This window comes from Marinomonas pontica (genome assembly GCF_036322735.1).
GTDB lineage: Bacteria > Pseudomonadota > Gammaproteobacteria > Pseudomonadales > Marinomonadaceae > Marinomonas > Marinomonas pontica.
Map to the genome: position 1 here is coordinate 2,835,416 of NZ_AP027271.1, position 230,686 is coordinate 3,066,101.

The window sequence follows — 230,686 nt, forward strand, 5'->3', positions numbered from 1 at the left end:
GAAATACTTTTTCAATCTTAGCGCGGCTCGCCACCAGTTCATCCAGCTGCTGAGCGTTTTCTAATGCAGACCAAAAGCCATATTGTTCACAAAGAGCCCACTCACTGCCTTCAAACACGCCTTCCAACAGCAAGATCGGCGACGTTACTCCCGCATCACGTAATGCCATCGCTTCTTCAATAGCGGCTACTGCAAACGCATCCACCTCTTCATCCAAATATCGAGATACCTCAACAGCACCATGTCCATAAGCATTACTTTTAACCACAGCAAACGCTTTGCATGTCGGTTGTAGTTTTTTTGCATAGCGATAGTTCTGCAGTATTGCATCTAAATCTACCGTTGCCGTGAGTGGCCTTGCCATTTTTACCCCTTAAACTTTTACCGCGATTTATTACTGATAACGTTGTACAGAAAAGTCCTGTGAATCGATCTCGGTCTTATCGCCTGACATAATATCCGCTATCACTGCCGCAGAACCGCAACTCATCGTCCAACCTAATGTTCCATGACCCGTATTCAAATACAAACCGTCAATACCTGTTCGCCCAACAATCGGCGTACCATCTGGCGTCATTGGGCGCAGCCCCGTCCAATACTCAGCCTGCGACAAGTCACACCCCTGATTAAACAAATCATGCACGACATGTGTAATGGTCTCGGTGCGAACTTTCGGCAAATCAAGATTGTAACCATTAAGTTCCGCAGTTCCTGCCGCGCGGATACGACCACCCAGTCGAGTAACAGCAACTTTATAGGTTTCATCCATTACCGTGGAAACGGGGGCAAACTGTGAATCAGTGATATCCACCGTCAGGGAATACCCTTTCACAGGGTAAATAGGCACTGAAATGTCGATCGCTTTAAGCAACTCTTTTGAGTAACTGCCCATAGACACCAAAACATTATCAAACTCAAAGTCACCTTGATCCGTTTTAATGGCACGTACTTTACCAGCTTCCACAACCAAGCGCTCGACTGAGAGGCCAAATTTAAATATCACCCCCAGCGCATCACAATGCTTTTTCAGCTCTTGGCAAAAAACAAAGCAATCCCCCGTTTCATCACCAGTAAGACGTAAACCGCCTTTAAATTTATCAATCACCGGAGCAAGACCAGGCTCAACGTCAAGAATTTGTGCTGGCGTTAGCACCTGATGAGGAACATTGAGTGCTTTAAGTACTTTTATGTCTTTTACAGAGGCCTCGACTTGTTCGTCCTTACGAAAAAGCTGAGTCAAACCACCCTGACCGTCATCGTACTTAATACCAATATCTTTTCGCATAGCAATAAACTGATCACGACTGTATTCAGCCAAAGCCACCATACGAGACTTGTTGACGTCATAAGCCAATTCCGTGCAATTCGCCAACATCTTTCCCATCCAGGCCAATTTTTTCAGTTCTGGATCGGCGCTAACCTTTAATGGCGCGTGTTTTTGCATTAGCCATTTGATGGCTTTAAACGGAATACCAGGTGCCGCCCAAGGAGCAGAATAACCAGGGGAAATCTGCCCCGCATTAGCGAAGCTTGTTTCTAATGCCACCCCTTCCTGACGGTCAACAACCGTCACATCAAAGCCCTTCTTGGCCAAATAATAAGCTGACGTTAAACCAACAACACCCGCACCTAACACGCAAACACGCATAGAAAACCCCAAAAAGTGATAAAGTCATATCGCCCATAATCACACAAGATATATAGTTTTATCATCTTATTTAAAGTTATATAAAAGAATAAAAAACCACAAAATAGCAATATTTTAGTTAATAAGAAATGAAAATGAAAAACTATCTCCCGCCTGATAAAATGTCCATTCAATTCAGCAACGAAAGACGACATGATGAATGAACAAAAAATTTCACCTTTTGATCAAGCTCTGTCTATATTGAGCCACAGAGAGCACAGCACAAAAGAACTCGTCACCAAGCTGAAAAACAAAGGACACTCAGAAGACGATATTGATGCAACCATTGAGCGTCTAGAAGAGATCAACTATTTAAACGATGAACGCTTCGCGGAAATGTTTGTAAGAAGTCGTTTGAGTAAACCTCTTGGGGCAAGCCGAATACACCAAGAACTTATACAAAAAGGAATTAATAGCGAACTCGCAAAAACAGCCATTGCTGACGCCGATGCGGATTGGTTCGAGCTAGCAAAGCAGCTAAAAGAAAGAAAATTTGGTGAAGAGTCCACCACAGACTTTAAAGAAAAAGCCAAACAGACGCGCTACCTTTTGTACCGCGGTTTTGATTTCGAACAAATAAAATACGCACTGTCTGTGCAAGATGACAACTAATCGCCCTGATTATTCTTTGTCTCCCTTAGCCATCAATGCCGTTAAGTATCGTTCTTCCATCTCTACGTATTTTTTCTGAACCGTTTCAATTTTGTTGTCGAGATCGTCTATTTTTTTCTGCAACTTAAGCGCTTCTTCAGACTGATCTCGACCATCATATATTTCCGCTTCCAAACGTTTACGCTCTTCATTAAGCTCGTCGTTTATCTCTTTGAGGTTTTCAACCTCCTCCAAATCTTGACTCGCAAGAAGATCAAGGTCTGAACCGCTTACTGCCACAACGTCATCAGGATGATTTAACTTGTATTCTAGAGTTTCATGAAGGACGTGTGCATTTTCCAAATCACGCTCTAGCATTTCCACATACAATTCAGATTCATTCACCATTTGACGCAAAGAAGCGAGTTTAGCAACTTGTTCATTAGCATACGCATCGGACGCTTCAGTAAAGGAGTCTTGGTACAATAGATCTTCTATGTTTTTCATGGTGTTACGCTCTTCTTCGATAACACCATAAATATCCATAGACGGAGAAGCCGATTGTTTTTTTTGCTCCAGTAAGGCTTTTTTCTTTTTCAGTGCTTCATCCCGTTTAATCGCATCGATATTCAGGTTGTAGCGAATGGTTTGTAAACTGAGTAACTTGGACTCCAAACGCTTCACGACTCGGCCACTTTCAAGCAGCGTTTTTTCCAGTCTCACAATCAACACATCGTATGCGCTAATATTTTTTCCTGCCCCTTCATTACCAGCCTTAGCCTCATGAACCTGTGTTTTTAATCCTTCAATAATCGTTTTTTGGTACGCCGCCAACTCTTTCAAGCTGGTCACTTTGCTGTCCAACTCAGTACGAACAGAATCCAAGAAGCCCGACTCACCGGCCTCTTCAACAAACGCCTCCAGTACGTTGACATAAGAAGCATTTTCACCGCCAGCTTTGACTTCCTCCAAATGCTGTTTCAACCGGTCTAAAAATTCACACATACTGGCCATTTCGGCTCGAAGCGATGTAAGCGATTCGTCCAGCTCGGCCTCCTTTGCCAGCGCGCTTTGCAATTCTGCCAATTCATCATTCAATTCAGACGTAATATTAACTTCATCAAATACCTTATCGCTGGCCTTCTGAATCACTTTATTCAGTTCATTTAACAGGGATTGATTGACTTTTAACGACTTCAATAAAGCATCAATTTCTTGCGCGCGATCCACACGATCCAAAAGACTCTTAAAGACACCTAGTAGCATTAAGGCCTTATCATTCGGTACGGAATGTTCAATGATGTGTGTCTCAACATCTAAAAAAGTGGCCCAACAAGACAGCGCAGATCGCCCTTGGAAATCCTGTTTTGGTAACGCTGTAAGCAAACGAGTGCATATCAGCCGCTGCTGCTTTAACAACGCTAACCACTCCTGCTTTTCACTTTCTGAAACCATCGTCAAATCATTTTTCACCCCAGAAGCATCCCCTCCCGCGCGCTCTGGTGTGGAGCCTTGAGCCTCTCTTTTTAAGGCAAAATAGCGAACAACAAAAAATACAAGCGAAACCGACAGTAACGCACTTATAACAACAAGCCCCCAGTGCCAAACTAACATATCGATGACACCTCCTTTTGAATAAGCAAAAAAAACATCTTAAAAGGTTCACGACAAAGAAACCATCAAACCTACAATATTTAACGCACACACCACAAAAACAAAAAAAGCAGACACAAGGCCTGCTTTTTTCCGTTCAAAACTAGATTCGATTTAGAAATCTAGCTGTTCGACTTCTTCTTCCGCTTCTTTGGCAGAGGCATTAGCTTTTACATCAGCCTTTTTAGGCAATAAGTCTTCACGAATTTTGGCTTCAATTTCTTGTGCTATTTCTGGATTGTCCGCAAGGAATTGCGCAGCATTCGCCTTACCTTGACCTATTTTATTTCCACCGTATGCATACCAAGCGCCAGCTTTATCGACGAAACCTTGTTTAACACCCAAATCAATGACTTCGCCCATGCGATAAATACCCGCACCGTACATAATTTGAAATTCTGTTTGTTTGAAAGGCGGCGCTATTTTGTTTTTTACCACTTTAACGCGGGTTTCGTTACCAATCACTTCATCGCCCTGTTTTACAGAACCAATTCGACGAATGTCCAAACGTACAGAAGAGTAAAATTTAAGTGCGTTACCACCCGTCGTGGTTTCTGGGCTACCAAACATCACACCAATTTTCATACGAATTTGGTTGATAAAGATAACAAGACAGTTTGCGTTCTTAATGGAACCCGTCAACTTACGCATCGCTTGCGATAATAAACGTGCCTGAACACCAACAGAAGAACTGCCCATTTCACCTTCAATCTCAGACTTAGGTACCAACGCCGCAACAGAGTCGACAATAACAACGTCAACACTGTTAGAACGCACCAGCATGTCAACGATTTCAAGCGCTTGCTCACCTGTATCCGGTTGAGAAATGAGCAGGTCTTCGATATTTACGCCCAACTTCTCAGCGTAAGAAGGGTCAAGCGCATGCTCTGCATCGATAAACGCACATGTTTTACCTTGTTTCTGAGCTTCCGCAATAACACTCAATGTAAGCGTCGTTTTGCCTGAAGACTCTGGTCCGTAGATTTCGCAAATACGGCCATAAGGAAGTCCACCTGCACCCAAAGCAATGTCCAGCCCCAAAGATCCAGTAGAGACTGTATCAATATCAAGCTTGGCACCTTCACCCATCTTCATGATGGCGCCTTTACCAAATTGACGCTCGATCTGAGACAGCGCTGCGTCTAACGCCTTTTTCTTGTTGTCTGCAATAGATGACATGATGAATTCCTTGTTGCTACTTTCGTTGTGATTAGTTGTCGTTGTGGGTAACTCTATCGTTTTTTTCAGGCAATCTCAAGAAATACTGTATATAAAAACAGTATTACTTTTCGCCCGCTTTCAACATCTCATTCACACCCTTTAACGCTGTCAAAACCGTCGCCTCTCTTACTGCCTGACGATCCCCAGAAAACTGAAAACGCACCACCCTCGACTCTTCACCTACCCGCTGCCAGCCGATGTAAACACAACCAACAGGCTTCTCTGGTGAACCACCTCCAGGGCCTGCGACACCGCTCACCGCAACAGAAACATCGCCACCCAATTGCAACGCGCCTGCGCACATCTCTTTTACTGTTTGTTCAGACACAGCACCAAATGACGACAAGGTCGCCTCTTTCACACACAAACCTTGAATTTTTGCGTCATTGGCGTAACTGATTACGCCACCAAAAAACCATGACGAGCTGCCCGCTATTTCGGTACATGCCGCACCAATTAAGCCACCAGTGCAAGACTCCGCGGTTACCAGCATCAATCCGCTTGCTTGCAAAGATTCTCCAACTTGTTGTGCCGCGAATGCTATTTCTTGCGTTTGATTCATTCTCGTTATCCCTTAAATCCTAGGAAAATATCCCGTAGAATACCCGTCTATTTTTTGGATCACAATCGAGCTTTCCCTGATGAGTAAAACACCAGCAGATAACCATACACCCATGATGCGCCAGTACTTTGGCCTAAAGTCACAGCATCCTAGTCAACTGCTATTTTATCGAATGGGTGATTTTTACGAGCTTTTTTATGACGACGCCAAACGCGCCTCACAATTACTTGATATTACCCTGACTGCGCGTGGTCACTCCGGCGGCCTGCCCATTCCAATGGCAGGCATCCCCTTCCATGCAGCAGAAAACTACATAGCTCGACTGGTTCGTATGGGAGAATCCGTTGTTGTTGCAGAACAAACCGGTGATCCTGCCACCAGCAAAGGCCCCGTTGAACGTCAAATTGCTCGCATCGTCACGCCCGGAACCATCAGCGACGAGGCTTTTTTAGAGGAAAAGCGCGAAAACCTTTTACTCTCTCTTGCTCACCAGTCTCGTAAAGGATTGGATGTGTTTGGTTTTTCTTACCTAGACATGGCCAGTGGCCGTTTTTGTCTGTTTGAGGTCGATGGCCACGAAGCACTTTCGAGTGAGCTGCAGCGTTTATCGCCAAAAGAAATCTTAATCTCCGAAGATTTCCCAGCGCGGAAGACATTGAAGCTGGAAAAAGGCATTTCAGAACTCGGCCCTTGGCATTTTGACTATGAATCCAGCTACCGCCAACTTATTCAGCAGTTCAACACCAAAGACCTATCAGGATTTGGCTGTGAAGCATTAACCGCAGCCATTGCCTCTGCTGGCGCGCTACTGCAATACGCCAAAGACACACAGCGATCAGCCTTGCCACACATTCAATCCATCATGGTGGAACATAAGGACGATTCGGTACTCATCGATGGAGCAACGCGTCGCAATCTGGAAATCGACATCAACCTAACAGGTGGGACAAGTAACACCTTGGTCGAAGTACTTGACGAGTGTGCAACACCGATGGGAAGCCGTTTGCTAAGACGCTGGTTACACACGCCCATTCGTGATTTAAGTGAAATCCAAGCTCGCCAACAAGTCATCGCAGAGCTCAAAGAGCCACGCGCTTACGATCAATTTGAAGCACCACTGAAAAAAGTCGGGGATTTGGAGCGCATACTGTCGCGAGTCGCCCTTCGCTCCGCACGCCCTAGAGACTTATTGCGCCTGAGATTTGCTCTAGACGCTGCTCCAGAAATCAATGCATTGCTAGCAAACGCAAAATCGCCGCGCCTGTCAGAACTGAGCGAGCGCATCATTGCCCAACCAAATACCACCGAAACCTTAGCAAAAGCACTGGTTGAAAACCCACCTTCCGTCGTGCGTGATGGGGGGATATTTGCGAAAGGCTACGACGAAGAGTTAGATGAACTCTTGGCTTTATCCACCAACGCCACCGACTTTCTGGCCGAAATGGAACGCAGCGAAAAAGCCCGTACTGGCATCAGCTCGTTAAAAGTCGGCTTCAATCGCGTACATGGCTATTACATTGAGATCAGCCGCCTGCATTCCGATCAAGCGCCAGTGGAATACATTCGACGCCAAACACTGAAGAATGCCGAGCGATTTATCACCCCCGAGTTAAAAGCATTCGAAGACAAGGCCCTCAGCGCAAAATCCAAATCCCTCGCCCGAGAAAAAGAACTGTATGAAGCGCTTCTTGATCAGCTGAACGCAATATTAGGTGAACTACAGACAACCAGTCAGGCGCTGGCGCAACTGGATGTGTTAAACAATTTTGCAGAACGTGCCGACACCTTAAACTTCACCTGCCCTGAACTACACAATCGCGGCGGCATTCACATTGTTGATGGCCGCCATCCTGTGGTGGAATCGGTTATATCTGAACCTTTTATCCCCAACGACCTTGATCTCAACAAAAAACGCTCGCTGCTGATGATTACTGGTCCAAATATGGGTGGTAAATCCACTTATATGCGCCAAATCGCTCTCATCACTTTGTTAGCGCATACCGGTTGTTTCGTACCAGCAGAGGCGGCGTCTATTTCCGTCGTAGACCGTATTTTTACGCGAATGGGGTCATCGGACGACCTTGCAGGCGGCCGCTCCACCTTCATGGTAGAAATGACCGAAACGGCCAACATCTTAAACAACGCCAGCAAAAACAGCTTGGTACTGATGGATGAGGTTGGACGCGGCACCAGCACATTCGACGGACTCTCGTTGGCTTGGGCTGCCGTAGACTACTTAGCCAAAAAATTACAATGTTATGTGCTTTTTGCCACTCATTATTTCGAGCTCACCACGCTTGCAGACCAATTGGAGAACGCCGCAAACGTTCATTTAACCGCCACAGAATACGATGATGAAATCGTTTTCTTACATAAGGTACATGAAGGCCCAGCAAGCCAATCATACGGACTGCAAGTCGCTCAATTGGCTGGCGTGCCAAGAGATGTCATTGGACACGCGAAGCAAAAACTTAAAGAGTTAGAAGTGGTGACTGGCATTGAGACGCACACCATTACCTCAAAGCCCTCCGCAACCTCGTCGAGTAAAACCAAAAGCAATCTTCAAGAGAAGCAAACCAGCTATCAACCTCAACAGGTCGACATGTTTGCTCAAGCCGAACAAAACACCTTGAAAAACGCTCTTGAAGAAATGGATTTAGACAACATGACACCATTCGACGCCATGACGGCACTTTATAAACTGAAGTCTCAGATGTCGCTGACATAAGCTACTGTGGATATAAGCTAATAGCAGATAAATGTAGACTATTTTCGATTGTTGCTTGCCGCGAAATAGTCTATACCACTAAAATAGTGCGCAATCATTTTTTATAGCTTGTAAGGAGAAGTCGAATGGCTTTCATCGTTACCGATAACTGCATTCGCTGCAAATACACTGACTGTGTCGAAGTATGTCCTGTTGACTGCTTCTATGAAGGTCCAAACTTTTTGGCCATCAATCCTGACGAGTGCATCGACTGCGCATTGTGCGAACCAGAGTGTCCAGCCAACGCTATCTTCTCTGAAGACGAGTTACCGGAAGACCAAGAAGTGTTTGTTGAATTGAACCGTGACCTGTCTTTGATTTGGCCAAACATTGCCGAGAAAAAAGACGCGCTTCCTGATGCGGCGCAATGGGATGGTGTTGAAGATAAATTAGAGCATTTAGAGCGCTAATGTCATCCTAAGACAAATCAAAAAAAAGCGACGTCTCAGTCGCTTTTTTTTGATTTGAATATTGGCGACAGTAAGTTTTAGGCAGAAAAAAGGGCGCCTATTGGCAACCCTACTTTTTGCTCACTTCCTGTTAAGCAACTCTTCCGATGAGTTAAACATCATTGTTCGCGCAACCCTAACGCTTCCAAACTGTCCTTCGTCACATGGTGCATTCCATCAAACCATGGTATTCCTATGGATCATCCGTTTTCCATGAACATCCCAGTTCAATCCTTAACACCATCTTTGGCATTGTATTACGCACTTCATGTGCTTTTTCATCCGTGAAATCGTTTGGATAAAATCTAATTTAGCAGTTTAAAAAATTTAATCAAATATCGATAACGATCTGAAAATTTTATTTTATCAATACAAATCAACAACTTAAAAACAATCCAGCAAGAAACGAACACTTAACCACACAACACACAGGAAAAGCCTACAGCCATGTCAGAAAAAGCCTACAGGCATCGCAACCTATACCGCCTCCAAAAACTCATCCGCCCATTTAATGGCACTGAAATAGGTTTTTTTCAGGTCTTCTAAATCCTGAGCATTCTTAATCGTGTGGCCATTACTATAATGCTCAACCAGATCAAGCGCGTTACCCACTCTTCCGGATCGATGAACAATGGCGTTGATAAACTCATTAGGAAGTGGCAGCTCACCCAGCACTTCTTCCAGCTGCATTCCGGTGCAGACATCAATCATAGACAACATACCCGCAAGGAAATATTTATCTTGGTTATTGTAACCTCGGTTTTGCGCGAACAACTCCGCGTGCTTCGCTCGAACCATAATCTGCTCAAGCAACACATGTCGATCACCCACCATTTCTGACATTAACAACAGGTTGGTTAACGCTTTCAACTTTTCCGCGCCAATCAGCATAATCGCCAAACGGACAGAGTCCACCGACGCGATCAAGCCTGTTACAGGGGAGTTCAAATAACGAAGTAACTTATGCACCAAGCCAGCATCTTGGCTTACGATCCCTTCTAAATCATCAATACTCAAAGTAGACGTATTCAAAAGAGAGGACATGAGCTGCAGCAACGTCATGCTGTTTACCTTAGACGCTTTACTCGACACCAACTCCGGTTTTTCGAAAAAGTACCCCTGGAAGTATTCCACTCCCAATAAACGACAGAATTGATAATCTTCCCACGTTTCCACTTTTTCAGCGATGACCTGCGCTTTAAACCCTTTTAACAATTCCAGCTGTTGATGGAATCCTTCATGCCCTAACGCCAAAATATCCAACTTGATATAATCGGCCAATTCAACAAAAGGCGTTAGTTTACTGTGGAAAACGAAATCGTCTAACGCGATTGAATACCCTGCGTTCACCCAGCGTCGTAAGGAAGACAGCAATATCGCGTCATAACCCGCATTTTCTAACACTTCGATAACCACATTATCTTTATCAAAAGACATGCCGCTGGGGCTTAATAAATACGCGCGAGGGAAGTTAATAAAAGCTTTGTTTGCACCTACTAAATTGTCCATACCAAGCTCAAACAAGCTGGCAGAAATCACTTGCGCCGTTGCCCCGACCTCATCGATGACATCCGCTTGAATAGCCACAGCATTTTTACGGTAGAAAAGCTCGTACCCCATAACCGCAAGGCGACTGTCGACGATGGGCTGCCTTGCCAAAGAAACTGTTGAGTGAGCTGATAAGAAATTTTCGGCCATAATATTTCCATTCCAAGAAAGTATCTGTATCGATTTTTAACAGTGTCTCAATATTGCCTAAAAATTGCCATTGGGCATAGACAATAATCTTGGTAACATGGAGTCATTCAATGTAGACAGCTATATAAAACAAAATAAAGCACAATCTGTGGGGAAAATAATGCCAATTTACCGTTCCAAGACTACCACTTCAGGCCGCAACATGGCTGGAGCTCGTGCCCTATGGCGCGCTACTGGCATGAAAGACGACGACTTTCAAAAGCCAATCATCGCGGTCGCTAACTCTTTCACGCAATTTGTACCAGGTCACGTCCATCTAAAAGACATGGGACAACTTGTTGCTCGTGAAATCGAGAAAGCCGGTGGTGTTGCGAAAGAGTTTAACACTATCGCTGTTGACGACGGTATCGCCATGGGTCATGACGGTATGCTTTATAGCCTTCCTTCTCGCGACCTTATCGCTGACTCAGTAGAGTACATGGTGAATGCGCATTGCGCCGACGCATTAGTGTGTATTTCAAACTGTGACAAAATCACACCTGGGATGCTGATGGCTGCAATGCGCCTAAACATTCCTGTTATTTTTGTCTCTGGCGGCCCAATGGAAGCGGGTAAAACCAAGCTGTCAGAAAACAAACTGGATCTGGTTGATGCGATGGTTATCGCCGCGGATCCTACAGCATCGGATGAAAAAGTTGCCGAATACGAACGCTCTGCTTGCCCAACGTGCGGATCTTGTTCTGGCATGTTCACTGCGAACTCCATGAACTGCCTAACCGAAGCACTGGGTCTCAGCTTACCTGGCAACGGCACCACATTGGCGACGCACTCTGATCGTCACCGATTATTCGTTGAAGCTGGCCATCGCATTGTCGACATCACTAAACGTTTTTACGAGAACGACGAAGCGAACTGGGCTCCTCGAGCAATCGCGAGCTTCGAAGCGTTTGAAAACGCCATGACACTAGACATTGCTATGGGTGGTTCCACCAACACCATCCTTCACTTGCTGGCCATCGCTCGTGAAGCGGGTGTTGATTTCACAATGGAAGACATCGATCGCTTGTCACGTAAAGTTCCTCAGCTTTGTAAAGTCGCGCCAAACTCACCAAAATATCACATCGAAGACGTGCACCGCGCCGGTGGTATTTTTGGCTTGTTGGGTGAATTAGACCGTGCCGGTTTGCTTCATAATCAATGTCACACTGTCCATTCAAAAACATTTGAAGAAGCGCTCGAAACATGGGACATCATGCGTTCACCAACGCCTGAGGTAATCGAGTTTTACAAAGCAGGCCCTGCGGGCATTCCAACACAAACCGCATTCAGTCAATCAACTCGCTGGCCTTCACTGGACGGTGATCGTAAAGACGGTTGTTTCCGTTCGATTGAGAACGCATTCTCTCTTGAAGGCGGTTTGGCTGTACTTTACGGCAACATTGCGGTTGATGGCTGCGTGGTGAAAAGCGCTGGCGTAGACGAGTCTTGCCTCGTGTTTGAAGGCCCTGCTCACATTACAGAGTCTCAAGACGAAGCGGTTAAAAACATCCTTGATGACAAAGTCAAAGCGGGTGAAGTGGTTATCGTACGTTACGAAGGACCAAAAGGCGGACCAGGCATGCAAGAAATGCTTTACCCAACGTCTTACATCAAATCCAAAGGTCTTGGTAAAGCCTGTGCTTTACTAACAGATGGTCGTTTCTCCGGCGGTACATCCGGTTTGTCTATCGGTCACGTTTCACCTGAAGCGGCTGCTGGCGGCGCAATTGGTTTGGTACAAAGCGGCGATATCATTCGCATCGACATTCCAAACCGTACCATTAATGTGCTTCTCAGTGATGAAGAACTGCAAGCACGCCGCGATGCGATGAACGCCCAAGGCGCTAGTGCATGGAAGCCTGCAGAAGAACGTCCTCGCAAGGTATCGCCAGCACTTAAAGTGTACGCACACTTTGCAACCAGTGCAGATAAAGGTGCAGTACGCGATATTAGTCAAATCGACTAATATCCAACAAGCAATACGCAAAAGGCCGCTTTGCCGTATGTAGGCGCTGCGGCCTTTTTCATTATCAATAGAACCCTACATTACAGGAAAGACCATGCTCAGCTATCGCCATATTTATCATGCAGGCAACCACGCTGATATTTTAAAACATTTGACCGTCAGTCAAATATGTCGTCACTTTGTCAAAAAAGAGGCGCCTTTTTTCTATTTAGATACCCATGCTGGCATTGGTCAATATTCGCTACGTTCTGAGCAGGCACAAAAAAATAAAGAGTTTCACACGGGTATCGCCAGACTGTTAACAGAAGGCAACCTACCAGAACCATTGGAAGGTCTATTGGACATTGTCCGAGAAATGAACCCAACAGACACGTTAGAGTTTTATCCAGGCAGCCCAAAAATTGTCGACTACTACGTGCGCCAAAAAGACAAACTACATTTATGCGAGCTGCACCCAAACGACTACCCAATATTAGCGGCACTGTTCCCCAATAAACGCAAAGCCAATGTGGTCAAAGACAATGGCTTTGCGGCTGTCAAAGCCATGTTACCGCCACCGCAAAAACGTGGTTTTGTTCTGATGGATCCACCGTACGAAGTCAAAAAAGATTACCAATACGTGGTTCAAGCGTTGGAGGATGGTTACAAACGCTTTCCTCAAGGCACGTATGCTATATGGTATCCTGTGTTAAATCGTAAGCAAGCAGATGACCTATTAAAGGCTGTCAAAGCAACTAAGATCAAAAACACCTTATTGCTAGAGCTTTGCATAAGAAACACTGAACAAGAGCGTGGCATGGCAGGAAGCGGTATGATCATCGTCAATCCACCATGGACACTCGAAAAAGAAGCCAAAGAATTCTTGCCAGTATTAAGCAAACTATTAGCAGAAGACAGCGAAGCCGATTTCCAAGTGACATGGATCACCCCTGAGTAATCGGTATTTTTATAAAGGAGCGAGTCATGAGTACCCCTTTCGAACAAGCGTTTAAGCACATGCCTACGCCTGCTTTTATAATAGAAAGCAATACTGGCAAATTGATATCGTACAACCGCAATTTTGAGATACTGTTCGAGCACCTGAACGCCGCTCCCGCGGCCTCTTGGGAAACCTTGTGCGATGATGCGTCCTCTCAAAGCTGGCATCTGCTCAACCAAAAAGTAAAAAGCGGCAGCATTGAGCGTTGCGAGAGCTTGATTCGAGTGGGCGATAAACTCATCAATATGCAGTTGGAATTGCAAGACCTCGGCGACTCTGTACTGGCCTGTGTCTACAACACTGATCACATGGATCTTTCCGCGGCTGAAAACACTTTACTTAAATACGCTTTAACGGAATCGTCTGCGGGACTGTGGATTTGGGAGACAGAATCTGACTTGGTTTCTTGTTCGAAATCCATTGCGACGCTTCTTAATTATCCGTTGGACAAAACACCGCGCTCAACCGCGGACTGGCACAAAATAGTTCATCCTGACGATGTTAAGAAACTCGCCACAGTGGTAAACGAGCACGTTGCGTTGAACCAAGATTACTATGAAGTCGAATACCGTATTTTGACGGGTGACCAACGCTACCTTTGGGTCAAAGAACGCGGCAGAAGTTATACAAAAGGACCTGATGGCAGCATCAAGAAAGTGATTGGCTTCATGGTAGACATAAGCCATCAAAAAGCGTTAGAAGAACACCTACGCAACCAAGCGACTTTTGATGAGTTAACAGGGCTACTAACACGAAGCGCTGCATTAACACACTTTAAAAAGCAACTTGGTTTAGCCAAACGCCAATACACACCATTGACCATGGCAAAAATAAATTTGGATGCTAATGATCGTCTAAGCCAACTTTCCATGGAGGCGCGAAATATCGCCATCCAAACGTCCGCTCGTTATATCTACAAAAAGATACGCGAAGCCGACGTATTGGCCCGAGTGGAACCCGACAAATTACTCTTATTATTGCCTAACACCAGCGTACGCGATGCTAAGACCTTGCTGAATCACATTATCAATCCAACAGAAGAGGAGAAATCCACACTGCTTGAAGGCAATTCAGAGCCTATGGATTTTTGTATTGGTATTGCCGCATTCCCTGAAGACGGTGAAACGATCGAAGAACTCGCTCTCAGCGCCAACCAAGCGGTTGAAGATGGACAAGCCAAGTGCAAACAAATCGTCGTTAACTAAAACAAGTTATCCGAAAAGTCACCATAAACAAACACGCCGCATTGCAACAATGCGGCGTGTTTGTTTTTAGCAACCATTATTGCTCAGCATTATATTATTCGCCTTGCAGGGTCAAAACCATCCGCCTCGCACCACCATGATCTCGGTGTTCACCCAAATAAATGCCTTGCCAAATCCCCAAGCATAACCGCTTATCTCGAATTGGAATCGTCAGAGATGACCCCAACATACTGGCCTTAATATGCGCAGGCATGTCGTCACTGCCTTCGTAAATATGTTCATAGTAGGGTTGATCTTCCGGCACCATGTGCGAAAAATGGCGTTCCATATCTCGGCAAACCGATGGGTCGGCGTTTTCGTTGATGGTCAACGAAGCCGAAGTATGCAGCAGTTGAATATGCAGCAGCCCTATTGAGACCGGCGACAATTTAGACAAAGCCGATTCCACTTGATCTGTGATCAAATGAAAACCTCGGCGCATCGCTGGCAATTGAATTTCAACTTGCTGCCACATAACGAATTACTCTGCACTGGTTCTTTGGTAAACAGAAAAACGATAATCGTAAGGGTTGGGGCCTTCAGCGGCAAACGCCTCTTCACCGATTAAGGTAAAAGACGGCCAGTCTACTTCTGGGAAAAACGCATCACCTTTGACGTCAGCGTCCACATGAGTAATGTACAAACGGTCTGAGCGCTCAAGCGCCAATTGATAAATCTGAGCACCGCCAATCACCATGACTTCTTCTTGACCATTAACCAAACAAATATCTTCACCAAGGGAAATCGCCTCTTCCAGCGTCGTCACCACATCAATCCCCTCTGCTTGATAGGCAGGGTCACGACTGATTACTATATTGCGACGACCCGGTAGCGGCTTGCCAATCGATTCAAACGTCTTACGCCCCATAACAATCGGCTTGCCCATAGTGGCTTGCTTGAAATATTTAAGGTCATTTGGCAAATGCCAAGGCAACGAGTTATTAATACCAATAGTGCGGTTGGTCGACATGGCAACAATAAGGGACAACATAGGCTTACCTTCATTCATTTTTCACGCTCATCCACTCTTGGGCTTCTTGAGCGTACGGGTTCTGATATAATCAATGGCATTTATTATACCCATGACAATCTAGATTGCATTTTCTAACCTGCATTTACCGTATTCGTCATGACCTAAACAGACAAGGCACACTTATGAAACAGTACTTAGATCTTTGCAACCGCATCGTCAGTGAAGGCGAATGGGTCAACAACGAACGTACAGGAAAACGCTGTCTCACTGTTATTAACGCTGACCTTACTTACGATGTAAGCAAAGGCGAGTTTCCGCTTGTCACGACACGAAAAAGCTACTGGAAATCTGCCATTGCCGAAATCATTGGGTATTTAAGAGGTTACGATAACGCCGCGGATTTTCGCGCACTCGGCACCAAAACATGGGACGCCAACGCCAACCAAAACGACGTTTGGTTAAACAATCCTTATCGTAAAGGCGAAGACGATATGGGGCTTTGCTATGGTGCCATTGGCCGCCATTTCCCAAAGCCTGACGGTGGACACATCGATCTATTAAAGCAAATTGTTGATGATCTAAGCCGTGGTGTGGATAACCGTGGGGAAATCCTCACTTTTTATAACCCTGGCGCGTTCCACATGGCGTGCCTTCGCCCGTGCATGTACAGCCATCACTTTTCATTGCTTGGTGATACGCTTTATCTAAACAGCACTCAGCGCAGCTGTGATGTGCCACTCGGTTTAAACTTCAACATGGTTCAGGTTTATGTTTTGCTGGCCATCGTTGCGCAAATCACTGGCAAAAAACCGGGCAAAGCCTTCCATAAGATAGTGAACGCTCACATCTACGAAGACCAGCTAGAGTTAATGCGTGATGTGCAACTCAAACGCGAGCCTTACCCTCTACCAACACTCAAAATCAACCCAGAAATCAAATCCCTAAAAGACATCGAGACTTGGGTCACCATGGACGACTTCGAGCTCGAAGGCTATCAGTTCCACGAGCCTATCGCTTACCCTTTCTCAGTGTAAGCGACCTAAAAGCAAAACGGCGAACCATGATGGATTCGCCGTTTTTATTGAACCAATATAAGCAAAAGACGCTAGCTTGTTGCGTTACCACTTTTCGGGAAAACCTGTCGCTTGAAACCCACCACGATTAAACCAGCACCGATTAGCACCATTGGCAACGACAATAACTGCCCTTGTGTCAGCCAACCGAAAGCAAGGTAACCAATTTGTATATCTGGCTCGCGGACAAACTCCACTAAAATGCGGAAAATACCGTAGAAAAGTAGGAACATGCCAGAGACACAATAGCGTGGTTTTGGCCTTTGTGAGAAGAACCACAATATACAAAACAGCACAACACCTTCTAAGGCAAATTGATAAAGTTGCGAAGGATGACGAGCAAGCTGCAACGGATCATTCGGAAAAATCATTGCCCAAGAAACGTCCGTCGGTTTGCCCCATAATTCGCCACCAATAAAGTTACCTAAACGTCCAGCGCCCAAACCGATTGGCACAAACGGCGCAAGAAAGTCCGTCACATCAACAAGGTGTTTATTGTAACGGCGGGCGAAGAAAAACATAGCAGCGATAACGCCCAGCAAGCCACCATGAAAAGACATACCGCCTTCCCAAATACGCACTAAAATCAGCGGATTATCAACAAAAGCAGGAAATTGATAGAACAATATATATCCAATTCGGCCGCCTAAAATAACGCCAAGCGCCCCATAAAAAATTGCATCACTTACCATGTCAGGCGTCCACACGCCATTCGAGCGTTTAGCGCGATACATGCCACACAAATAAGCGCCAGCAAAGCCAACCAGATACATAATACCGTACCAATGTACGGAAATCGGCCCTATCGAGAAGGCAATAGGATCAATGTTTGGGTATGAAATCATAATATTCAAAAAATCTCTGGTAGGTAGTAATTAGTCTACGTTGCTGGTTTTAGAGGGACGAATCAAACGCTCTATGTTCGCTTCGCGCATCAGCCGTGTCATGGTTTGTGTGACCGCTTCAGCATGAGAAAGTGTCATGACTTCATTCAACATGGCTTGCGCTTGTTGCATCGAGATATTGCGAATCACGGCTTTTACTTTAGGAAGGCTTGTAGAGCTCATGGATAACACATCGTATCCCATGGCCATTAACAAAATAGCGCCCATCGGATCACCCGCCATTTCACCACACACACTCAAACCTACGCCTTCGTCTCGAACCTGATCAACTATGCTAAGCAAAGCACGCAATACGGAAGGATGGAAGGAGTTGTATAAATCCGCCACACGCGGGTTATTTCGATCTACTGCCAATAAGTATTGCGTTAAATCGTTGCTGCCGACCGACAAGAAGTCCACCAATTCAGCCAACTCTTTTACCTGATAAACCGCCGCAGGGATTTCGATCATCACGCCGACTTGAGGCATTTTGACATCAAAGCCCTCTTCTTTCACTTCCGCATAACCACGACGGATTAGGGCTAAAGCCTCTTCAACTTCCGCAACATTTGAGATCATCGGCAACATGATTTTTAAATTATACAGACCTGAACTGGCTTTTATCATGGCTCGAATTTGCGCCATGAAAATTTCCAAATGATCCAGAGTCACTCGAATACCACGCCAGCCTAAGAAAGGGTTGGCTTCGTTTATCGGGAAATATGGCAGTGCTTTGTCACCACCTATGTCCAACGTTCGAACCGTCACAGGAGACGGTGCAAAGCCTTCCAACTGCTGGCGATAAATCACCACTTGTTCTGCTTCGGTAGGAAAACGGTCTCGCACCATAAACGGCACTTCCGTTCGATACAAACCAATGCCTTCTGCCCCCCGGTCTAATGAACGAGCAATATCGGCAGACAAGCCGGTGTTAACAAATAAAGATAAACGTTGACCATCCAATGTTTCACATGGCAAATCTTTAAGTGTTTCATACTCTTCTTCTAACAGTCGCTCTTCATCAACAATTTGCTGATAATTTTCAATCAAAGCGTCAGAAGGATGGGTGTATATTTTGCCCAAATAGCCATCGACAATAAGGTCGACTTTGTCTAATTGAGCATAGGGCAGATCCAGCGCCCCCATCACGGTTGGAATACCCATTGCGCGAGCCAATATCGCCACATGGGAGTTACCAGACCCCATGACAGAAACCAAACCTTTGATCTTATCTATTGGAATTTCACCCAACATAGACGCGGTCAGTTCCTCACCAACAATAATCGAAGGCTCGCTAAATCGCTCGGTAAGGTTAGGGGCTTTTTCCTGCAAATGGGACAAAATCCGACGACCAAGGTCCCTAAGGTCCGACGCCCGTTCACGCAAATATGGATCATCCATGCGATTAAACTGCTGAATGTGCGCTTGAATAACCTGCCTTAACGCACCTTGCGCCCAATTGCCTTCTTTGATTTTGCGGACAATTTCTCCCGCAATGGAGTTGTCATCTAATATTTTCAGATACACATCAAAGAGTGCTTTTTCATCCGCGGATAAATGCTGACTAATACGATTGCTTGCTCGACGAATATCATTACGTACCGCATCAAGCGCTTGGTAAAAGTCTTGAATCTCTTCATCAAAATCGGTTGTACGACGATCAGGAATAACGTCTAAATCGGCAGGAGGGAAAACAACCACACCACGACCAATCGCAACACCAGAACTACCAGGAACCCCTTTGTAGCGAAAGTCTGAGCCACTCGGCACGGCATTTGGGTGAAGGTTGGCAATTGCCCCTGTCGCTTCAGCGTGCGCAATTACTCCGGCTAATTGGGCTGATAAAGTAATAAGAAAGGCTTCTTCCCCTTCATCAAATCGACGCTTGTCTTCATGCTGCACCACCAGCACGCCCAAAACTTGGCGATGATGAATAATTGGCACACCCAAAAAAGAACGGTAACGCTCTTCGCCTGAACCTTTTAAATAATGAAATGATGGGTGAATATGCGCGTCTTCAAGGTTCACAGGCTCGGCTCTTCGGCCCACTAAACTGACCAGACCTTCGTCTGCTTTCAAGCTGACGTTACCTGCAACATCGGCGTTCAAACCGCGCGTCGCCATTAGGACATATTCTTTGCTATTCGAATCCACTAGGTAAATCGAACACACTTCTGCACGCATGGCTCTACGAACACGTCGAACAATAATATCGAGTGCCGCAGATAAGGACTGAGCCGCAGTCACCTCTTGGGTAATACGTCTTAACAAACTTAGCATAGTGCTCCCATCAATCTACATAGCCTCCATCATTTCGACACAGAGTTTATTTTTTTTCTAACCGGCGATGCGCGCTCGGAATAAGTTCTTTAAGGGCTCGGCGATAAACATCCTTTTTAAAGGCCACAACTTGACCAAGTGGGTACCAATAACTCACCCAACGCCAGCCATCAAATTCTGGGGTTTCTGTACCATCCACGCACACGGATGCATCGGGACAACGAATCGACAGAAGAAACCACTTCTGTTTTTGCCCAATACATAAAGGTTTACTGTTGTGTCTTAACATGCGTTTAGGTAGACGATAACGTAGCCAACCTCGAGTTTTGCCAATTACTTCCACCTGATGTGGGTCTAAGCCCACCTCTTCCTTTAATTCGCGGAATAATGCTTCTTCAGGTGTCTCGTCGGATTTGATGCCACCTTGAGGAAACTGCCAAGCATTTTGCCCAACACGTCTCGCCCAAAGAAGCTGGCCACGCTCGTTCATCAATATGATGCCCACATTCGGTCTGTATCCGTCTGCATCAATCACGAGCCATCACCTTCTAATATAAGAATAAATTAGATTCATTGTTCCATAATTCCCCCATCCGCACAATTAAGACTGCTGTTATTTATTACCTGTGAGGCTATAATTCACGCACTTTAGACAATTTGAGGACAGCTTGTGACACTTGCAATATTTGACCTAGACGGCACCTTATTAAGCGGTGACAGTGATTACACATGGGGACAATTTTTAGTGGAGAAAGGCTTAGTCGACACAAAAGTCTACCAAGAAGCTAACGACAAATTTTTCACACAATACCAATCTGGCACGTTAGACATTCATGAATACCTTGCTTTTAGCTTAGCGCCACTCACCCGCTTTTCCAGAGAGGAGCTCACTCAGCTGCACAACACATTCATGCAGGAAAAAGTACAACCCATGATGCAAGAGAAAGCGGCCGCATTATTGAAACACCATAAAGATCAAGGTCATTTTTTACTGATGATCACTGCAACCAACCAGTTTGTGACAGGCCCCATTGGCGATATTTTAGGCATGGATCACATCATTGCGCCGGTTCCAGAAATCATTGACGATCACTACACCGGAAAAATTGTAGGGGTACCAAGCTTTCAAGCAGGCAAAGTAACGCGCTTAAACGATTGGTTAGCTGAAACAGGTCACTCGATGGAAGGAAGCTACTTTTACAGCGACTCTCGCAATGACTTGCCGCTTTTAGAATTAGTCTCTCATCCTATCGCCGTGGATGCCGATGAGACGCTCACCAAGATTGCGCAAGAACGAGGCTGGCAGCATATTTCCTTGAGAGATTAACCGCCAACAATTCATGCCACATAAAAAAACGCTGCCAGACTCAGTCTGACAGCGTTTTTTTATTATCAACACGGCCTTACACTATGAACTCACAAGCCCATATTGTTGTGGATACGATAAAACAAGGCCTTTAGGTATTCTGTTTCTTCAATCGCCGGATGCACAGGATGATCCGGTGCTTGAGTACCGCGGTAAATAAGCTGAGAGAAGCGTTCTAGTTGTCGACTGTTACTGCGAATGATATCGTGCAATCGACCTGTTTCTAAATGCATAGAACAAGAACCAGACACCAAAATACCGCCTTTAGCAACCAAACGCATTGCGAGTTGGTTGGCACGGTGATAAGCACCTTCGCCTGCTTTAATGTCTTTACGACGAGCAATAAAAGCAGGTGGATCCATAACCACCACATCAAAACGCTCTTTGTCTTCAATCAAGGATTGCATGGCTTCAAAGGCATCACCGTGCATCAAATTAGAACCACCTTCATACTGATTCAGCTTTAGGTTTTCACCCACATGACTTAGCGCACTTTCTGACGCATCAATAAAAGTCACATCTGTCGCACCCGCTGAAGCGGCTTGAACCCCCCAACCACCAATGTAAGAAAAAACGTCTAATACTCGTTTACCATCACAAAAGCCTTGCATGGTTTTGCGGTTTTCACGGTGATCATAGAACCAACCCGTCTTTTGACCATCCCAAACTGGTGCTTGAAATAACACGTCGTTTTCCTGCAAGAAAACCAACTCCGGAACGGTACCGAAAGCCTCTTCCACATAGGTTTCAAGACCTTCAATCTGGCGCATCTTACCGTCGTTTTTCATCAAAATTGCAGACGGCTTAACCACATCTTGCAAAGCTTCAATGATGTCGTTTTTTACGCGCTCCATTCCGGCAGTTGAAATCTGTACCACCAAAATATCAGCAAAGCGATCCACAACAAGACCAGATAAACCATCAGAATCCCCAAATACAAGGCGATAATATGGCGCAGGATAAGTCAGCTCACGCAAAGACAAGGCAATCTTTATACGGTGAACCAATGTCGATTTATTCAAAAACGTATCGGTGCTGCGGCTCATTAAACGACCGCAAATCAAGGTGTTAGGGTTTATCGTAGCAATACCAAGCGGCTTACCTTGTGCGGTTTCGACAACTACCTGATCCCCTGGGGTAAATTGCTTTAATGGTGTCGCAGAGGTGTCTACCTCGTTGCTGTAAATCCATTGATGTCCAGCTCTTAGACGGCGATCAGCTTGGCCTTTTAGTCGAATAACACTCAAAATTTTCACCCAGTATATTTAAAAAAACGCTATTATAGAGACTCTAGATTCAATTGCTACGAATTACCGTAGTTGTACTGTTTTCCGCCTCTTAAAGAAGTGTACCAATGTCATCAACATTAAATGAAGATCAGCTTAAACGCATCTTACAGGGCATCAGCATTCCACCTCAACCGCAAATCATGGTGGATTTGCACATGGAACAAGCGATGCCTGACCCTGATATGGATCGAATTTCGAACATCATTTCTCAAGATGTTAGCCTGTCTGAGGCCGTTCTCAAACTCGTTAACTCAGCCGCCTTTAATTTACCCAAAAAAATCGCCTCGGTACAACAGGCCGTTATGCTCTTGGGAACAAACAGTGTGACTAATATTGTCAATGGTTTGGCAGTGAAAAGTGAGCTGTCGGATGACACCATTCAGTCTTTGCACAGCTTTTGGGATACCGCCACAGACGTCGCGGCGATTTGTTCCAGCTTAGCAGGCCAATTGGGATTTAAATACCAAGATGAATGCTACGCGTTAGGACTGTTCCATAATGTCGGCATTCCTTTGATGCTCAAGCGCTTCCCAGGCTACAAAGAAGTGTTGCAAAAAGGCTATCAAAACGTAGATTTTAATTTAACCGACATCGAAAACCAAAACTTCAAAACCAATCATTCAGTGGTCGGTTACTATCTAGCAAAATCCTGGGGATTACCGAAAAGCTGCTGTGCCGTGATTGCAAAGCATCATCGCATTGAATATTTATTTACTCATCGCGTGGCCGGAGATTCGATCAATCTGACGTTTGCTGCAATTTTAAAAATGGCTGAGCACATTGCGGGCACCTACAAACACATTGGCGGCGCGCAAAAAGATTACGAATGGGAGAAAATAGGTCACTATGCGCTTGACCATTTAGACCTCACCGAGTACGACTTTGATGGAATGGTGGAAGTCTGTCATGAGCAAGGGTATGGCTTGATATAAGCGTGGTCATACACTCACATAATCTACGCCTTCGTTAATTAGCCAACGAAGATCATCAGCACTTAACGAAGGCTAGGCATTTATGTCCTTAAAATAGCCCCTCGATCAGAGGCGTTATCCTAAAATTGCTATCGTGAAAACAGCACCAAATGATCTAGATGAACACTGAGGCCTATTTCCTGACCCACAGCGTGATTGTGATGGGACGAAGCAAAACAATATATCACCTTGCCAGAGGTCAATTTCACGCGGTACAAAAAGTGCGAGCCACGAAACCATTTACTCACGATCACACCCAAAAACTCGCTGTCATCATCGTGCAAGATATCATCAGGGCGAACCAATAAATCGACCTGTGCATTGTCAGCAAAACCATGATCCAACTCGCCACGAATATTCCCCAGATCAGAATGCACGCAGTTAGCGCCACACACAACCGCAGGCAAGAAATCACCGTGACCAATAAAGCTCGCCACAAAACGCGTCTCTGGACGATGATATATCTGATAAGGTGAACCCGTCTGATGAATCACTCCAGCATCCATTACAGACACTTGATCAGCCATAGCAAAGGCTTCCATCTGGTCGTGAGTTACCAACAACGCGCTCATTTTTTCATGCTGCAAAATATGACGAATATCGGGCACCAACTCTTCTCTTAATTTGGCATCAAGACCAGAAAACGGCTCATCCATTAACAATAATTTGGGTTTGGGGGCAATGGCACGAGCCAATGCCACGCGCTGCTGCTGACCACCCGACAGAGAGTGAGGATAACGGGATTCAAAGCCAGCCAAGCCAACCAAATCCAATAAATACGTCACACGCTCCTGAATCGCCACTTTTGGCCATTCGGACAAACCAAATGCAATATTCTGAGCGATTGTTAGGTGTGGAAACAAAGCAATGTCTTGGAATACCATGCCAATAAAGCGATGTTCTGGGTTCACACTATGAGACGGGCTAGAAAGCACATCACCATCAATGCGTATTTCCCCTGACATTAAGGACTCAAACCCTGCAATGGCACGCAACAGGGTCGACTTTCCGCAACCACTGGGACCAAGCAAGCACCCTATTTGCCCTTCCAATAACTGAAAAGACGCATTTTTCACAACAGCGCTGCCGTCGTACCCCACAGAGACATCGCTCAGTGTTAATTCTTTCAACGAAGCATGAAGAGATAACGAAGTCATATACAATCCTAAATCGAGTGTTCGTTCACACTAACCAAGACGAGAAGAAATCGAACGACTCAGTAAAATTACCGGCACCAATCCCACTAAAACAATCATCAATGACGCGGGCGCTGCGTCAACTAAACGCTCATCAGACGCCAGCTCAAATGCCCTAACCGCCAGCGTATTAAAATTAAATGGTCTCAGTATCAGTGTCGCTGGCAGTTCTTTTAACACGTCCACAAACACAATTAATAACGCCGTCAAAACCGAGCCTTTCAACAAAGGAATATGGATACGGGTCAATACTTTAGTAGGAGACATACCCAATGAACGCCCAGCCATGTCCATGCTGGGTTTGATTTTTCCAAGACCGTTTTGCACAGCGCCTAGCGACACCGCCATAAAACGCACGACATAAGCAAACAACAAAGCCACCAAAGTACCGGAAAATATCAATCCGACCTTTCCATCAGCATACTGCCTGACCAAATCAATAATACGATGATCAAGCCAAGCCAATGGCACAATGGTACCAATGGCAATAATCGTCCCCGGCAAAGCATACCCTAACCCTGCTATACCGACGGATGCTCTGACCGCTCGGCCATTATTCAAGCGGATCGCATAACTCAACACCAAGGCAAGACTCACCACCAACAGTGACGCCAACGCCGCAAGATAAAACGAATTCCACGCCAATTGAATAAAGTTTGCGCCCGGCATTTCAGCTTTAAACGCTGCCCAATAAGCCAAAACACCAACAGGAATAAGAAAGCCCACACAGATAGGCAATAGACAGAAGATAAAAGCCAACCAAGCTTGGCTGCCTTTTAGCGTCATTCGACGGCTGCTGGCTTTTTTAAGACCAGAAGCGTGATAACGAATTCGGCGTCGAGAATAACGCTCAAGCAGAATCAACACCGCCACAAACATCAACAACACACCGGCTAATTGAGAGGCCGCCGCGACATCACCAAAACCATAAAACGTTCTCAAAATGCCCGTCGTAAAGGTATTTACACTAAAATATTGAACGGTACCGTAATCTGCCAGCGTTTCCATTAACGCTAGCGTCAGCCCCGTGATAATAGCTGGTCGAGCAAGAGGAAGCGCCAATTTGAAAAATACAGCTCGACCTGAATACCCCAGAGTGCGACTGACTTCTAAGGTGTTTTCAGATTGCTCCAAAAAGGCCGCGCGACTCATTAAATACACGTATGGATACAGCACCAAGGTCAACATAGTGATAGCGCCGCCCAGTGAGCGAATTTCAAAAAACCAATACTCACCGTAACGCCAGCCCGTCAGCTCACGAATAAAGGTTTGCACAGGCCCTGCAAAATCCATTACCCCCGTATAGGTATAAGCAATGATGTAGGCTGGCACCGCCATAGGAAGCAGCAACGCCCAAGAAAGAGCACCACGTCCGGGGAAATCACACATACTTGTCAGCCAAGCACAAGGCACCCCGATCAACAGTACGCCAAAGCCTACGCCCAACATCAATAACAGCGAATTCGAAATGTATTCCGCCAACACAGTATGGTAAAGATGTCTCCATACCTGACTGTCTCCGATCAATACATTGACTAAAACGACCATTATCGGAATGGCCAGGATAACAGCAATCAACATCGCCGCTACCTTTAAACCATTCCACTTACGCTTACTTACTGGGTTCAAATTGCTTAAACTCGCTGTCCAATATCATGACTCTTGTAGTGCAGGTGCGTTTGCTTATACTCGCTAAACCACACAATCGCTCTACCACTATTTCCAACCCGCAATGTCCATGATTTCAACGGCTTCTCGGTTATTCTCACCAAGTTGGCTCAACGAAATAGTATCCGCTCGGAACGTGCCAAACGGCGCCAACATTTCTGGAGCACCAATACCCTCTACCACTGGATACTCGTTATTTACATGAGCATACCATTCCTGAGAAGCGCGATTGGTCAAGAATTCCAGCAGTAACGTTGCGTTTTCAATGTTGGTTGCCGCCGCGGTAATGCCCGCACCACTCACGTTCACATGCGCACCGCGCTCACCGTCAGCTTGGTTTGGCCAGAACAGTTTCACGGTATTGTAAACGTTTCTTTCTTCTGCATTGTCACTTTGACCAAGACGGCCATAATAATACGTGTTTGCCAACGTCAAATCACAGACACCTGCAGCAACCGCTTTCAACAAATCCACATCGCCACCAAAAGGCGGACGCGCTAAATTGGATACCAGCCCTTTAATCCACGCCTGAGTCTTTTCACGACCTTCCACTTCTAGCATAGAAGCCACTAAAGATTGGTTATAAATATTGGCGGAAGAACGAACGCAAATACGCCCTTTCCATTTTGGGTTTACCAAATCTTCGTAGGTAGATAAATCCTTAGGAGAGACCGTTTTAGGGTTATAAAAAATCACCCGAGCACGCTGAGATAACCCAAACCAGTAACCGTCCGAATCTCGTAAATGGCTCGGGATATTGGCACTCAGTACGTCATTTTGAATAGGTTGTAACACCCCAGCCGCTTTTGCTCGGTGCAACCGGCCAGCGTCTACGGTAATGAACATGTCCGCTGGACTGGCATCACCTTCTGCTTTAAGGCGACTTAACAAGGCATCCGCTGAGCCAGTGATGAGGTTCACCACCACATCGTTTTCTTCAGAAAAGGTATCCAATACCGGCTTAATCAACGACTCTTTGCGCGCTGAGTAAATATTAATTTCGCCTTTGGCATGGGCCCCGACAGGCAGAAGAAGTGATGTGGCCAATGCAATCAAACTAAGGCGGTTAAAAATAGACTTGCGCCCTTTCATTTCAAGCGTATTGCGTAACTTCATCGACATATTCACCTTCCAACTGTTTCAAACGACTCACCGATACGAAAGAGACTCACTCCCATACTCAGCAATAAAAGACCATAAAAAAATGACAACAGAAATTAGCACAACAGGATGCTAAACACTAGCGATTATCATTTATTAGAGGGCATCGAAAACGCGTTTTAAGAGAGAAAATTAGCCCACAACACATGAGCTAATTGTTGCAAATCACAACACAAGAAAAGAGGGCCTAAACAGGCATTAGTTTAGTAATTGGTTTAACCCATCACCAATAAGCAAGGCATCATCCAGTTCATAAACTATGCCCTCAGGTAAACCAGCGGCTTTCGCAACCGCCATCGGAAAACCTTCTCTGACTAAATCGTATTCTCGTTCGGTGCGAATACACGCATTAATGTAGCAAGCTAAGTTCAACACACAAGCAAGAGGGTTTGGCTCCTCATCGGCAAACGGGCGTTTATGATGCTGCACGGCATAACCAAGACCCACAGGAAACCGCCATAAATCCATTAACGCCCGACCTGCGTCCTGCGATGTAAACCCAAGCAAGTCCTGCTCAGCTTTGATTCGACCCGCTTTTCGATTCGCGACTAAGGCTTGGATTTCTTGCGCAATGTTGGGCTCAGTAAGGTGCAATAATAATCGACCGATATTGTGAACAATGCCCACCGTAAAGGCTTCGTCTTCTTGCACAAGTGGCGTTCGCTTTGCAAACCATTGCGCCAGTTCTGCCACCCGAAATGAATCTGCCCAGAACTCCGATAATTTTATGCCTTCAACTTTGGTGACAGAGTTAGAAAAACCGGATGCAATCACCAGCGTTTTCAATTTATCAATACCCAATAAAACAGTGGCCTCATCAATGGAGGAGATTTTTCTAGACAAACCAAAGTACGCCGAATTCACCACACGCAACACTTTCAAAGAAATAGTTTGATCATGAGAAACCCTCTCAGTTAAATCAGAATATTTAACATTAGGATCACTAAGAAGTTGAATCAATTCGCGGACAACATCTGGGACATTAGGAAGCTTATCGGTTTGTTTCAGTAGATCTTGGACTTGCATACCACTCCGCCTTATTAAGCTGTTTTTTTATGTATCTATTGAGAATATGATAGCAAGCGCAATTTGCAATAGAAATATGGGAGACACCTTTAAAACATGAGGTCAAGACAACATGTTAAGACCAGCGGCACGGGCAATTAATTTTCTTTTTAAATTGTCATCCCGATCAAATTGCTGCATTCCTATATTTCGCAGCTGTACCAGCAAAGGCTGTTGCGTAGAAAACACCCGTTTGAATGCTTCCATCCCCGCCGCCATCGCAATGTTATCCAACATACGAGCACGCTGATAACGACGCAACACCCTACTTGCACCCAGCGCCTCACCACGACGATGGGCTTTAATCAAGACAGCCACAAGCGCTTTGACATCACCAAATCCTAAGTTAGCGCCTTGACCAGCCAATGGATGGATAGTATGAGCAGCATCACCAATAAGCGCCAATCCAGCTTTTACGTATTGTTTTGCGTGACGCTGTCTTAGAGGAATCGCCTGACGGGATTGTGTCAAACCCAAAACTTGAAAACGTCGATTAATCGCATAGTGCAAACGTTGGCAAAACGCATCTTCGTCTAACGCCATGAGAGACATCGCTTCTTCTGGCGGTACAGACCACACTATTGACACATAATGTCGTTGTTCAACCGCTGGCAGTGGTAAAAAAGCCAAAATGCCCTCTTCCCCAAAACTTTGCCAAGCCGTATTGTCATGAGACTGATCAATTTCAATGGTGGTGACGATCGCGCTGTGTCCATAATCCCATTCAACGGTTTCAAACGCATTTTTTGTTCGCAGCGTTGACAGGGCACCATCAGCAGCAATAATGGCTTGAGCCTCAAGTAAATGGCCCGAAGATAACTCCGCCTTCACGCCAGACTCACTTAGTTCATGGGCGTTCACACTGTCACTTAAATAAAGATCTATGTTCTTGATGCGTTTCACTTGCTGCATTAACTGCTGATTTAATACCGCATTCTCAACCAAATGACCCAGTTCCGGCATCGATGTCGTTTTCGCATTAAAATCAATATAACCTTCACCCAGACCATCCCACACCACCATATTGTCATAGCAAGCAAGACGATCGAAAGGTATGCCTTGCCAAACATCAGTCTCTTCCAGTAAGCTTTTCGACTGACTCGACAAGGCACTGACTCTGGCGTCATAAGCGGGCGGCGTCGACAACGGGTAATGGCCATCGTGCTTATCAACCAAGGCAATTCGCAAAGACGATTTGGCCAATAATATCGCAGACAACGCACCCACCATGCCGGCGCCCACTATTATCAAATCATACGATTTAGCCATTTTATCCACTCCATATCGTCTTAAAAGGTGTTTATCGACTTTCCGCCATAAAGGCTTCGATGTCCACTATTTCTTTTGGTAAACCGTGCGTCAAAACATAAGGACCATCGTCACAAATGAGCACATCGTCTTCAATTCTAATACCGATACCACGCCATTTAGGATCAACTGATTCGTTATCAACACTGACATACAAGCCTGGTTCAATCGTCAGCACCATACCCGCTTCTAGCAACCGAGACTCGCCCGCCACTTTGTACGCGCCACAGTCATGAACGTCCAAACCTAACCAATGCCCGGTATTGTGCATGTAAAAGTCTCGATAAGCCTTGCTCTCGATCAGAAAATCCACTTCCCCCTTTAACAAGCCATGCTTAACCAAACCCGCTGTTAACGTTCGCACTGCCGCGTTGTGACATGCCTCGTAAGGTGTACCAACCGTCAGTTCTTTCATTCCGGCATGGTAGGCATCTAACACCACTTGATACAACGCCGCTTGAGGTTCACTAAAAGTACCATTCGCTGGAAACGTGCGAGTAATGTCTGCTGCGTAGCAACCCAATTCTGCACCTGCATCAATCAAGATAAGATCACCATCGTCAATCACTTCGTCGTTCTTGATGTAGTGCAACACACAAGCATTACTGCCCGATGCCACAATATTGTTGTACGCAGGCTGACGGGCGCCGGATTTCATAAAGACATAATTCAATTCGGCTTCCAACTGGTATTCATTCATCCCTGGGCGAACAGATCGCATCGCTTGTTTATGCGCTTCCACACTAATTTGCGCCGCTTTATCCATTATGGCGATCTCTTCAGAGTCTTTACGAAGACGCATTTCAGAAACGATGGGGGACAAATCCAAAAAGCATGCTGGAGCAATCGCCCCCATTCTAGCGCGTGCCGCAATGGCATCACGCCAACCTGCTATTTTTTCGCGGAGCATATCATCATGAAACAAATACACCACATTCGCCGCGCCATCCAAAGCAGAAAACGCCACATGATCAAGATCATCCAACACCGCGGCATCATAAGCGCCGAACTGACTCATCGCGCCTTCGCAGCCAAACCGAAAGCCATCCCATTGCTCTCGCTCTGGGTCTTTTGGCAAAGTCACCAGAGTCATATCACCGCGGCCATGAATCAAGGCATACGCACTGGGCTCAGGAAAGCCAGTTAAATAGAAAAAACTGCTATGAGGACGAAACTCATACTCACAATCATTGTTGCGAGTGGCCAATTCTCCTGTACGAATGATCACCACGCTGTTTTCTGGTAATGATTGCATTAAACGTTGACGGCGAGTCTGATAAGTCTGAGTGTCTATTTGCATAAAAGATCTCTCTATGTAATTTGCCATTCCACTAGGCACGAGCAGCAAGCTCAAACACGAAGGGTGTATTTGGGTCGTACATTTAGTGCAGTGAGTTTTGTTTTGTGTGATCTACGTCGGGATTAATATCATGATGCTCTGTAAACATCATCATCGCAGACAGACGCACATATTCAACCAATTCAGTGAGATCAGCTTCGTTGTCATTGTTGTCTTCTAAAGCGCGCATTTCCGCTTGCATGCCTGAGATATTGGCAAAATCCCGTAAAATTTGTTTGGTTTCGTCTGATAGATTACTCTTTTGACCCGATAAACCATAACCCGCTAAAAAGCCGTGCGCCCATTGCGATAAAGTAACACCACGTTCACACAATTCAGCGTCTTCGTCTGCAATGCTCGGCACCAGTGCAAATTCACCATTTTGAAACAAGGTTAACGTTGCCGTATACAACTCAACCATCACCGCACGGCTGGCCTCTTCTTTCCAACCTTCAATGTCGCAAAACTCCGCCACCATCGTCAGCCAGTCTTCCAGTGGCAAAGTCACGCCGGAAGCAAGATAACCACATAATTGGCCGTGCAATTCAGAGGGGGAAGCCGTAATTGATTCACTCACAAAAACATCGGCAATCAAATCGAAGTCCAATGCGTCTTTTAACATTTCTGTGGACATAAAGTGTCTACCTATTTCTGTTTAACGTCATTCTGTTTAAAAAAAGAAGCCGCACCTAATGGCGCGGCTTTCTGTCCCACTGCCCATAATAATGGGGCAGCGATATCGACCTTTCAAGCCTTATTAGGCGAGTTGTTTAAGGCCAGACTCTACCGTTTGTAGAATCAACGTATTGATTGTCATTGGACCAACACCACCGGGAACTGGCGTGTAAGCAGCGACACGGTTCACCAAAGGAGCAAGTTCAATGTCGCCCACACCACCAGGGTGATAACCTGCGTCAACCACCACGGCACCGTCTTTAATCCATTCTGCTTTAATGAATTCCGGCTTACCAACCGCACCAACAATTACGTCAGCTTGTTTGATAAACTCAGGCAGATTTTGTGTACGAGAATGACAAATCGTCACCGTCGCGTTGGCATTCAGCATCATCATTGCCATTGGCTTACCAAGAATTGGGCTACGGCCAACCACAACAACGTGTTTTCCTTCCAATGCCACATCGTATGCTTCAAGCAGACGCATAATGCCAGCCGGTGTGGCGGCACCATAAGCCGGCTCTTGCATGGCCATGCGTCCAAAGCCAAGACAAGTGACACCGTCAACGTCTTTATGAGCCGAAATAGCATCAAAACATAGACGCTCATCAATTTGCTCAGGCACTGGATGCTGCAACAAAATACCGTGCACATCTGGGTTGTCGTTCAATTCGTTGATTTTTGCCAACAACTGTTCTGTCGTAGTGGTTTCTGGCAACTCAATCGCCATAGAATCCATGCCTACACGGCGACAAGCATTGCCTTTCATCTTCACGTAAGTCGCAGACGCAGGGTCCGCACCGACTAAGATCGTAGCTAAAATTGGGGTGCATCCGGTACGCGCTTTAAGCTCGGTAACTTGAGCCTGTAGGCGGTTTTCAGTTTCTTTGGCGCAAAGTTTGCCGTCAAGAACCAGTGCAGTCATGAATGAGCTCCAGTAAAAATAGAGTGGTGTATGAGGGACGCGCATTATACCTCAAGTTTTATGACGATACGCAGTGCCAAGCTCGATTAATTGGGTAAATATCGCAAAATCGCACAATATTACTGCGTCTGCTTTATGCCCTTTTAGGCTGGCTCTAGGTAATCCACCAGCAGCTGTAAGTTTCGCTGCCCTCTGAATTCATTCACATCCAACTTGTAGACCAAGCGCGCTTGCGCGGCCTTGTCATTTGGCCACTGCTCCAAATCGACAAAAAAGCTAATCGCATCCAGCAAAAGCCCACTGCTCGGTTCTCTAACCATCAGCTTCAGATGTTTTTCACCGACAATTCGCTGCTGTAAAATATCAAACACACCATCAAAGCATGGCTCTGGGAACATTTGCCCCCAAGGACCAGACAAGCGAACTTGCTCAGCAAAGCTCAAGCTGAAATCTTCGGGAGCAAGAGGGCCATCAGTCAGCAAGGTTGCCTCCAATTGCTCTGGCGTCACCCACTCGGTAATAATGGCGTCAAATGCTAACTGAAAGGCTTCATAATGAGACTCTTTAATGGACATCCCTGCGGCCATCGCATGACCACCAAATTTACTCAACAACTGAGGGTATCGTTTCGCCAATAAATCCAACGCATCCCGTATGTGTACCCCAGGAATCGAACGCGCTGAACCTTTTAACTCATCTTCCCCCACGCGGGCAAACGCGATCACTGGACGATGACATTTGTCTTTCATCCGCGAAGCTAAAATACCAATGACACCTTGATGCCAATCCGCATCGTAAAAACACATACCATTTGGCATGTCCTGCTCATCATCAAGCAAGGTAGATAACACCCACTCGGCCTGCTCTTTCATATCAGACTCTATGGCTTTGCGCTCACGATTGAATTGATCTAATTGCTGCGCGTACTCTCTCGCTTGATGCGGGTGCACAGCCAGCAAGCACTCAATCCCTATCGACATATCATCAAGTCGACCAGCCGCGTTTAATCGAGGGCCAACGACAAAGCCCAGATCAGACGCTTTTAGCTGTGTATAATCCCGACGACCAACTTCCAATAACGCCAAAATCCCCGGACGCGCTAACCCAGCTTGAATACGCTTAATACCCTGCTGGACAAGGATCCGATTATTCGCGTCCAATGGAACAACATCCGCGACCGTCCCTAAGGCAACCAAATCCAAATAGTCTGCCATTTTAGGCTCTGGAATGTGCTGTCTATCGAACCAATTTCGTGCATTTAATTCCGCACGCAATGCAGACATCACATAAAAAATCACCCCGACGCCAGCCAAATTCTTACTTGGGAAGCCGCATTTTGGATGATTCGGATTCACGATAGCATCGGCATTAGGCAAACTGTCACCGGGTAAATGGTGATCCGTAACCACGACTTTCATACCATGTTGTTTCGCTGCCAACACCCCATCAATACTGGCAATGCCATTATCCACCGTCATCAACACATCCGGTGATCGCTCTTGTGCAACCGCCACGATTTCGGGAGTCAGTCCATAGCCAAATTCAAATCGGTTTGGCACCAAATATTCCGGAGCAATCGCCCCCATCGCTTCTAGCGCGAGAATACCAAGACTTGTACTGGTCGCTCCATCGGCATCAAAGTCGCCAACGATGAGGATTTTTTGTCCCGCTTCAACAGCATCCGCCAATATGTGTGCGGCATTCGATAAATCGAATAAAGAATCAGGCCTTAACAAATGCGGTAATCGATAGTCCAGTTCTTGACTGGTGCACACACCTCGCGCCAAAAAAATACGGCGTAAGCTCAAAGACATAGTCTCAGGCAATCCTTTATCTTCAGCCTGAAAAGACCGACGCTCTATTCGCATAACTTTACCTAAGCAACTTACAAATTAACGACAAAATAAAAGTGGAGCGTAACATAAATACAATAGGAACTTTTTTAGTATAACCTTTAAATACCATTACAAAATACATGGCATTAACCTTGCTTTGTAGTTTACTAGGTATATGTAACACAACTCTGCAACCTCTATTTAGGACGAAAAATGACTGTTTCAATCAAAACACGTTTAATTTTAATGGGTACATTACTCGCCGTGGTTCCAACCGTCATCGTTGGTCTCATTCTGAGCCAAAACGCCCTAAATAAAGGCACGCAAGCGCTCCAAGAAAGCACACAAAAACAGCTCATTCTTTCTCGTGACCTTACCGCCCAATCCATAGAAACGTATTTTTCTTTTATTGAAAAGCAAGTCATTAGCTTGTCTCAGAACAACAGCACCATTGCCGCTGCTGAAGCCTTTTCCGATGCCTTTGCGAATTACCCTACGAACAACATCGCGGCCGACGAACCAAAACTGATCGATTATTATCAAAACCAATTCGACAAGAACTACAAAGACCTAAACGCCGGAGCATCAAGTAATCCCGATACCCTACTTTCGGCATTAAGCCCGCTCGCCAAAGCGGCTCAAATCACCTATATCAGCAAAAACAAAGCACCCTTAGGTGAAAAAGACAGTTTAGACAGCGCGGGGGATGGCACAACTTATGATGGCGTCCATTCAACATTCCACCCCATGTTTCACCAGTTCCAAAAAGAATTTGGGTTTTACGATGTTTTTATTGCGGACGCTAAAACCGGTCACGTGGTTTACAGCGTTTTTAAAGAGCTCGATTTTGGGACATCATTACTATCAGGCCCATACAAAAACACAGGCTTGGGCGAAGCCTTTAAAAAAGCAGTCAATGACAAGGACACCACTAAAACTCATTTAACTGACTTTGCGCCTTATGGGCCATCTTACAAAGCATCAGCATCCTTCATCTCGTCACCTATTATGAAAAATGGTAAAACGATTGCTGTACTTATTTTCCAAATGCCAATTGATCGAATTAACGATGTCATGGTTCATCATGAAAAATGGGAGAAGAGTGGCTTAGGTGAAACAGGTCAAACCTACCTTGTTGGGCATGATGGAATCATGCACAGCAATGAACGCATGCTAATTCAAGACAAAGCTGCTTTTTTAGAAGCGGCTAAAAAGGCTGGTTTTTCAGACAACACCCTAAACGCCATAGAAAACCGTAACACCACCATTGGTACGGTGAAAGTTAACAGCAAAGCGTTAGACAGCGCCATTTCAGGCAAAGAAGGATTCCTGATAGACAATAACTACCTCAATACACCATCACTTAGCGCCTTCAAACCGCTGAAGATTCGAGATGTGAACTGGATTATTATCAGCGAAAAAAACCAGTCTGAAGCCTTTTCCCCTATCGTAACGCTAAAGGACAGTGTCTATTCAACACTGGCGGTGGTTTCACTTATCGCGCTGATTGTTGGTGCGCTTCTGGGGTTATTACTGGCAAAGGTTATCGTTCGCCCCATCGATAACATGGTTAAACTTATGCATGACATTGCAGAAGGCGAAGGCGATTTAACTCAACGACTGCCGACAAACAGCAAAGATGAGCTTGCTGATTTAGCGAAAGGCATCAACTTATTTATCAATCACATCGACAAGACATTTTCCTCAGTACTCGCTTCCGTTATTCGACTTAAACCTATTTCAGAAGACATTGCCGATGTGAACACTCAACTTTCCATAGCAACGGATCAACAAAAGTACCAAGCAGGAAAGGTCAACGAATGCCTTTCAGAAACCAACGAATCCACCAAGAAAGTGGAAGTCGAACTGGAAGAAATTCGACAAGCCTCTAGCGAAGGCAACGTTATCGTGAACACCAGTGAGAAGGTCGTTAATCAAGTAGCACAAACGATGAAAGAACTGTCTGTAGACGTTGCGCAAGCGGTTGATGCTCTGTCAAAACTCAAAGGCGATACAGACCGAATCGCAGGCATCATTGATGTTATTAATAGCATCGCAGAGCAAACCAATCTGCTGGCGTTAAACGCGGCCATTGAGGCCGCACGCGCTGGCGAAGCAGGACGCGGGTTTGCCGTTGTTGCAGATGAAGTCCGCTCTCTGGCTTCAAAAACCCGTCAGTCAACGGACGAAGTCGCCAGCATGGTAGAAGCCATTCAAAATGGCACTCAAGAAGTCGTAAAACGCATGGAAAACAGCAAGTCAAATGCCGATCAATCATCGATTCATGTGAACGATGCCATTCAGTCGCTTTCACAAGTAAAAGGCGCCATGGATACTATCTCTGGTAGAGTGTCACAAATTGCCTCGGCGATCACCAGCCAGCAAAATAACTTCTTAGAGGTAACCGCTCATTACGATGAAATGCGAAACAGCTTTGTGAAAATAAACAAACAAACTGAACATTCCAGCATGGTTGGCAAAGATGTCATCAAGCTTTCTGATAACATCATGGTCCACATCAATCGCTTCCAAGTGACTGACAAGGACTGGTCACTCAATCGCAGAAATCTGATTCGCCAAGACTCAAAAGAACAGTAAAAAACACGCCCTCTGGATTAAGTGCAAACTAGAGGGCGTTTTTACAGAATGCAAATCACACTTCAAACCGCACAACGCGCTCTCAATCCTAATAATGAAAACCTCACCAAAAATAGGTTTTGTTACATTAACCTTGATAAATAGAGACTTTATTACAATAAAGGCGCAAAAAAGGAATATTTTAGAACTATCCCCTCCTCCAAAGCCTATCATCACTCAAAACAAATTTTCGATGCTATGATGCCGCACTTTTTTGATTTGGATAGACATTCTAAAGATAAAAACTGAGCAGCACTCGTTTTAACTAATCGGAAAAAATATGAACAATCACTCATCCGTGGCAGCTAAGCCACAATCGAACCAGCGATTCGCATTAGTGGCACTTACATCATTGTTTTTTATGTGGGGTTTTATCACTTCATTAAACGACATTTTGATTCCACACTTAAAGGGGGTATTTGATCTCAATTACACCCAAGCAATGATGATCCAAATGTGCTTTTTCGGCGCTTACTTTATCGTTTCTATTCCAGCGGGAAACATCGTTAAAAAAGTAGGCTTTCAACGTGGTATTGGCATTGGACTGATGATCGCAGCCGCGGGCTGTTTGTTGTTTGTTGCCGCAGCAAAAGCTCAGCAATACAGTCTATTTCTAAGCGCTCTGTTCGTTCTTGCTGCGGGTATTACCATTCTACAAGTCGCCGCCAATCCATTAGTGACGGTAATGGGACCAACAGAAACAGCATCAAGCCGATTAACACTTTCGCAGGCTTTTAATGCATTAGGCACAACGGTTGCGCCTATTGTTGGTGGTGCCCTGTTATTTACTGTCGCAGGACAATACGCCACCAAGGCACAAGAAGCGGAAAGCGTTATCGTTCCCTATATTGGGCTGGCCATTATGCTCGTTGTGCTTGCGGCCATTTTCACTCGTATTAGTCTTCCAACACCATCAAGCATTGAAGAAGAGTCCGCTGACGCACCCAGTGCCAGCATTTTAAAGCATCGACACCTCGTTTTAGGTGCTGTTGCTATTTTCATGTATGTCGGTGCAGAAGTGGCCATCGGTAGTTTATTAGTTAACTTTTTTGGCTTAGAAAATATTGCAGGACTGGCTGAATCCGATGCGGCGCATTATGTTGCCTACTACTGGGGTGGCGCGATGGTAGGACGCTTTATTGGCGCGGCTTTAATGCAACGAATTTCCGCTGGGACATTATTAGCAGTGAATGCACTTGCGGCAATCGTACTGATCGCAAGCGCCATCGTAAACGATGGTCATGTAGCTATGTGGTCTATCCTTATTGTTGGCTTATTTAACTCCATTATGTTCCCAACTATTTTCAGTTTGGCTCTTAAAGACCTTGGCCCACAAACCAGCCGTGGTTCTGGTTTGTTATGTCTTGCCATTGTTGGCGGTGCCATTTTGCCCGTTCTTCAAGGCTATATTGCCGACTCCATTGGACTGCAAATCTCCTTTGTTATGCCAATCGCTTGCTACCTGTTCATAGCGTATTATGGCGCATCAGGTTCAAAACCTGTGGCACAGTAAGTCCACGGTAAAAGGTTATTTAAACAAGACAAATAAAAACCTCGGAGCGCATGCTTTTCGAGGTTTTTTATTCTAGAAAACAAATAGATTACGCGCGACGCGTCTGATTTCGCCCGGATCGTTTGGCTTGGTACAAACGATTGTCTGCTAAGGTGATGGCTTCGCGCAAAGTGGTCGTTGCATTCATTGTCGCCACACCAAAGCTTAGGGTTAATTTAAAGCGATGATCAAGGTAAACAAACTCAAATGCTTCTACCCGCTGACGAAGCGCCTCTGCAAACATAAAAGCTTCTGACTCCGTTTTATTGCACAAAGCAATGAGAAATTCTTCTCCCCCCCATCTGGCCGCTGAATCATTCTCAGGCAATGACACTCGAAAAATTTGCGATAACTCAGTTAAGGCATAGTCGCCGGCATCATGACCATATTCGTCATTAATCCGTTTGAAAAAATCGACATCAGCCAACAGCAAATGAAAACTTTTCTGAGAACTGGCTTCCAAACGTTGCAGCATTCCTCTGCGATTTAACAATTCAGTCAATACATCCGTGTTTGCAACCAACTTAAGTTTGTTTGTGGTCTCTTTTAATTCAAAATTAAAACGAGATATGGAATATTCATAAATACCGGAAAGAAAAACGACCACAATGAAGGAAAAAATAATCCTAGACTTTAACGCTTCATGATAGCCTAACTCTTCAAAATGACCGCCAAAAAAGTACATAACAATAATCAATGCTAATGTAAAAAAGCTTAATTCAATCAGCCCTTTGTTCATACCATGTAAAAACAACGCGACAGCAGGCACACAGTAAATCCACACATGACCCGTACCATTTACGCCGCCCGAATACACAAGATAAATCATCAAGATGTACAAAGGGTAAATAACAAAATTACCTGACAATGAATGGTTGTGCGTCCGCCTTAAATACACATGATTGAGCGCATACAGCACCGCGATAGAGAAAAGGCTGAGCCCCAACGTCAACTTACCTTGATAAAGAGACAAAAGGCTCAGTGGAAGGGTAAAAATCACCCCGACAGAAGTGAAGAGGTTTATAATAAATACTCGACGAGTATCTTCTGAGAAAACATCGTCTTTAATGCCAACATAGAAAAAAGTCAGCCATGACGATTTAAGTGTATTTTTGACTGTCGATTTTGACTTATTCAATTCCGTCATACATATTCTCCGACTCAGCACTCCTAAGCCGCACATTACTATTACGAACAATCCTACACCAAAGAACCGAACAGCTCCTTAATTAATACTAAACCGTTACAAATCACAACATTTGTTATTACAAAGATTGATAACAATCTACGCCGGATATAAACGTGATAACAATACTGGCACAACAGTTTCCACTTTTAATATTCGATCCCCTAAATGCACCGATTCCATTCCCGCTTCATGCCATTTACTTACTTCAAAATCGTTCCAGCCACCCTCTGGACCAAGCGCAAGAACACAAGGCTGCTGAATATCGATAGGGCAAGGTTTAGCCAAATAAGGGTGAGCCAGAATACCTCGTTTGTTTTTTAATAAATCAGGCAATTGATCTTCAACAAAAGGGCGAAAACGAGGAATCAAAGACCAATTCGGCATTATCGTATCTTTTGCCTGCTCTAACCCTTCTAGCAAGCATTGCTGAATCGACTCTGTTTGCAGTACAGGACTTTGCCAATAGCTTTTTTCCACTTTGGCAGAATGAATAAGATATAAGTCTTTTACCCCCATCGCGGTAATGTTGTGTAAGGTTCGCTTCAGCATATTTGGTCTTGGCAACGCCATAACCAACACCATAGGCAGAGGCTCTGGCGGCAGTGTAGGAAGATTTAACGAATGAATATAGCCAGCTCGACCTTCGCTTGGAGGCTCATAAACCCCCTCACCTATCTTTCCATTCAAAACCCCCACCCGCAGAACATCTCCAGACTGCGCTTTAATCACTTTGGAAATATGGGTTTGTTGGCGAGAATTAAGAGCAAACAAACCATCAGCAATCGTATTTTCAGGGTCGAGTAAAATAATATTCATAGGAAAGACACAAAAGAATGAAAGAAAAAGAAACGGCCAATCGCTGATTGGCCGTTACAGAAGTCTACTACGTTAGTCGAGACTAGATTTTATCCGCAACAAATGCCTGAACATCGCTCAAGCTGTTGTCTAACACTGTATAAGACTCTTCACGTTCGAATAGATCTTTCATGTGCTCTGGTAAGGTAGGCGTTTCACAACCTGCCTTTTCAACCGCTTCCGGAAATTTAACCGGATGCGCTGTTGCCAAGGTAATCATAGGAACAGACTGATCTTTCCAACAATGACGCGCTGCTTCTAGACCAATTGCCGTGTGCGGATCGAGCAAATATTGCGTTTTAGCAAACACATCTGCAATCACTTCACAGGTTTTATTATCATCGACCTTATAGCTGTCAAAGTTTTCTTTTACATAAGACCACGCCTCATCGTTCAACGAGACATCACCTTTATTAAAGCGCGCCATCAAATCATCAATAGCTACACCATCTCGGTCATGAGCATCAAACAACAAACGCTCGAAATTGCTTGAAACCATGATGTCCATACTTGGAGACAAGGTAACATTCAAAGACTGACGACTCATGTCGTTTTCTGCAATCACACGATGCAAAATATCGTTCTGGTTAGTCGCAACTACCAACTGATCAATGGGCAAGCCCATCTTCTTCGCCAAGTAACCGGCAAAGATATCGCCAAAGTTACCCGTTGGAACCGAGAATGACACCTTACGATGTGGCGCACCAACAGACAAAGCAGAAGAAAAGTAGTAAACGATCTGAGCCATGATACGAGCCCAGTTAATCGAGTTAACCGCACCTAACTTGGCACCTTTCAAGAAAGACTGATCTGCAAAGCTGGATTTGACCATACCTTGGCAATCATCAAAGTTACCTTTTACCGCGATGTTAAACACGTTGTCATCAATCACCGTGGTCATTTGACGACGTTGCACTTCAGATACGCGTTGGTATGGATGCAAAATGAAAATATTCAAATGCTCTGAATGACGGCAACCTTCTATCGCAGCAGAACCGGTATCACCAGATGTGGCACCAAGGATAACTAGCTTTTCTTTACGCTCAGACAGAACATAATCCATCAAACGACCAAGCAACTGTAAGGCAAAATCTTTAAACGCCAAAGTTGGGCCGCGGAATAATTCCAATATCCATTCGTTGTTACCAAGCTGAACCATGGGCGCAATAGAGGTATGGTTAAAGCTCGCGTATGCGTCATTAATCATCTCTTTAAAGGCATCCGCAGGAATATCGCCCTCAACAAAAGGCCACATTACTTTAAAAGCCAATTCTTGGTAACTAAGATTCGCCCATGAAGCGATCTCTTCCTTTGAATAGTGAGGCAAGGTTTCTGGCACATATAAACCGCCGTCATTAGCCAAACCCGCTAATAAAACATCACCAAAAGAAAGCGCAGGGGCTTTTCCACGAGTCGAAATGTATTTCATCTTTATTCTCTCTTAAGCCAAGTTTTCAACACGGATACGTTGCACCGTTCCCGCAACATCCGGCAAGGCTTCAATTGCCGCAATGGCAGCATTCATATTGCGTTCTTTAACATCATGAGTCATCACCACTAATGGCACCAATTCACTGCCTTCGCGCTCACGCTGGATAAGAGACTCGATACTGATGTCATTCGTAGACAAGATTTGTGTAATATTTGCCAGTACACCAGCACGATCTTTGATGGTCATGTTCAAAAAGAATCCGCACTCTATTTCTTCTACTGGCAGAATTTGCATGCTAGACAATGAGTCGGACTGGAAAGCCAAGTGAGGTACTCGATTTGTTGGATCAGCGGTCAAAGTACGCGCCACATCGATCACATCCGCAATAACAGATGATCCCGTTGGCAACGCTCCAGCACCAGCGCCATAAGTCAATGTAGGCCCAACCACATCGCCTTGCACCATGATGGCGTTCATTACACCATTTACGTTAGCCAACAACTGCTTATGAGAGATCAAGGTTGGATGAACGCGTAACTCAATCCCCGCTTTAGAACGACGAGCAATACCTAAATGTTTGATCGCATAACCTAGGTCATCTGCAAACGCCACGTCTTCAGCAGTAATTCGGCTAATGCCTTCTGTGTAGGTTTTTTCAAACTGCAAAGGAATACCAAACGCAATAGACGCAAGAATGGTTAATTTGTGTGCGGCATCGATGCCTTCGATATCAAAGGTTGGATCCGCTTCGGCGTACCCTAATTCTTGAGCTTCTGCTAACACATCCTCAAAACCACGACCCTTTTGGCTCATTTCAGTCAAAATGAAATTGCCCGTACCATTAATGATACCCGCCAACCATTCAATGCGATTGGCAGACAAACCTTCGCGGATTTGTTTGATAATAGGAATGCCGCCAGCAACGGCCGCTTCAAAAGCAACAATAACGCCTTTTTCTTGGGCTTTAGCGAAAATTTCGTTGCCATGTTCTGCAATCAGCGCTTTGTTTGCGGTCACAACATGCTTGCCATTTTCTATGGCGGTAAGAACCAGTTCTTTGGCGATAGTCGTTCCACCAATCAACTCAAGAACGATATCAATCTCTGGATTATTAACGACATCAAAAATGTCACGGGTAACATTTATACCGGAGGTGTCACATGCATCGTTATCACGACGGGCACCTACTTGCTCAATAACAATACTGCGACCCACACGTCGTGTAATCTCTTCTGCATTATTACGAAGAATGTTAAAACTACCGGACCCCACTGTCCCCAGCCCACAAATTCCGACTTTTACCGGTTTCAAAACAATACCCCACAGAGATAATTTAATTTTTATAGGACACTTAACGCTTTATAACACACAGGCTAAGTGACAATCTGACGTATTATAACGCCAGTATTATTCAAACCCAACGTAGAAAAGGCTGAAGAAGGCTCATGTTTAGTGGAATATTTCGCGATAAGTCTATAACCCGAGGTGTTTTACCAACTCATTAGCAGGCAAATACCCAGGCAGAAACTCACCATTATCCAGAACGATGCTTGGCGTACCGCGAACACCCACTTCATTGCCTAGTTTATACTGATCTGCAACGGGGTTAACACATTTGTTTTCAGGAATTTCTGCGCCCAATTTTGCCTTCGTCAACCATTCTTTAGGGTCTGCAGAACACCAGATACTCACCATTTTCGTGTACGCTTCTGAGCCAATACCGGCACGTGGGTAGGCCAAGTAACGAACCGTCACACCGGCCTCGTTCAGCTTAGGAACTTCTTTATGCAGCATCCGACAATAACCGCAATCGACATCAGTAAATACCGTAATATGAGCCCTTTCCTCTTTGGCTTTATACACAATCATTTGTGATTCGGGGAGGGTTTCTATTTTAACAAGCTTTGCTTTTTCGGTTTCGTTTTCAAGCGAGGTATTGTCCATACGATACAAATCACCCGCCACGAAATAGCGGCCGTCTTGAGTCACATGAAGCGTAGGGCCATTTTTAAGCGCAACCACATACAAACCCGCGCCCTCATGCCGTTCTGCGCTTTCAACTTCATATTGAGGCAACGCAGCTTGCACCGCCGATAACACAGCGGCTTTGTCCGCTAAAACCAGACCAGAAAAAGAAAACAGGAAAGCGCCGAGCAAAGCAGAGCGAGACATGGATAGAAAAATGCGTTTCATGATAACCCCAAAGACATCGTAAATTGTCTCTATTAGGCCATATTGAGAGGGGTTAGTTCCATAAAAAAAGGCGACTCGCGTCGCCTTTTTTTAATAAGAAAAAATTAACGTTTAGCCAATTTTTCTTTGATACGTGCAGATTTACCAGAACGCTCGCGTAGGTAGTAGATCTTAGCTTGACGCACGTCACCGCGGCGTTTAACTTCGATGCTTTCAACCAAAGGGCTGTACGTTTGGAAAGCACGCTCAACACCGATACCGCTAGAAATTTTACGAACGGTAAATGCTGAGTTAAGACCACGGTTACGCTTAGAGATTACAATGCCTTCATAGGCCTGTAGACGCTCGCGTGAACCTTCTTTAACTTTAACTTGAACAACAATAGTGTCACCAGGGCCGAAGGCTGGGACTTCTTTTGTCATCTGTTCAGCTTCTAACTGCTGAATCAGTTTAGTTTTATTACTCATGGATGTGACTCCTAATGATATGGTTTCTTATCAGCATGAAGGTTCTTCTTTCTGATAAGCTCGCAATTCCTACTCTGCCGAGGTTGAATCTTCAGTTTCGCGAATAAACTCTTCTAACAGCAACTGCTGTTCCTTGTCCAACTCAAGGTTCTGCAGAAGGTCTGGCCGGCGCTGAAAAGTTCTTCCGAGCTTTTGCTTTAAACGCCAGCGTCTAATCTCCTCGTGGTTGCCACTAAGCAGCACCGATGGCACAGGTTCACCATTTAGTACTTCTGGGCGAGTATAATGCGGGCAGTCCAACAAACCATCAGAGAATGAATCCTCATCCGCAGACGCTTGTTTTCCCAATACTCCTGGAACCATGCGAAACACAGCATCCATAAGTACCATTGCCGGCAACTCACCACCACTTAGGACAAAGTCGCCAATTGACCACTCTTCATCAATCTCAGATTGAATCAAACGCTCATCAACGCCTTCATAACGACCTGCTACCAGAATAAATTCTGCTTGTTTAGCAAGCTGTTGCACGCCTTCTTGCGTTAGCGTACGCCCTTGAGGGGATAGATAAATAACTTTTGCATTGGGCACCAATAACTTGGCTCTCGCAATAGCATCTTTGAGAGGCTGCACTTTCATCAGCATCCCTGGACCACCACCATAAGGTCGATCATCTACCGTCTTATGCTTGTCATGTGTAAAGTCGCGGGGATTAAAAAAATCCACCTCAACCAACCCAGACTTAATGGCTCTGCCTGTTACTCCATATTGGGTAATGGCCTGAAACATCTCCGGAAAGAGCGATATAACGCTAACCTTCACGTTGTGACCTCAGCTTATCTGTTTAAAATTCTGGATCCCAATCCACTACCATTTCCTGCTGTTCTAAATCGATGTTTAAAACATAAGTTCCTGGAGCATAAGGAATCAATCGCTCTTCACGATCAAAGCTACCTTCACACGCGCGGACAACAATCACATCATTCGCACCGGTTTCCATAAGTTGAGAAACCTTCCCCAAGAGGACACCCTCTTTGGTAATAACCCTCAGTCCTTCCAGTTGGCTCCAGTAATAATCACCTTCTTCCAAATCTGGTAGTTCTGCTGCATCAATATACACGTCCATACCGCAGATCTCTTTTACTTGATCTCTGTCGCTATAACCTTTAACCGATGCCACCAAACCACGTCCTTGCAGACGCCCTTGGCTTAATTCTACAGTTTTCCACCCACTAGGAGTTTTCAACCACCAATGCTTGTAATCAAAGATCCCTTGCATTGGGTCGGTGTGCGAATATAACTTCACCCACCCTTTAACACCATATACCGATGTAATGCGTCCAACCACAAGGGCTTGCTCAGGAGCGGCCGCTTGTTTTAATTCAGACATAGCATTACCTCAGTATTAAGCGTTTTTGCTAGCATCTTTTACAAGCTGCGCAGCACGGTCAGAAAGTTGAGCGCCTTGGCTAACCCAATGGTTTACGCGGTCTAAATCGACACGTAGACGTTCTTCTTGACCACGAGCAACAGGGTTAAAGAAACCCAAACGCTCGATATAACGACCATCACGTGCACAGCGGCTATCAGCCACGTTCAAATGATAGAATGGGCGCTTTTTAGAGCCACCACGAGAAAGACGAATAGTTACCATATGATTGGTTCCTTATTGCTTAACGAAACACCCCTTGCCGAGTCGAATTTTTGACTCATACTACAAGAAGGCGGCATATTCTAGTCGATAAACTAGAAAAACGAAAGGGCGATTTACTCGCCCTTTCACTTAAATTGGAAGTTTTTTTAAGCCTCCCAATAAAAACAAGCAGATAGCTTCTCTATTTAGGGAAACCACCGCCACCAGGAAAGCCACCAGGCATCATTCCGCCCAGCCCACGCATCATTTTTTGCATGCCTCCCTTAGTGCTAAATTTCTTCATCATTTTTTGCATTTGCTTGTGCTGTTTTAGCAAACGATTCAAATCCTGAATTTGCAACCCTGCGCCAGCCGAAATACGTTTCTTACGTGAACCATTAATAACATCTGGGTTACGGCGCTCAGCTTGTGTCATTGAATTAATCAAGGCTTCCATTTGAACAAACATTTTATCGTTCACTTTATCTTGGATATTACCTAACTGCCCCATACCCGGGAGCTTATCCAACATAGAAGTCATGCCGCCCATGTTTTTCATCTGCTGAAGCTGTTCTTTAAAGTCTTCTAAATCGAAGCCTTTGCCCTTTTTCAGCTTACCTGCAAGTTTTTCGGCTTTTTCTTTGTCGATCTTTTGTTCGGCTTGCTCAATAAGAGAAAGCATGTCTCCCATACCTAAAATACGAGACGCCAAACGATCTGGGTGGAAAGGCTCTAGTGCGTCTGTTTTTTCGCCCACACCTAAGAATTTAATCGGCTTACCGGTAATATGACGCACAGAAAGTGCCGCACCACCACGAGCATCACCATCGGTCTTGGTTAAGACAACACCCGTTAATGGCAACACATCACCGAATGCTTTCGCTGTATTCGCCGCATCTTGACCTGTCATGGCATCCACCACAAACAAGGTTTCAATCGGATTAACAGCAGCATGCAGCGCTTTAATCTCTGCCATCATGTCTTCGTCAATCGACAAGCGACCCGCCGTATCGACAATCAACACATCTTTATGGGCTTTTTTCGCATAATCGATGGCGTTTTTAACAATATCAATCGGCTTCTGTGACAAATCGCTAGCGATGAAATCGACACCTACCTCACCCGCTAGGGTTTCCAGCTGTTTAATCGCAGCAGGACGATAAATATCAGCACTGACGACAGAGACCGACTTTTTCTCACGCTCTTTTAGGTATTTCGCCAACTTAGCGGCCGATGTTGTTTTACCTGCACCTTGCAAACCCGCCAACAAAATAACGGCTGGTCGAGCGGCACGAAGGTTCAAACCATCGTTTGCCTGCCCCATGACATTTTCAAGTTCCTGCTTAACAATTTTCAGGAAAACTTGACCTGGACTCAGGCTTTTGGAAACTTCCGTCCCTATTGCTCGCTCTTTTACCGCCGCAATAAAATCTTTAACAACTGGCAAAGCCACATCGGCTTCAAGAAGCGCCATACGTACTTCGCGCAACACTTCCTGTATGTTGTCTTCAGTTAATTTAGCTCGACCTCGAATTCGATCAAGCGAGGAAGTTAAACGATTCGATAAATTGTCGAACATATTGCCCTCAAATTTTGACTCTAAATGGAAAAAACCTACAGTTTCAGTTTATCCAAGGTGAAATTATCTCTATTATAACGGATAAATGATTTTCACCCTATACCTTTACCCTGCGGAACCTTTAGTTTCATGACTCAATTATCGCTTTGGCTTGCTTGTATCGTTTGCTTGATTGCAGGCACAGCGTATTATCTGCGTCCAAAAAGCCCCCTAACACAATACATTGGGGCGATGGCAATCGCAGTACACACCTTTTCCCTAACGCAATTATTATTGAATCGCGACGGATTCAACTTTCTTACCATTGGTTTGCTCATTGCACTGATTGGCAACAGCTTGCTGTGGCTAAGTAACAGAGATAAAGACCTGTCCTTACTTCTAGGCACCGCTTTCCCCCTTGGCTCCATCATCATCGCGTTAAATGCCATAGAGCCATGGAACCTCACGCAATTACACAGCAACTCTTGGGGAACCAGTGCACACATTTTAATCGCATCCGTTGCGTACAGCCTATTTACTGCGGCGTGCGGTGTCGGCATATTGCTTGCCATTCAAGAGTATCAACTTAAAAATCACAAACTTAAGCAGCTACTAAGGGTGCCACCGTTACAAGTATTAGAACAACTCATGTTCGAATTCATATGGGCGGCCTTTATTCTGCTAACCATCACGATCGCGACAGGCTTTTGTTTCATTGAAGATATGTTCGCCCAACATTTGGTCCACAAAACCTTCTTCACCATTGCATCATGGTTTGTTTTTGCTGGATTGCTTTTGGGTAGATACATTGCCGGATGGCGTGGACAGCTGGCCGTCAAACTGACCTTAAGCGGTTTCTTCTTACTCATGCTGGGCTACTTTGGCAGCCAAATAGCCTTACAAATTTTACATCATTAACAGAACATGACGTAAAGTATGTTTGACAGTAAGATCTTAAGAACCAATAATCCAATTATCTACATTATTGAGGCGATCCCTTTTTGAACGAAGTACCCTTAGGTGTTCTTGGTGGAATACTTTTTTGTCTAATTTTACTTTCTGCTTTCTTTTCGAGTTCCGAAACAGGGATGTTGTCGATAAACAAATATCGTCTTAAACACCTTGTGAAAAACAAAAACAGATCCGCAATCAAAGTAAACTCTCTGTTAGAACGCCCAGATCGATTGATCGGCGTCATCTTAATCGGTAACAACTTTGTAAATATCCTCGCTTCCGCGATCGCAACCATCATTGCCGTTCGTCTATGGGGCGACGCGGGTGTGGCCATTGCAACAGCGGCACTCACCATGATAGTGCTGATTTTTGCAGAGGTAACACCCAAAACATTGGCCGCCATTCACCCAGAAAAAATCGCCTTCCCAGCGTCTTGGGTTCTCGCCATTCTACTAAAAGTGCTTTACCCACTTGTTTGGGTAGTGAATGGGTTATCGAACGGGTTATTGCGCCTAATCGGTGTACACGCTTCGCAAAAGAACCACGACACGCTTGACTCTGAAGAGCTAAGAACCGTGGTAAACGAAGCGAGTGGCTTGATCCCGCCAGCTCACCAAGAAATGCTTATTTCAATTTTAGATTTGGAAAAAGTCTCGGTTGAAGACATTATGATTCCTCGCAACGAAGTGATCGGTATTGATATCGAAGACTCCATTGAAGAAATCATCGAGCAGATTTGCCAAAGCAGACACACGCGTATGCCTGTATACAATGGTGAAATTAACAAAGTAATTGGCATCCTTCACGCACGCCATGCAGCCGTGTTTCTTCGCGACCCAACACCATCCAAAGCGGCACTGTTAAAAGCAACCGTTGAACCCTACTTCATTCCAGAAAGCACGTCCCTAAACACCGTGCTGCTGAACTTCCAAAAAGACCACCAACAAATGGGCATCGTGGTGGATGAATACGGTGATGTTCAAGGTATTGCGGCTCTAGAAGACGTACTTGAAGAAATCGTGGGTGAGTTCACTCCACCAACCCAAGACGAAGAAGAAGAAATTCAAACTCTTGATGACGGTTCTTTTAGAATTGAAGGCTCAACACACATTCGAGAAATCAATAAAACGCTTGATTGGCATTTGCCGACAGACGGTCCGAAAACACTCAATGGACTGATTATTGAAACACTGGAATTCATACCAGAACACCCCATCAGTTTATGGGTAGGACACTACTTAATCGAAATCCAAGAGATTGAAGACAAAGTCGTTAAATACGCCAAACTTCAGCTAAAAAGGTAAGGAAAAAGCATGAGATATTGCCCGCAATGCGGTCACGCCGTCAACATGACCATCCCTGCTGGGGACAATAGAGAACGTGCGGTCTGCCCAAGTTGCGAGTTTATCGATTACGACAATCCACGACTGATCACTGGCACGATTCCGCTTTATAAGGGAAAAGTCTTACTTTGCAGAAGAAACATCGAGCCACGCTTAGGTTTCTGGACGTTGCCCGCCGGTTTCATGGAAAATCAAGAAACCACCAGTGAAGGAGCGCTCAGGGAAACATTAGAAGAAAGCGGCTCAGTGGCCATCTGCAAACAAGCTTTCAGTATGATCAGCATCCCTAGGATCAATCAAATCCATCTGTTTTATATTGCAGAACTAGAAAAAGATGATTTCCATGCAACCGAAGAAAGCTCCGAAGTCGCACTCTTCGATCTAAACGACATTCCGTGGGAAGAGCTTGCCTTTAGCAGCGTAAGCAAAACGCTCGAGTTATTTATAAAAGACCATCAAAACAATCACTACGGGTTTCACGAAGCGACCATCCACTTCAACTGCGGTTCAGAATAACCGTAATCACCAAAGACTGCCCTGTTCTTGGCTCACAGGCAATATAAGCTGAGATCGATAATGCGGGCACAAAGCTTGTACTTTTTGGTCAAGCTGACTGGCCAGTGTTGGGGCTGCGATATTGTCCGACGAATGCACAAAAACAAATGGCGTTCGCCCTTCTTCAAGCCATTGCACGAGCTTCTTTGCCCACTGATCTAGCCATACGTCGTTACGCGGTAAATCCGGATGACCAATGAAACGCACGACGGGATAGCCTGCAGTCGCTACAGGATGACAAGGCACCCTCGGCTTTTTCTTCTGCGCATCAACCAGACTGTCACAATACGCTTCGGTAGAAAAAACAGGCCGAGAATCCATCACCACACGGTTCACATTACGATCGGACAAGCCAGCTAAAAAACGCTGTTCTATTTGGTTTTTATCAAAATAAGCTAGATTACGCACCTCAACAGATAAGGGCGTAGCCAGTGTCCACATATCACACAAAGCAAAAATCACTTCCAAAGTACGCTCATCGCACATTGACGGGAACTGCAACATGACAGGACCAAGCTTGCTTTGCAGTGGCTGCAAGGAGCGCATAAAAGCGAACCAATCACCTTGGACCTCATGCCAAGGACGCTCTAACAATCGATGAGTAACCGTTTGTGGCGCTTTAAAACAAAACCTGAAATCCTCGGCAACAGATTCATACCAACGTAATAACTGAGCATCGTCTACCTTGGTATAAAAAGTACTACCAACCTCCACGGTAGAAAACACTTGCGAATAACGGCCAATGCGCTCTGCCGCAGGAAGAGACGCTGGGTAAAGCCAATTTACCCAAGCCGGATGCTGCCATTGCGCCATACCATAATAAATCATCATACCGTGATTGTTCGGTACTCAATCGCGTCGACGACATAGCTTTTTTCGCCCGCGGCAAGGCGAATCATCACCTCATCCCCTTCTTGTTTTTTCAACAACGCCCGCGCCACAGGAGAATCGATGCTGATATATCGAGCATCGTGGTCTAGTTCGTCTGGCCCGACAATTCGATACTCTTTTAGCGTGCCATCCTCATCTTCTAACGTCACCCAAGCCCCGAAAAACACTTTCGTCTGATCCGCTGGATGACGATCCACCACAGTACAAACATCCAAACGCTTTTCAAGATAACGTACGCGACGATCTATCTCTCGCAACTGTTTTTTACCATATATGTATTCTGCATTCTCCGAGCGGTCGCCTTGCGCGGCCGCCTCTCGAACAGTCTCGGTGACAGCGGGACGCTTTTCTTTCCACAAAAATTTCAATTCAGCAAGCAGTGCTTGCGCACCTTCCTGTGTGATGTACGCAGATTTTGGTTCCGATGGAGCACGGTATCGACTCATTAACAGCCGCCTTCTTAAACAATCAATAAACCAGCCAGTAAAAACAAAAATGCCGCCAGCAATTACTGGCGGCATTACACTTATTGAGCAGTAAGACGCTAATTTTTAAAAAAATTACGACTCTTGCTTATGCAAATGAACATCCATTTGAGGGTATGGGATACCAACACCACGCTCATCAAAGGTGTATTTAATCTTCTCCAGTAAATCCGCTCTTACCGCCCAGTAATCGCCAGACGCCACCCAAGGGCGCAAGAAGAAGTTTACAGAACTGTCAGCCAACTCGGACACAGCGATCAAACACTTAGGGTCTTTTAAAATGCGCTCATCGGCATTTACAATCTCTTCCATAATTTGCTTCGCCAATCGAATATCAGCGTCATAACTAATACCAATCACCAAATCCAAACGACGCGTTGCTTCACGAGAAAAGTTAACAATAGAACCATTCATTACCGATGAGTTCGGCACAATAATCACACGATTATCAGGCGTTTTAAGGTAAGTATGAAACAATTCAATACGGTTAACCGTTCCCATTTGACCGCCAGCGTCAATGAAGTCACCAGAACGGAATGGGCGCAACAGAATAATCAATACACCTGAGGCAAAATTAGACAAAGAGCCTTGTAATGCCAAACCGACAGCCAAACCTGCCGCACCTAAAATGGCAATAAACGACGTTGTTTCAACACCAATTTGTCCCAGCGCCATCAACGCAATGCCTGCGAACATCAAAGCATACAAGATGCTTGACGCGAAACCCGCGACCGCTTGATCAACGGAAGCCTTCAGCAAACGCTTTTCACACCAATGAGCGACTTTGGAAGCAATAAATTTACCCACAAAGAAAATAACTAGACCAACGGCTAAATTAACGGCACTGTCAGCCAACCAAGGCATCCATTCTGAGCCTTGATCAAATAACGTTTCTAACTCGTTCATAATTCTTACGTCCTATACCATTCCATTTTAAAATACATCAGATCAAATAATGTGATTTATGCTGCCATTCATCGAGCAACTTTTCCAGCTGAGAAACACCCTTTTTATTAAAAAGCATGCAAGACCGGCCATTCACCAAATGCGTCCCTTTCACACCGTATTCATCGATCAATAAACACTGCTCCCTCAATGCATCAAGAGCATCATCATCTCTGATCGTCATTCCTATAAAAGCGTGCCACTCAGGTTCAGGCAACACGCCTTGGACCGACTTCACCAACAAGGTCACACATTGCTCTTGCGTCAGCCGATAATAGGGTACTTTCGATTGATGACGAATAAAAAACAGCACAAGAAAAATCAGCAATAAAAACAAAAAAACGGTGGATGCCAGCAACTGCGCCATCATTATGCAAAATCGTAAGCCATTAACGCCAACTTAGCACGCTGTAACCGCTCAGCGTATTCCGCTTCATAGCCATCCATTTCAAGCCGAAATTTCACCTTCGCTAACTTTGGCAAGTCGCCCCACTGTTCATGGGTTGGAATATGCTGAGTTTTCTCCGTAATTTCATAAACAGCAGAAATATCATCATGATTGGATAAATCCTCACTGAGCTGATCCAATAAATGCTTTATCCTGATGCTTGCCTCAATCCAATTAAGCTCTTCCGTGCCAACCACCTTCAACAACACATGAATACTATCGATTCGCTTCTGACGCTCTTCTTGAAAGCGGTCTTCCCCCGCACGGATTTTTTCTTCACGCACTTGATTCAGTTTAAGTTGATGACGAATAAACCAAAGCGAGACAACAATCACCCCAACAGACACTAACAATACAATCGTGAACGCAGTTAAAGACATAATAAACCCAATAAATAAAAGTAAAAATTACGCTGGCGCATTCATTAGCGCCATCACATCGTCAAACAAATCCGGTGTCGACACCAACAGCCCATCGCCGTTCACCACCTCTGGCCAAAGAGTTCCACGCGGCAAGTAATGTCCAACTCTTGCACCCGCTTCTTCCGCGATCAAAGTACCTGCAGCCATGTCCCACGGCTTAACGCTCTCAAAATAAGCGTCCAAACGCCCCGCCGCAACCCAGCACAAATCCAACGCAGCAGACCCATTACGGCGAATATCTTGGCAATGATGCAAAATACGTGAGACCCGCTCAATAATTGGCACCAACGCCGTTTTTTGATAGGGAAAGCCCGTTGCCACCACCGCATTTCTTAATGTGTTCTCCCCAGACACGGACAAAGGCTGGTCATTGCAATATGCCCCTGCACCACTCAGCGCCCAGAAACATTCATTTAAAAATGGCGCGTGCACCACGCCCAATACGCGACGCTGAGCAACGTACACCCCGATAGACACAGCAACATGATGGTGCCCATGGGCAAAATTCACCGTCCCATCGATCGGGTCAATCACCCACACAGGAACATCATCAGCAATAGAACTGAGCGACATAGTAGGGGACGATTCTTCCGACAAAATACGATGCGAAGGATAGCGTGCTTCGATGCGAGAACAAATAAACTGATCAACCGCAATATCCGTGGAGGTGACCAACTCATGATCCATCTTGTAATCCCGCACAAACGCTGACGCATCTCGCGCTTCCACCATCATTTCACCGGCTGATACGGCAAGCTGCTTTGCAAACGCCAGCCATTCTTCCTCAATATTCGCCACTCGACATCCTCAACATTAGACAAGACTTTTTTAGTAACGACTAAGCCAATCGGGCGTTTATCCAATTGGAAATATCACCCACCTGTTCAGGGCATACCGAATGCGGCATGTCATAGGTCTGATAAGCAACAGAGAACCCTTTGGCTTCCAGTGCGTCTTTTGCTTTTACCGCTAAAATAGGCGCCACAACTGGGTCCTGAGTACCATGATGAATAAGAATAGGCGTTCGTCCATTTGGACAATCAGTAGCATTAGGCATATCCTCAGCGCTGACCAAATAGGTAGACAACGCCATCACACCAGCAAGCACATGCGGTGTCCGAAGTGCCGTCTGATAAGCGACCACACCACCCTGAGAAAAGCCAGCAAGTAAAATGCGCTCAGCGGAAATCCCCTGATCCATTTGATCCTGAATTAATTGTTCAATCTGCCCGCACGATTCATCGATATTCGCCATGTCCACTTTACGATCCAGCGTCATTTCGTAAATATCATACCAAGCTCGCATTTCCATACCGCCATTCACGGTGACTGGACGTCTTGGCGCATGAGGAAAGACAAAACGCACTCTTAATGCAGGAGACAATGTAAGAGCGGGAACAAGGGATTCGAAATCATGGCCATCAGAACCAAGACCATGCAACCAGATAATCGCAGCATCTGGCTGCTCATGAGTTTCCACTAAAACCGACGGCAATAAATCAGTCATTTTCACACTCCAAAAAAATAGGCTATTGCAATGCGCCATAGCCTATCATATTGACGTAACGCCCTCGACATTCTCTTTCAACCAAAAGCCCCCTCATTTTTTATTTAAAATAGGTAAATCATCAATGCTCAACAGGGTATCTCACCCCAACAACGCCTTGTTCATTATTCAGCGTAAAAAGCACATCCGCACGATTGGGCATCACACTCAACATGTGTCGAGTTAATCGTTCGTAATACTGCATAAACTCCAGTAACGCATCAGACGACATTACTTTTAAATCAATAGTATCCAAAAGAATCCCATGAATATCGTGAAGGTGACGTTCAAGCATGCGCTCTTGTTTATTGCGCCAATGATAGACCACGTCATAATCCGGCGCTTGCATCCAAGTCATCAAATCAATTTTGGAAAACAAGGCTTTATACTCTTCGTTCAAAAATTGATTTACTCTATGACGCCACACACCCTGTGCGTCCATATTTTTTTCCAGCGCATTCATGGGCAGATCCAACCCTTCTGTCATAGGCGGCGCGCCCACACACCAACCTTCAAACAACACCACGTCTACCGGTCCGTGCACCTCCTTCCAAAGATGAACGGATTTTCTATCATCAATCGATTTATCAAAAAGAGGAAACTTCATTACCTCCCCTTCTTTTAAATTTTTCATCCGATCAAACAGATTCAACGCCAGCTTCACATCGTGCGTACCTGGTACGCCACGAACGGAAAACATGGGCGTTGTTTGCCCCGCAAATTTCATCCTATCGTGTCTTGTACTGTACAAATCGTCGAGACTAATCACGACACAATTCAAATCAAAACCTTTATTGAGAATTCGACTGATCACACTGCAGAAGGTTGTTTTCCCGCACCCTTGAGCACCACCGACCCCCACAATCAAAGGCCCCCGCCCTACGTGAGCCTTTTGACTCAACCAGTAAGAAAAAGGCAAATACAATCGATCCATTTGATCAACCAATGACGCATCTGCGTACAAACAACTCAACGTCTGCTCCACCTCAAACCGCAATCGATGGGACAAGGTGTCTGGCATACTTAATTTTGCATAGTCCACTTTACTCTGTTGCTTAAACATAACGAGCACCTCCATAAGAGCCACTGACAAAGTATAGTTAAGCATTAGAAAATTGATTGTTTTTTGTACTAAGAAGGCAATGGAAGGGTTAATTGCAAAGGCTGAGGCGGAGTAATTCGATAGCCAACCCCAATAAGCCGAACGGGGCGCAAAGAACGAGCATGCGCTTGTTGTAGCAATTCATAAAAAATATCATCCGCTAGCTTTCCTTTTATGGGGCGCTCAATGGTCGTTTGCTTAAAATCATCAAACTTCAATTTCAAATAAAATTTGCTCAGTTGCGCCTCATAGCCTCGCCCAGCCATCCGCTTTTTCAAGTCAGCCAACAACATAGGCAACACCCTTTGACACGCTTTAATATCCATCAAATCTTTTGCAAAAGTATGTTCAACTGAAATGCTTTTTCTTTCTCTAGAAACCACCACAGGACGATCGTCTCTTCCCAGTGCAAATTGAGACAATCGGAACGCCATACTGCCAAAGTGTTTTTGCAACAAAGAAAAATCGAGGTCTTGCAGATCCGCACAATAAAACACGCCCAACTCAGCCAGTTTTTTTTGGGCAACACGACCAATACCAGAAATGGATTTAACAGGAATACCACTTACAAACTCGAATTGCTGCTCGGGCGTCACCACCGTCAAACCATCCGGCTTGTTCCAGTCACTGGCGACTTTTGCAATAAATTTATTCGTGGCAACGCCGGCAGACACCGTTATTCCTACCTCACGAAAGATTTGCGCTTTTATTTTCTCTGCAATGCGTGTTGCACTGCCTTGAAAATCCGTGGTATGGGTGACATCCAGGTAAGCCTCATCTAACGACAAGGGTTCAATAATATGGGTAAAAGCGTGAAAAATAGCGTGCATTTGCTCGGATGCCAGCCGGTATTTCGCCATGTTTCCGGGCAAAACCAGTAACTGAGGGCAAAGGCGCATGGCTACTGATGTTGGCATCGCCGAACGAACACCAAATTCACGCGCCGCGTAATTTGCCGTGGATAACACGCTGCGCGTATTTGCGGGCCCACCAATGGCGATCGGACGATCACGCAAACTGGGATCATCGCGCATTTCAACCGCCGCATAAAAACAGTCCGCATCAATGTGAATTATTTTTCGAGATCCCACCACACACCAAAATACTGTATAAAAAAACAGTATAACACCAAGCATTTCTGTTACACATCCACCCTGCGCCAAAAAAAACAGGAACCATAAAAAAATAGACGCCGCACAAAATAATCCCGAAAACGCCATAAAAAAGACACAACGAAAATATTTACTATCAAAAACAAAGAAAAAGCGCATTTTTCGGCCTCCAAACATGGACGCTAGAGCGCAAAATGGTTTACATTTTGTCCATTAGATTTGCCATGTTGAAAACCAAAGACGTTTTCAACGCACTAAACATTCTTAAGACTTGTTGGAATTGACCGATTAAACTAGGTAGCGGCACCAATATGTGCTTTTTATAACGCAAAAGATTAAGAATAAAGACTTCATACAAAGGGCACCACCATGACAGCATCACTTCGAATTATTCTAATCGCCGTAGGCGCAGTAATACTTGCGGGGTGCCAAAACCTGAGCCAGCAGGGAACGGCTGGTACAACATGTACGACCGTTGCCCCATGTAACGGAAACACCGTTGGCAACAGCGCTTCGTCAACCGGCTATGTTCAAAATGGCGCTGTCAACGCCAACAACACCATCGCAGTCATCAAACAAGAACCGATTATTATTACCGCCACTGGCTACGCGGCCATGATGACAAACAAACGCCTCACCAAATCTCAGGCGCGCATCATGACACTTCGTAGCTCAATGCTTGACGCGTATCGCAACCTTTCTGAACGAGTTTATGGTTTGAAAATTGACGGTTCGAGTTCTTTGAGCAACATGGTAATGCAAAATGACGAACTGAGAACGTATGTTGATGCTTACTTGGTTGGTGCAAAAGTCGTTTCTCAAAGAGAACACGAAGACGGCACCTTTGAAACCGTAGTAGAGATGGCATTACAAGAAAATTTCCGCCAGTGCCTAAGCTCTTCAAACATTCAATCTGATCCAAACTGTAAGGTTCAACCAGGTTATCGCGCGATCAATGTAGAAAACGCCACACCAACGACTAATTTCTATAGTATTGAATAACCAATGTTGTTGTTTAAACGCACATTCATCTTTATTTTGGTCGCTTTATTGCCCGCTGTCAGCGCCGCAAAAAGCGTCGATGCGGTAGGTGAAGCGGTTATCTACAATAATGACCTTGTTGATGCTCGCTATCGCGCCACTCAACAAGCCATAAAACAAGCCGTTTTAGAATCTGGTTCTAGAGTTAACATTAAAGATGAGCTATCCAATGGCGAACTCGACTCCAATCTAGAAATTCGCAGCTCAGGCTATGTCCAAAAAGCCAGAATATTATCAGAAGAGCAAAATGGCGATTTCCTCCGAATTGTTGCTCGTGTTGACGTCACACCCGACTCACAATGCAGCACCGGCCCTACAAGCTACTACAAAAAAACCGTCGGTGTGACAGGGTTCGAATTGCAAGTTCCGCAGCAAGCAAGACTTGGTGAACTGAGCAACATTTCACGAGAATTGCCCAAAGACCTAGCCGATGAAATCAACAAACAGGGCTATTTAAGAGCACTTACCGCCACCAATATAGCCATTTATCCCGATCTAATAAACGCCCCATCCTCTACAAACTATGACGGCTCGCTAACCAATGTAACCCGCATCAGCGAACAGCTGGGGGTGCAATATATTGTCAGTGGCGTGATCCGAGATATTGGCGAAGTGTATCTACGATTCCCCAATGACAAAAATGCCAAAGACATGTTGGATGAAGAAATAGATAAAGAAAGAAACTTTGTGGTCGATATCTATATCTATGATGGCTTCAGCGGCGCACTGCTCTTTGAGCACCGTTACAACGAGATTGGAAACTGGGACATATCAGACCATGCCAAAATTGGCTTTGGCAGCGCCAAATTCTGGTCCGTCCATTACGGCAAGGTTGTTCAGCAAGCGCTAAAAGAGAGCGCTCTCGACACCAGCGAGCAATTGCGCTGCCAACCTTTTATTGCCAACATTTTTCGCACGGAGGGCAATCGGATACATATTTCCGCTGGATCTTTGTCTGGAATCAAACCAGGTGATAAATTCAACGTTTATCGTCGTTATGAGGTATTCAATCAGCTGCAATCCGCTCAAACTCAGCTGAATAATGCAAACATCAGTGTTACAATCAAGCAAGTTCAGCCTAACTTTTCTGTTGGCGAACTCGTTGTTGACTCTCACATACTAAATGTTCAACAACAAGATGTCGTGATTGCTTGGTAACGCTATACAACACAGCCTATACACCAAAGGCGATTTTTATTTTTTAGGACAGACACAATGAATAACGAACTATTACACCACCTAGAACAACGCATCAACGAAGCAGTAGAAGAAATAGGCTCTCTTCGTAAACGCATTTCAGAGCTAGAAATGCAAAACTACGAGCTGAGTGAAGAAAAGAGCGAAATGCAAAGCGCACTAAACCAAACCAAAGAACAACAATCAAACTGGGAATCGTCACTTTCTCAAATGTTGAATCGTTTAAATCAGATGGACGCAAAATAATGAAATCATTTTTACTTGCCGCTTTAGTTCTAGTGAGTGTAAACGCATCAGCTGACCAAATTGCGAGTTTAGTAAATTTTGAATCTACCGCAGCTCGACCTGACACCCCTGACGGACAAGACAACATCACCTCCATCCTTAATACCAACATGGAATTCACTCTCCCCGAAAACATTTCGTTTTACGGGGGGTTTTCCTTTGTATTAGGAGAAACATTCGAGAGCTCTGTCACACTCGGCTCTCGTTTTTATAGCGCAACACCTGCGTTCCAAATATTCCCAGGGATTCCTATGTGGTCATTCATCGGCGGCGGAGTCTCTTTCCTAGATGACACAGTGTATTATCCTGAAGCAGGGTTTCGTATTGCGACATCCGATGCATCACGCCTAGATGTGTATATCAAAATACTGAACAGCAGCAACGAAACGTATGATAAACACATTATGGTTGGTGCAGGACTTACTTTCTAAGTCTGATGAAACTACTACCTTTTTTTATCGCTAGCGCCTTAATCACAACGACTTACGTTTGGTGGCAAAGTGGAAAACACATCCCCATCACACTACCAAACGAGGATCAGCGAAAAGAAATGATTGGCACAAGCAATACACCCAGTATTCCGCTGACCCCAATAAAATATTGAGCCTTGTGTTTTTATGGAACAACTAATTGCAGAACTCGAAGCAAAAATTAACTGGCTAACACAGCAATTAAAAGCAGCGAACGAGGAAATACAAAAGCGACAAGAAACAAACACACCGTCCATTGAATACAGTGCTTCAATGGATCTATTGCAACATATGGCAGATCGCTCAACAGAAGAACAATTGCAGCTTTATATTGAAGACTCTCTTGATCTTTTAAGTAACGAATCAGCCCCTGAGCAAGCAAAAAAGACAGACAGAGTGGAATACCAACTCAATTTTGACTTATTGCACGAGCATGCTGATAACAGCAATACCCCAACCACGACAACAGAACAGATTGATTACATGACCACACAACAAACAGAGCTTAACGGCTTGCAAGAAGACGACAAACTAGTCGATAACGACACTAGCGTACAACAAGCAAGTGACAGCACTACAGAAGCAGCGACACTGACGCCCGAACAGAAAAAGCGTCAGAAAAATCAAAAAAACAATCGCCGCCTAATCAAAATGCTGGAAGACCGTTATCCAAAAGCGTTTGACTGGAATCAACCTAAACCACTTAAAGTCGGCATAGACAAAGACATGGTGCTGGATGAAGACTTTAACACCAGCAAGCAAAAACGCGCTCTAGCGGCTTACACGCGCTCAGACCGATACAAAAAATGCTTACTGTCCGGACAGCCGCGCATAGACCTTGAAGGTGTTGCTGTAAACAATGAACCTGCACTGCCTGAGTCCATGATCCCGACGAAAGCGAAAACAGCAACAACCAGCAGACCAGCAAAAGAGAGACCTTCTCAACCCGCTCGCCAAAAACCAAAGGCGCAGGCAAAACATAAAGCCCAGCCTAAATCCAAGCCCGCTCAGAACGCGCCAAAGCAAGACGACATTTATGACAACCTGTCTCCTGAAGAGCGAATGAAAGCGAAACTTGAAAAACTACTAAATAAATCCTAAAAAACTATTTACATAGTGAAACGCGATGTATATTATACGTCGCGCTGCTGTGGAGGGGTTCCCGAGTGGCCAAAGGGAGCAGATTGTAAATCTGCCACGAAAGTTTCGGTGGTTCGAATCCACCTCCCTCCACCATTAGCAGCACTAGCTTTCTAAAAAGACCATCTTCGCACTATCTGCTCAAAAACACTCACGAAAATCAAACACATTTATACACAGCTCAATCTTTTCTTTCTGAACAAAAAACCTCATTAATCACACACTTATTCACACCTCAGCACTCCCCATCTAATCACTCACTAATCACACCCAAAGAACATTCAACCAAGCTAATAGCGCAACCACCCCTAAGCTTTCACATACACACCACCAAACCTAACGCAAACGATAGACGATAGACGATAGACGATAGACGATAGACGATAGACGATAGACGATAGACGATAGACGATAGACGATAGACGATAGACGATAGACGATAGACGATAGACGATAGACGATAGACGATAGACGATTTTGAATCCATCTAAAGAAAGATCAATAACAAAACGGAAGATTTTTTAGATAAGGATGATTATGAGAAGAATGGTGGGTCGTACTGGATTCGAACCAGTGACCAATTGATTAAAAGTCAACTGCTCTACCAACTGAGCTAACGACCCGCTCATAATTTTTTAAACTTGAATAACTAATGGTCGGAGTAGAGAGATTCGAACTCCCGACATCCTGCTCCCAAAGCAGGCGCGCTACCAGACTGCGCTATACTCCGATTGGCTCCTCGAACTGGACTCGAACCAGTGACCCAATGATTAACAGTCATTTGCTCTACCAACTGAGCTATCGAGGAATTAATCAGATTTGAATTCTGTATAGGGATAGTTGGTGGGTCGTACTGGATTCGAACCAGTGACCAATTGATTAAAAGTCAACTGCTCTACCAACTGAGCTAACGACCCAACTATCAAGTAATGGGGTGGACGATGGGGCTTGAACCCACGACCGCCGGAATCACAATCCGGAGCTCTACCAACTGAGCTACGCCCACCATTACTAATGGTGATGATAAAATAAATGGTCGGAGTAGAGGGATTCGAACCCCCGACATCCTGCTCCCAAAGCAGGCGCGCTACCAGACTGCGCTATACTCCGAATGGCTCCTCGAACTGGACTCGAACCAGTGACCCAATGATTAACAGTCATTTGCTCTACCAACTGAGCTATCGAGGAACTAATATTTTATCTTGTCACAACAACCATCTTTAGAAGATGGCGGAGGAGGAGAGATTCGAACTCTCGGTAGGCTATTAACCTACGCCAGTTTTCAAGACTGGTGCATTAAACCGCTCTGCCACCCCTCCGTTGCGAGCGAGGTGTATAATACTGATTTGAAATTTCAGTGCAACCTCTTTTTTAAAAAAATTTAACTTTTTTCACTCACATACCCCTGATCAGCCGAAGAACGGATCCAAACATTAGAATACCAGTAATAATGTTTGCCCGAATTGTCCGGCATAGTGCAGTTAATACGCCCACGCCCCACACCAAACGGCTTATTCGCGGTAGCGACCACTTCTGTCTTAGATACCCAATTCAACGATGCCTTACCTTGCCCTGCTACATAACAGGCCATGTCTTTAAGGCGATACTTACCTTCTTTAAACGTTAATCGAATAGACACAGGCTGATCGGTCGCGAAATCTCCCCCAGTTTCTTCTGACAACAATGGCATCGGCTTAGCATTAAGCTTAGTCTTTAGTGTCGATAATGTTGCATAGGCTCCCGATGCTGGAAAACGTGGCAAGTTTTCAAAATCAGATTCGGCGCTCACCACACCAGACTGCTGGCCAAATGCCATGATGCCTCGATCTTTCATCATATCTCGAATCTGGCGGTTAGATTCACCATAAGGATACGCCAACATTTTAGGAGAGTGTCCTAAATGCTTATTCAGTAACTGCTCAACCGTATCCACCTCATGGGTCATCCGAGCTAGCCAGTCTTGATCGGTTTCGCCTTTTTCTTTGCGCAACATATAAGGGTGTCGAATTGTGTGATTCGCAAACACGCCTCCAGATGCTTCCATTTCCTTCATCTGCTCCCATGTTAAAAAGCTACGGCTATGACGTTCCACTGGTTCGGTATTAATGAAAACAGTAAATGGAAAGTTTCTTTCCTTCATGATCGGGAAGCCCGCTTGATAAATACTGCGGTAAGCGTCATCAAACGAAATAGCAACCGATTTTTCTGGCAGCGGCTTATGGGCTTTCAAATCATCCAACGCAGATCGCAAGTCTACCACTTGAAAACCTGCGTTTTTTAGGTAGTCCATATGTTCCGTAAACTGCTCTGGCGTTACCGATGTAGACTTAGGAGAGCTGGCGCTAACGTGATGGTACTGAAGAACAGGCAAATAATCCTGAGCCTGACCCGCCATACTTACGCCAAGTGCACCGAGTACGATGCCGCAATACCGCTTTGACAACATGTCTTTTCCTTTTTGCTTAATATTTGCGCTCATTCTACGGACGAACTGAGCCCATGACCAGCGCAGCACGAAAGTGGCCCATAACTGTTATGGCCATTTTGCTATGCCACTGCATCTACTCATATTGACAACGCCCTCCTACACTCAAGGCATACAAGACAGACCGCACCATTGGCATGTCACACTCCACAAGAGGAAACAAACATGAGTAAATCCGCTTTTTACCAAAACTTGGATAACCAACTCCAGACACTAAAAGAAGAAGGCCTCTATAAAGAAGAGCGCCCGCTTATCACACCGCAGGCCAGCCAAATAACCACCGCCGACAAAACCCCGCTCATCAATCTGTGCGCAAACAACTACCTAGGCCTTGCCAATGACAAGAATGTCACCCTGGCGGCTCACCAAGCGTTAGACGACTACGGTTATGGCATGGCGTCTGTGCGCTTTATTTGTGGCACACAAAGCATCCACACCCAATTAGAGAAAAGCCTCAGTGACTTCCTGCAAATGGAAGACACCATCTTGTACTCTTCCTGCTTTGATGCAAATGGAGGCTTGTTTGAAACCTTGTTAAACAGCGACGACGCCATCATCAGCGACGCACTCAACCACGCCAGCATTATCGACGGTATTCGTTTATGTAAAGCGAAGCGCTATCGTTACGCGAACAACGACATGACGGAATTAGAGGCAAACCTCCAACAAGCCGATAAAGACGGTGCCAAAACCAAGCTAATAGTCACTGACGGCGTTTTCTCTATGGATGGCATCATTGCCGACCTACAATCCATCTGTGATCTTGCAGACAAATACGATGCCTTAGTCATGGTTGACGATTCTCACGCAGTGGGCTTTCTAGGAGAAAATGGCCGTGGCAGCCATGAATACTGCGATGTCTTAGGTCGTATCGATATCATTACAGGCACATTAGGCAAAGCCCTTGGCGGTGCGTCTGGCGGCTACACAAGCGCGTCAAAAAACATCGTCGATTGGTTACGCCAACGCTCACGCCCTTACTTGTTTTCCAATTCATTGGCACCGGTCATTACTGCCACCAGCCTAAGCATTCTAGAATCGATAAAAACAGGCGCTGAGGCTCGCCAAAAACTCAAAGCCAACAGCCAATATTTTCGCACTCAAATGAACGCATTGGGTTTTCACCTTGTTCCTGGCGACCACCCTATCATTCCCGTTATTTTAGGTGATGCAAAACTCGCACAAGAAATGGCAAATGCGCTATATAAAGAAGGCATCTTTGTCACAGGATTTGCTTATCCCGTTGTCCCAATGGGCAAAGCCAGAATTCGCACACAAATGTCTGCCGCACTCACAATGGAACAACTCGACCAAGCCATCGTTGCTTTTGCGAAAATAGGTCGAGAAATGGGAATTATTGAAGGAAACCAACCATGAAAACACTGGCAAAGCTTCACGCCGAAAAAGGCATTTGGATGACCGACGTTCCACCACCAGAATGTGGACATAACGACGTTGTCATTAAGATCCGCAAAACCGCCATTTGCGGTACCGACATGCACATCTACCAATGGGACGATTGGGCACAGAACACCATTCCCGTGCCCATGACAATTGGCCATGAGTTCGTAGGTGAAATCACCGAAATCGGCCCAGAAGTCTCTGGATTCAAGATTGGTGATCGTGTTTCTGGGGAAGGCCATATTACTTGTGGCCACTGTCGAAACTGCCGTGCTGGCCGCCGCCACCTATGTCGCAAGACACTGGGCGTCGGCGTCAACCGCACGGGCGCTTTTGCAGAATATCTGGTCATTCCCGCCAGCAACGCGTTTAAAATCCCAAACAACATCAGCGATGACATGGCTGCCATCTTCGACCCATTTGGCAACGCCACTCATACCGCGCTGTCTTTCGACTTAATCGGTGAAGATGTTCTCATCACTGGCGCTGGCCCTATTGGTGCCATGGCCGCCGCCATTGCGAAACACGTCGGTGCTCGCAATGTGGTGATTACCGATGTTAATGAATTCCGCCTAGATCTGGCAAAGAAAATGGGCGCAACTCGTACCGTCAACGTGGCAAAAGAATCATTAAAAGACGTGATGAAAGAACTCGGTATGACCGAAGGCTTTGACGTGGGATTAGAAATGTCAGGCAATGACATGGCGTTTCGCTCCATGCTGGATTGCATGAACCACGGTGGCAAAATTGCCATGCTCGGCATTCCTGGCAAAGACACCCTAATTGACTGGAACCAAGTCATTTTCAAAGGCCTAATAATCAAAGGCATTTATGGGCGAGAGATGTACGAAACCTGGTACAAGATGGTCGCTATGCTGCAATCGGGCTTAGACATCAGCCCCATCATTACCCATCGTTTCAACATAGACGATTTCCAACAAGGCTTCGACACCATGGGCTCTGGCCAATCGGGCAAAGTCATACTCGACTGGAACTAAATAAATCGACCTAAGTTATTGCGTCTAGAAGATGATCGCGTTAGCGTAATTCTTTTAGACGCAAACCGAGTAACGACATGTTAGACATTGGCACTCAAACACACCCCCTCCCCCATCAGGATGCGCTCTATATTCTGCTCCACCGCAATCAAGTCTTAATAGAGTCAGACAACCAGTTTCTCATTCCCTTTACCCATTTTCAGCCTAACGCCAAAATGAGCGCGATTTATTGTGGTCAATGGCATGGGCAAGATATTTTCGTCTGTCGCTTTGAATCTATTCCAAAAGGCTTTACAGAAATTGGCCTAAGAGATCTATTGTTCCTACAAGATGAAAGCCACTACCTGCTTTTAAGCCGTGCTCATCAGTTATCAACCTGGGACAGAGACCATCAATTCTGCGGGCGCTGCGGCACCGCTATGCCAGACAAACACGCCAAAGAACACGCCAAAATGTGCGTCTCGTGTAACCTAAGACATTACCCTCGCATTTCCCCCTGCATCATAGTGTCAATTCGAAAAGGCGACCAAATCCTGCTTGCTCGTGGGCCTCAAGCGCCAAAAGACCGCTTTAGTAACATCGCAGGGTTTGTTGAAGCTGGCGAAACATTAGAACAAGCCGTGGCTCGTGAAGTGAAAGAAGAGGTTGGCCTAGACGTCACCAATATTCGCTATGTCGACAGCCAACCTTGGTCTTTTCCTCATCAACTCATGGTCGGATTTTATGCAGACTACCAAAGCGGAGAGATCACACCTGCGCCTGGGGAAATAGAAGAAGCCCATTGGTATCACATAGACGACCTACCCAATATACCGAATAACGCAACCATTTCGGGCCAACTGATCTTGCGCCATATCGCGCACATTAAAAGCCTCGCCGTTTAATCTTGGTGGCAAATACAAGTAAGTAACCCCTTATTGGTATTTGCCATTTTCTTGTCATATTCCAACGTTACTGTAAACGCTCATATTTAACACGTTGTGGTTACCAATGAAGGTGAACCACGCGATGCCTACACCATTGACCCAGATGGCAGTGTGAGCATTATTTCCACTCCAAGCGACCTTTCAACGTTGAGCCAGAATACATCACGGCTTCTAAAGACAATCGTATTGCGTCTTACATGGTCTCAGGCAAAACCTACATCGTCACGGCTAACGAAGGCGACTCCAGAGATTACAAAGGGTTTAGCGAAGAACTCCGTGTGAAAGATCTTGTCGAATCGAACAGCCGTCTTACGCTGACGAGTCCACTCAACCACAGCATTGAAGGTCAATTAGAAGACGACAACAACCTAGGCCGCATGAAAATCACCAGCACGTTAGGTGCCAACAATTGCTACCATCAGCCCCCTCTTTTGGGGGCTTTTTTATGCCTGATCATGGGCAAGATTACTCTGGGGTTTCCCAATGACTTTCTCTATACTAGCCGCCCCCTTTAACACTGTTTAATGAGAGTGATGTGGACGATTTACTGCATTCAATAGAACAAAAAGTAAAACCATTAATCGGTTTAGGCAAAGTCGCAGACTACATACCCGCGTTGGCCAATGTCGACCCCAATCAATTTGGCATTGCCATTTACAGCAATGATGGCCAGCTCTATCACGCAGGCCAAGCGCATACTGACTTCTCTATCCAGAGTATTTCCAAGGTATTCAGTCTCACTTTAGCCATCAAACATTATGGCGAGGACATGTGGAAACGCGTTGGACGCGAACCTTCTGGCAACCCATTCAATTCACTCGTGCAGCTTGAATACGAATCAGGTGTGCCTCGCAACCCCTTCATCAATGCGGGCGCTCTGGTAATCAGTGATATGAATCAATCACGTTTTGCCTCGCCCCATTACGCCATGCGCGAGTTTATCCGTCGTTTAGCCGACAACCCTCTTTTGAACTCAGACAAAATCGTTGCCCACTCAGAATACGAGTTCCGCGCTCGCAATGCCTCCATGGCGTATCTGATGAAAGCCTTTGGTAATTTTGAAAACGACGTAGAACAAGTGCTACACAGTTACTTCGACAATTGTGCCATGCGCATGAATTGCGTGGACCTCGCCAAAGCGTTCAGCTTTTTGGCCAACAAGGGGTATTCGCAGCTCAGCGGTGAACAAGTGCTTAGCCCACGCGAAACCACGCAAGTGAATGGATTGCTTGCCACCAGCGGCCTTTACGACGAAGCTGGCAACTTTGCTTACCGTGTCGGCTTACCGGGAAAAAGCGGCGTTGGCGGCGGCATTCTTGCCATCGTCCCCAATCGCTTTTCTGTTTGCGTCTGGTCACCAGAACTCAACAAATCTGGCAACTCATTAGCGGGCATGGCTGCCCTTGAGGCACTGTCCGAAAGCATCGGCTGGTCCGTGTTTGGCTAGGCTTTCTTAAACCAGAAGCAAAAAGACAACAACCAAAAAACAGAAAAGGGCTTCACGAGAAGCCCTTTTTTAGTATCAATATATGAGCGAAGTCAAGACGAGTAGCGCAGTAACCATACTACTAGTCTGTGATCACCTTATAACAGGGCACATAAGCACTGCCCGGCAACTTCATCCGTTGCTGACGAACAAACGCCTGCAACAACGCATCTAGTTTCGCCAATAAGGCTTTGTCCCCATGAATTTCAAACGGCCCGAATTCCTGAATATACGCCACACCTTGGGCTTTTACATTACCAGCCACGATAGACGAGAAGGCACGACGCAAATCCGCCGCCAACAAATGGGTCTCTTGATTAAAGTGCAAATTTAATTCGCGCACTTTCTCATGGGTTGGTTCGAATGGGTGCTGAAATTCTTCTGGAATGTGCAACTTCCAATTGTAGTAAAACGCATCTTGATGGGCTTTACGGTACGCACGAACGTCTTCCATGCCTTGCTTCATCACACGCGCTACTTCCACTTCATCTTCGATGATGATTTGGTATTTGCGTTGTGCTTCTTCACCCAATACATCGCCGATAAAGGCGTTAATTTGCTCGAAATATTCCGCGCTTTCTTTTGGCCCTGTAAACACCAAAGGAAACGGCACATCGGCATTTTTAGGGTGTAACAATATACCCAAGATATACAAAATTTCTTCTGCGGTACCGGCACCACCTGGGAAGACAACAATGCCGTGCCCAGCACGAACAAAGGCTTCAAGACGCTTTTCTATATCCGGCATGATAACCAACTGGTTCACAATCGGGTTTGGCGATTCAGCCGCAATAATGCCCGGCTCCGTTAAGCCAAGATACACACCGTTTTTAATGCGCTGTTTAGCGTGGGCGATGGCAGCGCCTTTCATTGGCCCTTTCATCGCCCCCGGCCCACAGCCGGTGCAAATGTTCAACTCACGCAAGCCCAACTCATGGCCTACCCGTTTGGTGTAATCGTACTCATGACGCGCAATCGAATGCCCGCCCCAGCAAACCACTATGTCTGGCGTTTGAATTCGGCGGAATACATTGGCGTTACGCAATAACTCAAATACCACATTGGTTAACTTGTCAGAGCTGGCATTTTCTAAACCACGCCCTAGGTTGTATTCATGCTGGGTAAAAATAATATCTCGCAATACACTGAACAGCATTTCACGCACACTGCTGATCATCTTGCCGTCCACAAAGGCACTGCCCGGCGCATTTTTAAGCTGTAATTTCACTCCACGTTCTTGCTGAACGATGTTAATTTCAAAATCTTTAAATTCTTCCATGACAGCCTGAGGGTCATCGGAATCACTGCCACAGTTTAGGATAGCCAAAGCACAGCGGTGAAATAGGTCATGAAGTGGACCAGACTCTTCAGACAAACGAGAAATCTCATCCTGAGATAGCATTTCTAATGAACCTTTCGGTGCGACTAACGCATCAACGCGATCTTCATACTGCATGATCGCCCTCCTTCTTCTCATTTTATTAGTGTCTATAAATTCAGTTATCTTTAAATATACTGGTCTTGGATTGTGGTTTTATCAAGCATTAAGCTCAAACTTGCTAAAAATAGTCATTTTTAAATCAACTATTTAGAGTGAGTGATCGACCGCATACTGGTGAATCGCCATCTTGATCAAATCCAACACGGGCTGTGAAGTAAACTTGCGCGGCATGGTAATGGCGTAGAAGTTTTCAAATGCTTGTGGAATGCTTTCGTAATCCTGCAACACAGCCGATTGAATCTCATCTTTTACCACCACTGGCGGCAGCACAGACAAATAGCCACTGTCTCTGGCCAACAATCGCAACATTGCCATGTCGTCCACTTCCGCTTTGATGTCTGGCTGATATTGATGCGTGGCGCAAAAAGATTCAAAGGACGAACGAATATCGGTGTTGCGCCCCGGCACCACCCATTTTTTGTTTTCATAACCTTGGGGAAACGGCGTATCCGGCTTCTCCCCATAAGGCCCAACAATCGCCACCGCTTGCCTTGCCACCAATTGATTACGCCAGGTGGTGTCGTGGCCTTCGCTTAAAATCGCCCGATTGGTCAACGCCAAATCCAATTCATGATTCACAAGGCCATTGAGCAAATCGGTCATGCCTCTAGAAGACAACGAAAAATCCACGTGTTCGCTTCTTAGCAATGGCGCAATAAAGCTCTCGATAAAGTTTCGCGACAAATTACTCTGCACACCAATGGTGATGTGCTGCACCTGCGTTACGCTGTCTTTCTGGATAAATTTCTCTAACTCTTCACCGGTATTAAAAATGTCTTGCGCGTACGCCAACACGCGACGGCCCACATCCGTCAGGACTAGCTTACGTCCTTGGCGGATAAATAATGCCATGTCCAAACTTTGCTCTAGCTGTTTTATCTGCGCAGACAGCGCCGACTGTGAGATGAACAAAGCTTCCGCCGCTTCCGTCAAACTTGGGCTCTTGGCCACTCGCCAAAAATAATACAAATGGTGGTAATTCAATCGCGCCATGAACAACAGCCTTTGATACATAATATAAAGTGAACGTTTTTTAACAATATATGTATTTTTATTAACAAAATAAAGTCCTCATAATCGCCGCCACTTGTTCAACCCAAAAGATGTAGGTAGTTATGTCGCTTATCGCGTTAAGTTTTTTGCCGATTTTCATTCCCTTCATGCTGTTTCTTGGCGGCTACTCTCTCGGCCGAGAAAACAGCCAATCCATTGCGCTAAAAGCCTCTCGATTAAGCCTTGTATTACTGATTATTTTTCTCACTACTTTTCCGGTGAGCTACTTTTTCACTGACGCTTGGCAATCGTCTGCACTCATCCGTCATACGGCTCTCAACCAAATCATGCTTGGGCTGGTGACGGTCATGGGTTGGGTCTTGATTAGCTTTTCGCGCCACTACATGGCAGGGCAAGCCAACCTTAATCGCTACTATCGCTGGCTCATGTTTACTTTAGCGTCTGTCGCCATCACGGTGACGACCAACCATTTGGTGGTTTTTTGGCTCGGTTGGTTAGGGAACATACGAACAAGTAAGACAATTTTTAGCTGACATTCAGCTTGTGACAGTATTTCCTCAGAAGCGACATTTAATCACCACTTAACCCACTTGTAAGGTACTTCAAGCACCTTACAACCGTTATTTGGACGGATTAACCCCGTGCAGAACGTATCATCTGATCTACTCGTAACAAATTTCCAAGTGCAAACAGCACGGCGAGTTTGTTGTCATTTTTAGACAGGCCTTTGTAGACGACTTTGCGGAACCCAAACTGGCATTTCAGTATTCTAAACGGGTGCTCGACTTTCGCTCGGATACTCGCCTTTAAGTATTCCGTTCGGATCAGCTGCTTGTTGAGGCGGGGGTGCTTTTTCCAAGCACGTATCTTGCTGGGCATCTCAGCTACTAACCAATCGACATTCTTATCTTTTGTTTCTGTGCGCTTTTCTACGCCACGGTAGCCAGAGTCCGCCGATACAAATGACTCATTGCCATGAAGAAGTTCCGTCAACTGGTTTAAATCGTGATCATTGGCAGGCGTCGTGGTGAAGCTGTGAACTAACCCACGCTTTGCATCAACACCGATGTGAGCTTTCATGCCAAAGAACCATTGTTTTCCCTTTTGCGTTTGGTGCATTTCGGGATCGCGTGCATTAGATTTATTTTTGGTGGAACTTGCTGCCTCAATAATCGTCGCATCAACGATTGTCCCTTCTTTAAAGTAGGTGCCAGAATCAGACAGCCATTTGTTTACTTCTTTGAAGAGTTTACGACCCAGCTTATGCTTCTCAAGCAGGTGACGGAAATTCATGATGGTCGTGTGGTCTGGGATCGCACCTTCTAATGATAGGCCAGCAAACAGCCGCATAGAGGTGATCTCGTAAAGGGCATCTTCCATCGCTGGATCACTCATGTTGTACCAGTTCTGCATAAAGTGAATGCGCAGCATGGTAGCGAGAGGGTATGGACGCCGACCATTGCCAGCTTTTGGGTAAAACGGCTCAATCTGAGCTTCGAGCTGTAGCCATGGAATCAGCTCATTCATCCGACCAAGGAAGAGCTCTTTGCGAGTCTTGCGGCGTTTGCTGGTAAATTCGGTATCGGCGAAGGAAAGCTGATTCATGTCATTCGGTCTTGAGGTAATGGTCAGATCGGCATTGTCTCATATTGGGGACTTAATCGCAGTTTCCTTAGGCATCAGTTTATCGCTCAACAACTTATTAACGTTTTATGCGGATCGCCCACGCGCCATTCTTGCGGCTCATAAAAAGTTCATGCTGGCGCGCGTTGCTGAGCTGTCTTTGCTTGCGGCCTTTGCTTTGCTTTATCAGCAATACGACAGTTTATACATCAACACCATTATCGATACCGCAGCGGCTCAATTCGATGCAGGGGTTCCCTTGCACTGGCAAGCACAGGTAGCGGCCTGTCTGATCGCATTGGCCGCGTTAATCAAATGCGCTCAACTGCCATTCCATGGCTGGTTAATTCAAGTGGTCGAGTCGCCTACCCCCGTCAGTTCATTGTTGCATGCCGGAGTGATTAATCTGGGGGGGTATTTGCTGCTGTTGTTCACTCCTGTGGTGGCGCAAAGTTCCATCGCAATCTGGCTTTTGTTATTGGTGGCGGGCTTGTCGACTCTCGCCAGCGCCCTGATTATGACCACCCGTATCAGCGTCAAGGTGCGCCTTGCGTGGTCGACGTGCGCGCAAATGGGCTTGATGTTGTTGGAATTCGCTTTGGGGTTATACGAGCTGGTCTTGCTGCACTTGCTCGCCCATTCGTTTTACAAAGCTTATTCATTCCTCAACTCTGGCAACGCGGTGAATGACGCCATCCGGTTGCGACTTTCCAGCGCCGCGAAAACCAGTTTTCAACAAGCTCAGACCAGCAACACGGTCGTACCCAATGCCCAAACATGGCTGATGGCATTTTCTATCAGCCTCGCTGTGGTGATCGCCATTCGAAGCCTATTTGGATTTGACGGTGCATTTAGCGCTTGGTGGTTATTTGCGCTCGCACTCACGGTTCTGATTGTGCAATGGCGTACGTGCGAGCATTCTCCGTCGATCATTTACACCATCATCATGGGGGGATTTTTGTGTGTCATTTACGCCGCACTCAAACAGGCCATGCATTATGTCTTACCAAGCTATTCCACCCTAACAGTACAGGCTTTCTCCCTTGCGGACATCTGGGCGATGATTTTATTCAGCCTGCTCTTTGTGCTGAGTGCGTTTTTGCATTATCAAGTTCGCTGGCGCGCAGTGCGTCGCTTATCCATTGCGTTGTTTGCAGGGCTTTATCTGGACGAATGGCTGACACGTTTGGTGCTGAAATTTTGGCCTGTCACCTTACCCGCCAGAACCAAGCAACAACACCACGCCAAATCCACTCATCAACCGTCGCTAAAACCTTAGGAGCATTGCATGGACATCAAGACAACATCGACATTAAACATGCAACAAAAAGACCTATTGCTTGATGCGGCCAACACGATCGCGCCCCATTGGCCATTGGATAAACTGATCGCGGTGAACCCGCTGTGGTCATGGGTGCATAGATCCTTTGATGAAGCCGCCAACACGCTGTCCGCCTTGGCGGGCATCAAAACGTACTTGCCGATTGATACCTATCGCAGTTGGTTCAATGAAGGCCGAATTTCGCAGGATTGCCTTGTGAAAGCCGCCCAACATTATGATCTCAACGTCGCGCCAGAAGCCTTATTAGAAGCTCTATCGCAAACCAATAGCCAACCCCACGACCAACCCATACCGTGGCGCAACCTTGCCGATCTTGCCGACCAACAACGCCCTGCCAATAAAATGTCTTGGCATGATGAAATCACCCATCAGGTTAGCCAGTTTTGCGCGGCACATTATCAACAACAAAGCCCAACTCTGCGACAACAGAACCTCGACAGCGAACTCGATCTTTACAGTCATTGGCTAGAAGTCACCAATGAAGATAAAGGTTTGAGCATCATCATGGGCGAATCCAAGCTAACCGATTTCTTCCATCTCTTACCCAGTGACAAAGACGCTTTATTTGCTCTCGTCATCGAAGAATTGGCCTTGGACGATCAAGCGCTGCATTTTTACGCACAAGCATTGTTGCAAGACATCAATGGTTGGAGCAGCTACTTGGCTTACTTAAATTGGTCGAAAGACGATAACAACGACAGCCTTGCTCATGAAAATCATGTAGCGTCTTTGCTCGCCATCAAAATGGCGTGGGAATGGGTTATTTGGCGTTACCTAAAACACACATCGCCTGAATTACACACCGCCATAGAGTCAAATTGGTCAGCGCAAAAAGTCGCCATTCCAGAGTTAATTCAAGCCCATCACAAGGCGTTATTACCCCCCAAAATTTGGGCGTTGGCATTAGAATACAGCGAACAATCCGCATTGAATCGAACGCTGAAAGCGAAGAAGCCTTCGTTAGAAAACTCATCCAGACCGGAGCTACAGGCCATCTTTTGTATCGACGTTCGTTCCGAAGTCTTTCGTCGTGTATTGGAAAAACAATCCGATCACATTCAGACGTTGGGCTTTGCTGGATTCTTTGGCTTGCCCATCGAATACCAGGCGAAGGACAGTCATTACGCCCGCCCGCAACTTCCCGGTTTGCTGTCTGCCTCCATCACCGTCACGGAATGCACCAGCGACCAAGACCACGTTCACCACCAACAAAAAGAAGCCCGTTGGCACCGCTGGGGACACGCCGCGCCCGCCTCCTTTTCCATGGTGGAATCCATGGGCTGGTGGTACGCCTTTAAAATGTTCAAACAAACCATCTTTTCCAAGCGACAAGAACACCCAGCTAACCGCCTCGCACCAAACACAGGCTGGGAATTGACTCAGCAAGGTGTTGCTTTAACCGACCAAGACAAAGCCAATTTGGCAAAAGGCATTTTAGACGCCCTAAAACTGACACACTACGCGCCCATCGTTATGTTAGTCGGTCACGGCAGTCACACCAGTAACAATCTCCATGCGGCAGGATTAGAGTGCGGCGCCTGCGGTGGTCAAAGCGGCGAGGTCAACGTTAGGGTATTGGCGTCATTATTGAACGACAGTAAGGTACGCGCCTTACTCAACGACATGGACATCCATATTCCGAGTGACACCCGTTTTGTTCCCGCGCTGCACAACACCACCACAGATCAAATAACCTGCTTTGACCAAATAAAAGGCTCGAAAGGCAGCGACAGCAAAATAGCAATCGGGTTGAAAGAAACAGGCTGGTTTGACAAAGCCAAAAGCGCAGCGCAACAAGAACGAGCAGCAAAGTTAGACACGTCCTTGCTGAATGCTTCCGACAAACAACGTTCGAAAGCGTTTACCAAACGCGCGAACGACTGGTCACAAGTGAACCCTGAATGGGGGCTCGCCAATAACCAAGCGTTTATTATCGCGCCGCGCCAACAGACTCGTCATCTTGACTTACAAGGCCGCAGCTTTCTGCACGATTATGACCAACACAATGACCCTGACTTCAGCATTTTAGAACGCATTCTTACCGCGCCCATGCTGGTCACTCACTGGATCAACATGCAATACAATTTATCCGTGACGGATAACTTCAAATTCGGCTGCGGTAATAAAGTGCTGCATAACGCCGTTGGCGGCAACATTGGTGTGTTTGAAGGCAACGGCGGGGATTTGCGCATCGGGTTGTCCATGCAATCGTTACACAATGGTCAACAATGGATGCACACGCCGGTTAGGTTAGCGGTTTATGTGGCAGCGCCTAAAACCGCCATCGAACAGATCGCCGCCAAGCATGACATTGTTAGACAACTGATCGATAACGGCTGGCTGTATTTGTTTCATTGGGAAGGCGACAATATCCAGCGCTTTTACCAACAGCAATGGCAAGCACCTGAATAAAAAACCCTCAAGCCACAGCGGCACGCAAGCGTGCCACCGGACGCTCATCAATCACAATATGGATCAGGGCGGTAATCAGCGCGATCACACACGCCGCCCACCAAACCACGTCATAGGATCCGGTTTTATCGTACAAATAACCGCCTAGCCATACACCGCAGAAAGAGCCTAATTGATGGCCTAAAAACACAATCCCATACAACAATCCCATGTAACGCAGACCAAACATTTGCGCAACCAATCCCGATGTCGGTGGCACGGTCGCCAGCCACAACAATCCCGTCACAATGGAAAAGATGTACACGGACACGCTCGTCATCGGTAAAGTCATAAACAAGGCAATCGACACGGCTCTTAACGCATAAATAATGGTCAGCAGTTTTTTCTTCGAATACTTCCCAGCCCAGCTACCTGACAACAAGCAACCAAAAATATTGAACAACCCGATGAGCGCCAAGCTCGCAACGGCGATATCCGACGAAAACCCCTGATCCGATAAAAAAGCAGGCATGTGAACCGTAATAAACGCCAACTGAAAACCGCACACGAAAAAGCCAACCACCAGCAACCAATAATGAGAATACGCGCTGGCTTCATTCAACGCCTCTCTCATGGTTTGTGCGGCTTCTGGCATGGAATTGCTGTTGGCCGAGTTTTTTTCTTGGCGAAATGGGCTAGACAACAGCACCATCATCAAAGCACAAACGGCCATCAGCACCAGCGCATTGCTCCAGCCATACGCAGCAATAAACTCTTGTGCGACTGGGATCACCAACAATTGCCCAGCAGAACCCGCTGCACTGCCCAAGCCCAAAGCAAAAGAACGTTTTTCTGGCGACACCATTCGCGCCATCGCAGGCAAAACCACCCCAAAACCCGTCGCCGCGATGCCCATTCCCATCAGTACGCCAGCGCCCATATTAAGCCCCAACACACCGTCAGCACCTGACGTCACATACAATCCCAGCGCGTACAAAGCAGCGCCAATGAATAAGGTTTTTAAGGTGCCGTAACGATCGGCAAATGCCCCCGCAATCGGCTGAAATAAGCCCCAACACAGGTTTTGCAAGGCCAAAGCAAAAGCAAAGACTTCACGCCCATAACCGAACTCTAGAGAAATCGGCGCCATAAAAAAGCCCATCGATGAGCGTAGGCCAAAGTTAAGCGCTAACAGCAAACAAATAAGCGCTATGGAGACACTGAGTAACTTCACGGGACGCGACATGAACATGTTCCTAATAAGTGGGATAAATCCTATTAATCGTTCCACATCATATTCATGCCTCCGCGATAAGTCGAGCGAGAGTCATTACTCTTTGGGACGGAAGAAGCCAATGACCCGGTCATTAAATGACAAGTGCTCCACAAAAGCGTTTAGCTTGGCTTCGCTCAATGCCAGTGACAGTTCATCCATGTCATTTAAATATTGGGCATTGCCATAAAATCGCTCACTCAATTCCAAACGATGGGATAACGTGCCGTCAAAATCATTGGCCAAGCGGTTCTGTTCCACATCGGCAAACGCTTCTTGTATTTCACTTGCCCATTCCGCCGTCACCATAGACGGCCATTGCGCCAATACGTCTGTTGTCATTGTTGCTAAATCATCCAGTCGTGCTGGCGCACTGGAATATTGAATCGATAATTCGGCACGGTTGGTTTCTTTATTTAATTCAAGGCCGACACGTACGCTGTATACGCCTTGCACTTCGCTGCGCAAGCGTTGCTTTAACATGGTTTCTAAGCGCTCGCCCAAATACGTCAGTTGCAGCGCCGCCGAAGGCGACCAAGGAACGGCCTGATAAGCGTAAAATCGATATTCTGCTTTTGGTTCCGTGTTCAGCGACAGATCAACAACACGATTGCCCGCCAACTGTAAAACTGGTGTGGTTTCGTCGTTTACTAACGCAGACTGGGACAACTTCGATGCTGATAAATCACGAGGCACCGTGGCCAGATATTGCTCGACTAAGGCTGTAATATCACTTTCTGGTAATCGCGACACAATAAAATATTGCACAGGCAACGCCACCTGTTTTTGGCGAGTTTGCTCTAGTTTCTCTAAGGATAGCGGCGCTAAATCAGCGACCGTCAAGGTCACATTGTTTGACTCAAAACGCGCCTTGGCGATACGACGAGAAAACGCTTCAATGGGTCGAACCACGTCAACACTGGCATTTCGTTTCAAACTGGCCATTACCGTGTCGTAGACATCATGATCAATGTGAGGGGTCACTTGATTGACATGATAAAGTCCCAGTAACGATTCAATTTTTTCATCGTCAATCGAAGCTCGATACACCAAATTTTGTGCCTTTTGTTTCGAAGACAATGACACCTTGTTGTCTTTGCGCCACTGTTGAAACTCGTCATCACTCCAACCGTACACGCCGGTGGCCTCCGACATTTGTACCGCTATTTGTTCAGCCCAAGTGGAACCTTGCTTGACATGATAACCAGCGGCGGACACCGCCGTGAAATAGCTTTTGGTTCCCTCACCTGATGCTTCTATCTGATAACGTTCAGCCAGAACAGTGGGATCAAGTAAGGTAAGAAAGTCGCCATTGGATAACGACCAACGTGACACGCCCAATTCCACATTTCTCGACGTAAGCGTCACCGTTCCCTTTTGGGTTACCTCGGGCAAGGTCTTTGCTGCCACAACGTGTTCTGTTTGTAACGCCGCAAGCGGACGTGATTCCATCTCTTGAAAAATGTCATCAATGGACTCAACGCTTCCAATATTCACCGCTTTTCCGCCCACCGCTTGCGTGTATAAAATACGATCTGGCGAAGACAACCACTGTCTCAGTCGTGCATTCACATCGGCTAACGAGATGCTGTCGACCAAACGTAAGATACGATCATTACTTTGCTGAGGATCTGGCAGCACCTTATCCGACGTCACGGCTTCCACCATTTTGATCGACCAAATAGTGCCCCTGTTTTTCGCGGCGTCTTTGTTTCGCTTTGCAATATCCGTGACCTTTTGACGAATCTGATCAAAATCTTCTGGCCAAAATCCGTACAGCATGGACACGCCAACGTCCAAATTTTGGCTGGCTTTGTAATCAAACCTGGCCATGGCATTATCGACCGTATCATCGTACTCCACGCCTTGTTTGCCATAGACAGTATTACCGATGTTTTTCACATAACTCTGATCAAAAGCCGACGTTGCCCTTGATGCGGTAAATGTCATCCCCAGTTTATCGGTAATGCCCTGAGCACCTGTTAATGTAAGGCGCTGCTTTAAATATTCTGGCGTATACTCGCCTTCGATCGAATCACCATCCGCTAAGTCTTCCTCTAAATCTTCATCTGCGTGCATTTCATCCCATTCATCCTTTGAGATCGCATACTTAACAGACAAATAATCTTCGCCATCGTACCGTTTAAGAGTGGAAGAAATGACACCACCAAGAAAACCACCAAACTCAACTGGCACGTTAGAGTCGTAAACAGTGACAGACTCAAGTGCATCGGGATCCACATAATAACTTTGAGAAGAACTGCCCGACAGCATACTCAAATTTGTCGGAGAAATGGGATTAGAATAAGTGTCTTCAGAATCCCCTGGGTTCAAATCATTATTGGCAGACATGCCGTCGATCACGTAGGAATTTTGATAATGAGATTGACCGTGAATGGACACTTCATCTGGACGCATACTGGCGCTGCTCGCAGACGTACTGGAAGATCGGCTGAATCGAACAGCCCCATTGCCTTTCAATAAATCCGTCAGATTGGACGTGTCGCCCGCCATACTTTCTATTTCACTTGAGCTAAGCACATTTTTACCCAGCGTCGTCGTGCTTCGGCCACTCTCCACCAACAAAGGCGACATCGTAATGCCGTTTTCATCTGTGCTCACCGCATTGGGATCAATCAGAACAACGCTGTTTCCCTTGCCCTGAACATAAGATAACCCCGTTCCCAAAAGCAACAAATCCAATGCTTGCGTCGTTGAATATTCCCCTTTGAAGCCCAGTGTACGCTTGCCCGACAGCAGCTCTGCGCTGCCTCCCAAATACACACCAGACATGGCAGCAAAGGTATTTAACGCTTGCGCTAAGGCTCCCGCCGGCACATCGTAATAACGCACACTGACCGAACTGACTTCGGCATACACAAAAGAGGGAACCGCAACGCCACTGGCAAACGCGATGCTTGCTGATAACAGCGTCAAGGCACTACGGCGTTTCAAAACATGCACTGAAGGAGTAAATCTCATAAAAATCCCGTAATAATAATGCTTATTACTACTATTACCGAATGAGAGAATAAAAAGGGGACATAAAAAAAGGCATGAATGAACGTTTTTTTCAAACAACGCTAAGCGACCGTGATACTCGTCCACCAAGGAAGAAGTCGTTTGACCTGAATATCAAAGGTGTTTTCCAGCATATCAAAAACCAAGTTGGCATCTTGAGTTGGAAATGTACCAACCACTCTAAGTGACGCCACTGCAGGATCTAGATTAATAAAACCATGACGATAGCGCCCTATTTCCGCCACAAATTCCGCCAATGGCATGTCATCAACAATCAACAACCCATTTCGCCACGACTCATACATGGCCAATACAGGCTGCCGGTCTCCGACCATATCCTTCGTAAAAATGGCCTGCTCTCCGGCGCGAATCACCGTCTGATCGTTGCGCCCCAGCGGAGAAAGCGAAACACGGCCTTCATATACCGCCAACACCGCCCCTTGATTGGGAAGGTGACGCAAACAAAAGCGAGCGTTCTCTGCGGTCGAAGTCATAAGCGCGTGTTTGCATGTCACACTGAACGGTCGACTATCAGACCCATTGGTAACATGAAACAAAGCCTCACCGTCTAACAAAGCAAAATTCCGATTGCTCGAAGCAACACGATTCAGTGCGCTGTTGGTGTTCAGCCAAATTTTATTGCCAGCGTCTAAATCGTAAGCCGCCACTTGCCCAACTTGGGTATGAAAATCCGCCATCCAGGCAGACGCTATTCTGGGCAACGGTGTTTCGTTCCACCCCATCCAACCCAATGCCGCAACGCCCGTTACGCCTAACACGCCTTTCATCAACTGACGACGGTTCATGAAACCACCACTCTCCAACACATAGCCCGCAGACTGACGCATGGCATCATTTTGGAAAGAAGAAAACATCGCTCCAACTGACTCCACCTGAGACCACGCTTTGCGGTGTTCTTCACTGTCATTAAGCCATTGCTGCCACGCGACTCGATCCGCCTCAGAAACGGGCGGATCCGACAGTACGGCAAACCATTCTGAAGCGGCTTCTAATTGAGCAAAGTTGGAAGGTTGAGAAGACGTCATAACACCTACAGAGACAAATCGGATTTAAACAAGAGACATTGCAACATAGCCTGCGCCATATAACGCTTTACCATACGTTCTGACACCGACAAACGTTCGGCTATTTCTCGATAAGTGAGGCCATGCAGCTGAGATAAAATCAGCGTATTAGCTACTTTTTTGGGGAGTTTTGCGATCATCGCATCCAGCTCGCACAGCAGTTCAATCATCGCTGCCGAATGCTCCGCCGAAGGTTCAAATTCCTCTTCGCGATGCGCCAACGACTCAAGCCAAGCCTGTTCGACTTGCTTGCGTCGCCAGTGATCAATAAATAAGCCCTTGGCAACCGTGCTTAGAAAAGCTCTCGCTTCTGAGATTGTTGAAAAATTTTTGGGCTTTTTCAACAATCGAACAAACGTGTCTTGGGCGATATCGGCCGCCAAATCATGGCTGCCTAATCGGTGTCGGATCCATCCTGTTAACCACGAACTGTGTTCCACATAAAGCTTCCCTACATCTTGAGAAGCCGGGTGATCAGGATTCATAGACCCATTCAACCTCATTCATATCTAACAAACTAAGAAGCCGGCAAGATACAATAAATGAGAATGAATATCAATAAATAGAACAAACTGTAAGCAGTTTGCTACAGCGTAGTAAAAGCACCGCCTTTTGCTAATGCTCTTTGATAAGAAGGCACAGCTTCAATTTGTTTAATAAAACGCGCAATGTTCGGAAAGTCTTCCAAGCTCATACGCGTACTAGAAGCTTGCAATGGAAAGCTCATTTGAATATCGGCAGCGGTCAATTCCTCGCCCACAAACCAAGTATGCTCACCGAGCGTCTTTTCGATAAACAGCATTTGCGGCTGAATGCGCGGCATAATGAACTTTTCTTGAACCTTATCCGTCAACGCCTTAGCAACGGGTTTCACAAAGAAAGGCATAGGGTTCTTCGGCACCTTCATCATCACCAGTTTCATCACCAGCAAAGGCATCAACGAACCTTCGGCAAAATGCAGCCAATATCGATAATCCAACAAAGCCTGCCCATCGGTTGGTTTCAAACGATTCACCGGATCATATCGATCCAGTAAATACTCAATAATAGCGCCTGACTCCGCGACCGTTAAATCACCGTCTGTAATCACCGGAGACTTACCCAACGGGTGTATTTTTTTCAATGACTCAGGGCCTGCTGCGGTGTCCGGATCACGCTTGTATTCCACAATCTCGTAATCCAATCCAAGCTCCTCCAGCAACCATAAAATACGCTGTGAACGGGAGTTCTCTAGATGGTGAACCGTGATCATATCCTCTCCTTATAGCCCAAACGGGCAGCAATACCATGACTGTTTACATGACAACTTGTACGGCCTAAAACCGAAAACAGTTTACCCAGACGCACAAACAACCAAAAGAATATTACTCAACAACCAATGATTATAGACTCGACAACAAAATACTGGTTTCGCTGTTTAAAATACCATCCACTTCACGCACATGACGCAACACGCCATCAAACTCGCTTAGACTGCTGGTTTGCAATTCAGCAATCAAATCCCACGCCCCGTTCGTAGTGTGCAATTTCACCAGCTCAGGAATGCCTCTCAACTTTTTAATGACTTGTGAGGTCGACTGACCCGCCACCTCAATCATCATAATGGCTCGAACCGCTTCTTTTTCAATTTCTTGGTGTACGCGAATCGTAAAACCCAAAATCGCCCCACTAGAAATCAGTCGATCAAGACGATTTTGCACCGTCGCACGCGATACTTTTAACGTGTCGGCCAAATAGGAGATCGACGCACGGCCATCTTTGCGCAATTCAGCAATAAGCGCGCTGTCCAACGAATCATAAATATAGGGTTTCATGCATACCTCATCAAACATTTTGCTAACAAGATACTAGCAAAGCGCCAAAAATACAGTCTTTTTATATAAATTTCTGACATATTAACTGGCTCACAAAGCCCCTATCCTATTTTCATTCGCTAACCAGCCCAATTTAAATAGGTAAAATCATGTTGCTTCAATCCCACTCTCAAGCCCCTAACACAGTGGTGCTTATTCGTCCTCATCACTTTGTTTCAAACCCGCAAACCATGGAAGACAATGCGTTTCAAAAAGCGACCTCGCATCCAACGCCGTCGACACAGGCCTACCAAGAAGTCACAAACTTGCATCAAGCTTTACAGCAACAAGGCGTCAGCGTTCACCTTTTTGAAGACGAAACAGCGCACACGCCCGACTCGGTTTTTCCCAACAACTGGTTCTCGACACACAAAGGCAACACCCTCGTCGCGTACCCAATGTATGCACACAACCGACAAATGGAATACCGCCAAGACATCATCGATTTTTTGAGCAACGCCTACGCATTTCACAACCACATAGATTTACGACATCACGTCGACCAACGCCTTGCTTTAGAAGGAACCGGATCAATTGTGTTTGATCACATTCATCGACTAGCCTATGCCGCACAGTCAAAACGCACCGATGAACAACTGCTCAACCAACTCTGCCAACAGATCGGTTACGCTCCCATCATGTTTGATGCCAGAGACAAAAACGGCAAACCGATTTATCACACCAACGTGCTCATGTGTGTTGCGACGCACTTTGTGATGATCGGAATGGACATGGTCAATGCCGCAGACAAAGCAAAGCTCTACCGGCACTTTAGTCAGACAGGAAAGAAAGTCATTGAATTAAGCCATGACCAGATCGGCCAATTTTGCGGTAACGCCATAGAACTGCAAGGCACAAATCAGCGATTCTTAGCGCTCTCACAAACCGCCTACGCGGCACTCAACAGCGACCAAAAAACCACCATAGAATCCTTCGTGACACTGGTACCCTGCGCGATTCCAACCATAGAATCCGCCGGCGGTTCAGTACGCTGCATGATCGCAGGCATTCATAGAGAGTGAGAAATGAGTGGTAAATAAAAAAAAACAGCCAATGCATTAACAAAGTCACAGATCCATGTAACGCTTGGCTGTCACATCAAGTTTCTTAACCTTAGAGTACAATGTGATGATGTCTTTACCCGTAATATCTCGTTTCTTATGCTCAAGTATGTCTTGATAAGCGTGAAACATACTTCGAACAGAAGCCTCAAAAGCATGATGCCCATTCAATAATATTTTTACACCTCCCGCTTTAAAACTACGGTAATCCTTACGACTCGCTGAGTACGAAATAAGCATTAAAGGCTTACTGCTAATTTCGTTCAAGATACGCAAATCTGAAATTTGTACATCACCAAAAATACATATCCCATCAACCTCAGTTTGAGCGTATGCTTCAATTCGCTTCAAAAGACTGGGAAAGCCTTCAGACGAATTCATTTTAGTTCTGGCTATTATCGAGAATTTACTACTTTTTCTGGCCTCTAGCGCCGCCAATAATTTATCCCTGTGCTCATCGAGCGCAGCAAGGCTGTGACGGTTTTGATATTGAAAAGGCAATATAGAGTCCTCCAGTGTTACTGCGGAGGCACCTGCAAACTCAAGTTCCTGAATAAGTCGTTGTGTATTGAGCGCATTACCGTACCCTGAATCTCCATCAACAATAATTGGTAGTTCAGACTGAATGCATATACGCCTAACCGTATCCACTAATTCAGACATAGTAATCAAACCATAGTCTGGTGAAAGGTTCACATTGGCGGCAACAACAGAACCACCTACAACACCACACTTAAAACCAACATCATGCGCAATCGCAGCACTCAAAGGGTTAAAAACGGACGCCGCTGGGTAAAAGTTACTGCCCGTCAATATATCAATAATATGTTCCATAAAATTACCCCCGAAGTAACTGCGGGGGTCTCCCAACTACTTAATGAACTTCACTTTTTCATGAATACGGTCAAGAATTGCACCTTTTCGTTCGTTGAATGTCTTTTTATTCTGTTCAAAAAGATTGTTACCTTTAGTATCGATAGAAATAATGAGGGGGCCAAATTCTTTTACTCTATTAACCCAAAGTGTTTCAGGCATTCCCAAATCACGCCACTCAGCGGCTTCAATGGCTTCTACCTTGGTGGCTGCTACTACTGCACAGCCACCCGGAAATACTGCATGAACAGCCTTGTTTTCAAAGCAACCAGCAGCGGTTTCCTCTCCCATGCCACCCTTACCAATGATCATTTTCACACCGGTTTCAGCGATAAACTGACGCTCAAATTTCTCCATTCTCATACTGGTCGTTGGACCAATTGATACCATTTCGTAAGAGCCATCATCCTTTTCCCGCACAATGGGACCAGCATGGAATATTGCTCCGCCACGCACATCTACTGGTAATTGTTGTTTTAACTCTATCAAGCGACGATGAGCCACATCACGGCATGTCACCAGACGACCAGTCAAATATACAATATCCCCTACGTTTAATTCCGCTAGTGCTTCATCCGTAATCGGAGTTGTTAGAATTTTTTTCATAGTGTCACATCCTCATGCGAAATGATTTCGTAGCTAAGATCGGATTGGAACTTAATCGTTCCGCGGCGATGTGCCCAACATCCCGTTGATACAGCGACACCGATGGTAGATGGATGACGGGCGGAGGACTCAATGTTTACCCCCATGACCGTATTGTCGCCGGTTAATCCTTGAGGCCCAATACCCACTTCATTTAGACCATCCTCTAATAACTGCTCCATCAACGCTGCATTTTCATTTGGATTACTCGTATCTATTGGACGTAGGATTGCTTTTTTTGATAAACGTGCTGCGGTTTCTACCGATGTGGAGACGCCGACTCCCACTAACAATGGTGGACACGCGTTAATACCGCGAGAGGTGATAACATCAAAGACAAAGTCTGCAATCCCTTCGTAGCCCTGCCCTGGCATAAGCACTTTTGCGTGGCCGGGTAAAGTACAGCCGCCACCCGCCATGTATACTTCAATGGTGGCTGTATCATCGTTAGGAACAATATCCCAGTCCAACCAAGGGATCTTTGAACCTGTATTGGTACCCGTATTTTTTTCGTCGAATGTTTCCACCGCATTATGACGTAAAGGTCCTTTTTTAGTGGCCTCTAGCGTTGCAGTGCGCAAGATGTCTTCTAACTCACCAATTAATGGGAACTTAGCACCTATCGTTAAAAAATATTGAATCACGCCCGTATCTTGACAGCTGGGACGATCTAATTTATCCGCAGCTTCTTGGTTCTCAGCCATGGTGTCGTAGATTTCAATGGCCATTGGATTCTTTTCTTTTTTTCTTAATTCTGCCTGCTTCTTCTTTACATCTTTTGGTAGACGTTTACCGATGTAACTGGTGAACTTAGCCATGACATCAGACATGTACTCTACAGAGTTTTCGCTGCTCATATTTTCTCCTTAATGGTTATTATGATAAGGCTGGTGATATGATTGTATGGATATGACAACGAATTAGTTAAAAATAAAAGACAGATACTTTTTCCTGAGGGGAAATTATGGACCCAAGTTCTGAGTTCGACTTTTTCATCACATTAGCCAAAAATGGCTCAATGTCTGCTACGGCTAGAGAGCTCAATTTAACGCCTTCAGCTGTCACTAAGCGACTGAATAACCTTGAGTCCAGACTTGGTGTGAGAATGGTTAATCGTACAACTAGACGCATCAGCTTAACCAATGATGGTGAGGTGTACTTAAAATATGTAAAAGATATCAAGGCAAAAATAGAGGAGATGGAGGCAGCGGTGACAAACCGTCGTCTAACTCCAAGAGGATTATTGCGGGTGAATGCGCCTTTGGGGTTTGGCAGGAATTACATTGCGCCGATTTTGTCGGAGTTTTTAATGGAAAACCCTGAAGTCGAAATTCAACTGATGTTGACTGACCGACCTATCGTCTTACCAGATGAGTCTGTCGATGTATGTATCCGTTTTGGACAACCGCCAGATTCAAGAGTCATAGCACGTAAAATTGCACCAAATCGTCGTTTAGTGTGCGCCTCACCGACTTACTTTAATCGTTTCGGTAAACCTGGCACCCCTGCAGATTTGATGTCTCACAACTGTATTATCATCAAACAAAATCAGCAAGTGGCTAGTGCTTGGCGTTTTTATAAAGATAATCATGAAGAGGTGGTCAAAGTGACGGCCAATATGATCACCAACGATGGTGAGATTGCGTTACGTTGGGCATTAGATGGACATGGTATTGTTATGCGCGCAGAATGGGATTTGGCGAAATATATTCGTCAAGGAAAATTGGATGAGATTCTTACTAACTATGAAACTCCAGAAGCAGACATTTACGCTGTTTATATGGAGCGCTTAAACCAGTCCGCTAAAGTCACTCGTTTTTTAGATTATTTACAGGACTCGTTTTTAAACAATGAAAACAAAGAAAGGTCCTTTTGGTAGGACCTTTCTTAGATTAGCGACTTAGCTAGGTTGCTATTTTATTATGTTAGAACAATATGCCAGTAGGCATACGGAGCAACAACACTTCTTTCATCAACAAGTAAAACGCCGCCACAATTACCACGGATAACGAGACATTGCGCAACATGGGCACTAACCTAGGTTTATCAAAGTTGGCGATGAACATGATGCTGATAAATGCCAACAATGAAGAGAATACAAAGCCTAATGTTGACATGAACAGTGTCCATAAACCTATGACGACCACGACCGATATTTGCCGACGTGTCGGCATAACCCCCAACTCTGCTAACGGTACTGAATGTGCATTTCTTAATACACGTAACAGCAACATCGTGGACAAGCCCAACACAGCGTACAATATATAACTTGGAAACACCGCACCTAAAGTAGACATGCCATCAATTTGATACAGCAGTACGCCACTGCATACCATCATCGCCAGTGTCAAAATGAGGGTAGCAGATTTGTTCTCAGCAACCACGTCCTGTAACTCATCTTGAACCTTGGCTTTCTTACGGTGAGCCATCCAAAGAGGATAAATCAACGCAAACACAGCACAGACAATGATCCCAATCGAAATCGGCCGACCAAAGAACATTTCCATCACTCGTCCTTGTGCTGAGCCAATCAAATAGGTCTGCACAAAGCCCTGCTCAGCGATTTTGCCTAGTACCAACCCCAATACAATCGGTGACGCACTGAAGCCAAATTTAGCCATGACCCAAGCCAACACACCTAGAGAAAACATGACAAATGTATCATGCGGATTGCTATGAATAGCGTAGCTACCGATGACCGTTAAAAAAGCGACGGTTGGCACCAATAACTGCTTTGGTGTTTTAGCAATCGATTTGTAGGCGTATTTACCTAGTATGAGACCGACAGGTAGCATTAGTAACGTTGCAATCAGCAAGCCATAGATAAAGGTATATACGATGCTTCCCTGCTCAGTAAACAAAGTTGGGCCCGTTTTAATCCCTTGAACCAACAAAGCTCCTAAAATAATGGCATCCGGTGGTGTTCCAGGTATACCCAAAACCAAAGTTGGAATAAACCCACCGCCAACAGTCGCATTATTAGCCGATTCGGTGGCAATAATGCCATCCGGTGCGCCGTTGCCAAATTGATCTGACTCTTTAGAACTGCGACGAGCTTCCGTATACGCCACCAAACCTGCAATAGAACCGCCAGCACCCGGTAAAATGCCCACGACGGTTCCAATGATCGAACTGCGTAGCAAGTTAAACTTCCGCTTAGACACCAAACCAAACGCCGCCTTCAGAGAGGATTGCTCCTCAGCCTTGGCAAAATTCAAATGCGGGGTGTTTGATGCCACCAGGTCAATAATCACTGGCATACAATACAAACCAATGATAGCCGAAGTGATATCGATACCACCTAACAAGGACACCTGATCAAACGTAAAGCGAACATCACCGCCAACGACAGCCACCCCTACCGTTGAAAGGATCAAACCGATGCAGGCACCGATCAAACCTTTTATGGTATTGCCAATTGATAAGGCTGAAATCAGTGTTAAACCAAATACCGCCATCCAGAAGTATTCTGCCGGACCAAAAGCTAATGCCACTTCGGCTAACGGTGGTGCCAATAGCAATAGCGAGATGGCACCGACCACCCCTCCCCCTACTGAGGCAAGTGTGGCCAATGAAATGGCAAGTGCCCCTTTTCCTTGTTTTGCCATCGGATAACCATCAAATGTGGTTGCAATGGCAGAAGGTGTTCCAGGTGTATTTACCAAGATAGCGGCAAAGGACCCGCCATAGATGGCTCCGGTGTAAATTGCCCCCAACACGATGAGGCCAGAAGCTGGCCCCATCACATAGGTAAATGGCACTAATACAGCGACAGCCATAGTCGCAGACAGACCAGGCATAGCGCCGATAACTGTCCCTGCGATCACGCCCACCAATGCAAGCATCAGATTCAATGGTGTGAGAGCTTCAACTAAATAGCTAAGTAGTTCCATTTCTATTACCTACTTCTATTTTGTTAAACCGAGTAACTGTGCAATACCTTCGTATTCCTCTTGATTGGCATCCATAAACGAATCTATTTGTTCGTATGGTATATCCATTAGCACAAAACCATTGTCTTCCATTTTTTTAATAAACTCTGGGTCGCTATTAATATCACCGATGATATTTGACAATTTTTGACGGATATCTTCTGGGGTCGATTTCGGCACAGCGAGACCTCGATACGCACCGCCCACTAAGTCAATACCCAGCTCTTTAAAAGTCGGCACATCAGGAAAGGCTTTCATACGTTGTTCCGCTGACACTGCCAACATGCGCAACTTATCTCCAGCGCTGGTACCAGAAGTGGCATAGTTAAAACCCGCGGTTAATTGGTTACCCATCAGAGCCGTCATGGCAGGACCTATGCCACTAAAGGGGACGTAAGTAGTCGTTACCCCAGCCATTTTATCAAATAGGGCTTGACCAATATGGTTCGCAGAGTTTGAACCAGAACCTGCGAACGTCACCATGCCCGGATTCTTTTTGGCATAATCGACTAAGTCAGATAGCTGTTTCAATTGACTGTTAGCCGGAACAAAAATGGCATTAGGCGTGTAATGAAAATAGTAAATTGGTGTCAGTTCCTCGGTTTTATAACCCGAATCTTTGACTATAGGCTGCATGATAGTGTGAGGAATATTAATACCCATCATAGTGTAACCATCACCTTCCATACCATTTAATTGAGACCATGCAACCGCACCACCCGCACCTGGCATGTACTGGATCACTGTTTTAACATCTGCATGTTTCTCAAACACTGTTTGCTGGAAACGAGCAGAAAGATCCGATTCACCTCCGGCATTGAATGGCAAAATGTAATTAATGGGCTTGGATGGAAAATTTTCTGCAGCAACAGACGCCATTGGAAACGATAATGCACCTAAAATAGCGGTTGCAAGAATAGGTATAGTAAAACGAGCGATTTTATTTTTATTCATTATGTGACCCTTATTTGTGATTAACTAGCCAAATCACTATAACCAGAAACGTATTCCCTTACACGATCTAAGGGTTAAATCTTTATTCACTTTTTTTCAACAATAGATGCTGCCTTTCGGACAAGATACATATTTCCATACCGCAGTTGCAGGCTAAGGAAACTGCGATTAAGTCCCCATTATGAGACAATACCCATCTGACCATTACCTCAAGACCGAATGACATGAATCAGCTCTCTTTCGCCGACACCGAATTTACCAGCAAACGCCGTACAACCCGTAAAGAACTTTTTTTAGGGCGTATGAATGAACTGATTCCTTGGCAACAGCTTGAAGCTCTAATAGAGCCTTTCTATCCAAAAGCCGGTAATGGCCGACGTCCGTATCCGCTTGCTACCATGTTGCGTATTCATTTTATGCAGAACTGGTACAACATGGGAGACCCTGCAATGGAAGACGCTCTTTATGAGATTACCTCTATGCGGCTTTTTGCTGGGTTATCCTTAGAAGGTGCGATACCTGATCACACAACTATTATGAATTTCAGGCACTTACTGGAACAGCATAAGCTTGGACGAAAACTATTTAAAGAAGTCCATAAATGGCTATCAGACTCAGGTATTTACTTCAAAGAAGGCACCATCGTTGACGCGACTATTATTGAAGCCGCTAGCTCGACCAAAAATAAAGCCAAGTCACGAGACCCAGAAATGCATCAGACTAAGAAAGGCAATTAATGGTTCTTCGGACTCAAAGCGCATATTGGTGTGGATGCGAAACGTGGTCTGGTTCATAGCTTTACGACCACATCAGCCAATGAGCATGACCTTAACCAGCTCCCCGAGCTCATGCATGGAGAAGAGTCATTTGTATCGGCAGACTCAGGTTACCGTGGCGTAGAAAAGCGTGAGGAAAACAAAGATAAAAAGTTGGATTGGTTGATTGCAGAAATGCCAAGCAAGGTGCGGGAGTTGAAGAAGCACCCTCGTATTAACAAACTCCCCATTAAGACTGAGTACATAAAGGCCAGTATCAGAGCGAAAGTAGAGCATCCGTTTCGGATATTGAAATGTCAGTTCGGATTCCGAAAAGCGGTTTATAAAGGGCTATCAAAGAATGACAATAAGCTCGCCGTGCTGTTTGCACTTGGAAATTTGGCTCGAATAGAACAGATGATACGCTCTGAACGGGGTTAATCCGTCTAGTTGACGGGAAATAAGTATAGAAATGCTTAATTGAACACCAAATATGCTCAAAATCTGTGATGTTAAGTCGCTAATCTAAAACTAAAGAGTTTATTGAGAAACTGACAAGCTTGTTCGCAGTTTCCCTAGAGGAAAGCAATAAACTAGGATAAATCAATACATTGTAAGGATTTGAATGGTACGCCCGAGAGGATTTGAACCTCCGACCTTCGCCTCCGGAGGGCGACGCTCTATCCAGCTGAGCTACGGGCGCATTAGGGTTGTTCGGCGTGGATTGGATTGCAAGACGCAAAGTGTGCCAGAACAAATTTGTGTGCGTATTCTAATGGAAATTCCTCAGGATTCCAGTGCTTAATGACACAAAGCCTGAGTTTCGTGTTTTTTATACACGTATCCTTCATTTACCTGATGGAAAAAGTCGAGGATAATCGCTCAATCTTTTTTACTCTGTGATGTCCATAAGGAATGCCTGTGTCGATGCCATTTCCGCTGTTCAAGCTCGCTCACGTTATCCGAATCGTCTCGGTTGTGCTACTTTTCTGCGTCGCAAACGCCAATGCCGCACGCTCTGGCGATGCGTTATACAACAGCTATTGCATTGCCTGCCATATGAATGGTGTGGCGGGAGCGCCTAAATTGGGTAATAAAGCAGATTGGCAACCAAGAATAGACAAGGGCATGGACGTTTTACTAAAAGACGCGATGAGCGGATTCAGAGCCATGCCACCAAAAGGATTGTGTTTTGATTGCACTGAAGACGAGCTTCGCAGTGCGATTCAATACATGATCGACAACAGTCAAAAATAACCCTTTTGACTGTTGTCTCAATCAGCCATTCAACATGGCTTTTAATGCCGACAACGAGGCTTGTCCGCGCTCTTTTTTAGCGCCTTCCCCTTCGTCTAAACGCCCTTCCCACACCAAGTCTTCTTCCGGCAATTCGTCTAAGAATCGACTGGGCAAGCAATCGATTTCTTCGCCGTATTGGCGACGCTTTGCCGCCAGTGTGATACAGAGTGTCTTTTTGGCACGCGTTATCCCGACGTAAGCCAGACGACGCTCTTCTTCGATGTCGTCACTTTCGATGCTGTTTCTATGAGGTAAAAGCTCTTCTTCGCAACCGATCAAAAACACATGAGGGTATTCCAAACCTTTCGAGGCATGAAGTGTCAGCAGCTGAACTTTGTCCTCGTCTTCCTCTTCTTCTTGGCGTTCCAACATGTCGATCAATAACAGCTTGCTGATTGCCTGATCCAACCCCGCTGTCTCGTCTTCTTCCCACGCAGACTCCATCATGCGCTGAATGGAATCCAACAAGAAACGTACGTTTTCAATGCGTCGATCGCCAGCTTTAGACGAAGAGGTTTGCTCTTGAATCCAACCGTAATAATCCATGTCATGGATCATTTGCTCGATCACAGGCACGGGCGACGCGCCTTCTAAACGCTGGCGTAAATGGGACATCCATCGTTCAAAATCTTGTAGGCTTTTTAACGAGCGCCCTGTCACCGTCTCTTCCAGCTCTTTGTAGCCGGAGGCTTCGAACAAGCTCACGCCACGCTCGGTCGCCAAGTTACCGACCTTTTCTAGCGTCGCAGGGCCAATCTCACGACGTGGCAAATTCACGATGCGCAAAAAGGCGTTGTCGTCTGACGGGTTCACCAACAGACGCAAATAACTCATCAAATCTTTGATTTCGGCACGTGAGAAAAACGACGTACCGCCGTTCATCTTGTATGGAATTCGATACGCCTGAAGCTTGATTTCCAAGAGTCGCGCTTGATGATTACCACGGTACAAAATGGCAAAATCACGATAGGGAATCTCGTGGCGCAAGTGTCGAGATTGAATTTCAGCAGCCACCCGCTCGGACTCTGAATCTTCATTGCGTGTTACCATCACTCGAATCGGATCACCCTCTTCGTGGTCACTCCATAACGCTTTGTCGTACACGTGCGGGTTATTGGCAATCAGGGTGTTGGCCGCTTTAAGAATGGTTTTGGTCGAGCGGTAATTTTGCTCCAGCTTCACCAATTTAAGATTAGGGTAATCCACCGACAAGCGTTCAAGGTTTTCTGGTCGCGCCCCGCGCCACGCATAAATCGACTGATCATCGTCTCCTACCAAGGTGAAGCAACGACGAAATCCGGCCAACAAGCGGATCAATTCGTACTGACTGGCGTTGGTGTCTTGGCACTCATCCACCAGCAAATAGCGCACTTTTTTCTGCCACCGATCTCGCAACTCTTCGTCAGCCATCAGCAAGCTGACAGGTAACAAGATCAAATCGTCAAAATCCACCGCGTTGTACGCTCGTAAATAGCGCTGATACTGACCGTACACCTGTGCAGCTAACAAAAATTCTTCCGTATCCGCATTGGTCATGGCTTCGCTTGGTGTCGTCAGGTCATTTTTCCAATTGGAAATCGTGTTCTGACAAAATGCGGCGGCGTCCAACTGGCCATTAAATTCCTTATCCAGAATCTCTTTGACTAAGCTGAGCGAATCTTGAGCATCAAATAAGGTAAAGCCATCTTTTAAACCCGCGCGTCGAAATTCTTTACGCAGGATACGCAACCCCAAGTTATGGAAAGTCGAAATGCTCAAGCCCCGACTTTCCGGTTTGGATAACATTCCCACCACCCGTTCTTTCATCTCACGGGCGGCTTTATTAGTAAAGGTAACCGCAATAATGCTGCTCGCCTTGAATCCACACGTTTGAATCAAATAGGCGATTTTCGTGGTGATTACACTGGTTTTTCCCGAGCCTGCGCCCGCCAATACCAATAAAGGTCCGTCGATTTGTTTCACAGCATCTAACTGTCTTTCGTTCAAACTGCGAAGGCGCTGGGCGATGGAAGGCAATGACTCACTCATGAAAAGCTCTGGCTCGTAAGGCGATTAAAATCAGCCCCAAGTGTACCCGACATTCACTTTTCCCGCACGAACATAGCGAATGGAAAAGCATAAAAAAAGGATGCTTAAACGGCATCCCTTTTTAACATCACCAACACAAGGTTTTACTTTGCAGTGTCTTCGTCCACTGGACGACGGCTCCAATAGCTCGCCAATAAAGACCCTGAAATGTTGTGCCAAACACTGAAAATGGTGCCCGGTAAAGCCGCCATAGGAGTGAAAAATTTCACCGCTAAAGCCGCGGCAAGACCTGAGTTTTGAAGACCCACTTCGAAGGCAATTGTACGACATACACGCGCATCAAAGCCCAATAAATAGGTTACCCAGTAACCCAATAACAAGCCAATTGCGTTATGCAGAATCACCGCTGCCGCCACAACCAGACCAACTTGGACAATCTTAGACGCACTCAATGCCACAACAATGGCAATAATTAGCACAATTGCAAACATTGAAATATATGGAAAAATCGGTTCTGCCTTGCGAACAAACTTAGAAAAGAAGGTATTAATCAAGACACCCGCCGCAACCGGCAGCAACACAATTTTAAACAGGCTCATTAACATACCAGCTACCGGTACATCGACACTTTGGCCAATCATCAACGACACCAAGAATGGCGTTAAAATAACACCCAACAAGGTTGAAATAGCCGTCATAGAAATCGACAGCGCCGTATCGCCTTTTGCCAAATAACACATCACGTTCGAGGATGTGCCACCAGCCACACTGCCGACCAACAGCATACCTACCGTCAGCTCTGTATCAAAGCCAAACGCAAACGCCACGCCGAATGCCGCAATGGGCATCACCAAGAATTGCAATAAAACACCAACGCCCACCGCTTTGCCATTCTTCAACACTTGTTTGAAGTCAGCGGGGCTTAGCGTCAATCCCATTGCCAACATAATAATGGTCAACAAAGGAACGATTTGAGTTTTTAAACCGACAAATAAGTCAGGTTGAAAAAAGGCAATTGCCGAAAGCAACAACGCCCAAAGGGGGAACAGCTGGATAACCATAGAACAAGACTCCACATAGGCACCCGGCTTTGTCGCCAATAAATCGACAAAAACGAGCACACAACCACAATTTAGTTATTATTAGCCCCAAAATGGGGAGGAGAATTGTAACGAAATGAAAAGCGTTTAAACAGTATCAAAAAGACAACAGTAAAGACGCTCCCCATTGGTTAGAAGAATGGTTTCCCACGCGGCTGGACACACTGCGGCTGTTATTGCCCGATACCGACCAATACTTGTAAAAAGGCTCAATCACGATTCCGCTGCCGTTTTCGTTCAAGAAGTGTTGGAAACGCAAAGAAATGTGGTATCCCCGCCCATTACGTTGGCTTAAGGTGACGGATCGATAACCATCAGCCGCCCCCAAACGTGTTTCGTTTCTAGCCGATAAAATACCATCGTATTCAAAACGACCGCCGACAGCCCATGTCGATTGATCGCTCATCAGTTCCTGAATTTCGATGCCAATCGGGTTATAAACATACGATTGCTGACTTTTATACCCCGCCACGGACGTGCTGGATGTTTTTCCTCTGGAGTCCATCGTCGAGCGGCGATAGCCCAACCCTAAATAGGGCGTCACGCGATACGCGCCATTTAGAAAAAAAGCGCGTCCAATCATGCCTCGCACGTCGTAGATTTCATTTCTGACGCTGCTTATTTTCCCTTCGCCTTTATAATCTATGTCACTGTTAACATAGGAAACATCCAACAAAGATACTGAAAAAGGGTAATACGCCGAATAGCGTGCAGTAAATCCAGATACGGTTCCGCTCTGAGATACATCGTTGTATTCGTTGTATTCGTTGTAATCAACATAGGATAACGACGGACCAAGCTCTAAGTCATAGCCTCGCGATTCAGCCAATACCGTGGCGCTAAAAAACACCATCCCCAGTATCAATGGCAGCTTATTCATACAGTGCATCTCAATGATTGTCTGTCGCTATTTTTATCATAAGTCGATAAAACAACCTACTCTTTAGGTTATTGTTCTTTTGGATAAAAACATGGCGCCTTGACAGACTAAGACGACACCGCCATCGACAAGGTTTTTTCCATCTTGCGATAACTCAAGGATTCCATTAAATGCGCTCTGGTAACAGGAGAGTCATTTAGATCGGCTAAGGTAAGCGCAACTTTCAACACCCGATGATAAGCACGCGCAGACAATTTCAATTTTTCCAGCGCCTGTTGCATAAACTGTTTATCTTCCTGGCTTAACGCGCAAATGGCTTCCAACTGACGGCCACTTAGCTGCGCATTTTGCACGCCCTGTCGAGCACGCTGCCTGGCCACTGCCACCTCAACACGCTGACGCACACTGGCACTGCACTCCCCTTCTTCATCCGCGTTAACCAACACATTGGACGGCAACGGCGGCACTTCAACGTGCAAATCAATACGGTCTAAAAAAGGCGCGGACAGTTTTTTGAGGTATTTTTGGCTGGCGCTGGATTGATAATAATCTTGCCCTCCATTGTACGCTTCGTTACTGGCATTCATTGCTGCGACTAGCTGAAAACGGGCGGGGAAAGTGACTTGGCCACGAGCACGCGAGATGTGTACTTCGCCATTCTCTAAAGGTTCACGCAACACTTCGAGCACTTTTCGGTCGAACTCTGGCAGCTCATCTAAGAACAAAACACCACAATGCGCCAACGACGCTTCTCCCGGTTTTGGTATCGATCCGCCTCCCACCAACGCCGCAGCCGAACAAGAATGGTGCGGCGATCGAAAAGGTCGTTCAGACCAATGCCAATCCAACCCCATTTTTCGTCCTGCGACCGATTGCACTGACGCCACCGCCAACGCTTCGGCTTCTGTCATCGCAGGCATGATACTGGGTAAACGTGACGCCAACATGGTTTTTCCCGTTCCAGCAGGCCCAATAAACAATAGATTATGCCCGCCCGCAGCGGCCACTTCTAAGGCTCGACGAGCTTGGTATTGGCCTTTTACATCGCGCATGTCTTTGTGGTCTAACGGCAAAGGTTCAATTGGCTTAGACACACACGCAGGCAGCGCGGCTTGCTTTAATAAATGCGCCGTTACTTGCGTCAAATGCTTAGCAAACACCGCATTGCCTTCCACTAATGCCGCTTCTTGTTGATTGTCTTCTGGAAGGATCAATTGCCTGTTCGCCTGTTGGCATGCAATGGCGGATGGCAGCAAACCCGGCACACCACGAATATCGCCCGACAACGCCAACTCGCCAATAAACTCAGTGTCGCGAAGGTGTAGATCACCCAGTTGTCCCGAGGCCACTAAGACACTAATGGCAATGGCCAAATCATAACGGCCACCCTCTTTGGGTAAATCGGCGGGTGCTAAATTGATAGTGACGCGCCGGGTAGGAAATTCGAAATGACTGTTGATGATCGCGCTGCGCACACGATCTTTTGATTCTCGTACAGCGGCTTCTGGAAGTCCCACTATATTTAAAGAAGGCAGTCCGTTTGAAATGTGGGTTTCGACCGTCACTAACGGGGAAGACACACCCACACGGGCACGACTATAGATGGTAGCTAAACTCATGATCACTCCTTGACCTGATAATTTTTAGAGTGAAAAGCAATCCGACTCCTCACTTTTTTCGTAACTGTATTTCATTCCGTTGATAAGGTTACAAAAGACCCTAATGCATCAAATAAACCCAAACAAGCTTCTACTTTCGAAGTGGACATCCACATCGCCACAACAAAAAGAGAAGCATTTTATCGTCACCAAATTGATTCGAGACGAAGAAAACATCGTTATCGAATGCATTCTTGAAGCTGTCATTAACAAACATCAATACCAGTTGCCTTGGCAAGCACTAACATCGACCGAAAACTGGCTTCAAGGCTGGAAATAACCCCACGTATGGCAGGCTTAAATCAGTCGTTTTTTTCTAGCTCATTCAAGCGCGCTTCTAGAACTGCCAGCTTTTCACGGTATTTCGCCAACATCGCCGCTTGCACTTCAAACTCTTCACGGGTGACCAAATCCATTTTACTCAGGGTGTTGCGCGCGACATCGTGCAGTTGCGCTTGGATTTCTTCTTTGGGAAGCTTTCCTAGTGTTTCTGCGGCTTGACCCAATCCGGTGCCCAGCTGCTTTATAAATTGATCAATCATGTCGTTCTCATTATTTGTGTTCACGTTGCTTAATAGTATAGAGACCTACAGAAGGGATAGACAAGTCATCTATGGACGATGCACCAAGATTCTAAGTCAGGCAAAATACAAAATGCCTCTTTTTTGTGCGCCTATTTGCTCGCTTGCTCACACAATGAAAACAATTCCTCGAGATAACGCACCTTTTAGAGTCTCATGCTTCTGCTCATATTGTGATCAGAAGCAATAAGATAGGGATTTGACCCATAAGCAAGCGTTATCAATTGACCTCTTTTGCACCAAGTTAATGCAACCGTTTCGCGGGGCAGCCCAATATGCCGCACAATCCAAAGCCTTTCCCAACCCTTTTTAATTTCTAAAAGTCGACATATTCCTTACAAAGCCTTTGTTCTATGGGCATTTTCATATATGGCACGCATATTGAATAAAGCTTATTACCTGCGATACGACAATAAAACTGACTTTTAAAGGAGACAGTGGGTATGAAGCTTATTACTGCCATCATCAAGCCATTTAAACTCGATGATGTTCGAGAAGCACTTTCTGAAATCGGTGTTCAAGGTATCACCGTAACAGAAGTGAAAGGTTTCGGACGTCAAAAGGGCCACACAGAACTATACCGCGGCGCGGAATATGTCGTCGATTTTCTACCAAAAGTAAAAATCGAACTTGCCATTGCGGACGACATGACTGACCAAGTAGTGGAAGCCATTACAAGCGCAGCGAACACTGGCAAAATCGGCGACGGTAAGATCTTTATCGTTAACCTTGAACAAGCGGTTCGTATTCGTACCGGCGAGACTGGTGTAGAAGCAGTTTAATCTGCTCGAATCATACAAGCCTTTAGGGGGGCGAAACATGCAAGATCAAATTTTTCACTTACAATATGCGATGGACACCTTTTACTTTTTGGTGTGTGGCGCGCTGGTTATGTGGATGGCAGCGGGATTTGCCATGTTGGAAGCAGGTCTAGTACGTGCGAAAAACACCACGGAAATTCTCACTAAGAACGTGGCCTTGTTTGCCATTTCTTGCATCATGTATTTGGTATGCGGCTACTCCATCATGTACGGTGGCGAGTGGTTCCTTACTGGTATCCAAGACGTTGATGTTGCTTCTACTCTAACCGACTTCTCTGGTCGTGACGGTGGCTTCGAAGGCGGCTCTATTTACTCTGGCGCGTCTGACTTCTTCTTCCAAGTGGTGTTCGTTGCAACAGCAATGTCTATCGTATCTGGTGCGGTTGCTGAGCGTATGAAACTTTGGTCTTTCCTTATCTTTGCGGTTGTGATGACAGCGTTCATCTACCCAATGGAAGGTAACTGGACTTGGGGCGGCGGTTCTGTATTCGGTATGTTTAGCCTTGGCGACCTTGGCTTCACTGACTTCGCAGGTTCCGGTATCGTTCACATGGCAGGTGCGTCTGCTGCACTAGCGGGTGTCTTGGTACTTGGCGCTCGTAAAGGCAAATACGGTCCTAACGGCGAAGTTCGCGCTATTCCTGGTGCAAACCTACCTCTAGCTACGCTAGGTACATTCATACTTTGGATGGGTTGGTTCGGTTTCAACGGTGGTTCTGTTCTTAAACTTGGCGATATCGCCAGCGCAAACTCTGTTGCTATGGTGTTTTTGAACACAAACGCAGCAGCAGCAGGTGGTGCAATTGGTGCGCTTATCCTAGCTCGTATCCTATTCGGTAAAGCCGATCTAACCATGCTTCTAAACGGCGCATTGGCTGGTTTGGTTGCTATCACAGCAGGTCCAGACACACCGTCTGCTCTAGGCGCGACTCTGATTGGTCTTGTTGGTGGTTTGATTGTTGTTGTGTCTATCCTGACACTAGACAAGCTTAAAATCGATGATCCAGTGGGTGCGATCTCTGTTCACGGTGTGGTGGGTCTTTGGGGCTTGCTAGCCGTGCCACTAACGAACGACGGCACTACGTTCGGCGGTCAAATCGCCGGCGCATTGACTATCTTTGTTTGGGTATTCGTAACGAGCTTGGTTGTTTGGTTAATCATCAAAGCCATCATGGGTGTACGCGTATCTGAAGAAGAAGAATACGAAGGTGTTGACCTTTCTGAATGTGGTATGGAAGCGTACCCAGAGTTCAGCAAGAAGTAATACCTCCTCGTAATAGATCATTATTCTTACGATCAAAACCCTCGCCTCGGCGGGGGTTTTCTTTTTTAGAAACGCCACTAAATAAAGATTTAACCGTTCAATCTTCCTCCCATCACCTACTTCCTCATGGCGATACGCGTTATCATGAGCAATACATAAGACCGATTTACAGAGGCCAACATGCAGCACGAAGATTTACATTTAACCATTCGTAATCTCACCAACAATGATTATGAACAAGTCAAAATTCTGATGGATAAGGTGTATCACGATATTGGTGGTGCTTGGCCAGAACACACGATTCATCAATTAATTCGAGATTTTCCAGAAGGACAAATTTGTTTAGAAGACCACGGAAAAATCGTCGGCCTTGCCCTGTCCGTGCAAGTGAGTTACCAGCGTTTCAGTAACCCGCACACTTACGATGACTTGGTGGATCAAAAAGAAAACATTTTGAACGACGCTATGGGCGATGCAATGTACGGTTTGGATGCCTTAATTGCGCCAGAGTACCGCGGTTACCGCCTAGGCCGTCGTTTGTATGAAGCCCGCAAAGACCTATGCCGCCAGCACAACTTGCGCGCCATTTTAGCAGGTGGTCGTATTCCAAATTACCACGAGCACGCCCATGAAATGAGTGCGGCTGAATACCTAGAAGCGGTTCGTGAGCGTAAAATTTACGACCCTATTTTGACTTTCCAGCTGTCCAATGATTTCCAAGTTACGCGTTTATTAAAACGCTACATGCCAGAAGACGAAAAGTCCCAAGGCTACGCAACGCTCTTGGAATGGAAAAACATCTTCTTCGAACCAGACACCAACGTAATCCGCTCGCGCAAGACGCAAGTACGCATTGGCGCGATCCAATGGCAAATGCGTGAAGTGGAAAGCGTCGATGAGCTATTAAAGCAAGTGGAATACTTCATTGATGCGGTATCCGACTATAAAAGTGACTTTGTCCTCTTCCCTGAGTTTTTCAATGCACCATTAATTGGACTGAGCCCAGATCAAGGCAACCAAACCGAAGCCATCCGTTTTTTGGCCAGCTTCACAGAACGCTTTATCAATGAAATGTCACAGTTCGCCGTCAGTTACAACATCAACGTGATTACTGGATCCATGCCTGTCATTGAAGACGAAATCGTTTATAACGTCAGTTACTTGTGTCGCCGCGATGGCACCGTGGAAGAACAAAAGAAAATCCACATCACGCCTCACGAACGTCGTGACTGGGTTATCCAAGGCGGCAACGACCTGCGCGTCTTCAACACCGATGCCGGTCGCGTGGGCATATTGATTTGTTACGATGTGGAATTCCCAGAGTTGGGACGTCTGCTTGCCGAGCAAGACATGGACATACTGTTTGTACCATTCTGGACAGACACCAAAAACGGTTACCTACGTGTGCGTCGTTGTGCCCAAGCCCGCGCCATTGAAAACGAATGTTATGTGGTTATTTGCGGCAGCTGTGGCAACCTGCCTCAGGTAGAAAACCTCGACATTCAATACGCGCAAAGCTCCGTTTTCTCCCCATCTGATTTTTCTTATCCACACGATGCCGTGATGGCAGAAACCACCCCAAACACCGAAATGATTATGTTCTCTGATTTGGATTTGGATAAGCTCAAACTAACGCGCAGTGAAGGCTCGGTAAACAACCTAAAAGACCGTCGTACCGACCTGTACTCAGTCAATTGGAAGAAACAGAACTAAGAGAAAGAGACCCTCATGGCCAAAGCTAAAACCGCGTTTGTATGCAATGAATGTGGCGCCGACTATGCCAAATGGCAAGGTCAATGCCAAGCCTGTAGCGCGTGGAACTCACTATCAGAAATACGCCTGACAGCAGGTAAAACGTCGGCTCGGGTGGCCGCAAGCCAAGACCCGCGTTACCAAGGTTACGCAGGCGCGGTCACAGGCATTCAGGATTTGTCTGATGTGGATTTGGGCGATGTGCCGCGTTTTAGCTCCGGTGCCAATGAGTTCGACCGGGTATTAGGCGGCGGCCTAGTACCTGGTGGTGTGGTACTCATCGGCGGACATCCGGGGGCAGGGAAAAGTACCTTGTTGCTGCAAACCATGTGTTGGTTAGCTCAGCAACAAAGCGCACTGTATGTGACAGGCGAAGAATCCCTTCAACAGGTCGCCATGCGGGCGCAACGTCTTGGCCTACCAACGCAAAACCTGAAAATGCTCTCAGAGACCAACGTCGAAGCGATTCTAACCATTGCCCAACAGGTCAAACCCAAAGTGATGGTCATCGACTCCATTCAAGTTATGCATTTGGATGGCGTAGAATCCGCGCCCGGCAGCGTGTCACAAGTTCGAGAAAGTGCCGCCGTTTTGACACGCTTTGCCAAACAAACCCAAACTGCCGTTCTGCTGGTCGGTCATGTCACCAAAGACGGCTCTTTGGCAGGGCCTAAAGTACTGGAACACATGGTGGACTGTTCGGTATTACTCGAAGGATCGGAAGACTCGCGCTTTCGCACCCTTCGCGGCATGAAAAACCGGTTTGGTGCAGTGAATGAATTAGGCGTTTTCGCCATGCTCGAAAACGGCCTAAAGGAAGTTAAAAACCCAAGCTCTATTTTCTTGAACCGCAGCAATCACCCTGCTGCTGGCAGCCTTGTGATGGTGGTTTGGGAAGGGACGCGTCCATTGTTAGTGGAACTACAAGCACTGGTGGATGATTCCGCGTTAGGCAACCCACGACGCGTGACGGTCGGATTCGACCACAACCGACTTGCCATGTTGTTGGCCGTTTTACACAAACACGGCGGGTTGTTGACGTCTGACCAAGATGTGTATTTGAACGTGGTGGGCGGTGTTAAAGTCCTGGAAACCAGCGCTGACCTAGCGGCGATTGCAGCGGTAGTGTCGAGCTTTCGCGATAGAGTGCTTCCGCATGATCTGGTCGTACTGGGCGAAGTCGGCTTGTCTGGAGAAATTCGACCTGTGCCATCTGGACAGGAACGTATTAGCGAAGCCGCTAAACATGGCTTTACCAGAGCCGTCGTACCCAAAGCCAATTGTCCGAAAAAACCGATTGAAGGCATGAAAGTGATTGGCGTAGATCGTCTGTCGGAAGCGCTCGACGCGATTTTTGAAAACTAATCGAGACCTTTTGGCACGAAGTATTGGTAAGCACAGTAGTCGTGCAAAAGTCTCTAGTCGTTTGTTAGTTCAAAAAGATCTGCCAGCGGCTCGGATTCATCTTCCATACCGTAAGGCAACGCCTTGGCAGAATCGGCTTCCAACCTGTCTTGGCGAGCTTTTAACAAGCGGGCGCGGCGTTGCTGACAAAGATCCAAAACATGATGACGCGCTTCATTGGACAGTGAAAACCAATGAAAGCGCTCCTCTCTACTGCGCAAGCAGCCTTTGCAAAACCCTTTTACGCTGTTTTCGCACACACCTCGACAAGGGCTTTCTATGGCGAACAGTTCTATTTGCTCCATATTTCCCCTTTGTCTTGGTGCTTCATTATTCTGTCGCTAGTTGGAAATCGTACACTTCTTCTGGCGATAAAAAGTACACTCTGTCCGCGGGTGCCGCGTCCAATGAAAACCAGTAAAAACGTTCTGGCACGCCCATTTCGAGATAAAAATTCACATACGTGGCATGGATAGGATCCGCCACATTCACATTGGTGGCCTTAAATCTGGTTCCGTCTGACCAAGCATGCACACCAACACCGGCGCCAGCACCAATACTGCGCTGCACCCCACCTAAGAATAGGTCAACCCCACCAGAAAGCACGTAACCTGTGGTCGCAATGTGCGTATTCAACCCCAAGCGACGAATCAAACGAGCGCCTTCCATCGTGGCTTGTTGATCGATCGATCCCGGAATGTCCACCAAGACTAAGTCGGTGACATTGGGGTTTTTGCGTACCATATCGCTTAATTGTTGAACCAGATTGCTGTCTAAAACACCAGACAAATAAGCAGAATTGCCTTCTACATCAACAACTAATCCTTCCGTTGCTTCGGCTTCGGCTTTTTTGGTCTCTCCCATTCCTGAACAAGCGGTTAAAAATAACGCTATGATTAAACATGAGAATCTTGATAATGAAGCAAGGTTATATTTTTTCTTCATAAACAGCCCGAAAAAGTAGAAAAGTGTTAAACCGTTATAAACGTAAGTCAATTGTATTTGGTAACCATAACAGTGCAATGACTTAGTGAAGTAAACCGTTTTCAAGAACACCAAATAACTGAACCAAGGATTGAAGCAACCGTGGTAAATACTAGTCAATTAAAGCATCCGCATTCTTTTACTTCAAACCACGTTTTCAATAGTCTCAGGCAAACGTCTCAGATTTTAAGTATAGCGTCGGCAATAGGCTGCATTGCTCATTTTTTGTTCCTTTTATTATTTATTTATCTCGATCAAACCACGCTTGCTTGGTTCAATGTCCTCAGCGTCGCTTTATGGATAACAACCTTTTGGTTTAATCGTGTTAGCCGGCACGACATTTCCATTCTAATCATGAGCGTAGAAGTGTTAAGCCATGCGGTTTTCGCCACCAGCGTGCTTGGTGCGGATGCTGGCTTTCAGTATTACCTGTGGCCAATGGCGTTACTCTTGATGGCGATACCTTGTCTTAGCATCGCTTGGTCTTCATTCATCGCTTTCGTCCACATGGCAGCATTTACATTGCTGAGCGTGTTTTTCCAAACCAAACTCGACAGTATCATCGCATATTATCCGCTGCTTTTTGTCCTGAATATCGTAGGCGCAAGCCTTCCCTTTATCGCCACGGCCGCCCTTTCTCGATCCATGTATGCCAGTCAATATTTTTTGTTGGTTAACCTCGCGGAAAAAGACGAACTAACACAACTATTTAACCGTCGGTTTGGGCTTGATGCGCTCAACTATTACGTTAGCCGTAAAGCTAAAAACACTGCCCCTTTCTGTATCAGCCTCGTGGATGTCGATCATTTTAAACGGGTAAACGATCAATTAGGCCACCACAAAGGCGACGAAGTACTGATTAAGATCTCAGATTATCTGTCCAAATCCATGCGCGAAACCGACATTTCAAGCCGTTGGGGTGGCGAAGAATTTCTCTTCATTTTCCCGAATGTCGAGCTGTCTCAGATTCAACAACGCATAGAGACCATCTGTGCAGACATGCCTAAACACATTGCCATAGAGGGCTGGGATAAGACCATCACTTGCAGCTTTGGCCTGATTCAAGTGGACAAAAACGAAACCGCAGAAAGCGCACTAAAACGCGTTGATGACTCCCTATATCAAGCGAAAAAAAATGGTCGCTACCAAGTGGTAAGCGACCATTAAAAAACATTCCTACTGACTGTTGTGGCCTAATAAAATCGGACTCCAAGGACAGAAAGAAACGTCTGGGACTCTTTCGTTTCCGTTGCGCTTATGAAGGGAATGAAAAACTCTTTCCTTCGCGTACACCTGCAGACGGCCAGCGTTGCGTGATGGTTTTACGCTTCGTGTAAAAGCGCACAGCATCTGGACCGTAAGCGTGCAGATCACCAAACAAAGAACGCTTCCAGCCACCAAAGCTGTGATACGCCACAGGAACCGGTAATGGCACATTAATACCCACCATACCGACCTCAATGTAATCAGAGAAATAACGCGCGGCTTCACCATCACGAGTAAAAATACACGTGCCGTTGCCGTACTCATGGTCATTGATCAAAGTCATAGCCTCTTCCATGGTATCGACTCGAACCACCTGCAAAACAGGGCCAAAAATTTCTTGCTGATAGCTGTCCATCTCTTTGGTAACACCATCAATCAATGTGGCACCAACAAAAAAGCCATTTTCGTAGCCAGAGACTTTCGGATTGCGCCCATCCACAACCACGGTCGCCCCCTGAGATTCAGCACTATCAATAAAACCAACGACTTTGTCTTTGTGCTCTTTGGTGATAACAGGGCCAAAATCATTGGATTTATCCGAAAACTCACCCACTTTTAAGGGTTTCATGGCGTCTGCCATCTTGTTTACCAAGGCATCACCAGCCGCTTTACCCACCGCCACAGCCACAGATAACGCCATACAACGCTCACCAGACGAACCAAATGCCGCCCCCAATAATTGGCTGACCACGTTATCCATATCCGCGTCTGGCATCACAATCGCGTGGTTTTTCGCGCCGCCCAATGCTTGGCAACGTTTGCCATTCGCACTGGCTTTGCTGTAAATGTATTCTGCGATAGGCGTAGACCCAACAAAGCTTACCGCTTTAACGCGCTTATCTTCTAACAAGGTATCCACAGCGACTTTGTCACCATTCACCACGTTAAAGACACCGGCAGGCAAACCGGCTTCATACAGCAATTCAGCAATAAACAACGACGTACTAGGGTCGCGCTCTGACGGCTTCAACACAAAGGTGTTGCCGCATACGATCGCCATTGGGAACATCCATAAAGGCACCATCGCAGGGAAGTTAAACGGTGTAATACCAGCAACAACACCCAATGGCTGGAACTCGCTCCAAGAATCAATATTTGGGCCGACGTTTTTGCTGTATTCGCCCTTTAATAATTCTGGTGCACCACAGGCGTATTCCACGTTTTCAATACCGCGCTGCAATTCACCCGCGGCGTCATGGCAAATTTTACCGTGTTCAGCACCGATCAATTCGCAAATTTTGTCCGCGTGCTTTTCCAATAACGTCTTGTAATTAAACATTACCCGAGCACGCTTTAGTGGCGGCGTGTCACGCCATGCGGGGTAAGCCGCTTGCGCAGCCGCAATGGCCTCTTCAACCGTAGCGCGAGAAGCAATCGCCACTTTTTTCGCCACCTCGCCTGTCGCCGGATTAAACACATCCTGCGTGCGTTCTGCGTCTAGCGAATGATTGCCGTTGATCAAATGTCCAATGATGTCCATGTGCGCTCCGTAAAAGGGATTAGTCAGCCTGTCAATTAACTGCTGCGTCTCAAATATTAAGAGGCAACAGCCTTGTATTGACACTACTATGCCAAGAGGAATAGATTATGAAAACTACAATCTATTAACGCTTAGTTAAATTTTTACTTAACTAAGTAAAGCGATGAACAACCCGCTTTTGTATTGACTACAAACGGCTTTTTGATCAGGAAGGCACATGAAACAATTTCAGAGTCAGGTAAGCGATGCCGATTTACGCATCTTGCGAATCTATCGCACCGTGGTCGAATGTGGCGGATTTTCCGCGGCCGAAGTCGAACTAAACATCAGTCGTGCCGCCATCAGCATTGCGATATCCGATCTTGAAACACGGCTCGGCTTTCGTCTGTGTCAACGAGGTCGCTCTGGATTCGCCTTAACCAATGAAGGCAGTCAAGTGTACGACTTCACCTTGCAACTGTTGTCGTCTATTGAAGACTTTAGAACCAACATTAATGCGCTCCACCAGCATCTAAAAGGCGAACTCAACATTGGCATCACAGACAATTTGGTCACCCTGCCACACACGCGTATTACGCAAGCTTTGGGTGGCCTAAAAGACAAAGGCCCTCACGTAGCCATTAACATTCGGATGATCCCACCCACTGACGTGGAACGCGGCGTACTGGATGGACGATTGCACGTCGGCATTGTGCCGGACTTAAAAATCCTCAACGGTCTGGATTATCACCACCTGTACGAAGAAGAATCCAAGCTGTACTGCAGCAACACACACCCTCTGTTCACCCTATCTGACGACGCTTTGTCCAAAGCCAAGTTAAAAGAGTACGATGCGGTGCTGCCCGCCTACGCGCAAACACCGGACATCAAAGCGCAACATCAGCCACTGACGCCCAGCGCCACGGCGACCGACCGCGAAGGCATTGCCTTTTTGATTCTCACAGGACGTTATATAGGCTTCTTACCCGACCACGTTGCAGAACACTGGATTCGAGACGGTCGCATGCGCGCCATTTTGCCAAACGACTGCCACTACATTACCCAATTTTCCGCCATAACGCGCAAAGGGGCTCGGGCCAATTTGATTCTAGAGACTTTTTTAGCGGAGTTGGAAAAAACGCAGTAGTGCGAATATACCCCGTTTCAGCAAGATATTCGCAACTAGGCATATCTTTCATATATATTTAAATGTTCATATCCTCACACGAGAGATATAAAATACATTCATCTAACTATTTCCTAAATATTTACGGAGCAATGAATGAATTCCCAAAAACGTTTAAATACGCTTGTTGGTATGACGCTGGCCGCTTCTCTGCTGCTGGTTGGTTGTTCATCAAGCGAAGAAGAAACCGTGGTCGAAAAAGAGATTATCCGTCCAGTCAAACTGATCTCTATTGCCGCAACCGACGCGGTGAACATTCGACGTTTTCCTGCTGAGCTCAAAGCCAGTGAAGAAGCCGACATTGCGTTTCGCGTTGGCGGTCAGTTAGTGGCGCTGAACGTGGTTGCAGGTCAACGCGTTAAAAAAGGCGAATTGCTTGCTGTATTAGATCCAACCGACTTCAAATTACAGGTAGAACTTGCTCAAGCCAACCAACGCCTTGCAGAAGCTCAGTTCAAACGTATTCAGAACTTGTTGCGCCAAGACGCGACAACCCAATCGCAATACGATTCAACCAAAGCGACATTAGATCAAGCCAATAACGCCCTTCAAACGGCAAAAAATCAGCTGCAATACACCAAAGTGTACGCGCCTTTCAGTGGCGTCATTGCTTCTGTCGCAACGGAAAACTTCCAATACATCAGCGCCACAGCGCCATTGATGCACATTCAAAACATCGATGCTTTGGATGTGGAGTTCCAAGTGCCTGAAAGTCTCGTCGTCAGCATCAAAGCCACCAATTCAAACTACCAGCCAAAAGTCGTGGTTGACGTAGCACCAGATGAACCACTTGCAGGTGAGTACAAAGAGCACAACACCACTCCCGATCAAACCACTATGGCGTACGATGTGACTTTACGTCTGATCCGTAACGATTCAGCACAACATACGCTATTGCCGGGTATGACCGCGAACGTCGACATCGATTTAAGCCGCCTGCTGGGTAAGAAAAAACACTTCACCATTCCCGTTGAAGCCGTGCTTCGTCATGAAGACACCGGCACAGGCCAGTCCAACAGCACAGTGTGGGTATTCAACAAAAACACCAACCAAGTGAGCGCGCGTGTGGTGACTTTGGGTGCTTTACAAAATGACCAAATCGAGATTTTGTCTGGCCTAGAAGCAGGCGATCAAGTGGTTGCCGCTGGGGTAAATAGCCTAACCGACAGCATGCACGTTCGTCCTTGGACACGTGAGCGAGGTCTATAATGGATATCGCAGCGTATTTTATAAACCGCAAAGTCACGAGCTGGATGATCACACTGATCTTATTGGTCGGTGGTGTGATCGCGTTTTCGAACTTAGGACAACTGGAAGACCCTGAATTTACCATCAAGGATTCCTTGGTAATCACCTACTACCCTGGCGCGTCACCAGAACAAGTAGAAGAAGAAGTGACCTACCCGATTGAACGCGAACTGCAAAACTTGCCGTATGTGGACAAAATCACGTCGACGTCTAAAGCAGGCTATTCGAAAGTTCAATTAACCATCAAAGACACCTATCGTGCCAAAGAGCTGAAACAGATCTGGGACGAAGTTCGCAAGAAAATTCGCGACATTACAGGATCCTTTCCAAGCGGTGTTGCCACGCCTATCGTGTTGGATGACTTTGGTGATGTGTACGGCGTTATGCTGGCGATCAATGGGGATGGCTACCCATACAAAGACCTGAAAAATTACGTGGATTACGTAAAACGGGAATTGGTATTGGTCGATGGCGTTGCGAAAGTGACGGTGGCCGGTGAGCAAGACGAACAAGTCACAATCGAGATTTCTCGTTCCAAACTGACCAATATGGGCATTGCGCCAAGCCAGCTAGAAACTCTGCTGTCCAATCAAAACAGTGTGTCTAATGCGGGCCGCGTCAAGGTCGGCAGCGAATACATTCGCATCAGCCCAACGGGCGAATTTAACGACATTTCCGAATTGGAAAACTTGATTGTTGGCACCCCAACCGATGGTAAGCTCATTCGTTTACGCGACATCGCGACCATTAAACGCGAGTACGTCGAGCCGAAAACACACCTAGTGGATTTCAATGGCGCCAAATCGTTATTACTTGGCATCTCGTTTTCCTCTGGCGTAAACGTCGTAAAAATCGGTGAGGCTCTTGAGAACCGCATCGAAGAATTGCAATACCAACAACCCGTTGGCCTAAACATGGACCCGATCTACTTCCAATCCAAAGAAGTGGAACGCTCTGTGTCTAACTTCCTACTTAACCTAGTGGAAGCGGTTGGTATCGTTATTTTAGTGCTCTTGGTGTTCATGGGCATTCGCTCTGGTATTTTGATCGGCATCATCTTGTTGTTGACCATTTTGGGCACCTTCATCGTGATGGATTATTTCCATATCAACTTACAGCGTATTTCCTTGGGCGGTCTGATCATTGCGCTCGGTATGCTGGTGGACAACGCCATCGTCGTTACCGAAGGCGTGCTCATCGGTATGCAACGGGGCATGACCAAACTGCAAGCCGCCAGTTCGGTGGTAAAACAAACCAAATGGCCGCTGTTAGGCGCGACCGTTATTGCCGTCACGGCCTTCGCTCCTATCGGCTTGTCCCCTGATGCCGTTGGTGAATTTGTTGGCTCACTGTTTTACGTGTTACTAATCTCGCTGTTATTAAGCTGGATTACCGCCATCACCTTGACGCCATTCTTCTGTGATTTGTTCTTCAAAGACAGCATTGCGAAAGCAAACAGCGAAGAAGGTGACGCACCAGAAGCGGTTGACCCATACAATGGTTTTATCTTTTCTGGGTACAAATGGCTCTTGGATAAAGCCATGCATTATCGCTGGGTGACGGTGATTCTGTTGGTCGGCAGCTTGTTTACTGCGGGCTGGGCGTTCCAGTTTGTGAAGCAGTCTTTCTTTCCGCCCTCCACGACACCTATGTTCTATATGGACATTCAGATGCCGGAAGGGACGCACATTGAAGACACGCACAATACCGTTAAGAAGATCGAAGCCGACCTACTAAAAGACGAACGTATTAACTACGTTACGTCTACAACGGGTCAAGGCGCGTTGCGATTCATGCTGACGTACACGGCAGAGCAAGCGAATTCAAGCTACGCTCAGTTCATCGTTCGTACCCATGACACAGAAGTGATTCCTGGTTTGCTAAAAGACCTGTATTACAAAATGCAGGAAGAATACCCGGAACTGGAAGTGAAATTGCAACGTCTACAGTTAGGCCCCTCCTCTGGTGCCAAATTGGAAGCACGCATCAGCGGGCCAGATCCTAAACTGTTGCGTCAGTTCAGTGCGCAAATTCAGGAAATTTACCGCGTCGATGGCGGTCTGGAAAACATCAAAGACAATTGGCGTCAGCCGGTTAAAGTACTACGTCCTATTTTCAATGACGCCCAAGCACGACGCTTAGGCATCAGCAAAACCGAATTGGACGACGTACTGCTAACCAACTTTACTGGCTCACAAATTGGTTTGTACCGTGAAGGGACGGACTTATTACCGATTGTTCGCACCGCACCAGAAAGCGAACGCGTTTCCATCGATCAGATTCGAGATCTACAGATTTACAGTCCCGCAACAGGATCGTATGTCACCTTATCGACCTTAGTGTCTGGATTCGAAACCGTATGGGAAGACCCCATCATTGAACGTCGTGACCGTAAACGCACGATTACCGTGATGGCAGACCCTAAAATATTGGGCGATGAAACCGCAATGGCCATCTTTGGTCGTACTCGTGGTGCCATTGAAGCCATTCAATTGCCACCAGGCTACGTTCTAGATTGGGGCGGTGAATACGAAAGCAGTACCGATGCGCAAGCCAATATCTTCAAGGCATTGCCAATGGGTTACTTGTTCATGTTCATCATTACTATTCTGCTGTTCAACTCAATCCGCGTGCCGCTGACCATCTGGTTTTGTGTGCCGCTGGCATTGATTGGGGTATCGACAGGCTTGCTTGCGATGAACTCAGCGTTCAGCTTCATGGCGCTGCTTGGTTTCTTGAGTTTGTCTGGTATGACGGTTAAAAATGGTATCGTATTGGCAGATCAAATAAACTACGAACTCGAACAGGGCACAGAAAAGTATGAAGCCATCTTCATGTCTGCTGTTAGCCGTGTGCGCCCAGTTTGTATGGCCGCCATCACCACTATTTTGGGTATGGTGCCATTATTGTATGACGCGTTCTTTGAAGGCATGGCCGTGGTAATTTCGTTCGGTCTTGGTTTTGCCACGATTCTGACGCTGATCGCTGTACCGGTGTTTTACACCATATTGTTCCGTGTTAAATATCGTCATCACGACGAATTTGAATCCTAACGGTTCAGCCTGTTTCAAAACTAAGCCTTATTGCCAAGTGCAATAAGGCTTTGCTTTTCGAGCAGCCGTTTTATCGAGAAAGTATATGCATCTAGACGACATCTTAAAATTAGACATTAAGTTACTCGTCGCCTTCGTTACCATTATGGAAGAAGGCAGCGTTTCGCGCGCCGCAGAAAGATTAGGGGTTACTCAACCCGCTTTAAGTAAAAGCCTGCAAAGGTTAAGGGAATTATTTAAAGACTCGCTTTTCACTCGCCAAGCGTATGGACTGAGTCCAACCGCACGAGCGTCTGAGCTTCACGACCTTATTCAACCGATCTTAAGCTCACTGTCCGAGTTAATGAGCCCGAACTCATTAGATCTAAAAAGCCTAGACAGACGCTTCAAGTTACGTGTAGATGAAGGCGACTTAGAAAACTTCATTGAACCATTATTGGCATCCTTACAATACCAAGCGCCTAAGCTCAGATTGTCTATCAGCTCTTGGGGTGACACTCAATTGGATGAGCTGATTTCTGGCAATGTTGACCTTGGGATTATGCGGATTAATGACACTCCCGGAAACATTCGTAGCAAGCTGATAGGCTACATGGAAGCCTGCATCATCATCAGTGAAGCGCATCCGCTTTTTCATCAAGACGAAGTATCGGTTGCCGATTTGTTAGCGCACAAAGTGGTGACACATCATTTGCGTAGCCATCGTAACAGTTCTTTTTCAAAGACCGAACAAAAGCTAAAACAGCAGGGGCATGTCATTCAGGCTAGCCTAGAAACCGACAGTCTAATGGTCGCCATGCAAGCCATAAAACGCGGTATGGCATTGGTAACATCGCGATCCATCGGTGACCTTTTCCTGAACGTCATGTGTGAAAAAGCCAATTTTTATCCCGTGAAATTACTGCCGATTCCACAAGAAGTGCTGGATCTTGATGAATACAATGGCCGACATCCCATCCATATTTTTTGGCATGAACGCTTTAATAATGACCTTGCTCACCGCTGGCTGAGAGAGCAAATCATTTCCTTTATGCGTGAATCACCTTGGATGCACCCGCCAATTTGATCTCAAAGTAGCGAATAGCCAAGTCCAAAGAATGCTTTATCCCGCGTCACGCTCTGCTCGTATCCAATCAAAACGCGGGATACTTTCTCCATTAATCTCCACCGTCTCAATAAACATGGACAAGGGTCTGGCCCACCAACCAAAGTCACCATACAACGCCTGATAAATTACCAAGTCTTCTTCCGTTTCGCTGTGTTTGGCCACACGTTCAACCCAATACAACGCCCCTTTATAATGCTGATACACACCCTTTTTCATTCAGAACCCTCTCATACTTATTAAAAATCGACCAATTTCAGCCAACATCCACAAAAATGCGTCGCCAATACGAAAGTTGGACTCTTACCAGCCGAACACAACTTGGTGATAATAACCAACATATTATCGTCTATGACTCATTTTCAGGAATCTTCTATGTATCTAGTACGCCCAGTAGATTTTGCCGATCTTCCTGCGCTGGAACGACTTGCCCAGCAAGCTGGCATTGGTATCACCAATTTCCCAGCCAATAGAGAACGCCTAAATGACAAAATAGCCTCCTCTCGTCGTTCTTTTCAAACCGACGTCGTACAGCCGGGCGATGAATCCTACTTGTTTGTTTTAGTGGATACCAGCAACGATCAAATCATTGGTTGTTGTGGCATCGACGCCATGGTCGGTGTAGACACGCCATTTTACAGTTACCGCATTGACGAAGTGGTTCACGCATCGCCTCAGCTGCAAATTCATAACCGTGTGCCGGCTTTGTTCCTGTGCCACGACTACAGTGGCACCAGCCGATTGATTGCCTTGGTTGTCGACAAAGCGCATCAAAATACCGTCGCGATGTCGTTACTATCCAGAGCCAGATTGTTGTTTATTGCACGTTACCCAGAGCGCTTCACCGCACGACTTTTTGCCGAATTGCGTGGCGAAAGCGACAAACACGGCTACTCTTCTTTTTGGGACGCGTTGGGCAAGCACTTTTTTTCCATGGACTTTAAAAAAGCCGACTACCTTTCCGGTGTCAGCAACAAAAACTTCATCGCGGAATTAATGCCGCGTTACCCGATTTATGTGCCGACCTTGCCAGAAGCCGCACAAGATGCGATTGGCGTGATCCACGAAGATTCCGACCAAAGTGCCGACATTTTGCTGAACGAAGGGTTTGAATTTCGAGGATATGTCGACATTTTTGATGCTGGCCCCAGCATCGAAGCCAGAACCGAAAGTCTACGCACCATCGCACAACAAAAAATGGACAAAGCCCTTAGCCTAACCGACAAAGCCAAAGGGCCAATGCACCTAATATCCGCCGGACATTTAGAACATTTTCGCGTTACTGCAGCGCATGCCGAGCCTCAAGTGGCTGGGCTAGCGATAGAAAAAGCAACCCAAGAACGACTCGGCATCTCTTCGGGACACCGCATCCAATGGGTCGCACTGTAAATTACATAATAAGAGGAAAATCATCATGATGGTCATACGCCCTATTTGTCAAAATGACCTGAAGTCACTGTACCGACTTGCAGAAAAAACAGGGGTTGGTTTTACCTCCTTGGTGTCTGACGAGGCCATTCTTCAGAAAAAAATCGATGGTGCGGTACGTTCTTTTAACAAAGAAAATGTCACCGCGCCTCACAATGAAGACTATTTGATGGTGCTAGAAGACACGACAACAGGTGACATTGTTGGCACCTGCGGCATCTTGGCCACCGTTGGTTTAGACGAGCCATTCTACAGCTACCACTTAGGCACCATTACTCACGCTTCCCGTGAGCTTGGCGTACACAATGCGGTTCCAACGCTGATTCTAAACAACGACTTCACTGGATTCAGCGAGATTTGTACCCTGTTTTTAGAAGAAGACTACCGTCATTCCAAAAATGGCCAGCTGCTGTCCAAAGCTCGCTTTATGTTCATGGCACAATTTCCAGAACGCTTCACCGAAAAAGTCTTTGCTGAAATGCGTGGTGTCAGTAACGAAGACGGTGTTTCGCCACTTTGGGAAAGCCTGGGTCGCCATTTTTTCTCTATCGACTTCAAAGAAGCCGACGAACTGACTTCCCAAGGCAACAAGCAGTTTATTGCGGAACTCATGCCGAACAACCCTGTGTACGTAAACTTGCTACCAAAAGAAGCAAGAGATGTTCTGGGACAAGTGCATAAAAACACCGTGCCAGCGCGCCGTCTTTTAGAACAAGAAGGCTTCCGCTACGAAAACTACGTCGATATTTTTGACGGTGGCCCAAGCCTAGAAGCGCGCGTACAAGACATTCGCGCGGTTCGCGACAGCCGCTTGTGCTTAGCCAATATTGGCCAGCCAAAAGGCGTGAGCGCCAACCTGAACGAAGGCAATTACTACCTCGTATCCAATGCGAAAGTGGCTGACTTCCGCTGCATACTGATCCAGCGTTCTATTCCGCCAGGCAGCGCCATGACATTAACGCAAGAAGAAGCCGACAGTCTTTGCATCACCAATAAAGAACCGGTGCGCATTGTCGAACTGTCACCTTACTCAAGACATTAATTTAGGCGTCACAAAAGAGGAACCAGCATGAAACAAGCACATTATATCAATGGACAATGGTTACAAGGTGAAGGCTCAGCGTTCAGCTCGATCGATCCTGCGGACGCCACGTTGGTTTGGCAGGCTAATGCCGCCAGTGCGGCGCAAGTTGACCTTGCAATTAATGCGGCTCGAAACGCATTCCCAAGCTGGGCCAATCGCCCGTTGGAAGAGCGCATCGCCATCATTGAACAGTTTGCAGCTTTGCTAAAAGAACACAGCGAAGACATTGCAACGACCATCAGCCGCGAAACAGGCAAACCGATTTGGGAAACCCGAACCGAAGCCGCGGCCATGATTGGCAAAGTCACTATTTCACAGCAGGCTTACCACGAAAGAACCGGTGAAAAAACCACCCCTATGCCAGGCGCAACAGCGCGTTTGCGTCATCGTCCACATGGTGTCGTTGCGGTATTTGGGCCATACAACTTCCCAGGGCATTTACCCAATGGCCACATTGTGCCCGCCCTAATTGCAGGCAATACCGTGGTGTTCAAACCCAGTGAACAAGCTCCTGCTACCTCCGATCTTATTCTTCAACTGTGGGAAAAAGCAGGCTTGCCAGCGGGCGTACTCAACATGATTCAGGGCGAGCGCGACACTGGCGTTGCATTGGCAAATCATCCAGGTATTGATGGCTTGTTCTTCACCGGTAGCCCTCAAGTCGGTCACATATTACACAAAGACTTCGCCGGTCATCCGGGCAAAATTTTGGCCTTAGAAATGGGCGGCAACAACCCATTGTTGGTATCAGAAAAAGTGGCTGATCAACGCGCTGCGGTTCATGAGATCATCCAGTCAGCGTTTGTCTCAGCAGGACAACGTTGCACTTGCGCACGTCGCTTATTAGTACCAAAAGGCGCGATGGGCGATGCCATATTGCACACACTGATTAACGCAACAAAAGCCCTTAAAATCGACCGTTACGACGCCAGCGAACAGCCGTTTATGGGGCCAATCGTTTCAGCACAGGCGGCAGACGGTTTAATGCAAGCGTACCAAAAACTCATCGCCCTAGGCGCAGAGCCGTTATTGGAAATGACGCGCGGTGACAGCAAAACAGGCTTTGTCACGCCAGGCATTATCGACGCCACCAGCATGCTAGATACACTGCCAGACCAAGAATATTTTGGCCCTTTGTTGACCGTGATTCGCTACGACTCACTCGAACAAGCCATGGCCATCGCAAACCACACCCAATTTGGTTTATCTGCAGGCATATTGTCCGACGATGCCGCCGAGTACGAATGGTTTTTGCAACACAGCCGAGCAGGCATTATTAACTGGAACCGCCAAACAACCGGCGCCTCCAGCAACGCGCCGTTTGGTGGCACTGGCGCCAGTGGCAACCACAGAGCGAGCGCTTACTACGCCGCCGACTATTGCGCGTACCCAGTGGCCAGCATCGAGGCAGATAGCCTAACCATGCCAGAAAAATTAGGACCAGGATTGACGCTGTAAAGCAGCGTCTTCTGCACACTTCCCCCCTTGCAACAATGAAATAGACATCGAGGACATCATGAACAAAGCGACAGAAGCCAATTTTGATGGCTTAGTGGGCCCAACCCACAACTACAGCGGCCTATCTTTTGGTAACGTCGCGTCATTGAATAACTCAGCCCGTCCATCCAACCCCAAAGCCGCCGCAAAACAGGGCTTGGTAAAAATGAAGGCCTTGGCTGATATGGGGTTCGTACAAGGCGTTCTTGCGCCCCATGAACGTCCACATATCCCGACATTACGAAAACTGGGCTTTACAGGCAGCGATGCAGACATCCTAGCAAGCGCAGCGAAACACGCACCAAAGTTATTGGCGGCGGTAAGCTCTGCGTCTTGCATGTGGACGGCCAACGCCGCCACCGTCTCACCCAGCGGAGATACGCATGACCAACGCGTGCATTTTTCACCCGCCAACTTGGTCAACAAATTTCACCGCTCCATCGAACACGAAACCACTGGAGCGATACTACAAGCGACCTTCAACGACGAAAAACATTTCGCTCATCACCCTGCGCTACCTAGCGTTGACCATTTTGGCGATGAAGGCGCCGCCAACCATACTCGCTTCTGCGACCAATATGGCGAGCAAGGCATCGAATTTTTCGTATATGGAATGGAAGCTTTCAACAGCAACGCTCCTCGCCCTGCGAAATTTCCGGCTCGCCACACGCTAGAAGCCTCGCAAGCGGTTGCCCGTCGCCACGGCTTAACTGCAAACCAAGTGGTTTACGCCCAACAAAACCCCGACGTGATCGACGCCGGCGTTTTCCATAACGACGTCATCGCCGTAGGAAATCGCAACGCACACTTTTATCACCAAGAAGCCTTCTTAGACACCACTAAAATGAAGCAAGACCTGCTTACCGCGTGGGGAGACAGAGCGTCTCAATTCCACCTAATTGAAGTGCCAAGCAATGCAGTATCCGTACAAGACTGCATTCAGTCTTACCTGTTTAACAGCCAATTGCTCAGCCGTGGTGATAACGACATGGTGCTTGTTGTGCCGGGTGAATGTGAAAACAACCCAGCCGTGTGGGCGTACTTGAACAGCCTAGTGTCGGGACAATCACCGATCAACGAAGTCAAAGTCTTCGACCTAAAACAAAGCATGAGCAACGGCGGCGGCCCTGCTTGCCTTCGTCTTCGCGTCGCCTTAACCGAAGCAGAACAACACGCCATCAACCCATCAACACTCATGAATGACGTGCTTTTTGAACGCTTAAACCACTGGGTCGACAAACACTACCGCGACGAACTGCATGAAAAAGACCTTGCCGACCCACAGTTACTCATCGAAAGCCGCAACGCATTAGATGAACTAACGCACATACTAAACCTAGGCAACGTCTACGAATTTCAGCGTTAAAACGACACCCCCTCCCTAGCCCTCCCCTTGAAGATAAGGGGAGGGAACAGTAACTCGGTATCCTAGCCCCTCCCTTGTGTCTTGAAGGGGTGGGAATGGCAACTCGGTATCCTAGCCCCTCCCTTGTGTCTTGAAGGGGTGGGAATGGCAACTCGGTATCCTAGCCCCTCCCCCTTGTGTCTTGAAGGAGTGGGAATGGCAACTCGGTGTACTAGCCCCTCCCCCTTGTGTCTTGAAGGAGTGGGAATGGCAACTCGGTGTACTAGCCCCTCCCCCTTGTGTCTTGAAGGGGTGGGAATGGCAACTCGGTGTACTAGCCCCTCCCCCTTGTGTCTTGAAGGGGGAGGCTGGGAGGGGGTTATTTTGTTGGTTGGGTACTCTGTAGAACCACCTCTAATACAGAGCCTAGATTTTCAAGGATGTCTTGATTGGTGAAGCGCATTACTTGAAGTCCCAGAGATCTCATAAAATCATCACGCTTTCGGTCGTAAACCTGAGTGTCTAGGTTGTAATGACTATCACCATCAATCTCGATGACTAGACGCTTTTCAGGGCAATAAAAATCTACTATGTAAGGACCAATTCCATGCTGTCTTCGAAATTTCATTCCAAGTTGACGCCCCCTGATATGGCGCCATAATCGCCGTTCGGGTTCTGGCATAGTTTCTCGTAAGTTCACTCTAAAATAATGGTTTTTTTTCAGATTAAATATTCGTTCGCTCATTCCGTAAGCCTTTGAAAATAAAGTAACAACCCCTCCCTAACCCTCCCCTTGAAGATAAGGGGAGGGAACAGTAACTCGGTATCCTAGCCCATCCCTTGTGTCTTGAAGAAGAGACAACAACCCCTCCCTAACCCTCCTCCTTGAAGATAAGGGGAGGGAACAGTTACTCGGTATCCTAGCCCTTACTTTATATCACGACGAGGTGGGATGGTAACTCGGTGTCCTAGCCCCTCCCCCTTGTGTCTTGAAGGGGGAGGCTGGGAGGGGGTTATTTTGTTGGTTGGGTACATTCACGCCCGCTCACTCCGTAAGCCTTTGACAATAAATTAACAACCCCTCCCTAACCCTCCCCTTGAAGATAAGGGGAGGGAACAGTTACTCCGCGCTCTAGTGCTTTCCCCTTCTTTCAAGCATGAGCTTGGAGGGTTTCCGATTAAAAATGCTCGCCATTCTCATAGTAATCCTTGCCTTGCAAGTCTCTAAACAACACGGTGATGTCTTGTCCGCTGTCGACTAAAGGTCTAACCAGTTCTTCGATCAATAACGCGACTTTGCGTTTGACGTCGTCGCCTCGGTCAAACCATAAAATTTCAATGAAGGGATACGCAGGAGAAGCCCCACCCACGGCAAGGTAGGTGGTGGCTTGGAATTCCAAGGTGAAATGTGAGTTTGGCGTGTCCGTAATTTCCGCCAAGTTTTCAATGAGAGTATCAGCGATCGACTCTAGTTCGTCAAACGCCAACCCTCGTACACGTAAATGAGGCATAAAAAATCCTTACTCAAGTCAGAAAAATAAACCACGAGAGCATGCCTGATTTTCTAACCTTCATCTACATAATCAAATGAATAGGTGGCAACAACATTGCCATCTTGCACTACGTCAACGCTCCATTTTCCGTCAAAGCCAGGCATGAGGCGTTTGCTAGACCATACTCGCCAGCGGTCGCCGCCGATATCAAAATCCACATTCGCTTGTTCTTCGCCATCCAGTTTCCAACGATGAACGACTTGGCTGCCAGACATGTCTCGCAAATCGGTGAAGAAATACACGCGCTGAATTTCCCCGTATTCCACTTTCACCATGCTACCAATGTTGTCGATGGGTTCACGGTCAATGACGTCGGTGGTGAATTGCGCGCGTGCTACAGTGCCTTCAGCAAAAGCCGGCAGTATGGTCGCGAACGACAAAAAACCAGCCAAAGCAACTCGGGTTAGCGTTTGCCACATATTGAAATCCTATTATGATGATTGAGTCTTTTGCTCACAACTCAGAGCAAATCGGTAAAAGCATTAGCGTTTAAAAAGGTCTAGCCATAACGTTAGCTGATAAAGGTGTAAAAGAAACGAGAGTTTTGTGAAATTTTGCAATATCTCTCGTTTCTTTTGTTTAGAACCATAGCGTTAATGTGAGCGTAGAAAAGACAAAAACGGGGATTACTTGCCTTGACGATCTGCCAATGGCGTGGAAAAGGTGTATTCCATATCCCATGGAAAACGAATCCATGTGTCTTGGCTGACTTCGGTAATAAACGTATCCACCAATGGTTTTCCGGCGGGTTTTGCATAAATCGTCGCGAAGTGTGCTTTTGGCAACATTTCACGAACTTTGGCTGCTGTTCGCCCCGTATCCACCAGGTCGTCTACCAAAATAAAGCCTTCACCGTCGCCTTCCACGCCTTTTAACACGTTTAAGTCGCCTTGTTTCATGGCGCCCTCACCTGTTTCACCTTCGCTGTAACTGACGATACAAATCGTATCGATCAAACGAATGTCCATTTCACGGCACAAAATAGCGGCGGGCACCAAACCACCTCGAGTAATGGCAATAATGCCTTTCCAAGGGCCTTGTTCCAGCAAGCGCCAAGACAAAGCGCGGGCATTTCGGTGCAGCTCTTCCCAAGAAACAGGGAAATCTTTTGAATAAGGGGTCATCAACGCTCCTACGCTTTTCGCGAATAGAAATACAATATTAGGATTTTAGCGGTAGAGGCAGCCCTGCCGCAACAAAAGTTACCCGATCGGTCAATTTAGCTAACGCCTGATTCATCATGCCCAATTCATCGCCAAATCGACGCGCCAAGGCATTCATCGGCATAATCCCTAAACCCACTTCACTCGACACCAATACCAAGTCACCCTGGAAGCTCGCGACAGCATCAAGCAAAGCCTGCTTTTCTTGCGCGAACCGTTCTTCGTCTTCCAAACACAATAGGTTCGTCATCCACAAGCTAAAACATTCAACAATCACCGCTTGCTGAGGATAATTCAGCAAATCCAATACGTCAGCGAGCGCCAAGGGCTCCTCGATCAATCGCCACGACGAAGGTCGGCGCGCCTGATGCAGCTGCACCCGCGTGGCCATTTCGTCATCCCATATCTGAGACGTAGCCACGTAGCACACCGCTTTATGACTGTCTGCGATTTGCGCTTCCGCAAAGGCACTTTTGCCGCTACGAACCCCCCCTAAAACCAGATGCTTCATGCTAGCTGCCCTCTTGAAAAGCCCTGCGTTTGGCTTCCTGCCGTTTTTAACAAACGAATCAACGCACTGTTTAAGGCATCCATTTCATCCAACGCTGGCAACGCAACGCGAATCCAACCTTCCCCTAACCGTGTGTGAATGCCGACATGGTGCAGCATCTCAAATACGCGCCCAGCGTCGTCCTCACTGTCGAGATACCAGGTAATAAACAAGGGATTCAACACACTGTCTTGGGAATCAAAAATAGTATTGAACTTGGGCATAATGCGTTCAACAAACGCTGTTTGGCGCACCTGTAACGCCAGTAACGCCTGCGCCTGCCAGGATACATCGGCCAATGCCAAACGCACCAAATGCAAGCTCGCAGTCGACACTGGCCACGGCCCCATTAGGTTACTTAAAGCAAGCTGCCAACGTGGCGCACAGAACGCAAAACCCACACGCGCACCGGCTAAGCCAAAAAACTTCCCGACCGAGCGCAATACAAATACCGCCTCGCTCCATGGTGCCGCTTGATAATGAAACAACACACTGCGTTCTGGGCAAGGGTCAATAAACGCCTCATCCACCACCAAACAACCGCCGGTTTCTTCCGCATGAGCAATCAGTGTTGACAATATCTCGGATGCAACCCATTCACCCGTTGGATTATTGGGATGTATCACCACAGCGGCTGCCCAATCTTGCACCAGCAAATCCGTTAAATCATCGTAATAGACAACCTCATAGCCCCATTTTTTCCAAGAAAAAGCGTGTTCCTGATAACCGATTCTTGGCACACAAACGGTGGTACTGTCTGTCTCTTGGTACTCGCGCAACAACGGCGGCAAAGACTCAATAATATGCTGTGACCCAGCGCCAACGACACTTGGGCGGCGCGAAAAATAGCGCTCGGCTTCATCCAACAACGCCGCTTGGTCTGGCAAGTTCATCCACAATTCCGGCGCGATGCTGGGAACAGGCCAAGGCTCGCGGTTACAGGCAGACGACAAATCCAGCCAATTCAATGCATCATTGCCCACCTTACGCTGCCAATAGGCCAAATCACCGCCATGCTTCGGCGCTGTAAGCGCCAAGTTCACCGCTGTTTTACCTGAATGCATCACACCAGCAGACATATCACCGCTCCCCATAAACACACACTTTTATCCACCAGCAAAATCGCTTCCTTTAAATGCTTTACCTGCGGCTTGTCGCCTTCGCCCAAAATCGGGCGGCTTTCTGTCTTACCGAAGTACACCGCCTCGCCGCCTAACTGAACGCCTAACGCGCCAGCACCAGCCGCCATAACTGGCCCCGCATTAGGGCTTTTCCAACGCGCCGAAGGTTGGCGAGCACTGCGCAAAGCACGATGCCACTGACCGCACGCAGCATAGCTATACACCACCAATCGTGCCGGAACATAATTCAGCACATCATCAAAACGCGCCGCAAACCAGCCAAAATACAACAGCGATGGCGTTTTGTAGCCCCACATGGCGTCTAACGTATTGGCAAGTCGGTACAAAAGTACGCCCGGCGCTCCCAAGAGCAAGAACCAAAAAATCGGCGCAAATATCGCATCACTGCCATTTTCCAACACCGACTCAATGCCCGCTTTTGCCACCGCCGATTCATCTAAGTTCTGCGTGTCACGGCTGACGATATAACTCACCGCAAGACGGGCTTCATCCAGCTTTTCATTCGTCAACGGCCTAGAAGACAAAGGCTGATAAATCGCCAAGGCATGCTCGCGCAAACTTTGCCATCCAATCGCAAAATACAGCACCAACACCGTCAGTATGTTGTCCAAAAACGTGGGCAATACCCAAAGCAGCACCCATAAAATCAACCCCCAAGGCATCACAGCCAGACACCATGCGAGCACGCCCGTCGAACGTTGTCGACTCGCACTCGCCTCTAAAGGCCGCTGACAATATTGTCGACACAGATCCACCCAACGGCCAAACCAAACCAAAGGGTGCCAACTTTTGGGCTCACCCAGCAGCCGATCCAGCACCAATGCTGCCACCAGCATCCAACCCGTTGCCGATATCCAACTCACAAGGCCAACAAGAAAGCCACCCAAAACACTGTCTAAATTAAAAGGGATCATAAATAAAGGTCGTTTTTTCACTTAACAAGGTGAACAGGTAAGGTAGAATTCTACCATCGAATTGATTTAAAGCGTGATGAACCTGAATGACAGCGTTTAGTTTAATGATACAAGGCACCACTTCCGATGCGGGAAAAAGCACATTGGTCACCGCACTTTGCCGTTTACTGGCGCGACGCGGGATTCAAGTGGCACCTTTCAAGCCGCAAAACATGGCATTAAACAGCGCCGTCACCCACGATGGCAACGAAATTGGCCGTGCGCAAGCCGTACAAGCCTACGCAGCAGGGCTCGCCCCCCATGTGGACATGAACCCCATTCTGCTCAAACCCAACACAGACACAGGTGCGCAAGTCATCATCCAAGGCAAAGCCGTGGGCAACATGAACGCCGTTGGCTATCACGAATACAAAAACATCGCCAAAGTCGCCGCATTGGATTCTTACCATCGTTTGGCCGAACAGTATCAAGCCGTCATCATTGAAGGCGCAGGCAGCCCAGCGGAAATCAATTTACGCGCGCGCGACATCGCCAACATGGGCTTTGCTGAAAGCATCGATTGTCCGGTGATTATCATCGCCGACATCGACAAAGGCGGCGTGTTTGCCCATCTTGTTGGCACATTAGATTTACTCAGCCAAAGTGAGCAAGACCGTGTGATTGGCTTTGTCATCAACCGCTTTCGTGGCGACATCAGCCTATTACAATCTGGCTTAGATTGGCTGGAAGAACGCACTGGCAAACCCGTTTTAGGCGTACTGCCCTTTTTAAAAGGCTTTCATCTAGAATCCGAAGACGCCGTAACCAAAAGCCCAATAAAAACCGACACCAACGCCACGCTAAACATCGTCATCCCCATCATGCCACGCACCAGCAACCACACCGACTGGGACGCGTTACGCCTTCACCCTGATGTCCAAGTGACTCTTGTTGGCGCCAACGAAACCATTCCGCCCGCCGACCTAGTAATCTTACCCGGCAGCAAAAGCGTGCAAAGCGACCTCGCCTTCTTACGCCAAGAAGGCTGGCAAGACTATTTGAAAAAACACCTAAGATACGGCGGAAAAGTCATCGGGATTTGTGGCGGCTACCAAATGCTTGGCGAACAACTGCGAGACCCATTAGGACTGGAAAACCAACACGCCAACACGAACGCGCCTGGCTTCGGCTTGATCCCAATGGAAACCGTGCTAGAAAAAGACAAACAGCTAAAACAACGCCAAGGAACCCTCGCCTTCACCACCAAATCAACCGACGTAACAGGCTATGAGATTCACTCTGGCGTATCGCGCTTTTCCCAAAACGTGATGCACTTCTCCGCACTAGAAAATGGTGAAAAAGAAGGCTATGTTTCCGACGACAACCAAATCATCGGCACTTACCTACACGGCGTCTTTGACCACCCAGACGCCCTACACGCCCTACTCAACTGGGCCGGCGTTGACCACGCCGCCACCTTCGACTACGACCAATACCGCAACAGCGAAATCGACCGCCTCGCCGACAGCGCCGAACAACACATCAACATCGATGCGTTAATCAAAACATGCCGAGCATTTCAGAAGAGTAACTAGCCCCTCCACCTACTAAGGGGGAGGTTGGGAGGGGGTCAAAATCTTAGCCCCTCCCCCTGCTAAGGGGGAGGTTGGGAGGGGGTCAACAAAGCTAACAAACCCCATCCTAACCTTCCCCTTGAAGATAAGGGGAAGGAACAAAAAACGTACTGGCTCCTCCCCCTGCCAAGGGGGAGGCTGGGAGGGGGTCAAAAAAGCTAACAACCCCATCCAAACCTTCCCCTTGAAGATAAGGGGAAGGGACAAAAATTACATAACTACGCCACTTCCCTTGGGGAAGCAATACGCTTGCCTTCATAACGCGCCACCACAATCCGAAAACGCAGAATCAGTATTGTCGCTAATAGCGTAAGCCCAGCACCTAAGCCGATATAAAAGCCTCGCAGTGACAAGGTTTCTGCCCAAGGGCTGTAATGAGACAACCAAAAGCCAAACGGAATACTCAGACCAAATAAAGACACCGCAAAGGCGATCATGCTGGAACGCGTATCACGAAAGCCCCGCAACGCTCCTGTAAAAACTGTTTGCAGCATATCAGGAAATTGATAACAGGAAGAAATCAATAAGATGCTCGCCGCCAATGCGACCACTTCCGCATTGTTGCTGTAAATATACGGAATCTGGTTATGGAAGACCTGCGTGATAATAAAGCACATACTGACATAAGAAAGGCCCAACAATACAATCACACGAATGCGTTTTCTCACGCCATCAACACCCTCTTTGGACATGGCTTTCGCAACAACAATGGCCGTGACCGCACTCATCGCCATCATAGGAGTAAACAAGAAGGACGTATAAGACATAACGATCTGACCACCGCCCAATGCGAGATCACCAAAAGACGAAATCAGCCACGTCATTGAAGAAAACAAGCCCACTTCAAACGCAAAAGCAAAGCCGGCTGGCGCACCGACATTCAGCAAGATGGAAAATTTACGGGTATAACGCCACACCAAACGCGTAAACAAAGGCGATTTATTGAAGAATCGGTCATACACAAAAAACAGCGACACGGCCAAATACAAAGACAACGCCGACGCCAACGCCGCGCCTTTTGCGCCCAATTCCGGAAAGCCAAACTTGCCGAAAATCAGCACATAGTTGAATAAAATATTCAGCACCAAACCAAAGCTCGCCACAAACAAAGGAAAGCCCGGACGGCCAGCGGCTTCAAACAAATTTTTGTACGCCGTCATTAACGCCAACATAGGCAGCGCCGGCGCAAAGATATACAAATACGACACAGAGACTTGTCTCGTTTCTTCTTCCGTGGCCATCAATGCTGCGAAGTGAGGCAATAAAAGAACAACGATCAAACTGGCCAACACACCAAGCCCAACCGACAACCCAACAGCCTGCGACATATACAAGTTCACCAGCTTTGGTTGTCTACCGTGTAAATGACGCGTCACCAAGGGCGTAATACCAAACGTCACCCCAATCAAGAAACACCCTACAGGCAACCACAGACTAGACGCCAAGCCAACGGCCGCCAGATGCAAGGCACTGTAATGCCCCAACATAATGGTATCGACCACGCTGATCGACAGCTCCAAGGTCATCGTCAACACCATAGGAAACAACAAATGCAGAATCTCTCTTAACACAGGAAAACGCTTAACCACACTTCACCGCCAACTATCCATAGAAAACACCAAAAAACAGCCGAGCAATCTAACACCCTTCACCCAACATTGCACCGTTAGTCAGCCTTATTTTGCTTCCTATACGGCAGCACCAAAGCCCTAGCCCCTCCCCCTGCTAAGGGGGAGGCTGGGAGGGGGGCAAAATGCTAACAACCCCATCCTAACCTTCCCCTTGAAGATAAGGGGAAGGAACAAAAATGCTTAGCTCCTCCCCCTGCTAAGGGGGAGGCTGGGAGGGGGTCAAAAGCCACTTCTCTTGGGACCGTGATCCGACATTTACCTGAAACACAAAAACCAAACTTGTATTTACAACCTAATACCGAGAAAATGCCGCTCCACTCTTTATTAGACAAAACAGGGAAGAAAGCTTTTACATGACCATTCTCACCACACTTGGCCCTTTATTAATCGCCCTACTCTTTGGTTACTGGGTCAACATCCGCGTCTTTACACCCACTCGCGTAGCAAAAGGCTTAGAGCAGCTGGTATACCTAATATTAGGACTAATAGGCTTCAGCCTTGGCGCATTGGACAATCTTGCCGAAAAACTGTTTATTGCCGGTTACCAAGCCATTGTGTTCTTTGTGCTGATCAGTGCTTTAAGCTTAGCGGGGTTATATGTAAGCGGCCTGCGCTTTGGGGGCACACACGCCGACAGCTTGGCGCAAGGCCCATCAGACAGCAAAAGTCATGCATTAATAGACGCCGCTAAAACCCTTGCTTGGGTGATTGGGGGCGTCATCGTCGGCTTACTTGCCAAAGACTGGCTAACCGGTGTTGATGAAATGGTCACGGGGTTGTTATATGTCTTATTGTTTTTAATTGGTTGCCAACTTCGCCAAGGCAATCACCGCCTGCGCAAACTCTTCTTGAACACTCAAGGCGTCATTATCGCCCTAGTGACTATCTTCACTACGTTACTGGCAGGTTGGATTGGCAGCTTTGTATTAGGTCTAAGTTGGAACCAAGGGCTTGCGGTCGTCTCAGGCTTCGGCTGGTACAGCTTGTCTGGCATTTTAATTACCGGCCTAGGCGACCCTGTACTCGGCACCACCGCCTTCTTGCTCGACCTAGGACGCGAGATCTTGGCACTCATGCTGATCCCATTTTTAGCACGTCTAAACAGCCATATGTCCGTCGGCTATTCCGGCGCCACCGCCATGGATTTCACCTTACCCATGTTAGGCAAGTTTCATGGCGCGCAAATCGTCCCTGTTTGCATCGCCAGCGGCTTCATCATGAGCATCCTAGTGCCCATACTCATTCCGTTGTTTATGGGAATAAGTTAAAAAACACGTCCTTTTCGCGTTTGTAGGTCGGCCTTTAGGCCGTCAAAAAGTCGATGACACCAAACCAAAAACCTTGACGCGCTAAACCACGACCTACACCAAACAAATGACCTGTAGGTCGGCCTTCATCAGTCGACAGTCAACAAACCGTAAAGACCGCAATACAAACAAACCTGCTTTCGCAAACACCGTCATGCTTTTGTAAAAGCGATTGTCAGGCAAAAGAACAGAGGATTACTCTCATTATACGTCTTGTGCTTTGTGGAAACGTTCTTAGGAATTGACGTTTCTGGGAACAAAAAAGATCTTTTGGAACTCAAACAAAGTGTGCAGGTGAAGGGGTCGCTTTGGTAACGTACGAACATAAGATTGGCATAAACCGCCTCGCTTGTGTTAGAACAGTTATGTTACAAAGAAACGACGGATCTGATTTTGCAAAGCACAAGGCGTATATCATGGTTACTGCTTTGTTTTCGCCTCAACATGTGCGGTTCTATAAGCGTATGCGAATCGAGCTCCGTCTTAATGCTTTACATCACAAAATGATAAACCCACAAATAATGGAACATTTTTCCTTATGAAAAAAATAGTTATGAAAAAGACTCTTATTGCGGCGCTGGTTATGTCCTCCGTTTCTTTTGCGTACGCAGCAGATGACAGTGCAATCAAATTAGACACAAAAGAACAACGTCTAGGCTACAGTATCGGAACCATGTTTGGTTCACGCATGTCACAAGATTTCTCTGAACTAGATATGAAAACCTTTATGGCAGGCTTCCAAGATTCCTTTGCAGGAAAAGAAGGCAAAATGACCATGGATGAAGTCACCAAGACCATCCAATCCTACCAGCAAGAGCAAATGGAAAAAGTCCAAGCAGAGCAAGAAAAAGCCGCTGAAGAAGCCAAAGCTACTTCTGCTGCATGGTTGAAAGAGAAAGAAGCCGAAGACGGCGTGAAGAAGACCGAATCAGGTTTGCTGTATAAAGTCATCACAGAAGGCAAAGGCGACAAGCCAAGCGCCACAGACACCGTTAAAGTCGACTACGAAGGCAGCCTAACAGACGGCACCGTATTCGACAGCTCGTACAAACGCGGCGAAGCCATCACCTTCCCACTAAACGGCGTTATTCCTGGCTGGACAGAAGGTCTACAACTTATGTCGGTTGGCTCTAAATACGAACTGTACATCCCATCAGACCTAGCCTACGGCCCTGGTGGCACAGGTCCTATCCCACCGCATGCCGCACTGAAGTTTGTTGTGGAACTGCATGGTATTGAAGAGAAAGAAGACGCGAAATAAGTCCATATTTTCTTCAAAAAAACCGCTTCATTTTTCATGAAGCGGTTTTTTTGTTTAGAAGCATTTGACTACTATATAAAGCTATTGATGTGAGATATCCCTTGATAGACAATACCCCATCATAAAAAAACTCAGAACTTGAATCGAAAAGGAAAAAGCGTTGAAGCTTAAAGAGTATATCCCCGCTATGAAAGCCGCCTACAGGCTGAAAAGAGTACCTCTGCAAACGCTTAAAGCGAACACAGACAAGCTTCTACCTTTAATAGTCACACTCACTTCGATTCCATCACGATTAAACATTATCGATTTAACGATTCGCAGTTTATTAAACCAAACCACCAAACCCCAGAAAATACTACTCTGGTTAAACGAAGATTTACGCCATCAAATACCCAAAAAACTCACCGAACTTGAAGGCGACATTTTCGAGATCCGCTATCAAAAAGAACTCACCTGCTCCCACAGAAAACTCATTTATTCACTGCTCGAATTTCCAGAAACCACGTTAGTAACCTGTGATGATGACCTTATTTATACAAGCACTTGGTTAGAATCGCTTTATAAAGAACACCAACAACACCCTAACAGCGTTATTGCTAATGAATGCCGCATGATTTGTTATGATGCCGATGGCGAATTGCTTCCTTATAAACAGTGGAAAATGCAAAAAGACGCCAACATTGCAGACCCAAAGTTGCTGCCAATAGGGTATGGCGGAGTATTGTATCCTGCTCACGCTTTGCATCCAGATGCAACGAATCAGGAACTCTTTCTAAAACTCACGCCAAAAGCAGACGATCTGTGGTTTAAAATGATGTCCTTTTTACAAGGGACAGAAGTTAGAAGATCATCGATGCCATCGCCCAAACCCACCCCCATCGCAGGGTCACAAAAAATTTCCCTGAAAAAAACCAACGTCAGACAAGACGGTAATAGAGAACAATGGCAAGCGTTGAGCGATCACTACAACGTAAAACTATAACGCCATACTCAAACCCCAACGTGCCTTATTAACAAAGAGAAAATAGATGCTGTCCTCAGCCATAAAAAACTTTTTTAAGCGTGAAACGCCAGATGAACAACCAACGTGGTTAATCATGCTCGGTATTGTCTCTATCGTTATCTATGCATTTTCACGAACAGGGTTTATGGAGCTTGCAAGTATTGCATCAACAATAGCAACACTGACGGGCCTCTGGGGTCTATATAAATATGGCAAAATAGTAAACAGTCACATTCTCTTTCGGTTTCTATGGATTGCTATCATAATTCAGTTAATTTCATGGGCCTTATCTCAATTAATCACTCCTGAATGGGCTGAAGACATTCCTAAGCTCGATAAGATAACACGCTGGTTTGTCTTTATCCCATTAGCATGGTGGATTGCTCAATACAAAAATGCTATTTGGTTTGTTTGGGGTAGTGCGGCACTGGGGGTTCTTGTATCGCCTTGGGTCACTGGTGATGGTCTAAATGAAATTATTCAAGGCATTAATGGACAAAGGATCGATTTCGGAATCCGTAATGCTCAACATACTGCGTTATATTTTGGGTCAATTCTCGTCGGACTATGTTGCTTTGCAAAACCACTCTATAAGAAATATAAATTATCCATCATCCCTATCACCTTTCTAATTATTTATTGTTTATTAGTAATCTATGTCAATGAGTCACGACAAGCTTGGCTAGCCCTTATTGTCACTTTACTTGCCATGTCTACCTATTTAGTCATTAAACAATTAAAAAAATCATCAAAAAAACAACAATTAGCGGTGATAAGTATATTCTTCATTGGACTAGCCTCGTTAACTAGCATGCTTATAAACAATGAAAAAATAGTCGATAGAGTAATGGCTGAGAAGGAAGCTATATCAGCGGTTATTGCATTAGATTTTAACAATGTTCCTTACTCTAGTTTTGGCGTTCGACTTCACTCCTGGATGGCTGCTACGGACTTTATTAAAGAAAAGCCTTTTTTTGGCTGGGGTAGCAATGGCAAGTCATTAGTCATGTCACATTCCGAGTCACTCCCTGAATGGGTTAGAAACGGCTTTGGACACTTACATAATACCTACCTCGAAATATTAGTAAATTACGGTATTATAGGGTTACTTTTTTACTTTTCTATATGGATAGTAATAGGAAAAACATTGTTAACTGAAATAAAATCAGAAAGAATAGAAAAAGAATTTGGCTATATATTCGCTTCAATGTTTTTTTTCTGGACGGTGATGAACTGCTTTGAATCCTATCAAAATTTTTGGACAGGTGTGTTTTATTACAATATATTTATGGCCGGTATAGTAGCCACAGTTTGGCAAAGTGAACTAGCAACTATCAGTAAAGAAAACTAATACAGTTACCAATTAGAAAGCAGTAACTACGTTGTGGTTTCGTTATCTATAATCTAGTAGAAGAAATAATTTCAGAAAGCCAAAAGAAAGCACAATCAATAATGCCTTTAGCAAAACTGTCATTTCTACTCTCCACATAACACCTCAATTCAGGTGCATTACCAGACGGCCGTAAGTGAACAATATCTCCACTATTGAGTGTCATACGAAGCCCATCTGTTTCATCAATGGCAACCACGTCAAGAACTTCCCCTTCAGGCTGAATCACTGACAACAGCTCAGTTTGTTTAGCCTTGCTGGCTTTGATATCGGCTATAAGCTGTTTACTGACGTCTGTTGGAATGTCTTTAATACGATCACTGGCAGTGAATCGCGCGGGAAACTCGGCGGTCAATTGGCTGATTGGGCGAGCCTGTTCAAACGACATGGCCAATACAATCAAGGCTGGCAAGACAGAGTCTCGTGTTGGTAAAGCGTGTAATACTTGATTATTAACAACAAAGTCGGCACCGACCAAAAAGCCACCATTGGCTTCATAGCCAACAACTCTGGCATCTGGGGATTGTTGCAACAGATCCTCCATACCAGCAATGACATAAGGCGAGCCAATTCTCGTTCTCATCGAGATTCGTTCTGGGCTTTGCAGTGTCCCTCTCAACTCAAGCACCGTATTTACATTGACAGGCGCCGCCACATGAGTGGCGTGTAAATAATCCGCACACAGCACGCCCAGAATATCCCCACGTAGCCACTCGCCTTTTTCATTGGCAATCAGCGGGCGATCGCCGTCACCATCGGTCGAGATAATGGCATCCAACGTGTGTTCTTTAGACCAAGCCAAGCCTTTCTGCACATCGTCTTCTGATACCGCTTCCGTATCGATCGGCACAAACGCCTCTGTGCGTTCAAGTGATATAACGTCGGCACCAAAATGCGCTAATAATTCTTTAACCACATCTCGCGCCACACTAGAGTGTTCATACACACCAATACGCTTGCCTTGCAACATAGTCGACGGAAAAAGCGCGGTGTAACGTTGTTTAAAAAGCTCAATAGCAGCAGCATCAACACTCGGCAAAACATATTGAGCAACGTGCTCTGACACCGTCTCAGGGATGTCAACACAGCCCTCTAAGATAGACGCTTCATCGGCTTTACTGATCTCACCGTCCGGGCGGTAGAACTTAATACCATTACGATCAAACGGAATATGACTGCCCGTAATCATCACAGCGGGCATGTTATTTTGCATGGCATAAAACGCCAACGCCGGCGTTGGCAACGCACCACAAAACACAATGTCTGTACCGAATGACTCACTCGCAAGCAAACAGGCTTTGGCAATCTCAGGACTACTTGGGCGTAAATCAATCCCTATCGCTACACGTTTAGCGGATGGGCAAACGGATTGCAAAAACGACCGAACAAAAGCGAAACACAACGCCGGCGTTAAATCCTTGACCAAACCACGCACACCGCTGGTACCAAAAGCGACACCTAACTCATCACTCAGTTGCTTTACCTGTCTCTTACTCGTCATCATCCTATTTATTCTTCCTTAACGGCCGTAGCGATCACTAAAACGTACAATATCGTCTTCACCCAAATAGCTGCCTGACTGCACTTCCACCAGTTCTAAAGGAATCTTGCCTGGGTTTTCCAAAGCATGAACCACACCAACAGGTATATAAGTAGATTCGTTCTCGGTCAGCAGTATTTCACGATCACCGTTCTGCACCTTCGCCGTACCCGATACCACCACCCAATGCTCAGCACGATGATGATGCATCTGCACGCTTAACTTCTCGCCGGGCTTCACCATAATGCGCTTCACTTGATGGCGACCGCCAAGATCCACCGTCTGATACGTACCCCAAGGGCGATGCACCGTCGTGTGATACATGTGTTCTTCACGGCCTTCGGCTTGAATACGCTTGACGATCTTCTTCACATCTTGGGCGTTGTTTTTGTCCATTACCAACACCGCGTCCGCCGTTTCAACCACCACCAAGTCTTGCACACCGACAGCGGCAACCAAGCGCGACTCAGAACGAATCAAACAATTCGTCGAACCTTCCGCCATCACATCGCCAAGCAAAACATTGTTATCAGCGTCTTTGTCGGCGTAATCGTACAGCGCATCCCACGCACCAATGTCACTCCAGTCGCCTACATAAGGCACCACCTTCGCTTTTTTCGTTGGCTCCATGACCGCATAATCAATCGACTCTTCTGGACACGCAGAAAACAATTCCGCGTCAATACGCACGAAGTCCAAATCCTCAGAACGATTTTCATAGGCGTTTGACACCGCACTGTAAATATCGTCACGGTGTGCCTTCAGTTCGGACAGAAAAGCCGATGCTTTAAACAAAAACATCCCACTGTTCCACAAATAGTCACCCGACGCCAGATACGCCTGGGCGGTTGTCAAATTGGGTTTTTCAACAAACTCAGCAACCGCAAAATCCTCACCCGCACGAATATAACCATAGCCCGTTTCAGGGCGAGTCGGCTGCACACCAAACGTCACCAAGGCATCCTGTTTGGCCAACTCTGCCGCTTGCGAAATCGCCTTTTCAAACGCCGCAACATCACGAATCACATGATCCGCAGGCAACACCAACATCAACGCATCATCCGATTCACTGCGCAACGCTTCCAACGCCGCCAAAGCAATCGCAGGCGCCGTGTTTCGCCCTTTAGGCTCTAAAACAATACGGGATTTTGTCACACCGATAGACAGCAACTGCTGCGCAATCAAAAAGCGATGGTCTTCATTACACACCACAATAGGATCCGCCACGTCCAACGACGCGGTTCTTAGCAAGGTTTGTTGTAAAAGACTGAGTTCCTTATCCACCAAAGGCAAACATTGCTTAGCGAAAAATTCGCGTGATAATGGCCATAAACGACTGCCTACACCACCTGACAAAATAACGGGAATAATATCCACAACAAACCAACGCCAACAACGAAATAATTCGCCGAGTCTATCAAAACTCAAGAATAAGAAATATAAAAACGCGGAAATGAAGGAAAAATAAAGGAGCTAAACCAAATCACCTGTAGGTCAGATGAGCCGAGGCACGAGGCGTGATCTGACAATTCCCTCCCCTTATCTTCAAGGGTTAAGGAGGGGTTAAAACTACCAAACCTGTAGGTCGGCCTTCAGGCCGTCAAAAACCTCATCACACAAAACCAAGCCCTTGACGCGCTAAAGCACGACCTACGTTTTGGTTGATGCGGGATGGCGAACATCAATGAAAAATGTCTTCTATTTTCTCGGCGAAGAGGAGTCGTTCAGACCATTCCAGTAGGGTGTCAGCATCGGCTTTTTCAATCCGCTCACGGTAAGCCGCCACCACGTCAACACCGTATTTGCGTGCCATCAATCGCAGCATTATGGCCGCTTCACCCTGCTGCATTCCCTGCTGCATTCCTTGTTGCATTCCTTTTTCAATTCCAAAACGCTCTGCACTGGTGACGTAAGGCATTTTTTTAGACTCCTCTAGTTGATATACCGATTCTAAGAACTGACGTTCTAAAACGTCTGGTAAACGTATCATCCAATCAATAACCCGGAACAGTTCTAATATAACATCACGTTCATAACCCCGCTCGTACATTAATTGCACAAGCTGAAACTTCCACGCTTGTCGCTCTTCGGCTCTTTTACTGCTTTTGGCACGAAGTTGCGCCATCACCACCAAGGCAAACACATTGTCACTGCGTTCTAACTGCGCTCAGTGATCTTGCCAATCCAGGAGCTTGACTCGGGGGAAATGAAAATCTAGCTCGCAACCCCAGCGTCCCCAATGATAGCTTTTGGGTCGAAAGTTCCGATTGGTATCGGCGAGGACGCCTAAACTGACCACATCCATCTGATAACGGTCGAATAAGCGGTAATGTTTCCGAGCCATCCCGTGCAAACACCTTAACCAGCTTATCGGCATAGCGTCGGCCAAGCTCGGCATCTTGAACAACCTGCTGGAGCTCTTTATCCAAAAACTCCCGCCCTTGGCTCCAATCCACCTGCTCGTAAACATCGGGGAACAACAAGGCTAAAAACTCTGGAAAACGCTGTTCTAATGCCTCTTTCCACGGGCTATCATGATCATCCACTGATCTTGCATTCATTTAAAATCCCTCTTTTATTCATGCCAACCTCATCCTGAGATTGCCGTGTATTACCGCTTTAATACTACACCAACCCACCCAATCACCTGTAGGTCAGATGAGCCGAGGCACGAGGCGTGATCTGACAATTCCCTCCCCTTATCTTCAAGGGCTAGGGAGGGGTTAAAACCACCAACCCAAACACATCACCTGTAGGTTAGATGAGCCGAGGCACGAAGATGTAATCCGGCACAAAACCACTGATACCAACCAAACACCAACTATTTTCTACTAAAATAGGCTTCTTTCAGGCCCAAATAAACCGATTCAAGCAATGTCTTTGAGTCAAAAATTGCATTCAACGCCTGCGCCGCCAACTCAGGCGCATCATCATACTGATGGGCAATTTCATTACGCACTTCCCGCAGCATTTGCCACTGAGCGGATGACTCGATCAAATGTAGCTTCTCAAGCTTTGATAAAATATCCACAAAGGGCACGCCTTCCACATCCTCCTGTAAAAAGAGCAAAATGGATTTAAACAAACGCTGCCCAATCGCATCTTGCAACTTGGCAAAACGAAATAAAAACTGATCAATATGCTCGATCTCATCTTCCGTCAACGCACTGTAACCAACCGAGGTTAATGGCAACACCGCCGCTAACTTGGCTTTTGCCGAATTCATGCGTAAGACATGTTTATCACATTCAGAAAATAAGCGTTCAAGCCGCTCTCGCATCATCTCTTGCATAACAACAACCCCGAACGTATCACCTCTTGTCGAAAACTATCCGGCACTCTAGGCTCAATCAAAACATCAACCTTTTGCTCACCGATAACCTGTTTCAACGTCACTAAAAAATCAATTTTCTTTGCAAAGACATCCTCGAACAACTGAGAAGGCCGTATATACAAATCAATATCCCCACCTTTTTTCGCATCATCAACACGACTACCGAAAAGAAACACTTCCCCAGTATCAAAAACAGATGCAAACGCCGTCTCAATCGCACCAACCTCTTGCCGAGTCAATCGCATACACCCTCCTAGGATAAACCAAACCAAAAAACCAATCACACCAAACCAAACACATCACTGACAATTCCCTCCCCTTATCTTCAAGGGGGCTAGGGAGGGGTTAACCACCAAACCAAAAACCTAACAACACCAAACCTACGCATCAAACCCATTAGGATTATTCGATTGCCAACGCCAAGAATCTTCGCACATACGCGCCAGATCAAACTCCGCCTGCCATCCCAAAAACGTTTTGGCAAATTCCGGATCCGCATAACACGTTGCGATATCACCAGGACGACGATCCACAATCTTATAGCTAATAGATTTATTAGACACCGCCTCAAAGGCTTTGACCATTTCCAACACAGAATAGCCGTTGCCCGTACCCAGATTCACCACAAAATGACCGGACTGACCAAGCACTTTTTCCAAAGCGCAAACATGACCACGAGCCAAATCCACCACATGAATGTAATCACGCACCCCCGTACCATCCGGCGTATCGTAGTCATCACCAAACACACTCAAACAAGCCAATTTACCCACCGCAACTTGGCTAATAAACGGCAACAAATTGTTCGGAATGCCTTTAGGATCTTCCCCAATCAAACCCGACTCATGGGCACCAATCGGATTAAAGTAACGCAAGGTTGCAATATTCCACTCACCATTGGCCTTCGCCAAATCGGTCAACATACCCTCCACCATCAACTTACTCGCCCCATAAGGGTTTTGCGTAGAAGTAGGAAAATCTTCACGAATCGGCACAGACTCAGGCATACCATAAACCGTCGCAGACGAACTAAAAATCAAATTCCGCAGCCCAGCCAGCTCCATCGCCTTGATAAGGTTCAAGGTTCCAGCAACATTGTTTTCATAATACAAAAAAGGCTTTTGAACCGACTCACCCACCGCCTTCAGACCCGCAAAATGAATCACCGCCGCAAAAGAATACTGCGCAAATACACCATCCAAAAAAGCGGAATCACGAATATCGCCTTCCATAAACACCGGGCGCTTACCCGCAATCATCTCAATACGGTCTAACACCACCTCTTTACTGTTCGACAAATTATCAACAATAACCGGCTCAAAACCCGCCTTAATCAACTCAACACACGTATGCGAACCAATGTAACCCGCACCACCCGTCACCAAAACAAACATCCTTCCCCCTAAAAATCAAAAAACCAAAAAACCAAAAAACCTAACAACACCAACCCAAACCAATCCCCTGTAGGTCATTGGCCTTTAGGCCGTCAAAGCCTAGCAACATCAACTCAAGCCCTTGACGCGCTAAAGCACGACCTACAAAAAAACACTAACGCCGGATGGGGTTTGCCTCTTCATTCGGCCTACAACCCCAACGCTTTCTCTGCTAAACCAGCAAAGTGATCCAACAAACGACCTCTAGAATCCTTACCCGTTGTCTGCTTCTGTAATAATTTAACCTCATCTTGCAACCAAACCATGCCAGCTAAACACTCTGCTACAGCACTTCGAGCTTGTTTCAGCGTTAATCCACAATGTGCAACGGCAAATCGTTCCAAATGTGCCACGCTACGCCAACGCTTACTCCCCAAAAGCGTTAACGCCTGGATATCTTGTGAAATATACACCGTTGTTGACACCACATCATAAATTGGCGCCAAACGGACATCTTCAATAGAGGAGTACAACACACCAAAATTCTTCAGATGCGCATCACCATTTTGCAACCATTGATTCAACACCATGGTCTTAAAGTAATCTAACAACGCCTTATTGCGATATCTTGGGCTAACAAAAGTTGCAATACTCTTCGCCAACTGCTCGTAACTCCCCGCATATTTATCGTCACGAGACCTGGCCTGCAAAACACAAAAATCCTCAAACCCTAAATAACCACTCTCCGTCACATCAAAGCGCTTCATCACAAAACAACGCTCATCGTCCGACAGATAAAACTCAGGCACATCAAGACCCGCCTTACTCAGTACCGTCATACAAAGCCATTCATTCAACGCCAAATCAGGGTAATCATCCCCCCAAGACTTCACAATATAATGACCCATCCGCAAAGTGGCTGTATCTTTTAAACGCGCCAACACTTTAGGCTGCACACCACTGACAGGCGAAGACAAAGCAAAACGCCCCACCAACTGAGCGAACAAATCCGGCTGGGAAGATTGCAACACCTCATCCAGCGAAAGAAACTCGCCATCACCTAAATTTGAAGTGACCCCATAAGACAAACGGCCCTGCACCTTCCTCGCCAGCAAAGCCAACAAACCAAAATCATCCGTCGCCGTCAGTTTTGAAAAATGCTTTTTTATCACCGACAGCAAATAGCCCTCTGGCAAATGCATTTCAAAAATCGGGAAGAGCCGGTTAGAGACATAACTTTTAGCGCGGACAGGCATAGTTAAAGAAACAAAAGAGGGGGAATCGTCACAGACGTAGTTCAGTAAAAACTCATCAGACTCTTTCGACAAGCAAGCAACAGATTGAGTGCCAACACAAACGTCTAGCTCAGACATCATCACGCTCGGCTAACAAAGACTCAAAAGTGGGCAATCGACTTACCGCGTGAGGTGTCACCTCATAATGCAGATATTCTAACATTTTCAACACTTTACGAAGACCAATATCGGCCACACGACCACTTTCGAACCCACTTAACGTCGCACGCGCCAACCCCAAATCATCCGCCATCTGCTGCTGACGAATACCTCGCGCCTTACGCGCGTTTTTAACGAATTGCCCCAGCGCCTGAAAATCCATAATGTTTAAAATACCCTACATAAAACATATAAATCCAATAATAGTACAATATATTAAACAAAAATCAACCCGCCCAATCACCTGTAGGTCAGATGAGACGAGGCACGAGGCGTTATCTGACGCATGAGGCGCTTGCTTACCTACAAAAAACCGTGACGATTAAAACCAGCAAGCACAACAAAACTTACTCATTGATACTTAGCCGCAAAACGAACCACGTGATCTAGACATCGTAACAACTGACCAGCCATACCGAACGCTTTATTCAATAACGCCGATTGTATTTCAGGATCATCGGGGTAATCATGGGCAAATATCAACGATCCCCTTAAATACATCCTTATTCATAAGCGAATACCACTCTCTTTTGCGATTTTATAGATAGGCAAAAATCTTCCAGACTTACGATTAATCACCAAATCAATTTTCTGATCACCAAGCAGCAAATGAAGTTCAACCAAAGCATTTAGTTTAGCCTCAACTATGTCATCAGCCGAATGTAAGTCAGGCTCTATATACAAATCAATATCCCCGCCACGCGCATTATCATCAGCTCTTGAGCCAAAAAGCCGTAACTCCGAACCTTCGCCAAAATGCTTAAATAACACTTGTTTAATGACATCTACTTGCTGCTTAGTTAGACGCACGCTCGCCCTCCAAATAAAAAAACATCCCTATCATAGTAAAAAAAACATCAAATCCGCATGAACCAACAACGTAGGCCGGATGAGACGAGGCACGAGGCGTTATCCGGCGAATCAAAAAAACACACTCCCTACAAAACAATAAAACCATGTTATGCTCAATTCGGTCATCAGGAAGATGGTATTCAACACAACAAGGAGGACGCCCCCATGTCGACGTTATTTTTTCATTTCGATGGCACAGACAATAGCCCAAGTGACGCCTACGCACCAGAACACAGCGTTTCGAGCATCACCAATGTATTAAAATCTCACAGGCTACTGGGTGGTCGCGTAAAAAACCATCGCAGCTTTTACTACGCTGGCATCGGCACCTACGGCAGCTGGCTAGAACAAAAAATCAACGCCGCCTTTGCCATCGAATCCGGCCACGTAGCCAACATTCTAAACCGCGCTTTACACGACTTCAAAAACCACTACAACCAATCAGTTCGCCACATCGTCTTAATCGGTTTTAGCCGAGGTGCCGCCTTAGCAAGGCGTTTTGCCGCGCTCATCACCCCGCTCATTGATCGCCCTATCATCATAGAAGCCGTCATCGACACCGTCGCCTCCATCGGCTGGCCAAACTTAGATATAACAAAACGCCCCAGCACAGAAGTGGTCTTTGAGCATGGCAACACATTACCAGAAGGAGTCCATCGCGCGCTGCATTTAGTCGCATTAGATGAACAACGCCTCGCCTTTCGGCCAACATTAATCAACCACGATGGACGCGCACTGGAAATCTGGCTAGCAGGAGTGCATTCGGATATTGGCGGTGGATACCGCAGAGATGGAATAGGAGACATCGCCTTGCGAATCCTAATAAACTGGATAGAACAACAAACTAAACAACCCTGCTATCAAACAACACGCCTAGCCAAAACACAGCCGCCCCATTGGCAGCCACTGCTCACCATAGAGCCCAAACACCTAGGCAAAATACACTACCAACAGCGCAACCTAAACGCCTGGCGAAAACTCACCCTCGCCCCACGACACTGCTGCGTGCTGGAAAACGACCAACCCAACCACACACGCTCGCCCCACTGGCACCAAAGCGTAGCGCAACGCATCCGCAGCAACATCGGCTACTTCCCCATCGCCCACTGCCCAACCCCCGCCATACTCTGGCAACCAACACGCCCTTCCCCTTATCTCCTCCAAGGCTAGGATGGGGTTCAGGTCTTGATCTTCGGCCTATCTACAAGCCTTTTCGTCCCAACACTACCAACACAGTACGAATCAGAGTCTCGATTTCCAGCCAAATACTCCAATGCTTAATATAATACAAATCGTACATGAGCTTTTGACGGGCATCTTCGGTATTAGCGCCATAGGGGTACAAAACTTGTGCCCAGCCAGTTATTCCCGGGCTAACGAGATGGCGCTCATTATAATAAGGAATATCCTCTTCTAATTTTTCGGTGAAAACCTTACGCTCTGGCCTTGGTCCCACAAAATGCAAATCACCTTTAAGAACATTCCAAAGCTGCGGTAACTCATCAATACGGGTTTTACGCATGAAAGCACCAAATTCGTAGGCTCTAGGGTCATCTTCTTGAGCAAATTGCGCACCATTTTTTTCAGCATCGACATGCATTGAACGGAATTTATAAATAACAAGCTCTTTACCTGAACGCGCCACCCTAGCTTGTGAAAAAATAATAGGGCCAGGTGACTCTCGGCGTATTTTTAAGGCCGCATAGAGCATAATAGGAAGAGTTATTAAGCCCAAAGATAATGCAGCACTAACATCAAGCACTCTTTTCACTAGGAAATTAATACGATCGTAAGAACGTATCCGCTCTAAATAACTTAACTCACTCGATTCATATGGGATGTAGCATTTGCGCAAAAAGTTTTCCATAAAGTGGTGCAGCGCGAGAAGTTGTACGCCTTTCAGGTCTAAATGGGTTAATTGTTTAACCAGTTTATGCTCAGCAGATTTATCCAGATTAATCACCAAGAAGTCTGGCGATAAAGCCTCAACCTTTTCATGCAATACATCTTCATCGTATTCATCAATGGGGTGTAGACGAATATTATGTCGTTTTAGCTGAGCCAGTTCGAATTCATTAAAGTGATAACCATCTCCCAGTACCAAAACTTCAGTACGACCTTGTTGTGTAGAACGGCTTTTGTAGTTGATCAGCACTTTAGTGAACAAAATAATAAAGGGCGTCAGCACAACCCATACCAATATAACGGAACGAGCAAGGCCAAGCACGGCGAGGTTTAGGTAGGCAATAAACATCAACAGCAAAACATTGAAAGCCCATGTTTTAAAGACGATTTCGATTTTTTTTGCAACAGAACGCTCTACAAAACGGCTGTACCCGCCCAAGAGCTGAGTAAACACCATGAAGAGTAAACCAGCCATGCCGCCTAGCCATGTGTAAGGCTCGTGCCAAGTTTGGGAGCTAAGCAAGAAATGGACAATCGCCAAAATGAAAAATGGCACACACAAGTCCACAAGGCGGTAGGCCAACAACACACGAATTGACTGATAACGGGGAATGTCTTTTTCTGTCACAAGGAACCTACTTTAAATCCATTAAATTAAGCGACAATGCTGTAGATGCGATCTTAGCATCAAAGTAGATGTACGGGTATTTCAAACTCTATTTTCCAATAACAATATCAGCAAGAATTGGATTTATTCTATGCACATCGAAGCGTTCTTTTGCGATACGATGGCTCTCATCGCCCATACGCTGTATTTCTTCAGGGTGCTCTATCAAATAAATCATTTTTTCTGCCAAAATAGCAGAATCGAATGGTGGAACAATAAAACCGTTTACGCCATCGATTACCGTTTCACGGCAACCAGGTACATCTGTCGTGATCACAGCCCGCCCAATTGCCATAGCCTCCTGGGTAGAGCGGGGAAAGCCTTCACGGTACGACGGTAGTACAAAAACATGGGATTCCTCTATCCATTGAGACACATTGGTAACATGACCAGGATAAGTGATAATGCCTTCCTCGATCACCTCATCCATCTGAAATGAAGACAGTGCTGCAGGATTATTAAAGTCAAAACCACCCAACACAATAAACTCAGCACTTGGATAGGTCTGTTTTACTATTCTGGCAGCTTCCAAGTATTCAAAAATACCTTTGTCAGCAAGTAGACGCGCGATAAAAATAAAACGTATAGGTTCAAAAGTAGCTATCTGTTTATAAGGATAAGAATCTAAATCTAGACCAATCGGTCCTAATACCTGTAACTTTTCACGATTTAGTAGTGATTTTTTCGCCAAATCATTAGGGTCGTCAAGATTAAGAAACAGCACCTTGTCTGCAAAAGCATAACCTATGGTGCACAAGCCCCCATGGACTAATTGCAACAACCGCTTTTTAAGCGAGAATCCAGACTTACTAGGTGTATGGATATATCCCAAGCCTTCAAGCATGGCGATACGACATGGCACACCTGCTAATTTTGCAGCTAACGTCCCATAAATGGATGGTTTAACGAAAAAGCTAAAAACTACATCAGGCTGAACTGCTTTAAGCTTTTTAGAAAGTGCCAGAGTATCTTTTAAATCACGAAAAGGGTTTATACCTGTCTTACTTAGCGAATAATCAATGGGGGTTGCACCCAGTTCAACAACAGCGGCTTTTGTTTCAGCCGTATAATCAAGCGCGAAGGCAAAAACAGTATGGCCTTGCGCTACAAGATACTTAATAAAATCTTTTCTAAAGATCAAAAAACCTGGCGAGACATTTTGAGAAACAAGTGCGATATTCATCAATTAAACCAAACCTTCTGGTAACCTTCTACCATCTTCTCAATACTAAAATTATTAACAATTCGCTCCCGACAAGCGTGTTTTCTAGCTTGCCAAGCTTGTGAGTTATTTTGTTTTTCTTCAATGGCCTCTAACATCGCGTTCGCTAAAGCTTGTGGATTTCTTGGTGGCACTACCCATCCTGTATCACCAACAATCACAGCAGCATCACCAACATCAGTAGTGACACAAGGTGTACCACAGGCCATAGCCTCATTTAATACATTAGGAAAAGCTTCACTAACAGAAGAAAGTACGAAAAGATCAAACCCATTCATCACCGCTGTTATATCATTTCTTCTGCCGAGTAACGTGATACGTTCAGTACATATATTATCTTTTATCAACTGATTAAGTTGAGTGTTATCAGTGGTTAAATCCCCTCCGACCATTACCACTTTTAAGGCACTCTTTTCTTTAGTTAACAAACTAACAGCGTTCACCAGTGTTGGATAATCTTTAAATGGGTGATACCGTCCGACATGACCAATTAAAAATTTCTCTTCCGCTAGCCCAACTTCTTGGCGAAAAGCCATTCCCGCATCAAGGTCGGGCTTAAAATCATCAATATTGTAACCATTCGGTACAACGTGCCCAATCTTTGGACTGAAACCAATCGACTCTTGCACTTGACGTGATTTTTCGGCGCAATAAATAATTTTACGAGGGATAAAAGACGAAATTAAGGCATTTAGTTTTGCAATTAGAATCGTAGAACGCTTAGATTCACCTTTTACCAAAGTGGTATGATGCACCCCCCATACAATGTTTTTTACCCCCGCAAACCTTGCGATCATGCCACCAATCAAGTCAGCATGATACATCCATGTTTGCACCACATCAGGCTTAAGCTGACGAATGAGCTTGTATAGCTTAATTAATGCTGCAAACTGTATTTTCCCTGCTGGCATATCTAAACAATAAACCTTAACACCAATATTTTCTAATAATGGGCCATATTTACCTTTCCCCATCATAGAAATAACAATATGTTCATCATATTTATCAAAATCGCATAAGCGATATAACACCGCTTCCGCACCTCCGTCATTTAAGCCAGTTATTATGTGTATTACTTTCATTTAAAAACCTGTTCCCCAACCCAACCAGGGTTGATTTATTCTAAGTAGCCAAGACAAAAAAACAAAAAAAACACAAGCTAAAATAAATAGCTTTTTACGCCAGTTTGTGAGTTCTAAGCTCGATAACAAAACAATAATAACTACACTTTCAAAAATTCGACCTGTTACTTCGATAAAGAAGTAAGTCGTTAAATAAAACACCAAAACGGTCATTGAAAACGCGTGTCTTTTAGTAAATTCACGACCTTGCAACCAATACAGTACTAGAACGCCCAACCAAAATATAAAGCCTAGACCACTGACCTCTGCTGCACTAAAATCGTATTCATTGGACTGCCTTGCACCTAATAATGTCGCGACAAAACCAAGCCCAAAACTAACGATTAAACCAAATATAAATATAACAAACGACCTTAGATCTATGGCAAAATTCAGCTTGCGAGTAATAACACTTAAAATATATAAAGCTATAATAAAGAAGAAACTAGCATGTATTAGTGAAGCAGAAATAAATAAGAGCCATCGCAACTTCATAGATAGACAAAACCAACCCAACAAAAAAACACTTATGGCTAAACCCTGCCTTAAATGAACTACATATTTACCAATCACCTGTGGGAATATAAGAAAAAAAAGCAAAAATAAAAAAAACCTTGGGTTATCCTGTAATATTAAATAAGCAGTTACAGAGGCAGAAAAGAAAATAACAAATGAAACAACTTGCTCTGGTGCAAAAAAAAGACTTAAAAATATATTTATACTTAACCAGATCGGCTCGTTAAAAACAAAACTTAAAACACCACCGGAAATATACCTCAGTATGATTAGATCTGAACCGCCTGCGTAAACTAAATAATTGGCACGATCTTTAATCGCATCATCCATAGGCAAAAAATAAGATAGTAAAAAGGCATATAAAAACGACAACAATAAAGCAGTAAATTTATAAAATGCCCCTCCCTCTCCTTTATAATTTTTTCTATCGCCAGTTAAAATCACCATATAAATCTCTGTTATAAAAAATTGCAGTTGGGAAATTGAAATTCAGAGACACTTTACTATATAAAAAATGCATCACATACTAAAAAAACAATAAACACCGGATTGGACGCTACAAAAAATATTGCCATCAATAATTACCAATCATATGTTCATAATTTGAAAGAATAGTTCGTATGCTGTTAGCTTGAGCTGTCGCTAATAACGTTTCTGTATCAAATTTATTGCATTGCATTTTATTAAGCGCCATAACAATACTATCTTTACACTGGTGCTTTACTAAATACCCATTCACGCCTTCTTGAATAATCTCTCTCGGACCACTTGGGCAGTCAAATGCAACCACCGGAGTACCTAAGGTAATTGATTCTATTAGCACATTTGGGAAACCTTCATAAAGTGAAGTGAGTAATGTGGCTTTAGCATGAAGATAATAAGGGATCATATCGGCTTGAAAACCTTCAAAATCAACCCTATTAGCAACACCAAAATCTCGTGCACACTGCTTTAGCGATTGCTCTAAACTGCCTTGACCAACAATTTTTAAGCGTAAGTTTGGGAAATCACTCGCAATACCAGAAAAACCCTCAATAGCATAATGAAATGCTTTTTGCTTTTCTAACCGCCCAACACAAAGCAGGTAGTCTTGCTTTACTACTTGAGTTAAATCATGCGCTCTTGCGTAATCTTCAACATGTTTTGCAACTGGGTTATAAATCACGCTGGTTTTATCGGCCAAGTGTGGGAATACCGAAACTAGGTCATCGCGCATCGCTTGGCACTGATTAATTATATGATCACATTTACCATAAAAATGGTTAATCAAAGGCTTAACAATATAGCCTCGCCAGATCCCTTGTGGCTTTGTCGTGTTTTTTGAAAAAGTGTTGATGTTTCTAGCTATAATTTTCGTTTTAAGGCGAAATAGACTTCGGAGCATGACCAAAATAACTGCCAGCTCATAATTAAACACCAGCAGTTTTGCGGGCTTGTGCTTACGGATATAGCGTAATAGAGGTAAAGGCGCATTACGGGCATGGTTAACACCCAGCACCACTAAATTCACTTTTTGGCTAACACGCTCAAGGTAAGCGGCATTATTAGTATGCAATACCACTAAATCAACCTGCCAGCCACTCTCCGCCAAACCGTTAGCAACGTTAACGCATACACCTTCTGCACCGCCGCCAGAGAGGGAGCTAATGAGCAGGGTTATTTTTTTAAATTCAGACATTTATATACCTATTTTTATTATGCCAAGCAGATATAAGATAAATTCTATATATAAGCTTACCCGACAAATCGGCATATTTATGATTACTCTGCATTTTATTTTTTAAACGCTCGCAAACAAAAAAAATATTTTTATCATTCCATAATTTGCATGAGCCTATTTCACCCATCATCCAATCCCAATTTTTTAGCACTACACTTGAAGAGTCATAAGTCCACCCCATTTTTCCAATCTTATCTGAATCTAAATCCAATCGCTCTTTAAGCACTTTCCTCAAAATTAGCTTATTCTTTAAACTATCCCGATCAAATAAATATTTTTCCGGTATATTAGAAAAATAATTTGCTACTTTTTCATCTGCGAAAGGCAATATTAAAGATGAATGATTTACATCAACAAAGTTATGTAGCTTTCTAATCATTCTTTCAGTAATGGCTCTAGTCGAGTAAATATCTGACTTATGATCAAAAATATCCCAACTGCTCCTTACTTGAGACTCTTGAGACCAGTATGAATAAACTGAAATAGATGGGGTAAATATTTTCTTACTATCTTTAAACGATAAACCTGACATACCAAACCATTCTGATGGTGTTCGAATAACAGCATTTAACATATTTTCAGAATTAATTATTGACCTCAAAAAATAGGCTTTCGAAGTCCATTGTGAAAAAGGCAAAGCAGATTGCTGTCTTTTATCAGGTGGGGATATCATGTGACTATCATTCCCATCACCAAAAATAATATTAGCATGCTTTAACGATGGGACTTGATAAGTATATAATGGATAAGCTAACGTAACAGTATCAGTACATGGAAAAGGGGCATTAATAAAGTATTCATCAATCAAGCTTTTATGTTCGCTTTCCAACAAATCAATTTCATATATGATTTGATGTTTAAAACCTAATTTTTGTGCAATTTTTTTACTTATGTAACTCTCATCAGCCTTACCCTTCGATTGTTGAGTGATTAATGTCACCCTATTCTGCCAACCAGCCTCAGCCAATGCTAACGCAATGCTGTTACTATCTTTACCCGCGCTATGAAATAAAAAGCTGGGCTTAGATTCATCAATACGGCTAATGGTCGCTTCGGCCAACATTTTCAGGATTAAATCTTCATCGGCTTGCAAGCGGTTGGCGTTTAAAAACGGAAATTCGTGGCTAAACTGAATGTCGATTTTGCCATTAACCGTTGACACCTTGGCCTTGTCACCAATACCGAGAATGTAAATATCCTGACAAGCAGTTTTCGGCGGTGGCACAACCCCGCTTTGCAATAAAAACGGCGCCGCTGATTTGAGTTTATCTTTTACAAACTGCAACCAAGCATTCCAAGCAAAGGTTTTGCCCACACCCCAATCCTCCTTGATCGTAATCACCTTTGGTGAGAGCGATTGTTGAAAAGTTTGGATTTCGGTGCGGATAAGCGTAATGGACATTTAATTCAAAAACCGTATAAATTCTTCAGGACTTTTTGAGTATATGTTTTCTGTAAAGCTGTTTGAAATTAAAAGACTGGCTTCACGATACAATAACGAAGGTGAGTTATTAACAACATAGTAATAAACACCATCCTCAACATAAATTGGATTTTCAATTGTTGTATATTTCGTACCTTGAATTGCACCATCACCATCAGCAGCTGCATCAATTACAAGCGCACCTTTTTTTATTCTCATTTTATCATTATTATTAATAATATGACCGGTATCAATTTCAACGCCGTTTACAATAATATCATACTGATTGATCTTTTTTATAAAGTCATTCATATTTGAGCGAGTAAAAATATCCAACTGCGGTGAAAATTTAAGCAAAAAGTCAAGTGCCCCTTGGGCAACATTTCCAACAGACAGAAGTGCGACTTTTTGTGAACAATCTAAAACCAGCCCATGAGACATAAGTGCATGTTGTACAGATGAAAAACCTGCCAATCGACTATTAGCATTAATAAAACCTTTAGGAATTATGGGTAAATCCTTAACTTGTTCAAGATAGTAAATTCGAGGAAACTGGCTATCTACATCGACAATTCTTATCTTTCTTTGTTGGCAAATTGTATTAAAAAAATCACTGCCCGAACCAGTAGGATGTGACCAACCAATGATTACTTGCTCATCTCTAAGTAAATCATAGTCACAAGGCTGTAAAAGTTTAAGACTATATATAAAATCACACCTTTCAAATATTTCTTGCCTTTTTAGAACTATTGCTCCACTATTTTCATATTCCGCATCAGATATACCTAAAGATACACCAAAATCTTTTTCTACAATTACCTGACCAAAACAATTTTTGATATTTTCTGGTAAGAGCGCGACTCTATTTTCATTTGGATAACTTGGTTTAACAAATCCCATTTCCATAAATTAGTTCCTCTTATAGTTCAAAATATCAACTAGCCTAAGACTAACACTTCCGTTATGATTGAATAAACCCTCTTCAAAGCGATATTCATTATCTTTATATACTAAACGACCAGGTACGCCGTCAATATACATTTGAGAAGGATTGTAACTGCCAAACCAGGTTTGCAGTTCGTTGACATAAAAATTCCCATGTTTATCTTCGAATATATCAAAACACATAGTTGTGAAATTGTGCTTTTCCGCTATCTCGCGGCAAAAATCCAAAATTTCATTTGTTGGGCATGTCCAAAGGTTAATGCCACTACCGCTCATAAATTCAGAAGTGCCGTTTAAGGCTTTTTCATGGCCAATCCAAGACTCGCCAATTTTAATGATTCGGTGTTCCCTTGCACCTTCAATAAACTCTTGGAATAAAACATAGCCATAATCAATATCGCGGAAGTCGGTAATGGCTTTGTTTAAATAATAGGAATCAAAACTTGTTTTTATTAATGCCATTGCTTGTTTTTTGGTTTTAACAATCTCTACTCCGCTTGCGCCTGCGCCGTTATGGGTTTTAAAAACAATAGGCAAAGGAGCATTTTCAACAAAATTCATTGCTTGTTCTTTATTGTAAAAAACCCAAGTTTTAGGATGTGGAATATTATTTGTTTGAAGAAAATAGGCCAGCGAACGCTTTGCTTCGTATATTTTTTGTTCCTTGAACGTTGGGTATATTTCTTTACCTAGTTCATTAGCGACCATGTCTATTTTTTCTAAAAACATTTGTCGAAAAAGCTGTGTTTTATGTGATGGTCTAACTAAAAAACTTTGGATATCTGAGCTCTTTATTTTCTCAATAAACGCTTCATCGACTGGATCAAAAATTTCATAATCAAGCTTAAGTTCTCGACAAGATTTTTTAAAGTAAACATTTGCTTCATCATCTTGAAGTGCAATCAATCCTACCTTTTGCTTATCGCTTTTAATTAAACTTTCAAAGTTGACTGAGTATTTAGCGTAGAGCTCTTTATATTGATCCTCAGCCTTATTCACCGCCCAAACATCACCACCAATTATTCCAAGTTTTTTTAGTTTAATTTTAATGCTTTTATTACTTCTAATACACGTAATCAGTCTAGAAGAGAGTTTTCGCAACAAAAGACTGTTTTCCAAAATTTTAATCATATATTTCCTTTAAGTATAAACTAGGCCTGATGGATTAGTATTATCAAATAGACTGGAGTTGTGCTTTGAATTTAAAATAGAACAATACTATGGCAAGCATCATCGTCAATCTCGCACCAACCAAGGTAGCGATTGCACCCCAGATTCCCCAAAGTGGAATAATGAAAAATGCAATTCCAAAAAAGAATAACGATGTATAGAGTGCAATATTTTTAACAACTCTGTCTTTACCGATGAGCATTAAAAAGTTAGTGCCGTAGGTCATGGTAACGAATAGCAGTAAAATACAAATGGCAAGAAATTGTATGTATGTTGCAATCTCTATATTGTCCACACTAAATAAAAATCTAGCAATCCAATCAGCCATTGCATAAGTAGCTATGGTTAGTACCGTACCTGATGCTAACATAATATCTTGAAATATTTTATGACTTTGTAAATTTCGCGAAAGATATGGTAAAAACGTGTTAGATAGAATATAGGCAAGGGAGATAACAGCATCTATAACTTTTGTTGCTGCGGTATAAAGGCCAACTAAAGTGTTGTTGGCAAACAGCCCTAACAAAAACACAGCTGAATTATTATACAAGTTTGGTGCAAGCTGACTAACAAATGCATGATAACCATTTTGATAGGTTAATTTAATATCTTCGATCTTGGGACGTATAAAATTGACCTTGAACTGTTTTTTTATTATAGCAATAGCCATAGTAAATGTAATAAATGCAGCTATAGCATTGAGCAAAGGAACTAAAAAAAAGTCTGCTTCCTGCCTTACAAAGACAAACAAGCTAATTAGAAACATGACACTAGTGCCGAGGCTTAGAAAGGTGATGTATTTCATTTTTTCCACCCCTTGAAAAAACCAGATGGGAAATAAACTCTGAAAAATAACAAATAGCATAGTAAATAAATACAGGTACAAATACTGATTAAACCTATCAAAAACCATCACTATTAACCCAAACGTAATCGCACTAATAAGTGCCAACAAGAATGATGCTGTTAAAGTGACAGAGTATATTTTGCTTAATTTGACCTTGTCATCTCTATTACGTGCTATTTCTCTAGTTGCTGTAACACCAAAGCCAAACTGGATGACAGCACCAAAATATAAAGCGAGTGACAAAGCAAAATTAACCAACCCAAAATTATCCAAACCAATAGTTCGAACTAAATAGGGCAATGTGATCAACGGGATCAGAAATTGAAAACCACGCAACACTATCAGGGAAAAGAAGTTCCCAACTAATCTGCGTTTATCTTCTGTATTAATTAATTTACGAATCACCTAATCACTTCCAAACAAATCACGGGTATAGACTTTATCCGCCACATCACTCAGCACTTTGTCTTGTCTGTTGGCGATGATCACGTCCGCTAGCTTTTTAAATTCTGCTAGATCTTTTATGACTTTCGAGTGGAAAAATTCACTTTCCTCTAACACTGGCTCGTAGATCACCACTTCAATGCCTTTGGCCTTGATGCGTTTCATGATGCCCTGAATGGCCGAGGCTCTAAAGTTATCACTGCCGGTTTTCATCACCAGTCGGTAAATCCCTACTACTTTGGGATTGCGCTTGATAACCGAATCGGCAATGAAATCTTTACGCGTGGTATTAGAATCCACAATCGCACGAATCAGGTTGTTAGGTACATCTTGGTAGTTGGCTAATAACTGTTTGGTGTCTTTTGGCAAGCAGTAACCACCGTAACCAAAGCTTGGGTTGTTGTAGTGGTTGCCAATACGTGAATCTAATGAAACACCATCGATGATTTGCTTAGTGTCTAATCCATGAGATTCACAGTAAGTATCTAGCTCATTAAAATAAGCAACACGAAGGGCTAAGTAGGTATTGGAAAATAGCTTAACGGCTTCGGCTTCTGTGCTGTCGGTAAAGAGTATCTCTATATTTTGTTTTATCGCACCTTGTGCGAGTAAGTTTGCGAACACCTCTGCACGCTCACTGCGTTCACCCACGATGATGCGTGATGGGTATAAGTTGTCATGCAAGGCTTTGCCTTCGCGTAAGAATTCAGGCGAAAAGAAAATATTCGACGTGTTGAATTTTTCATTCACGCTTTTGGTGTAACCCACTGGTACGGTGGATTTGATTACCATGACGGCTTGTGGGTTGATCGCCAGTACGTCTTGAATCACACTTTCAACCGATTTGGTGTTGAAGTAGTTCGTCGTTGGGTCATAGTCGGTTGGCGTAGCAATGATCACAAAGTCAGCCTGTTGATAAGCGGCTTGCTTGTCTAATGTCGCGGTGAAGCTGAGGGCTTTGTTTTGTAAAAAATCTTCGATTTCAACGTCAACAATGGGTGACTGCTTGTTGTTTAGCATGGCCACTTTTTCAGTAACGATATCCACCGCGATGACGTCGTTGTGTTGTGCCAATAACATGGCATTGGATAGGCCAACGTAACCGGTTCCGGCAATAGCAATTTTCATTTTAGCGTTCCATCTTTATTAGCTAATTCGTTTTGAAAGGCTTTATACCATTCGACAAATTTGACCATGCCTTCTTGTATCGTGGTGGCAGGCTTGTAGCCAACGGCGTTTTCAAGTTGTGCCGTGTCTGCATAGGTTTTTGGTACATCACCTGGTTGCATGTCCATGTAGATTTTCTCGGCGGTTTTACCGCAGGCGGTTTCAATCGCTTCGATGAATTCAGACAGTTGAATCGGTTGGTTATTGCCAATATTGTAAATCGCGTAAGGTGCTGTGGTGCCTTGGCTCTGTTGCGCTTGTGGCAGCACATCTTGAATGCGAATGACACCTTCCACAATATCGTCGATGTAGGTAAAGTCGCGCATCATTTTGCCATGGTTGAACACCTTAATCGGTTTGTCGTTCAAAATGGCTTCCGTGAACAACCAAGGTGCCATATCAGGACGACCGCCGGGGCCATATACGGTGAAGAAACGTAAGCCAGTAGTGGGGATGTTATACAAATGCGAGTAGGAATGCGCCATCAGTTCGTTGGCTTTTTTGGTTGCAGCATACAGTGACACGGGGTGATCGACCGTATCGGATTCACTGAATGGGATTTTGGCGTTCATGCCGTAAACGGAACTGGAAGAGGCATAAACAAGATGCTCTACTTTATTTCGGCGACAACCCTCTAAAATGGTCATCATGCCAACTAGGTTGCTGTCTACATATTCAAAAGGGGCTTCTAAAGAATAACGCACGCCCGCTTGCGCTGCGAGGTGAATTACTCGCTGGAATTGCTCTTCTGCAAATAATTGCGCCATACCGTCACGGTCAGCGAGATCGATTTTCACAAAACGAAAATTCGCGTAAGGCAAAAGCTGGTCTAAACGGTGCTGCTTAAGCTCGGCCATGTAGTAGGTGTTTAGATTGTCTAGACCGACCACATCATGGCCTGCTTCTAGCAAACGTTTACACACGTTCATACCAATGAAGCCCGCGGCTCCGGTGACTAAAAACTTCATTTAATTGTTTCCATATCCTTTGAAATCTTGTTTATTGCCAATTTATTATCAATTAAAACAGTGCGTTAGTTAGTTCAACTGCAACTGTCAGATCACGCCTCGTACCTCGTCTCATCTGACCTACGGTTTTGTAGTTTATGTTTTTACTTCTTGGCGCAGTTGTTCTATTTCTTGTTCTAGGGCTTCGTATTCGGCGATTTTTCGCTGTAAGAAGCGCTGTGTTAGGGTGACTTTTTCTTCTATGCCTTTTGGTGTCAGTAGGTATAAGTAGCCGGTTTTGTTGGCGCTGTTTTTAAAGTTGTCTGCTTTTATTGAACCTTTTTCTATTAGGGCCTTTAGGGAAAAGTTGGCTTTTCCTAGGCTTATGCCCAGTCGTTTGGCGAGCTCGCGCTGGCTTAGGTCTGGGTCTTGTTGCAGTTCTTTTAGAATTTTGTAGCGGTATTCGTCGGTTAACATTTAGGCACCTTGGTGATGCGTAGTAACGAGGAAAAATGGGGATGGAAAGGTGTTGTGTGTGACGGTGTGAGTAAGCTTTCCATGCGTTTACCTCGTTTGTTTTTAATTAAGCTATTAACCCCACCCTAGCCCTCCCCTTCAAAAGGGGAGGGAACAGGGCAAGAGCAGAACCCCATCCTAGCCTTCCCCTTGAAGAAAAGTTCAAGAGCTAAACCCCTCCCTAACCCTCTCCTTTTCAAGGGGAGGGAACAGGGCAAGGGACAGGGCAAGTGCAAAACCCCATCCTAGCCTTCCCCTTATAAATGGGAAGGAACAGAGCAAGTGCAGAACCCCATCCTAGCCTTCCCCTTGAAGAAAGGGGAAGGAACAGGGCAAAGCTGTGTTCAGTCGATGAACAATAATAAGTCAGGATAGTCAATTATGCAAAGAATGTGTTTGAAAAATGTTTGTAAAGCGGATGTTTTTAATACGTTTGAGAGTAGTAAGGATATGTTGGCTATAATCATTCGTCAGATCACGCCTCGTGCCTCGGTTCATCTGACCTACAAATGAATGGGTGGATAGATGGCGGGTTGATGCTGGTTAGGGTTGTGGTTTAATCTTGACCCTTCTTTAAAACGATACAGAGGGATTTGTATGTTGGATATTAAGCACCACGGTGCGGTTCAGGGTGTGACTGGGTCTTGTCATGAGTTGTTTGTGGGTTCTGGTCAGTCTGTGTTGGTGGATATTGGGTTGTTTCAGGGGGCGGAGACGTCGGGGTCTGGGGCGGGGTCGAATAGTTTAGAGATAGACTTTGATCTGTCGGCTGTGCAGGCGTTGGTGATTACTCATGTTCATATCGATCACGTGGGGCGTTTGCCGTATTTGTTGGCGGCGGGGTTTACGGGGCCGATTTATTGTTCTAAGCCGAGTGCGGCGTTGTTGCCGTTGGTGATTGAGGATGCGCTTAAGGTGGGTGTGACGCGCAATGCGAGCATTATTAAGGCGTGTTTGGATCGTTTGGCATCGCAGTTGGTGCCGTTGGATTATAAAGAATGGATGAGTATTCCGCTGGTCGGCGAAGGTTCTCGTGTTCAGTTACGTTTGTGCCGTGCGGGGCATATTTTGGGGTCGGCGTATGTGACGTTTCGGGTGAAAAATGCCGAGGTAAAATCCAAAGGCAAGGCCTATCACGATGTGGTGTTTTCTGGGGATTTGGGCGCGCCCCACTCGCCTTTGTTACCGTCGCCGCAGTCGCCTTATCGGGCGGATCAGTTGGTGATAGAAAGTACCTACGGTGATCGCAATCACGAGAACCGATCCACTCGCCGTCAGCGTTTGCAGCGCAGTTTAGAACACGCGCTGAGGGATTCGGGGACGGTGTTGATCCCGGCGTTTAGTATTGGCCGTACCCAAGAGTTATTGTACGAGCTGGAACACATTATTCATCAGAATAAGCAGAAAGCCGTTAGTCAGACTCGTTCTGGTGTGTCTTTAAATTGGGAAGACATTGATATTATTATCGACTCCCCTCTCGCCAGTCGGTTTACGACTGTGTATCGGTCTTTGGCGGGGTTTTGGGATGCTGAAGCCAAGCGCCGCGTGAGTTCGGGTCGCCATCCGTTAAGTTTTGAACAAGTCATCACGATTGATGATCATGCCACTCATTTGCAGACTGTGTCTTACCTGCAACGCCAAACTCGCCCTGCTATTGTTATCGCGGCTTCTGGCATGTGCGCTGGCGGCCGTATTGTGAATTATTTAAAAGCCTTATTGGGTGATGCGCGTAACGATGTGTTGTTTGTGGGTTATCAGGCAGCGGGTACGCCAGGACGGGATATTTTGCGTTACCACGATAAACCCAATGGTTATGTCATGTTTGATGGGGAGCGTTTTGACATTCATGCCAAGGTGCAGCAGATCAGCGGGTATTCCGCCCATGCGGGGCAACGGGATTTGTTGAATTTTATCAAGCGCATGCGGGTAAGGCCGAAGAAGGTGCACTTGGTGCATGGGGATGATGGCGCCAAGCGGACGTTGAAGGGGTTGATTGAACAAGAAAACCCAACATGCCACGTCATCGTGCCGTAGGCAGCGTGATATCCCGTTTGATGATGTTGTATTTTCGTAGGGCATCATGAGCGGAGCGTAATGTGCCGTTTGATGATGTTGTATTTTCGTAGGGCATCATGAGCGGAGCGTAATGTGCCGTTTGATGATGTTGGGTTTTCGTAGGGCATCATAAGCGGAGCGTAATGTGCCGATTGATGATGTTGGGTTTTCGTAGGGCATCTTAAGCGGAGCGTAATGTGCCGTTTGATGATGTGGGTTGGGGATGTCAGATTACGCCTCGTGCCTCGTCTCATCTGACCTACGGGGTGGTGGTTTCATGCGGGATTTTTCTTCGTAGGGCATCATGAGCGGAGCGTAATGTGCCGTTTTTTCATCGTCAGATTACGCCTCGTACCTCGTCTCATCTGGCCTACGGGGTTTGATCTAGAGCGGTCAGTCCTTGAGAACAAAAATCAAAAATAACACCATATAATTGCTCTCGGATGATGCTATCAAGTAGCTGCTCATCAACATTCAAATAATCGTGTACTAACACATTGCGCATGCCGATTATTTGGCGCCAAGGTGCATTACCTTTCAGTAAGCCGGCATTATTTAAAATATCAAAGGCTTGATAAGCTTCTAATATTGGACGTTGACTCACTTGCTGCGCCCAATGCTTGGCAATACCAATCGCCGATTCAATACTCACTTGCATTAAGCGCTGCAAAGCCAAACGCTGATATTTATCAAGTGGCGCTTGTAAAAAATGGTTACGTAGCTCTTCTAGATCACTTTGGCATTGCCATACATGGGCACGCATTGCCTTTAAATAGCCATCATGTTTCATTTTATCGTCCATATCCCTCTGCGGCTGTGATTTTTTCTTGCTGTAGATAGTCAATTTCATATCGCGACATTATTTTACCTACGCCTTGCAGCATTAGACCTCGCTCGCGGCAATACCAAAGCGTGTTGGCTTGTATGACTTCGATACCGAGCAAGATAGGTGCCTGCATTAGATCAATCACTGACAACTGACCATCGCCTAGCTGTAAACTTTGTTGCCAATCGATCAGAAGCATCTCTGGGCGCATGCGTCTAGTGAAAATATCCGTCTCGTGGCGGGTAAATTGTACCGCCAAATCCAAATCACTGTACTCATGAGCTAGCCCCTTGGCGTGCGATCCATATAGCCACAAGGCATTAATTTGCGAATCCGCTTCGGCCAATTTCAGCAACTGCCTCTTACAACGGATAAAGTCTTGCTCAATCATAGAGTCTCACTGCAAAGGGTTGTTTGACGTTTTGATGATTCTATTACCTCTCATTACCCCGATTTTACACTTTTTGCACGTCTTTGTTCAGTTTGTTTTTTGTCTGCCTAGAGGCACGACCGTTATCCGGCGTTGGATGGTTGTTATTGGGTTATGGCGACAAGGGAGCTGGGGCGTTTAAAAACTTTATGGCTTTATCACTAAATGTGTCTAGCTGAGTGTAGTGCGATTCTTTGATAATTCGCTCTAAAATGGAGAGGTCAATTTTTAAGTAGTCGTGCACTAGTCCGTTGCGAAGGCCGATGATTTTTTTCCATTCTTGCAGTTCGTCACTGTTTAGGAAGCCTTGCTCCCGAAGTTGACTGAAGGTTTGATAGGCATCTGTAGCGGAGTGACCTTGTAAGTTTTTTAGGCAGTGTTTGGCTAAGCCAATACAAAGCTCTGTGTATACTTGCAGTAGCCTTTCTACCGCTAGGTAATCTCTGCTACGAAAGTTATCTGCGATTAGGTCTTGTCGTAACTCATCCAGTTCATGGCGGTATGTTTGCTTGTGCTTTTTGATTTCTGTTAAGTAGTGCTGTAGCCCTACTCTATCTGTCGATTCTGTCATGGCGCTGGTTCTCTATTCGCTGATGCTCAAACTGGCTGTAGATTCTGTCATGTTCTCGCCATATTCTTGATGTGCCTTGATTATACAAGAGTTTGCCCGTTTCTATTATGTTGTAAGCAAGATAAATCGGTGTGAGGTTTATATCGACTATGCTGAGTTTGTCGCTCGGTAAATTGAGCAGTGCACTCCAGTCGATGGCCAGTTCATTGGGCCTTAAATATTTTTCTAGGCTATCCAATTGGAAGTTGTTAAATGCGATAGCAAGGTCATAGTCACTATGCGGTTGGGCTTTTCCTTTGCTTCTGGAACCGTAGAGCCAAACCGCAGCAATGTCGTTGTTGCAGGCAGCAAGTTTCTTGACGGTGTCTATCACTTCTGTTGGTTGCTGCAAGGAGACGGCCTTTTTCATTTTGGTATTTTCCATTGAAATATACGGTTTATTTTGAGGGAGTCAATGTTACACAACCGTTTGGGGAATTGTAGGTCGTGTTTTAGCGCGTCATGGGGTTGGGTTGGTGTGATTGGGTTTTTGACGGCCTGAAGGCCGACCTACAGGTGATTTGTTTGGGTTGGTGTGATTGGTTTTTTGACGGCCTAAAGGCCGACCTACAGGTGATTTGTTTGGGTTGGTGTGATTGGTTTTTTGACGGCCTAAAGGCCGACCTACAGGTGATTTGTTTGGGTTGGTGTGATTGGGTTTTTGACGGCCTGAAGGCCGACCTACAGGTGATTTGTTTGGGTTGGTGTGATTGGTTTTTTGACGGCCTAAAGGCCGACCTACAGGTGATTTGTTTGGTTTGATGTGATTGGTTTTTTGACCCCTCCCTAGCCCCTTGAAGATAAGGGGAGGGAATTGTAGGTCGTGCTTTAGCGCGTCAAGGGTTTGGGTTGTGGGTTAGTCTTTTTTGGCGAAGGCGTAGCGGATAAGAACGATGCCGGTACCTAGCATGCCGCCGAGCAGTACACCCAATATAGCGATAAGAGGACGTTTAGGTGAGGTGCGGCTAGTGGGTTTTTCTGGTGCTTCAATAAACTGAAAGGTATTGAACGCAAGATTTGGGTCTATGGTTAGGGTGTTTAACAAATCAAACTTGGCGTTTAACTGGTGCAACTTTGGCTCTATGATGCTGAGCTCAGTTAAATTATCTAAGACTTTTACTTTGGCAGCGAGGGCGTTGGCACCGATATTAATGGCAAATAGATCTTGGCTATTCAGGTTTTGCTGTGGCGAATCTAACCCCGCGGCGGTGGCGATTTCTAACGCGTATTGAGCCTGTGCACGTTCATTCAATAAGCGCCCTCTGGCCTGATCAGTAAACAAAGCTTGTTGCTTCATGATTTCACTGCGCTTACTGGCTACCACGGAAGAGACATTTGCAACGGCTACAACGCGCGCTTTTTCCGCCACATAATTAATGTAGCCGTTTAAAAAATCGTAGCTGTCGTTACCTGTACTGAGTTGACCTTGTAACGTGTATTGATCAACGTTTCGATTAGAGGACTTCACTGGTGTAGCTGCTAATTTTGCATACCAAGCGCCGTATAACGCAGACTCTATGTCTCTCATTTCTTCTTCTGTGCTGTCTTGGATGTTGGCTTTTACTTCGCTCAATTCACGCTGAAACTCACTATTTTGAGCAATATAGGCTTTTTTATTCGCACGAGATTCAAACTGCTGAATGTAAATAGAGAACAAGGTTTCTGGCAATATAATATCGTTTAACCTTCCGCTAACTAGTACGGTGCCATCATCTTGGTAAACATCAAACACAGGCTGAAAGTCACTGACCATGCGCTGGTAGTTAGCAAAATCACTGACTTGGGGAGTAGTAATCAGAGCTTCCGTTGTCCACACCTGCTTGGCGTTTAGAGCGTATACCACAGCGATGACGGCAAACACCACAGTGCACGCTATGATGGTCAGTTTTCCCTTCCATAGGGCAATAAAAAGTTCTTTAAGGTCGATTTCATCGTCATGGGGTAGATTGACGGCGTTGACTCTGTTCGACAGTTCTGAATTGGACATTGCTTCCTCTGGGTGGTGTCTATTTTTACAGCGGAACAGTTTACCTGAACCGCTTCGTTTCGCAAAACAAACCTTTGGGGGTTTTCTTTAGAAAACCTTGTCATGAAGGTCACGTAGATTAGCCACAAACCCATATCAACAAAAAACCATGTTATGCTAATCCCAACTATCAGGAAGATGGGTTCACGACAACAAGGAGGACGCACCCATGTCGACATTATTTTTTCATTTCGATGGCACAGACAATAGCCCAGAGGACACCTACGCACCAGAACACAGCGTTTCCAGCATCACCAATGTATTGAAATCCCACAGGCTACTGGGTAGTGGCGTAAAAAACCATCGCAGCTTTTACTACGCTGGCATAGGCACCTACGGCCATTGGCTGGAACAAAAGATCAACGCGGCGTTTGCCATTGAATCCGGCCACGTAGCCAATACTTTAAATCGCGCCTTAAACGACTTCAAAAAACATTATAGCCGCTCTACGCACCACATTGTCTTAATAGGCTTTAGCCGAGGCGCGGCCTTAGCAAGACGCTTTGCCGCGCTCATCACCCCACTCATTGACCGCCCCATCATCATAGAAGCCATTATAGACACAGTCGCTTCCATCGGCTGGCCAAATTTAGACACCCGCCCCATTGGCAACCACTGCTTACCATAGAGCCCAAACACCTAGGCAAAATACACTACCAAGAACGCAACCTCAGCCTCTGGCGAGACCTCACCCTCGCCCCACGGCACTGCTGCGTCTTAGAAAACGACCGTCCCAACCACGAACTCTCCCCCAACTGGCACCACAGCGTCAGCCAACGCATCCGCAGCGACATCGGCTACTTCCCCATCGCCCACTGCCCAACCCCCGCCACACTCTGGCAACCAATACCCCCCTGACGGTTGTAGTTGGATGTTGTTGTGGGGTAAGGTTATTTTTTTGATTATTACAGAGGGATTTGTATGTTGGATATTAAGCACCACGGTGCGGTAGAGGGTGTGACTGGGTCTTGTCATGAGTTGTTTGTGGATGACGAGAATTCAGTGTTGGTGGACATTGGTTTGTTTCAGGGAGCGGAGACGTCGGGGACTGGGGCGGATTCGAACCGTTTAGAGATAGAATTTGACGTGTCGGCGGTGCGGGCTTTAGTGGTGACCCATGTGCACATTGATCATGTGGGCCGCTTGCCGTATTTGTTGGCGGCAGGGTTTGATGGGCCGATTTATTGCTCGAAACCCAGTGCAGAGCTGTTACCCCTGGTGATTGAAGATGCGCTTAAGGTGGGTGTGACGCGCAATGCGAGCATTATTAAGGCGTGTTTAGATAGGTTGGCATCGCAGTTGGTGCCGTTGGATTATAAAGAATGGATGAGTATTCCACTGGTCGGCAAAGGTTCTCGTGTTCAGTTACGTTTGTGCCGTGCGGGGCATATTTTGGGGTCGGCGTATGTGATTTTTCGGGTGAAAAATGCCGAGGTAAAATCCAAAGGCAAGGCCTATCACGATGTGGTGTTTTCTGGGGATTTGGGCGCGCCCCACTCGCCTTTGTTACCATCGCCGCAGTCGCCTTATCGGGCGGATCAATTGGTGATAGAAAGTACCTACGGTGATCGCAATCACGAGAACCGATCCACTCGCCGCCAGCGTTTGCAGCGCAGTTTAGAACAAGCGCTGAGGGATTCGGGGACGGTGTTGATCCCGGCGTTTAGTATTGGCCGTACCCAAGAGTTATTGTACGAGCTGGAACACATTATTCATCAGAATAAGCAGAAAGCCGTTAGTCAGACTCGTTCTGGTGTGTCTTTAAATTGGGAAGACATTGATATTATTATCGACTCCCCTCTCGCCAGTCGGTTTACGACTGTGTATCGGTCTTTGGCGGGGTTTTGGGATGCTGAAGCCAAGCGCCGCGTGAGTTCGGGTCGCCATCCGTTAAGTTTTGAACAAGTCATCACGATTGATGATCATGCCACTCATTTGCAGACTGTGTCTTACCTGCAACGCCAAACTCGCCCTGCTATTGTTATCGCGGCTTCTGGCATGTGCGCTGGCGGCCGCATTGTGAATTATTTAAAGGCATTATTAGGTGACGAACGTAACGATGTGTTGTTTGTGGGCTATCAGGCAGCAGGCACACCAGGGCGGGATATTTTGCGTTACCACGATAAACCCAATGGCTATGTCATGTTTGATGGGGTGCGTTTTGACATTCATGCCAAGGTTCAGCAAATCAGCGGGTATTCCGCCCATGCGGGGCAACGGGATTTGTTGAATTTTATCAAGCGCATGCGGGTAAGGCCGAAGAAGGTACACTTGGTGCATGGGGATGATGGCGCCAAACGGACGTTGAAGGGGTTGATTGAAATGGAGCACCCAGAGTGTGAGGTAGTGGTGCCATGATAAACCTCCAGCTGTCGCCCGAAGAACAACAGCCAGAAGTTTATTACAGCGTTATTCTACAGTAACCGATTTCGCTAGGTTCCTTGGCTGGTCTACGTCTGTACCTTTCACAACGGCAACGTGGTAAGACAAAAGTTGCAGCGGAATGGTATGAACAATCGGCTCTAAAATGCTGTCGACCTTTGGCACTTCGGTGAAGATAATATTGTCTTCATTATGAAGGTCGGTGTCTTTGTCCGCAAAAACGTATAACTCACCACCACGAGCGGCGACTTCTTGCAGGTTTGATTTCAGCTTATCGAGCATGTCATTGTGTGGAACCAAGGCGATGATCGGCATGTCTTCATCCACCAACGCCAATGGGCCGTGCTTCAATTCCCCTGCTGGGTAGGCTTCGGCGTGAATATAAGAGATTTCTTTTAGTTTCAAAGAACCTTCTAGCGCAATAGGGAACATGGTGCCGCGCCCTAAGAACAAGGCGTTGGTTTTATTGGCAAAGCGGTCCGCGACTTTTTTGATATGACCGTCAGCCAATAACGCATCGTTAACGTACGCAGGCAAAGATTTCATGGCTTGCACTAGCTCTTTTTCTTTGTCGGCTGATAAGCCGTTTTCGACAGCAATCGCTACGCTGGTAATCAATAACGCGGTTAGCTGAGTGGTAAAGGCTTTGGTGGAGGCCACGCCGATTTCAGGCCCCGCGTTGGTTAGCAGAGTAAGCGCTGACTCACGCACTAGCGTACTAGATGGCACGTTACAGATAGCCAGAGTCGTCAAATAACCGAGTTCTTTTGCCATGCGCAATGCCGCTAACGTATCGGCGGTTTCGCCCGATTGCGATAGGGTCAAAAACAAGGTGTTTTTTGGCACAGCCACTTTTCGGTAACGGTATTCGCTGGCGACTTCGACCGTACAAGGTAATCCAGCTAGATCCTCAATCCAATATTTCGCAACCATGCCCGCATGGTAGCTGGTGCCACACGCCACAATGTGAACATTTTCCACCTCTTTTAAGAATCCAGAATCGGCACCGAAGCAACTTGTCAGCACTTTGCTCTCGCTGATCCGACCTTCTAAACAGGCGCTGATCACCTTTGGCTGTTCATAGATCTCTTTCATCATGTAATGACGAAATTCGCCTTTGTCTGTGGCATCCACATTGTGATTAAACACGCTGATTGGGCGGTCTTGAAGTTCGCCTTTTTCATCATAGATAACCACACTGTTTCGGCTTACTTCGACAACGTCTCCTTCTTCCAAAAAGATAAACTGGTCGGTAACGTGTAACAAGGCAAGCTGGTCAGACGCAACAAAGTTTTCTTCAATGCCCACACCAACAACCAGCGGGCTGCCTTTGCGCGCCGCGATAAAGCGTTCGTTGTCGTCTTTTTGCACCACGCCAATCGCAAACGCCCCATGCAGTTTTGTTAACGCAGCTTGAACGGCTTTGAGCAAGTCTGGCTGTGTTTTCATGGCATCGTGAATAAGGTGAACGATAACTTCGGTGTCTGTCTCGGATTTGAACTCATAGCCTTTGGCTTTTAATTCACGACGTAATGGTTCGTGATTTTCGATAATGCCGTTATGAACCAATGCAAGGTCATCACCAGAAAAGTGCGGATGCGCATTGGCTTCCGTTGGTTTGCCATGGGTTGCCCAACGCGTATGTGCGATGCCCATTTTTCCATCCAATGGCACAGCGTCAAATTTGTCTTTGAGTGCTTGAACCTTGCCTACGGCACGGTGCGAATAGACACCTTCTTCGTTGTTAATGGCCACACCAGAAGAGTCATAACCACGGTATTCAAGGCGGCTCAGTCCTTCGATTAATATTTTTGATACGTTACGACGTGCAATGGCACCCACTATTCCGCACATGAGATCATCCTTTTTTGGTCTTTATCTTTAAAGGTAAAACGTTACTTTTTGATTGGCCTAGGCCAATTATCTTTGTTTGTTTGACGCGCTCTGGCAAAAGCCAATTGCTTCTCACCAACCCGTTTGGTGATGGTCGAGCCTGCGGCAATCGTTGCGCCTTCTGCCACTTGAACAGGGGCAACTAATGAGGTGTTAGAGCCGATAAACACATTATCGGCTACTTGTGTAAGATGTTTATTGACGCCGTCGTAGTTGCAGGTAATGGTACCCGCCCCAACATTCACATTAGCGCCCATTTCGGTGTCTCCAATGTAACTCAGGTGATTCACTTTACTGCCTTCTCCAATGAGCGCTTTTTTGGTCTCTACAAAGTTACCAATTTTGGCATTATTCGCTAAAACCGTGCCAGGACGCAGACGCGCAAAAGGGCCGATATCACAGGCATCACCGACTTCACTTTCGTCAATCATGGTGTTGCTTTTAATGATGGTATTGTCGCCGATAAGACAGTTTCTAAGATGACAGTTCGGTCCGATTTCAACCCCATTGCCCAACACCACATTGCCTTCAAACACGCAGTTGACGTCAATGATCACGTCTTGCCCCGTGGTCAATTCGCCACGGATATCAATGCGAGCAGGGTCGAACAGTGTCGCGCCGTTTTGCATCAAGGTGATGGATTGTTGATGCTGTAACTCACGCTCCAGCGCCGCCAATTGAATACGGTCGTTCACACCAGCCACTTCGGCTTCGTTTTCAGGATGAACCGTGACAATGTCCACACCATCTCGTGCTGCCATGGCAATCACATCGGTAAGGTAATATTCGCCTTGGGCATTGTTGTTTGTTAATGCTGCTAACCAGCCTTGCAGGTGAGAGTTGGGTGCTAACAGAATGCCGGTATTGACTTCTTTAATTGCCAGCTGACTGTCGGTCGCATCTTTTTGCTCCACAATGGCCACGACTTTGTTTTGTTCATCACGCACAATGCGGCCGTAACCCGTTGGGTTATCGAGAGAAATGGTCAATAGCACTAGAGTATTCGGTGTGGATAAAGCCGTCATTTTTTCAAGCGTGCTGGCACGAATGAGTGGTACGTCGCCATACAAGGTCAAGGTCGCGCCGTTGTCCTGCAAATAAGGCGCGACTCGACGCAGCGCGTCTCCCGTGCCTTGTGGGTCATTTTGCCAAACAACATTGGCCATAAAATCCTGACAACTGGCTTCCACCTGATCACCCTGATGGCCCACGACCAGATGTAATTTTGCGTTCGGTAGCGCGCTGGCGGTAGTCAGTACACGTCGAACCATGGCGCTGCCGCCGACCTTGTGCAAAACCTTAGAAAAAGCAGATTTCATTCGGCTGCCCTTTCCGGCAGCAAGAATTACAATATCCTGAGTCATGAAGCGTCCTTGTATTGGCGTCTTTAAATAATAGATACATTAAGAATGGAGCCATTAGACCTTTTTGCCAAAAACGCCACAACCCAAATTGTCAAAAATAAAATGACAATTTTTAAAAAATAAAGCCGAATCTGTTTTTTCATGGCGTCTACGCGCCTTACGCTTAAAGATTGTCAGAAAGAATCGGCACAATATTAGACATTACGGACACCTAACATGGTGCAACAATCTCCCGACTAAATACGTTGTTCTAACCCTATTTTTGAACATCAGACAATGGCAAGCTGCCCCTTCGCGGGCAGGCGTTGCACTCGGCCTGAAGCAGTTCCACTAATAAGCGAGTAGCAGGGCCGGTTCGCTCCCCTTTGCCAAAAATAGCGTACATATGGAAGTTACGCTCGCTGCCTGAAATCAGTTTCAATTTTTTCAGTTTGCCACTTTGTAAGGCGTATTCTAAATCGGCTTTTGGCAGCCACGCGAAGCCGATACCACTGGTCACGATTTCAAGCGCGGACTGCACGCTCGATACCGTCCAGCGACGATCTGTTCCCAACCAACCCGCATCTACTGAGGTTTCTGACGCCGAATCGCGAATCACGATCTGCAGTTCTCGACTCAAGCGTTCATTATTAATGGGGGCCGTCTCGCTGTGCAACACATGGCTGCTTGCCGCCACGGCGATCATTTCCACTTCCACAATGGGGTCCGCAAGGTAACCTTTTGGTACCATGCCACTGAGCACCAAATCGGGACTGCCTTTTCGCAAGGCCTCTTCGCCACCACTTAATACCGCTTCTTTTAGCTGCACCTGTGTGCCTTGGCTTTGTGGTTCAAATGCCTGCAACGCTCGCAGCAAAGCAGGCGTAGGAAAGGCCTGATCGACGACTAATTCCAACTCTGGCTCCCAGCCTTGGCCTAGCGTATGAGCTAACTCTTCAAGGTCTACCGCTTCTTTTATCAAATGACGTGATCGGCGTAACAGTACTTCGCCACGTTCGGTCAATTTGGCTTTTCGTCCCTCAATGATTAATAAAGGATAGCCAAGCTGTTCTTGCAGTTTCGCAACGGTATAACTCACCGAAGACTGACTTTTATGAAGGGCTTCCGCCGCTTGGGCAAAACCGCCCTTGTCGACAACCGATTGCAGTACTCGCCATTGTTCTAACGTTACTCTTGGGGCTTTCACAGTTCTTCTCTTAGGTTGGGGGTATGAAAATAATTTATCGTATTTTTCGATATATATCTCCAAAAAATGTCACTTTTTTATCGAATATATAGGTTATATGATGGCTTCATTAATCAAGAAACGGGGTCGACCTGATCCTAAATACCTTATTACGGAGAATGTAAACATGGCAACTTTATTGCGTATCGACTCTAGTGCTTCTGGCGAAAACTCAAAATCACGTCAATTGGCAAACGAATTTATTCAACAATGGTTAGCAAAAAACCCAGACGGCAAGGTTGTTGTTCGTGATGTAGATGCAAACCCATTGCCTCACTTTACCAGCGAAACATTGGGTGCATTGTTCACTCCTGAAGAAAACCGTACTGCTGAGCAAAATGCCATTGTGGCGATTGGTGATGAATTGATTAGCGAAATCGAGGCCGCTGATGTCGTTACTATTTCTGCGCCAATGTACAACTTCGGTATTCCATCTACTTTGAAGTCTTACTTTGATTACATTGCGCGTGCTGGCCGTACTTTTAAATACACAGAAACGGGCCCTGTTGGCTTGCTAAACAAAGACGCTTACGTGTTTGTTGCAAGCGGTAGCTTCTTGGCAGAAACACCAATGGATCACCAAGTACCTTACCTAAATACGTTCCTAGGTTTTGTTGGTGTGACAGTGAAAGAGACCTTCATTGCAGGCGGCCAAGCATTGGGCGAGCCAGGTGAAGAATCTTTCAACCAAGCTAAAGCGAAAATCGCTTCTGCAGCGTAATGTAATAGCCCAACGCGCTATCTAAAAAAACCGATTAGCCGGCTGGTTAATCGGTTTTTTTGTTTGCGCGCCTAACAAAACACTCAATGAATGTTATAAGCCATTGGCTTTCAACGCGATTCGTTTGCGCTGTACATCGACTTCCAACACAGTGACATTCACCACTTGTCCCACTCGCACCAAATCTCTAGGGTCTTTCACGAATCGATTGGCTAGCTGAGAAATATGAATCAGCCCATCTTGATGAACACCAATGTCAACAAACGCGCCAAACGCCGCCACGTTAGTAACAACACCTTCTAAGGTCATCCCCTCGTGGACATCATCGAGTGTTTGTACCGTCTGATCAAAAACTGCATAGCGAAATTCAGGACGAGGATCTCGACCCGGCTTTGCTAATTCCGTCAAAATATCTGAATAGGTAAAACCATCCACCTGAGCCATGCTCGGCGCCATGTTTTTAAGCTGTTGTAAAGCGTGGCTGTTGTTTAAAAGCTGATGCGCTTCAAGCGACAGGCGCTCTGCCATTTGCTGCACCAAGAGATACGACTCAGGATGCACGCCAGACTGATCCAGTGCCTCTTTACCGTTTAGAATTCTTAGAAAACCGGCGCATTGTTCAAAACATTTCTCTCCAATACCTTTTATCTTCAACAACTCTGCCCGAGATTCAATACGACCTTTTTGTTGACGATATTCAACGATATTTTGTGCAAGACGCTGTGTTAAACCAGACACATAGGACAACAAAGACACCGACGCCAAGTTGATATCAACACCAACACGGTTCACACAGTCTTCCACCACATTCCCCAGCGACTTGGAAAGCAGAGACACTTTCACATCGTGCTGATATTGGCCCACGCCAATCGCCTGTGGGTCGATTTTTACCAACTCCGCAAGTGGGTCTTGAAAGCGTCGAGCAATAGACACCGCACCACGAATGGTGACATCCAAATCGGGGAACTCTTGTATCGCAATCGGTGAGGCAGAATAAACAGACGCCCCCGCTTCACTGACCACCACCGCACGACAATTAAGCTGCTGTTGTGTTATTAATGCATTAATAAGCGCTTCGGTTTCCCGTGAGGCCGTGCCATTACCAACGGCCAACCAAGCAATGCGATGCCGATTAATAAGGGACAGCAAAGTAGCTTCGGCTTCTTGTGTGCGATTTTGAGGTCCATGAGGGTAAATAACCCCGTGATCTAATACACTACCTTGTTCATCAATCACAGCCAGTTTTACGCCATTGCGAAAACCTGGATCAACGCCTAATACACGAAACGCCCCCGCTGGCGCCGACATTAATAAGTCGTGTAAATTATCCGCAAAAACCTGTATCGCCCCTTCTTCGGCTCGGTCTTTCAGCTGAGTTAAAACATCGGTTTCTAATTTAGGCAGCAGTTTCTTATCCCAAGCAAGGTTTAAATAACGTCGCTGTACAGACGTTACACGATTCGATTCCGGTTGTGTCCCATCAAACAGTTGATTCAAATGAGGAAAGAGTAAAGTGTCCGGGTAAGAAGCCGAGTATTTCAATGCAACACTCAGCTTTAATATGGATTCTTTTTTTCCTCTAAATAACGCCAGCAATCTATGCGCTGGCACTTTATTTATATCTTCTTGGTAATCAAAGTAATCTCGAAATTTCTCGCCTAATTCTTTTTTGCCTCTTAATACGCGACTGATAATACGTCCATTTTTCAGCAATTCTGCTCGACCTTGCTTTAGTACGTCACTGTCATTAGCAATGGTTTCGCTTACTATCTCCAACACCCCTTCTAGAGCCTGTTCAGGCGTGACTTTGCTGTTCGTTTGCTTGCACCATGCGGAAACAGCCGACACGCTGTCCGAACGATCGCCAGACCAGATTAGCGCGGCCAGCGGTTGCAGACCTTGCTCTCTTGCTTCATCGGCTTTTGTTTTACGCGCTTTTTTAAAAGGGGCGTATAGATCTTCTAATTCATTTTTAGAGGTGGCGTTCTGTATTTTCTTTCGAATAATATCGGTCACCGCAGAATCGTCAGCTAATAATGAGAGGATGCTTTCTTTGCGTTTACCTAATTCCACTAGGTATTGCCATCTATCATAAAATGAACGCAGATCCATGTCGCTCATACCGCCCGTACTCTCTTTTCTATATCGAGCAATGAAAGGCACCGTGGCACCTTCTTCAAATAATTGAATGATGTTGTTACTGTGTTTTTTTAATATAGAAAACTCTACGCTTAAGTTATCTGGTATAGAATTCATTTATTACCCTATTGTTTACACTTTTCTAACAGTCCAAAAACGTTATTTTATTAGCATGTTAGGATGTTTTTTATTAAAATCCGCTTACAAACTTGAAATAGTATAAAATCACACCACAATGTATTGATAGCAATTCAATTTTAAGCAGAAAAAGCAAAGTATATTGATTTGATCAAATACATAACAAGCTCACTTCTCGACTGTTATTCATTAACAATCAGAGAAGTCTGAAAACCTTTTCTAATGAAATCGTTTTTAATGGCTTATTTTAACACCACTGAGTGTAAAAGATGGATCTCTTTTCAGTGCAGGACCATACCAACCAGTTCTTAACAGATTAATAGGGGACACCAATGAGTTTATTAGTTGAATTAGCAGGCAATAAAGCAAAAGCACGTGCAGCAGGTAAAGAGCTAAGCGTTGCACAGCTTGAAAACCTAATTGCTGGCTTCACCAATGCACTTGAAAAAGCGAAGGAAGAAGAAGCGGCGCGCGAAGAAGAACAAGCGCTTAAATCGGCTCGTGCAGAAGAAATCGCCAACCTAATTGCGAAAAGCGGACTAACAATGGAAGAAATTGCGCTGTTAACCACACCAAAGGCTGGCGCGACAAAAGGCAAAACCGTAGAACCTAAATACCGTCTAGTGGTAGATGGTGAAACTCATGAGTGGACTGGCCGTGGCCGCACACCAAAAGTATTCAAAGAATACTTTGATGCTGGCAACAGCCGTGACAGCGTTGAAATCAAATAAGACTTTGATGACAATGTCGAACACATAATAAAAAAGCGACTCATGAGTCGCTTTTTTATTATCTTAACATCCGCACTTGTCGCTAGATTTTGTGCGTATAAATCAGATCCCAGACACCGTGCCCCAAACGCTCGCCACGTTGTTCAAATTTGGTCAGCGGTCGCCATTCAGGTCGAGGATGATACAACCCTTTACCCGCGGCATTTTCATACCCTGCTTGAACTTCCATTACTTCCATCATGTGCTCTGCGTATGGCTGCCAATCTGTCGCCATATGGAAATGTCCGCCGTCTTTTAAAACATTAGCCACTTGTTGAGCAAACAAAGGCTGAACGATACGGCGTTTGTTGTGCTTTTTCTTGTGCCAAGGATCAGGGAAAAATAATTGAAATGCACTGGCGGCTTTTTGCGGTAAGCAATTTGCCATGACTTCAATCGCGTCATCACAATAAACACGCAAATTGGTTACGCCCTGTTCGGTCGCCAACATCATCAATTTAGCCACGCCAGGGGGATGAACTTCGATTCCAATAAAGTCTTTCTCTGGGGCATTTTTCGCCATTTCAACCAGTGATGCGCCCATACCAAACCCAACTTCCAGCACAACGTCCGCTTCACGGCCAAATACCGTGGCGTAGTCGATACGTCCATCGGCCAGATCTAAACCGTAGATTTCCCAGTTTGCGTCGTAGTTTTTTTGTTGGCCTTCGGTCATGCGACCTCCTCGTACCACAAAACTGCGAATGGTACGTTTTTTAATAGGCTCTTGTGTTTCTGTTTTTTGATCTTGCATGATTGTGTGTCGCTTAGCGTAAATATGTTCTATTTGTGTGTGCTTACCATCCCATATTAGAAAGATAAAACACGCATTATCAATTTGGTCGCCATACTACCCGAAAAAGCCAATTATGTCCTGTTTAGTCTGATCAGAATTTAGACTTGATGCAGGGTGAGCGCCATAAGCTTACGGCCAAAAGACACCAAGCCAACAAATAGCAAAAACCACCTATTGGAGTTACAGCCCCTAAATAAGTAAGGCCAGTCAATGCCATGATATATAAGCTTCCTGCAAAAAATACATTCCCTAAAAAGAATAATACCAGCACACGCTTACAGGATGACAAAAACGAAAACAACGCAACCACCAATAATCCAGCCAATGCGTGATACATTAAGTACTGACTCGCCGTATGCCACCAGCCGAGGGCTTTAGCGTCAAGAATAGCTGTTAAGGCATGAGCGCCAAATGCACCTGCCGCCACAGAAAGAGCGGCCTGAAGAGCAAATAAGGCAGCCCATTTTAATAAGGGTGAAGTTGCTGTCATAAAAACCAGATTGAATTCAGTTGATGTGTTTATGGAAAGCTATCTGAACAGATAGCTTATTCTAGGACGTTAAAGTACCCATTACTGCCAATGGCGTAATAGCGATTGCCTGGCCCGTACGCTAAAGCAAGAACGGCAGACCCCGTTAGACGACTTTTCTGCTGCATAATGTCCCACTCTTTTTGAACGATGCCAGTGCTTACCTGAGCCAAGGTCACACGACCGGTGACTTCCCCCATCAAAATGGTTCGATCATCCTTCGCAAAAACAGCCTGACTGATGGTTACATTGCGATATTGCAATGCTCCGGTATCTATCTTTGTCAGTTCTTTGCCCGTTCTTGTTGACCAAATTTTGGCATTTCCTAATTGCGCGGCGCCAAACGCGTATTTACCGTCTGCCGATAACGCCACACTGGCGATGGCATTATTTAAGAGCCATTCGTATTTTTTCTCGCCCGTTTGCATGTCCCATAGAATCACCTTAGACAAATCGTCGCCTGTGATTCCCAGCATGCCATCCGGTGTGACATCAACGGCTCGTACAGTCGACCCCGTTCTTAGGGTCTGCTTTATGCCGCCACGTTTGATATCAAAATAACGTGCGGTTTGATCATTCAGACCAATTAACGCGTAATCGCCATTTTGCGTTAATTTAAGCGATTGAATATCGCCTGGTGTATTCCAAAAACCGTCCGGCTTTCCGGTGACGGTATTCCACAACACCAATGTGCGTGCACCGCCCGTTGCGGCAAACTGACCACTCGGGTCAATGTCTACGCCCAACAAAGAGGAATACTCCCCTTGGGCATGGTTCCAATTATAACGGCGCTCATTTACCGCGTTTACCCAGTAACTGCCACCGTGCTCAATAGAGCCAATTAACGCGGCCGAGCCATCATCACTCAATACCGCCGAATACAAACCTTGCACAGCGTATTTCGCCGTTCGAACTGGCGCCTCTGCCGAGCAAGACAATAATGCCGCGCAGCAGAAAGCCATAAAACCCAATTCAAGCGTCTTTTTCGCTGTGCGCTTCATGTAATTCCTTAATTAATTGGTCTTCGAATTGAAACCGTTCAGCCATCACGAGTGTTAAGGCCTGCAAAGAAAATGGCAAAGCCTCTAATTGCGCATTGCAATGCTCTTTAGTGTCGTATTTGTCGTTAAACTCAATCGCCACTTCCGTCGAACTGTCTATCTGCGGCAAAAGTTCACGTAACAGTACCAAGGCACCGTCATCATGAAATTCTTTGGCTTCCAACGCCAATTGTTCGTAAACCGTAAAATGCCCCGCAGACACATAATCCACCAGCATTTCGCATACTGCTTGTATTTTAGGTGTGTCCGTCGGTGTAAATTCACCGCGCTCACGCAAATACATCCAGTTTTCGATCAATTGTCGACGCTGCTCTAACCAACGATCAATAATGATGTGCACTCCGCCCCATCGCTCTTGGGCTGTTTTACAACCTTCTAACATATGCAGACTCCATCAGGCGTTCATTATTATTACTGTCTTACCTCAAGCATATTCCGATACGTTACCCCCTGCAAGACGATAGTCAGGGGGTATTTGTAACCTTTTATTAGCGAAAGGTGTTTTTACCCGCTCGCACAGCAATCACGATATTAATGATGGCCATGCCGACAAAGGCCACCAAAGTCCAGCCAGGAATGCTGATACCAAAGAGTGTCCACACCACATCTCCGCATTCTCCGGTACCCATCACCATCGCCTGCATAATTTCTTGCCACGGGAAGACTTCAAACATGTAGCTTAGTCCCGGCAAACACGCTGGTAGCTGCTCCGCTGGCAAATTTTGTAAATACAGATGGCGAATAGCCAGCGCCGCACCCGCAAAAGACAACACCACGACCAGCCAAGAACAGCTTTTTCGAACGGTGGCATTGGCCGTCAATGCAGAGCCCAATGACACCACCCCCACGCAAAAGAAAACAATGCGCTGCAACATACACAATGGGCAAGGCTCTAGCCCCATTTGGTATTCCATATAAAAAGCCACGGCTAAAAGAGCAAACGCGGCAAACGCAACCAAACCATGAAAACGACGAGCAGACAAAAACGCAAACATAAACGAAGGTTCCTAAGCTGACTAAAGTGATAATTTAAAAATATGAGTTTATGACAATAAGAAGACCAGAAAGTGCGAAATTCCTACTGACAGAACGCTTTAATGGCAGTTAGTATACTGTCTATTGGAACGAATACGAGAATCTACCATGTCATTGATGATGTCCTTGAGCAATAAAATACGAATCCTTGCTCTGAGCTGTGCTTTTTGCGCAACCAGCCTGAATGTCTACGCGGCAGAAGAAGGCGAAGCGCCCGTTCCGACCTATATCGAGTTAAAACCCAACTTTGTCGTAAACCATGTGGGGGATGAAACACGACTTAAATACATAAAGACCAGCATTAGCATCCGCACCGACATGAGCAAAAAAGAACTGATCGAAGCCAATATGCCCTTGGTCAGAGACGCACTCGTCATGTTTCTCAGCTCACGCACCACAGAACAAGTCACAGGCGCCATCGCCAGAGAGAAAACTCGCGAAGAAGCGGCTGTTGCCGTCAATACCGCATTAAAAGAAGAAACCGGCGCAGAACCGGTGAAAGACATTTTATTTGCCAGCTTTGTGACTCAATAAACACTCATTTACATACTCATTTGCTCAAACACAAAAAAAGCCCCTTGACCACCAAGAGGCTTTTTTATGAAAAATGACTCGCCCTAAAATCAACTTACAACTCTTTGATGTCATCAGGATCGACGTACCCAGACAATTTGTCTGTGGCTTCGTTATTGAAAAACTTATCCATTTGCTCCATGACATATTTACGAGAGTCAGGCTGCATCAGGTTCAATTGCTTTTCGTTGATCATCATTGTTTGCAGTAACTGCCATTCTTGCCAAGCTTGTTTAGACACTGACTGTAGAATTTCTTGGCCTTTTGCTCCCGGTAACGGCGCGCGGTCTAACGCCTCCATGTCTTTCTGAAACTTTTTGCAAAATACTGTATTCGCCATAGGAATCTCTCGTCATCATAAAGTAATAGAGTGGATAATGGCGTTAACATGTCAGAATTCAAGGCATTATAGAAATAAGATAAGAAACGCGATCCACTTAGCTCCTTCCCCCCCTGCTAGTAGGAAGGAACAAAAAACGTACTTAGCTCCTCCCCCTGCCAAGGGGGAGGCTGGGAGGGGGTTAACAAAGCTAACAACCCCATCCTAACCTTCCCCTTGAAGATAAGGGGAAGGAACAAAAATGCTTAGCCCTTCCCCCTGCTAAGGGGGAGGCTGGGAGGGGGTTAATAAAGCTAACAACCCCATCCTAACCTTCCCCTTGAAGATAAGGGGAAGGAACAAAAATGCTTAGCCCCTCCCCCTGCTAAGAGGGAGGCTGGGAAGGGGTCAACAAAGCTAACAACCCCATCCTAACCTTCCCCTTGAAGATAAGGGGAAGGAACAAAAATGCTTAGCTCCTCCCCCTGCTAAGGGGGAGGCTGGGAGGGGGTCAGTTTTTAAGCACTTCCAACCAATCCAATCAGCACAAATACCGCAATAAAAACAAAAATCGACGGCCGTTTGTAACGCAAAACAACAAAACCTACCCCGACAATCATCAGATCCCAAATCGTCAGTAAACTGGACGTGGCTATTGGAGAATACAGTGCCGCCAGCAAAATCCCTACGACGGCCGCATTAAGACACGCCACAGCAGAACGACAACGTGCCCGCTGGAACACACTCTGCCAAACACCCTGCGCGCTCAACATCAACAACAAACCAGACGAGAAAACCGCTAAGGTCGCCACACCTGCCCACCACCAAATTTGTTGACCATCGGGGGCGGCAATGGCTCCCAAAAAGCTCGCCATGGTAAACATCGGTCCAGGTACCGCTTGAGCCGCCGCATAACCTATTAAAACCGTCGATTCAGACACCATACCCGAGGCCGACGGCAAGACAAACGAAGACAGCATTGGCAACACCACATGACCGCCCCCAAACACCAAAGCACCCGCCTGATAAAAGCGGCCAAATAAGCCACTCAAACCATCATTTAGGGCAAAACTGACGATAAAAACGCCCACTACGATGGCCAATAACACGCCAGAAAAACGTATCGGTGGCAACGACTCTTGCGGAGACATCGCCTTAGCCGGAACAAAAAGGCTGACCAATACCGCCAACAACAGCGCCCACAACGTGGCCAATCCAAATGGGAATAACACAATAAACAGCCCACACAACACCGCCAACGCGGCAAGCAATGTCGTCTGGCAAAACGATCGCCACATACTGACACAAGCGTCGGCCACCACGACCACAGCCAACAGTTTTAAGCCATGCACTATGCCGTCAAAATAGCGGTTCTCCTGCCACGTTTGGCCAAACTGCGCCAGCAACACCATGATGACAAAAGACGGCAAAGTAAAACCGATAAACGCTGCCAACGCCCCCATTATGCCCGCGCGGTGATAGCCTAAAGCAAAGCCTACTTGGCTAGACCCTGGGCCAGGAACAATTTGACTTAGCGCCACCCACTGAGCATATTGGGATTCGCTCGCCCATTGTTTTCGCTTGATGAAAGTTTGGTTGAAATAACCAAGGTGTGCGGCGGGCCCACCGAAACTGGTAAAACCCAACAATAAAAACGAAACAAAAACCTCGACCACACGTTTATAAAAAGAGAGGTTTTTATCAGTCATCGGACACTCATTCCCAATTCATTCAGTTGCTCTAAAATACGTCTTACTGGCGCAGGTAACCCCTGCGCTAACGCTTCATCTGGATTAAACCATTGATATTTATCACCCTCTCCCACTAATTGAATGTCAGACACCACTATCTGGCTGGGCGAAATATCTAAATGGTAATGACTAAAAGTATGTCGAAACAATGACAACGGCGTGACAGCCGACACCTGCGTCGCAAATCGTTGCTCTGTATGCAAGACAACCGACTCCTCTACCGCCAATTCAGGCAAGCTCCATAGCCCCCCCCAAATCCCAACCGAAGGCCGTTTTTCCAATAACCACTGACCTTTCGGGTTGGTCAATACCAATAATTGAATGCTTTTCTCTGGCTTGGCGGCTTTTTTCGGTTTACGAATGGGAAATTGTGTTGGGTCTTGCGTCAGTCGACCTTGGCAGTCTTCTTCCAATGGACACAGCAGACATTGTGGCTTCGAACGAGTACACAGCGTCGCCCCTAGATCCATCATAGCTTGCGTGTAATCACCACAGCGTTCACTTGGCATATAATGCTCGGCTAAGTCCCACATGGCATTTTCCGTCTTTTTCTCACCTGGCCAAGTCGGTACCGCATGAAAACGAGCCAATACACGCTTCACATTGCCATCCAAAATCGCGGCCTGAACACCACGAGAAATCGACAATATCGCCGCTGCAGTGGAGCGCCCAATGCCAGGTAACTCACACACCCCTTCCACACTGTGTGGAAGCTCACTGTCCAACTCATCCACCAGCATTTTTGCCGCTTTGTGCATGTTGCGTGCTCGCGCGTAATAGCCAAGGCCGCTCCAATGCGCCAACACCTCGTCTTGTTCCGCGTCAGCAAGCGCCTCTACAGTGGGAAAGGAGGCCATGAATTTTTGGTAATACGGAATCACCGTTGTCACTTGCGTTTGTTGCAACATGATTTCAGAAATCCACACACGGTAAGGCGTTCTGTGCTCTTGCCATGGCAAGTTTTTACGCCCGTGCTCATCAAACCACGCTAATACACGAGGCGCGAAATTATCAACTGGTTGCATGTATTTCTCACATTTACGCCGTTTTATCCGTATGGGTTAAAACAAGCTCTTTAGTTTTTCTTTTAATTTCTCTTTTAACTTTTCTTCTTCCGCTTTCCGCTTTGCTTCAAGCTCGGCCTTTAATCGGGCGGTTTCCGCTTGTTTTTTCGCGTCTAATTCCGCTTTAATCTCCGCTTCCTTGGCTTTTAGTCGGGCTTTTTCTGCGTCCAATTTTTGCGTCAACTCGACTTTAGCAAGGTCCGCAAACAACTTCCCAAAGCCTTTTAGATCAGGGCGACATAAGCCCGCTGGGTCATCACTAAACTGACCTTTACACACAATAGGAAACGCCAATTTGGTTACCTTTTCATTCACACGGCACGCGTTGTCTAATTCACTGCCAGCGAGGCCAACATTGGCCTGATAATTCAACGAAGATTCAGGCAATGACACCACGCCATCACCGGTTACTTGAATGCCCGCGGAACTGATTTTCAAACCGGGCGTAGACACTTGGCCGTTTACAATATGGGCAGGAAAACGCATGGTTTCAAACGGTGTATCTGGCCCAAATTGTTGTTCATCAATGCGCTCTTTGCGTGTGGCTGCGATGCCTTCACACACGGTTTTGGTTAAATTCGTTCCGACCAATGCACCATTCTTGATTTCAATAAGCACATCGCCCTGTAAAGACGCCATCAGGTCATTGACGCTGTTGCCGCTCGTTTTTAGATCACCGTTTAAATACGTGGCTCCGGCGATTTTATTTAGATCCATGAAGTCCACTAACAATGGCTGAATTTGCACGCCCTCAATGGCAGGAGACACATCGATTACCGGTTGTTTGCCTCTCACATCCAGACGCGCTTTGGAAGACACGGTTCCCTTATACAAGGCCACTTGCAATGGTGCGACGGTGACTACCCCATGAGATTGGGTCGAATCCAACGACACTTTGTCAATTTTTACTTTTTTGACAATGATGTTTTCAAACACCAAACCAACATGACCATTTAACCCGCGAATCAGCTCGACAGGGATCAAAGCATCGGCTTCTTGTGCGGTTTGGGCTTCCATTTGTACGGCGGTTATGGCCTCTTTTGAGCCATTTTTATTAGGGGTAATCGGCGTTGGCAAATAGCGGTCTAGGTCTAGGTTTTTACCTGCAACTTTAATGTCCCAGCGCAAAGGCGACAGATCCACCACCGCATTGGCTTCCATGTTGGTGTCATCCATGGCAATTGAAATGGGCTGTGCGGTGATCGATTCTAGATTGCCTTCTAGGGTGATATTGGCACGCGCTTTCGTAAACGCACTGTCATCGGACATGTCCGGTACAGGTAAGTTAAGGCGTGTCATTAAATAGCGGGGATTCACGTCCCCCACCGACAATACGGCTGAAAACTGTGGCTCACTCAATACTTGATACGCCTGAACTTTGGCGTCTAGGTTCACACCCAGCACACTTAACGCCGCGCCTTCTATTAAGACATTCTCTTGCGGCAAATCCACATCCACATTCGCCACTTTGAGTTTTGCGCTGATTGGGCTAACAGGCAAAAGCGCGCTGTCTACCTCGGCTGACAACACTAACGAATCCAACGCTAACGCTTCTCTTTCTGGAAAAACGGCAAGATTGGCGTTCAACGATACGTTGGCTTTAATGGGCGACTGCCCCTGTAAATCACTTTGCGTTACGGCAATGTCCATCACCATTGGCCACGCTTTGTCCCATTCCACGTCGTTTAATTGAATATTAAAGACGGCGCTCAACAACTGATTGGTTTGTTCATCACGGTACTGAACTTGCGCGTTTTCAATGCGCAACTCGTCCAACTGTATAGCGGGAAGTGCTCGACTTGGTGTGCTGTCGGTAGTGGTCGAAGAAGAGGGATTCACGGTTGCCGCTGTCGTTTCTGTTTGGTTCAGTGATTTCTCGCTCGGGCTTGCCGATGGGTTTAACTGCCAATTCCCTTGCCCTTTGGCGTTTTTGATTAAACTGGCTTTCACATTGACTAGGTTGACCTTATTCACCTGAATCTTCTGTTCCAGCAAGGGTAAAATAGCCAATCCAAACTCTGCGCGGTCGAATTGCACTATTTCAGGGTCAGAACCCAAAGCCACGCCAATATCTTCTAAGTTCAAACCTAACCAAGGAAAAAACGACCAACTGATGTCGCCATCCAAACGCAGACTGACATTGGCTTTTTCTAACGCAACGCTTTTGAGCTCGTCTTTAAAATCATTGGGATTCACAAACAACATCACGTACGCCAACAGCAAAGCAATGACGGCGAACAAACCCACCACTAACATACCAATTCGCTTTAACCACACCATGAAAAACCCCTAAATGAATTGTCCTTACCAGCCTCCCCCTTAGCAGGGGGAGGAGCTAAATTCGTTTTTTTTGTTCCTTCCCCTTATCTTCAAGGGGAAGGTTAGGATGGGGGTGTTAGTTTTTTAACCCCCTCCCAGCCTCCCCCTTAGCAGGGGGGAGGTGCTAAATTCGTTTTTTCGTTCCTTCTTCTTATCTTCCAAAGGCAGGAATAAAAATATCGCCGTATCATAGCATTCGATGTTGGCGTTTATCGATGCAATAGCGATAACTCATCGAAAAACACACGGACAAAGCATAGAAGCAAACGTGTCCACGTTCTATAATGATCATCTTATGTCATCCTCTTAATACACAAAACGTGGCGGCCATTCGTCACAATCACGGTGGAGAAACCAATCAATGTCCGATCGCATTGCCAGTGTCGAGCGCAATACGCTTGAAACTCAGATCAAGGTGTCGATTAACTTAGACGGTACCGGTAAATTCAACTGCTTCACAGGCGTTCCTTTCCTTGACCACATGCTTGAACAAGTCGCGCGTCATGGCCTGATTGATTTAGATATTCATGCCGTGGGCGACCTTCACATTGACGCTCACCACACTGTTGAAGATTTGGGTATCACATTAGGGCAAGCATTTGATATTGCTGTTGGCGACAAAAAAGGCATCAAACGCTACGGCCACGCTTATGTGCCATTAGACGAAGCCTTATCTCGTGTGGTGATCGATTTCTCTGGCCGTCCAGGTCTAGAAATGCACGTGCCATTTACTCGTGGCTCTGTTGGTGGCTTTGATGTGGATTTATTCTCTGAGTTTTTCCACGGTTTTATTAATCACGCAAAAGTGACCCTACACCTAGATAACCTGCGCGGTAAAAACACTCACCACCAAGCGGAAACCATCTTCAAAGCATTTGGTCGTGCATTGCGCATGGCACTAGAAGCGGACGAACGTATGGCGGGGCAAATGCCTTCCACCAAAGGTTCTTTGTAGGACTCTCTTAGTTTGAGCGATAAGAGTATGAGCAATAAGAGTATGAGTGAAACGAAAAGATCCACCGTCGCGGTAATCGACTATGGCATGGGTAACCTTCACTCGGTTGCCAAAGCCCTTGAGCACGCGGCGGATGAAAACACCGACGTAATCGTCACCAGTGACCCTGCGGCGATCGATGCGGCAGACCGAGTTTTACTGCCGGGCGTTGGTGCCATTCGTGATTGTATCGGCGAAATGCACAATGCTGGGCTGGTTCCGAGTATTCGCAAAGCCATGGCAGAAAAACCTTTTCTTGCCATTTGTGTCGGTATTCAGTCGTTGATGTCACACAGTGAGGAAAACGGCGGCGTTGATTGCCTAAATCATTTTCAAGGCAACGCGCTGTTCTTTGGCGAACACCACAAAGACCATGACGGCAGCAAACTCAAAGTGCCGCACATGGGCTGGAATCAGGTTAAACACACCATAAACCACCCGCTTTGGGCGGGGATTCCAGACAACGCGCGCTTTTACTTTGTGCACAGCTTTTATGTGGTGCCAGAAAACAAAAATGAAGTCGCAGGCACCTGTGACTATGGTTTGGAGTTCTGTGTTGCGATTGCGCGTGACAATGTATTTGCGGTGCAATTCCACCCAGAGAAAAGCCACAAAGACGGCCTTCAACTGTATAAAAACTTCCTTAACTGGGATGGCAAGCCATAACAGCAATCGATATTAGGAGCCGTAAATGGGCTTAGCAAAACGCATTATTCCTTGCCTTGATGTGGACAATGGCCGCGTTGTAAAAGGCGTTCAGTTCGTTGATATTCGTGACGCTGGCGACCCAGTTGAAGTCGCAAAACGCTACAACGAACAAGGTGCAGATGAGATTACCTTTCTCGACATCACCGCCAGTTCAGACGATCGCGCAACGACAGTTCACATGGTTGAAGCCATTGCCAGCCAAGTGTTTATCCCGCTTACCGTAGGTGGCGGCATTCGTACCTGCGAAGACATTCGTCGCATGCTTAACGCAGGCGCAGACAAAGTTGGCATTAATACCGCAGCGGTCTTTAACCCTGAGTTTGTGCGCGAAGCCGCACAACGCTTTGGTTCTCAGTGTATCGTTGTCGCCATTGATGCGAAAAAAGTCAGCGCCGAAGGCGAACCAGACAAATGGGAAATTTTCACCCATGGTGGCCGTAAACCGACTGGTTTAGACGCCGTTGAGTGGGCGAAGAAAATGGTCGAATACGGCGCAGGAGAAATCTTGCTGACCAGTATGGACCGCGACGGCACCAAAAATGGTTTCGACCTTGGCGTTACTCGCGCCATTAGTGAAGCCGTGCATGTGCCTGTTATCGCCTCTGGTGGCGTTGGTAACCTCGATCATCTTGTCGATGGCGTCATCGAAGGCAAAGCCGATGCCGTGTTGGCGGCCAGTATTTTCCATTTCGGTGAATACAGCATTCAAGAAGCCAAGCAACGCATGACCGACGCCGGCATTGAAATGCGTCTTTAGCGCATTCGGAAATGGCATCAAAAAATTAAAAACGCGGTGTATCAACATCGCGTTTTTATTTTCGTATCCTCATCGGGAAGTCAGCATTTTTTGTGCATGGGATATCTGTTGCTTGCTGCGAATAAGCTCTGCCGAGTACAATCCTTGAAATTTCATTTTGCCTTATTCAATAGAAGGACGACTTCTTGACTACCTTAACCGATGCTTTGCAAGCGTTGGCAGACCATTGCCAACAAGCCGCGACAACTTCTGCCTTAACATTTCATCGTGGCGTAGAACGAGAAGCCTTACGCGTTGACCGTACCGAAGGCCGCATTTCGCACAAGCCTCACCCGAAAGCATTGGGCTCCGCTTTGACTCACAGCTCTATTACAACGGATTATTCTGAGTCACTAATGGAGTTCATCACTGGCGTTCACCCAAGTGTGGAAGGCGTCATAAAGGAACTGGAAGACATTCATAATTTGGTCAACCACGAACTTTACAAGCAAGACGAATGTTTGTGGCCAGCCAGTATGCCTTGTTATTTGGCCGGTAATGAGGACGTTCCTATTGCCTATTATGGAGAATCAAACACCGGCAAGCTAAAGCGCGTTTACCGTGAAGGTTTGTCTAATCGCTATGGTCGCATCATGCAATGCATCGCGGGCATGCATTACAACTTCTCTTTCGACAAGGATTTCTGGTCTTTCTTGGAAAACCATAAAGGTCGTGCCAATCTTTCGGCGACTGAAAAGCAAGCTTTCCAATCAGACAGTTATTTTGCCCTAATCCGTAACTTCCGTCGCAGTTCTTGGATGTTATCACTGTTGTTTGGCGCGTCTCCTGCCATCGATGACAGCTTTCTTCCGAAAAAACCAGACAGTTTAAACACGCTTGAGAAAAACACTTGGTTTGGCCCAAAAGCCACGTCATTACGAATGAGCGACCTTGGCTACCAAAACAAGGCGCAAGCCGATCTTTATGTGTGCTACAACGAAGTTGACACCTACATCAGCACGGTCAAAAAAGCCTTGCAGACGCCTTATCAGCGTTACCAAGACATTGGCGTAAAAGTAGACGGCCAATATCGACAGCTGAACAGTAATTTGCTGCAAATAGAAAACGAGTACTACAGCGACATTCGACCCAAGCGTGTCACCCAACAGGGCGAGCATCCGAGCGCAGCGCTTCATGCACGAGGGGTTGAATACATTGAAGTTCGTATTATGGATCTTGATCCAAGCTCTTCGATTGGCATGCAATCTTCGACGCTGTACTTCATCGATGTATTCTTGCTTTACTGCATGCTGCGTGGTGATGAGCGTCTAGGCAGTGCAGAATGCAGCCAACTGCGTCAAATGCAACAAGAGATTGCTTCCCACGGTCGTGATTTGGATATGGATTTTGACTTTGGCCAAGGCCCAACCAAGCTTCGCTCAAAAGCAGAATCGATGTTGAACTCACTGGCGGAAGTGGCGGATTTTCTGTCCAATAAAACAGGCAATCCCGCTTACCGTGATGCGGTTGAAATGCAGCGAGAAAAGCTCAACAACGAGACACTGCTTCCTTCGTCTCAGCTGTTAGAACGCAGTAAAGCACAACAAGGTTACCAAAACGCCATGTTGGCACTCTCTAAAGAGCAGCAGACACAGTGGATGTCTCGCCCTTTATCTGACGAGCTGATTCGTGAATTTACGCTAAAAGCAGAGCGGTCTTTACAAGACCAAGAGGCAATGGAAGCGACAGACGACGTCGATTTCGACACCTTTCTTACGGCGTATTTAACTCCACAATAAAACGTCTTTTACACCTATAGACCTAAAAAAGCCTCGATGAGGCTTTTTTAGGTCTGGTTCAGATCGGGCGTTCTATTTAACACATGCTATTATGCATTTGGTGAAACAGGAATCTCTTCCAGATTATCAAGTACCAACCATTCAGCCAGTTTGATGCGCAAGTTGTCGACACCGTCACCATTGAGTGAAGAAAACGTTTGCACTGTGCCGTCAACGCCTTGCGCTTTTAGGGCTTTTTGTACCGTAAACATGGAAGCTTGAGCTGGACCGCGCTTTAACTTATCCGACTTGGTCAGTAGCACGTGCACTTTCATACGATTGGACTTCGCCCAATCCAACATCATTTCGTCAAATTCTTTTAATGGGTGGCGAATGTCCATAACCAAAACCACCCCCGCCAACGAGCGACGGTTCATCAGGTAATCTTGCATGTGAGCTTGCCAGACTTTTTTCATTTCAATCGGCACTTTTGCAAACCCGTATCCAGGCAAGTCAATCAAACGACGATCGTCCACGTTTAACCCAAAACAGTTAATCAGCTGAGTACGTCCAGGTGTTTTGGAAGTACGCGCTAATTTCTTTTGGTTGGTCAGCGTGTTCAACGCCGTTGATTTGCCCGCATTCGAGCGACCTGCAAATGCGACTTCGACGCCTTGGTCTAAAGGGCATTGAGAGAGTTTCTCGGCACTTTTAATAAAGTGTGCAGATTGAAAAGTGGAGTCAAAAGGGGTCATAAGTTGATATTCGTCAGTAGATTCGGATTTGCATTCAGATTTATTTCATTTGCTGTATATAATGCCAGCAATCGTAAAAATATGCCATGTTAAACTCGGCTAGACACGGGAATCACAGGAAATGAGCAAAGCCACCATTGATCCGATGTTTCATTTCATTAAAAACATTGAGAAAGACTCCACCAATCTGCTTTTTTGTTGTAAGTTTTATGTAAACTTACTGGAAATGCAGAACCTTCCTCAATTCAAATAATCGTATTCTATGTCATTCTGTGCATGATATGCAGATACTATTAAAGACAAACATAACCATTTAATACGATCAGGAGTAACCCATGATAAAGCTGTTTTCAGCATTGATACTTTCTTTCTTTATTTCACTAACGGCGACGGCGGCAGAATACAGTGACGGCAATGGCTACACGACGATTAAAACGCCCGTTCGTACCAGCGACCCAAGCAAGATCGAAGTCACTGAAATTTTTTGGTACGGATGCCCACATTGCTACAAGCTAGAACCTATTACCGCCGCATGGAAAAAGAACGCACCAAGCGATGTTGATTTTAAATTCCTTCCAGCGGTGTTTGGCCGTAACTGGTTGGCGCACGCTAAAGCCTTCTACGTTGCCGATCTGCTTGGCATTGAAGATAAAATTCGCGCAGACCTTTTTAATGCTATCCATGTTGAACGTCGTAATCTAAACTCAGAAGACGCGTTGGCGAGCTTCTTTGCAAATTACGGTGTTAGCGAAGACGAGTTCCATAAACAATACAACTCTTTCGCAGTGAACAGCCGTTTGAGCCAAGCCGATGCAAAAATTCGTGCTTATGGTGCTCGCGGTGTTCCTGGATTGATTGTAAATGGTAAATACTTGGTCAGTGCTGAAACAGCGAATGGAAACGAAAATATTTATAAAGTCGTTGATTTTCTTATCGAGAAAGAACGTCAAAAATAATATAAATGAGGCGATATGACGGAATCATCAAGTGACAAACTGATCGAAGCTTTACGCAAAGCGGTTTCCCGAACGAGCATGCTCGCAGAAGGAAATGACCCTAAACTGGATTCCGTTGTTCGCCAAATTCGCCAAGCCATAACAAAAGGGGCGGACGCGAACGAGATACAAGACGTACTCAATGCAGCTGAGCCATTGCTTATTCAAAGCGATGAAGCTCAGCTAAGTCGAGCAAAGCAAGTTCGAAATTGCTTGCAAGATCTGATTGAACTACTTGAAAAGCAAAATACTAGCAGCGTTCCTCAAAACGAAAAGAAACAGCTAGAAGCACAAATACGTATAAACTGGCAAGTATCGTCACAATGGCCACACTTGCTAAAAGGCTTTTTGTCTTTGGCCGAAAAAACCCTAGTACAAACCGAACATAATCCGTCAAAAAGCTCTTTTCTCAAGCGTTTTTTTAACCGTGAGACTCAGGTCATTACGCCGAAAAACGACCAAGAAATCATGGTACAGATCAGTCATACGCTCGCGGGCTTGACGAATAACCTAATGCTTCCCAGCCATTATGATGATGATATCTCTGATCTTAATAAAGCCCTATTAGGCAATAACAACTTACAACAGTTACCCGCGCTGCTTGATGAAGTCATTAACTTAATCATGGTGGCCATTGGCAAGACTCAAGAAAACCTCACCAACTACTTAAATCAATTAAACAAGCAACTTGCCAGTATTAATGAGTCCATTACCAGCAGTTATCACTCGCAAAAGTCGTTATCTGAAAGTCGAGAAGGATTTAACACCAAGCTTCAACAACAGGTAACGAACACGTCTCAGGCCGTCAAAGGGGCCAGCGATTTAGACAGTTTAAAGGCATTGATCGATGACCGGTTGTCGACGATATCGACCACCATGAGCGAATACCGAACCCAGATGCTGAGGCAAGAAAAACACGCGACACAATCGATTACACAGCTAAAAAACAAAGTCACTCGCATGGAAAAAGACACCGCATCACTGCGCTCTTTGCTGCAAGAAAAATTGGCGCAAGCGATGACAGATTCCCTCACCGATTTACCCAATCGCACCGCCTACCAAGACGCTATTCTCCCACTCTGCAAAATCATGCAAAAAACACAGAAGCCTATTTGTTTGGCAGTTTGCGACATTGATCATTTTAAAAAAGTAAATGACACATGGGGGCATCTTGCCGGCGATAAGGTATTACGTCTGGTTCCAAAACAAATTCGCAGTATTTTGTCGAAAGAAGATTTGATGTTCCGTTACGGTGGAGAAGAATTTGTTATTGTTTTCCCCGAGTTGACTCTTACACAAGCCACCGAACGCGCGGAAGCCATTCGTCTAGCGGTGGCAAAAACCCCGTTTAATATGCAAGGCGAGCCCGTTTCTATCTCTGTTTCAATAGGGATTGCCGAGCTGATCCCACAAGAAGAGCCTGAATCTTTGTTCGCTCGTGCAGATAAACAGCTGTATCTCGCAAAAGAATCTGGCCGAAATAAAGTCATGGTCAACAAATAGAAAGGACAAAGCAGTACCAGAGCCTTGTCGTCGCGGTTACAATAACCGCCATACGCTCGCTACAATACAGCGACTAACACAATTGCTAGAAAAGAAGACAGGCGTGCGATGCCGCCATTAGGATGAAGTAGTTTATGCAAGACGATCAGAAAAAAACCACCGACTTTGGTTTTAAAGAAATTCCCACAGACGAAAAGGTACAAGCTGTCGCGCAAGTTTTCCACTCCGTCGCTGCAAAATACGACATTATGAATGACCTAATGTCTGGCGGCATTCATCGCCTATGGAAACGTCATACCATCAGCCAATCTGGTGTTCGTGCTGGCAACTGCGTACTCGATATTGCCGGCGGTACAGGGGATTTAACCCTAAAGTTTTCACGTTTAGTTGGCAGCCAAGGCCAAGTCATTTTGGCGGACATTAACGATTCCATGCTAAAAGTAGGTCGTGACAAATTGGCCAATCAAGGTGTCGTCGGAAACGTCAAATTTGTACAAGCCAATGCCGAAGCCTTGCCCTTCCCTGATGACACGTTTGACTGCATTACCATTGCATTTGGTTTGCGCAATGTGACGGACAAATCCAAAGCACTTGCTTCCATGTACCGTGTATTGAAGCCCGGCGGACGTTTGCTGGTTCTTGAGTTCTCTAAACCCGAGTCAGAATTATTGTCGCAAGTGTATGACCAGTACTCATTCCGACTTCTTCCAGCCATGGGCAAACTGATCGCCAATGACGCCGACAGCTACCGCTACTTGGCTGAGTCTATACGCATGCATCCTGATCAAGAAACACTAAAAGGCATGATGGACGACGTGGGGTTTGAACGCACAAGCTACCAAAACTTAACCGGCGGTATTGTTGCGCTACACAAAGGATTTAAATTCTAGTCATGCTAACCAGTACTTTTCGATTACTGCGCATACTGTTTACGGTTGTGCGCTTTCGCCTTGATGTGTTTATCCCATTTGCTCTTTTGCCTTGGTACATACGTTACACAGTCGGTGCCGTATGCTCTATCGGACGTCATAGAGCCAGCAAAAATAAAGGCGAACGTTTACGTCTAGCCTTAGAGTCACTTGGCCCTATTTTCGTAAAGTTTGGACAGATTTTATCGACAAGACGCGATCTTCTGGACGACGACATCGCCGATGAACTTGCCAAATTACAAGACAAAGTGCCTGCGTTTTCAGGGCAGGTAGCGCAAGCGATTATTGAGCGAGATTTGAAAGCACCGGTGGCGGAGTTATTTGCAAAATTTGACTCAACACCATTGGCATCGGCTTCTATTGCTCAGGTTCACACCGCAACCTTGCACACTGGAGAAGAGATTGTCGTCAAAGTCATTCGACCGAATATTCAAAAAACCATCAGCAAAGACATTAGCCTGCTGTACACATTAGCGCATCTGGTCGCCAATATGAGTGCCGATGGTCGACGACTTCGCCCTGTAGAAGTGGTGACAGATTATGAATACACCATTTTAGACGAACTCGACCTAGCAAAAGAAGCCGCTAACACCGGCTTACTGCAACGTAACTTTACTGACTCTGAGTTGCTGTATGTTCCGCAAGTTTATTGGGATTTCAGCCATCGCAATGTCATGGTAATGGAACGCATTTCAGGCATTCCTGTCGCCGACATTGCCGCGCTAAACAAAGCCAATGTGGACATGAAGTGCCTGGCCGAGCGCGGTGTTGAAATCTTTTTTACCCAAGTGTTTTCCCATAGCTTTTTCCATGCTGACATGCACCCAGGGAATATTTTTGTTGATGTAAGCAACCCTCAAAAACCAAAATACATTGCGATCGATTGCGCCATTATGGGCAGCTTGGATGATGCAGATAAAAGCTATTTGGCGCGTAATTTGTTGGCGTTTTTCCAGCGTGATTATCGTCTGGTTGCTGAGTTGCACGTGGAAAGTGGTTGGGTACCCAAAGGCACGCCCGTTCACGCATTTGAATCTGCAATCCGCAGTGTTTGTGAGCCCATGTTTGCCAAACCTTTGAAAGACATTTCTTTTGGACAAGTACTGATTGGGCTGTTCCAAACCGCTCGCCGTTTTAATATGGAAGTGCAGCCGCAACTGGTTTTGCTCGAAAAAACCTTGCTGAATATTGAGGGACTGGGGCGTCAGCTCTACCCAGATTTGGATCTTTGGGTAACAGCAAAACCTTTCCTAGAACGTTGGATGCGGGAACAAATGGGGCCTAAACGCGTCATGGAAGAAGTCCGTAAACAAGCACCACAATGGGCCGGACAACTCCCCCAGATACCAAACTTGATCTTCACGGCCTTATCGCAAATGTCGCATCAAGAAGAGCGCATACAGGCACAGACCGAAGCGATAACGCAACTTGGTAAAGAGCTGAAAAGCAGCCGACAAAATTTGCCATTTAGATTACTTGGCGCATTAAGCATTGGCGCAGCTTGGGTCATCACCGATCCCGTATCTTTACAACATTTAAAGGTTGCCGACATGACCAGTTTAGGCTTATTTTTAGTTGGCCTATATTTACTTGTCTTAAAACCGTAACATTTGAGAGACTATAATGAATTCCGATGTATTGGCTGAATTAGCAGCGACTCTAGAACAACGTAAAACAGCAGCGGCAGACTCTTCATACGTAGCCAGTCTACATGCGAAAGGATTAAACAAAATCCTAGAAAAGGTAGGCGAAGAAAGCATTGAAACCATTATCGCAGCCAAAGATGCCGTGATTTCAGGTGACAAATCTGATCTGATTTATGAAACCGCCGACCTTTGGTTCCATACGCTTGTCATGTTATCTCACTTAGATATTGGCCCAGATGCTATCCTTGATGAACTGGCTCGTCGCTTTAACCTGTCTGGTCTTGATGAAAAAGCCAACAGAACCAAATAAACCGTAGGAGTAAAGTTATGTTAGGTGGAATCAGTATTTGGCAATTACTTATTGTCTTAGCCATTTTGGTGTTGATTTTCGGCACGAAAAAGCTCAAAAACTTAGGCTCTGATTTAGGTGGCGCGGTCAAAGGTTTCAAAGAAGCCGTGGACAAAGACAGCGACACAGAAGCCGACAAAACCGCTCAGCATAAAGTCATTGATGCCGAAGCGAAAAAAGACGATAAGAGCGCTTAAGCTGTGTTCGACATTGGCTTTTCAGAACTTCTTGTCGTCTTCGTCGTTGGCTTACTTATTTTAGGCCCTGAACGTTTGCCACATGCGGCAAAAACGGCAGGGCTTTGGGTTCGTAAAATTCGTCGCAGTATTAACTCAGTTCAACGAGAAATCAACGCTCAGTTGGATCAAGAAGAACTGCAACAAAAAATCAATGAAACCAACCAGCGACTGCTTAAAGAAGGCCAAGCCATTCAAAATACGATTACGCCTTATCCTGAAACGTTCGGCACGCCAGCAGATCAGGCACCTGAGCCACAAGCAGATATCCTAGACACTGACACAGCTAAAGCCACAGCCACAGCCACAGCCACAGCCACAGCCACAGCCACAAATGAAAACAAAACCGTGCCAGAGGCCAGCAAGCCCACTGAATCAAAGACAGTAACGGATACGACAAGCACTCAACCTTAGTGGCTATATTTTCTACATGACAGCGGACACATAACGCATTATGAGCACAGATTCTTCTAACCAAGCCCCATTGGTTGCTCACCTGATTGAGCTGAGAAACCGTTTATTAAAATGCGTTCTTGCGATACTCATTTTATTTATTGGCTTATATTCGTTCGCAAATGATCTGTATTTGATCGTGTCGGAACCTCTGAGATTGTTGCTGCCTGCTGGCAGCTCTTTGATTGCAACCGAGGTGGCGTCGCCTTTTCTTGCCCCGTTAAAACTGACATTTGCAGTGGCTGTTCTCATCTCGGTGCCATACACGCTATTTCAGGCTTGGTCCTTTATCGCCCCAGCGTTGTACAAAAACGAGAAACAAATCGCGATTCCTTTGCTGATTTCGAGCATTTTTCTTTTTTATGCCGGCGTGGTTTTTGCCTATTACGTCGTTCTACCGCTTATTTTTGGTTTCTTCACCACTGTCGGACCAGGTGAAGTGACCGTAATGACAGACATCAACAACTACTTAAACTTTGTCTTAAAACTGTTTTTTGCGTTTGGTGTGACCTTTGAAATTCCAGTAGCAACGTATTTACTGATCAAGGCCGGCGTGACAACGGTTGCCACTCTATCGAAAAAGCGCCCGTATATTTTCCTAGGATGTTTTGTGGTGGGCATGCTCATCACGCCACCCGATATATTTTCACAAACCCTGCTCGCCATACCTATGTGGCTTTTGTTCGAGCTTGGTTTGATTGCCGGTCGCACCGTCAAAGTCGTGGTCGATGGTTCACAAACGGAAGAAGACAGCGAAGCCTCTCACACTACATCTTAATCGAGCATAAAAGTAACAGGCCCATCGTTGGTAAAGGACACTTTCATGTCGGCACCAAAACGGCCTGTTTCAACTCGCTGATATTGTGCTCTCACCTTCTCCACAAAATCGTTAAACAAACGCTCTGCTTCAGACGGGACAGCCGCTGTGGAAAAGCCAGGGCGCAGGCCTTTTTTGGTCTCTGCCGCCAAGGTAAATTGAGAGACCAATAACACGCCACCACCGACTTGCTGAACATTGAGGTTCATCTTTCCCTCTTCATCACTAAACATGCGGTATTTCAAAAGTTTATCTGCCAATCTTTGAGCATCCGCTTCGGTATCGCCTTTTTCAATGCCAACCAACACCAGCTGCCCATGATCAATGGCTCCTACCGTGTCACCCTCTACAACAACGCTCGCGTTCAATGCTCGCTGCACCAATACTTTCATTGCACTCGCCCTCTTTCTTTTGGCTCTTCTTACGTTACGACCTTAACAACCCCCAGATAAAACAAAAGCGCCCGAAGGCGCTTCTGTCGCTCACGGATTCATTTGCATGAACCCATTTGCTGCTGCTCTATAAAAACAACGTATTTAAAGTATTACGCTAAGCAAAAGCTTACTTACGACCAGCGCGTTTACGCTCGTTTTCAGTCAATAGCTTCTTACGAATACGAATGCTTTCTGGTGTTACTTCTACCAATTCATCGTCTTCAATAAACTCAAGCGCTTGCTCAAGTGTATGGCGAATTGGTGGCGTCAAAGTCAACGCTTCATCTGTACCAGAAGCACGCATGTTCGTTAACTGCTTACCTTTAACAGGGTTAACCGTTAGGTCGTTATCGCGTGAATGGATACCGATTACTTGACCTTCGTACACTTCAACCGCATGACCTAGGAACAAACGACCACGGCTTTGTAGGTTGAACAATGCAAATGCTGCTGTCTTACCCGTCACCATGCTGATCAATACACCGTTTTGGCGTCCACCTACATCACCGTCTTTTACTGGACCGTAATGGTCAAATACGCTGGTCATGATACCAGAGCCAGAAGTCAATGTTAGGAACAAGCCACGGAAGCCGATCAATCCACGAGAAGGCGTCATGAACTCAAGACGAACACGACCTTTACCATCTGGTTCCATGTTAGTTAACTCAGCTTTACGTAAGCCAAGCTCTTCCATGATAGAACCTTGATGCTGTTCTTCAACGTCGATAACAACCAACTCAAATGGTTCTTGAATTTTGCCGTCGATTTCTTTTTGAACTACTTCAGGACGAGAAACACCCATCTCGAAGCCTTCACGACGCATGCTTTCAATCAAAACAGAAAGGTGAAGCTCACCACGACCAGAAACAATGAATTTATCCGGTGCATCACCTTGGCTTACGCGCAACGCTACGTTGTGGATAAGCTCTTGATCCAAACGGTCTTTGATATTACGAGAAGTAACAAATTTACCTTCTTTACCAGCAAACGGAGAATCGTTCACCATGAAGGTCATGCTTACTGTTGGCTCATCTACAGACAATGCAGGAAGCGCTTCTACGCACTCTGGGTTACATAGCGTGTCAGAAATACTTAGGCCATCGATACCATTAATACAAACGATATCACCCGCAGACGCTTTTGTTGTATCTACACGAGCTAGACCGTGGTAACCCTTAACGTTTAGAACTTTACCTTTACGCTCTTTACCGTCAGCAGATTTGATTACTACTTGCTGGTTTGGAGACAAGCTACCACGAGTGATACGGCCGATACCGATAACGCCAACGTACGCATCGTAGTCCAATGCAGACACCTGCATTTGGAACATACCTTCTGGATCAACATCAGGAACAGGCACGCTGTCTACGATCATTTGGTAAAGTGGCACCATGTCTTCGGCCATGTTTTCTGGGTCATTACCAGAAATACCGTTGATTGCAGAGGCATAAATAACAGGGAAGTCTAATTGCTCTTCTGTTGCACCAAGGCTATCGAACAAGTCAAATACTTGATCCATAACCCAATCTGGACGAGCGCCAGGGCGGTCAATTTTGTTAATAACAACGATTGGACGAAGACCACGCTCAAATGCTTTTGATGTTACGAAACGAGTTTGTGGCATTGGGCCATCAACTGCGTCAACCAACAACAATACAGAGTCAACCATGGACAATACACGTTCTACTTCACCGCCGAAGTCAGCGTGTCCAGGTGTGTCTACGATATTGATACGGTAATCGTTCCACATGATGGACGTGTTTTTCGCCAAAATGGTGATACCGCGCTCTTTTTCTTGGTCGTTAGAGTCCATGATTCGCTCTGAACCAAGGTCTTTACGATCTAGCGTACCAGATTGTGTTAATAACTGATCAACCAAGGTAGTTTTACCATGGTCAACGTGGGCAATAATAGCTACGTTACGTAACTTATTGATATCATTAGACATTTATAGTTCTCTGCATTTAGCGTGAGCAAAAAGATAAACTGCCGCTTGATACGGGCAGATATGCTCTTCAAGCGTCTCGGATCTTGGTGCGGGATAAAATTCGCGCAATTGTACCCTTATATTTGTGAAGATCCCATTAAAGTGGCCAAAAAAGTCTATAAAAATACTTCAATTGGATAAAAAGCGCATTTGAATAAAAACGATAGCATTTAAACACTACAAAAATACTACCGTTTTTTTAACACTGATTTAAGGCAAATATACTCCGACATTTTCATGCCCTTTGCCCAATAAGTAAGACGCGTGCATTCGACTCATGACGCCCTTGCCACAGTACAGTAAATGCATTGTGTCTTTATCAAGATCAGACCAATTAGAATCCAATGCAAAAAATGGAATCACTTTGACAGGACGACCGCTGACTTTCAATGGGCGGTTACTGGCTTCATCTGGGTGACGGATATCGATGATCACTTCGTCTCCCACGGGCATACGCACCACAGGCACTTCACCTTGATATTGCTTAGAAACATCGTCCATTACATTTTGAATCGACATAACTTGAGCGTTCTCAATGGCACTTTCCAACACGGCAAAGTCAAAGTTCGACTCTTGTTTTTCCACGCGATGCATTTTTGCTCGCGTTGTTGGCTTAACCGAAATCACACCACAAAACTCAGGCATACTGGCCGCAAATGGCGCAGTGCCGATTTCGATGGCCTTATCAATGATGACTTGCTTATTCGTCGTAATCAAAGGACGCAGTACCAGCTCTTCTGTCACCTGATCGATCACTTTTAAATTCATCAAGGTTTGACTAGAAACTTGCGCCACACTTTCACCCGTTACCAACGCTTTCGCCCCGACTTCGCCCATCAACTGAGAAGCCGCACGCAACATCATGCGTTTTAAGATAACGCCCATCTCGGCGTTGTCCACTTTGGTTAAAATCTCACCGACCACAGCCTCAAAAGGCACAGTAATGAATTTTACATTCAGTGCGGAACCGTATTTTTCCCAGATAAAATTGGACACTTGCTTAACGCCAATTTCATGAGCATCTCCGCCCAAATTAAAGAAGCAAAAATGCGTTTTCAAGCCTCGACTCATGGTTAAGTAGGAGCTTACTGTTGAGTCGTAACCACCTGACATTAAAGACAACACAGAATCTTGGGACCCTAACGGATAACCGCCAAGGCCTTCAACTCGTTGTTCAATCATCCACACTCGATCATCACGAATATCAATAGGTACCAATACTTCAGGATTTTTCAAGCGCACCGCTAAGGCGCCGCAGCGTGCTTTTAAACAACCGCCAATATGACGTTCAGCATCCACAGAAGTAAAGTCATGCTGGCCGACACGTTTTACTCGTACTGCGAAAACAGCGTCTTTTAACGCATCGCCATAAGAAACCACCGCTTGCTCTACAATGTCATCAAGGTCGACCAAAGGGAATTCACGAACATACTGGAAATGAGCAATACCGGCGATACAAGACAATGCCTCTGTGAACTCTTGTCGCAATGTGTCTTTATCGGAAAAAATTTCAATAAAGTCCCAATTACCTGAAACAATGACATCGGCATCGTGCTTCTTTAATACCAGTTTCACATTATGGCGGAGTTGTTTAATAAACGCCTTTCTTACTGGACGACTTTTGATGGTGATTTCTGCAAAGAATTTAACAATGAATTTCATAAGGTTTGAGGTTTTTACCGGATAGTGTAATTTAGGCGCATAGTATAAAGAAAAGCCAATCGATACGAAAACGCTAAATTTGCACCAAAAGAAAACAATCAGCCTTATTTTTGCACCAACAAGGTGCATTTAAGCAATTTCAAAGCGCTATTTTGGCCAAAGTGAATAACAACAAGGATCAAAAAAAACCTATCTTATTGTTATTTATGAACTTATTGTCTCGCACAAAATTCTGGCACAAGTTGTGCTTACCTTATAATCGATGAATAACTAGACAAACGGCGCTTTACATTGAAGCCCCCTTAAATCAAAAGTAATTTTGCTTTTACTATGACTGGAGAACAACTATGTCAAACAAGACCCTTGCCTTGATTGCTGAGCATGACGCGAAGTGGGTTGACCTTCGCTTTACCGATTTTAAAGGTAAAGAACAACACGTATCTATTCCAGCTATTACGGTAGATGAAGAATTTTTTGAAAACGGTCAGATGTTTGATGGCTCTTCCATCGCTGGCTGGAAAGGCATCAACGAATCCGACATGATCATGATGCCTCAGGACGATACGGCGATTATCGACCCTTTCACTGAAGAGCCAACGGTTATTGTTCGTTGTAACGTTATCGAGCCTTCTACTATGCAAGGTTACGACCGTGACCCACGCTCTGTTGCTCTACGTGCAGAAGAATTCCTAAAATCAACAGGTCTTGGCGACACTGCGTTCTTTGGCCCAGAGCCAGAGTTCTTCATCTTTGATGATGTTAAATGGAAAACAGACATGTCAGGTTGTTCTGTAGAGATCAACTCTGAAGAAGCGGCTTGGTCTTCTAACAAGAAATTCGAAGGCGGCAACATGGGCCACCGTCCTTTCGTTAAAGGCGGTTACTTCCCAGTTCCACCAGTAGACTCTCATCACGACCTACGTGCTGCAATGTGTGGCGCGATGGAGACTATGGGTCTTGTGATCGAAGTTCATCACCACGAAGTAGCAACAGCGGGTCAGAACGAAATCGGCGTTAAATTTAACACTCTAGTTAAAAAAGCCGACGAAGTTCAAATCCTTAAGTACTGCGTACACAACGTAGCGCACGCTTACGGAAAAACAGCGACCTTCATGCCTAAACCAATCGTTGGTGACAACGGTTCTGGTATGCACGTTCACCAGTCTTTCTGGAAAAACGGCGAAAACCAATTCGCAGGTGACCAATATGCCGGTCTATCTGAAATGGCGCTTTACTACATCGGCGGTATCATCAAGCACGCTAAAGCATTGAACGCGTTCACTAACGCTTCAACTAACTCTTACAAGCGTCTTGTACCTCACTTCGAAGCACCTGTTATGCTTGCATATTCTGCACGTAACCGTTCTGCTTCTATCCGTATCCCATACGTTGCAAGCCCTAAAGGCAAGCGTATTGAAGCTCGTTTCCCTGATCCAACCGCTAACCCATACTTGGCATTCGCAGCTATGTTGATGGCAGGTATTGACGGTATCAAAAACAAGATTCACCCTGGCGATGCAGCGGATAAAGATCTATACGACCTACCAGCTGAAGAAGCGTTGGCCATTCCTCAGGTTGCTGGCAGCCTAGAAGAAGCGCTTAAGTGCCTAGATGAAGACCGCGCATTCTTAACTCAAGGTGGCGTTTTCTCTGACGACATGATCGATGCTTACATCGACCTTAAGACTGGTGAAGCTCGTCGCGTATCTATGACAACTCACCCACTTGAGTTCGAACTTTACTACAGCGTGTAATAGCAATATTCGCTAAGTAATTCACAAAAAGCCCCGACACAGATCGGGGCTTTTTTTTGCACTAAAAAAAACATCAACACCATAGCGCACAAAAACAGTGCATAATGTTTTCCTGACAAACGCAAAAACCTTAATAAACAAGCCATTCTAGGCTGCCCAATGTTGGTTCGCTTTTTGCAGTTGTTATAAAAGGAAACCATAAAAGCAGGAGTCAATAGAGAGGCACTGTCTGTGTATAGTTTATTAATCGACCATTTATCTACGGCTATTGTTCAACTGAATGACCAGCTTGAGATCGAATATCTGAATCCTGCAGCCGAAATGTTGCTGGCGGTCAGCCGCCGTCGAATTTATGGCAGTGACATTAACGCCGCCTTTCGTGAAGACGAAGACAGCATTCAAGCCTTGCATGCCGCTATCGAGTCTGGCCACCCTTTTACTAAGCGCGAAGCGGAAATAGAGTGCAGTAACAACAAAAAGCTCTTTTGCGACTACACGGTCACACCAGTCATGGGCACGTCCAATGATACGGAAAGCTTAATCATTGAGCTGTATCCACGCGATCGCATGAAGCGTATCTCACAAGAAGATGAAATCATCGCGAACCACGAAAGCAGCAAAGAACTGGTGCGCGGCTTGGCTCATGAAATCAAAAACCCACTTGGCGGTATTCGCGGCGCCGCGCAACTTATCAGCCGAGCGTTTACCGATGAAGCACTAAACGATTACACACAGGTGATCATTGAAGAGTCCGATCGGTTACGTGATCTTGTTGACCGTTTGTTAGGGCCGAGACAACTACCGAAGAACAAACCTCTCAACATACACAAGGTCATAGAACGCGTTAGACAACTGATCTCAGTTGAGACAGACAATCAAATCCAACTCATTCGAGATTATGACCCAAGTATTCCAGACCTCATTGGCGACGAGTCGCAATTGATCCAAGCGCTGTTGAATGTGACACGCAACGCCATGCAAGCACTCATGGAAGACACCGGCAATCACCACAAAACCATTCACATGGTGACGCGGGCTTTGCGTCAATTCACCATTGGCTCAAAACGCCATCGTTTAGTGTGCAAAATCAGCATTGTCGATAACGGCCCGGGCATTCCAGAAGCCATTCTAAAAACCCTCTTTTACCCAATGGTCAGCGGCAGAGCCGATGGCACAGGCTTAGGCTTATCCATCGCACAGTCTGTTATTCATCAGCACCATGGGATTATTGAATGCAACAGTTACCCGAAGAAAACCGAATTTAATATATTGATTCCCATAGAGACAACAGTCCACGAACAGGAGAAACACACATGACACCAGAAGAAACCGTATGGATTGTTGACGACGATCGCTCTATTCGTTGGGTTTTAGAAAAAACACTGGAACAAGAAGGCATTCAATGTCGTCTGTTCGACTCTGCTGAAAACCTCGTCAACATGATTGATAAAGAGCAACCCAGCGCGATCATCAGCGACATACGTATGCCAGGTATGGATGGCCTTAAACTGCTTGAGAAGCTGCAAAAAGATCACCCCTATTTGCCCGTAATCATCATGACCGCCCACTCCGATTTGGAAAGCGCGGTGGCATCTTATCAGGGTGGTGCGTTCGAATACTTACCAAAACCTTTCGACGTCGAAGAAGCGGTCAGCTTGGTGAAACGCGCCATGCTCCACCATCGCAACGCAAGACCCAGCACCGACGACATGGAAGTGGCAGAAGAGCCTCAAGTAGACAAAGAAATTATCGGCGAAGCGCCTGCCATGCAGGAAGTTTTCCGCGCCATTGGTCGTCTTGCCAATTCCAACATTACGGTGTTGATTAATGGCGAATCGGGCACAGGCAAAGAGTTGGTTGCACAGGCGTTACACACTCATAGCCCACGAGCATCCAACCCATTTATCGCCTTAAACATGGCGGCCATTCCACACGACCTCATTGAGTCTGAATTATTCGGCCATGAAAAAGGCGCATTCACTGGTGCCAACACACAACGTCGTGGACGCTTTGAACAAGCCAATGGCGGCACCTTATTTTTAGATGAAATCGGCGACATGCCAGCTGAAACCCAAACCCGCTTATTGCGCGTCCTAGCAGATGGTGAGTTTTATCGCGTTGGCGGCCATACGCCCGTTAAAGTGGACGTTCGTATCATTGCCGCGACACACCAAAATTTAGAAAACTTGGTACAAAAAGGCTCATTCCGAGAGGATTTGTTCCACCGACTAAACGTGATTCGCATTCACTTGCCAAAACTGGCAGAACGCCGAGAAGACATTCCAAAATTGGCTCGTCATTTCTTGAGTCGTGCCGCGGATGAACTGTCTGTGGAACCAAAGCAACTCACCAAAGAAACCGAAAATTACCTTACCCAACTCGACTGGCCAGGCAACGTTCGTCAATTAGAGAACACCTGTCGATGGTTGATTGTGATGGCATCAGGCCGAGAAGTGCTTGTCGAAGATTTACCACCGGAATTGCTCGCAGCGGTTCCACACGAGCAACCTTTCGCATCTTGGGAGGAAGCGCTTAAAAATTGGGTCGACAGTACATTAGCCACTGGACAAAAAGGCATACTTGAACAAGCGGTGCCAAAATTTGAGCGAATCATGATTGAAACTGCATTGGCACATACTGGTGGTCGTCGTCGTGATGCTTCTTTGTTACTGGGCTGGGGACGCAACACTCTGACCCGTAAAATCAAAGAGCTCAACATCGATCACGCCGAACAGGATGAAGATTAATAAGGCCTGAGAAACAATCGAGTAATGCAAGCAAGTCTTTTATTATTTGCTTGCATTATCTCAGTTTTCTATTCTTTTAGACTTGCTTTTACTGGCACAATCCCCTACTAATTAAAGATTATTAAATAACGATTAATAAACGGGAAAATAGTTATGTATCCAACACTTCAGTCCATGGGTATCACCAGCATACAGGACATTGAAAAATTCACGTTACGCTACGAAGGCGGTCACGACGTCTTAAAAATTTATTACCGCCGTGAGAAAGGCTCTTTGCTTCCAAAGAGTAAAAAATTCAAATTTGGTCGCTCAACAAAAACCGTATTGGCTGATGGTGGTCAACAAACTTACCGACAAGTACAAGAACCATCATTGATCGTTTTACGAGCGATGGAAGAGCTGGAACAAATCGTCGGTAAGCAGCACGAAACCAAGGCATCAAAAGAAGATTTGATTAAAGAGCTGGAACACCTAGAAAAAGTGGTCAACAGTAAAATCAGTGAGATAAAAGAAAAAATCGAATCGATGCAATAAACCTGTACTGGGTATTTAGCAGAACTTCCCTTTGACCAAGCGATTGCCGTTATCGCTTGGTCAAACAACAATATCAACTGGCTCCCCTCTTTTTTTCTCGCTACAATCTTTCGCATTCTTATCTTCTGTGTACATTTTATAAGCCAATCAATATGAACCTCATTACCTCTGTAGAAGTACTTGCCGACATTATTAGACAAGGCGGCGTTATCGCCTATCCAACTGAAGCTGTTTGGGGGCTGGGTTGTGACCCTTTTAATGAAGCGTCGGTAAGACGTATTTTGACATTGAAAGACCGTCCAGAATCCAAAGGATTAATCTTGGTCGCCGGGGCAAAACAACAACTGACGCCTTGGCTTCAGGCTCTCGACGCTACTTCTGCAGCGCGCCTTGTCAGCCACAATGACATCCCAACATCATGGGTGGTACCCGACAGGACCATTACACCAAGCTGGGTAAGAGGTGAACACCAAAGCGTTGCAATACGTTTATCTCAACACCAGCCGGTTCAACGCCTGTGCGCTGCCTATGACGGCGTTATTGTCTCTACCTCCGCTAACCCTGCAGGATTATCACCCGCAATGAGTGCAGAAGAAGTGCATGCGTATTTCGGTGATAAGATTGACGCTATTTTTCAAGCACCATTGGGCATGGCTTCACAACCTTCGCAAGTACGGGACATTTTAACCGATACGCTTTTTAGAGCGTAACGCCCCACTTCCAACCAGTGTGATTTTTCCTGAAAAATACGACATGAATGCCGAGCAGCCTGTGTAAAACACACTGTTTTATCCACAATAAAAAAGCCACGTTTCATTCCTGATATAAATGAAACGTGGCTTTGATTGAAACGACCAAATATTCGTTTAAGTTTAGTGGCCGCCTAGGTAGGCTTCTCGTACTTCTGGGTTAACCAATAGCTCAGCCCCAGTACCTGTCATACGAATCTCACCGTTGACCATAACGTAACCGCGGTTTGCCAATTTCAAGGCGTGGTTAGCGTTCTGCTCCACCAAAAAGATGGTCATCCCTGTGCTCGCAACGTCTTTCAAAATTTGAAAAATCTGCTTCACGATAATGGGCGCCAAACCTAAACTCGGCTCATCCAACAACAGCAGTTTTGGACGGCTCATCAAGGCACGAGCGATCGCCAACATTTGTTGCTCACCACCAGACATAGTAGAGGCTCGCTGATTGCGGCGCTCCAGTAATCGAGGAAACAGTTCAAACATTTTCTGCATGTCTTCCTCAGCATGATCCATACCGATTGGAATCGTCCCCATCAATAGGTTCTCTTCCACCGACATACTAGGGAAAATCCGGCGACCTTCTGGTGATTGAGCCAAACCATGCGACGCCACATAATGCGCAGATTTTTGCGAAATATCTTCACCGCGATAAATGATTTCACCTGAAGAAATGCGTGGCTGCCCAAAAATAGACATCAATAACGTTGACTTACCCGCACCGTTGGCACCGATTAACGTCACAATCTCACCTTCATTTACGGTAAGAGAGACTTTTTTCAGCGCTTGAATTGGACCGTAATGAACATCTACGTCTTTAAATTCCATCAATGTAGTCATAGTGTTACCTCCTCACCTTCTTCTGCACCAAGGTAAGCAGCAATAACCTTTGGATTACTCTTAATGTCATCAGGGCCGCCTTTCGCAATGACTTCACCATGATCCAGCACTACGATGTAGTCCGAAATATCCATGACCATCCCCATATCGTGCTCGATCAACAACACTGTCGTATTATGCTCATCACGCAATACGCGAATCATTTTGGTCAATGCTTCGGTTTCAGATGGGTTCAAACCAGCCGCAGGCTCATCCAAACACACAATCTCTGGATTCGTACACATAGCACGAGCAATTTCTAAACGACGTTGCTGGCCATATGAAAGTTCACCCGCCAATCGGTTAGCAGAATCCACCAAATCAACCACACCCAACCAATAAAAAGCACGTTCTAACGCGTCTTCTTCGGCTTTTTTATAAGACTTAGTGTTTAAAATACCGGCCAATAAGCTGCGATTTGCTAGCATATGTTGTGCCACCAGCAAATTCTCCACCACCGACATTTCTTTGAACAATCGAATATTCTGAAACGTACGGGCAAGGCCCGCACGGTTCACCAAATGCGAGCCACCAAACATTTTGTATTTAAGGCGAGCAAAGAACGCAAAAGGTGAAAAGAAATCCGTCGTTTTAAACGGTTCGCCTAACACTTTAATGATACTGGTCTCTTTACCGCCAGCAGACAAAATAATCTTACCGCCAGTCGCTTTGTAAAACCCTGTCAAACAGTTAAATACCGTCGTTTTACCCGCTCCGTTCGGACCAATAAGAGCAGAAACAGAGCCTCGTTTAATATCAAAGGTCACGTCATTTAGCGCTTTAATGCCACCAAAATGCATCACCAAGTTTTCAACAGCTAAAACATTTTCTTGGCTCATTTCGTTACCCCTTTTCTCGCAGCAAAACCAGTTCGAGTAACACGAACAATACCTCGAGGTTTCCAGATCATCATAACAACCATCAAAATACCAAACATCAATACTCGGTATTCAGCAAATTCCCTCAATATTTCAGGCAAAACAGTTAAACAGAAGGCAGCAAGTACAACGCCTAAAGTCGAGCCCATTCCACCCAAGACAACGATCGCAAGAATCAATGCAGATTCAAAGAACGTAAATGACGATGGGTTGACGAAACCTTGGTAAGAGGCAAAAAACACACCCGCCAAACCAGCCGTAGAGGCACCTAGCATGAAGGCGGACAGTTTTACCAATACATGGTTTAACCCCAAAGATCGACAAGCAATCTCATCTTCACGTAATGCTTCCCACGCACGACCAATTGGCATTTTTACCAAACGATGCTTAATGAACAATACCGCCCAAACGACGATAAATAGAACCAAATACACAAACATGTACTTGTAAGCGGAATCATAAGGAATATTAAAAAACTCATGGAAAGTTTCACCACTACTAGAACGGCGCTTAAATTCCAAACCAAAGAAAGTAGGAAGTGGTGCAGACACACCGTTTGGCCCATGAGTAAAAGACGCCCAGTTCGTTAAAACAAGTCGAATAATTTCACCAAAACCCAGCGTGACAATGGCCAAATAATCCCCATGCATACGCAAAACAGGGAAACCCAGAATCGCCCCAGCAATGGCCGCCATAACGGCCGCTATCGGCAACATAGACCAAAAGCCCAAGCCTAGGTTTTCATAGCCTAGCGCCAAACCATAAGCACCAATCGCGTAGAAGCCAACAAAACCAAGATCCAGCAACCCCGCCAAACCCACAACGATGTTAAGTCCCAACCCTAGCAAAACGTATATTAGGCCAAGGATAACAACCGTTAAAACGTATTTGGATGCAATAAACGGAATGATTAAGCCTATCACCATGACCAAGGGGATAATCCAGATCATTTTAGATTTATGGCCCGGAGCTAATACCTCCACCCCTTCATTGTTATTCGCGTAACGAAACGCCATCGCCACGCCTTTTTCAGTCTGAAAAAAGCATGACATAACGAAGCGGCCTGCGGCGACAATAGCCACCATCCAAGCGACTTTTCCGAACTCAGCATTAAACTCATATCCATCTAACACGACACCAACAATGGGCCCGAATAAGACCAACGCCATAAAACCGGCAATTAAGGCATCAATGCTACTTTTTTTAAAGTTAATTCCAACTGCTTGGCTCATTTATACTTTCTCCACTTCAGGTTTGCCTAGAAGGCCACTTGGGCGAACAATCAAAATGAGTACTAACAAAGAGAATGAGAAAACATCTTTATAATCAGAACTAATCAACCCAGCAAACAGTGCTTCAGACAATCCAAGAATCAATCCACCTAACATCGCACCTGGTAAGGATCCAATGCCGCCTAATACAGCAGCAGTAAAGGCTTTGATACCAATAATAAAGCCAACATAGAAATCAAATGCACCGTAATCAAGCGTAACCAATACACCCGCCAACGCAGCCATAACGGCACCAATAACGAAAACAGTCGAGATAACCTTGTCCGTATCTATACCCAAAATAGAAGCCATTTTACGGTCTTGTTGGGTCGCTCGACACATACGACCTAGTTTTGTTTTTTGGATAACGTAAGTCAGTACACCCATACCCAAAATAGAAATAAACAAAATGAGCAATTTCATGTACGTGATTTGCACAAAACCATCACCAACATGGAAACGCAAGGCACCGGTTAACAGTGTTGGCACGCCCTGCTGATTTGCACCTTGGCTAAGTTGCACATAGTTTTGCAAAATCAACGACATACCGATCGCAGAAATCAATACAGACAAACGACTGGAGCTTCTTAATGGACGATAGGCAATACGTTCAATTACCCAGCCATAAGCGCCAGTGACAGCAACCGTTAGGAATAAGGTGCCGACAAGAATGATAGGAAAAGATTCGATACCGAAAAATGTTAAAAGTGCTAATGCAATAGCGGTGATATACGCAGAGACCATGTAAACGTCACCATGCGCAAAGTTAATCATGCCGATAATGCCATACACCATGGTGTAGCCGATCGCAATGAGTCCATAAACAGAACCAAGGGTAAGACCGTTTACCAACTGCTGGAGAACGATATCCATCGTAAGACCTCGTGGGAATTTTAATAGAGAAATCAGGAGTGCTCACCTAATCCGTGGCGAGCAACCCTGTGTCAGATATGACAGGAACAGAAAACTAATTGGAAATTAATCTACTTGACTATATTTACCTTGAGCATCCCACTCGTACATAACGTAATCAGAAACCGTTAAGTCACCTTTGCTGTCAAAGTCTTTTTTACCCATTACCGTATTAACAGAATGAGACTTCAACCATTTAGCGCCTTTGATTGGGTCTAAGTTATTGTTTGCCAATGCAGCAACAGCCACTTGCATCGCTGTGTAAGAGTACAAGGTATAACCTTCTGGCTCGTAACCGCTATCACGGAATTCTTTGATCACTTTTTTACCCGCTGGGTAAGAGGTTGGATCCGCACCAAATGTCATCAACACGCCATCAACGTATTTTGGAGAGCCCGCTACAGAAACGAATTCGTCAGATACGATACCGTCGCCAGAAATAAAGATGGCTTTGGAACCTTGCTCACGCAACTGACGAACCAATGGACCCGCTTCAGAGTGAAGACCACCGAAGTACACAACATCAGCGTCTACAGAACGAATTTTAGTAATCAAGGCGTTAAAGTCTTTCTCGCCACGAGTCAAACCTTCGTACATCACTTCTTTTACGCCATAAGCGTTAAGAGTGGATTTCATTGCGTCTGCAAGGCCTTTACCGTACGTGTCTTTATCATGAATAACGGCAACGCGTTTCGCGTTTAGTTTGTCCACAATATAGCTTGCTGCTACGTCGCCCTGCTGATCATCACGACCACACACACGGAAAACGTTTGGCAAACCTTGGTCAGTCAACGTTGGGTTTGTGGAAGCAGGCGTTACCATAATAACACCGGCTTCTTCATAAATTTTTGACGCAGGGATAGAAGAAGAAGAACAGAAGTGACCCACAACAGCAACAGCGCCATCGGAATCCACTAGACGGTTAGCAACCGATACGGCTTGTTTTGGCTCGCACGCATCGTCTGCTTTTACCAGAGAGATCATTTCGCCATTAATACCACCCGCGGCGTTAATGTCAGCCGCCGCTTTTTCAGCTCCTTTCCACAATTGTTCACCGAATGCAGCATAAGCCCCTGTATGAGGACCTGCAACACCGATGACCACATCTGCTTGTGCTAATGTAGCCACACCCGCAACAGCAAGAGAAATTAATGTTTTTCTAACAACCGCATTTGACATAAGAAAAGCCTCTACTCGTTTTGTGTTTTATCGTTATTATTCAAAAGCAAGAATCGTTCCAACATTTCAACCTATTAAAAAGTATTAAATATGGAACGTTTACAGCAATTATTCAAAAAATGTGCACTGTAATGAAGCTACACATTAATATTAGTCTATTGTTTGGTCAATAGTAGTGCGAACAAATAATGCAAATAGAAGTGATAAATCGCTGGCGATTAAAATATAAGCAAAATTAATCACTGTGTTTTTTTATTTACAAAGAATTTTATACTGACGAGCGTGATTTTCTGCACTAAGCAGGAGCAAACTTTTTGGAGGGATATTTAAGAGGGCGAACTTCAAGACCCCGTGCTGCGTGCAAAACACACAACACAGATTTAATTTATTACAAAAAGCCAAAAAATAAATTAGCAAAAACTCCGATTTTTTATCAAAAAACTCCGAGTTTTATAACATAATCATTTAGGGGACCGGTTGTGTGGCCACCGTTAACAGCTCGGACACAGACACAAGGTGTACGCCATCTTGTCCTAAGTTATGCAAGCGCTTTTTGAGGTAAGACATCGTCTCTGGGTAAGGATGACCAATTGCCAATGCACTACCGTGCTTTTTTGCCAACTTTATTAACCGTGTGAATTGTTTGTCTATCGCGGCTTCGGTTCGGATATTGTCCAAAAACACATCTCTACTCACTGTTTCTAGACCGAATTCTTGAGCCGTTTGCTTCGCCACACTTTTCGGGCTAGTCAGGCTATCAATAAAAAACAACGAACGACCTTTTAGGGTTTCCATTACCCACTTCATCGAATCGGCTTTGGTAGTGAGTAAACTCCCCATGTGATTGTTCACCCCTTTTATGCCCGGCAAGCCATCCAGATCATTAGACAACGTAGACTTCAATTCTTGCTCAGACATCTTGGCGTACAATCCACCCGGTCCTAATTTCAGCTCTCGTTCATTTTCCATAGGAGCGTGCAACAAGGTAATTCGATTTTGCTTTTGAGCACCCAGAGCCGTTTGATGTGCAAAAGGAGTACTAGGCAGAATCGCCAACGCCACTTCGGTCGGCAACAACAACGACGATTCCATACCGTGACGGTTATACCCTAAGTCATCAATCAGGATCGCAATTTTGGGCATTTTAGGGTGAACGTCGACCGCCAGAATCTTGGCAGGGACACCCTCTTGCTTAGGCGATCCCACTTTGGGTTCATGCAATGGCTTTGAGGCTGTTTTACCATCTTTAGCACCCTCTTTAGCCGCTGTGTTTTCAGGCTGAGTATTGTCGAGAAATGGCACTATTGATGGAACCCAAGGCGCTGGCGCGTCCAATAATGGCGATTCTGGGAAGGAAACCGATGTTTCGTCGGTATTTTTGGCGGAAATAGGATGAATAACAGGGCCCAAATGCTCAGGCAACACCAACGGCTCCTCAAAATACGTCACACCACCGTCTGAATCATCCTCAACGACAGCGTCATCTGCCACCAATTCATACACATCAACACCATCACGGTGACGGCTCTCTTGTTGCTCTTTAGAGGTCTCAAAAGTTGGCTCTGACTCCTCCGCCCATGATGACAAAGTAAACAGACAAATGACGATAAAACCCATTACCTTAAAATTAACCAAGTGAACTATTACCCAAAAAATACGTTGATAAAACAAAAACTTAATTCTTACTCGTGAACTTTGGCAGCGTTTTTAAAATGGTTAATGCTTGAAACAATTGAAAATCGCTTTTCGCTAACTCACCAATATCCGATTTTACATCCGCACTCGTACGCTCTTCGCCGCCAGTTCCATTTCCCAAATGCCCTTTTAATTCGGCCTCTTTGACAAAAAACTGTCCTTTATCAAACGTCAAGGTTGCCTGCGGCACCACCAAATCAGGAGTAATGCCTTGTGCCTGAATAGAACGCCCGTTAGGCGTATAATATAAAGCCGTTGTTAACTTTACCGCATCGCCATTAGAAAGAGGGACAACCGTTTGCACTGAACCTTTACCGAAGGTTTCTGTCCCCATAATCAACGCTCGACGATGGTCTTGTAATGCGCCAGCGACAATCTCTGACGCAGAGGCAGAACCTTCATTGACCAGCACAACCACAGGCACCGTCGCTAACTTGGTATTTTTTTCCGTTGCCATAAATTGGCTTTTTGACATGTCATGTCGACCATTGGTGTACACAATCATGCCCTTATTAATAAAAGCATCGACCACGCCAACGGCACTTTGTAATACGCCACCGGGATTATTTCGCAAGTCCAAAACAATCCCTTGAATACTATGCTCGGCTTTCAGCTTATCAATAGCCTGGGAAAACTCCGTACTGCTGTCACCCTGAAATTGGCTAATACGAAAATACGCAATACCATCGTCCAACCATTTGTCCGTCACACTGGCGTCTTCTACCAAACGACGAGTCAGCTCGTAATGCTTTACTTCACCATCACGTTCAATATCCAAAGTAACAGTGGAGCCAATTTCCCCGCGCATCATGGTCACAATGTCTTGCATCCCAAGATCGGTAATCAAGGTATTGTCTATTTTAATGATCACATCCCCCGCCAACACACCGGCTTCCTTGGCGGCCGAGCCATCGACTGGCGTAATAATCGTCAAACGCTTGTCTTTCATTTCAACTTCAACGCCAATACCAGCGTAGTTTCCAGACGTGAGTTCATTGAAATCCACCAGTTCACTTTTGGTAAAGTATTCCGAATGAGGGTCAAGTCCTGACACCATGCCTTTTAAGGCTTTATGCAAAATGTCTTCATCAGACATCACTTCGACGTACCCTTCACGAATGGTTTCGAACGTCTCAACAAACGATTGAATCTCCGCAGTGGGCAACTTGGAAGGCTCTTGAACAGTGACAGGAAGCGGCGCAGAAAAGCTGGGCTGAACCAACAGCACAAGAAAAAATAATGGAAGTCGTCGACGTAAAGAATGAATCATGTTTTATCCTATAACATTGTCACGGGTGTGGGATGCAGTGTGCCATGAATATTACCCAGCATTTACCCAAGAAAGTGGTTTTAATGGTGTTCCGTTATGTCGAATGGCAAAAAACAAAGCGGTATCAGGGCGACCACCCGTGCTACCAGCCATCGCAACCGTATCATTTGCACCGACCCATTCCCCCACTTCTTTCAGCAGGCTTTGGTTGTATCCGTATAATGACATATAGCCATCACCATGATCTAAAATAAGTAAAAAGCCAAACCCTCTCATCCAATCTGAAAACACCACCCGCCCTGAAAAAATAGCATGAACTGGCTCGCCTTCTTTCGCACGTAATGTCACGCCACCTAGGTTAATACTGCCATTGGTTGACAATTCATTAATGGATTTTAAAGGTCGAACTAACTTGCCACGTTGTGATGAAAAAGGCACGTCTTGATCGGGTATTTGAATGTCAGCCAGCGCTTCTTCTAGACGCTTCAACATGTCCTGTAAGTCTTTTTGATCTTGCTGTAACTGTTTGGAGCGCTGATCGCCCTTGGCCAAATCACGGTCCAATTTCGCCAATAATTCTCGGCGGCTTGCTTGTTGCGCCGTTAAGCGACGACGCTCTTCTTTGAGAGAGACTTCTTCTTTGGCTTGCTGTGCTCGATGGCTTCGGATGCTTTTTTCAACCAAGTTCAGATCGCTGACTTCGTTGACGAATCCGTTTACCAAGGATTGTCTCGCATTGGAAAAATAACGATTGTATTGCACCAAGCGTTGGGCGTCTTCCGAGTTGTCCCCGTTCAGCAGCAGCTTAATACTTTCTTCATTGCCTGAACGATAAACCGCCCTTAATTGGGCGGCTATTTGGTCATTTTGTTGCTGGATACTCAGTTGCAATGAGCGCTGCTGGACTCTCAATTCACCCAGCTGCTTTTCACCTTGTTGAAGACTTTGCTGAATGGTCAGAATCTTTTTTAACAACTCTTGGATATCTTTCTCTTTTCCTTCAAGCTGTTTTTCCACATCCGACCGCTCAGACTTCAGATCTTTAAGCCAGGTATTGAGCTTTTTAAGGTCTTTTTGCAATGCTTGAATCTGCTGCTTAGCTTCTTCTGGAGTTTGTGGTTCGCCTGCTGACCAGCTCGCGCTGGACAGCAGTAACAAACTCAAAAGAAGGCAACGTGATAATAACATCATCACTATTTTAAGCCCGCGTGAGCAAGCTCACACCCGTCATTTCCGCCGGCTTGTCCATGCCCATCATGTCCAACAGAGTGGGAGCAAGGTCACACAAAGCGCCTTCTTTCAACCCTAAACCCTGAGAAGGAGAAAACAACACCAATGGTACAGGTCCAATCGTATGAGATGTTAAAGGCTGCGCACCGTCATCACTCAACATTTGCTCCACGTTGCCATGGTCTGCGGTAATCAAACATTGGCCACCATTCACTTTCAACGCATCAATAATGCGACCTAAGCAGGCATCAACCGCTTCAACCGCTTTCACTGCCGCTTCGAAAATACCGCTGTGACCAACCATGTCACCGTTGGCAAAGTTACAGATAATAGTGTCGTATTTACCCGCTTCGATCACTTCAACAAGCTTGTCAGTCACTTCTGGCGCGCTCATTTCTGGTTTCAAATCGTAAGTGGCCACATTCGGTGAAGGAATCAACTCGCGCTCTTCGCCATCAAACAACGCTTCTTCCCCACCGTTAAAGAAAAAGGTTACGTGAGCGTATTTTTCAGTTTCAGCAATACGTAATTGTTTCTTACCATGCTTGGCTAGCACTTCACCCAATGTATTCGTCAAAGCAATAGGAGGAAACGCCACATCGGCTTTAATATCGGAAGCAAATTCAGTGAAGGTAACAAAAGACGCAAGTTTTGGATAAACAGCGCGTTTAAAACCATCAAAGTCAGCATCGGTGAAAGCACGAGTTAATTGACGCGCACGATCAGGACGGAAGTTAGCAAAAATAATCGCATCGCCATCTTGAACTGGTGCAGACTCACCAACGATAGTGGCTTTTACAAATTCGTCATTTTCGTCACGATCATAAGCGGCCTGAATCGCGCCCTCAGCTGTATCAGCTTGGAACTCGCCCTTGCCTAGAACAATGGCATCATAAGCTGTTTGCACACGATCCCAACGATTATCACGGTCCATCGCATAATAACGCCCCGTCAAGGTAGCTATTTTACCAACACCGAGTTCAGCAAGCTTAGCTTCCAATTCAGCTGTTGGTGTTTTAGCAGAACGAGGCGGCGTGTCACGACCATCCGTAAAGCCATGCACATAAACCGCTTTCGCACCACGTTTTGCCGCTAACTCACACATTGCCATTATCTGCTCGTGGTGACTGTGAACGCCGCCATCAGACAGCAAACCTAAAATATGCACAGCCTTGCCAGCCTTCACCGCTTTATCGACCGCATTGACCAGCGCGTCGTTCTCAAAGAACGAACCATCTTCAATGGCTTTGCCGATACGAGTAAAGTTTTGATACACCACGCGGCCAGCGCCTAAGTTCATGTGACCGACTTCAGAATTACCCATTTGACCTTCAGGCAAACCAACGGCAAGACCGGATGTTTTGATTAAAGTATGCGGCTGATTGCTCCATAACGCGTCCCAGTTAGGCGTGTTCGCAGCAGCAATCGCGTTAGAAGTAGAGGTTTCGCTGTATCCCCATCCATCAAGGATAAAGAGGGCTGTGGTCTTTTTGTTCATGTTAATCTATCCCGTAAATTGATCATGATTATGACTCGATACTATCACAGGCTTGTAATTTAGTTACAGACTCGAGTCTCTATTCGGACTATTAATTTCATTAATAAGAAGCAGGCAGTTCACTTCGTTTTGCCAACAGCCAGTCTCTAAAGATGACCACTTGCTCCAAATCCGCCTTATCCGCAGGGTACGACAAAAGGTACTCATGGGGGGTAATCACCGCACTACCAAAAGGGGCCACCAGCTCGCCATTTTGTATGCTACGTTGCGCAAGAATCGTCGGCATGATCGCAATGCCCATGCTGTTTTTCGCCGCTTCCAACAACATATGAAAATGCGCGAACGACGCCCCCGCAAAAGAACCACTTTCGAGGCCCTGCGCGACCATCCAATCGGGCCAAGCGTTAATACGCGATGACAGATGCAAAAAAGGAAACGCGGTCACGTCTTCCACTCGCCATGCATCTGTCATTTTATCTAGCGCACGATCCGCTCCAATACGCTCCAACAAGGCAGGAGAACACACCGCTATCACCTTTTCTTTCATCAACTGATGAGAAATAGCGCGTGGCCAATGATCGCCACCATAATGCAAAATAATATCGATGCTTTCTGGATCTATCTTTGCAGCATCATCCAATGAACGTACTTTGATTTGAAACTGAGGGTGAGCCAGTTGAAACTCAGCCAGAAGAGGCATGAGCCAATACGATGCCAGCGTCGGAAGCGCGGAAATCGTCAATGTGGTTTTCTCGTCCTCGCGATGCAACATCCGTAAACAGGCGTTTTCCATTCCGTCCAACAGAGGCACCACTTCTTTGTAATACGCCGCCCCCGTTCCCGTTAATACCAATCGCTTGTTTAAACGAATAAACAGGTCACGCGAAAGAAATTCTTCTAGATTACGAATTTGTCGGCTAACCGCACTTTGGGTAAGGTGTAATTCTTCTGCCGCCTTTGTAAAACTTAAATGTCTAACAGAAGCTTCAAAGCATTTTAAAGCGGTTGACGATGGGATATAACGGCGCATCTAGACGTTACTCATAAACAGGACCAAGAAGGGAATAACTGTATCCTATATCTCTCTTATTCCCAAACAGTAAAATAAAAAACGCACCATAAAGATGCGTTTTCATACCATTACTTATCGCTTCTAGCTTAACGCGTGGGACTGCTGACCAAGATGGTAAGTGTGAGCACCCACTTCGTAAAATAAGCGCTTCAATTCTCGAAACGAAATATCTCTAAGGATGGTGGTTGGAATCGACAAACTGTCTCGACGACCTGACAGCCATTCCGCCAACTCGGCACCCACTACCGTTCCAGGGCCAATACCGCGACCACTGTAACCGGCCACACTGAACAAGCCTTTTTGCAGTTGTTGGCAATGCGGCAAATGGTCTTCACTGTAGGCAATTTTACCTGTCCAACAATAATCCCATTCCACCTTGCTCAGAATCGGAAACAATTCTGTGACGCGCTGCGTCGCCCAATTCGACAACACACTGCCCTCGCCGCCCATTCCACCAAACACCAAGCGGCCTTGATTGTCTAAACGAAAAGAGCTCATCACTGTACAGGTGTCCCAAACGCCTTCTTTATTCGGCAACACGCTAGCCAATTGAGCGTCACTTAATGGCTTAGTCGCCAACTGGGAATAAAAGATTGGCACAAACTTACGCGCCTGCTCTTTCACACCAAATTCCGAATACGCATTGGTCGCAAGAATCACTTTTTCAGCGTGAACCTCGCCTTTTTCCGTGTGTAGAACCCAGCCGTTTTCAGCGGGCTCAATTTTACTCACAGGCGATTGATCAAACAGTTTCGCGCCTTCTTTCAACGCCGCATGCGCTAGCCCTCTGGCGTACGCCAATGGCTGAATCGTCCCCGCTCTTGGGTCAAACAATGCAGAATTGAACTTGCTAGAACCAATGCGCGCTTGCGCTTCGGCGGCATCCAGTAACTCAACGGGCGCACCGCGCTTTTTCATTTGCTCATAGCGACGCTGCAATTGCGCTAAACCAGCTTTACCAACCCCCGCATGCAAGGTGCCATTACGCACGGGTTCGCATTGAATATCGTATTCTTTTATCAGGCCATACACACAGTCGGGAGCCGCCGCTAACGCCTTGTACATAATATTACCAGCGTCCACGCCAATGGCTTGATCCAGCTGATCGGGCTCCAACCAAACACCAGCGTTCGCCAAACCCACATTTCGTCCTGAGCCACCAAAGCCAACTTCTTGGGCTTCAACCACCGCCACAGATACGCCAAACTTGGCCAAATGCAACGCCGCTGAAAGCCCTGTAAAACCCGCGCCGACAATAACGACTTCCACATCCATACGCCCTTCCAACGGCGTTAAAACAGGCGCATCAGGAGAGCTTGCACGCCATAACGAATTACAGATTTTTTCAGACATAAGACGACCCTAAAAAGGAAATTGGCCAAAACCTACAGCAAAACTGAAACAGGCGAGAAAATCTCGCCTGTTGTGTTTGAGAGAAAACAATTATTCGAAAACAATACCCTGAGCCAATGGCAAGTCACCGCCGTAGTTCACGGTATTCGTTGTACGGCGCATGTAGTTTCTCCACGCATCAGAGCCCGATTCACGACCGCCACCGGTTTCTTTCTCACCGCCGAACGCACCACCGATTTCCGCACCGGATGTACCGATGTTCACGTTGGCAATACCGCAGTCAGAACCCGCTGGAGACATAAACAACTCGGCTTCACGCATGCTTTCTGTAAACACAGCAGAAGACAGACCTTGAGGCACTTCGTTTTGGATTTCAATCGCTTCGTCAAACGAGCTGAACGTCAATACATACATAATTGGCGCAAAGGTTTCTTCGTGTACGATCGGCGCATCGTGGGCAATGCGAACAATCGCAGGCTTCACATAGAAACCACCCGCTGGCACGCCTTCTGTCACACGATCGCCACCACAAATAATTTCGCCACCTTGCTGTTTCGCTGTTTCCAACGCCGCTTGCATACGATTAAAGCTGCCTTCATCAATCAGAGGCCCCACAAGACTGCCTTCCGTCAATGGGTTGCCTATGCGAAGAGAACCGTAAGATTTCGCCAAACGATCCACCAAACCATCCACCACAGACTCATGCGTGATTAAACGACGCAATGTTGTGCAACGCTGACCAGCAGTACCGGCGGCAGAGAATACTATAGCGCGCAAAGCAAGATCCAAATCCGCTGTGCTAGACACGATCATGGCGTTGTTGCCACCCAGCTCCAACAAAGAACGACCTAAACGACCCGCCACAGTTTTCGCAACCGCACGACCCATTGCTGTAGAGCCGGTCGCCGACACGAGAGGGAACGTTTCACTTGCTGAAATCGCTTCACCCAAATCACGGTCACCAATCATCACAGACACCGCCGCTTTAGGGATATCAGGCATGTCCGCAATCACGTTTTGCGCGATTTGGTACATTGCTAAAGCACACAGCGGCGCTTTTTCAGAGGGTTTCAATAGAATAGGGTCGCCACAAACAAGACCCAACATTGCATTCCACGCCCAAACGGCCATCGGGAAGTTAAACGCGGTAATCACTGCAACCGGACCCAGTGGTTGCCACTGCTCCATCATACGGTGGCCTGGACGTTCAGACACAATAGACAAACCGTGCAACATACGAGATTGACCCACGGCGAAATCACATACGTCAATCCATTCTTGTACTTCACCCAACGCTTCAGGAACGATTTTGCCCGCTTCCAACGAAATCACTTGAGCCAATTCATTTTTGTATTTACGCGCTTCATCACCAATACGACGAACCAATTCGCCGCGACGTGGTGCAGGAATGGTACGCAATACTTTGAATGCGTCTTTTAATTCTGCGTTTACGGCCTCTAACTGAGCTGGCGTCGCATTATTAAAAGTAGACAATTTTGCACCGTCAATCGGGCTGTGCGCAGAAAAAGCGCTGCCTTCACCCAAAGTAAGTGTATTGCCTGTTAATACGCTGAAAAAAATATCGCCTTGTTTCAGTGTGTTGATACCCAGTGTGTCTAAGCAAGTCAGTGACATATAAACCTCTGTAATGTGTGTATTTATCAATAATAGTGAACTTCCTCCACCTTAACGGCCTCCGTAAAAAATGAGAAATACCGTTTTTCTGTTGGTGGTCTAGCTTTTTCCTATAGCAAGACAATAAACCTATAGGTATATTGAAAAGAATCAGGGGATCAATCGTTACTACGGTCGATGGGCAAAAGAATAAACACAAAAAGAGCACACAGATGGACATTCGATCACTACGTTACTTTATTGCGGTCTATGAAGAACGCAGTCTAAGCGCCGCCGCCAAGCGTTGCTTTGTGGCGCAACCTTCCATATCGACGACGGTGTCGCAGCTCGAAGACGATCTGGGCACCAAACTCTTTGTCCGTCACTCAAAAGGCGTATCGCCCACCGACAGCGGATCTCAACTTTACCCCCATGCCTGCAAGATGGTCAGTGACCTTAGCGCTATGCGCAGCTTATTCAGTGACACGCCAACGCCGCTTGCGCTATCGATTTCCTTAACGCCGTTTTTATCTGGTGCACTTATTAGCCAAGTGATTAAAACCATGCTCGACGAAGTACATGGGCTCACCCTAAAACTGGTCGACGAGTCAGAAAGTGCCGACCTGCGCTTCACTTGTAATCGCTACACCACAGAAGAAGACGTTTTTTATCCACTTTGGGAAGACGACTATGTGATTGCCATGCCGTTAGATCATTGGCTGGCCGATTTCCCTTCTGTTTCGATCAAACAAATAGACAAGCAACCCTTTATTTCCAGAACGCCATGCGACATTTTGGAATCGTGGAACTACCTCTTACAAAAACAGGAACTCACCACTGATATTCGAGCACAGGTAAAAACCGAAGAGTACGCACTGGATTTAGTGGCAGCGGGCTTGGGCATTTCCTTAATCCCCGAACATTCGTCACGAGGCCGTAACGATCTCTGTTTGCGCCCGTTGAACGACGTCAAACTTAAACGTGCGGTTGGCTTAGCGCACAAAAAAACACGCAGCTTCCCAGCGCATCTGATCAACACCATTTTGACCGCGAAGCAGCAACTGTTCCTCCCTAAAAACGCAACAGACAATCGGCTCGCATAACTTTTACGCATCACAACGTGCGTTTTTACCTTTTGCATCGACGACAAAGTGTGAACTAGAGTAATGGTCATTCGTTAGAGACTGTCTCTACTTCGATCCGCCCACTTAGGAGAATTTCATGAAACCAGCCGATTTTTTTGCGTCCTTATGGGATCAATACACGGTTATCACCCCACAGGCACAGCGCATTCAAGACTTGTTTAAAAGCCACGGTGAAACCGTACTGAACGACCACGTGGCGTTTCGTACGTTTAACCATTCGCCTGTTTCATTGGAAAAACTAGAGCCGCAACTAGAAGCCATTGGCTATAAAGCCTACGGTGCGTTTAACTTCGAAAGCAAACACCTGAAAGCACGTTGTTACAAACACCAAACAGATGTTGATTCCCCGAAAGTCTTTCTTTCTGAATTATTAGTGGAAGAGTTGCCCGCTCACTGCCAAGAGATCATTAGCAAACTGGTTGCACAGATCCCAGCGGACGCCGTACAAACACCTGCCATTTTTTGGGCCGGTAAACTATGGGAAACGCCAACGGAAGCAGAATACCTTGCTTTGGCTGAACACAGTGAGTACGCAGCATGGTTGTCCACAATGGGCTTACAAGCCAACCACTTCACCGTCAGCATCAACCATTTGAAGCGGTTCCCTACCATTGAAGACGTGAACGCCTTGTTGCTGAACGAAGGTTATGCCCTTAACCAAGTAGGTGGATTGGTAAAAGGCTCTCCAGAGTCCTTTTTAGAACAATCTTCTACCATGGCCGACAAGGTCGACTACACCTTTTCCGATGGCGTACAAAAAACCATCCCTAGCTGTTTCTATGAATTCGCCCGTCGTCACACTATGCCAAACGGTGAGTTGTTCGACAGCTTCATTGAAGGCAACGCGGATAAAATCTTTGATTCCACCAGCGCAAAATAACCAAGCAATCGAATAACACGAAGAACGAGCCCCATGTGGCTCGTTTTTTTGCCTCACGTCACACTCCGACCGCCGCCACCTAACCAGATAAATTAACATGCAAAGCCATCGCACAAAGGTTTCTCAGAGTATGTACCGATTCTATTGGCCGTGTATAATGCTCGCAGTTTAAATATGGGCCTTACGATTATGATGAACCAACTTATTGAATTTTCTATTAACCACTGGGAAATGGTCGCTGTCTTTTTCGCGATTCTAGCAACCTTACTTTTTGTCGAAAGCAAAGGTGGCGCGCAAGGGCTTTCTCCTTCCTCAGCAACCAATCTAATGAACGCTGAAGACGCGGTTGTTGTCGACATTCGTCCAGAAAAAGAATTCAGCGCTGGCCACATCACAGGGGCAATGAACATTCCTGCGGCGAAAATGAAAGACAACATGAAACGTCTTGAGAAACACAAAGATGCCCCAATCATCATAGTATGCAAATCTGGCGTGACCGCTGGAGCAAGCGCTAAAGACCTTAAAAAATCGGGTTTTAGCAAGGTGTATAAACTTCAAGGCGGCATTGCTGAATGGCAATCATCCAACCTGCCACTGGTTAAAGGGTAACAGAAAATATTATGGCCACTGTCACTATCTATTCGAGCGATTACTGCCCGTTTTGCGTTAGAGCTAAACAATTATTAACAGCAAAAAACATTGCTTTTAATGAGATCCGTGTCGACGGAGAGCGTGAATTAAGACAAGAAATGATGGAGAAAAGCGGCCGTCACACCGTTCCACAAATTTGGATTGGTGCACAACACATTGGTGGATGCGACGATCTTTATGCGCTGGAACGTGAACAAAAACTGGACGCCATGCTTGCCTAAAAGCCAGCGTTCCAATGATGCATTCACGCATAACTTACGTGGCACGTATTACCAAACAACAACATAAAAAACGATAGAAAAGGAACCAAGATGTCCGATACTGCAGAAACTCAAGAAGCACAAACACAAGAAGCGCAAGCACCTCAACTTTCTATGCAGCGCGTCTTTTTAAAAGACATTTCTTTTGAGTCTCCACGCTCACCAATGATTTTCCAAGAAGAATGGAAACCAGAAGTTGGCTTAGAACTGAACACTAAAAGCCGCCAAGTGGGCGAAAGCGTATACGAAGTGGTACTAGAAATTACGGTTACCGTGAAAAATAGCGGACAAACTGGTTACTTGGTACAAATTCAACAAGGCGGTCTGTTTGTGATTTCTGGTCTTGATGATCAGCAATTGCATCACGCATTGGGCGCATTCTGCCCTGCGACCTTATTCCCATACGCGCGTGAAAACATCGACGCCATCGTTGTGAAAGGCAGCTTCCCTGCGATTATGCTTGCTCCTATTAATTTTGATGCGCTATACCTAGAAAGCCTACAGAAACAACAAGCTGAAACAACTCAATAAATAACCATTGAGTGATCAAAAAAAGGAGGCCACGTGCCTCCTTTTTTATTGCATAATAGTGCGCTCTCCACCCTTGGAAAGTTGTCATGAAAAAGAAAAAGAAACCGTGTCCAAACTGCATAAAAGCCCGCTGGCTCATTCTCTACTTGGGCTGTTTTGCGTTATTCGGCGTTTTGATTGCCAATCAATTTTTAGAAAAAGGAATGTAATGTGAGATCGCTCCTTCTATGGATTAGTGTGAGTGTATTAAGTGGCTGCGCAACCTATCAGCAAGACATTGAGGCAGGATTGAGTTTAGCCAAAGCAGGCGAATGGAAAGAAGCCGAAGGCAAACTAGAAGAAGTTCTAGACAGCAAACAAGACAAGTTACTGTATTACATGGAAATTGGGGCACTAGCCCAAAACCAAGGTGACTATGCGCGCAGTAACACCCTATTGGAACAAGCCGAGAAACTCAGCGACACCTTCTTCCCAGAGAATTTTTCCAATCGATCTTGGGCCTTACTCAGCAACCCCAGACAAAGTGATTATCGAGGTAGTGGTTTAGAGCGGGTATACATCAGTTACCTGAAATCCATGAACTACCTTGCTCTTGCGAAACAAGAAAAAGACACCATCAAAAAACGCCAACTCAGCGACGCTGCGCTGGTTGAGGTGCGACGTATTGACATCAAGCTAAATGAAATCCGCGCACAAAACCCCAGCTACCAAGATTTGAACGCCAGAGAAAACCAAGCATTTTATAAAGACGCACTCAGTTGGCTGGGCGATTTTTACACTGGCGGACGCGATACTGATAAATTTTTGTACCGTGATGATGCATGGGCACGATACATGGAAGGCCTCCAATATGAAATCGATGGCGAATACGACGACGCTCGTATCAGCTATCAAAAAGCCGCCAACCTTTACCAAGATGGGTATGCCAAACAATACGCGTTATCGGCGACGACCTCGGAACGCGCATGGCTAGACGCCATTCGTATGATGCAAAAAGGCGGTTTTAGCCAAAGTGAGATCGACGCACAAATCCAAGCCAAATTGTCTCCTGCTATGCAAGACATCCTCAAACAGTACCACCCAGACGATGCAGAATTAGTGGTGCTGGAACATCAGGGCTTTATTCCAGACAAAAGCGAAATGAGCTTGCTGCTGTATGCCGACCCGCGTGCGTACTCCTTAGTGCTTGAGCCTCTTCACGGAGGCGGCACCATAGAGGAAAACGACGCGTTTCGTTGGTTCACCATGGTGTACGCCGACATAAATCCACTCAATCTGATCGCCAACTACAAAGCCGGCGGCGCATGGGGAACCTTTTCGGGCATATTTACCAAACGCGTGATTCTAGGACGACCAGTCTGGCAGCAACTGCAATCTATGGACGTTGATAAGCTACTGACGGAACAAACAATTCGCGTTACCGTGCCATATTATCGTCGTTTCACCCTGGACCAACAGCAACCCACATTGCACATTAGCGATACCATCACCTCATCCAACCAAGGCATGAGAATGTCATCATTGGCTGATATCGCCTTTCAAGAGCAGCTGGCACAAGCCCAACGAGACATTTACGAAGGTTTAATCAGAGAGTTGCTCAGAAGCTGGTTGGCGTACCAAGTTACCAGCAATGTGAAAGACGACAGCGCCAGCCTGATTTTAAACCTGATTGGCCAAGTGGCCGTGTTTGCGTCCTCCGCCGCTGACACTCGCAATTGGCTGATGCTTCCAGCGCAAATCAGGCTGACCCGTGAGCCTTTGGCCGCCGGCAGCTATACGCCAGAATACCGTGTCAATCGACACACGTTTTCGCTTGGCAAAACACAATTAGACGCCAAGAAAATTACACTTTGGAATCTACGCAACCCTTATTAAATTGATTACACTAACGGCTTGACCTCAGGCTAATACGGACGCAAGGAAAATCTTATGCACATGAGTACGCAAACACAGTCTAAATGGGCTTTCCTATCATGGAAGGGAATGTTCACCTTGGCGATGGCCATGCTATTAACCGCGTGTTCTGGCAGCGTAAAACGCCTAGACACCAACGAAGAAGTCGCGCTTTCAGACCGCTGGAATGACACCGACTCTCGTCTAGTGGCAGAAGAAATGATGGGCGACATGCTCACATTCCCGTGGTTCCGTGACTTTAATTTTAGTCAAAAAGGCAACCCAACTGTCATTGTCCAAAACATCCGTAACAAGACCTCGGAACACATTCCCGTCGACACCTTTATCAATGACATCAAGCGCAGCCTATTACGCGCAGGCAAAGTGGACTTTGTGGTGTCTGGCGCCGAACGTGACGACATTCGCAACGAACGTGAAGAACAAGAACTCAACGCGGCCCCAGAAACCGTCGCCAAATTTGGTCTTGAGCAAGGTGCAGGTTTTGCTTTATCTGGCACAATCAACTCCATCATCGATTCTAATGGCGACCAGCGTGTTAGCTTCTATCAAGTCGACCTAAAATTGATTGATATGACGACAAACCGTGAAGTCTGGAACGGCCAGAAGAAAATCAAAAAATTGGCAGATAAAGGCTTCTTCTAACCATGACCGCTTCTGCCCTGCCGACACCGTATCGCTGGACGCTATTAACAAGCATTCTACTTAGCTTAACAGGCTGCCTAGGCTCCGCCAACAAATCGAGCCAAGAAGACACCTTGCCAAGCTGGGTATCTTCTCCACCTCAAGACAGCCGCCATCTATACGGCGTCGGCAGCGCACCGCGCATTGAAAATCTGGCGTTGGCATTTACCCAAGCCGAGCAAAGCGGCAACGTCCACATTGCTCAGCAACTGCGGACAAAAGTCAGTCAGATTAATACCCAAGACACCCAAGTTCGCTCTGGGCAAGGCAACGAGCAGGTTTCCAAAATTGAGACCGCTTACACACAAGTCACCACCTCGCCAATCGAACTGGAACAAGCCATAAACGAACAGCGTTTTGCTGGAAGAAACTACGTCTATGCACTGCAATCTATCGATCGTAGTCGCATGGTCAGTAAACTAAAAAGCGCCATTCAAGACACCGACGACAAAATACGTTCGTTGGCATCGTCACTGTCAACTCAACAGAACCAACGTCCTGCAGACCAAGATTGGCAGACCTACATGCAATTGATCCCGTATTTTGCACAACGCCAATCGTATCAAGAAGAGCTCAGCCTCTATTCCACTCAGCGAACCATGGCGGGCGAAGCCGACGCCGACATTCAAAACACCGAGCAACAATTAAGCTTGGCATTGAGTACTTATGGATTTGATGCATCAGGCACAGATCAGGCCGATACGATTGCCAGCGCCCTATCGCATTTTGGTTTGACGCCAAAACGTGGCTCCCTGTTTACCCTCAATAGCCGAACGTCACAGCACCATGAAACACAAGGTGGGCGTTTTTATGTGTTTGAAGACGGCACCTTAGAATTATTCGGACCTACGGGTACTCGCCTTGCTTCTTGGACAGCCAGCGCCAGAGGCATTGCAAAAAATCTGACCAGTGCGCAAGAAAAAGCCACACAAAATTGGTCCAAGCAGGCGGTTGAAGCCATGTTTACTTGGTTGACCCGATTAGATTAAAACATCTTTGCACACCAACACAGGCACAACAACACAAGCACGCCCACAAAACAAAGCGACCTGAGCCACAAAGAACAACCAACACTCCCATGAAAAACAAAAAAAAACGGCTCACTTCATCATACTGAAGTGAGCCGCTTTTTTATTCTGCATGCCATTTAGTACAGCATGTTAAACCATTACAGCAGACCAACCGCCAAGACAGGGAAAGCCACGATCAAGGCCAAACGCAATAGATCCGAAATAACAAACGGCATAACCCCTTTATACATATCACCAATGGAGATATGCGGGGCCACCGACTTGATAACGAATACGTTCATCCCCACAGGCGGGGTAATTAACCCCAGCTCTACCGTAATCACCGCAACAATACCAAACCAAATAGGATCAAAACCTGCCGCTTCAATCAGCGGATACACCACAGGTACGGTTAACAGCAGCATCGCAATACTGTCCATCACGCACCCCAACAACATAAACAGGATCAGTACACACAACAGCACCATATAAGGGCCTAAGTGCAAGCTGTCTACGTATTCCACCAATGAAAATGAAATGCGTGATACCGATAAGAAATAACCGAAAATTTCAGCACCAATGATCATAAAAAAGATCATCGCAGACATAATCAATGTCTCGCCTACGGCTTCTTTGAACTGAGCAAAGCGCATGCCTCGCAATACAGCGATCAGCAACGTCGCCCCTGCGCCTACGGCAGACGCTTCTGTTGGCGTGAACCAGCCCGTGTAAATACCGCCGATGATAAACAAGAACACGCCAGTAAAAGGCACCAGCCCTTTCAACCCTAGGAACTTCTCTTTTAACGTAGTGGCTTTACCCGGTTGAGCAATATGAGGAAATACAGTCACCAACACCGCCACCGTCAAACCGTACATCACCAAACCAAGCAAACCAGGAACTACCCCCGCAATAAACATTGCGCCAACCGATTGTTCGGTAATCAAAGCGTACAACAACAGGGCGATGGAAGGAGGAATCATGATACCCAACGTACCGCCCGCAGCCAGCACGCCCGTCGCCAGCGTCGGTGCGTAGCCGTTTTTCTCCATTTCTGGCAGAGCCACTCGCGACATACTGGCCGCTGTCGCCATAGAAGAACCTGAAATGGCAGAGAAAATACCACAAGACGTCACTGCCGCTAGCGCCATACCGCCACGCCAGCTACCAAACATGGCTCTCGCCCCTTGGAACAATTCTTGGGACATACCTGCTTTTGACGCAAACACCCCCATCAAGATGAACATAGGAACAGGGCTGAAGCTGTAATTTGACAAGGTTTCAAATGGGCCGCTTGCTAAAATGGAAACAGCCGGATCAAACGCTACGATCCAACCAAAGCCAACAAATCCGACCAACGCCATGGTTAAAGCAATCGGTGCGCGCAGCACAATTAGCAACAACATGGCGGCTATACAAATAAGACCGATTAATGAAGTACTCATGATTTAGCCTTCCCGCAAAATAATAGTTGAAACGTGTGCATCACTGCGGAAACAGCCAGCATCGCGGTTGCAAAACACGCAATCACATAAAAATACGTCAATGGAATTAACAAATCCTGAGTGGTTTCGTACGTCATCGCGGCTTCTTCAACCAGATGATAGAAGCTGTAACTCATCCCCCCCCCCATCAAACCAAAGCAAAAGATATACATTGCTTCCAACGCTTGTTTGGTTCTTGGTTGTAGCCGCTCAGTAAACAGGTCAACGATGACCTGTGAGCGGCTCACTGAATGCGGCAGAATGAAGAGCACGGTAAACAACAAACTGTATTTCACCAACTCAATGCCACCTAGAATGGTCCAATCGATTGCACCATTCGTTACCGTGAACAAACCTCGGGTGAAAACGTCCAACAGAGTAACCACCATCATAGCGATCAAAAACACTCCGCCCAATAAGTGCATTCCATGCGTGATACGCTCTATGATTCGAGCTATTACCTTCATTAACACTCTCCAACTACCGCGATGTCATCATTTCTTAGCTATTATTATTTACAAGCTGATTGAGATAGTTCAACTGCACGAGCATACACTTTGTAAGAAGGTAACCCTTTCTTCTGCAACTCATCCAAATACTCTTCTGTCGCTTGGTAAAGCACAGGTTTCCACAAAGGATTCTCTGCGCCGCCTTCGATCACATTGATCTTTTGACCCATTTCAATGGCTTGAGCGCGACCTTTCGCATCCAAATCATCAAATACAGCCGCGGCTTTTTCAGACCATTCGATACCGGAGTTATGATCAATCACTTTCTTCAAGTCCGCTGGTAGGCGGTTATAGAAAGATTTGTTGATTGTCATAATAAACGTCAGAGCGTAAAGACCGCCCACTTCAGTGTGGTACTGCGTCAATTCGTTTAGACGGAAGGTATATTGACCTTCCCATGGCAAAGCCACCCCATCAATAACGCCACGTTGCGCAGACTGATAAGAATCTGGCGCTGGCATGCCTACAGGTTGAGCACCAAGACCTTCAAGAAGCTTCGCCACTACGGCCGTTGGACGACGAATGCGAAGGCCTTCTAGATCTTGAGGCACTTTGATTTCTTTATTCGTGGTGTGGATACCGCCTGGTCCATGTGTAAATAGGAACAAAGGTTTGGTTTGGCTGTATTCTTTAGAGATAAGGCCTTCATCGTACAAGGATTGAACAATACAAGAACCTTGCGCGGCGTTTTGAGACACGCCTGGTAATTCAACAATCTGTGTTAATGGGAAACGATTAGCTGTGTAGCCTTGAACCGCAACCGCCACATCAGCAATGCTGTTTTTTACCGCATCGTATTGAGCCGGTGGCTTTGCCAAGGTACTAGAAGGGTAAATCTGAACATCGATGCGACCGTTTGATTCACGCTCAACCGCTTCTTCCCATTTTTGAAACAATTCCTTACTAGGACCGGA

At 45.9% G+C, this 230,686-nt stretch carries 216 protein-coding genes, 10 tRNA genes and 1 pseudogene (2 of these 227 cut by a window edge); 85 read left to right on the forward strand and 142 right to left on the reverse strand.

Annotation, left to right across the window (positions count from 1 at the left end):
• Positions 1–364, reverse strand: the beginning of a protein-coding gene (alr, locus tag AABA11_RS13350) for an alanine racemase (protein ID WP_338268687.1). Its footprint begins 734 nt before the window's first position; 364 of the gene's 1,098 nt are visible here — the first part of the coding sequence; the start codon lies at positions 362–364; the stop codon falls past the left edge of the window.
• Between the two features lie 30 nt (positions 365–394).
• Positions 395–1,648 carry a D-amino acid dehydrogenase gene (locus AABA11_RS13355; RefSeq protein WP_338268689.1) on the reverse strand — a complete coding sequence of 418 codons (1,254 nt, stop codon included), beginning with the start codon at positions 1,646–1,648 and terminating at the stop codon, positions 395–397.
• A 192-nt stretch (positions 1,649–1,840) separates the two neighbouring features.
• Here AABA11_RS13355 and recX point away from each other — a divergent pair, with 192 nt between their 5' ends.
• Entirely contained in the window at positions 1,841–2,299 is a 459-nt protein-coding gene (gene recX, locus AABA11_RS13360; RefSeq protein WP_265727982.1) for a recombination regulator RecX, read from the forward strand.
• A gap of 9 nt (positions 2,300–2,308) precedes the next feature.
• On the opposite strand, the gene AABA11_RS13365 is transcribed toward recX, so the two are convergent.
• From AABA11_RS13365 to AABA11_RS13375, 3 genes are all read right to left on the reverse strand, one after another.
• Positions 2,309–3,892, reverse strand: coding sequence for a coiled-coil domain-containing protein (locus tag AABA11_RS13365; protein WP_338268691.1), 1,584 nt, complete (start codon positions 3,890–3,892; stop codon positions 2,309–2,311).
• Between the two features lie 153 nt (positions 3,893–4,045).
• Positions 4,046–5,110 carry a recombinase RecA gene (gene recA, locus AABA11_RS13370; RefSeq protein ID WP_338268693.1) on the reverse strand — a complete coding sequence of 355 codons (1,065 nt, stop codon included), beginning with the start codon at positions 5,108–5,110 and terminating at the stop codon, positions 4,046–4,048.
• A gap of 103 nt (positions 5,111–5,213) precedes the next feature.
• The gene (locus AABA11_RS13375; protein WP_338268695.1) at positions 5,214–5,714 is read right to left on the reverse strand and encodes a CinA family protein; all 501 of its coding nucleotides are present in this window, start codon (positions 5,712–5,714) and stop codon (positions 5,214–5,216) included.
• A 79-nt stretch (positions 5,715–5,793) separates the two neighbouring features.
• Here AABA11_RS13375 and mutS point away from each other — a divergent pair, with 79 nt between their 5' ends.
• Both mutS and fdxA read left to right on the forward strand, forming a co-directional pair.
• Positions 5,794–8,442: a DNA mismatch repair protein MutS gene (gene mutS, locus AABA11_RS13380; protein ID WP_338268697.1), complete on the forward strand. Its 2,649-nt coding sequence runs from the start codon at positions 5,794–5,796 to the stop codon at positions 8,440–8,442.
• Positions 8,443–8,567: 125 nt separating this feature from the next.
• Positions 8,568–8,891, forward strand: coding sequence for a ferredoxin FdxA (fdxA, locus tag AABA11_RS13385; RefSeq protein ID WP_012071401.1), 324 nt, complete (start codon positions 8,568–8,570; stop codon positions 8,889–8,891).
• Between the two features lie 516 nt (positions 8,892–9,407).
• Here the strand turns inward: fdxA and AABA11_RS13390 are convergent.
• The gene (locus tag AABA11_RS13390; protein WP_338268702.1) at positions 9,408–10,628 is read right to left on the reverse strand and encodes an EAL and HDOD domain-containing protein; all 1,221 of its coding nucleotides are present in this window, start codon (positions 10,626–10,628) and stop codon (positions 9,408–9,410) included.
• Between the two features lie 160 nt (positions 10,629–10,788).
• Between AABA11_RS13390 and ilvD the strand changes: the two genes are divergently transcribed.
• The 3 genes from ilvD to AABA11_RS13405 all read left to right on the forward strand — a co-directional run bounded on the left by ilvD (position 10,789) and on the right by AABA11_RS13405 (position 14,817).
• Positions 10,789–12,633 carry a dihydroxy-acid dehydratase gene (gene ilvD / locus AABA11_RS13395; protein ID WP_338268704.1) on the forward strand — a complete coding sequence of 615 codons (1,845 nt, stop codon included), beginning with the start codon at positions 10,789–10,791 and terminating at the stop codon, positions 12,631–12,633.
• A 94-nt stretch (positions 12,634–12,727) separates the two neighbouring features.
• Complete coding sequence (locus AABA11_RS13400; RefSeq protein ID WP_265727989.1) at positions 12,728–13,570, forward strand: 23S rRNA (adenine(2030)-N(6))-methyltransferase RlmJ; 843 nt, start codon at positions 12,728–12,730, stop codon at positions 13,568–13,570.
• Positions 13,571–13,596: 26 nt separating this feature from the next.
• Entirely contained in the window at positions 13,597–14,817 is a 1,221-nt protein-coding gene (locus AABA11_RS13405) for a PAS domain-containing protein (protein ID WP_338268706.1), read from the forward strand.
• A gap of 94 nt (positions 14,818–14,911) precedes the next feature.
• Here the strand turns inward: AABA11_RS13405 and AABA11_RS13410 are convergent, their stop codons facing one another.
• Together AABA11_RS13410 and AABA11_RS13415 are read right to left on the reverse strand one after the other, a co-directional pair.
• Positions 14,912–15,331, reverse strand: coding sequence for a secondary thiamine-phosphate synthase enzyme YjbQ (locus tag AABA11_RS13410; protein ID WP_338268708.1), 420 nt, complete (start codon positions 15,329–15,331; stop codon positions 14,912–14,914).
• Between the two features lie 6 nt (positions 15,332–15,337).
• Positions 15,338–15,865 (reverse strand): dihydrofolate reductase, encoded by a 528-nt coding sequence (locus AABA11_RS13415; protein ID WP_420915702.1) that lies wholly within the window; start codon positions 15,863–15,865, stop codon positions 15,338–15,340.
• A 146-nt stretch (positions 15,866–16,011) separates the two neighbouring features.
• On the opposite strand from AABA11_RS13415, the gene AABA11_RS13420 reads away from it, so the two are divergent.
• On the forward strand, positions 16,012–16,863 hold the full coding sequence (locus AABA11_RS13420; RefSeq protein ID WP_338268711.1) for a thymidylate synthase: 852 nt from the start codon (positions 16,012–16,014) through the stop codon (positions 16,861–16,863).
• Positions 16,864–16,934: 71 nt separating this feature from the next.
• On the opposite strand, the gene lgt is transcribed toward AABA11_RS13420, so the two are convergent.
• Genes lgt through AABA11_RS13435 form a run of 3 tightly spaced genes read right to left on the reverse strand, consistent with a single transcriptional unit; the run spans position 16,935 to position 20,601 of the window.
• Positions 16,935–17,747, reverse strand: coding sequence for a prolipoprotein diacylglyceryl transferase (gene lgt, locus AABA11_RS13425; protein WP_338269692.1), 813 nt, complete (start codon positions 17,745–17,747; stop codon positions 16,935–16,937).
• 30 nt (positions 17,748–17,777) lie between these two features.
• Complete coding sequence (ptsP, locus tag AABA11_RS13430; RefSeq protein ID WP_265729361.1) at positions 17,778–20,066, reverse strand: phosphoenolpyruvate--protein phosphotransferase; 2,289 nt, start codon at positions 20,064–20,066, stop codon at positions 17,778–17,780.
• Between the two features lie 46 nt (positions 20,067–20,112).
• On the reverse strand, positions 20,113–20,601 hold the full coding sequence (locus AABA11_RS13435) for an RNA pyrophosphohydrolase (RefSeq protein ID WP_338268714.1): 489 nt from the start codon (positions 20,599–20,601) through the stop codon (positions 20,113–20,115).
• Between the two features lie 135 nt (positions 20,602–20,736).
• On the opposite strand from AABA11_RS13435, the gene AABA11_RS13440 reads away from it, so the two are divergent.
• A complete protein-coding gene (locus AABA11_RS13440) occupies positions 20,737–21,393 on the forward strand; it encodes a histidinol-phosphatase (protein ID WP_265729363.1) in 657 nt (218 codons plus the stop codon).
• Between the two features lie 89 nt (positions 21,394–21,482).
• Here the strand turns inward: AABA11_RS13440 and AABA11_RS13445 are convergent, their stop codons facing one another.
• Positions 21,483–22,679, reverse strand: a complete 1,197-nt coding sequence (locus AABA11_RS13445; protein WP_265729364.1) for a class I SAM-dependent rRNA methyltransferase — start codon at positions 22,677–22,679, stop codon at positions 21,483–21,485.
• A gap of 107 nt (positions 22,680–22,786) precedes the next feature.
• On the opposite strand from AABA11_RS13445, the gene AABA11_RS13450 reads away from it, so the two are divergent.
• Positions 22,787–23,653 (forward strand): HDOD domain-containing protein, encoded by an 867-nt coding sequence (locus AABA11_RS13450; protein WP_338268717.1) that lies wholly within the window; start codon positions 22,787–22,789, stop codon positions 23,651–23,653.
• A gap of 128 nt (positions 23,654–23,781) precedes the next feature.
• On the opposite strand, the gene AABA11_RS13455 is transcribed toward AABA11_RS13450, so the two are convergent.
• The 9 genes from AABA11_RS13455 to recJ form a co-directional block, all read right to left on the reverse strand.
• Complete coding sequence (locus AABA11_RS13455; RefSeq protein ID WP_338268720.1) at positions 23,782–24,849, reverse strand: ABC transporter ATP-binding protein; 1,068 nt, start codon at positions 24,847–24,849, stop codon at positions 23,782–23,784.
• Positions 24,850–24,879: 30 nt separating this feature from the next.
• Positions 24,880–26,469 carry an ABC transporter permease gene (locus AABA11_RS13460; protein ID WP_338268722.1) on the reverse strand — a complete coding sequence of 530 codons (1,590 nt, stop codon included), beginning with the start codon at positions 26,467–26,469 and terminating at the stop codon, positions 24,880–24,882.
• Between the two features lie 135 nt (positions 26,470–26,604).
• Positions 26,605–27,672 (reverse strand): Fe(3+) ABC transporter substrate-binding protein, encoded by a 1,068-nt coding sequence (locus AABA11_RS13465; RefSeq protein WP_338269694.1) that lies wholly within the window; start codon positions 27,670–27,672, stop codon positions 26,605–26,607.
• Between the two features lie 243 nt (positions 27,673–27,915).
• The gene (locus AABA11_RS13470; RefSeq protein ID WP_265729367.1) at positions 27,916–28,743 is read right to left on the reverse strand and encodes an HDOD domain-containing protein; all 828 of its coding nucleotides are present in this window, start codon (positions 28,741–28,743) and stop codon (positions 27,916–27,918) included.
• Between the two features lie 102 nt (positions 28,744–28,845).
• Complete coding sequence (locus AABA11_RS13475) at positions 28,846–30,051, reverse strand: UbiH/UbiF/VisC/COQ6 family ubiquinone biosynthesis hydroxylase (protein ID WP_338268725.1); 1,206 nt, start codon at positions 30,049–30,051, stop codon at positions 28,846–28,848.
• Positions 30,052–30,082: 31 nt separating this feature from the next.
• The gene (locus AABA11_RS13480; protein WP_338268727.1) at positions 30,083–31,390 is read right to left on the reverse strand and encodes an aminopeptidase P N-terminal domain-containing protein; all 1,308 of its coding nucleotides are present in this window, start codon (positions 31,388–31,390) and stop codon (positions 30,083–30,085) included.
• 82 nt (positions 31,391–31,472) lie between these two features.
• On the reverse strand, positions 31,473–32,063 hold the full coding sequence (locus AABA11_RS13485; protein ID WP_338268729.1) for a UPF0149 family protein: 591 nt from the start codon (positions 32,061–32,063) through the stop codon (positions 31,473–31,475).
• Positions 32,064–32,186: 123 nt separating this feature from the next.
• Entirely contained in the window at positions 32,187–33,029 is an 843-nt protein-coding gene (gene folD, locus AABA11_RS13490; protein WP_265729371.1) for a bifunctional methylenetetrahydrofolate dehydrogenase/methenyltetrahydrofolate cyclohydrolase FolD, read from the reverse strand.
• 143 nt (positions 33,030–33,172) lie between these two features.
• On the reverse strand, positions 33,173–34,897 hold the full coding sequence (recJ, locus tag AABA11_RS13495) for a single-stranded-DNA-specific exonuclease RecJ (RefSeq protein ID WP_338268732.1): 1,725 nt from the start codon (positions 34,895–34,897) through the stop codon (positions 33,173–33,175).
• 180 nt (positions 34,898–35,077) lie between these two features.
• On the opposite strand from recJ, the gene AABA11_RS13500 reads away from it, so the two are divergent.
• Positions 35,078–37,462, forward strand: coding sequence for a methyl-accepting chemotaxis protein (locus tag AABA11_RS13500; protein WP_338268734.1), 2,385 nt, complete (start codon positions 35,078–35,080; stop codon positions 37,460–37,462).
• Positions 37,463–37,781: 319 nt separating this feature from the next.
• Positions 37,782–39,014 (forward strand): sugar MFS transporter, encoded by a 1,233-nt coding sequence (locus tag AABA11_RS13505; RefSeq protein WP_338268736.1) that lies wholly within the window; start codon positions 37,782–37,784, stop codon positions 39,012–39,014.
• 88 nt (positions 39,015–39,102) lie between these two features.
• Here AABA11_RS13505 and AABA11_RS13510 read toward each other — a convergent pair whose 3' ends face one another.
• The 10 genes from AABA11_RS13510 to ffh all read right to left on the reverse strand — a co-directional run bounded on the left by AABA11_RS13510 (position 39,103) and on the right by ffh (position 48,401).
• Entirely contained in the window at positions 39,103–40,200 is a 1,098-nt protein-coding gene (locus AABA11_RS13510; protein WP_338268738.1) for a GGDEF domain-containing protein, read from the reverse strand.
• Between the two features lie 138 nt (positions 40,201–40,338).
• A complete protein-coding gene (locus tag AABA11_RS13515) occupies positions 40,339–41,058 on the reverse strand; it encodes a 16S rRNA (uracil(1498)-N(3))-methyltransferase (protein ID WP_338268740.1) in 720 nt (239 codons plus the stop codon).
• 82 nt (positions 41,059–41,140) lie between these two features.
• The gene (gene thrC / locus AABA11_RS13520) at positions 41,141–42,526 is read right to left on the reverse strand and encodes a threonine synthase (RefSeq protein WP_338268741.1); all 1,386 of its coding nucleotides are present in this window, start codon (positions 42,524–42,526) and stop codon (positions 41,141–41,143) included.
• A 12-nt stretch (positions 42,527–42,538) separates the two neighbouring features.
• Positions 42,539–43,840 carry a homoserine dehydrogenase gene (locus tag AABA11_RS13525; protein ID WP_338268743.1) on the reverse strand — a complete coding sequence of 434 codons (1,302 nt, stop codon included), beginning with the start codon at positions 43,838–43,840 and terminating at the stop codon, positions 42,539–42,541.
• Positions 43,841–44,002: 162 nt separating this feature from the next.
• Positions 44,003–44,722, reverse strand: a complete 720-nt coding sequence (locus AABA11_RS13530) for a thioredoxin fold domain-containing protein (protein WP_338268745.1) — start codon at positions 44,720–44,722, stop codon at positions 44,003–44,005.
• Positions 44,723–44,826: 104 nt separating this feature from the next.
• Positions 44,827–45,189 carry a 50S ribosomal protein L19 gene (gene rplS / locus AABA11_RS13535; protein ID WP_255827995.1) on the reverse strand — a complete coding sequence of 121 codons (363 nt, stop codon included), beginning with the start codon at positions 45,187–45,189 and terminating at the stop codon, positions 44,827–44,829.
• A 69-nt stretch (positions 45,190–45,258) separates the two neighbouring features.
• Complete coding sequence (gene trmD, locus AABA11_RS13540; protein ID WP_338268748.1) at positions 45,259–46,011, reverse strand: tRNA (guanosine(37)-N1)-methyltransferase TrmD; 753 nt, start codon at positions 46,009–46,011, stop codon at positions 45,259–45,261.
• A 22-nt stretch (positions 46,012–46,033) separates the two neighbouring features.
• A complete protein-coding gene (gene rimM, locus AABA11_RS13545; protein ID WP_265729382.1) occupies positions 46,034–46,579 on the reverse strand; it encodes a ribosome maturation factor RimM in 546 nt (181 codons plus the stop codon).
• A gap of 15 nt (positions 46,580–46,594) precedes the next feature.
• Entirely contained in the window at positions 46,595–46,843 is a 249-nt protein-coding gene (gene rpsP / locus AABA11_RS13550; RefSeq protein ID WP_265729383.1) for a 30S ribosomal protein S16, read from the reverse strand.
• 181 nt (positions 46,844–47,024) lie between these two features.
• Positions 47,025–48,401, reverse strand: a complete 1,377-nt coding sequence (gene ffh, locus AABA11_RS13555) for a signal recognition particle protein (protein ID WP_338268750.1) — start codon at positions 48,399–48,401, stop codon at positions 47,025–47,027.
• A 129-nt stretch (positions 48,402–48,530) separates the two neighbouring features.
• Here ffh and AABA11_RS13560 point away from each other — a divergent pair, with 129 nt between their 5' ends.
• From AABA11_RS13560 to AABA11_RS13570, 3 genes are all read left to right on the forward strand, one after another.
• On the forward strand, positions 48,531–49,298 hold the full coding sequence (locus tag AABA11_RS13560; RefSeq protein WP_338268752.1) for a cytochrome C assembly family protein: 768 nt from the start codon (positions 48,531–48,533) through the stop codon (positions 49,296–49,298).
• 83 nt (positions 49,299–49,381) lie between these two features.
• Positions 49,382–50,638 carry an HlyC/CorC family transporter gene (locus AABA11_RS13565; RefSeq protein WP_265729386.1) on the forward strand — a complete coding sequence of 419 codons (1,257 nt, stop codon included), beginning with the start codon at positions 49,382–49,384 and terminating at the stop codon, positions 50,636–50,638.
• 9 nt (positions 50,639–50,647) lie between these two features.
• On the forward strand, positions 50,648–51,193 hold the full coding sequence (locus AABA11_RS13570) for an NUDIX hydrolase (protein WP_338268754.1): 546 nt from the start codon (positions 50,648–50,650) through the stop codon (positions 51,191–51,193).
• Positions 51,194–51,199: 6 nt separating this feature from the next.
• Here the strand turns inward: AABA11_RS13570 and AABA11_RS13575 are convergent, their stop codons facing one another.
• The 9 genes from AABA11_RS13575 to dinB form a co-directional block, all read right to left on the reverse strand.
• Positions 51,200–52,063: a DUF72 domain-containing protein gene (locus AABA11_RS13575; protein ID WP_338268756.1), complete on the reverse strand. Its 864-nt coding sequence runs from the start codon at positions 52,061–52,063 to the stop codon at positions 51,200–51,202.
• Positions 52,060–52,569, reverse strand: a complete 510-nt coding sequence (gene greB, locus AABA11_RS13580) for a transcription elongation factor GreB (RefSeq protein ID WP_338268757.1) — start codon at positions 52,567–52,569, stop codon at positions 52,060–52,062. The genes AABA11_RS13575 and greB overlap by 4 nt, the downstream gene beginning before the upstream one ends.
• 114 nt (positions 52,570–52,683) lie before the next feature.
• Positions 52,684–53,514 (reverse strand): mechanosensitive ion channel family protein, encoded by an 831-nt coding sequence (locus tag AABA11_RS13585; RefSeq protein WP_338268760.1) that lies wholly within the window; start codon positions 53,512–53,514, stop codon positions 52,684–52,686.
• Positions 53,515–53,551: 37 nt separating this feature from the next.
• Positions 53,552–53,923: a hypothetical protein gene (locus tag AABA11_RS13590; protein ID WP_338268761.1), complete on the reverse strand. Its 372-nt coding sequence runs from the start codon at positions 53,921–53,923 to the stop codon at positions 53,552–53,554.
• Positions 53,923–54,381, reverse strand: coding sequence for a DUF2489 domain-containing protein (locus AABA11_RS13595; protein WP_338268763.1), 459 nt, complete (start codon positions 54,379–54,381; stop codon positions 53,923–53,925). Before AABA11_RS13595 ends, AABA11_RS13590 begins: the two co-directional genes overlap by 1 nt.
• 27 nt (positions 54,382–54,408) lie before the next feature.
• Complete coding sequence (locus tag AABA11_RS13600; protein ID WP_338268765.1) at positions 54,409–55,221, reverse strand: inositol monophosphatase family protein; 813 nt, start codon at positions 55,219–55,221, stop codon at positions 54,409–54,411.
• A gap of 40 nt (positions 55,222–55,261) precedes the next feature.
• The gene (locus tag AABA11_RS13605) at positions 55,262–55,930 is read right to left on the reverse strand and encodes an alpha/beta hydrolase (protein ID WP_338268767.1); all 669 of its coding nucleotides are present in this window, start codon (positions 55,928–55,930) and stop codon (positions 55,262–55,264) included.
• Positions 55,931–56,051: 121 nt separating this feature from the next.
• A complete protein-coding gene (locus AABA11_RS13610) occupies positions 56,052–57,032 on the reverse strand; it encodes a hypothetical protein (protein WP_338268768.1) in 981 nt (326 codons plus the stop codon).
• A 68-nt stretch (positions 57,033–57,100) separates the two neighbouring features.
• Positions 57,101–58,207 carry a DNA polymerase IV gene (gene dinB, locus AABA11_RS13615; protein ID WP_338268770.1) on the reverse strand — a complete coding sequence of 369 codons (1,107 nt, stop codon included), beginning with the start codon at positions 58,205–58,207 and terminating at the stop codon, positions 57,101–57,103.
• A gap of 345 nt (positions 58,208–58,552) precedes the next feature.
• Between dinB and AABA11_RS13620 the strand changes: the two genes are divergently transcribed.
• The 6 genes from AABA11_RS13620 to AABA11_RS13645 all read left to right on the forward strand — a co-directional run bounded on the left by AABA11_RS13620 (position 58,553) and on the right by AABA11_RS13645 (position 62,412).
• Positions 58,553–59,185, forward strand: a complete 633-nt coding sequence (locus AABA11_RS13620) for an LPP20 family lipoprotein (RefSeq protein WP_265729396.1) — start codon at positions 58,553–58,555, stop codon at positions 59,183–59,185.
• Between the two features lie 3 nt (positions 59,186–59,188).
• Positions 59,189–60,382, forward strand: a complete 1,194-nt coding sequence (locus tag AABA11_RS13625) for a flagellar assembly protein FlgT (protein WP_338268773.1) — start codon at positions 59,189–59,191, stop codon at positions 60,380–60,382.
• 57 nt (positions 60,383–60,439) lie between these two features.
• Positions 60,440–60,667 carry a cell division protein ZapB gene (locus tag AABA11_RS13630; RefSeq protein WP_265729398.1) on the forward strand — a complete coding sequence of 76 codons (228 nt, stop codon included), beginning with the start codon at positions 60,440–60,442 and terminating at the stop codon, positions 60,665–60,667.
• Entirely contained in the window at positions 60,667–61,137 is a 471-nt protein-coding gene (locus tag AABA11_RS13635) for a hypothetical protein (RefSeq protein ID WP_338268776.1), read from the forward strand. The genes AABA11_RS13630 and AABA11_RS13635 overlap by 1 nt, the downstream gene beginning before the upstream one ends.
• A gap of 186 nt (positions 61,138–61,323) precedes the next feature.
• Positions 61,324–62,277 (forward strand): ProQ/FINO family protein, encoded by a 954-nt coding sequence (locus AABA11_RS13640; RefSeq protein WP_338268777.1) that lies wholly within the window; start codon positions 61,324–61,326, stop codon positions 62,275–62,277.
• Between the two features lie 51 nt (positions 62,278–62,328).
• A tRNA-Tyr gene (locus AABA11_RS13645) sits at positions 62,329–62,412 on the forward strand.
• Positions 62,413–62,632: 220 nt separating this feature from the next.
• Here the strand turns inward: AABA11_RS13645 and AABA11_RS13650 are convergent.
• The 10 genes from AABA11_RS13650 to AABA11_RS13695 all read right to left on the reverse strand — a co-directional run bounded on the left by AABA11_RS13650 (position 62,633) and on the right by AABA11_RS13695 (position 64,762).
• Positions 62,633–62,803: a hypothetical protein gene (locus AABA11_RS13650; RefSeq protein ID WP_338268779.1), complete on the reverse strand. Its 171-nt coding sequence runs from the start codon at positions 62,801–62,803 to the stop codon at positions 62,633–62,635.
• 60 nt (positions 62,804–62,863) lie between these two features.
• A tRNA-Lys gene (locus tag AABA11_RS13655) sits at positions 62,864–62,939 on the reverse strand.
• A gap of 30 nt (positions 62,940–62,969) precedes the next feature.
• Positions 62,970–63,046 (reverse strand) — tRNA-Pro (locus AABA11_RS13660).
• A 2-nt stretch (positions 63,047–63,048) separates the two neighbouring features.
• Positions 63,049–63,124: transfer RNA gene (locus tag AABA11_RS13665), tRNA-Asn, on the reverse strand.
• A gap of 33 nt (positions 63,125–63,157) precedes the next feature.
• Positions 63,158–63,233: transfer RNA gene (locus tag AABA11_RS13670), tRNA-Lys, on the reverse strand.
• Between the two features lie 13 nt (positions 63,234–63,246).
• Positions 63,247–63,322, reverse strand: a tRNA-His gene (locus tag AABA11_RS13675).
• Positions 63,323–63,349: 27 nt separating this feature from the next.
• Positions 63,350–63,426, reverse strand: a tRNA-Pro gene (locus AABA11_RS13680).
• 2 nt (positions 63,427–63,428) lie between these two features.
• Positions 63,429–63,504 (reverse strand) — tRNA-Asn (locus AABA11_RS13685).
• Between the two features lie 40 nt (positions 63,505–63,544).
• Positions 63,545–63,635, reverse strand: a tRNA-Ser gene (locus AABA11_RS13690).
• 62 nt (positions 63,636–63,697) lie between these two features.
• Entirely contained in the window at positions 63,698–64,762 is a 1,065-nt protein-coding gene (locus AABA11_RS13695) for a polysaccharide deacetylase family protein (RefSeq protein WP_338268780.1), read from the reverse strand.
• 204 nt (positions 64,763–64,966) lie between these two features.
• Between AABA11_RS13695 and AABA11_RS13700 the strand changes: the two genes are divergently transcribed.
• The 5 genes from AABA11_RS13700 to glsB all read left to right on the forward strand — a co-directional run bounded on the left by AABA11_RS13700 (position 64,967) and on the right by glsB (position 69,573).
• Positions 64,967–66,178 carry a glycine C-acetyltransferase gene (locus AABA11_RS13700; protein WP_338268782.1) on the forward strand — a complete coding sequence of 404 codons (1,212 nt, stop codon included), beginning with the start codon at positions 64,967–64,969 and terminating at the stop codon, positions 66,176–66,178.
• Positions 66,175–67,200 carry an L-threonine 3-dehydrogenase gene (gene tdh, locus AABA11_RS13705; RefSeq protein ID WP_265729406.1) on the forward strand — a complete coding sequence of 342 codons (1,026 nt, stop codon included), beginning with the start codon at positions 66,175–66,177 and terminating at the stop codon, positions 67,198–67,200. Before AABA11_RS13700 ends, tdh begins: the two co-directional genes overlap by 4 nt.
• Before the next feature lie 77 nt (positions 67,201–67,277).
• Complete coding sequence (gene nudC / locus AABA11_RS13710) at positions 67,278–68,084, forward strand: NAD(+) diphosphatase (RefSeq protein WP_338268784.1); 807 nt, start codon at positions 67,278–67,280, stop codon at positions 68,082–68,084.
• Positions 68,085–68,311: 227 nt separating this feature from the next.
• Positions 68,312–68,641: a choice-of-anchor I domain-containing protein gene (locus AABA11_RS13715; protein WP_420915716.1), complete on the forward strand. Its 330-nt coding sequence runs from the start codon at positions 68,312–68,314 to the stop codon at positions 68,639–68,641.
• A gap of 20 nt (positions 68,642–68,661) precedes the next feature.
• On the forward strand, positions 68,662–69,573 hold the full coding sequence (gene glsB / locus AABA11_RS13720; RefSeq protein ID WP_338268788.1) for a glutaminase B: 912 nt from the start codon (positions 68,662–68,664) through the stop codon (positions 69,571–69,573).
• Positions 69,574–69,694: 121 nt separating this feature from the next.
• Here glsB and ppnN read toward each other — a convergent pair whose 3' ends face one another.
• Positions 69,695–71,068 carry a nucleotide 5'-monophosphate nucleosidase PpnN gene (ppnN, locus tag AABA11_RS13725; RefSeq protein ID WP_338268790.1) on the reverse strand — a complete coding sequence of 458 codons (1,374 nt, stop codon included), beginning with the start codon at positions 71,066–71,068 and terminating at the stop codon, positions 69,695–69,697.
• A 132-nt stretch (positions 71,069–71,200) separates the two neighbouring features.
• Positions 71,201–72,106, reverse strand: a complete 906-nt coding sequence (locus AABA11_RS13730) for a LysR family transcriptional regulator (RefSeq protein ID WP_338268791.1) — start codon at positions 72,104–72,106, stop codon at positions 71,201–71,203.
• A 122-nt stretch (positions 72,107–72,228) separates the two neighbouring features.
• On the opposite strand from AABA11_RS13730, the gene AABA11_RS13735 reads away from it, so the two are divergent.
• Positions 72,229–72,660 (forward strand): hypothetical protein, encoded by a 432-nt coding sequence (locus tag AABA11_RS13735; protein WP_338268792.1) that lies wholly within the window; start codon positions 72,229–72,231, stop codon positions 72,658–72,660.
• A gap of 100 nt (positions 72,661–72,760) precedes the next feature.
• On the opposite strand, the gene AABA11_RS13740 is transcribed toward AABA11_RS13735, so the two are convergent.
• Entirely contained in the window at positions 72,761–73,732 is a 972-nt protein-coding gene (locus AABA11_RS13740) for an IS5 family transposase (RefSeq protein ID WP_067038543.1), read from the reverse strand.
• Here AABA11_RS13740 and AABA11_RS13745 point away from each other — a divergent pair.
• Complete coding sequence (locus AABA11_RS13745) at positions 73,731–75,029, forward strand: NADH-quinone oxidoreductase subunit L (RefSeq protein ID WP_338268794.1); 1,299 nt, start codon at positions 73,731–73,733, stop codon at positions 75,027–75,029. The genes AABA11_RS13740 and AABA11_RS13745 overlap by 2 nt on opposite strands.
• A gap of 9 nt (positions 75,030–75,038) precedes the next feature.
• Positions 75,039–77,504 (forward strand): YbcC family protein, encoded by a 2,466-nt coding sequence (locus AABA11_RS13750; RefSeq protein WP_338268796.1) that lies wholly within the window; start codon positions 75,039–75,041, stop codon positions 77,502–77,504.
• Positions 77,505–77,511: 7 nt separating this feature from the next.
• Here AABA11_RS13750 and AABA11_RS13755 read toward each other — a convergent pair whose 3' ends face one another.
• From AABA11_RS13755 to AABA11_RS13780, 6 genes are all read right to left on the reverse strand, one after another.
• Positions 77,512–78,729: an MFS transporter gene (locus AABA11_RS13755; RefSeq protein WP_338268798.1), complete on the reverse strand. Its 1,218-nt coding sequence runs from the start codon at positions 78,727–78,729 to the stop codon at positions 77,512–77,514.
• 84 nt (positions 78,730–78,813) lie between these two features.
• Complete coding sequence (locus AABA11_RS13760) at positions 78,814–81,738, reverse strand: secretin and TonB N-terminal domain-containing protein (protein ID WP_338268800.1); 2,925 nt, start codon at positions 81,736–81,738, stop codon at positions 78,814–78,816.
• A gap of 101 nt (positions 81,739–81,839) precedes the next feature.
• Positions 81,840–82,823 (reverse strand): DUF4880 domain-containing protein, encoded by a 984-nt coding sequence (locus AABA11_RS13765; RefSeq protein ID WP_338268802.1) that lies wholly within the window; start codon positions 82,821–82,823, stop codon positions 81,840–81,842.
• Between the two features lie 5 nt (positions 82,824–82,828).
• Positions 82,829–83,347, reverse strand: a complete 519-nt coding sequence (locus AABA11_RS13770; RefSeq protein WP_338268804.1) for a sigma-70 family RNA polymerase sigma factor — start codon at positions 83,345–83,347, stop codon at positions 82,829–82,831.
• Positions 83,348–83,448: 101 nt separating this feature from the next.
• Positions 83,449–84,114: a glutathione S-transferase family protein gene (locus AABA11_RS13775; protein WP_338268806.1), complete on the reverse strand. Its 666-nt coding sequence runs from the start codon at positions 84,112–84,114 to the stop codon at positions 83,449–83,451.
• 130 nt (positions 84,115–84,244) lie between these two features.
• A complete protein-coding gene (locus AABA11_RS13780; RefSeq protein WP_338268808.1) occupies positions 84,245–84,676 on the reverse strand; it encodes an Lrp/AsnC family transcriptional regulator in 432 nt (143 codons plus the stop codon).
• A 149-nt stretch (positions 84,677–84,825) separates the two neighbouring features.
• On the opposite strand from AABA11_RS13780, the gene ctlX reads away from it, so the two are divergent.
• A complete protein-coding gene (ctlX, locus tag AABA11_RS13785; RefSeq protein WP_338268810.1) occupies positions 84,826–85,737 on the forward strand; it encodes a citrulline utilization hydrolase CtlX in 912 nt (303 codons plus the stop codon).
• A 45-nt stretch (positions 85,738–85,782) separates the two neighbouring features.
• On the opposite strand, the gene AABA11_RS13790 is transcribed toward ctlX, so the two are convergent.
• The 3 genes from AABA11_RS13790 to ttdA are packed head-to-tail and all read right to left on the reverse strand — an operon-like array spanning position 85,783 to position 88,151.
• Positions 85,783–86,610: an isocitrate lyase/PEP mutase family protein gene (locus AABA11_RS13790; RefSeq protein WP_338268812.1), complete on the reverse strand. Its 828-nt coding sequence runs from the start codon at positions 86,608–86,610 to the stop codon at positions 85,783–85,785.
• Between the two features lie 36 nt (positions 86,611–86,646).
• On the reverse strand, positions 86,647–87,255 hold the full coding sequence (gene ttdB / locus AABA11_RS13795) for a L(+)-tartrate dehydratase subunit beta (protein WP_338268814.1): 609 nt from the start codon (positions 87,253–87,255) through the stop codon (positions 86,647–86,649).
• Positions 87,252–88,151 carry a L(+)-tartrate dehydratase subunit alpha gene (gene ttdA, locus AABA11_RS13800; RefSeq protein WP_338268815.1) on the reverse strand — a complete coding sequence of 300 codons (900 nt, stop codon included), beginning with the start codon at positions 88,149–88,151 and terminating at the stop codon, positions 87,252–87,254. Before ttdA ends, ttdB begins: the two co-directional genes overlap by 4 nt.
• A gap of 107 nt (positions 88,152–88,258) precedes the next feature.
• Between ttdA and AABA11_RS13805 the strand changes: the two genes are divergently transcribed.
• Positions 88,259–89,173, forward strand: coding sequence for a LysR family transcriptional regulator (locus tag AABA11_RS13805; RefSeq protein ID WP_338268818.1), 915 nt, complete (start codon positions 88,259–88,261; stop codon positions 89,171–89,173).
• A 46-nt stretch (positions 89,174–89,219) separates the two neighbouring features.
• On the opposite strand, the gene AABA11_RS13810 is transcribed toward AABA11_RS13805, so the two are convergent.
• The gene (locus AABA11_RS13810; protein ID WP_338268820.1) at positions 89,220–91,187 is read right to left on the reverse strand and encodes a tripartite tricarboxylate transporter permease; all 1,968 of its coding nucleotides are present in this window, start codon (positions 91,185–91,187) and stop codon (positions 89,220–89,222) included.
• Between the two features lie 15 nt (positions 91,188–91,202).
• Entirely contained in the window at positions 91,203–92,180 is a 978-nt protein-coding gene (locus AABA11_RS13815; RefSeq protein ID WP_338268822.1) for a Bug family tripartite tricarboxylate transporter substrate binding protein, read from the reverse strand.
• 224 nt (positions 92,181–92,404) lie between these two features.
• On the opposite strand from AABA11_RS13815, the pseudogene AABA11_RS13820 reads away from it, so the two are divergent.
• Positions 92,405–93,376 (forward strand): annotated as a pseudogene (locus AABA11_RS13820) (IS5 family transposase).
• A gap of 185 nt (positions 93,377–93,561) precedes the next feature.
• Here AABA11_RS13820 and AABA11_RS13825 read toward each other — a convergent pair.
• A tRNA-Arg gene (locus AABA11_RS13825) sits at positions 93,562–93,638 on the reverse strand.
• Between the two features lie 224 nt (positions 93,639–93,862).
• Between AABA11_RS13825 and AABA11_RS13830 the strand changes: the two genes are divergently transcribed.
• Complete coding sequence (locus tag AABA11_RS13830; RefSeq protein ID WP_338269696.1) at positions 93,863–94,192, forward strand: c-type cytochrome; 330 nt, start codon at positions 93,863–93,865, stop codon at positions 94,190–94,192.
• A gap of 21 nt (positions 94,193–94,213) precedes the next feature.
• On the opposite strand, the gene rep is transcribed toward AABA11_RS13830, so the two are convergent.
• The 4 genes from rep to AABA11_RS13850 all read right to left on the reverse strand — a co-directional run bounded on the left by rep (position 94,214) and on the right by AABA11_RS13850 (position 99,861).
• The gene (gene rep / locus AABA11_RS13835; protein WP_338268824.1) at positions 94,214–96,262 is read right to left on the reverse strand and encodes a DNA helicase Rep; all 2,049 of its coding nucleotides are present in this window, start codon (positions 96,260–96,262) and stop codon (positions 94,214–94,216) included.
• Positions 96,263–96,405: 143 nt separating this feature from the next.
• The gene (locus AABA11_RS13840; RefSeq protein ID WP_338268826.1) at positions 96,406–97,323 is read right to left on the reverse strand and encodes a bile acid:sodium symporter family protein; all 918 of its coding nucleotides are present in this window, start codon (positions 97,321–97,323) and stop codon (positions 96,406–96,408) included.
• Positions 97,324–97,459: 136 nt separating this feature from the next.
• A complete protein-coding gene (locus AABA11_RS13845; RefSeq protein WP_338268828.1) occupies positions 97,460–98,242 on the reverse strand; it encodes a hypothetical protein in 783 nt (260 codons plus the stop codon).
• 107 nt (positions 98,243–98,349) lie between these two features.
• Positions 98,350–99,861, reverse strand: a complete 1,512-nt coding sequence (locus AABA11_RS13850; protein ID WP_338268830.1) for a YifB family Mg chelatase-like AAA ATPase — start codon at positions 99,859–99,861, stop codon at positions 98,350–98,352.
• A 103-nt stretch (positions 99,862–99,964) separates the two neighbouring features.
• Between AABA11_RS13850 and AABA11_RS13855 the strand changes: the two genes are divergently transcribed.
• Positions 99,965–100,180 carry a TIGR02450 family Trp-rich protein gene (locus AABA11_RS13855; protein WP_338268832.1) on the forward strand — a complete coding sequence of 72 codons (216 nt, stop codon included), beginning with the start codon at positions 99,965–99,967 and terminating at the stop codon, positions 100,178–100,180.
• Between the two features lie 22 nt (positions 100,181–100,202).
• Here the strand turns inward: AABA11_RS13855 and AABA11_RS13860 are convergent, their stop codons facing one another.
• Positions 100,203–100,442, reverse strand: coding sequence for an accessory factor UbiK family protein (locus tag AABA11_RS13860; protein WP_265727374.1), 240 nt, complete (start codon positions 100,440–100,442; stop codon positions 100,203–100,205).
• A gap of 482 nt (positions 100,443–100,924) precedes the next feature.
• Between AABA11_RS13860 and glnK the strand changes: the two genes are divergently transcribed.
• The 4 genes from glnK (at position 100,925) to radA (ending at position 105,683) form a co-directional block, all read left to right on the forward strand.
• Complete coding sequence (gene glnK / locus AABA11_RS13865; protein WP_110576897.1) at positions 100,925–101,263, forward strand: P-II family nitrogen regulator; 339 nt, start codon at positions 100,925–100,927, stop codon at positions 101,261–101,263.
• A gap of 37 nt (positions 101,264–101,300) precedes the next feature.
• Positions 101,301–102,566: an ammonium transporter gene (locus AABA11_RS13870; protein ID WP_265727373.1), complete on the forward strand. Its 1,266-nt coding sequence runs from the start codon at positions 101,301–101,303 to the stop codon at positions 102,564–102,566.
• Between the two features lie 180 nt (positions 102,567–102,746).
• Entirely contained in the window at positions 102,747–104,279 is a 1,533-nt protein-coding gene (locus tag AABA11_RS13875) for a carbon-nitrogen hydrolase family protein (protein ID WP_265727372.1), read from the forward strand.
• Positions 104,280–104,294: 15 nt separating this feature from the next.
• On the forward strand, positions 104,295–105,683 hold the full coding sequence (gene radA / locus AABA11_RS13880) for a DNA repair protein RadA (protein WP_338268836.1): 1,389 nt from the start codon (positions 104,295–104,297) through the stop codon (positions 105,681–105,683).
• A gap of 53 nt (positions 105,684–105,736) precedes the next feature.
• On the opposite strand, the gene AABA11_RS13885 is transcribed toward radA, so the two are convergent.
• Both AABA11_RS13885 and AABA11_RS13890 read right to left on the reverse strand, forming a co-directional pair.
• Positions 105,737–106,027, reverse strand: a complete 291-nt coding sequence (locus tag AABA11_RS13885; RefSeq protein WP_338268838.1) for a DUF1289 domain-containing protein — start codon at positions 106,025–106,027, stop codon at positions 105,737–105,739.
• A 25-nt stretch (positions 106,028–106,052) separates the two neighbouring features.
• Positions 106,053–106,586, reverse strand: a complete 534-nt coding sequence (locus AABA11_RS13890; protein WP_338268840.1) for a COG3904 family protein — start codon at positions 106,584–106,586, stop codon at positions 106,053–106,055.
• Between the two features lie 345 nt (positions 106,587–106,931).
• On the opposite strand from AABA11_RS13890, the gene AABA11_RS13895 reads away from it, so the two are divergent.
• Positions 106,932–107,873 (forward strand): GGDEF domain-containing protein, encoded by a 942-nt coding sequence (locus tag AABA11_RS13895; protein WP_338268842.1) that lies wholly within the window; start codon positions 106,932–106,934, stop codon positions 107,871–107,873.
• 88 nt (positions 107,874–107,961) lie between these two features.
• Here AABA11_RS13895 and AABA11_RS13900 read toward each other — a convergent pair whose 3' ends face one another.
• Positions 107,962–109,452 (reverse strand): CoA-acylating methylmalonate-semialdehyde dehydrogenase, encoded by a 1,491-nt coding sequence (locus AABA11_RS13900; protein ID WP_338268844.1) that lies wholly within the window; start codon positions 109,450–109,452, stop codon positions 107,962–107,964.
• A 217-nt stretch (positions 109,453–109,669) separates the two neighbouring features.
• On the opposite strand from AABA11_RS13900, the gene AABA11_RS13905 reads away from it, so the two are divergent.
• The 4 genes from AABA11_RS13905 (at position 109,670) to AABA11_RS13920 (ending at position 115,984) form a co-directional block, all read left to right on the forward strand.
• A complete protein-coding gene (locus AABA11_RS13905) occupies positions 109,670–110,578 on the forward strand; it encodes a LysR family transcriptional regulator (RefSeq protein WP_338268846.1) in 909 nt (302 codons plus the stop codon).
• A gap of 135 nt (positions 110,579–110,713) precedes the next feature.
• Positions 110,714–111,826 (forward strand): efflux RND transporter periplasmic adaptor subunit, encoded by a 1,113-nt coding sequence (locus tag AABA11_RS13910; RefSeq protein ID WP_338268848.1) that lies wholly within the window; start codon positions 110,714–110,716, stop codon positions 111,824–111,826.
• Positions 111,826–114,918: an efflux RND transporter permease subunit gene (locus AABA11_RS13915; RefSeq protein WP_338268849.1), complete on the forward strand. Its 3,093-nt coding sequence runs from the start codon at positions 111,826–111,828 to the stop codon at positions 114,916–114,918. Before AABA11_RS13910 ends, AABA11_RS13915 begins: the two co-directional genes overlap by 1 nt.
• A gap of 85 nt (positions 114,919–115,003) precedes the next feature.
• On the forward strand, positions 115,004–115,984 hold the full coding sequence (locus AABA11_RS13920) for a LysR family transcriptional regulator (RefSeq protein WP_338268851.1): 981 nt from the start codon (positions 115,004–115,006) through the stop codon (positions 115,982–115,984).
• A 36-nt stretch (positions 115,985–116,020) separates the two neighbouring features.
• Here the strand turns inward: AABA11_RS13920 and AABA11_RS13925 are convergent, their stop codons facing one another.
• Positions 116,021–116,242: a DUF1653 domain-containing protein gene (locus AABA11_RS13925; protein WP_265727364.1), complete on the reverse strand. Its 222-nt coding sequence runs from the start codon at positions 116,240–116,242 to the stop codon at positions 116,021–116,023.
• A gap of 156 nt (positions 116,243–116,398) precedes the next feature.
• Here AABA11_RS13925 and AABA11_RS13930 point away from each other — a divergent pair, with 156 nt between their 5' ends.
• From AABA11_RS13930 to astB, 4 genes are read left to right on the forward strand one after another with little or no spacing between them, the layout of a single operon-like run.
• Positions 116,399–117,412 (forward strand): arginine N-succinyltransferase, encoded by a 1,014-nt coding sequence (locus AABA11_RS13930; protein ID WP_338268854.1) that lies wholly within the window; start codon positions 116,399–116,401, stop codon positions 117,410–117,412.
• A 25-nt stretch (positions 117,413–117,437) separates the two neighbouring features.
• Positions 117,438–118,493, forward strand: coding sequence for an arginine N-succinyltransferase (gene astA / locus AABA11_RS13935; protein ID WP_338268856.1), 1,056 nt, complete (start codon positions 117,438–117,440; stop codon positions 118,491–118,493).
• A gap of 27 nt (positions 118,494–118,520) precedes the next feature.
• On the forward strand, positions 118,521–119,993 hold the full coding sequence (astD, locus tag AABA11_RS13940; protein WP_338268859.1) for a succinylglutamate-semialdehyde dehydrogenase: 1,473 nt from the start codon (positions 118,521–118,523) through the stop codon (positions 119,991–119,993).
• Between the two features lie 58 nt (positions 119,994–120,051).
• Positions 120,052–121,398: an N-succinylarginine dihydrolase gene (gene astB / locus AABA11_RS13945; RefSeq protein WP_338268861.1), complete on the forward strand. Its 1,347-nt coding sequence runs from the start codon at positions 120,052–120,054 to the stop codon at positions 121,396–121,398.
• Positions 121,399–121,756: 358 nt separating this feature from the next.
• Here the strand turns inward: astB and AABA11_RS13950 are convergent, their stop codons facing one another.
• The 7 genes from AABA11_RS13950 to cbiB form a co-directional block, all read right to left on the reverse strand.
• On the reverse strand, positions 121,757–122,122 hold the full coding sequence (locus AABA11_RS13950; protein WP_338268863.1) for an endonuclease domain-containing protein: 366 nt from the start codon (positions 122,120–122,122) through the stop codon (positions 121,757–121,759).
• 433 nt (positions 122,123–122,555) lie between these two features.
• Positions 122,556–122,888, reverse strand: a complete 333-nt coding sequence (locus AABA11_RS13955; protein WP_338268866.1) for a DUF1904 family protein — start codon at positions 122,886–122,888, stop codon at positions 122,556–122,558.
• 53 nt (positions 122,889–122,941) lie between these two features.
• A complete protein-coding gene (locus AABA11_RS13960; RefSeq protein WP_338268868.1) occupies positions 122,942–123,349 on the reverse strand; it encodes a DUF2914 domain-containing protein in 408 nt (135 codons plus the stop codon).
• Between the two features lie 207 nt (positions 123,350–123,556).
• Positions 123,557–124,054 (reverse strand): xanthine phosphoribosyltransferase, encoded by a 498-nt coding sequence (gpt, locus tag AABA11_RS13965; protein WP_338268870.1) that lies wholly within the window; start codon positions 124,052–124,054, stop codon positions 123,557–123,559.
• Positions 124,055–124,091: 37 nt separating this feature from the next.
• Positions 124,092–124,604, reverse strand: coding sequence for a bifunctional adenosylcobinamide kinase/adenosylcobinamide-phosphate guanylyltransferase (gene cobU / locus AABA11_RS13970; protein WP_338268872.1), 513 nt, complete (start codon positions 124,602–124,604; stop codon positions 124,092–124,094).
• Entirely contained in the window at positions 124,601–125,722 is a 1,122-nt protein-coding gene (locus AABA11_RS13975) for an aminotransferase class I/II-fold pyridoxal phosphate-dependent enzyme (RefSeq protein ID WP_338268873.1), read from the reverse strand. Before AABA11_RS13975 ends, cobU begins: the two co-directional genes overlap by 4 nt.
• Complete coding sequence (cbiB, locus tag AABA11_RS13980; protein ID WP_338268875.1) at positions 125,707–126,699, reverse strand: adenosylcobinamide-phosphate synthase CbiB; 993 nt, start codon at positions 126,697–126,699, stop codon at positions 125,707–125,709. Before cbiB ends, AABA11_RS13975 begins: the two co-directional genes overlap by 16 nt.
• Positions 126,700–126,785: 86 nt before the next feature.
• Here cbiB and AABA11_RS13985 point away from each other — a divergent pair, with 86 nt between their 5' ends.
• Positions 126,786–128,273, forward strand: coding sequence for a cobyric acid synthase (locus AABA11_RS13985; RefSeq protein ID WP_338268877.1), 1,488 nt, complete (start codon positions 126,786–126,788; stop codon positions 128,271–128,273).
• A gap of 257 nt (positions 128,274–128,530) precedes the next feature.
• Here the strand turns inward: AABA11_RS13985 and AABA11_RS13990 are convergent, their stop codons facing one another.
• Complete coding sequence (locus tag AABA11_RS13990; protein WP_338268879.1) at positions 128,531–129,901, reverse strand: MATE family efflux transporter; 1,371 nt, start codon at positions 129,899–129,901, stop codon at positions 128,531–128,533.
• Positions 129,902–130,296: 395 nt separating this feature from the next.
• On the opposite strand from AABA11_RS13990, the gene AABA11_RS13995 reads away from it, so the two are divergent.
• The 4 genes from AABA11_RS13995 (at position 130,297) to AABA11_RS14010 (ending at position 134,865) form a co-directional block, all read left to right on the forward strand.
• A complete protein-coding gene (locus AABA11_RS13995; protein WP_338268881.1) occupies positions 130,297–131,211 on the forward strand; it encodes a LysO family transporter in 915 nt (304 codons plus the stop codon).
• A gap of 577 nt (positions 131,212–131,788) precedes the next feature.
• Positions 131,789–132,511, forward strand: a complete 723-nt coding sequence (locus tag AABA11_RS14000) for a BamJ family beta-barrel-assembly machinery protein (RefSeq protein ID WP_338268883.1) — start codon at positions 131,789–131,791, stop codon at positions 132,509–132,511.
• A 160-nt stretch (positions 132,512–132,671) separates the two neighbouring features.
• Positions 132,672–133,493: a hypothetical protein gene (locus tag AABA11_RS14005; protein WP_338268885.1), complete on the forward strand. Its 822-nt coding sequence runs from the start codon at positions 132,672–132,674 to the stop codon at positions 133,491–133,493.
• A 46-nt stretch (positions 133,494–133,539) separates the two neighbouring features.
• Complete coding sequence (locus tag AABA11_RS14010) at positions 133,540–134,865, forward strand: O-antigen ligase family protein (RefSeq protein ID WP_338268887.1); 1,326 nt, start codon at positions 133,540–133,542, stop codon at positions 134,863–134,865.
• Positions 134,866–134,911: 46 nt separating this feature from the next.
• Here the strand turns inward: AABA11_RS14010 and AABA11_RS14015 are convergent, their stop codons facing one another.
• The 10 genes from AABA11_RS14015 to AABA11_RS14060 form a co-directional block, all read right to left on the reverse strand.
• Positions 134,912–136,408 (reverse strand): phosphomannomutase, encoded by a 1,497-nt coding sequence (locus AABA11_RS14015; protein ID WP_338268889.1) that lies wholly within the window; start codon positions 136,406–136,408, stop codon positions 134,912–134,914.
• 15 nt (positions 136,409–136,423) lie between these two features.
• Positions 136,424–137,821 carry a mannose-1-phosphate guanylyltransferase/mannose-6-phosphate isomerase gene (locus tag AABA11_RS14020; protein WP_338268891.1) on the reverse strand — a complete coding sequence of 466 codons (1,398 nt, stop codon included), beginning with the start codon at positions 137,819–137,821 and terminating at the stop codon, positions 136,424–136,426.
• 304 nt (positions 137,822–138,125) lie between these two features.
• Positions 138,126–138,569: a hypothetical protein gene (locus AABA11_RS14025; protein WP_338268893.1), complete on the reverse strand. Its 444-nt coding sequence runs from the start codon at positions 138,567–138,569 to the stop codon at positions 138,126–138,128.
• Between the two features lie 22 nt (positions 138,570–138,591).
• Positions 138,592–139,005, reverse strand: a complete 414-nt coding sequence (locus tag AABA11_RS14030; protein ID WP_338268895.1) for a hypothetical protein — start codon at positions 139,003–139,005, stop codon at positions 138,592–138,594.
• Between the two features lie 260 nt (positions 139,006–139,265).
• Complete coding sequence (locus AABA11_RS14035) at positions 139,266–139,736, reverse strand: hypothetical protein (RefSeq protein ID WP_338268897.1); 471 nt, start codon at positions 139,734–139,736, stop codon at positions 139,266–139,268.
• Positions 139,724–140,023 (reverse strand): nucleotidyltransferase domain-containing protein, encoded by a 300-nt coding sequence (locus tag AABA11_RS14040; protein ID WP_338268899.1) that lies wholly within the window; start codon positions 140,021–140,023, stop codon positions 139,724–139,726. The genes AABA11_RS14035 and AABA11_RS14040 overlap by 13 nt, the downstream gene beginning before the upstream one ends.
• 135 nt (positions 140,024–140,158) lie before the next feature.
• Positions 140,159–141,172, reverse strand: a complete 1,014-nt coding sequence (gene galE / locus AABA11_RS14045; protein WP_338268901.1) for a UDP-glucose 4-epimerase GalE — start codon at positions 141,170–141,172, stop codon at positions 140,159–140,161.
• Positions 141,173–141,360: 188 nt separating this feature from the next.
• Positions 141,361–142,527, reverse strand: a complete 1,167-nt coding sequence (locus tag AABA11_RS14050) for a type II toxin-antitoxin system HipA family toxin (RefSeq protein ID WP_338268903.1) — start codon at positions 142,525–142,527, stop codon at positions 141,361–141,363.
• Complete coding sequence (locus AABA11_RS14055; RefSeq protein WP_338268904.1) at positions 142,517–142,768, reverse strand: helix-turn-helix domain-containing protein; 252 nt, start codon at positions 142,766–142,768, stop codon at positions 142,517–142,519. Before AABA11_RS14055 ends, AABA11_RS14050 begins: the two co-directional genes overlap by 11 nt.
• 344 nt (positions 142,769–143,112) lie before the next feature.
• Entirely contained in the window at positions 143,113–143,415 is a 303-nt protein-coding gene (locus tag AABA11_RS14060) for a nucleotidyltransferase domain-containing protein (RefSeq protein WP_338268906.1), read from the reverse strand.
• A gap of 207 nt (positions 143,416–143,622) precedes the next feature.
• Between AABA11_RS14060 and AABA11_RS14065 the strand changes: the two genes are divergently transcribed.
• Positions 143,623–144,627 (forward strand): T6SS phospholipase effector Tle1-like catalytic domain-containing protein, encoded by a 1,005-nt coding sequence (locus AABA11_RS14065; protein ID WP_338268909.1) that lies wholly within the window; start codon positions 143,623–143,625, stop codon positions 144,625–144,627.
• Between the two features lie 31 nt (positions 144,628–144,658).
• Here AABA11_RS14065 and AABA11_RS14070 read toward each other — a convergent pair whose 3' ends face one another.
• From AABA11_RS14070 to AABA11_RS14125, 12 genes are all read right to left on the reverse strand, one after another.
• Positions 144,659–145,990 carry a sugar transferase gene (locus AABA11_RS14070; RefSeq protein ID WP_338268911.1) on the reverse strand — a complete coding sequence of 444 codons (1,332 nt, stop codon included), beginning with the start codon at positions 145,988–145,990 and terminating at the stop codon, positions 144,659–144,661.
• A gap of 88 nt (positions 145,991–146,078) precedes the next feature.
• Positions 146,079–147,212 carry a glycosyltransferase family 4 protein gene (locus tag AABA11_RS14075; RefSeq protein ID WP_338268913.1) on the reverse strand — a complete coding sequence of 378 codons (1,134 nt, stop codon included), beginning with the start codon at positions 147,210–147,212 and terminating at the stop codon, positions 146,079–146,081.
• A complete protein-coding gene (locus AABA11_RS14080) occupies positions 147,212–148,333 on the reverse strand; it encodes a glycosyltransferase family 4 protein (RefSeq protein ID WP_338268915.1) in 1,122 nt (373 codons plus the stop codon). The genes AABA11_RS14075 and AABA11_RS14080 overlap by 1 nt, the downstream gene beginning before the upstream one ends.
• The gene (locus AABA11_RS14085; protein WP_338268917.1) at positions 148,334–149,335 is read right to left on the reverse strand and encodes an EpsG family protein; all 1,002 of its coding nucleotides are present in this window, start codon (positions 149,333–149,335) and stop codon (positions 148,334–148,336) included. It abuts the gene before it with no gap.
• 127 nt (positions 149,336–149,462) lie between these two features.
• Positions 149,463–150,566: a glycosyltransferase gene (locus AABA11_RS14090; protein WP_338268919.1), complete on the reverse strand. Its 1,104-nt coding sequence runs from the start codon at positions 150,564–150,566 to the stop codon at positions 149,463–149,465.
• Positions 150,559–152,010: an asparagine synthase-related protein gene (locus AABA11_RS14095; protein WP_338268921.1), complete on the reverse strand. Its 1,452-nt coding sequence runs from the start codon at positions 152,008–152,010 to the stop codon at positions 150,559–150,561. The genes AABA11_RS14090 and AABA11_RS14095 overlap by 8 nt, the downstream gene beginning before the upstream one ends.
• Positions 152,011–152,937 (reverse strand): Rossmann-fold NAD(P)-binding domain-containing protein, encoded by a 927-nt coding sequence (locus AABA11_RS14100; RefSeq protein WP_338268922.1) that lies wholly within the window; start codon positions 152,935–152,937, stop codon positions 152,011–152,013.
• 3 nt (positions 152,938–152,940) lie between these two features.
• Positions 152,941–154,107 carry an ATP-grasp domain-containing protein gene (locus AABA11_RS14105; RefSeq protein ID WP_338268924.1) on the reverse strand — a complete coding sequence of 389 codons (1,167 nt, stop codon included), beginning with the start codon at positions 154,105–154,107 and terminating at the stop codon, positions 152,941–152,943.
• Between the two features lie 43 nt (positions 154,108–154,150).
• On the reverse strand, positions 154,151–155,398 hold the full coding sequence (locus tag AABA11_RS14110; RefSeq protein ID WP_338268926.1) for an oligosaccharide flippase family protein: 1,248 nt from the start codon (positions 155,396–155,398) through the stop codon (positions 154,151–154,153).
• Positions 155,399–156,565 carry a nucleotide sugar dehydrogenase gene (locus AABA11_RS14115; protein ID WP_338268928.1) on the reverse strand — a complete coding sequence of 389 codons (1,167 nt, stop codon included), beginning with the start codon at positions 156,563–156,565 and terminating at the stop codon, positions 155,399–155,401. It abuts the gene before it with no gap.
• Positions 156,562–157,572: an NAD-dependent epimerase gene (locus AABA11_RS14120; protein ID WP_338268930.1), complete on the reverse strand. Its 1,011-nt coding sequence runs from the start codon at positions 157,570–157,572 to the stop codon at positions 156,562–156,564. Before AABA11_RS14120 ends, AABA11_RS14115 begins: the two co-directional genes overlap by 4 nt.
• A 135-nt stretch (positions 157,573–157,707) precedes the next feature.
• Positions 157,708–158,028 (reverse strand): MarR family EPS-associated transcriptional regulator, encoded by a 321-nt coding sequence (locus AABA11_RS14125; protein WP_338268932.1) that lies wholly within the window; start codon positions 158,026–158,028, stop codon positions 157,708–157,710.
• Positions 158,029–158,664: 636 nt separating this feature from the next.
• Here AABA11_RS14125 and AABA11_RS14130 point away from each other — a divergent pair.
• Positions 158,665–160,101, forward strand: a complete 1,437-nt coding sequence (locus AABA11_RS14130) for an MBL fold metallo-hydrolase RNA specificity domain-containing protein (protein ID WP_338268934.1) — start codon at positions 158,665–158,667, stop codon at positions 160,099–160,101.
• A 391-nt stretch (positions 160,102–160,492) separates the two neighbouring features.
• Here AABA11_RS14130 and hepT (AABA11_RS14135) read toward each other — a convergent pair whose 3' ends face one another.
• The 4 genes from hepT (AABA11_RS14135) to mntA (AABA11_RS14150) all read right to left on the reverse strand — a co-directional run bounded on the left by hepT (AABA11_RS14135) (position 160,493) and on the right by mntA (AABA11_RS14150) (position 162,358).
• Positions 160,493–160,912, reverse strand: a complete 420-nt coding sequence (hepT, locus tag AABA11_RS14135; RefSeq protein WP_188322918.1) for a type VII toxin-antitoxin system HepT family RNase toxin — start codon at positions 160,910–160,912, stop codon at positions 160,493–160,495.
• 1 nt (position 160,913) lies between these two features.
• Positions 160,914–161,339, reverse strand: coding sequence for a type VII toxin-antitoxin system MntA family adenylyltransferase antitoxin (gene mntA, locus AABA11_RS14140; protein ID WP_338268937.1), 426 nt, complete (start codon positions 161,337–161,339; stop codon positions 160,914–160,916).
• Between the two features lie 151 nt (positions 161,340–161,490).
• On the reverse strand, positions 161,491–161,949 hold the full coding sequence (gene hepT / locus AABA11_RS14145; protein ID WP_338268939.1) for a type VII toxin-antitoxin system HepT family RNase toxin: 459 nt from the start codon (positions 161,947–161,949) through the stop codon (positions 161,491–161,493).
• Positions 161,930–162,358: a type VII toxin-antitoxin system MntA family adenylyltransferase antitoxin gene (gene mntA / locus AABA11_RS14150; RefSeq protein WP_338268941.1), complete on the reverse strand. Its 429-nt coding sequence runs from the start codon at positions 162,356–162,358 to the stop codon at positions 161,930–161,932. Before mntA (AABA11_RS14150) ends, hepT (AABA11_RS14145) begins: the two co-directional genes overlap by 20 nt.
• Before the next feature lie 92 nt (positions 162,359–162,450).
• Here mntA (AABA11_RS14150) and AABA11_RS14155 point away from each other — a divergent pair, with 92 nt between their 5' ends.
• Positions 162,451–162,750, forward strand: a complete 300-nt coding sequence (locus AABA11_RS14155; protein WP_338268943.1) for a hypothetical protein — start codon at positions 162,451–162,453, stop codon at positions 162,748–162,750.
• A gap of 94 nt (positions 162,751–162,844) precedes the next feature.
• Here the strand turns inward: AABA11_RS14155 and AABA11_RS14160 are convergent, their stop codons facing one another.
• Positions 162,845–163,975 carry a Wzz/FepE/Etk N-terminal domain-containing protein gene (locus AABA11_RS14160; RefSeq protein ID WP_338268946.1) on the reverse strand — a complete coding sequence of 377 codons (1,131 nt, stop codon included), beginning with the start codon at positions 163,973–163,975 and terminating at the stop codon, positions 162,845–162,847.
• Between the two features lie 208 nt (positions 163,976–164,183).
• Here AABA11_RS14160 and AABA11_RS14165 point away from each other — a divergent pair, with 208 nt between their 5' ends.
• Positions 164,184–164,642 (forward strand): phospholipase effector Tle1 domain-containing protein, encoded by a 459-nt coding sequence (locus AABA11_RS14165; protein WP_338268948.1) that lies wholly within the window; start codon positions 164,184–164,186, stop codon positions 164,640–164,642.
• An 89-nt stretch (positions 164,643–164,731) separates the two neighbouring features.
• Here AABA11_RS14165 and AABA11_RS14170 read toward each other — a convergent pair whose 3' ends face one another.
• A complete protein-coding gene (locus tag AABA11_RS14170; protein ID WP_338268950.1) occupies positions 164,732–164,857 on the reverse strand; it encodes a hypothetical protein in 126 nt (41 codons plus the stop codon).
• A 78-nt stretch (positions 164,858–164,935) separates the two neighbouring features.
• Between AABA11_RS14170 and AABA11_RS14175 the strand changes: the two genes are divergently transcribed.
• Positions 164,936–166,372 carry an MBL fold metallo-hydrolase RNA specificity domain-containing protein gene (locus AABA11_RS14175; RefSeq protein ID WP_338268951.1) on the forward strand — a complete coding sequence of 479 codons (1,437 nt, stop codon included), beginning with the start codon at positions 164,936–164,938 and terminating at the stop codon, positions 166,370–166,372.
• A 51-nt stretch (positions 166,373–166,423) separates the two neighbouring features.
• Here the strand turns inward: AABA11_RS14175 and glmS are convergent, their stop codons facing one another.
• From glmS to AABA11_RS14190, 3 genes are all read right to left on the reverse strand, one after another.
• Complete coding sequence (gene glmS, locus AABA11_RS14180) at positions 166,424–168,250, reverse strand: glutamine--fructose-6-phosphate transaminase (isomerizing) (protein ID WP_338268952.1); 1,827 nt, start codon at positions 168,248–168,250, stop codon at positions 166,424–166,426.
• 41 nt (positions 168,251–168,291) lie between these two features.
• Entirely contained in the window at positions 168,292–169,653 is a 1,362-nt protein-coding gene (gene glmU / locus AABA11_RS14185) for a bifunctional UDP-N-acetylglucosamine diphosphorylase/glucosamine-1-phosphate N-acetyltransferase GlmU (RefSeq protein WP_338268954.1), read from the reverse strand.
• Between the two features lie 256 nt (positions 169,654–169,909).
• Positions 169,910–170,839 (reverse strand): LysR family transcriptional regulator, encoded by a 930-nt coding sequence (locus tag AABA11_RS14190; RefSeq protein ID WP_338268956.1) that lies wholly within the window; start codon positions 170,837–170,839, stop codon positions 169,910–169,912.
• Positions 170,840–171,005: 166 nt separating this feature from the next.
• On the opposite strand from AABA11_RS14190, the gene AABA11_RS14195 reads away from it, so the two are divergent.
• Positions 171,006–171,599: an FMN-dependent NADH-azoreductase gene (locus AABA11_RS14195; protein WP_265729459.1), complete on the forward strand. Its 594-nt coding sequence runs from the start codon at positions 171,006–171,008 to the stop codon at positions 171,597–171,599.
• 93 nt (positions 171,600–171,692) lie between these two features.
• Here AABA11_RS14195 and AABA11_RS14200 read toward each other — a convergent pair whose 3' ends face one another.
• Positions 171,693–173,855, reverse strand: coding sequence for a Tex family protein (locus AABA11_RS14200; protein ID WP_338268959.1), 2,163 nt, complete (start codon positions 173,853–173,855; stop codon positions 171,693–171,695).
• 353 nt (positions 173,856–174,208) lie between these two features.
• Here AABA11_RS14200 and AABA11_RS14205 point away from each other — a divergent pair, with 353 nt between their 5' ends.
• A complete protein-coding gene (locus tag AABA11_RS14205) occupies positions 174,209–174,607 on the forward strand; it encodes an H-NS histone family protein (RefSeq protein WP_338268961.1) in 399 nt (132 codons plus the stop codon).
• Positions 174,608–174,689: 82 nt separating this feature from the next.
• On the opposite strand, the gene trmB is transcribed toward AABA11_RS14205, so the two are convergent.
• From trmB to AABA11_RS14230, 5 genes are all read right to left on the reverse strand, one after another.
• Positions 174,690–175,400 carry a tRNA (guanosine(46)-N7)-methyltransferase TrmB gene (gene trmB / locus AABA11_RS14210; RefSeq protein WP_265729463.1) on the reverse strand — a complete coding sequence of 237 codons (711 nt, stop codon included), beginning with the start codon at positions 175,398–175,400 and terminating at the stop codon, positions 174,690–174,692.
• Between the two features lie 133 nt (positions 175,401–175,533).
• Positions 175,534–175,932, reverse strand: coding sequence for a DUF423 domain-containing protein (locus tag AABA11_RS14215; RefSeq protein ID WP_338268964.1), 399 nt, complete (start codon positions 175,930–175,932; stop codon positions 175,534–175,536).
• Positions 175,933–175,988: 56 nt separating this feature from the next.
• A complete protein-coding gene (locus tag AABA11_RS14220; protein ID WP_338268966.1) occupies positions 175,989–176,972 on the reverse strand; it encodes a WD40 repeat domain-containing protein in 984 nt (327 codons plus the stop codon).
• Positions 176,944–177,414: a sigma D regulator gene (rsd, locus tag AABA11_RS14225; protein ID WP_265729466.1), complete on the reverse strand. Its 471-nt coding sequence runs from the start codon at positions 177,412–177,414 to the stop codon at positions 176,944–176,946. The genes AABA11_RS14220 and rsd overlap by 29 nt, the downstream gene beginning before the upstream one ends.
• A 106-nt stretch (positions 177,415–177,520) precedes the next feature.
• Positions 177,521–178,027 carry a disulfide bond formation protein B gene (locus AABA11_RS14230; protein ID WP_265729467.1) on the reverse strand — a complete coding sequence of 169 codons (507 nt, stop codon included), beginning with the start codon at positions 178,025–178,027 and terminating at the stop codon, positions 177,521–177,523.
• A 148-nt stretch (positions 178,028–178,175) separates the two neighbouring features.
• Between AABA11_RS14230 and AABA11_RS14235 the strand changes: the two genes are divergently transcribed.
• Positions 178,176–178,601 (forward strand): flagellar basal body-associated FliL family protein, encoded by a 426-nt coding sequence (locus AABA11_RS14235; RefSeq protein ID WP_338268969.1) that lies wholly within the window; start codon positions 178,176–178,178, stop codon positions 178,599–178,601.
• Positions 178,602–178,695: 94 nt separating this feature from the next.
• Here the strand turns inward: AABA11_RS14235 and AABA11_RS14240 are convergent, their stop codons facing one another.
• From AABA11_RS14240 to AABA11_RS14255, 4 genes are all read right to left on the reverse strand, one after another.
• Complete coding sequence (locus AABA11_RS14240; RefSeq protein ID WP_338268971.1) at positions 178,696–178,980, reverse strand: oxidative damage protection protein; 285 nt, start codon at positions 178,978–178,980, stop codon at positions 178,696–178,698.
• Between the two features lie 497 nt (positions 178,981–179,477).
• Positions 179,478–180,668, reverse strand: coding sequence for a chromate efflux transporter (gene chrA, locus AABA11_RS14245; RefSeq protein ID WP_338268973.1), 1,191 nt, complete (start codon positions 180,666–180,668; stop codon positions 179,478–179,480).
• Positions 180,665–181,735 carry an A/G-specific adenine glycosylase gene (gene mutY, locus AABA11_RS14250; protein ID WP_338268975.1) on the reverse strand — a complete coding sequence of 357 codons (1,071 nt, stop codon included), beginning with the start codon at positions 181,733–181,735 and terminating at the stop codon, positions 180,665–180,667. The genes chrA and mutY overlap by 4 nt, the downstream gene beginning before the upstream one ends.
• Positions 181,736–181,771: 36 nt before the next feature.
• Complete coding sequence (locus tag AABA11_RS14255) at positions 181,772–184,054, reverse strand: AsmA family protein (RefSeq protein ID WP_338268978.1); 2,283 nt, start codon at positions 184,052–184,054, stop codon at positions 181,772–181,774.
• Positions 184,055–184,454: 400 nt separating this feature from the next.
• On the opposite strand from AABA11_RS14255, the gene hisB reads away from it, so the two are divergent.
• From hisB to gshA, 4 genes are all read left to right on the forward strand, one after another.
• The gene (hisB, locus tag AABA11_RS14260) at positions 184,455–185,048 is read left to right on the forward strand and encodes an imidazoleglycerol-phosphate dehydratase HisB (protein WP_265729474.1); all 594 of its coding nucleotides are present in this window, start codon (positions 184,455–184,457) and stop codon (positions 185,046–185,048) included.
• A 42-nt stretch (positions 185,049–185,090) separates the two neighbouring features.
• Positions 185,091–185,753 (forward strand): imidazole glycerol phosphate synthase subunit HisH, encoded by a 663-nt coding sequence (hisH, locus tag AABA11_RS14265; RefSeq protein WP_338268980.1) that lies wholly within the window; start codon positions 185,091–185,093, stop codon positions 185,751–185,753.
• A gap of 25 nt (positions 185,754–185,778) precedes the next feature.
• Positions 185,779–186,552 (forward strand): imidazole glycerol phosphate synthase subunit HisF, encoded by a 774-nt coding sequence (hisF, locus tag AABA11_RS14270; protein WP_100186628.1) that lies wholly within the window; start codon positions 185,779–185,781, stop codon positions 186,550–186,552.
• 185 nt (positions 186,553–186,737) lie between these two features.
• Positions 186,738–188,330 carry a glutamate--cysteine ligase gene (gshA, locus tag AABA11_RS14275; RefSeq protein WP_338268982.1) on the forward strand — a complete coding sequence of 531 codons (1,593 nt, stop codon included), beginning with the start codon at positions 186,738–186,740 and terminating at the stop codon, positions 188,328–188,330.
• Between the two features lie 89 nt (positions 188,331–188,419).
• Here the strand turns inward: gshA and yihA are convergent, their stop codons facing one another.
• A complete protein-coding gene (yihA, locus tag AABA11_RS14280) occupies positions 188,420–189,064 on the reverse strand; it encodes a ribosome biogenesis GTP-binding protein YihA/YsxC (protein ID WP_265729478.1) in 645 nt (214 codons plus the stop codon).
• Between the two features lie 335 nt (positions 189,065–189,399).
• Here yihA and AABA11_RS14285 point away from each other — a divergent pair, with 335 nt between their 5' ends.
• The 8 genes from AABA11_RS14285 (at position 189,400) to tatC (ending at position 195,953) form a co-directional block, all read left to right on the forward strand.
• The gene (locus AABA11_RS14285; RefSeq protein WP_265729479.1) at positions 189,400–190,020 is read left to right on the forward strand and encodes a thiol:disulfide interchange protein DsbA/DsbL; all 621 of its coding nucleotides are present in this window, start codon (positions 189,400–189,402) and stop codon (positions 190,018–190,020) included.
• Between the two features lie 15 nt (positions 190,021–190,035).
• The gene (locus tag AABA11_RS14290; RefSeq protein WP_338268985.1) at positions 190,036–191,562 is read left to right on the forward strand and encodes a GGDEF domain-containing protein; all 1,527 of its coding nucleotides are present in this window, start codon (positions 190,036–190,038) and stop codon (positions 191,560–191,562) included.
• Between the two features lie 134 nt (positions 191,563–191,696).
• Positions 191,697–192,452: a bifunctional demethylmenaquinone methyltransferase/2-methoxy-6-polyprenyl-1,4-benzoquinol methylase UbiE gene (ubiE, locus tag AABA11_RS14295; protein WP_265729481.1), complete on the forward strand. Its 756-nt coding sequence runs from the start codon at positions 191,697–191,699 to the stop codon at positions 192,450–192,452.
• 2 nt (positions 192,453–192,454) lie between these two features.
• The gene (gene ubiB, locus AABA11_RS14300) at positions 192,455–194,098 is read left to right on the forward strand and encodes a ubiquinone biosynthesis regulatory protein kinase UbiB (protein ID WP_338268987.1); all 1,644 of its coding nucleotides are present in this window, start codon (positions 192,455–192,457) and stop codon (positions 194,096–194,098) included.
• 16 nt (positions 194,099–194,114) lie between these two features.
• A complete protein-coding gene (locus tag AABA11_RS14305) occupies positions 194,115–194,447 on the forward strand; it encodes a phosphoribosyl-ATP diphosphatase (RefSeq protein ID WP_265729483.1) in 333 nt (110 codons plus the stop codon).
• A gap of 17 nt (positions 194,448–194,464) precedes the next feature.
• Complete coding sequence (gene tatA / locus AABA11_RS14310; protein WP_265729484.1) at positions 194,465–194,683, forward strand: Sec-independent protein translocase subunit TatA; 219 nt, start codon at positions 194,465–194,467, stop codon at positions 194,681–194,683.
• 3 nt (positions 194,684–194,686) lie between these two features.
• The gene (tatB, locus tag AABA11_RS14315; protein ID WP_338268989.1) at positions 194,687–195,136 is read left to right on the forward strand and encodes a Sec-independent protein translocase protein TatB; all 450 of its coding nucleotides are present in this window, start codon (positions 194,687–194,689) and stop codon (positions 195,134–195,136) included.
• A gap of 40 nt (positions 195,137–195,176) precedes the next feature.
• Positions 195,177–195,953: a twin-arginine translocase subunit TatC gene (tatC, locus tag AABA11_RS14320; RefSeq protein ID WP_338268991.1), complete on the forward strand. Its 777-nt coding sequence runs from the start codon at positions 195,177–195,179 to the stop codon at positions 195,951–195,953.
• On the opposite strand, the gene dtd is transcribed toward tatC, so the two are convergent.
• From dtd to thiI, 3 genes are all read right to left on the reverse strand, one after another.
• Positions 195,950–196,384 (reverse strand): D-aminoacyl-tRNA deacylase, encoded by a 435-nt coding sequence (dtd, locus tag AABA11_RS14325; protein ID WP_338268993.1) that lies wholly within the window; start codon positions 196,382–196,384, stop codon positions 195,950–195,952. The genes tatC and dtd overlap by 4 nt on opposite strands.
• A gap of 169 nt (positions 196,385–196,553) precedes the next feature.
• Positions 196,554–198,374, reverse strand: a complete 1,821-nt coding sequence (typA, locus tag AABA11_RS14330) for a translational GTPase TypA (protein WP_338268995.1) — start codon at positions 198,372–198,374, stop codon at positions 196,554–196,556.
• Between the two features lie 249 nt (positions 198,375–198,623).
• On the reverse strand, positions 198,624–200,075 hold the full coding sequence (gene thiI, locus AABA11_RS14335) for a tRNA uracil 4-sulfurtransferase ThiI (protein WP_338268997.1): 1,452 nt from the start codon (positions 200,073–200,075) through the stop codon (positions 198,624–198,626).
• Positions 200,076–200,422: 347 nt separating this feature from the next.
• Between thiI and glnA the strand changes: the two genes are divergently transcribed.
• The 5 genes from glnA to tsaC all read left to right on the forward strand — a co-directional run bounded on the left by glnA (position 200,423) and on the right by tsaC (position 205,820).
• Entirely contained in the window at positions 200,423–201,829 is a 1,407-nt protein-coding gene (gene glnA / locus AABA11_RS14340; protein WP_265729491.1) for a glutamate--ammonia ligase, read from the forward strand.
• Between the two features lie 231 nt (positions 201,830–202,060).
• The gene (glnL, locus tag AABA11_RS14345; RefSeq protein ID WP_338269000.1) at positions 202,061–203,146 is read left to right on the forward strand and encodes a nitrogen regulation protein NR(II); all 1,086 of its coding nucleotides are present in this window, start codon (positions 202,061–202,063) and stop codon (positions 203,144–203,146) included.
• Positions 203,143–204,576, forward strand: coding sequence for a nitrogen regulation protein NR(I) (gene ntrC, locus AABA11_RS14350; protein ID WP_265729493.1), 1,434 nt, complete (start codon positions 203,143–203,145; stop codon positions 204,574–204,576). The genes glnL and ntrC overlap by 4 nt, the downstream gene beginning before the upstream one ends.
• Positions 204,577–204,729: 153 nt before the next feature.
• On the forward strand, positions 204,730–205,110 hold the full coding sequence (locus AABA11_RS14355; RefSeq protein ID WP_265729494.1) for a DUF3461 family protein: 381 nt from the start codon (positions 204,730–204,732) through the stop codon (positions 205,108–205,110).
• Positions 205,111–205,262: 152 nt separating this feature from the next.
• Positions 205,263–205,820, forward strand: a complete 558-nt coding sequence (gene tsaC, locus AABA11_RS14360) for an L-threonylcarbamoyladenylate synthase type 1 TsaC (RefSeq protein WP_338269004.1) — start codon at positions 205,263–205,265, stop codon at positions 205,818–205,820.
• A gap of 162 nt (positions 205,821–205,982) precedes the next feature.
• Here tsaC and AABA11_RS14365 read toward each other — a convergent pair whose 3' ends face one another.
• The 12 genes from AABA11_RS14365 to amaB form a co-directional block, all read right to left on the reverse strand.
• The gene (locus AABA11_RS14365) at positions 205,983–206,696 is read right to left on the reverse strand and encodes an ABC transporter ATP-binding protein (protein ID WP_265729496.1); all 714 of its coding nucleotides are present in this window, start codon (positions 206,694–206,696) and stop codon (positions 205,983–205,985) included.
• Positions 206,693–207,574 (reverse strand): ABC transporter ATP-binding protein, encoded by an 882-nt coding sequence (locus AABA11_RS14370; RefSeq protein ID WP_338269007.1) that lies wholly within the window; start codon positions 207,572–207,574, stop codon positions 206,693–206,695. The genes AABA11_RS14365 and AABA11_RS14370 overlap by 4 nt, the downstream gene beginning before the upstream one ends.
• On the reverse strand, positions 207,571–208,845 hold the full coding sequence (livM, locus tag AABA11_RS14375; RefSeq protein ID WP_338269009.1) for a high-affinity branched-chain amino acid ABC transporter permease LivM: 1,275 nt from the start codon (positions 208,843–208,845) through the stop codon (positions 207,571–207,573). The genes AABA11_RS14370 and livM overlap by 4 nt, the downstream gene beginning before the upstream one ends.
• Positions 208,846–209,757 carry an ABC transporter permease subunit gene (locus AABA11_RS14380; protein ID WP_011978557.1) on the reverse strand — a complete coding sequence of 304 codons (912 nt, stop codon included), beginning with the start codon at positions 209,755–209,757 and terminating at the stop codon, positions 208,846–208,848.
• Between the two features lie 105 nt (positions 209,758–209,862).
• Positions 209,863–210,975 carry a branched-chain amino acid ABC transporter substrate-binding protein gene (locus tag AABA11_RS14385; RefSeq protein WP_338269015.1) on the reverse strand — a complete coding sequence of 371 codons (1,113 nt, stop codon included), beginning with the start codon at positions 210,973–210,975 and terminating at the stop codon, positions 209,863–209,865.
• Between the two features lie 465 nt (positions 210,976–211,440).
• The gene (locus AABA11_RS14390) at positions 211,441–212,610 is read right to left on the reverse strand and encodes a divergent polysaccharide deacetylase family protein (protein WP_338269017.1); all 1,170 of its coding nucleotides are present in this window, start codon (positions 212,608–212,610) and stop codon (positions 211,441–211,443) included.
• Between the two features lie 40 nt (positions 212,611–212,650).
• Complete coding sequence (locus AABA11_RS14395; RefSeq protein WP_338269019.1) at positions 212,651–213,940, reverse strand: S41 family peptidase; 1,290 nt, start codon at positions 213,938–213,940, stop codon at positions 212,651–212,653.
• Between the two features lie 51 nt (positions 213,941–213,991).
• Positions 213,992–215,131: a murein hydrolase activator EnvC family protein gene (locus AABA11_RS14400; protein WP_338269021.1), complete on the reverse strand. Its 1,140-nt coding sequence runs from the start codon at positions 215,129–215,131 to the stop codon at positions 213,992–213,994.
• Positions 215,132–215,138: 7 nt separating this feature from the next.
• The gene (gene gpmI / locus AABA11_RS14405; RefSeq protein WP_338269023.1) at positions 215,139–216,668 is read right to left on the reverse strand and encodes a 2,3-bisphosphoglycerate-independent phosphoglycerate mutase; all 1,530 of its coding nucleotides are present in this window, start codon (positions 216,666–216,668) and stop codon (positions 215,139–215,141) included.
• A 100-nt stretch (positions 216,669–216,768) separates the two neighbouring features.
• The gene (locus tag AABA11_RS14410) at positions 216,769–217,698 is read right to left on the reverse strand and encodes a LysR substrate-binding domain-containing protein (protein WP_338269025.1); all 930 of its coding nucleotides are present in this window, start codon (positions 217,696–217,698) and stop codon (positions 216,769–216,771) included.
• A 123-nt stretch (positions 217,699–217,821) separates the two neighbouring features.
• Positions 217,822–219,093: an NAD(P)/FAD-dependent oxidoreductase gene (locus AABA11_RS14415; RefSeq protein WP_338269028.1), complete on the reverse strand. Its 1,272-nt coding sequence runs from the start codon at positions 219,091–219,093 to the stop codon at positions 217,822–217,824.
• 90 nt (positions 219,094–219,183) lie between these two features.
• The gene (gene amaB, locus AABA11_RS14420; RefSeq protein ID WP_338269030.1) at positions 219,184–220,728 is read right to left on the reverse strand and encodes an L-piperidine-6-carboxylate dehydrogenase; all 1,545 of its coding nucleotides are present in this window, start codon (positions 220,726–220,728) and stop codon (positions 219,184–219,186) included.
• Positions 220,729–220,940: 212 nt separating this feature from the next.
• Here amaB and AABA11_RS14425 point away from each other — a divergent pair, with 212 nt between their 5' ends.
• The 9 genes from AABA11_RS14425 to AABA11_RS14465 all read left to right on the forward strand — a co-directional run bounded on the left by AABA11_RS14425 (position 220,941) and on the right by AABA11_RS14465 (position 227,758).
• A complete protein-coding gene (locus AABA11_RS14425) occupies positions 220,941–221,810 on the forward strand; it encodes a LysR family transcriptional regulator (protein ID WP_338269032.1) in 870 nt (289 codons plus the stop codon).
• A 118-nt stretch (positions 221,811–221,928) separates the two neighbouring features.
• Positions 221,929–222,732 carry a DUF1338 domain-containing protein gene (locus tag AABA11_RS14430; RefSeq protein ID WP_338269033.1) on the forward strand — a complete coding sequence of 268 codons (804 nt, stop codon included), beginning with the start codon at positions 221,929–221,931 and terminating at the stop codon, positions 222,730–222,732.
• 189 nt (positions 222,733–222,921) lie between these two features.
• Complete coding sequence (locus AABA11_RS14435) at positions 222,922–223,341, forward strand: rhodanese-like domain-containing protein (protein WP_338269035.1); 420 nt, start codon at positions 222,922–222,924, stop codon at positions 223,339–223,341.
• Positions 223,342–223,352: 11 nt separating this feature from the next.
• Positions 223,353–223,604 (forward strand): glutaredoxin 3, encoded by a 252-nt coding sequence (gene grxC, locus AABA11_RS14440; protein ID WP_338269037.1) that lies wholly within the window; start codon positions 223,353–223,355, stop codon positions 223,602–223,604.
• A 90-nt stretch (positions 223,605–223,694) separates the two neighbouring features.
• A complete protein-coding gene (secB, locus tag AABA11_RS14445; RefSeq protein ID WP_338269039.1) occupies positions 223,695–224,174 on the forward strand; it encodes a protein-export chaperone SecB in 480 nt (159 codons plus the stop codon).
• 86 nt (positions 224,175–224,260) lie between these two features.
• The gene (locus tag AABA11_RS14450; RefSeq protein ID WP_265729509.1) at positions 224,261–224,383 is read left to right on the forward strand and encodes a hypothetical protein; all 123 of its coding nucleotides are present in this window, start codon (positions 224,261–224,263) and stop codon (positions 224,381–224,383) included.
• A gap of 28 nt (positions 224,384–224,411) precedes the next feature.
• Positions 224,412–226,049, forward strand: a complete 1,638-nt coding sequence (locus AABA11_RS14455; protein ID WP_338269041.1) for a COG3014 family protein — start codon at positions 224,412–224,414, stop codon at positions 226,047–226,049.
• A gap of 54 nt (positions 226,050–226,103) precedes the next feature.
• A complete protein-coding gene (locus AABA11_RS14460) occupies positions 226,104–226,730 on the forward strand; it encodes a penicillin-binding protein activator LpoB (RefSeq protein ID WP_338269044.1) in 627 nt (208 codons plus the stop codon).
• Positions 226,731–226,732: 2 nt separating this feature from the next.
• Positions 226,733–227,758, forward strand: a complete 1,026-nt coding sequence (locus AABA11_RS14465; protein WP_338269046.1) for an LPP20 family lipoprotein — start codon at positions 226,733–226,735, stop codon at positions 227,756–227,758.
• Positions 227,759–227,937: 179 nt separating this feature from the next.
• Here AABA11_RS14465 and AABA11_RS14470 read toward each other — a convergent pair whose 3' ends face one another.
• The 3 genes in view from AABA11_RS14470 to AABA11_RS14480 are tightly spaced (at most 44 nt apart) and all read right to left on the reverse strand, a layout consistent with a single transcriptional unit that may run on beyond the window.
• Positions 227,938–229,224, reverse strand: coding sequence for a TRAP transporter large permease (locus AABA11_RS14470; protein WP_265727241.1), 1,287 nt, complete (start codon positions 229,222–229,224; stop codon positions 227,938–227,940).
• A complete protein-coding gene (locus AABA11_RS14475) occupies positions 229,221–229,730 on the reverse strand; it encodes a TRAP transporter small permease (RefSeq protein ID WP_338269049.1) in 510 nt (169 codons plus the stop codon). Before AABA11_RS14475 ends, AABA11_RS14470 begins: the two co-directional genes overlap by 4 nt.
• Positions 229,731–229,774: 44 nt before the next feature.
• Positions 229,775–230,686, reverse strand: partial view of a TRAP transporter substrate-binding protein gene (locus AABA11_RS14480; RefSeq protein WP_265727239.1) — the 3' portion only. Its footprint extends 120 nt past the window's final position; the window shows 912 of its 1,032 coding nt (coding positions 121–1,032); its start codon lies off the right edge, out of view; its stop codon occupies positions 229,775–229,777.

Coding starts and splice junctions, on each gene's coding strand:
- AABA11_RS13640 (WP_338268777.1), top strand. CDS start 61,324: ATGGAACAACTAATTGCAGAACTCGAAGCAAAAATTAACTGGCTAACA.
- glmU (WP_338268954.1), bottom strand. CDS start 169,653: ATGACTCAGGATATTGTAATTCTTGCTGCCGGAAAGGGCAGCCGAATG.
- AABA11_RS14230 (WP_265729467.1), bottom strand. CDS start 178,027: ATGTTTGCGTTTTTGTCTGCTCGTCGTTTTCATGGTTTGGTTGCGTTT.
- AABA11_RS13735 (WP_338268792.1), top strand. CDS start 72,229: ATGTCGCTTATCGCGTTAAGTTTTTTGCCGATTTTCATTCCCTTCATG.
- yihA (WP_265729478.1), bottom strand. CDS start 189,064: ATGACCCCTTTTGACTCCACTTTTCAATCTGCACACTTTATTAAAAGT.
- AABA11_RS13585 (WP_338268760.1), bottom strand. CDS start 53,514: ATGAACGAGTTAGAAACGTTATTTGATCAAGGCTCAGAATGGATGCCT.
- hisF (WP_100186628.1), top strand. CDS start 185,779: ATGGGCTTAGCAAAACGCATTATTCCTTGCCTTGATGTGGACAATGGC.
- amaB (WP_338269030.1), bottom strand. CDS start 220,728: ATGTCACTGACTTGCTTAGACACACTGGGTATCAACACACTGAAACAA.
- livM (WP_338269009.1), bottom strand. CDS start 208,845: ATGAGCCAAGCAGTTGGAATTAACTTTAAAAAAAGTAGCATTGATGCC.
- lgt (WP_338269692.1), bottom strand. CDS start 17,747: ATGATTTCATACCCAAACATTGATCCTATTGCCTTCTCGATAGGGCCG.
- AABA11_RS13830 (WP_338269696.1), top strand. CDS start 93,863: ATGCCATTTCCGCTGTTCAAGCTCGCTCACGTTATCCGAATCGTCTCG.
- AABA11_RS14430 (WP_338269033.1), top strand. CDS start 221,929: ATGAAACCAGCCGATTTTTTTGCGTCCTTATGGGATCAATACACGGTT.
- AABA11_RS13790 (WP_338268812.1), bottom strand. CDS start 86,610: ATGGAACATATTATTGATATATTGACGGGCAGTAACTTTTACCCAGCG.
- hepT (WP_188322918.1), bottom strand. CDS start 160,912: ATGAAACATGATGGCTATTTAAAGGCAATGCGTGCCCATGTATGGCAA.
- AABA11_RS14105 (WP_338268924.1), bottom strand. CDS start 154,107: ATGATTAAAATTTTGGAAAACAGTCTTTTGTTGCGAAAACTCTCTTCT.
- AABA11_RS14220 (WP_338268966.1), bottom strand. CDS start 176,972: ATGAAGCGCACAGCGAAAAAGACGCTTGAATTGGGTTTTATGGCTTTC.
- AABA11_RS13760 (WP_338268800.1), bottom strand. CDS start 81,738: ATGAGATTTACTCCTTCAGTGCATGTTTTGAAACGCCGTAGTGCCTTG.
- tatA (WP_265729484.1), top strand. CDS start 194,465: ATGTTAGGTGGAATCAGTATTTGGCAATTACTTATTGTCTTAGCCATT.
- galE (WP_338268901.1), bottom strand. CDS start 141,172: ATGTTTGTTTTGGTGACGGGTGGTGCGGGTTACATTGGTTCGCATACG.
- AABA11_RS13625 (WP_338268773.1), top strand. CDS start 59,189: ATGTTGTTGTTTAAACGCACATTCATCTTTATTTTGGTCGCTTTATTG.
- AABA11_RS13475 (WP_338268725.1), bottom strand. CDS start 30,051: ATGGCTAAATCGTATGATTTGATAATAGTGGGCGCCGGCATGGTGGGT.
- AABA11_RS14290 (WP_338268985.1), top strand. CDS start 190,036: ATGACGGAATCATCAAGTGACAAACTGATCGAAGCTTTACGCAAAGCG.
- AABA11_RS13850 (WP_338268830.1), bottom strand. CDS start 99,861: ATGAGTTTAGCTACCATCTATAGTCGTGCCCGTGTGGGTGTGTCTTCC.
- AABA11_RS13745 (WP_338268794.1), top strand. CDS start 73,731: ATGTCATTCGGTCTTGAGGTAATGGTCAGATCGGCATTGTCTCATATT.
- nudC (WP_338268784.1), top strand. CDS start 67,278: ATGTTAGACATTGGCACTCAAACACACCCCCTCCCCCATCAGGATGCG.
- AABA11_RS13870 (WP_265727373.1), top strand. CDS start 101,301: ATGCAAGATCAAATTTTTCACTTACAATATGCGATGGACACCTTTTAC.
- AABA11_RS13855 (WP_338268832.1), top strand. CDS start 99,965: ATGCATCAAATAAACCCAAACAAGCTTCTACTTTCGAAGTGGACATCC.
- AABA11_RS13390 (WP_338268702.1), bottom strand. CDS start 10,628: ATGGCCGAAAATTTCTTATCAGCTCACTCAACAGTTTCTTTGGCAAGG.
- ubiE (WP_265729481.1), top strand. CDS start 191,697: ATGCAAGACGATCAGAAAAAAACCACCGACTTTGGTTTTAAAGAAATT.
- AABA11_RS14385 (WP_338269015.1), bottom strand. CDS start 210,975: ATGTCAAATGCGGTTGTTAGAAAAACATTAATTTCTCTTGCTGTTGCG.
- AABA11_RS13485 (WP_338268729.1), bottom strand. CDS start 32,063: ATGTCCACAGAAATGTTAAAAGACGCATTGGACTTCGATTTGATTGCC.
- AABA11_RS13510 (WP_338268738.1), bottom strand. CDS start 40,200: ATGACGGAATTGAATAAGTCAAAATCGACAGTCAAAAATACACTTAAA.
- AABA11_RS14050 (WP_338268903.1), bottom strand. CDS start 142,527: ATGATGTCTGAGCTAGACGTTTGTGTTGGCACTCAATCTGTTGCTTGC.
- AABA11_RS13530 (WP_338268745.1), bottom strand. CDS start 44,722: ATGAAACGCATTTTTCTATCCATGTCTCGCTCTGCTTTGCTCGGCGCT.
- AABA11_RS13960 (WP_338268868.1), bottom strand. CDS start 123,349: ATGTGGCAAACGCTAACCCGAGTTGCTTTGGCTGGTTTTTTGTCGTTC.
- radA (WP_338268836.1), top strand. CDS start 104,295: ATGGCCAAAGCTAAAACCGCGTTTGTATGCAATGAATGTGGCGCCGAC.
- AABA11_RS14085 (WP_338268917.1), bottom strand. CDS start 149,335: ATGGTGATTTTAACTGGCGATAGAAAAAATTATAAAGGAGAGGGAGGG.
- mntA (WP_338268941.1), bottom strand. CDS start 162,358: ATGAAAAAGGCCGTCTCCTTGCAGCAACCAACAGAAGTGATAGACACC.
- AABA11_RS13905 (WP_338268846.1), top strand. CDS start 109,670: ATGAAACAATTTCAGAGTCAGGTAAGCGATGCCGATTTACGCATCTTG.
- astA (WP_338268856.1), top strand. CDS start 117,438: ATGATGGTCATACGCCCTATTTGTCAAAATGACCTGAAGTCACTGTAC.
- ubiB (WP_338268987.1), top strand. CDS start 192,455: ATGCTAACCAGTACTTTTCGATTACTGCGCATACTGTTTACGGTTGTG.
- AABA11_RS13755 (WP_338268798.1), bottom strand. CDS start 78,729: ATGTCGCGTCCCGTGAAGTTACTCAGTGTCTCCATAGCGCTTATTTGT.
- AABA11_RS14010 (WP_338268887.1), top strand. CDS start 133,540: ATGCTGTCCTCAGCCATAAAAAACTTTTTTAAGCGTGAAACGCCAGAT.
- AABA11_RS13450 (WP_338268717.1), top strand. CDS start 22,787: ATGTCATCAACATTAAATGAAGATCAGCTTAAACGCATCTTACAGGGC.
- cobU (WP_338268872.1), bottom strand. CDS start 124,604: ATGAAGCATCTGGTTTTAGGGGGGGTTCGTAGCGGCAAAAGTGCCTTT.
- AABA11_RS13480 (WP_338268727.1), bottom strand. CDS start 31,390: ATGCAAATAGACACTCAGACTTATCAGACTCGCCGTCAACGTTTAATG.
- AABA11_RS14030 (WP_338268895.1), bottom strand. CDS start 139,005: ATGAATGCAAGATCAGTGGATGATCATGATAGCCCGTGGAAAGAGGCA.
- AABA11_RS14355 (WP_265729494.1), top strand. CDS start 204,730: ATGTATCCAACACTTCAGTCCATGGGTATCACCAGCATACAGGACATT.
- AABA11_RS14090 (WP_338268919.1), bottom strand. CDS start 150,566: ATGTCTGAATTTAAAAAAATAACCCTGCTCATTAGCTCCCTCTCTGGC.
- AABA11_RS14475 (WP_338269049.1), bottom strand. CDS start 229,730: ATGAAGGTAATAGCTCGAATCATAGAGCGTATCACGCATGGAATGCAC.
- AABA11_RS13400 (WP_265727989.1), top strand. CDS start 12,728: ATGCTCAGCTATCGCCATATTTATCATGCAGGCAACCACGCTGATATT.
- glmS (WP_338268952.1), bottom strand. CDS start 168,250: ATGTGCGGAATAGTGGGTGCCATTGCACGTCGTAACGTATCAAAAATA.
- AABA11_RS14370 (WP_338269007.1), bottom strand. CDS start 207,574: ATGAGCCAAGAAAATGTTTTAGCTGTTGAAAACTTGGTGATGCATTTT.
- AABA11_RS14400 (WP_338269021.1), bottom strand. CDS start 215,131: ATGATGTTATTATCACGTTGCCTTCTTTTGAGTTTGTTACTGCTGTCC.
- astB (WP_338268861.1), top strand. CDS start 120,052: ATGAACAAAGCGACAGAAGCCAATTTTGATGGCTTAGTGGGCCCAACC.
- AABA11_RS14165 (WP_338268948.1), top strand. CDS start 164,184: ATGTCGACATTATTTTTTCATTTCGATGGCACAGACAATAGCCCAGAG.
- AABA11_RS14460 (WP_338269044.1), top strand. CDS start 226,104: ATGCACATGAGTACGCAAACACAGTCTAAATGGGCTTTCCTATCATGG.
- typA (WP_338268995.1), bottom strand. CDS start 198,374: ATGTCTAATGATATCAATAAGTTACGTAACGTAGCTATTATTGCCCAC.
- AABA11_RS13635 (WP_338268776.1), top strand. CDS start 60,667: ATGAAATCATTTTTACTTGCCGCTTTAGTTCTAGTGAGTGTAAACGCA.
- AABA11_RS14365 (WP_265729496.1), bottom strand. CDS start 206,696: ATGACTACATTGATGGAATTTAAAGACGTAGATGTTCATTACGGTCCA.
- AABA11_RS14240 (WP_338268971.1), bottom strand. CDS start 178,980: ATGGCGAATACAGTATTTTGCAAAAAGTTTCAGAAAGACATGGAGGCG.
- tsaC (WP_338269004.1), top strand. CDS start 205,263: ATGAACCTCATTACCTCTGTAGAAGTACTTGCCGACATTATTAGACAA.
- mutY (WP_338268975.1), bottom strand. CDS start 181,735: ATGCAACCAGTTGATAATTTCGCGCCTCGTGTATTAGCGTGGTTTGAT.
- AABA11_RS13910 (WP_338268848.1), top strand. CDS start 110,714: ATGAATTCCCAAAAACGTTTAAATACGCTTGTTGGTATGACGCTGGCC.
- AABA11_RS13810 (WP_338268820.1), bottom strand. CDS start 91,187: ATGGAACTACTTAGCTATTTAGTTGAAGCTCTCACACCATTGAATCTG.
- ilvD (WP_338268704.1), top strand. CDS start 10,789: ATGCCAATTTACCGTTCCAAGACTACCACTTCAGGCCGCAACATGGCT.
- AABA11_RS13560 (WP_338268752.1), top strand. CDS start 48,531: ATGACTCAATTATCGCTTTGGCTTGCTTGTATCGTTTGCTTGATTGCA.
- AABA11_RS14470 (WP_265727241.1), bottom strand. CDS start 229,224: ATGAGTACTTCATTAATCGGTCTTATTTGTATAGCCGCCATGTTGTTG.
- AABA11_RS13500 (WP_338268734.1), top strand. CDS start 35,078: ATGACTGTTTCAATCAAAACACGTTTAATTTTAATGGGTACATTACTC.
- AABA11_RS14415 (WP_338269028.1), bottom strand. CDS start 219,093: ATGTCTGAAAAAATCTGTAATTCGTTATGGCGTGCAAGCTCTCCTGAT.
- AABA11_RS13605 (WP_338268767.1), bottom strand. CDS start 55,930: ATGACTGATTTATTGCCGTCGGTTTTAGTGGAAACTCATGAGCAGCCA.
- AABA11_RS14205 (WP_338268961.1), top strand. CDS start 174,209: ATGAGTTTATTAGTTGAATTAGCAGGCAATAAAGCAAAAGCACGTGCA.
- AABA11_RS13930 (WP_338268854.1), top strand. CDS start 116,399: ATGTATCTAGTACGCCCAGTAGATTTTGCCGATCTTCCTGCGCTGGAA.
- ctlX (WP_338268810.1), top strand. CDS start 84,826: ATGTTGCTTCAATCCCACTCTCAAGCCCCTAACACAGTGGTGCTTATT.
- AABA11_RS13505 (WP_338268736.1), top strand. CDS start 37,782: ATGAACAATCACTCATCCGTGGCAGCTAAGCCACAATCGAACCAGCGA.
- AABA11_RS14025 (WP_338268893.1), bottom strand. CDS start 138,569: ATGGCGCAACTTCGTGCCAAAAGCAGTAAAAGAGCCGAAGAGCGACAA.
- AABA11_RS13780 (WP_338268808.1), bottom strand. CDS start 84,676: ATGAAACCCTATATTTATGATTCGTTGGACAGCGCGCTTATTGCTGAA.
- AABA11_RS13730 (WP_338268791.1), bottom strand. CDS start 72,106: ATGGCGCGATTGAATTACCACCATTTGTATTATTTTTGGCGAGTGGCC.
- AABA11_RS14200 (WP_338268959.1), bottom strand. CDS start 173,855: ATGAATTCTATACCAGATAACTTAAGCGTAGAGTTTTCTATATTAAAA.
- chrA (WP_338268973.1), bottom strand. CDS start 180,668: ATGACTGATAAAAACCTCTCTTTTTATAAACGTGTGGTCGAGGTTTTT.
- ntrC (WP_265729493.1), top strand. CDS start 203,143: ATGACACCAGAAGAAACCGTATGGATTGTTGACGACGATCGCTCTATT.
- AABA11_RS14095 (WP_338268921.1), bottom strand. CDS start 152,010: ATGTCCATTACGCTTATCCGCACCGAAATCCAAACTTTTCAACAATCG.
- AABA11_RS13515 (WP_338268740.1), bottom strand. CDS start 41,058: ATGAATATTATTTTACTCGACCCTGAAAATACGATTGCTGATGGTTTG.
- AABA11_RS13460 (WP_338268722.1), bottom strand. CDS start 26,469: ATGTTGATTGCTGTTATCCTGGCCATTCCGATAATGGTCGTTTTAGTC.
- folD (WP_265729371.1), bottom strand. CDS start 33,029: ATGACTGCACTGGTTCTTGACGGCAAACTTTGCGCCAAAGAAACTGAA.
- AABA11_RS13365 (WP_338268691.1), bottom strand. CDS start 3,892: ATGTTAGTTTGGCACTGGGGGCTTGTTGTTATAAGTGCGTTACTGTCG.
- AABA11_RS14040 (WP_338268899.1), bottom strand. CDS start 140,023: ATGCGATTGACTCGGCAAGAGGTTGGTGCGATTGAGACGGCGTTTGCA.
- AABA11_RS14195 (WP_265729459.1), top strand. CDS start 171,006: ATGGCAACTTTATTGCGTATCGACTCTAGTGCTTCTGGCGAAAACTCA.
- AABA11_RS13840 (WP_338268826.1), bottom strand. CDS start 97,323: ATGGTTATCCAGCTGTTCCCCCTTTGGGCGTTGTTGCTTTCGGCAATT.
- grxC (WP_338269037.1), top strand. CDS start 223,353: ATGGCCACTGTCACTATCTATTCGAGCGATTACTGCCCGTTTTGCGTT.
- AABA11_RS13860 (WP_265727374.1), bottom strand. CDS start 100,442: ATGATTGATCAATTTATAAAGCAGCTGGGCACCGGATTGGGTCAAGCC.
- secB (WP_338269039.1), top strand. CDS start 223,695: ATGTCCGATACTGCAGAAACTCAAGAAGCACAAACACAAGAAGCGCAA.
- AABA11_RS13405 (WP_338268706.1), top strand. CDS start 13,597: ATGAGTACCCCTTTCGAACAAGCGTTTAAGCACATGCCTACGCCTGCT.
- tatC (WP_338268991.1), top strand. CDS start 195,177: ATGAGCACAGATTCTTCTAACCAAGCCCCATTGGTTGCTCACCTGATT.
- AABA11_RS14380 (WP_011978557.1), bottom strand. CDS start 209,757: ATGGATATCGTTCTCCAGCAGTTGGTAAACGGTCTTACCCTTGGTTCT.
- AABA11_RS13465 (WP_338269694.1), bottom strand. CDS start 27,672: ATGAAGTTACGCAATACGCTTGAAATGAAAGGGCGCAAGTCTATTTTT.
- AABA11_RS13610 (WP_338268768.1), bottom strand. CDS start 57,032: ATGTTTAAGCAACAGAGTAAAGTGGACTATGCAAAATTAAGTATGCCA.
- hisB (WP_265729474.1), top strand. CDS start 184,455: ATGTCCGATCGCATTGCCAGTGTCGAGCGCAATACGCTTGAAACTCAG.
- AABA11_RS13420 (WP_338268711.1), top strand. CDS start 16,012: ATGAAACAGTACTTAGATCTTTGCAACCGCATCGTCAGTGAAGGCGAA.
- AABA11_RS13590 (WP_338268761.1), bottom strand. CDS start 53,923: ATGATGGCGCAGTTGCTGGCATCCACCGTTTTTTTGTTTTTATTGCTG.
- rsd (WP_265729466.1), bottom strand. CDS start 177,414: ATGTTAGAAGGTTGTAAAACAGCCCAAGAGCGATGGGGCGGAGTGCAC.
- AABA11_RS14465 (WP_338269046.1), top strand. CDS start 226,733: ATGACCGCTTCTGCCCTGCCGACACCGTATCGCTGGACGCTATTAACA.
- AABA11_RS14255 (WP_338268978.1), bottom strand. CDS start 184,054: ATGGTGTGGTTAAAGCGAATTGGTATGTTAGTGGTGGGTTTGTTCGCC.
- AABA11_RS13770 (WP_338268804.1), bottom strand. CDS start 83,347: ATGAATCCTGATCACCCGGCTTCTCAAGATGTAGGGAAGCTTTATGTG.
- cbiB (WP_338268875.1), bottom strand. CDS start 126,699: ATGATCCCTTTTAATTTAGACAGTGTTTTGGGTGGCTTTCTTGTTGGC.
- greB (WP_338268757.1), bottom strand. CDS start 52,569: ATGAGTCGATACCGTGCTCCATCGGAACCAAAATCTGCGTACATCACA.
- mntA (WP_338268937.1), bottom strand. CDS start 161,339: ATGATTGAGCAAGACTTTATCCGTTGTAAGAGGCAGTTGCTGAAATTG.
- AABA11_RS14305 (WP_265729483.1), top strand. CDS start 194,115: ATGAATTCCGATGTATTGGCTGAATTAGCAGCGACTCTAGAACAACGT.
- AABA11_RS14410 (WP_338269025.1), bottom strand. CDS start 217,698: ATGCGCCGTTATATCCCATCGTCAACCGCTTTAAAATGCTTTGAAGCT.
- trmB (WP_265729463.1), bottom strand. CDS start 175,400: ATGCAAGATCAAAAAACAGAAACACAAGAGCCTATTAAAAAACGTACC.
- fdxA (WP_012071401.1), top strand. CDS start 8,568: ATGGCTTTCATCGTTACCGATAACTGCATTCGCTGCAAATACACTGAC.
- mutS (WP_338268697.1), top strand. CDS start 5,794: ATGAGTAAAACACCAGCAGATAACCATACACCCATGATGCGCCAGTAC.
- AABA11_RS13695 (WP_338268780.1), bottom strand. CDS start 64,762: ATGTTGTCAAAGCGGTATTGCGGCATCGTACTCGGTGCACTTGGCGTA.
- AABA11_RS13845 (WP_338268828.1), bottom strand. CDS start 98,242: ATGAATAAGCTGCCATTGATACTGGGGATGGTGTTTTTTAGCGCCACG.
- recA (WP_338268693.1), bottom strand. CDS start 5,110: ATGTCATCTATTGCAGACAACAAGAAAAAGGCGTTAGACGCAGCGCTG.
- AABA11_RS13595 (WP_338268763.1), bottom strand. CDS start 54,381: ATGTCTTTAACTGCGTTCACGATTGTATTGTTAGTGTCTGTTGGGGTG.
- AABA11_RS14080 (WP_338268915.1), bottom strand. CDS start 148,333: ATGAAAGTAATACACATAATAACTGGCTTAAATGACGGAGGTGCGGAA.
- AABA11_RS13815 (WP_338268822.1), bottom strand. CDS start 92,180: ATGAATAAAAATAAAATCGCTCGTTTTACTATACCTATTCTTGCAACC.
- AABA11_RS13470 (WP_265729367.1), bottom strand. CDS start 28,743: ATGCAAGTCCAAGATCTACTGAAACAAACCGATAAGCTTCCTAATGTC.
- gpmI (WP_338269023.1), bottom strand. CDS start 216,668: ATGAACAAAAAGACCACAGCCCTCTTTATCCTTGATGGATGGGGATAC.
- AABA11_RS13925 (WP_265727364.1), bottom strand. CDS start 116,242: ATGAAAAAGGGTGTGTATCAGCATTATAAAGGGGCGTTGTATTGGGTT.
- recJ (WP_338268732.1), bottom strand. CDS start 34,897: ATGCGAATAGAGCGTCGGTCTTTTCAGGCTGAAGATAAAGGATTGCCT.
- AABA11_RS14015 (WP_338268889.1), bottom strand. CDS start 136,408: ATGATGACGAGTAAGAGACAGGTAAAGCAACTGAGTGATGAGTTAGGT.
- astD (WP_338268859.1), top strand. CDS start 118,521: ATGAAACAAGCACATTATATCAATGGACAATGGTTACAAGGTGAAGGC.
- AABA11_RS13650 (WP_338268779.1), bottom strand. CDS start 62,803: ATGGATTCAAAATCGTCTATCGTCTATCGTCTATCGTCTATCGTCTAT.
- gpt (WP_338268870.1), bottom strand. CDS start 124,054: ATGACCCCTTATTCAAAAGATTTCCCTGTTTCTTGGGAAGAGCTGCAC.
- AABA11_RS14285 (WP_265729479.1), top strand. CDS start 189,400: ATGATAAAGCTGTTTTCAGCATTGATACTTTCTTTCTTTATTTCACTA.
- AABA11_RS14235 (WP_338268969.1), top strand. CDS start 178,176: ATGTCATTGATGATGTCCTTGAGCAATAAAATACGAATCCTTGCTCTG.
- AABA11_RS13995 (WP_338268881.1), top strand. CDS start 130,297: ATGACCATTCTCACCACACTTGGCCCTTTATTAATCGCCCTACTCTTT.
- ffh (WP_338268750.1), bottom strand. CDS start 48,401: ATGTTCGACAATTTATCGAATCGTTTAACTTCCTCGCTTGATCGAATT.
- ttdB (WP_338268814.1), bottom strand. CDS start 87,255: ATGAAAAAAATTCTAACAACTCCGATTACGGATGAAGCACTAGCGGAA.
- ptsP (WP_265729361.1), bottom strand. CDS start 20,066: ATGCTAAGTTTGTTAAGACGTATTACCCAAGAGGTGACTGCGGCTCAG.
- thiI (WP_338268997.1), bottom strand. CDS start 200,075: ATGAAATTCATTGTTAAATTCTTTGCAGAAATCACCATCAAAAGTCGT.
- AABA11_RS14215 (WP_338268964.1), bottom strand. CDS start 175,932: ATGACAGCAACTTCACCCTTATTAAAATGGGCTGCCTTATTTGCTCTT.
- AABA11_RS14450 (WP_265729509.1), top strand. CDS start 224,261: ATGAAAAAGAAAAAGAAACCGTGTCCAAACTGCATAAAAGCCCGCTGG.
- tdh (WP_265729406.1), top strand. CDS start 66,175: ATGAAAACACTGGCAAAGCTTCACGCCGAAAAAGGCATTTGGATGACC.
- dinB (WP_338268770.1), bottom strand. CDS start 58,207: ATGCTTGGTGTTATACTGTTTTTTTATACAGTATTTTGGTGTGTGGTG.
- AABA11_RS14035 (WP_338268897.1), bottom strand. CDS start 139,736: ATGCAAGAGATGATGCGAGAGCGGCTTGAACGCTTATTTTCTGAATGT.
- AABA11_RS13885 (WP_338268838.1), bottom strand. CDS start 106,027: ATGGAGCAAATAGAACTGTTCGCCATAGAAAGCCCTTGTCGAGGTGTG.
- AABA11_RS13415 (WP_420915702.1), bottom strand. CDS start 15,865: ATGAATGAAGGTAAGCCTATGTTGTCCCTTATTGTTGCCATGTCGACC.
- rpsP (WP_265729383.1), bottom strand. CDS start 46,843: ATGGTAACTATTCGTCTTTCTCGTGGTGGCTCTAAAAAGCGCCCATTC.
- AABA11_RS13630 (WP_265729398.1), top strand. CDS start 60,440: ATGAATAACGAACTATTACACCACCTAGAACAACGCATCAACGAAGCA.
- AABA11_RS14065 (WP_338268909.1), top strand. CDS start 143,623: ATGTCGACGTTATTTTTTCATTTCGATGGCACAGACAATAGCCCAAGT.
- AABA11_RS14425 (WP_338269032.1), top strand. CDS start 220,941: ATGGACATTCGATCACTACGTTACTTTATTGCGGTCTATGAAGAACGC.
- AABA11_RS13875 (WP_265727372.1), top strand. CDS start 102,747: ATGCAGCACGAAGATTTACATTTAACCATTCGTAATCTCACCAACAAT.
- AABA11_RS13775 (WP_338268806.1), bottom strand. CDS start 84,114: ATGATCACGGTTCACCATCTAGAGAACTCCCGTTCACAGCGTATTTTA.
- rplS (WP_255827995.1), bottom strand. CDS start 45,189: ATGAGTAATAAAACTAAACTGATTCAGCAGTTAGAAGCTGAACAGATG.
- AABA11_RS13915 (WP_338268849.1), top strand. CDS start 111,826: ATGGATATCGCAGCGTATTTTATAAACCGCAAAGTCACGAGCTGGATG.
- AABA11_RS14175 (WP_338268951.1), top strand. CDS start 164,936: ATGTTGGATATTAAGCACCACGGTGCGGTAGAGGGTGTGACTGGGTCT.
- dtd (WP_338268993.1), bottom strand. CDS start 196,384: ATGAAAGTATTGGTGCAGCGAGCATTGAACGCGAGCGTTGTTGTAGAG.
- AABA11_RS14130 (WP_338268934.1), top strand. CDS start 158,665: ATGTTGGATATTAAGCACCACGGTGCGGTTCAGGGTGTGACTGGGTCT.
- AABA11_RS13700 (WP_338268782.1), top strand. CDS start 64,967: ATGAGTAAATCCGCTTTTTACCAAAACTTGGATAACCAACTCCAGACA.
- glnA (WP_265729491.1), top strand. CDS start 200,423: ATGTCAAACAAGACCCTTGCCTTGATTGCTGAGCATGACGCGAAGTGG.
- AABA11_RS14125 (WP_338268932.1), bottom strand. CDS start 158,028: ATGTTAACCGACGAATACCGCTACAAAATTCTAAAAGAACTGCAACAA.
- AABA11_RS13620 (WP_265729396.1), top strand. CDS start 58,553: ATGACAGCATCACTTCGAATTATTCTAATCGCCGTAGGCGCAGTAATA.
- AABA11_RS13765 (WP_338268802.1), bottom strand. CDS start 82,823: ATGACGTCTTCTCAACCTTCCAACTTTGCTCAATTAGAAGCCGCTTCA.
- AABA11_RS13740 (WP_067038543.1), bottom strand. CDS start 73,732: ATGAATCAGCTTTCCTTCGCCGATACCGAATTTACCAGCAAACGCCGC.
- AABA11_RS14075 (WP_338268913.1), bottom strand. CDS start 147,212: ATGAATATCGCACTTGTTTCTCAAAATGTCTCGCCAGGTTTTTTGATC.
- AABA11_RS13375 (WP_338268695.1), bottom strand. CDS start 5,714: ATGAATCAAACGCAAGAAATAGCATTCGCGGCACAACAAGTTGGAGAA.
- AABA11_RS14000 (WP_338268883.1), top strand. CDS start 131,789: ATGAAAAAAATAGTTATGAAAAAGACTCTTATTGCGGCGCTGGTTATG.
- recX (WP_265727982.1), top strand. CDS start 1,841: ATGATGAATGAACAAAAAATTTCACCTTTTGATCAAGCTCTGTCTATA.
- glnK (WP_110576897.1), top strand. CDS start 100,925: ATGAAGCTTATTACTGCCATCATCAAGCCATTTAAACTCGATGATGTT.
- AABA11_RS13455 (WP_338268720.1), bottom strand. CDS start 24,849: ATGACTTCGTTATCTCTTCATGCTTCGTTGAAAGAATTAACACTGAGC.
- AABA11_RS14395 (WP_338269019.1), bottom strand. CDS start 213,940: ATGATTCATTCTTTACGTCGACGACTTCCATTATTTTTTCTTGTGCTG.
- AABA11_RS13890 (WP_338268840.1), bottom strand. CDS start 106,586: ATGGGAGAGACCAAAAAAGCCGAAGCCGAAGCAACGGAAGGATTAGTT.
- thrC (WP_338268741.1), bottom strand. CDS start 42,526: ATGAAATACATTTCGACTCGTGGAAAAGCCCCTGCGCTTTCTTTTGGT.
- hisH (WP_338268980.1), top strand. CDS start 185,091: ATGAGTGAAACGAAAAGATCCACCGTCGCGGTAATCGACTATGGCATG.
- AABA11_RS13975 (WP_338268873.1), bottom strand. CDS start 125,722: ATGTCTGCTGGTGTGATGCATTCAGGTAAAACAGCGGTGAACTTGGCG.
- AABA11_RS13575 (WP_338268756.1), bottom strand. CDS start 52,063: ATGATGATTTATTATGGTATGGCGCAATGGCAGCATCCGGCTTGGGTA.
- AABA11_RS13570 (WP_338268754.1), top strand. CDS start 50,648: ATGAGATATTGCCCGCAATGCGGTCACGCCGTCAACATGACCATCCCT.
- AABA11_RS13355 (WP_338268689.1), bottom strand. CDS start 1,648: ATGCGTGTTTGCGTGTTAGGTGCGGGTGTTGTTGGTTTAACGTCAGCT.
- rimM (WP_265729382.1), bottom strand. CDS start 46,579: ATGTCTGAATTAAAACAAGCGGCCGCTCCTGAGCAAGCCCTTGTGGTT.
- AABA11_RS13410 (WP_338268708.1), bottom strand. CDS start 15,331: ATGTGGCAGCAAGTTGAAATTCAATTGCCAGCGATGCGCCGAGGTTTT.
- AABA11_RS13920 (WP_338268851.1), top strand. CDS start 115,004: ATGCATCTAGACGACATCTTAAAATTAGACATTAAGTTACTCGTCGCC.
- AABA11_RS14055 (WP_338268904.1), bottom strand. CDS start 142,768: ATGGATTTTCAGGCGCTGGGGCAATTCGTTAAAAACGCGCGTAAGGCG.
- AABA11_RS13950 (WP_338268863.1), bottom strand. CDS start 122,122: ATGAGCGAACGAATATTTAATCTGAAAAAAAACCATTATTTTAGAGTG.
- AABA11_RS14120 (WP_338268930.1), bottom strand. CDS start 157,572: ATGAAGTTTTTAGTCACCGGAGCCGCGGGCTTCATTGGTATGAACGTG.
- AABA11_RS14100 (WP_338268922.1), bottom strand. CDS start 152,937: ATGGAAATGGGATTTGTTAAACCAAGTTATCCAAATGAAAATAGAGTC.
- AABA11_RS13900 (WP_338268844.1), bottom strand. CDS start 109,452: ATGGACATCATTGGACATTTGATCAACGGCAATCATTCGCTAGACGCA.
- AABA11_RS14115 (WP_338268928.1), bottom strand. CDS start 156,565: ATGAAAATTGCTATTGCCGGAACCGGTTACGTTGGCCTATCCAATGCC.
- AABA11_RS13750 (WP_338268796.1), top strand. CDS start 75,039: ATGGACATCAAGACAACATCGACATTAAACATGCAACAAAAAGACCTA.
- ttdA (WP_338268815.1), bottom strand. CDS start 88,151: ATGAGCAGCGAAAACTCTGTAGAGTACATGTCTGATGTCATGGCTAAG.
- hepT (WP_338268939.1), bottom strand. CDS start 161,949: ATGACAGAATCGACAGATAGAGTAGGGCTACAGCACTACTTAACAGAA.
- AABA11_RS13805 (WP_338268818.1), top strand. CDS start 88,259: ATGGACCCAAGTTCTGAGTTCGACTTTTTCATCACATTAGCCAAAAAT.
- ppnN (WP_338268790.1), bottom strand. CDS start 71,068: ATGCAGTATGAAGATCGCGTTGATGCGTTAGTCGCACCGAAAGGTTCA.
- AABA11_RS14155 (WP_338268943.1), top strand. CDS start 162,451: ATGGGGTTGGGTTGGTGTGATTGGGTTTTTGACGGCCTGAAGGCCGAC.
- AABA11_RS13985 (WP_338268877.1), top strand. CDS start 126,786: ATGACAGCGTTTAGTTTAATGATACAAGGCACCACTTCCGATGCGGGA.
- AABA11_RS14435 (WP_338269035.1), top strand. CDS start 222,922: ATGATGAACCAACTTATTGAATTTTCTATTAACCACTGGGAAATGGTC.
- AABA11_RS13955 (WP_338268866.1), bottom strand. CDS start 122,888: ATGCCTCATTTACGTGTACGAGGGTTGGCGTTTGACGAACTAGAGTCG.
- rep (WP_338268824.1), bottom strand. CDS start 96,262: ATGAGTGAGTCATTGCCTTCCATCGCCCAGCGCCTTCGCAGTTTGAAC.
- AABA11_RS14160 (WP_338268946.1), bottom strand. CDS start 163,975: ATGTCCAATTCAGAACTGTCGAACAGAGTCAACGCCGTCAATCTACCC.